Annotated in this window: 208 protein-coding genes, 4 tRNA genes, 3 rRNA genes, 3 pseudogenes and 3 riboswitches (2 of these 221 only partly in view); of the genes and pseudogenes, 75 read left to right on the top strand and 143 right to left on the bottom strand. The window is 46.8% G+C overall.

The features are described 5' to 3' along the window. From corA to U2H13_RS04195, 3 genes are all read left to right on the top strand, one after another. Positions 1-776: the 3' portion of a magnesium/cobalt transporter CorA gene (gene corA / locus U2H13_RS04205; RefSeq protein WP_007408518.1), read on the top strand. Its footprint begins 184 nt before the window's first position; only the last 776 of its 960 coding nucleotides appear in the window; its start codon lies beyond the left edge, outside the window; its stop codon occupies positions 774-776. Positions 777-839: 63 nt separating this feature from the next. Then, positions 840-1,487 carry a hypothetical protein gene (locus tag U2H13_RS04200; RefSeq protein WP_022552762.1) on the top strand — a complete coding sequence of 216 codons (648 nt, stop codon included), beginning with the start codon at positions 840-842 and terminating at the stop codon, positions 1,485-1,487. A 46-nt stretch (positions 1,488-1,533) separates the two neighbouring features. Continuing rightward, positions 1,534-2,394 carry an NAD(P)-dependent oxidoreductase gene (locus U2H13_RS04195; protein ID WP_065180771.1) on the top strand — a complete coding sequence of 287 codons (861 nt, stop codon included), beginning with the start codon at positions 1,534-1,536 and terminating at the stop codon, positions 2,392-2,394. 37 nt (positions 2,395-2,431) lie between these two features. Here the strand turns inward: U2H13_RS04195 and pdaA are convergent, their stop codons facing one another. Both pdaA and U2H13_RS04185 read right to left on the bottom strand, forming a co-directional pair. After that, positions 2,432-3,223 (bottom strand): delta-lactam-biosynthetic de-N-acetylase, encoded by a 792-nt coding sequence (gene pdaA / locus U2H13_RS04190; RefSeq protein WP_003155556.1) that lies wholly within the window; start codon positions 3,221-3,223, stop codon positions 2,432-2,434. Between the two features lie 100 nt (positions 3,224-3,323). Then, entirely contained in the window at positions 3,324-3,509 is a 186-nt protein-coding gene (locus tag U2H13_RS04185) for an SE1561 family protein (RefSeq protein ID WP_003155558.1), read from the bottom strand. Between the two features lie 146 nt (positions 3,510-3,655). Between U2H13_RS04185 and yfkAB the strand changes: the two genes are divergently transcribed. Both yfkAB and U2H13_RS04175 read left to right on the top strand, forming a co-directional pair. Continuing rightward, positions 3,656-4,777: a radical SAM/CxCxxxxC motif protein YfkAB gene (gene yfkAB, locus U2H13_RS04180; RefSeq protein ID WP_014417201.1), complete on the top strand. Its 1,122-nt coding sequence runs from the start codon at positions 3,656-3,658 to the stop codon at positions 4,775-4,777. A gap of 6 nt (positions 4,778-4,783) precedes the next feature. Then, complete coding sequence (locus tag U2H13_RS04175; protein ID WP_014417200.1) at positions 4,784-5,617, top strand: mechanosensitive ion channel family protein; 834 nt, start codon at positions 4,784-4,786, stop codon at positions 5,615-5,617. 28 nt (positions 5,618-5,645) lie between these two features. Here the strand turns inward: U2H13_RS04175 and U2H13_RS04170 are convergent, their stop codons facing one another. Together U2H13_RS04170 and cax are read right to left on the bottom strand one after the other, a co-directional pair. Continuing rightward, positions 5,646-6,440 (bottom strand): YfkD famly protein, encoded by a 795-nt coding sequence (locus U2H13_RS04170; RefSeq protein WP_088056277.1) that lies wholly within the window; start codon positions 6,438-6,440, stop codon positions 5,646-5,648. A gap of 70 nt (positions 6,441-6,510) precedes the next feature. Then, on the bottom strand, positions 6,511-7,566 hold the full coding sequence (gene cax / locus U2H13_RS04165) for a calcium/proton exchanger (protein WP_007408511.1): 1,056 nt from the start codon (positions 7,564-7,566) through the stop codon (positions 6,511-6,513). Positions 7,567-7,724: 158 nt separating this feature from the next. Here cax and U2H13_RS04160 point away from each other — a divergent pair, with 158 nt between their 5' ends. Continuing rightward, a complete protein-coding gene (locus tag U2H13_RS04160; protein WP_121984638.1) occupies positions 7,725-8,903 on the top strand; it encodes an MFS transporter in 1,179 nt (392 codons plus the stop codon). Between the two features lie 185 nt (positions 8,904-9,088). Here U2H13_RS04160 and U2H13_RS04155 read toward each other — a convergent pair whose 3' ends face one another. From U2H13_RS04155 to U2H13_RS04145, 3 genes are read right to left on the bottom strand one after another with little or no spacing between them, the layout of a single operon-like run. Continuing rightward, complete coding sequence (locus U2H13_RS04155; RefSeq protein ID WP_007408509.1) at positions 9,089-9,928, bottom strand: YihY family inner membrane protein; 840 nt, start codon at positions 9,926-9,928, stop codon at positions 9,089-9,091. A gap of 11 nt (positions 9,929-9,939) precedes the next feature. Further along, positions 9,940-10,266 carry a hypothetical protein gene (locus tag U2H13_RS04150; protein ID WP_103527060.1) on the bottom strand — a complete coding sequence of 109 codons (327 nt, stop codon included), beginning with the start codon at positions 10,264-10,266 and terminating at the stop codon, positions 9,940-9,942. Positions 10,267-10,279: 13 nt separating this feature from the next. Beyond that, entirely contained in the window at positions 10,280-10,753 is a 474-nt protein-coding gene (locus tag U2H13_RS04145; protein WP_012117078.1) for a low molecular weight protein-tyrosine-phosphatase, read from the bottom strand. Between the two features lie 155 nt (positions 10,754-10,908). On the opposite strand from U2H13_RS04145, the gene U2H13_RS04140 reads away from it, so the two are divergent. The 5 genes from U2H13_RS04140 to U2H13_RS04120 all read left to right on the top strand — a co-directional run bounded on the left by U2H13_RS04140 (position 10,909) and on the right by U2H13_RS04120 (position 15,552). After that, positions 10,909-11,124, top strand: coding sequence for a DUF1128 domain-containing protein (locus U2H13_RS04140; protein ID WP_003155571.1), 216 nt, complete (start codon positions 10,909-10,911; stop codon positions 11,122-11,124). A 330-nt stretch (positions 11,125-11,454) separates the two neighbouring features. After that, on the top strand, positions 11,455-12,648 hold the full coding sequence (locus U2H13_RS04135) for an MFS transporter (RefSeq protein ID WP_007408506.1): 1,194 nt from the start codon (positions 11,455-11,457) through the stop codon (positions 12,646-12,648). 26 nt (positions 12,649-12,674) lie between these two features. Then, positions 12,675-13,436 (top strand): type I 3-dehydroquinate dehydratase, encoded by a 762-nt coding sequence (aroD, locus tag U2H13_RS04130; RefSeq protein WP_053285223.1) that lies wholly within the window; start codon positions 12,675-12,677, stop codon positions 13,434-13,436. Between the two features lie 65 nt (positions 13,437-13,501). Beyond that, entirely contained in the window at positions 13,502-14,386 is an 885-nt protein-coding gene (locus U2H13_RS04125; RefSeq protein ID WP_088056278.1) for a shikimate dehydrogenase, read from the top strand. 134 nt (positions 14,387-14,520) lie between these two features. Continuing rightward, on the top strand, positions 14,521-15,552 hold the full coding sequence (locus U2H13_RS04120; RefSeq protein ID WP_017419112.1) for a LacI family DNA-binding transcriptional regulator: 1,032 nt from the start codon (positions 14,521-14,523) through the stop codon (positions 15,550-15,552). Between the two features lie 20 nt (positions 15,553-15,572). Here the strand turns inward: U2H13_RS04120 and U2H13_RS04115 are convergent, their stop codons facing one another. Beyond that, positions 15,573-16,088: a type 1 glutamine amidotransferase domain-containing protein gene (locus U2H13_RS04115; protein WP_003155578.1), complete on the bottom strand. Its 516-nt coding sequence runs from the start codon at positions 16,086-16,088 to the stop codon at positions 15,573-15,575. A gap of 220 nt (positions 16,089-16,308) precedes the next feature. On the opposite strand from U2H13_RS04115, the gene U2H13_RS04110 reads away from it, so the two are divergent. From U2H13_RS04110 to U2H13_RS04100, 3 genes are all read left to right on the top strand, one after another. Then, positions 16,309-20,601, top strand: a complete 4,293-nt coding sequence (locus tag U2H13_RS04110) for a multifunctional 2',3'-cyclic-nucleotide 2'-phosphodiesterase/3'-nucleotidase/5'-nucleotidase (RefSeq protein ID WP_121984636.1) — start codon at positions 16,309-16,311, stop codon at positions 20,599-20,601. A gap of 209 nt (positions 20,602-20,810) precedes the next feature. After that, positions 20,811-21,950, top strand: coding sequence for a YibE/F family protein (locus U2H13_RS04105; protein WP_376700687.1), 1,140 nt, complete (start codon positions 20,811-20,813; stop codon positions 21,948-21,950). Further along, positions 21,947-22,708 (top strand): YibE/F family protein, encoded by a 762-nt coding sequence (locus tag U2H13_RS04100; protein ID WP_376700686.1) that lies wholly within the window; start codon positions 21,947-21,949, stop codon positions 22,706-22,708. The genes U2H13_RS04105 and U2H13_RS04100 overlap by 4 nt, the downstream gene beginning before the upstream one ends. A gap of 35 nt (positions 22,709-22,743) precedes the next feature. Here the strand turns inward: U2H13_RS04100 and U2H13_RS04095 are convergent, their stop codons facing one another. The 4 genes from U2H13_RS04095 to treP all read right to left on the bottom strand — a co-directional run bounded on the left by U2H13_RS04095 (position 22,744) and on the right by treP (position 27,457). Continuing rightward, on the bottom strand, positions 22,744-23,409 hold the full coding sequence (locus U2H13_RS04095; RefSeq protein WP_376700685.1) for an NAD(P)H-dependent oxidoreductase: 666 nt from the start codon (positions 23,407-23,409) through the stop codon (positions 22,744-22,746). A 133-nt stretch (positions 23,410-23,542) separates the two neighbouring features. Next, positions 23,543-24,259 (bottom strand): trehalose operon repressor, encoded by a 717-nt coding sequence (gene treR / locus U2H13_RS04090; RefSeq protein ID WP_121984632.1) that lies wholly within the window; start codon positions 24,257-24,259, stop codon positions 23,543-23,545. A 21-nt stretch (positions 24,260-24,280) separates the two neighbouring features. Then, positions 24,281-25,966: an alpha,alpha-phosphotrehalase gene (gene treC, locus U2H13_RS04085; RefSeq protein WP_060674533.1), complete on the bottom strand. Its 1,686-nt coding sequence runs from the start codon at positions 25,964-25,966 to the stop codon at positions 24,281-24,283. 75 nt (positions 25,967-26,041) lie between these two features. After that, a complete protein-coding gene (gene treP, locus U2H13_RS04080; protein WP_025284416.1) occupies positions 26,042-27,457 on the bottom strand; it encodes a PTS system trehalose-specific EIIBC component in 1,416 nt (471 codons plus the stop codon). 270 nt (positions 27,458-27,727) lie between these two features. On the opposite strand from treP, the gene U2H13_RS04075 reads away from it, so the two are divergent. Genes U2H13_RS04075 through U2H13_RS04065 form a run of 3 tightly spaced genes read left to right on the top strand, consistent with a single transcriptional unit; the run spans position 27,728 to position 28,692 of the window. After that, positions 27,728-27,988: a spore germination protein gene (locus U2H13_RS04075; RefSeq protein WP_007408496.1), complete on the top strand. Its 261-nt coding sequence runs from the start codon at positions 27,728-27,730 to the stop codon at positions 27,986-27,988. Positions 27,989-28,002: 14 nt separating this feature from the next. Beyond that, positions 28,003-28,245, top strand: a complete 243-nt coding sequence (locus tag U2H13_RS04070; protein ID WP_003155595.1) for a spore germination protein — start codon at positions 28,003-28,005, stop codon at positions 28,243-28,245. A gap of 15 nt (positions 28,246-28,260) precedes the next feature. Continuing rightward, a complete protein-coding gene (locus tag U2H13_RS04065) occupies positions 28,261-28,692 on the top strand; it encodes an Hsp20/alpha crystallin family protein (protein ID WP_017419105.1) in 432 nt (143 codons plus the stop codon). A 9-nt stretch (positions 28,693-28,701) separates the two neighbouring features. On the opposite strand, the gene U2H13_RS04060 is transcribed toward U2H13_RS04065, so the two are convergent. Then, the gene (locus U2H13_RS04060) at positions 28,702-29,079 is read right to left on the bottom strand and encodes a DUF1992 domain-containing protein (RefSeq protein WP_003155597.1); all 378 of its coding nucleotides are present in this window, start codon (positions 29,077-29,079) and stop codon (positions 28,702-28,704) included. A 245-nt stretch (positions 29,080-29,324) separates the two neighbouring features. Between U2H13_RS04060 and U2H13_RS04055 the strand changes: the two genes are divergently transcribed. Beyond that, on the top strand, positions 29,325-31,262 hold the full coding sequence (locus tag U2H13_RS04055; protein WP_017419102.1) for an LTA synthase family protein: 1,938 nt from the start codon (positions 29,325-29,327) through the stop codon (positions 31,260-31,262). 58 nt (positions 31,263-31,320) lie between these two features. Here the strand turns inward: U2H13_RS04055 and U2H13_RS04050 are convergent. The 3 genes from U2H13_RS04050 to nagE form a co-directional block, all read right to left on the bottom strand. Beyond that, positions 31,321-32,471 (bottom strand): IS3 family transposase gene (locus U2H13_RS04050; RefSeq protein ID WP_099721935.1). Its coding sequence is split into 2 segments (ribosomal slippage): positions 31,321-32,198 and positions 32,198-32,471, totalling 1,152 coding nucleotides; the frame shifts between segments, so codons are not numbered across the junction. 121 nt (positions 32,472-32,592) lie between these two features. Next, the gene (locus U2H13_RS04045; protein ID WP_017419101.1) at positions 32,593-33,036 is read right to left on the bottom strand and encodes a YfmQ family protein; all 444 of its coding nucleotides are present in this window, start codon (positions 33,034-33,036) and stop codon (positions 32,593-32,595) included. A 125-nt stretch (positions 33,037-33,161) separates the two neighbouring features. Further along, complete coding sequence (nagE, locus tag U2H13_RS04040; protein ID WP_017419100.1) at positions 33,162-34,544, bottom strand: N-acetylglucosamine-specific PTS transporter subunit IIBC; 1,383 nt, start codon at positions 34,542-34,544, stop codon at positions 33,162-33,164. Positions 34,545-34,708: 164 nt separating this feature from the next. Here nagE and map point away from each other — a divergent pair, with 164 nt between their 5' ends. From map to U2H13_RS04020, 4 genes are all read left to right on the top strand, one after another. Then, the gene (map, locus tag U2H13_RS04035) at positions 34,709-35,458 is read left to right on the top strand and encodes a type I methionyl aminopeptidase (RefSeq protein ID WP_029974066.1); all 750 of its coding nucleotides are present in this window, start codon (positions 34,709-34,711) and stop codon (positions 35,456-35,458) included. A gap of 56 nt (positions 35,459-35,514) precedes the next feature. Next, positions 35,515-35,826, top strand: coding sequence for a DUF3243 domain-containing protein (locus U2H13_RS04030; RefSeq protein ID WP_003155607.1), 312 nt, complete (start codon positions 35,515-35,517; stop codon positions 35,824-35,826). 82 nt (positions 35,827-35,908) lie between these two features. Next, positions 35,909-36,064, top strand: coding sequence for a hypothetical protein (locus U2H13_RS04025; RefSeq protein ID WP_003155608.1), 156 nt, complete (start codon positions 35,909-35,911; stop codon positions 36,062-36,064). A 171-nt stretch (positions 36,065-36,235) separates the two neighbouring features. Further along, positions 36,236-36,370 carry a YflJ family protein gene (locus U2H13_RS04020; protein WP_003155609.1) on the top strand — a complete coding sequence of 45 codons (135 nt, stop codon included), beginning with the start codon at positions 36,236-36,238 and terminating at the stop codon, positions 36,368-36,370. A gap of 40 nt (positions 36,371-36,410) precedes the next feature. On the opposite strand, the gene U2H13_RS04015 is transcribed toward U2H13_RS04020, so the two are convergent. Then, positions 36,411-37,070 (bottom strand): MOSC domain-containing protein, encoded by a 660-nt coding sequence (locus U2H13_RS04015; RefSeq protein ID WP_376700684.1) that lies wholly within the window; start codon positions 37,068-37,070, stop codon positions 36,411-36,413. A 67-nt stretch (positions 37,071-37,137) separates the two neighbouring features. Between U2H13_RS04015 and U2H13_RS04010 the strand changes: the two genes are divergently transcribed. Continuing rightward, the gene (locus U2H13_RS04010) at positions 37,138-37,410 is read left to right on the top strand and encodes an acylphosphatase (RefSeq protein ID WP_003155611.1); all 273 of its coding nucleotides are present in this window, start codon (positions 37,138-37,140) and stop codon (positions 37,408-37,410) included. Here U2H13_RS04010 and nosA read toward each other — a convergent pair. From nosA to U2H13_RS03975, 7 genes are all read right to left on the bottom strand, one after another. Next, positions 37,404-38,495 carry a nitric oxide synthase gene (gene nosA, locus U2H13_RS04005; RefSeq protein ID WP_015417020.1) on the bottom strand — a complete coding sequence of 364 codons (1,092 nt, stop codon included), beginning with the start codon at positions 38,493-38,495 and terminating at the stop codon, positions 37,404-37,406. The genes U2H13_RS04010 and nosA overlap by 7 nt on opposite strands. Positions 38,496-38,618: 123 nt before the next feature. Then, positions 38,619-39,413, bottom strand: coding sequence for an MBL fold metallo-hydrolase (locus U2H13_RS04000; protein ID WP_031378875.1), 795 nt, complete (start codon positions 39,411-39,413; stop codon positions 38,619-38,621). A 51-nt stretch (positions 39,414-39,464) separates the two neighbouring features. Continuing rightward, complete coding sequence (locus U2H13_RS03995) at positions 39,465-40,763, bottom strand: citrate:proton symporter (protein ID WP_121984630.1); 1,299 nt, start codon at positions 40,761-40,763, stop codon at positions 39,465-39,467. A 192-nt stretch (positions 40,764-40,955) separates the two neighbouring features. Continuing rightward, a complete protein-coding gene (locus tag U2H13_RS03990; protein ID WP_032868872.1) occupies positions 40,956-41,918 on the bottom strand; it encodes a tripartite tricarboxylate transporter substrate binding protein in 963 nt (320 codons plus the stop codon). Positions 41,919-41,930: 12 nt separating this feature from the next. Then, the gene (locus U2H13_RS03985) at positions 41,931-42,611 is read right to left on the bottom strand and encodes a response regulator (protein ID WP_046559422.1); all 681 of its coding nucleotides are present in this window, start codon (positions 42,609-42,611) and stop codon (positions 41,931-41,933) included. Next, positions 42,608-44,212, bottom strand: coding sequence for a sensor histidine kinase (locus U2H13_RS03980; RefSeq protein ID WP_109566781.1), 1,605 nt, complete (start codon positions 44,210-44,212; stop codon positions 42,608-42,610). Before U2H13_RS03980 ends, U2H13_RS03985 begins: the two co-directional genes overlap by 4 nt. Positions 44,213-44,395: 183 nt before the next feature. Then, the gene (locus U2H13_RS03975) at positions 44,396-46,474 is read right to left on the bottom strand and encodes an exosporium glycoprotein BclB-related protein (protein WP_376700683.1); all 2,079 of its coding nucleotides are present in this window, start codon (positions 46,472-46,474) and stop codon (positions 44,396-44,398) included. A 414-nt stretch (positions 46,475-46,888) separates the two neighbouring features. On the opposite strand from U2H13_RS03975, the gene U2H13_RS03970 reads away from it, so the two are divergent. Beyond that, positions 46,889-47,230, top strand: a complete 342-nt coding sequence (locus U2H13_RS03970) for a hypothetical protein (RefSeq protein ID WP_376700682.1) — start codon at positions 46,889-46,891, stop codon at positions 47,228-47,230. 51 nt (positions 47,231-47,281) lie between these two features. Here U2H13_RS03970 and U2H13_RS03965 read toward each other — a convergent pair whose 3' ends face one another. The 5 genes from U2H13_RS03965 to U2H13_RS03945 all read right to left on the bottom strand — a co-directional run bounded on the left by U2H13_RS03965 (position 47,282) and on the right by U2H13_RS03945 (position 58,399). Further along, positions 47,282-54,115, bottom strand: a complete 6,834-nt coding sequence (locus tag U2H13_RS03965; protein ID WP_376700681.1) for an NTTRR-F1 domain — start codon at positions 54,113-54,115, stop codon at positions 47,282-47,284. A 114-nt stretch (positions 54,116-54,229) separates the two neighbouring features. Beyond that, complete coding sequence (locus U2H13_RS03960; RefSeq protein ID WP_376700680.1) at positions 54,230-54,955, bottom strand: hypothetical protein; 726 nt, start codon at positions 54,953-54,955, stop codon at positions 54,230-54,232. Positions 54,956-55,061: 106 nt separating this feature from the next. Beyond that, positions 55,062-56,498, bottom strand: a complete 1,437-nt coding sequence (locus tag U2H13_RS03955; RefSeq protein ID WP_121984626.1) for an anion permease — start codon at positions 56,496-56,498, stop codon at positions 55,062-55,064. Between the two features lie 124 nt (positions 56,499-56,622). Continuing rightward, the gene (locus tag U2H13_RS03950; RefSeq protein ID WP_376700679.1) at positions 56,623-57,888 is read right to left on the bottom strand and encodes a polysaccharide lyase family 1 protein; all 1,266 of its coding nucleotides are present in this window, start codon (positions 57,886-57,888) and stop codon (positions 56,623-56,625) included. Between the two features lie 163 nt (positions 57,889-58,051). Continuing rightward, entirely contained in the window at positions 58,052-58,399 is a 348-nt protein-coding gene (locus tag U2H13_RS03945) for a general stress protein (protein ID WP_003155650.1), read from the bottom strand. 191 nt (positions 58,400-58,590) lie between these two features. Here U2H13_RS03945 and U2H13_RS03940 point away from each other — a divergent pair, with 191 nt between their 5' ends. Further along, positions 58,591-58,941, top strand: a complete 351-nt coding sequence (locus U2H13_RS03940; protein WP_050569580.1) for a DUF3212 family protein — start codon at positions 58,591-58,593, stop codon at positions 58,939-58,941. Between the two features lie 127 nt (positions 58,942-59,068). Beyond that, positions 59,069-60,088, top strand: coding sequence for an NADP-dependent oxidoreductase (locus U2H13_RS03935; protein ID WP_121984625.1), 1,020 nt, complete (start codon positions 59,069-59,071; stop codon positions 60,086-60,088). 50 nt (positions 60,089-60,138) lie between these two features. On the opposite strand, the gene U2H13_RS03930 is transcribed toward U2H13_RS03935, so the two are convergent. Further along, a complete protein-coding gene (locus U2H13_RS03930) occupies positions 60,139-60,585 on the bottom strand; it encodes a GNAT family N-acetyltransferase (RefSeq protein WP_121984624.1) in 447 nt (148 codons plus the stop codon). Between the two features lie 73 nt (positions 60,586-60,658). After that, complete coding sequence (locus U2H13_RS03925; protein WP_021495144.1) at positions 60,659-61,789, bottom strand: DEAD/DEAH box helicase; 1,131 nt, start codon at positions 61,787-61,789, stop codon at positions 60,659-60,661. 171 nt (positions 61,790-61,960) lie between these two features. On the opposite strand from U2H13_RS03925, the gene U2H13_RS03920 reads away from it, so the two are divergent. Further along, entirely contained in the window at positions 61,961-63,517 is a 1,557-nt protein-coding gene (locus U2H13_RS03920) for an ABC-F family ATP-binding cassette domain-containing protein (protein ID WP_012117051.1), read from the top strand. Between the two features lie 43 nt (positions 63,518-63,560). Here U2H13_RS03920 and U2H13_RS03915 read toward each other — a convergent pair whose 3' ends face one another. The 3 genes from U2H13_RS03915 to U2H13_RS03905 all read right to left on the bottom strand — a co-directional run bounded on the left by U2H13_RS03915 (position 63,561) and on the right by U2H13_RS03905 (position 67,312). Then, on the bottom strand, positions 63,561-64,745 hold the full coding sequence (locus U2H13_RS03915; RefSeq protein ID WP_007408959.1) for an MFS transporter: 1,185 nt from the start codon (positions 64,743-64,745) through the stop codon (positions 63,561-63,563). Between the two features lie 63 nt (positions 64,746-64,808). Next, the gene (locus tag U2H13_RS03910; protein WP_012117050.1) at positions 64,809-65,231 is read right to left on the bottom strand and encodes a MerR family transcriptional regulator; all 423 of its coding nucleotides are present in this window, start codon (positions 65,229-65,231) and stop codon (positions 64,809-64,811) included. 191 nt (positions 65,232-65,422) lie between these two features. Then, entirely contained in the window at positions 65,423-67,312 is a 1,890-nt protein-coding gene (locus tag U2H13_RS03905; protein ID WP_376700678.1) for an ABC-F family ATP-binding cassette domain-containing protein, read from the bottom strand. A gap of 158 nt (positions 67,313-67,470) precedes the next feature. Here U2H13_RS03905 and U2H13_RS03900 point away from each other — a divergent pair, with 158 nt between their 5' ends. Further along, the gene (locus U2H13_RS03900) at positions 67,471-68,538 is read left to right on the top strand and encodes a glycosyltransferase family 2 protein (protein ID WP_007609987.1); all 1,068 of its coding nucleotides are present in this window, start codon (positions 67,471-67,473) and stop codon (positions 68,536-68,538) included. Positions 68,539-68,585: 47 nt separating this feature from the next. Here the strand turns inward: U2H13_RS03900 and U2H13_RS03895 are convergent, their stop codons facing one another. The 3 genes from U2H13_RS03895 to U2H13_RS03885 form a co-directional block, all read right to left on the bottom strand. Then, positions 68,586-69,485, bottom strand: a complete 900-nt coding sequence (locus U2H13_RS03895) for an SDR family oxidoreductase (protein WP_029973716.1) — start codon at positions 69,483-69,485, stop codon at positions 68,586-68,588. Positions 69,486-69,613: 128 nt separating this feature from the next. After that, positions 69,614-70,018, bottom strand: coding sequence for a methyl-accepting chemotaxis protein (locus U2H13_RS03890; RefSeq protein ID WP_369719111.1), 405 nt, complete (start codon positions 70,016-70,018; stop codon positions 69,614-69,616). A gap of 465 nt (positions 70,019-70,483) precedes the next feature. After that, positions 70,484-71,941: an aldehyde dehydrogenase family protein gene (locus tag U2H13_RS03885; RefSeq protein ID WP_007408954.1), complete on the bottom strand. Its 1,458-nt coding sequence runs from the start codon at positions 71,939-71,941 to the stop codon at positions 70,484-70,486. Between the two features lie 244 nt (positions 71,942-72,185). On the opposite strand from U2H13_RS03885, the gene U2H13_RS03880 reads away from it, so the two are divergent. Together U2H13_RS03880 and U2H13_RS03875 are read left to right on the top strand one after the other, a co-directional pair. Continuing rightward, the gene (locus tag U2H13_RS03880; RefSeq protein ID WP_014417155.1) at positions 72,186-73,571 is read left to right on the top strand and encodes an amino acid permease; all 1,386 of its coding nucleotides are present in this window, start codon (positions 72,186-72,188) and stop codon (positions 73,569-73,571) included. 117 nt (positions 73,572-73,688) lie between these two features. Then, positions 73,689-74,918 carry an MFS transporter gene (locus tag U2H13_RS03875; protein ID WP_007408952.1) on the top strand — a complete coding sequence of 410 codons (1,230 nt, stop codon included), beginning with the start codon at positions 73,689-73,691 and terminating at the stop codon, positions 74,916-74,918. Positions 74,919-74,947: 29 nt separating this feature from the next. On the opposite strand, the gene U2H13_RS03870 is transcribed toward U2H13_RS03875, so the two are convergent. From U2H13_RS03870 to U2H13_RS03840, 7 genes are all read right to left on the bottom strand, one after another. Continuing rightward, entirely contained in the window at positions 74,948-75,886 is a 939-nt protein-coding gene (locus tag U2H13_RS03870) for a putative nucleotide-diphospho-sugar transferase (protein ID WP_014417153.1), read from the bottom strand. A 15-nt stretch (positions 75,887-75,901) separates the two neighbouring features. Next, positions 75,902-77,062, bottom strand: a complete 1,161-nt coding sequence (locus tag U2H13_RS03865) for a glycosyltransferase family 2 protein (RefSeq protein ID WP_182072418.1) — start codon at positions 77,060-77,062, stop codon at positions 75,902-75,904. A gap of 28 nt (positions 77,063-77,090) precedes the next feature. After that, entirely contained in the window at positions 77,091-78,002 is a 912-nt protein-coding gene (locus U2H13_RS03860; RefSeq protein WP_095061166.1) for a putative nucleotide-diphospho-sugar transferase, read from the bottom strand. A 24-nt stretch (positions 78,003-78,026) separates the two neighbouring features. Next, positions 78,027-78,995: a GDP-mannose 4,6-dehydratase gene (locus U2H13_RS03855; RefSeq protein ID WP_025649925.1), complete on the bottom strand. Its 969-nt coding sequence runs from the start codon at positions 78,993-78,995 to the stop codon at positions 78,027-78,029. A 6-nt stretch (positions 78,996-79,001) separates the two neighbouring features. Continuing rightward, positions 79,002-79,766: a glucose-1-phosphate cytidylyltransferase gene (rfbF, locus tag U2H13_RS03850; protein ID WP_014417150.1), complete on the bottom strand. Its 765-nt coding sequence runs from the start codon at positions 79,764-79,766 to the stop codon at positions 79,002-79,004. Between the two features lie 215 nt (positions 79,767-79,981). Further along, complete coding sequence (locus tag U2H13_RS03845) at positions 79,982-81,910, bottom strand: LTA synthase family protein (RefSeq protein WP_014417149.1); 1,929 nt, start codon at positions 81,908-81,910, stop codon at positions 79,982-79,984. A gap of 427 nt (positions 81,911-82,337) precedes the next feature. After that, positions 82,338-85,520 carry a bifunctional cytochrome P450/NADPH--P450 reductase gene (locus U2H13_RS03840; protein ID WP_121984623.1) on the bottom strand — a complete coding sequence of 1,061 codons (3,183 nt, stop codon included), beginning with the start codon at positions 85,518-85,520 and terminating at the stop codon, positions 82,338-82,340. A 164-nt stretch (positions 85,521-85,684) separates the two neighbouring features. On the opposite strand from U2H13_RS03840, the gene U2H13_RS03835 reads away from it, so the two are divergent. After that, a complete protein-coding gene (locus U2H13_RS03835; protein WP_121984622.1) occupies positions 85,685-86,755 on the top strand; it encodes a DUF3900 domain-containing protein in 1,071 nt (356 codons plus the stop codon). A gap of 36 nt (positions 86,756-86,791) precedes the next feature. On the opposite strand, the gene U2H13_RS03830 is transcribed toward U2H13_RS03835, so the two are convergent. After that, entirely contained in the window at positions 86,792-87,913 is a 1,122-nt protein-coding gene (locus U2H13_RS03830; RefSeq protein ID WP_014720834.1) for an FAD-dependent oxidoreductase, read from the bottom strand. A 146-nt stretch (positions 87,914-88,059) separates the two neighbouring features. On the opposite strand from U2H13_RS03830, the gene U2H13_RS03825 reads away from it, so the two are divergent. Beyond that, positions 88,060-88,572: a MarR family winged helix-turn-helix transcriptional regulator gene (locus tag U2H13_RS03825; RefSeq protein ID WP_103527086.1), complete on the top strand. Its 513-nt coding sequence runs from the start codon at positions 88,060-88,062 to the stop codon at positions 88,570-88,572. Positions 88,573-88,610: 38 nt separating this feature from the next. Here the strand turns inward: U2H13_RS03825 and U2H13_RS03820 are convergent, their stop codons facing one another. The 8 genes from U2H13_RS03820 to U2H13_RS03785 form a co-directional block, all read right to left on the bottom strand. Further along, positions 88,611-89,255, bottom strand: coding sequence for a Bax inhibitor-1/YccA family protein (locus tag U2H13_RS03820; RefSeq protein ID WP_012117028.1), 645 nt, complete (start codon positions 89,253-89,255; stop codon positions 88,611-88,613). Positions 89,256-89,345: 90 nt separating this feature from the next. Continuing rightward, the gene (locus U2H13_RS03815; protein ID WP_007408940.1) at positions 89,346-89,648 is read right to left on the bottom strand and encodes a hypothetical protein; all 303 of its coding nucleotides are present in this window, start codon (positions 89,646-89,648) and stop codon (positions 89,346-89,348) included. A 29-nt stretch (positions 89,649-89,677) separates the two neighbouring features. Next, positions 89,678-89,851: a YezD family protein gene (locus U2H13_RS03810; RefSeq protein ID WP_003155693.1), complete on the bottom strand. Its 174-nt coding sequence runs from the start codon at positions 89,849-89,851 to the stop codon at positions 89,678-89,680. Positions 89,852-89,969: 118 nt separating this feature from the next. Then, positions 89,970-91,040 carry a sulfate/molybdate ABC transporter ATP-binding protein gene (locus U2H13_RS03805; protein WP_072177515.1) on the bottom strand — a complete coding sequence of 357 codons (1,071 nt, stop codon included), beginning with the start codon at positions 91,038-91,040 and terminating at the stop codon, positions 89,970-89,972. 13 nt (positions 91,041-91,053) lie between these two features. Further along, entirely contained in the window at positions 91,054-91,917 is an 864-nt protein-coding gene (gene cysW, locus U2H13_RS03800; RefSeq protein WP_103527088.1) for a sulfate ABC transporter permease subunit CysW, read from the bottom strand. Between the two features lie 10 nt (positions 91,918-91,927). Further along, positions 91,928-92,764: a sulfate ABC transporter permease subunit CysT gene (cysT, locus tag U2H13_RS03795; protein ID WP_021495154.1), complete on the bottom strand. Its 837-nt coding sequence runs from the start codon at positions 92,762-92,764 to the stop codon at positions 91,928-91,930. Between the two features lie 15 nt (positions 92,765-92,779). Further along, complete coding sequence (locus U2H13_RS03790; protein WP_373366017.1) at positions 92,780-93,850, bottom strand: sulfate ABC transporter substrate-binding protein; 1,071 nt, start codon at positions 93,848-93,850, stop codon at positions 92,780-92,782. 239 nt (positions 93,851-94,089) lie between these two features. Continuing rightward, entirely contained in the window at positions 94,090-94,956 is an 867-nt protein-coding gene (locus U2H13_RS03785) for an STAS domain-containing protein (protein WP_063174331.1), read from the bottom strand. Between the two features lie 161 nt (positions 94,957-95,117). On the opposite strand from U2H13_RS03785, the gene U2H13_RS03780 reads away from it, so the two are divergent. Then, the gene (locus U2H13_RS03780) at positions 95,118-95,480 is read left to right on the top strand and encodes a VOC family protein (RefSeq protein ID WP_007408938.1); all 363 of its coding nucleotides are present in this window, start codon (positions 95,118-95,120) and stop codon (positions 95,478-95,480) included. 84 nt (positions 95,481-95,564) lie between these two features. Next, entirely contained in the window at positions 95,565-95,891 is a 327-nt protein-coding gene (locus tag U2H13_RS03775; RefSeq protein WP_121984620.1) for an antibiotic biosynthesis monooxygenase, read from the top strand. A gap of 32 nt (positions 95,892-95,923) precedes the next feature. Here the strand turns inward: U2H13_RS03775 and U2H13_RS03770 are convergent, their stop codons facing one another. From U2H13_RS03770 to U2H13_RS03730, 9 genes are all read right to left on the bottom strand, one after another. Continuing rightward, the gene (locus U2H13_RS03770; RefSeq protein ID WP_017419063.1) at positions 95,924-96,613 is read right to left on the bottom strand and encodes a DUF421 domain-containing protein; all 690 of its coding nucleotides are present in this window, start codon (positions 96,611-96,613) and stop codon (positions 95,924-95,926) included. Between the two features lie 113 nt (positions 96,614-96,726). Then, positions 96,727-97,005: a YesK family protein gene (locus U2H13_RS03765; RefSeq protein WP_095273248.1), complete on the bottom strand. Its 279-nt coding sequence runs from the start codon at positions 97,003-97,005 to the stop codon at positions 96,727-96,729. A gap of 30 nt (positions 97,006-97,035) precedes the next feature. Further along, positions 97,036-97,569: a GNAT family N-acetyltransferase gene (locus tag U2H13_RS03760; protein ID WP_376700677.1), complete on the bottom strand. Its 534-nt coding sequence runs from the start codon at positions 97,567-97,569 to the stop codon at positions 97,036-97,038. 88 nt (positions 97,570-97,657) lie between these two features. Then, on the bottom strand, positions 97,658-98,227 hold the full coding sequence (gene cotJC / locus U2H13_RS03755; RefSeq protein WP_003155700.1) for a spore coat protein CotJC: 570 nt from the start codon (positions 98,225-98,227) through the stop codon (positions 97,658-97,660). Between the two features lie 14 nt (positions 98,228-98,241). Beyond that, positions 98,242-98,505, bottom strand: coding sequence for a spore coat protein CotJB (cotJB, locus tag U2H13_RS03750; RefSeq protein WP_007408934.1), 264 nt, complete (start codon positions 98,503-98,505; stop codon positions 98,242-98,244). Continuing rightward, positions 98,489-98,737: a spore coat-associated protein CotJA gene (gene cotJA, locus U2H13_RS03745; RefSeq protein ID WP_003155704.1), complete on the bottom strand. Its 249-nt coding sequence runs from the start codon at positions 98,735-98,737 to the stop codon at positions 98,489-98,491. The genes cotJB and cotJA overlap by 17 nt, the downstream gene beginning before the upstream one ends. A 133-nt stretch (positions 98,738-98,870) precedes the next feature. After that, on the bottom strand, positions 98,871-99,740 hold the full coding sequence (ant(6), locus tag U2H13_RS03740) for an aminoglycoside 6-adenylyltransferase (protein ID WP_103527090.1): 870 nt from the start codon (positions 99,738-99,740) through the stop codon (positions 98,871-98,873). Positions 99,741-99,937: 197 nt separating this feature from the next. Next, the gene (locus U2H13_RS03735) at positions 99,938-100,231 is read right to left on the bottom strand and encodes a hypothetical protein (protein WP_021495161.1); all 294 of its coding nucleotides are present in this window, start codon (positions 100,229-100,231) and stop codon (positions 99,938-99,940) included. Positions 100,232-100,410: 179 nt separating this feature from the next. Beyond that, positions 100,411-101,130: a YebC/PmpR family DNA-binding transcriptional regulator gene (locus U2H13_RS03730; protein ID WP_003155709.1), complete on the bottom strand. Its 720-nt coding sequence runs from the start codon at positions 101,128-101,130 to the stop codon at positions 100,411-100,413. Between the two features lie 298 nt (positions 101,131-101,428). Here U2H13_RS03730 and U2H13_RS03725 point away from each other — a divergent pair, with 298 nt between their 5' ends. From U2H13_RS03725 to U2H13_RS03685, 9 genes and pseudogenes are all read left to right on the top strand, one after another. After that, entirely contained in the window at positions 101,429-103,309 is a 1,881-nt protein-coding gene (locus U2H13_RS03725; protein ID WP_376700676.1) for a ribonuclease YeeF family protein, read from the top strand. A gap of 5 nt (positions 103,310-103,314) precedes the next feature. Beyond that, a complete protein-coding gene (locus tag U2H13_RS03720) occupies positions 103,315-103,614 on the top strand; it encodes a contact-dependent growth inhibition system immunity protein (protein ID WP_017419055.1) in 300 nt (99 codons plus the stop codon). A 91-nt stretch (positions 103,615-103,705) separates the two neighbouring features. Beyond that, positions 103,706-105,712 carry a T7SS effector LXG polymorphic toxin gene (locus U2H13_RS03715; protein WP_376700675.1) on the top strand — a complete coding sequence of 669 codons (2,007 nt, stop codon included), beginning with the start codon at positions 103,706-103,708 and terminating at the stop codon, positions 105,710-105,712. A gap of 1 nt (position 105,713) precedes the next feature. Further along, on the top strand, positions 105,714-106,190 hold the full coding sequence (locus U2H13_RS03710) for an antitoxin YezG family protein (RefSeq protein WP_032872498.1): 477 nt from the start codon (positions 105,714-105,716) through the stop codon (positions 106,188-106,190). An 84-nt stretch (positions 106,191-106,274) separates the two neighbouring features. Beyond that, positions 106,275-106,762 (top strand): annotated as a pseudogene (locus U2H13_RS03705) (immunity protein YezG family protein). Positions 106,763-106,778: 16 nt separating this feature from the next. Next, positions 106,779-107,240, top strand: a complete 462-nt coding sequence (locus U2H13_RS03700) for an antitoxin YezG family protein (protein WP_014417130.1) — start codon at positions 106,779-106,781, stop codon at positions 107,238-107,240. Positions 107,241-107,273: 33 nt separating this feature from the next. Then, positions 107,274-107,744 carry an antitoxin YezG family protein gene (locus U2H13_RS03695; RefSeq protein ID WP_014417129.1) on the top strand — a complete coding sequence of 157 codons (471 nt, stop codon included), beginning with the start codon at positions 107,274-107,276 and terminating at the stop codon, positions 107,742-107,744. 44 nt (positions 107,745-107,788) lie between these two features. Further along, positions 107,789-108,259 (top strand): antitoxin YezG family protein, encoded by a 471-nt coding sequence (locus tag U2H13_RS03690; protein WP_088056297.1) that lies wholly within the window; start codon positions 107,789-107,791, stop codon positions 108,257-108,259. A 91-nt stretch (positions 108,260-108,350) separates the two neighbouring features. Beyond that, positions 108,351-108,610, top strand: a pseudogene (locus U2H13_RS03685) (TIGR01741 family protein); the annotation flags it as partial. A 67-nt stretch (positions 108,611-108,677) separates the two neighbouring features. Here U2H13_RS03685 and U2H13_RS03680 read toward each other — a convergent pair. The 7 genes and pseudogenes from U2H13_RS03680 to U2H13_RS03650 form a co-directional block, all read right to left on the bottom strand. After that, positions 108,678-109,553 carry an ABC transporter permease gene (locus U2H13_RS03680; protein ID WP_103527092.1) on the bottom strand — a complete coding sequence of 292 codons (876 nt, stop codon included), beginning with the start codon at positions 109,551-109,553 and terminating at the stop codon, positions 108,678-108,680. Next, positions 109,554-110,508: pseudogene (locus U2H13_RS03675) on the bottom strand (ATP-binding cassette domain-containing protein). 260 nt (positions 110,509-110,768) lie between these two features. Beyond that, entirely contained in the window at positions 110,769-113,264 is a 2,496-nt protein-coding gene (locus tag U2H13_RS03670) for an FtsX-like permease family protein (protein ID WP_121984693.1), read from the bottom strand. Beyond that, on the bottom strand, positions 113,261-114,016 hold the full coding sequence (locus U2H13_RS03665) for an ABC transporter ATP-binding protein (RefSeq protein WP_014417124.1): 756 nt from the start codon (positions 114,014-114,016) through the stop codon (positions 113,261-113,263). The genes U2H13_RS03670 and U2H13_RS03665 overlap by 4 nt, the downstream gene beginning before the upstream one ends. Before the next feature lie 387 nt (positions 114,017-114,403). After that, a complete protein-coding gene (gene rlmD / locus U2H13_RS03660) occupies positions 114,404-115,783 on the bottom strand; it encodes a 23S rRNA (uracil(1939)-C(5))-methyltransferase RlmD (RefSeq protein WP_053285245.1) in 1,380 nt (459 codons plus the stop codon). Positions 115,784-115,930: 147 nt separating this feature from the next. Continuing rightward, a complete protein-coding gene (locus U2H13_RS03655; RefSeq protein WP_020955460.1) occupies positions 115,931-116,842 on the bottom strand; it encodes a diacylglycerol kinase in 912 nt (303 codons plus the stop codon). Between the two features lie 152 nt (positions 116,843-116,994). Further along, a complete protein-coding gene (locus tag U2H13_RS03650; protein WP_014417121.1) occupies positions 116,995-120,138 on the bottom strand; it encodes an efflux RND transporter permease subunit in 3,144 nt (1,047 codons plus the stop codon). Positions 120,139-120,266: 128 nt separating this feature from the next. Here U2H13_RS03650 and U2H13_RS03645 point away from each other — a divergent pair, with 128 nt between their 5' ends. Further along, on the top strand, positions 120,267-121,115 hold the full coding sequence (locus tag U2H13_RS03645; RefSeq protein ID WP_007609880.1) for a TetR/AcrR family transcriptional regulator: 849 nt from the start codon (positions 120,267-120,269) through the stop codon (positions 121,113-121,115). A gap of 64 nt (positions 121,116-121,179) precedes the next feature. Here the strand turns inward: U2H13_RS03645 and gatB are convergent, their stop codons facing one another. Genes gatB through gatC form a run of 3 tightly spaced genes read right to left on the bottom strand, consistent with a single transcriptional unit; the run spans position 121,180 to position 124,386 of the window. Then, positions 121,180-122,610 carry an Asp-tRNA(Asn)/Glu-tRNA(Gln) amidotransferase subunit GatB gene (gene gatB / locus U2H13_RS03640; protein ID WP_003155730.1) on the bottom strand — a complete coding sequence of 477 codons (1,431 nt, stop codon included), beginning with the start codon at positions 122,608-122,610 and terminating at the stop codon, positions 121,180-121,182. Positions 122,611-122,623: 13 nt separating this feature from the next. After that, positions 122,624-124,081: an Asp-tRNA(Asn)/Glu-tRNA(Gln) amidotransferase subunit GatA gene (gene gatA / locus U2H13_RS03635; protein ID WP_014417119.1), complete on the bottom strand. Its 1,458-nt coding sequence runs from the start codon at positions 124,079-124,081 to the stop codon at positions 122,624-122,626. A gap of 14 nt (positions 124,082-124,095) precedes the next feature. Beyond that, positions 124,096-124,386 carry an Asp-tRNA(Asn)/Glu-tRNA(Gln) amidotransferase subunit GatC gene (gatC, locus tag U2H13_RS03630; RefSeq protein WP_003155732.1) on the bottom strand — a complete coding sequence of 97 codons (291 nt, stop codon included), beginning with the start codon at positions 124,384-124,386 and terminating at the stop codon, positions 124,096-124,098. A 421-nt stretch (positions 124,387-124,807) separates the two neighbouring features. Between gatC and putP the strand changes: the two genes are divergently transcribed. Both putP and U2H13_RS03620 read left to right on the top strand, forming a co-directional pair. Then, the gene (putP, locus tag U2H13_RS03625; protein WP_014417118.1) at positions 124,808-126,286 is read left to right on the top strand and encodes a sodium/proline symporter PutP; all 1,479 of its coding nucleotides are present in this window, start codon (positions 124,808-124,810) and stop codon (positions 126,284-126,286) included. A gap of 120 nt (positions 126,287-126,406) precedes the next feature. After that, positions 126,407-127,099, top strand: coding sequence for an MgtC/SapB family protein (locus U2H13_RS03620; RefSeq protein ID WP_003155735.1), 693 nt, complete (start codon positions 126,407-126,409; stop codon positions 127,097-127,099). A gap of 37 nt (positions 127,100-127,136) precedes the next feature. Here the strand turns inward: U2H13_RS03620 and U2H13_RS03615 are convergent, their stop codons facing one another. The 5 genes from U2H13_RS03615 to U2H13_RS03595 form a co-directional block, all read right to left on the bottom strand. Next, positions 127,137-128,132, bottom strand: coding sequence for a phosphotransferase enzyme family protein (locus U2H13_RS03615; protein ID WP_121984692.1), 996 nt, complete (start codon positions 128,130-128,132; stop codon positions 127,137-127,139). 236 nt (positions 128,133-128,368) lie between these two features. Then, positions 128,369-129,565, bottom strand: coding sequence for a CamS family sex pheromone protein (locus tag U2H13_RS03610; RefSeq protein WP_014417115.1), 1,197 nt, complete (start codon positions 129,563-129,565; stop codon positions 128,369-128,371). 15 nt (positions 129,566-129,580) lie between these two features. Continuing rightward, positions 129,581-131,587, bottom strand: coding sequence for an NAD-dependent DNA ligase LigA (gene ligA / locus U2H13_RS03605; RefSeq protein ID WP_121984691.1), 2,007 nt, complete (start codon positions 131,585-131,587; stop codon positions 129,581-129,583). A gap of 24 nt (positions 131,588-131,611) precedes the next feature. Continuing rightward, positions 131,612-133,831: a DNA helicase PcrA gene (pcrA, locus tag U2H13_RS03600; RefSeq protein WP_022552708.1), complete on the bottom strand. Its 2,220-nt coding sequence runs from the start codon at positions 133,829-133,831 to the stop codon at positions 131,612-131,614. Between the two features lie 57 nt (positions 133,832-133,888). Continuing rightward, entirely contained in the window at positions 133,889-134,578 is a 690-nt protein-coding gene (locus tag U2H13_RS03595) for a heptaprenylglyceryl phosphate synthase (RefSeq protein WP_003155740.1), read from the bottom strand. Between the two features lie 195 nt (positions 134,579-134,773). Here U2H13_RS03595 and U2H13_RS03590 point away from each other — a divergent pair, with 195 nt between their 5' ends. After that, on the top strand, positions 134,774-136,348 hold the full coding sequence (locus U2H13_RS03590) for an FMN-binding glutamate synthase family protein (protein ID WP_038461247.1): 1,575 nt from the start codon (positions 134,774-134,776) through the stop codon (positions 136,346-136,348). Between the two features lie 35 nt (positions 136,349-136,383). On the opposite strand, the gene U2H13_RS03585 is transcribed toward U2H13_RS03590, so the two are convergent. From U2H13_RS03585 to U2H13_RS03575, 3 genes are read right to left on the bottom strand one after another with little or no spacing between them, the layout of a single operon-like run. Continuing rightward, on the bottom strand, positions 136,384-136,695 hold the full coding sequence (locus tag U2H13_RS03585; protein ID WP_003155745.1) for a YerC/YecD family TrpR-related protein: 312 nt from the start codon (positions 136,693-136,695) through the stop codon (positions 136,384-136,386). 2 nt (positions 136,696-136,697) lie between these two features. After that, on the bottom strand, positions 136,698-137,693 hold the full coding sequence (locus U2H13_RS03580; protein WP_017419031.1) for a DUF3048 domain-containing protein: 996 nt from the start codon (positions 137,691-137,693) through the stop codon (positions 136,698-136,700). A gap of 24 nt (positions 137,694-137,717) precedes the next feature. Then, the gene (locus tag U2H13_RS03575) at positions 137,718-139,460 is read right to left on the bottom strand and encodes an adenine deaminase (protein ID WP_285002110.1); all 1,743 of its coding nucleotides are present in this window, start codon (positions 139,458-139,460) and stop codon (positions 137,718-137,720) included. Positions 139,461-139,581: 121 nt separating this feature from the next. Here U2H13_RS03575 and U2H13_RS03570 point away from each other — a divergent pair, with 121 nt between their 5' ends. Then, positions 139,582-139,812 (top strand): DUF2892 domain-containing protein, encoded by a 231-nt coding sequence (locus U2H13_RS03570; RefSeq protein ID WP_032872536.1) that lies wholly within the window; start codon positions 139,582-139,584, stop codon positions 139,810-139,812. A gap of 156 nt (positions 139,813-139,968) precedes the next feature. Here the strand turns inward: U2H13_RS03570 and purD are convergent, their stop codons facing one another. The 24 genes from purD to U2H13_RS03450 all read right to left on the bottom strand — a co-directional run bounded on the left by purD (position 139,969) and on the right by U2H13_RS03450 (position 165,085). Next, positions 139,969-141,237 (bottom strand): phosphoribosylamine--glycine ligase, encoded by a 1,269-nt coding sequence (gene purD, locus U2H13_RS03565; RefSeq protein ID WP_094296461.1) that lies wholly within the window; start codon positions 141,235-141,237, stop codon positions 139,969-139,971. 15 nt (positions 141,238-141,252) lie between these two features. Next, positions 141,253-142,791 carry a bifunctional phosphoribosylaminoimidazolecarboxamide formyltransferase/IMP cyclohydrolase gene (gene purH, locus U2H13_RS03560; RefSeq protein WP_094296460.1) on the bottom strand — a complete coding sequence of 513 codons (1,539 nt, stop codon included), beginning with the start codon at positions 142,789-142,791 and terminating at the stop codon, positions 141,253-141,255. After that, a complete protein-coding gene (purN, locus tag U2H13_RS03555) occupies positions 142,788-143,375 on the bottom strand; it encodes a phosphoribosylglycinamide formyltransferase (protein ID WP_021495180.1) in 588 nt (195 codons plus the stop codon). Before purN ends, purH begins: the two co-directional genes overlap by 4 nt. Further along, the gene (gene purM, locus U2H13_RS03550; protein ID WP_014417106.1) at positions 143,372-144,412 is read right to left on the bottom strand and encodes a phosphoribosylformylglycinamidine cyclo-ligase; all 1,041 of its coding nucleotides are present in this window, start codon (positions 144,410-144,412) and stop codon (positions 143,372-143,374) included. The genes purN and purM overlap by 4 nt, the downstream gene beginning before the upstream one ends. A gap of 91 nt (positions 144,413-144,503) precedes the next feature. Next, positions 144,504-145,934, bottom strand: coding sequence for an amidophosphoribosyltransferase (gene purF, locus U2H13_RS03545; RefSeq protein WP_014417105.1), 1,431 nt, complete (start codon positions 145,932-145,934; stop codon positions 144,504-144,506). Continuing rightward, positions 145,910-148,138: a phosphoribosylformylglycinamidine synthase subunit PurL gene (gene purL, locus U2H13_RS03540; protein ID WP_121984688.1), complete on the bottom strand. Its 2,229-nt coding sequence runs from the start codon at positions 148,136-148,138 to the stop codon at positions 145,910-145,912. The genes purF and purL overlap by 25 nt, the downstream gene beginning before the upstream one ends. After that, on the bottom strand, positions 148,122-148,805 hold the full coding sequence (gene purQ / locus U2H13_RS03535) for a phosphoribosylformylglycinamidine synthase subunit PurQ (protein ID WP_014417103.1): 684 nt from the start codon (positions 148,803-148,805) through the stop codon (positions 148,122-148,124). The genes purL and purQ overlap by 17 nt, the downstream gene beginning before the upstream one ends. Further along, positions 148,802-149,056, bottom strand: a complete 255-nt coding sequence (purS, locus tag U2H13_RS03530; RefSeq protein ID WP_014417102.1) for a phosphoribosylformylglycinamidine synthase subunit PurS — start codon at positions 149,054-149,056, stop codon at positions 148,802-148,804. The genes purQ and purS overlap by 4 nt, the downstream gene beginning before the upstream one ends. After that, positions 149,056-149,775, bottom strand: a complete 720-nt coding sequence (gene purC, locus U2H13_RS03525) for a phosphoribosylaminoimidazolesuccinocarboxamide synthase (protein WP_014417101.1) — start codon at positions 149,773-149,775, stop codon at positions 149,056-149,058. The genes purS and purC overlap by 1 nt, the downstream gene beginning before the upstream one ends. 75 nt (positions 149,776-149,850) lie before the next feature. Further along, the gene (gene purB, locus U2H13_RS03520; protein ID WP_121984687.1) at positions 149,851-151,143 is read right to left on the bottom strand and encodes an adenylosuccinate lyase; all 1,293 of its coding nucleotides are present in this window, start codon (positions 151,141-151,143) and stop codon (positions 149,851-149,853) included. After that, positions 151,143-152,324, bottom strand: coding sequence for a 5-(carboxyamino)imidazole ribonucleotide synthase (purK, locus tag U2H13_RS03515; RefSeq protein WP_121984686.1), 1,182 nt, complete (start codon positions 152,322-152,324; stop codon positions 151,143-151,145). Before purK ends, purB begins: the two co-directional genes overlap by 1 nt. Beyond that, positions 152,278-152,766 carry a 5-(carboxyamino)imidazole ribonucleotide mutase gene (purE, locus tag U2H13_RS03510; RefSeq protein WP_003155768.1) on the bottom strand — a complete coding sequence of 163 codons (489 nt, stop codon included), beginning with the start codon at positions 152,764-152,766 and terminating at the stop codon, positions 152,278-152,280. The genes purK and purE overlap by 47 nt, the downstream gene beginning before the upstream one ends. Positions 152,767-152,898: 132 nt before the next feature. Further along, positions 152,899-153,000: riboswitch (purine riboswitch) on the bottom strand. Between the two features lie 78 nt (positions 153,001-153,078). Continuing rightward, positions 153,079-153,276 (bottom strand): NETI motif-containing protein, encoded by a 198-nt coding sequence (locus tag U2H13_RS03505; RefSeq protein ID WP_007609843.1) that lies wholly within the window; start codon positions 153,274-153,276, stop codon positions 153,079-153,081. Then, a complete protein-coding gene (locus U2H13_RS03500) occupies positions 153,273-153,827 on the bottom strand; it encodes a DUF2179 domain-containing protein (protein ID WP_014469850.1) in 555 nt (184 codons plus the stop codon). The genes U2H13_RS03505 and U2H13_RS03500 overlap by 4 nt, the downstream gene beginning before the upstream one ends. 122 nt (positions 153,828-153,949) lie before the next feature. Then, a complete protein-coding gene (locus U2H13_RS03495) occupies positions 153,950-154,123 on the bottom strand; it encodes a Fur-regulated basic protein FbpA (protein ID WP_003155777.1) in 174 nt (57 codons plus the stop codon). A 138-nt stretch (positions 154,124-154,261) separates the two neighbouring features. After that, entirely contained in the window at positions 154,262-155,044 is a 783-nt protein-coding gene (locus U2H13_RS03490) for a hypothetical protein (RefSeq protein WP_014417096.1), read from the bottom strand. A 197-nt stretch (positions 155,045-155,241) separates the two neighbouring features. Continuing rightward, a complete protein-coding gene (locus U2H13_RS03485) occupies positions 155,242-156,564 on the bottom strand; it encodes an NCS2 family permease (RefSeq protein WP_007408891.1) in 1,323 nt (440 codons plus the stop codon). A 131-nt stretch (positions 156,565-156,695) separates the two neighbouring features. Beyond that, positions 156,696-156,797, bottom strand: a riboswitch (purine riboswitch). A gap of 123 nt (positions 156,798-156,920) precedes the next feature. Beyond that, positions 156,921-158,363 (bottom strand): DUF4179 domain-containing protein, encoded by a 1,443-nt coding sequence (locus tag U2H13_RS03480; RefSeq protein ID WP_121984685.1) that lies wholly within the window; start codon positions 158,361-158,363, stop codon positions 156,921-156,923. Continuing rightward, positions 158,345-158,878 carry a sigma-70 family RNA polymerase sigma factor gene (locus U2H13_RS03475; RefSeq protein ID WP_021495186.1) on the bottom strand — a complete coding sequence of 178 codons (534 nt, stop codon included), beginning with the start codon at positions 158,876-158,878 and terminating at the stop codon, positions 158,345-158,347. The genes U2H13_RS03480 and U2H13_RS03475 overlap by 19 nt, the downstream gene beginning before the upstream one ends. A gap of 317 nt (positions 158,879-159,195) precedes the next feature. Further along, positions 159,196-160,428 (bottom strand): MDR family MFS transporter, encoded by a 1,233-nt coding sequence (locus U2H13_RS03470; RefSeq protein WP_376700674.1) that lies wholly within the window; start codon positions 160,426-160,428, stop codon positions 159,196-159,198. A gap of 64 nt (positions 160,429-160,492) precedes the next feature. After that, positions 160,493-161,692: a pyridoxal phosphate-dependent aminotransferase gene (locus U2H13_RS03465; protein ID WP_376700673.1), complete on the bottom strand. Its 1,200-nt coding sequence runs from the start codon at positions 161,690-161,692 to the stop codon at positions 160,493-160,495. A 57-nt stretch (positions 161,693-161,749) separates the two neighbouring features. Next, entirely contained in the window at positions 161,750-162,640 is an 891-nt protein-coding gene (locus U2H13_RS03460; protein ID WP_014417091.1) for an isocitrate lyase/phosphoenolpyruvate mutase family protein, read from the bottom strand. Positions 162,641-162,648: 8 nt separating this feature from the next. Beyond that, positions 162,649-163,860 carry an ATP-grasp domain-containing protein gene (locus tag U2H13_RS03455; RefSeq protein WP_014417090.1) on the bottom strand — a complete coding sequence of 404 codons (1,212 nt, stop codon included), beginning with the start codon at positions 163,858-163,860 and terminating at the stop codon, positions 162,649-162,651. Beyond that, positions 163,823-165,085, bottom strand: coding sequence for an ATP-grasp domain-containing protein (locus U2H13_RS03450; RefSeq protein WP_014417089.1), 1,263 nt, complete (start codon positions 165,083-165,085; stop codon positions 163,823-163,825). Before U2H13_RS03450 ends, U2H13_RS03455 begins: the two co-directional genes overlap by 38 nt. A 561-nt stretch (positions 165,086-165,646) precedes the next feature. On the opposite strand from U2H13_RS03450, the gene U2H13_RS03445 reads away from it, so the two are divergent. From U2H13_RS03445 to U2H13_RS03415, 7 genes are all read left to right on the top strand, one after another. Beyond that, on the top strand, positions 165,647-166,117 hold the full coding sequence (locus tag U2H13_RS03445) for a hypothetical protein (RefSeq protein WP_376700672.1): 471 nt from the start codon (positions 165,647-165,649) through the stop codon (positions 166,115-166,117). A gap of 162 nt (positions 166,118-166,279) precedes the next feature. After that, entirely contained in the window at positions 166,280-166,840 is a 561-nt protein-coding gene (locus U2H13_RS03440; protein ID WP_376700671.1) for a hypothetical protein, read from the top strand. A 3-nt stretch (positions 166,841-166,843) separates the two neighbouring features. Further along, positions 166,844-167,188, top strand: coding sequence for a hypothetical protein (locus tag U2H13_RS03435; RefSeq protein WP_047946412.1), 345 nt, complete (start codon positions 166,844-166,846; stop codon positions 167,186-167,188). Positions 167,189-167,191: 3 nt separating this feature from the next. After that, positions 167,192-168,511, top strand: coding sequence for an FtsK/SpoIIIE domain-containing protein (locus U2H13_RS03430; protein ID WP_376700670.1), 1,320 nt, complete (start codon positions 167,192-167,194; stop codon positions 168,509-168,511). A gap of 174 nt (positions 168,512-168,685) precedes the next feature. Beyond that, positions 168,686-169,498, top strand: a complete 813-nt coding sequence (locus U2H13_RS03425; protein WP_342498846.1) for a Rep protein — start codon at positions 168,686-168,688, stop codon at positions 169,496-169,498. Next, the gene (locus U2H13_RS03420) at positions 169,495-169,701 is read left to right on the top strand and encodes a DUF3173 domain-containing protein (RefSeq protein ID WP_342498845.1); all 207 of its coding nucleotides are present in this window, start codon (positions 169,495-169,497) and stop codon (positions 169,699-169,701) included. The genes U2H13_RS03425 and U2H13_RS03420 overlap by 4 nt, the downstream gene beginning before the upstream one ends. Then, positions 169,694-170,878, top strand: coding sequence for a tyrosine-type recombinase/integrase (locus tag U2H13_RS03415; protein ID WP_376700669.1), 1,185 nt, complete (start codon positions 169,694-169,696; stop codon positions 170,876-170,878). The genes U2H13_RS03420 and U2H13_RS03415 overlap by 8 nt, the downstream gene beginning before the upstream one ends. A 13-nt stretch (positions 170,879-170,891) precedes the next feature. On the opposite strand, the gene U2H13_RS03410 is transcribed toward U2H13_RS03415, so the two are convergent. The 6 genes from U2H13_RS03410 to U2H13_RS03385 form a co-directional block, all read right to left on the bottom strand. Next, on the bottom strand, positions 170,892-172,292 hold the full coding sequence (locus U2H13_RS03410; RefSeq protein WP_289406259.1) for an SIR2 family protein: 1,401 nt from the start codon (positions 172,290-172,292) through the stop codon (positions 170,892-170,894). Positions 172,293-172,428: 136 nt separating this feature from the next. Next, complete coding sequence (gene guaA / locus U2H13_RS03405) at positions 172,429-173,970, bottom strand: glutamine-hydrolyzing GMP synthase (RefSeq protein WP_017419012.1); 1,542 nt, start codon at positions 173,968-173,970, stop codon at positions 172,429-172,431. Between the two features lie 162 nt (positions 173,971-174,132). Then, positions 174,133-176,340 carry a transglutaminase domain-containing protein gene (locus tag U2H13_RS03400; RefSeq protein WP_121984675.1) on the bottom strand — a complete coding sequence of 736 codons (2,208 nt, stop codon included), beginning with the start codon at positions 176,338-176,340 and terminating at the stop codon, positions 174,133-174,135. 18 nt (positions 176,341-176,358) lie between these two features. Next, positions 176,359-177,543, bottom strand: a complete 1,185-nt coding sequence (locus tag U2H13_RS03395) for a DUF58 domain-containing protein (protein WP_121984674.1) — start codon at positions 177,541-177,543, stop codon at positions 176,359-176,361. Continuing rightward, entirely contained in the window at positions 177,543-178,505 is a 963-nt protein-coding gene (locus U2H13_RS03390; RefSeq protein WP_121984673.1) for a MoxR family ATPase, read from the bottom strand. The genes U2H13_RS03395 and U2H13_RS03390 overlap by 1 nt, the downstream gene beginning before the upstream one ends. Positions 178,506-178,643: 138 nt before the next feature. After that, positions 178,644-179,516 (bottom strand): cation diffusion facilitator family transporter, encoded by an 873-nt coding sequence (locus U2H13_RS03385; protein ID WP_014417084.1) that lies wholly within the window; start codon positions 179,514-179,516, stop codon positions 178,644-178,646. Between the two features lie 385 nt (positions 179,517-179,901). On the opposite strand from U2H13_RS03385, the gene gabP reads away from it, so the two are divergent. From gabP to U2H13_RS03365, 4 genes are all read left to right on the top strand, one after another. Next, positions 179,902-181,287, top strand: a complete 1,386-nt coding sequence (gene gabP / locus U2H13_RS03380) for a GABA permease (protein ID WP_012116987.1) — start codon at positions 179,902-179,904, stop codon at positions 181,285-181,287. A gap of 108 nt (positions 181,288-181,395) precedes the next feature. Then, on the top strand, positions 181,396-182,934 hold the full coding sequence (gene cotA / locus U2H13_RS03375) for an outer spore coat copper-dependent laccase CotA (RefSeq protein WP_121984672.1): 1,539 nt from the start codon (positions 181,396-181,398) through the stop codon (positions 182,932-182,934). Between the two features lie 203 nt (positions 182,935-183,137). Then, positions 183,138-183,347: a cold-shock protein gene (locus U2H13_RS03370; RefSeq protein WP_007408879.1), complete on the top strand. Its 210-nt coding sequence runs from the start codon at positions 183,138-183,140 to the stop codon at positions 183,345-183,347. Between the two features lie 98 nt (positions 183,348-183,445). Next, a complete protein-coding gene (locus U2H13_RS03365) occupies positions 183,446-183,604 on the top strand; it encodes a hypothetical protein (protein WP_021495202.1) in 159 nt (52 codons plus the stop codon). Between the two features lie 30 nt (positions 183,605-183,634). Here U2H13_RS03365 and U2H13_RS03360 read toward each other — a convergent pair whose 3' ends face one another. After that, positions 183,635-184,681 (bottom strand): PD40 domain-containing protein, encoded by a 1,047-nt coding sequence (locus U2H13_RS03360; RefSeq protein WP_012116984.1) that lies wholly within the window; start codon positions 184,679-184,681, stop codon positions 183,635-183,637. Between the two features lie 65 nt (positions 184,682-184,746). Next, complete coding sequence (locus U2H13_RS03355) at positions 184,747-185,115, bottom strand: septal ring lytic transglycosylase RlpA family protein (RefSeq protein ID WP_014417081.1); 369 nt, start codon at positions 185,113-185,115, stop codon at positions 184,747-184,749. A 363-nt stretch (positions 185,116-185,478) separates the two neighbouring features. Here U2H13_RS03355 and U2H13_RS03350 point away from each other — a divergent pair, with 363 nt between their 5' ends. The 4 genes from U2H13_RS03350 to U2H13_RS03335 all read left to right on the top strand — a co-directional run bounded on the left by U2H13_RS03350 (position 185,479) and on the right by U2H13_RS03335 (position 190,268). After that, positions 185,479-186,519 carry a 2,3-butanediol dehydrogenase gene (locus tag U2H13_RS03350; protein ID WP_007408876.1) on the top strand — a complete coding sequence of 347 codons (1,041 nt, stop codon included), beginning with the start codon at positions 185,479-185,481 and terminating at the stop codon, positions 186,517-186,519. A 188-nt stretch (positions 186,520-186,707) separates the two neighbouring features. Next, positions 186,708-187,205 (top strand): RNA polymerase sigma factor, encoded by a 498-nt coding sequence (locus tag U2H13_RS03345; RefSeq protein WP_003155802.1) that lies wholly within the window; start codon positions 186,708-186,710, stop codon positions 187,203-187,205. Continuing rightward, positions 187,205-188,065, top strand: coding sequence for an anti-sigma-V factor RsiV (gene rsiV, locus U2H13_RS03340; RefSeq protein WP_014417080.1), 861 nt, complete (start codon positions 187,205-187,207; stop codon positions 188,063-188,065). Before U2H13_RS03345 ends, rsiV begins: the two co-directional genes overlap by 1 nt. Positions 188,066-188,336: 271 nt before the next feature. Beyond that, the gene (locus U2H13_RS03335; RefSeq protein ID WP_014417079.1) at positions 188,337-190,268 is read left to right on the top strand and encodes an acyltransferase family protein; all 1,932 of its coding nucleotides are present in this window, start codon (positions 188,337-188,339) and stop codon (positions 190,266-190,268) included. Positions 190,269-190,310: 42 nt separating this feature from the next. Here the strand turns inward: U2H13_RS03335 and U2H13_RS03330 are convergent, their stop codons facing one another. The 8 genes from U2H13_RS03330 to gutB form a co-directional block, all read right to left on the bottom strand. Next, on the bottom strand, positions 190,311-191,315 hold the full coding sequence (locus U2H13_RS03330) for an SPFH domain-containing protein (RefSeq protein ID WP_103527106.1): 1,005 nt from the start codon (positions 191,313-191,315) through the stop codon (positions 190,311-190,313). 26 nt (positions 191,316-191,341) lie between these two features. Further along, on the bottom strand, positions 191,342-192,103 hold the full coding sequence (locus U2H13_RS03325) for a YgcG family protein (RefSeq protein ID WP_014417077.1): 762 nt from the start codon (positions 192,101-192,103) through the stop codon (positions 191,342-191,344). Then, positions 192,103-193,128, bottom strand: coding sequence for a TFIIB-type zinc ribbon-containing protein (locus tag U2H13_RS03320; RefSeq protein ID WP_017419002.1), 1,026 nt, complete (start codon positions 193,126-193,128; stop codon positions 192,103-192,105). Before U2H13_RS03320 ends, U2H13_RS03325 begins: the two co-directional genes overlap by 1 nt. 50 nt (positions 193,129-193,178) lie before the next feature. After that, positions 193,179-193,865 (bottom strand): PspA/IM30 family protein, encoded by a 687-nt coding sequence (locus U2H13_RS03315; RefSeq protein WP_021495204.1) that lies wholly within the window; start codon positions 193,863-193,865, stop codon positions 193,179-193,181. Positions 193,866-193,979: 114 nt separating this feature from the next. Then, a complete protein-coding gene (locus tag U2H13_RS03310; RefSeq protein ID WP_109566750.1) occupies positions 193,980-194,297 on the bottom strand; it encodes a YjdJ family protein in 318 nt (105 codons plus the stop codon). Positions 194,298-194,529: 232 nt separating this feature from the next. Next, positions 194,530-195,492 (bottom strand): carbohydrate kinase, encoded by a 963-nt coding sequence (locus tag U2H13_RS03305; protein WP_021495206.1) that lies wholly within the window; start codon positions 195,490-195,492, stop codon positions 194,530-194,532. A 101-nt stretch (positions 195,493-195,593) separates the two neighbouring features. Then, positions 195,594-196,970 carry an MFS transporter gene (locus tag U2H13_RS03300; protein ID WP_020861281.1) on the bottom strand — a complete coding sequence of 459 codons (1,377 nt, stop codon included), beginning with the start codon at positions 196,968-196,970 and terminating at the stop codon, positions 195,594-195,596. Between the two features lie 73 nt (positions 196,971-197,043). After that, a complete protein-coding gene (gene gutB, locus U2H13_RS03295; protein ID WP_014417071.1) occupies positions 197,044-198,105 on the bottom strand; it encodes a sorbitol dehydrogenase in 1,062 nt (353 codons plus the stop codon). Positions 198,106-198,307: 202 nt separating this feature from the next. Here gutB and U2H13_RS03290 point away from each other — a divergent pair, with 202 nt between their 5' ends. Both U2H13_RS03290 and U2H13_RS03285 read left to right on the top strand, forming a co-directional pair. Then, on the top strand, positions 198,308-200,809 hold the full coding sequence (locus tag U2H13_RS03290) for a tetratricopeptide repeat protein (RefSeq protein ID WP_094296452.1): 2,502 nt from the start codon (positions 198,308-198,310) through the stop codon (positions 200,807-200,809). A gap of 1,000 nt (positions 200,810-201,809) precedes the next feature. Continuing rightward, positions 201,810-202,157, top strand: coding sequence for a DUF4064 domain-containing protein (locus tag U2H13_RS03285; RefSeq protein ID WP_014417068.1), 348 nt, complete (start codon positions 201,810-201,812; stop codon positions 202,155-202,157). 331 nt (positions 202,158-202,488) lie between these two features. Here U2H13_RS03285 and groL read toward each other — a convergent pair whose 3' ends face one another. Together groL and groES are read right to left on the bottom strand one after the other, a co-directional pair. Further along, complete coding sequence (groL, locus tag U2H13_RS03280) at positions 202,489-204,123, bottom strand: chaperonin GroEL (RefSeq protein WP_003155941.1); 1,635 nt, start codon at positions 204,121-204,123, stop codon at positions 202,489-202,491. A gap of 41 nt (positions 204,124-204,164) precedes the next feature. Then, on the bottom strand, positions 204,165-204,449 hold the full coding sequence (groES, locus tag U2H13_RS03275) for a co-chaperone GroES (protein ID WP_003155970.1): 285 nt from the start codon (positions 204,447-204,449) through the stop codon (positions 204,165-204,167). Positions 204,450-204,685: 236 nt separating this feature from the next. Here groES and U2H13_RS03270 point away from each other — a divergent pair, with 236 nt between their 5' ends. Next, complete coding sequence (locus U2H13_RS03270; protein WP_003155972.1) at positions 204,686-205,420, top strand: CPBP family intramembrane glutamic endopeptidase; 735 nt, start codon at positions 204,686-204,688, stop codon at positions 205,418-205,420. Then, positions 205,417-205,608 (top strand): YdiK family protein, encoded by a 192-nt coding sequence (locus U2H13_RS03265; protein WP_003155975.1) that lies wholly within the window; start codon positions 205,417-205,419, stop codon positions 205,606-205,608. Before U2H13_RS03270 ends, U2H13_RS03265 begins: the two co-directional genes overlap by 4 nt. A 38-nt stretch (positions 205,609-205,646) precedes the next feature. Here U2H13_RS03265 and tatC read toward each other — a convergent pair whose 3' ends face one another. Genes tatC through moaC form a run of 4 tightly spaced genes read right to left on the bottom strand, consistent with a single transcriptional unit; the run spans position 205,647 to position 207,757 of the window. Then, entirely contained in the window at positions 205,647-206,405 is a 759-nt protein-coding gene (gene tatC / locus U2H13_RS03260) for a twin-arginine translocase subunit TatC (protein WP_007609791.1), read from the bottom strand. Between the two features lie 6 nt (positions 206,406-206,411). Beyond that, the gene (locus U2H13_RS03255; protein WP_003155981.1) at positions 206,412-206,582 is read right to left on the bottom strand and encodes a twin-arginine translocase TatA/TatE family subunit; all 171 of its coding nucleotides are present in this window, start codon (positions 206,580-206,582) and stop codon (positions 206,412-206,414) included. 18 nt (positions 206,583-206,600) lie between these two features. Then, positions 206,601-207,248: a redox-sensing transcriptional repressor Rex gene (locus U2H13_RS03250; RefSeq protein ID WP_003155984.1), complete on the bottom strand. Its 648-nt coding sequence runs from the start codon at positions 207,246-207,248 to the stop codon at positions 206,601-206,603. Further along, complete coding sequence (moaC, locus tag U2H13_RS03245) at positions 207,245-207,757, bottom strand: cyclic pyranopterin monophosphate synthase MoaC (protein ID WP_003155986.1); 513 nt, start codon at positions 207,755-207,757, stop codon at positions 207,245-207,247. Before moaC ends, U2H13_RS03250 begins: the two co-directional genes overlap by 4 nt. A 139-nt stretch (positions 207,758-207,896) precedes the next feature. Here moaC and U2H13_RS03240 point away from each other — a divergent pair, with 139 nt between their 5' ends. Then, positions 207,897-209,825 (top strand): ABC-F family ATP-binding cassette domain-containing protein, encoded by a 1,929-nt coding sequence (locus tag U2H13_RS03240; protein ID WP_021495210.1) that lies wholly within the window; start codon positions 207,897-207,899, stop codon positions 209,823-209,825. Between the two features lie 222 nt (positions 209,826-210,047). Here U2H13_RS03240 and tsaD read toward each other — a convergent pair whose 3' ends face one another. The 14 genes from tsaD to U2H13_RS03170 form a co-directional block, all read right to left on the bottom strand. Beyond that, positions 210,048-211,088 (bottom strand): tRNA (adenosine(37)-N6)-threonylcarbamoyltransferase complex transferase subunit TsaD, encoded by a 1,041-nt coding sequence (gene tsaD / locus U2H13_RS03235; protein WP_007408855.1) that lies wholly within the window; start codon positions 211,086-211,088, stop codon positions 210,048-210,050. After that, the gene (gene rimI, locus U2H13_RS03230) at positions 211,081-211,536 is read right to left on the bottom strand and encodes a ribosomal protein S18-alanine N-acetyltransferase (protein WP_376700668.1); all 456 of its coding nucleotides are present in this window, start codon (positions 211,534-211,536) and stop codon (positions 211,081-211,083) included. The genes tsaD and rimI overlap by 8 nt, the downstream gene beginning before the upstream one ends. 10 nt (positions 211,537-211,546) lie before the next feature. After that, positions 211,547-212,236, bottom strand: coding sequence for a tRNA (adenosine(37)-N6)-threonylcarbamoyltransferase complex dimerization subunit type 1 TsaB (gene tsaB, locus U2H13_RS03225; RefSeq protein ID WP_007408854.1), 690 nt, complete (start codon positions 212,234-212,236; stop codon positions 211,547-211,549). Next, on the bottom strand, positions 212,217-212,693 hold the full coding sequence (gene tsaE / locus U2H13_RS03220; RefSeq protein WP_014417064.1) for a tRNA (adenosine(37)-N6)-threonylcarbamoyltransferase complex ATPase subunit type 1 TsaE: 477 nt from the start codon (positions 212,691-212,693) through the stop codon (positions 212,217-212,219). The genes tsaB and tsaE overlap by 20 nt, the downstream gene beginning before the upstream one ends. A gap of 15 nt (positions 212,694-212,708) precedes the next feature. Next, positions 212,709-213,686: a thiamine-phosphate kinase gene (thiL, locus tag U2H13_RS03215; protein WP_061861911.1), complete on the bottom strand. Its 978-nt coding sequence runs from the start codon at positions 213,684-213,686 to the stop codon at positions 212,709-212,711. A gap of 182 nt (positions 213,687-213,868) precedes the next feature. After that, positions 213,869-213,945, bottom strand: a tRNA-Asp gene (locus U2H13_RS03210). 10 nt (positions 213,946-213,955) lie between these two features. Further along, positions 213,956-214,032, bottom strand: a tRNA-Met gene (locus U2H13_RS03205). A gap of 19 nt (positions 214,033-214,051) precedes the next feature. After that, positions 214,052-214,167 (bottom strand): 5S ribosomal RNA (rrf, locus tag U2H13_RS03200). A 50-nt stretch (positions 214,168-214,217) separates the two neighbouring features. Then, a 23S ribosomal RNA gene (locus tag U2H13_RS03195) occupies positions 214,218-217,147 on the bottom strand. A gap of 175 nt (positions 217,148-217,322) precedes the next feature. Continuing rightward, a 16S ribosomal RNA gene (locus tag U2H13_RS03190) occupies positions 217,323-218,872 on the bottom strand. Together the 16S, 23S and 5S rRNA genes with 4 tRNA genes alongside form the textbook arrangement of a ribosomal RNA operon. Before the next feature lie 98 nt (positions 218,873-218,970). After that, positions 218,971-219,044: transfer RNA gene (locus U2H13_RS03185), tRNA-Gly, on the bottom strand. A gap of 8 nt (positions 219,045-219,052) precedes the next feature. After that, positions 219,053-219,129 (bottom strand) — tRNA-Arg (locus U2H13_RS03180). A 302-nt stretch (positions 219,130-219,431) separates the two neighbouring features. Continuing rightward, a complete protein-coding gene (locus tag U2H13_RS03175; RefSeq protein WP_021495013.1) occupies positions 219,432-220,850 on the bottom strand; it encodes a sugar porter family MFS transporter in 1,419 nt (472 codons plus the stop codon). A gap of 428 nt (positions 220,851-221,278) precedes the next feature. Continuing rightward, the gene (locus tag U2H13_RS03170; RefSeq protein ID WP_025650290.1) at positions 221,279-222,280 is read right to left on the bottom strand and encodes an acryloyl-CoA reductase; all 1,002 of its coding nucleotides are present in this window, start codon (positions 222,278-222,280) and stop codon (positions 221,279-221,281) included. A 127-nt stretch (positions 222,281-222,407) separates the two neighbouring features. Here U2H13_RS03170 and U2H13_RS03165 point away from each other — a divergent pair, with 127 nt between their 5' ends. The 6 genes from U2H13_RS03165 to U2H13_RS03140 all read left to right on the top strand — a co-directional run bounded on the left by U2H13_RS03165 (position 222,408) and on the right by U2H13_RS03140 (position 227,055). Further along, the gene (locus U2H13_RS03165) at positions 222,408-222,875 is read left to right on the top strand and encodes an SRPBCC domain-containing protein (RefSeq protein WP_017419162.1); all 468 of its coding nucleotides are present in this window, start codon (positions 222,408-222,410) and stop codon (positions 222,873-222,875) included. A 111-nt stretch (positions 222,876-222,986) separates the two neighbouring features. Continuing rightward, positions 222,987-223,841: a manganese catalase family protein gene (locus tag U2H13_RS03160; protein WP_215797288.1), complete on the top strand. Its 855-nt coding sequence runs from the start codon at positions 222,987-222,989 to the stop codon at positions 223,839-223,841. A gap of 237 nt (positions 223,842-224,078) precedes the next feature. Continuing rightward, on the top strand, positions 224,079-225,641 hold the full coding sequence (locus tag U2H13_RS03155) for an APC family permease (protein ID WP_017419163.1): 1,563 nt from the start codon (positions 224,079-224,081) through the stop codon (positions 225,639-225,641). A 116-nt stretch (positions 225,642-225,757) separates the two neighbouring features. After that, complete coding sequence (locus U2H13_RS03150) at positions 225,758-226,339, top strand: TetR family transcriptional regulator (protein WP_007409294.1); 582 nt, start codon at positions 225,758-225,760, stop codon at positions 226,337-226,339. Positions 226,340-226,411: 72 nt separating this feature from the next. Next, positions 226,412-226,741 carry a multidrug efflux SMR transporter gene (locus tag U2H13_RS03145; RefSeq protein WP_003156023.1) on the top strand — a complete coding sequence of 110 codons (330 nt, stop codon included), beginning with the start codon at positions 226,412-226,414 and terminating at the stop codon, positions 226,739-226,741. Then, positions 226,741-227,055 (top strand): multidrug efflux SMR transporter, encoded by a 315-nt coding sequence (locus U2H13_RS03140; RefSeq protein WP_003156024.1) that lies wholly within the window; start codon positions 226,741-226,743, stop codon positions 227,053-227,055. Before U2H13_RS03145 ends, U2H13_RS03140 begins: the two co-directional genes overlap by 1 nt. A gap of 59 nt (positions 227,056-227,114) precedes the next feature. On the opposite strand, the gene U2H13_RS03135 is transcribed toward U2H13_RS03140, so the two are convergent. The 3 genes from U2H13_RS03135 to U2H13_RS03125 form a co-directional block, all read right to left on the bottom strand. Continuing rightward, positions 227,115-228,329, bottom strand: a complete 1,215-nt coding sequence (locus U2H13_RS03135; RefSeq protein ID WP_021495016.1) for an MFS transporter — start codon at positions 228,327-228,329, stop codon at positions 227,115-227,117. Then, positions 228,319-229,005 (bottom strand): FadR/GntR family transcriptional regulator, encoded by a 687-nt coding sequence (locus tag U2H13_RS03130; protein WP_014417058.1) that lies wholly within the window; start codon positions 229,003-229,005, stop codon positions 228,319-228,321. Before U2H13_RS03130 ends, U2H13_RS03135 begins: the two co-directional genes overlap by 11 nt. 121 nt (positions 229,006-229,126) lie before the next feature. Next, positions 229,127-229,843 carry a GntR family transcriptional regulator gene (locus U2H13_RS03125; RefSeq protein WP_014417057.1) on the bottom strand — a complete coding sequence of 239 codons (717 nt, stop codon included), beginning with the start codon at positions 229,841-229,843 and terminating at the stop codon, positions 229,127-229,129. Positions 229,844-230,020: 177 nt separating this feature from the next. Beyond that, positions 230,021-230,120, top strand: a riboswitch (purine riboswitch). Positions 230,121-230,174: 54 nt separating this feature from the next. Between U2H13_RS03125 and U2H13_RS03120 the strand changes: the two genes are divergently transcribed. After that, on the top strand, positions 230,175-230,686 hold the beginning of the coding sequence (locus U2H13_RS03120) for an MFS transporter (RefSeq protein ID WP_103527111.1). Its footprint extends 649 nt past the window's final position; 512 of the gene's 1,161 nt are visible here — the first part of the coding sequence; its start codon is at positions 230,175-230,177; its stop codon lies off the right edge, out of view.

The following is a 230,686-nucleotide window of genomic DNA, read 5'->3' as shown; positions in this document are numbered from 1 at the left end:
ATATGCAGCGGCCGAAAATCGACCATTATGACGGCTACCGTTTTTATGTGCTCCACGCCTTGAACCCGGACACACTGGAAATGGAAGAGGTGGACATTTTTCAGTCCGACCGTTTTATCGTCAGCTTCCATTTGCACGAATCGCCCGGCGTCTCAAAGGTGAGAGAACGGTTTTTCGCTTCTCCGGGATTAGCCAAAAAAGGGCCCGGGCACATCACTTATATGATTATGGACCAGCTTGTCGATGAATATTTCCCCGTGCTGTACAAAATTGAAGACCGGCTGAATGAAATTGAAGACAGCAGAACCCATAAATCTTACGGCACTTTAATGAATGAAGTGTTTGAATTGCGGACTGATCTTTTGAACCTGAGACGGACGATCATTCCGATGCGCGATTTAATGTACCGGATTTTGAGCCTTGACCATGTAAAAGAAAGCCGTGAAACGAAGGCGTATTTCAGCGATATTTATGACCACCTGTTAAAACTGGCCGAGCTGATCGAGTCAAACCGTGATATGACGTCAGATTTGCGGGACAGCTATGTGACGCTGAATTCAAACCGGATGAACGCCATTATGATGACATTAACCATCGTCTCGACCATTTTTATCCCGCTGACGTTCATCGCAGGGGTTTACGGCATGAATTTCGATAACATGCCTGAGCTTCATTGGAAATACGGGTATTTTATCGTTTTGGGCGTAATGGCCGTCCTTGTGGCCGCCATGCTGTTTTGGTTCGCCCGCAAAGGCTGGTTTAATATTTTCAAGTAAGAACGGCTGCGGGCTGTTCTTTTTTTTAAGAAAACATGATAGTCTGGAAAAAAACGTAAAGAGGTGTGCGCCGTTACCATCCTTTCTCACAAAATCATTTCTTCTGTCCTCCTGGCTTTCAGTGTCATGTCCATTGCCCCGCTGTATAACGGCCGTACGGTGTCTGATTACATCTTTGAGTCGCTCGGCTTTTCCTCTTGGCCGGAAGATGGAGCCCATATCTCCGTCATTCCCGGGGTCGTGCTTTACTTTGCGGCGTTAATCTGGTGTGCCGCCGCGTTCAGGCGGACGCTTCCCGCGGCGGGGCTGTTTCTGATCTTTCTCAGTATGGGGGCCGCTTCCGGTATCAGTCCTGCCACCGAATATGCCGCTTTTTCCTTAAAACAGTTCGCGCCCGAAAAAGAGGCTGTCGAATATTTGAAGCACCGCAGCGAATGCAGTTATCTGGTTGAGCGAAAAAGAGCGGGCATGAGCTGCACGCTTTATATCAATCATTACGGAAAAGGGGAACAAGCCATTTCTGTCACGCCGGATTTATCAGAAAACATAAAGGACGTCACATTCAAATCAAAAACATTCACTGTAAAACCCCGTTCAAAAACAATAATCAAAACCCGATTTACCGGATTTTACAAGGGGAAAGCCGCCTCAGACTCCGGATGGTCTTCCGAACCTGAACTGAAAGTGGCAATCCTGTACACAGCGGATTAACCATTTTGCATGTATAATGGTGGAAAACTTTTCATTGGAGGGTGAAATGAAGATCGCCATCGTCGGACTCGGCAATATGGGCCGCCCCATCGCCGAAAATATCATGAAAGCCGGATACAGCCTGACTGTATATAACCGGACGAAAGAAAAAGCGGCTGACCTGCTGGAAAAAGGGGCCGAATATGCCGAAACGCCCCGCCAGGCAGCTGAACATGCAGATATCGTACTGTCCATGCTGTCAGACGATGAAGCCGTAACGGGCGTAACGTTCGGAGCTTGCGGCATTATTGCCGGGTTATCTGAAAACGGCATTCATATTTCAATGAGCACGATCAGTACGGCGCTGTCAGAACAGCTTTCCGCCGCACATTCGGGCAGAGGGCAGTCCTTTATTGCCGCTCCCGTCCTCGGCCGCCCCGATGCCGCCGAGAAGGCCGAGCTTCGCATCATCACAGCCGGACCGGCGGAAGCGAAGAAAAAGGCCGAACCGCTGCTTAACATCCTGAGTCAGCAAGTATTTGACACTGGTGAAGAAACAAAAACGGCCAACGCCGCGAAAATCAGCGTCAATTTCTTGCTCGTTTCTATGCTGGAGGCGTTATCTGAATCATTCTTAATGATGGAGAAGTACGGGTTAGAGCAAAAACAATTTTTAGAAATCGCCGGCGCGCTCTTTGGCTCTCCCGTCTATCAAAATTACGGAACCATGATGGCTGAGGAGAAATTTGAGCCGGCCGGCTTCAAAATGTCTTTAGGGCTGAAGGATACCAATCTGGCGCTCGCCGCCGCTGAACAGGTTTCCGCAAAACTCCCTCTTGCCGAGCTGGCCAAGAGCCATTTTGAAAGCGGGATCGAACAAGGCTTCGGGGATCTGGATTGGGCTGCACTGATTAAAAGCTTAAAATAACAAAATAACACCTCTCCATTACCAGGAGAGGTGTTTTCTACAGGCGCGGCAGCTTCATTTCTTTCTCAAACATCAGGTCATCAATGCTTTTAAACGTGTAGCCTTCTTTTTTCAAATCGGTAATGGCATCGTCCAGAGCTTCTGAATTGTCCTTTGAAACGGTGTGAAGAAGGTAGATCGCGCCGGGATGCGCCTGCTTTATCATGTGATCATAGGCGTATTGTTTCCCTTTTTGCTCGTTAACCTTCCAGTCGACAAATGCGACGGACCAGAAAACGGTTTGGTAGCCGAGGCGCTTCGTTTCTTTGAGGACATATTCGCTGAACACGCCGCGCGGCGGACGGAGATACAGATTGTCCCGCTTTCCGGTAATGTTGTACACAGCTTCCGTGACGGAATCGAGTTCGTCTTGAATCTGATCGCCCGTTTTTGTCGTCAGATCAGGATGATGAAAAGAATGATTGCCGATGATATGGCCTTCCTTTGACATCCGTTTAATCAAATCAGGCTGCTCTTTCACAAAATGACCCGTGACAAAAAAAGTGCCCGTGACGTGATGTTTTTTTAACACATCAAGCACTTTCGGGGTGTACCCATTTTCATATCCGTTATCAAACGTTAAATAGATGGTCTTTTCTTTCGTATTGCCCAAATAAAAAGCATCATATTTTTTGACCAGATTGTCCAGCTGTCTGCCGGCATCCGGCGGCTGATGATTGACGCTGCGTTTAAAGCCCCAGTTTATCCGTTCATTCGGAACGGCTTCTGCGCTGTTGATGCCTCCCGCAAGTAAAACAGCCATGCAGCAAATTGAACAAAACCATTTCATGACCAGCACTCCTTCTGCATTTTTCCTTATTTTGCAGTAGGCCCTGCCCTTTTATACAGCCGCATTATGGAAAAAGAAAAACCCCGGCATCCGCCGGGGTTTATTCCCAATCCTTTTTAAAGCGTTCGTATTTTGCTTCCAGATCATCAAGCATGCCGATGAGCCGGTCTATATCTTCAACGTCCGTTGATTCAGGGTCTAATGAATCAATGACATTCATAAACATATCGAGTCTGTTCTTTAGGTAATCGAGCTGCTGATCTTTGCTGTTTACTGCATTCCCCATACTTCCACTCCATTCATTTTTTATAATGGTAGCGTATTTTTTGCCGTTTTTCAATGGTTCCGCTACTTGCGATCTTGGCTGATCAGGTCTAAAATTAACAGTTGGCAGACGTTAGTATGCCCCATTTATAAAGGAGTTAGATAGTCATGACACAAAACACAACACTGCGTCCGATCACACCGGAGTACGATCCTTGGGAAGCGTACATGGATGTCGACCAGTATGGAGATATGAAACTGACGAACGTTGAATTCACAACGACGACTTTGTGCAATATGCGATGCGAGCACTGCGCCGTCGGGTACACGCTCCAGCCGAAAGACCCGAATGCGCTGCCGATCGACCTTTTATTAAAGCGGCTTGATGAAATTCCTCTGTTACGCTCTATCAGCATTACGGGCGGCGAACCGATGCTTTCGCTGAAATCGGTAAAGGAATACGTCGTCCCGCTTTTAAAATATGCGCATGAACGCGGCGTGCGCACACAGATCAATTCAAACCTGACGCTTGATATCGGGCGCTACGAACGGATTATTCCCTATTTGGACGTTCTTCACATTTCTCACAACTGGGGAACGGTCGAGGACTTTGCCGACATCGGATTTGCGATGATGGAGAAGAAACCGACATTTGAACAGCGGGCGCGCTATTTTGACAAAATGATTGAAAACAGCCGCACGCTGGTCGAAGCAGGTGTAATGGTTTCAGCGGAAACGATGCTCAACAAACGGACACTGCCGCATATCGAACATATTCACCGGCAAATTACCGAAGAAATGAAATGCCAGCGGCACGAAGTCCATCCGATGTATCCGAGTGATTTCGCCAGCGCGCTTGAATCACTCAGCCTGAAAGACATGAGACAGGCCATCCATCATCTGCTCGACATTCGAGATGAAGAGACATGGATGCTGTTCGGTACGCTCCCGTTTTACGCATGCAGCCCTGATGAAGAAGACCAGAAGCTCCTCCGCCGCCTCCGGGAAGCGAAAAACGTTACGGTGCGAAACGACCCTGACGGCCGCTCCCGCCTGAATGTCAACATTTTTGACGGAAATATCATTGTCACGGATTTCGGCGATACACCGCCGCTCGGCAATATTAAAACAGACAGCCTTCCTGAAGCATATGACAAGTGGAGACAGACAAAGCTGAGCAAAGAGCTGAACTGCCGCTGCACAAACGTCCGGTGCCTCGGCCCGAACGTCCTTGTCAAAAACAGTTATTATCAGGACACGGATTTTTCATTACGAAAAGCCAGAGGTTAACAGAAGATGGAAACGACAATTACGGACATTTTGAAAAGCAAAGTGGTTGAGATCATCATCGTCGCTCTCGTGCTTTACGCCGGTGTTTTTCTGATCAACCGCTTTGTCCAGGTGTTATTTAAACGCACAGATTTCTTAGAGGAACGGAAAGGGAAGACGATTGAGAGCCTCGTCCGGTCCATCACCCAGTATACGGCGACGATCGGTTTTATCTTTTACGTCATTTCTTTATTTGTTCATGATTTCGGCCGAATTTTAGCCGGGGCGGGCGTTGCCGGTATCGTCATCGGTTTCGGCGCCCAGTCGTTAATCAAGGACATTTTGGCCGGTATCTTTTTAATATATGAACGCCAGCTGCATAAAGGCGATTACGTGACGATTAACAATCTGTTCAACGGCACAGTGGAAGAAATCGGACTCCGTTCCCTCCAGATCCGTGAGTGGACCGGCAAGCTGCTTACCATATCTAACGGTGAGGTCAGACAGCTTCAAAACTATAACATTGATTATATGCGGATTACCGAGTCCGTCGTGATCAGTTACAAGGAAGATCCTGAACGGGTATATGCCATCTTAGAAAAAGCGTGTGACATGCTCAATGATGAGCTTCGCGATTCATTGAAACGGGATGAATTTCTCAATGCGACGGAACCGTTTCAAGTGCATGGAATTATGAGTCTGAACAAATTAACCAGAGGCATAGAATTTACCGTCAAAGGCATGGTTCAAGACACAGAATACTTCTCGGCGAGCCTTGCGGTGAGACGCGTTCTTGCCCGGGAGCTGTACAACAACAATGTGCAATTGCTTGAGGAAATGTATCACACACAAAAAAGCTGATTCCCGAACCGGAATCAGCTTTTTTTATTTATCTCGGCTGCGCTGTCGTTTGAAAACCGAATGTGACATGATCCTGCACCGGAATCCAAGCCCCGATTCCTTGCGAAGTCACATTTTTGACGACAAGTTTCCGCTTGCTGCCTTTCAGCACCAAATACACTTCACCGTATGTTACTTTTCCTTTTTCATTAACGGCCGGAGCGTAGGCGTGCAGGTAGCCGAGCCGCTGCGGAGAAATTTTGTAGGTTTGATCGCGTTTTGTGCCTGCGCCGATAACCGTTTCAAACGCGAGCGGCAGTTTTGTTTTCTTCATCGCTTTTTGCATCATCATGCTTTTTACGTCTTCTGCGTTCGGCACCTTCGCTGTGAGCCCGCCTTTGATTTTGTATTGCTGTTCTTGGGCGTATGAGATAACCGCGGTTTGCTGTCCGCCCCGGTTATCCGCTCTGTTTGTGTTGATTTTTTTATATTCCCAGTTGGCGACCGTTTCGTTCGATTGATAGCCGAGCGCCCATTTCCCGAGAAATATTGTCGCCCGGTATCCGATGGCAAGCGGTGAACCGGAAACCGAGGATTCATTCAGCATCTTTATCAGATGCGGATTTTCGATATTGATCTCTGATGTATCTAACAATTCCTTTGCCAGTTTGCTCGGCTGAAGCATCGGCTGGTCCTGTGAGGCATTCGGATACGTATTTTCCTTTGAAATGCTTACGACAGAGTTGGGAACTTTAAACGGTTTCTTTGCACCGGCAGATGGCGTTGCGAAAAAACTAAAGGATAACAGCAGAATCAGTGTGGCATGAAACAGCTTTCTCATCATATCACTCTTTCTATAGCATTTTCCTTTAGTCTTTTCCTCCGCAATCGTTGTTATCCGCATTTTTTACAGGTTAAAGCAGGAAAAAACCGATCGCCATGATGACATAAGCGGCAAGGAGCGTAGCCCCCTCAAACCAGTTCGAATCACCGTCATTTGAAATCATCGTCATCAAAAGGACGGATGATATCATCGCGACAAGCTCGGGCAATGTGAATACAAGCGGCATATTGACCGGAAAAAAGATGGAACAGATCACAAGAACCGGAGCCACAAACATGGCGATCTGCAAAGTCGAGCCTACCGCGATTTCAACGGCGACATCCATTTTGTCTTTGTACGCCATAATAATCGCCGACGCATGCTCTGCGGCATTTCCGACGATTGCGACGATAATCACTCCGATAAACAGCTCGCTCCAGCCGAACTGTTCAGCCACCGCATGAAACGTATGGACAAGGTTTTCAGATATGTAGGCGACGATAATGGTTGAAATAAATAAGACGGCTGTCGCTCTTTTCCCCGACCACTCAGGCTGCTCCTCTTCTTCCTTTGCCTCCGGCTGATTCGGCTGATAAACACCGCGGTGGGTGACGAGCTTGAAATAAAGAGCTGCCACGTACAAAAGGATCATGATGATGCTGATGCCGACACTCAAATCAAGCTTGTTTTTTTCCCCCATATCCATGGAAAACACTTCGGGAATGACAAAAGCTACGATAATGGCAAAAATCAGCAGGCCAGAATTATGACGGGCATCATGAATATTGAATTCCTGCCGCTTGTATTTCAAACCGCCGATAAAAAACGACAGTCCCGCGACGAGCAGAAGATTGCCGAGCACCGAACCGGTCAGTGAAGCAAGCACGATGCCCGTCAGCCCTTCTTTTAAGGCAAAAAGCGATATAATCAGCTCTACCGCATTGCCGAACGTGGCATTCAGCAGACCGCCGATCCGCGGTCCCGCGATAATGGCAAGAGATTCGGTCGCTCTCCCCATATAACTTGCAAGCGCAATAATCGTCAAGCAATAAATAATAAACAAAACCGCTGACGGCCAGTGCATCAGGCCGCCGATGACTGAAAGCGGCACTCCCGCCGCAGCCGTAAAGAAAAAAATCCGATTCATATCTGCCTGGCTCCTTTTTTCGAATGAGTCTTTTTATATCCTTCTCAAAAACTCCCTCAATTACACTTCCGCGGCAGCCCGAATTGGCATTTTCAGGTTGCCGGACGCGACAAATCCGTGTACGATCAAGAAAGAGACTGAAGAAGGAGAAATACGCGATGTCACGACTGTACTTCTTTATTTTGGTTCTGCTTGTTTCCATCTCCGGATTTTCCCAAGGCATGCTTCTGCCGGTGATCTCCGTCATTTTTGAAACGAACGGAGAATCCGCAGCCATAAACGGACTTCACGCAACCGGCCTTTATATCGGTGTGCTTCTGGCGTCGCCGTTTATGGAGGCCCCGCTGCGCAAGCTCGGATTCAAACCTCTGATGGTCATGGGCGGATTTCTTGTTATCATCAGCTTATTCAGTTTTATTTGGCTTCAATCCATATGGTTATGGTTTTTTCTGCGGCTGCTTATCGGAATCGGGGATCATATGCTGCATTTTTCAACCCAAACGTGGGTGACGTCAAAGTCAACGCCCCGAAACAGAGGAAGAAACATTTCGCTGTACGGACTGTCCTTCGGGCTTGGATTCGCTGTCGGCCCGTTCATGGTCCCTCTTGTGAAAACAAGTCCTTCCCTTCCGTTTATCGTATCCGGCTGTATCAGTCTTGCCGCCTGGCTGTTTGTGTTTGCCTTACGTAACGAGTACCCGGCGCAAGGTCCGGATGAAACATCCGGGGATAACAGCGCAAAACGGTTTTACCGCGCTCTTCTTTTCGGCTGGGTCGCTTTTCTCCCGGCTTTCGGGTACGGTTTTTTAGAAACGGCGCTGAACGGAAGCTTTCCCGTGTACGCCCTGCGTTTAGGCATATCCGTTGATGCCGTCGCGCTGATATTGCCCGCTTTTGCTATCGGAAGTATTGTATTCCAGTTCCCTCTCGGTTTATTAAGCGATCGATTCGGGAGAAAACGTGTCCTGCTCATCATCTTATTAACGGGTGCCCTTTGCTTTTTGACGGCCGGACTGTTTCCGTCACCTTCTGTCATCGGCTGCTGCTTTTTCACGGCGGGAATGGCGGTCGGCAGTATGTTTTCCCTCGGCATCAGCTATATGAGCGACCTGCTGCCGTCCCATCTGCTGCCGGCGGGCAATCTGCTCTGCGGCATTTCCTTCAGCCTCGGCAGCATGATCGGCCCGGTGGCGGGCGGCTGGTATATGCAGCGGTTTGAAAGCGCCAACTTGTTTTACTTTATTACGGTGATTCTGGTCTGTATTTGGCTTGCGCTCGTCTTCGGGAAAACAAAGCACAGTCCCGCATCCGAATCCCATTCTTTTCCGGCCTCATAAAAAAGCCGCCTGATCTGAGTCAGGCGGCTTCTTTCTAGTGGTATCCGTTCTGCCCGTTAGCGCTTCCGCTTGTTTTATTCTTCGGGCCGTTTTTTGAGTTTTGTTTATTATGGCTTCCGCCTTTTTTCGTATGCTTGGTCATAATCGATTCCCCTCCTTTTTCAGCTTGAACGTCATCCGTTCCTCTATAGCTTGCTCCCGCGGTACGGATTTTCATCAGGAAGCTTTTTACGTTTATGTAAAAGCGCGTTGATTTCTCCTCCTAAAATCAGCAGTGTTCCCGTAAGATAAAACCAGATCATAAGGACGATAATTCCCCCGATGCTCCCGTATGTGGCGCTGTAGTTGGCAAAGGTGCCGACGTAAAATGAGAACAGCATACTGACGATAATCCAGCCGGCTGCCGCGAATACGGCTCCCGGCAGCACAAAACGGAGGGAAAGCCTTTTATTCGGCGCGAAAATGTAAAGCGCGGTAAACACGATTAACAGGATAAGCGGACTGATACCCCAGCGGACAACCGACCACACCTGCAAAAACAGGCCGGAGGCGCCGATGAAATCTGCGGCCAGCATTCCGATTTCTCTGCCGAACACCGGCAGAAGCAATGCGATTAAAATCGTAACCACCATCGCGATGGTTAAAAAAATTGAGGTCAGGCGAATGATGATAAATGAGCGGTTTTCCTCGACTTCGTAGGCATGGTTAAATGCTCTGACAATCGCGTTCATACCATTCGAAGCCGACCAGATGACGGCGATAATCCCGAATGACAAAAGCCCGCCGCTGCGCTTGTTCAGCGTTTGCTCCGTAATGGATTTCACCATGGACATGGCGCTGTCGGGCGCGTATTGATCGACCGCCCCGAGCACGTCTTCTGCAGATATGGGAAGATAGGCGGTGAGCGTCAGCATGAAAATCATCAACGGAAACAATGACAGCAGGAAAAAATACGCCAGCTCCGCCGATTTACTTTGTCCTTCATGCAGAGAAAACCTTGCAAACAGCTCCTTTATAAAACTCATGACATCCCACCTCAATGATCGTTTTTCGAAAAATGCTCCTTCGTTTCTTTTAACAGGTCAATGACCTGCGGCGTCGTCTGCTTCAGCTTGGTGATCTGCCCGTTTAAAAAACCCAGATCTTCCGATACGGTATTGGCGAAGATTTTCACTTGATCCATTTTTGCGGAAGCCTGCTGCTTCAGGGCTTCAGGATGTTTCCGGTAAAATGCCGCACGCCGCCTGCACGCGTCCATGTTCCGGAAACATGCCTCTCTCGTCGGCTTATGTAATAAGGACAGTGCTCCTCCGGCGGCAGCGCCGATCAGAATCGCTTTTGCCATGATGCGTGTCTGCTTCATCGGTCAATCCCCCTTATAAATGATGGTCTTTCTTTATTGTCTCCAGCAAATGACGGCACCCGGATTCGACCAAAGCGTACACCTCGCTGAAATTCCCGGTATAATACGGATCGGGCACGTCCGCAAGGTCCGACTCCGGTACATAATCAAGCAGCCTTGCAATACGCGGCGCCGCTTTTTTATAACCTGCCATGCTGCGCAGATGTCCGATATTTTCTGCATCCATCGCAATGACGTAATCAAAATCGGTCAGGTCAGACTCACGCACCTGCCTCGCCGTGATGCCGCTTGCGCTGATCCCTTTCTTCTTCAGGATCTCCTTTGTCCCTTCATGCGGCGGATTTCCCGCATGCCAGGCGCCGATTCCCGCTGAATCAATGTTAATCTGCCCGTTCAGCCCGTTTTTCTTCACCATATCAGAAAATACCGCCTCTGCCATAGGCGACCGGCAAATATTTCCCAGACAGACAAACAGAACATGTATCATATCGATAACCTCCCTATTCTTTCCCCGCATTTTGAGGATCAAAAACCTTATCATCATCTTAGCAACTTTTCTGCGGCTGTGGAAATAAGCTTTTATTCTAAATGAATTCTGTTAGAATAAAGGGTACGAAAAAGGTCATGAAAGGATGCATGAATTTGCCGAGCCAACAAACAGAAACGTTAAACAAAATGATTGAAGACATTTCGCAAAAGCTCAACATGCTCAATGTCGGCGTCATCAGAGCGGAAGATTTCAGTGATGAAAAAATAGAAGATCTTACATACCTTCATCAAATGGTCATGAAAAAAGCATCATTCAGCCCGAGTGAAATGCAGGCCATTGCCGAGGAGCTCGCCTCTCTCAGAAAATAAACCCATGTCAGACCTGCCGAAAAACGGCAGGTCTTTTTTTGATTTAAAAAAGTAAAAAAAGTTCATCGGTTTGACACATATAAAAAGAAGGAGTATAGTAACTGTGAACTTGGTAGAACGATATACTAAATGAGCGGGCCGCTTATCTTTTTTTATTTAGTAGAACGATATACTCGTTGTGATCTCAGCGTTATTCAAGTTTGTTTTTCAACCGTTTTATCAAACAGTTTTCAAAGAAAGGCAGTGGTTCAATAAAGGGGAATGGTGCTGTTCTTTTATCAATTTAAAAAATAATTTAATTCTTTATTAACCGCATTAGGGGATGTCATCATGAAAAACATATACACCAAAATGGCAGCGGGTCTTTATATTAACTATTTCCTGCTGGGCATGATCAATATTATTATCGCATCCAATATGGAGGCATTATCAAAACAGCTTCATACATCCGCAGCCGGGGTCAGCTATTTGGTCTCCGCCATCGGAATCGGGAAGCTGATTTCGCTTCTGTTTGCCGGGAAGCTTTCGGATACATTCGGGAGACGGCCGTTTATCGTATCGGGCGCCTTTCTGTATCTGATTTTCCTAATCGGAATTCCGCTTTCGACAAACTATACAGCTGCGTTTATCTTCGCCATTTTCGCCGGGATCGCCAATTCCTTTTTGGATTCCGGGACATATCCGGCGCTTATTGAAGGATTTCCGAAAAACGCAAGCTCTGCAACCGTGTTAATCAAAGCGTTTGTATCCATCGGCGCGACGGTGCTTCCGTTTTTTATCGCGTTTATTGCGGACAGGCATTTGTTTTACGGCTGGACGTTTTTCGTACCGGGCATTATTTTCTTCCTGAACGGCTTTTTCCTGTTAAAAGTTCCGTTTCCGAATCATAAGCAAAAAGAAGACGGCGGCCGGACGGAAGCCTCTCCGTCTGATGACGCGTTCACATCACAGCCGTCGATATGGCGTGAAGGCCTTGCGATCATTCTGTTAGGCTTTTCATCTACGGCGCTGTTTATGCTCGTTCAAGTATGGCTTCCTAAGTTCGGGCAAACCGTTTTGGGCATGCCTGAGGTGCAGGCCGTCAAATTGTTGAGCTATTACAGCATCGGGGCGCTTGTATCCGTATTATTGCTGGCTGTGCTGTTAAACAGAGTGATTCAGCCGATTACGGTAATGGTGCTGTACCCTGTGATCGCGGCAATCGCGCTGCTTGCTCTGATTTTCATTCATCAGCCGGCCGTATCAGTCATCAGCTCCTTTGTCATCGGACTTTCAACTGCGGGCATTCTGCAATTGGCGATGACGGTTATGGCTGTTTTATTCCCTAAAAATAAAGGTACGATCACATCTTTTGTTAATATAGCATCAAGCTTATCTTTTATTGTCATTCCGCTTGTAACGGGAGCGATATCCAAAGCGGCCGGCCTGACGCCTGTTTTTCTGCTTGATATCGGAATTGCGGCCGTCAGCGCCCTTCTCGCATTGTTTATCGGAATCCGCTTTAAGCAAGTGATGAAAGCCTGACTATTTTTTAAGGGAGAGGATTTATCATGCAATCTATCACGATCAGAAACACGGTCATCGGCGAAGGGCTTCCGAAGATCATTGTGCCGCTGATGGCGGCCGGAGAGAAAGAACTGCTCGAAGAAACGGAAGCCGTCAACAGGCTTCGCCCGGATATCATTGAGTGGCGGGCGGATGTGTACGAGCATGTTGACAGCCTGGATGCCGTAAAAGGCATGCTTGAAAAGCTGCGGAAAGCCGCAGGCGCAACACCGCTGCTTTTCACATTCAGAACCCATAAAGAAGGCGGAAATAAAGTTATTGATGACCGCTTTTACATTGAATTGCTTAAAACCGCCATCGAAACAAAACATATTGACCTTGCAGACGTTGAGTTGTTTACGGGAGAAGCGGAAGTCAAATCAATTGTGAAAACCGCTGAAGATAACGGCGTATATGTCGTCATGTCCAATCATGATTTTCATCAGACACCGAAAAAAGAAGAAATCATTTCCCGGCTGCGGAACATGCAGGCGTACGGCGCGCACATTCCGAAAATCGCGGTGATGCCGCAAAGCACTGAAGATGTTTTCGTCTTATTGGATGCCACTCACACGATGAAAACACAATACGCAGACCGGCCGATCATCACGATGTCAATGGCGGGAACAGGCCTGATCAGCCGCCTGGCCGGCGAAGTCTTCGGCTCAGCGTGCACGTTCGGAGCGGGCAAAGAAGCATCGGCGCCCGGACAGATTCCCGTTGAAGAATTGCGCAGCGTACTCAGCATTTTAAATAAACATATGTAATCAGCGTTTTTCTGCCCTCAAAGCGGGATGAAAAACAAATGAATGGACTAACGGAGGAATACATCATGAAGAAAGATTTAGGACGGATTAACGGAAAAACTCAGCTTATCGGATTATTCGCGACACCGATCGGACACTCTTTATCTCCGGCGATGCACAACCTGGCGTTTAAAAAATTAGGATTGAACTACGCTTACCTCGCGTTTGAAGTCGGCAATGAACAGCTGGAAGATGTGGTAACGGGAATGCGCGCCTTAAACGTCAGAGGATTCAATGTCTCGATGCCGAACAAGATGAACATTCTCCCTTACCTCGATGAACTCGCGGATTCAGCGAAATTCACCGGCGCGGTGAATACAGTCGTTAATGAAAACGGCAGACTGATCGGACACTCGACTGACGGTATGGGATACGTCCGCAACTTAAAAGAACACGGCATCGATATCACAGGCAAAAAAATGACGCTGGTCGGTTCCGGCGGGGCCGCCACTCCGATAGCGATTCAATCCGCATTGGAAGGCCTCGGAGAAATCTCTATTTTCGCCCGCAATGACGCGTTTTTCGAAAAAGCGGAAGAAAACGTCCGCATCATCAATGAAGAAATGAAGGGATCTTCTTGCAAAGCGAAAGTCTTCCCGCTCGAAGATCAAGATGCGCTGCGTGCTGAAATCGCTTCAAGCGATATTTTCACAAACGGAACAGGTGTCGGCATGAAACCGCTTGAAGGCTTGAGCGTCATTGAAGATACATCCATGCTCCGTCCTGATTTGCTTGTGACAGACGTCGTTTACAACCCCGTTACGTCGAAATTGCTTGAACAAGCTCAAGCGGCCGGCTGCAGCACCATTAACGGCCTCGGCATGATGCTTTGGCAGGGCGCCATGGCGTTTGAATATTGGACAGGCCGTGAAATGCCGGTTCAGTATATTAAAGAGCAAATGTTTGAATAACCTATTGTAATAGAAGCGCCGAAGGACAATCCGTCTTCCGGCGCTTTGTCATTTTCTCCCCTCTCTCTTTCTTCTCATGCGCCAAAACGCTTATAATGGATGTAACGAATAAAAACCAAGTGAGGAATGCACGTATGAAACAGCAAAAAAAACGCCGGGTGACATTGCAGCAGGTCGCTGAGCATGCCGGCGTCTCAACATCCACCGCTTCATTAATCGTCCGCAACAATCCGCGAATTTCCGAAGCGACCCGTGAGAAAGTGCTGCAATCCATGCGGGAGCTGGGGTACGTATATGATCGGGTTGCCGCGAATTTACGATCACAGACGTCTACAACGGTAGGATTGATTATTACTGACATTTCCAATACGTTTTTCTCAGAGTTTCTGATCGGCGTTCAGAATACGCTTGAGGAAGTCGGATTAACGGTGCTGTTAGGCACGACATTTGATTCCGTCGCCAAGCAGGAACAGCTGATCTCGACCATGCTGGAACACAGGGTCGGCGGATTGATTTTGTGTCCGGTTTCAGGTACGGCTGAGGAAACCCTTTCCCGCCTTGAGCAGCTTGACATTCCGGTCGTGCTCGCCGTCAGGGAGATTGCCGATGCAGATTGTGATTTTGTCGGAGCCGATTATGAGGAAGGCACCTATAAGGCAGTGCGTCATTTCATTGAGAAAGGCCATCAGGAGATTGCTTTTCTGGGCGGCGTGAAGCACTCATCAACATGGACGAAGCGTATGAAAGGGTTTAAAAAAGCGCTCCGTGAAGCGGATCTGGAAGTGAAAAATGAATATGTCATTGACAGCGCGCCGACCCGCGAAGCAGGCTGCGAAGCCGTGACGGAGCTCCTCCGCCGGTCTGAGCGCCCGACCGCGATTTTCTGCTTCAGTGATTTGGTCGCGTTCGGCGTCATGCAAGGGATCAGAAAAGCCGGGCTCGTTCCGGGCGAAGATATTGACATTATCGGCTTTGATAACGTGCCGGAAGCTGAAATTTCTTATCCCCCCCTTACAACCGTTTCTTCCTTTCCGCGGCAGTCGGGAAAAGAAGCGGCTCAATTGCTGCATCATAAAATCACCAGTTCCCAGCACAAAAAACAACGCATTATTCTGGCGCCTGAGCTGGTCATCCGGGAATCTTCACAAAAAAAGCGGAACGCCTGATACGGCGCTCCGCTTTTATATTACGCAAGCAGTTTTAATGATTCGCGGTTAAATGCCGGAATGTCATCCGGTGTGCGGCTTGTGACCAGCTGGTTCTGGCAGACGACGACTTCTTCATCCACAACATTCGCGCCCGCGTTTTCCATGTCGATTCGGATTGAAGTAAACCCTGTCGCTTTGCGCCCGTCCAATGCTTTCGCGTTGATGAGAAGCTGAGGTCCGTGGCAGATGGCGAACACCGGTTTTTTATCATCCATGAACGCTTTGGCAAATTGGACGAAACGGTCATCCGCACGCAGCATGTCAGGAGAGAATCCGCCCGGGATCAGCAATGCGTCAAAGTCTTTCGGATTCACATCATCGATGGACGCGTCCACTTTCACTTCCGCTTCCCCTTGTTTGCCTTTGACTGTTTTTCCTTTTTCCTGTTCAATTACGGTTAATTCATGACCCGCATCTTTAAAAGCTTTCGCAGGTTCAGTATACTCGACATCCTCAAAATAATCCGTTAATACAACTGCAATTTTTTTACCCATAGTTACTACCTCCTGCTTGATGAAGTCTACATAAATCCATGTACCCCAGCCACACTAACATCAAACATAAGTAACGCGTTTGCCGCTCATCCGTTTTACATAGGTCATTATCCTCATTTTTCATCTTTTTACAAGAATCATCATGAAATCTATATGAACTTTCACAAAATATTCTTACAATGGTACTGCATGACAAAATTTGTTGAAAGGTGGAGAACAGGTGAGAATACAGAAAAGACGATGCAGCGTCAATATGACACTCCGTATTCTGCTGCCCCTAGTTATGATACTTAGTCTAATCCTCCCAACATCACCCATTAAAGCAGAAGAAAACAAATCCTCCAGTGTGAATCTCAGCATTTTAGCCACAACTGACGTTCACGCTAACATGATGGACTACGATTACTACAGCGACAAACCGACAACGGAATTCGGGCTGGCCAGAACGGCTCAGCTTATTGAGAAGCACAGGCGCGAAAATCCGAATACGCTGCTTGTCGATAACGGAGACCTGATTCAGGGGAATCCCCTCGGAGAATACGCCGTAAAATATGAGAAAAATGATATCATTTCAGGCGCAAAGACCCATCCGATCATTGAAGTGATGAACAGTCTGCATTATGACGCAGGAACACTCGGCAATCATGAATTTAATTACGGGCTTGAATTTCTGGACGGGACAATCAAAGGCGCTGATTATCCGATCGTTAACGCCAATGTGAAAACATTAAGCGGCGAAAACCGTTATACGCCTTATGTCATAAAAGACAAAACCGTCACGGATCAAAACGGCGGCAAGCATCAGATAAAAGTCGGCTACATCGGCTTTGTTCCTCCCCAAATTATGACGTGGGATAAGAAAAATCTCGAAGGCCGCGTTCAGGTCGAGGACATTGTGGAATCCGCAAAGAAAACCGTTCCGAAAATGAAAGCTGAAGGAGCCGATATCGTCATCGCACTCGCCCACAGCGGCATCGAAAAAAAAGCGCAGTCTTCCGGAGCGGAAAACGCCGTTTTTGACCTGGCAACGAAAGTCGGCGGAATTGACGCGATCGTATCCGGCCATCAGCACGGGCTTTTCCCTGATGCCGAATACAAAGGCGCTGATCAATTCGACGTCGATAAAGGCACGATTAACGGCATCCCCGTTGTTATGTCAAGCAGCTGGGGCAAATATGCGGGCGTCATCGACCTCCGGCTTGAAAAAACAGACAGCGCGTGGCATGTGGAAGATGCAAAAGGCAGCATCGAGCCGATTGCCGGCAATGTGACGTCGGAAAACGAAACCGTCGTCAATACCGTCAAAAAAGCGCACGAAGGCACTTTGAAATACATCAGAGAACCCGTCGGCCAGACAAAAGCCGATATCAACAGTTTCTTCGCCCAAGTCAAAGATGATCCGTCCATTCAAATCGTAACGGATGCGCAAAAATGGTACGCCGAAAATAAGATGAAGGATACGGAATACAAAGATCTGCCAATCCTCTCGGCGGGCGCTCCGTTTAAAGCCGGCGGGCGGAACGGCTCAAATTACTATACAAACATTTCCGCTGGCGACCTCGCCATCAAAAACATCGGCGATTTGTACCTGTATGACAACACGGTTCAGATCGTCAAGCTGAACGGAAGCGAAGTGAAAGACTGGCTCGAAATGTCCGCGGGGCAATTTAATCAGATCGATCAGGCAAAAGGCGGCAGCCAAGCGCTTTTAAATGACGCCTACCGCTCATACAATTTTGATGTCATTGACGGTGTCACCTATCAGGTCGATGTCACAAAACCGGCGAAATACAACGAAAACGGAACAGTCATTCATCCCGATGCAAGCCGGATCGTCAACCTTTCTTATCAAGGAAAGCCCGTCAGCGCCAAGCAGGAATTTCTGATCGTCACAAATAATTACCGCGCTTCAGGCGGCGGAGGATTCCCTCACTTAAGCAATGACAAAATCGTATACTCTTCTGCCGATGAGAACAGGCAGGTCTTAATGGATTACATCATCCAGCAGAAAACGATTAATCCGCAGGCTGATCATAACTGGTCCATTCTTCCGGTCAAAGGGACAAACCTGACATTTGAATCTTCCTTGGCCGCAAAGCCGTTTGCCGACCGCGCAGATGACGTCGCCTATATCGGTGAATCACAAAACGCGGGCTACGGACAGTACAAGCTCCAATTCAAAGATGATGGACCGGGCACAGATCCGCCGAAAGATGACGCATGGAAACTCACCGTTATGCATACAAATGACACGCACGCCCACCTTGATAACGCGGCGAGGCGGATGACGAAAATCAAAGAAATCAGAAGCGAAACCGACCGCAGTATTTTGCTGGATGCGGGAGACGTTTTCTCAGGCGATCTCTATTTCACAAAGTGGCAGGGGCTGGCTGATTTAAAATTGATGAACAGCATGGGCTACGACGCAATGACCTTCGGAAATCATGAGTTTGATAAAGGTCCGGGTGCTCTCGCCAGCTTCCTGAGCGGTAACGGGAGCGCGTCTGACCCATCCGGGAAATACAATTTTCAAGCGCCTGACTTTCCGCTCGTCAGCTCAAATGTCGATGTGTCCAAAGAGTCAAAACTCAGACCATTCATGAAAAAAGCAGACACATTTACGGCAGGGAAAAAGAAAAAAGCAGGCATCTATCCATATATTCTGCTTGATGTAAACGGAGAAAAAGTCGCCGTGTTCGGCTTGACGACAGAAGATACGTCCGTCACATCAAGCCCGGGAAAAAGCATTGTCTTTCATGATGCCTTCCAATCCGCACAAGATACAGTAAAAGAAATACAGAACAAGGAACATGTCAATAAAATTATCGCCCTGACCCATATCGGGCATCAGCGTGATCTCGATCTTGCCAAAAAGGTAAAAGGCATCGACTTAATCGTCGGCGGACATACGCATACGCTTGTAGATAAAATGGAAATTGTCAAAAACGAAGAGCCGACCATCGTCGCCCAAGCAAAAGAATACGGCGAATATTTAGGCCGTGTCGATGTCGCATTTGACAAAAACGGCGTCGTTCTGCCGGAACAATCCTCTCTTCAAGCGCTGCCGGTGAATGAGCAGACGAAAGAAGACCCGGATCTGAAAAAAGAGCTTGATCCGTTTAAAAAAGAGCTCGTCTCAGTTAAAAATGAAAAAGTCGGTTCAACGAAGGTCGCACTTGACGGCCGGCGCGAGCATGTCCGCTCCAAAGAAACCAATCTCGGAAACTTCATCGCGGACGGCATGCTGCAAAAAGCGAAGGAAGCGGCCGGCGCCCAAATCGCGATCACAAACGGGGGCGGCATCCGCGCGGGCATTGATAAAGGAGACATCACCCTCGGCGACGTGCTGAATGTGATGCCGTTCGGCAACACGCTTTACGTCGCGGATTTAACCGGAAAACAGATCAAACAAGCCCTGGAACAAGGGTTAAGCGGAATTGAAGCTCAAGGCGGCGCCTTCCCTCAAGTTGCCGGTTTAACATACACGTTTACACTGAATAAAAAGCCGGGACACCGCGTTCTTCAAGCTGCGGCCGTACAGGATGACGGCAGTGTAAAGCCGATTTCTGATAAGAAGACATACAGAGTCGCCACCAGTAACTTTGTCGGTGAAGGCGGAGACGGATATTCCGTCTTTAACGAAGCGTCCCATAAAGAAGACCTTGGCTTTGTCGACTATGAGGTCTTCGTTGAGCAGCTTGAAAAAGCGGGAAAAGCGGTGGAACCGAAAGTTGACGGCCGCGCGCAGGAAGTGTACCTGCCGACAAAACAAAAAAACGGTTCGTGGACGCTTGAAGATGACAGCGCATTTGCCGTCTATGCCAAAAACGCCAACACGCCGATCGTGTATTACGATAAAAATGACGGCGCCAAAAAGCCGATTGATCTCAGCGTGACCAAAAAACAAATCGGCCTGTTAAAGGACAGAACATCGGATTCTTCCCTTACGATCCTGCATGACAAGTTCAGCATGAAAATGCCGATGGCAAACGCTGCTTCAGCTGATACACGATTCGGTGTGACGCCGAAAGGAAAAGTTAGCGGGGCGCTTTCAAATGTATACGACTTTACAATGAAGCAGAAAAACAAAGACATCAAAACATTCAAAGCGCCGGTAAAGCTCACCCTGCGCATTGAGAATATGAAAAAGGCGAAACAGCCCGGCATTTATCATGTAGACCGGAAAAAGAACGTCTATACAAAAACAGACAACGGTTCGGTTTCACACGATCTCGTCACGGGCTATACAAATCATTTCAGTGAATACACCATATTAAACGCAAACACGAAGAGCGCGCCGCCGACAAGCGGAGATCACGGCTCCGGAAAGCAGCCAAGCGGACAAAAACCGTCATCCGGCCCTGCGCAGGACGGAGTATCGCCGGGCGGCCTGCTTCCTGATACGGCCACAACGATGTATTCCATCCTTCTTGCCGGGTTACTCATCAGCGCGCTCGGAACGGCACTGTATCTATATCAAAGAAGAAAAGCAAAAAAAGTGAACGAAGCATAAAAAGACCGCTTTTATCGGGCGGTTCATCCCAAAAGCTCTCCTGATCTGATATCAGGAGAGCTTTTTCTGCCGGTCCCCCTCTGAGTCGACAGCCGTACGGCCGAGTGATAAAATATGAACGTTATTCGCGAAAGACTGCATCCGCATCGTTCAACACTTCACGGCAGGGCCTCTCTTTCACACGGCGCCGCCTGTTTGGAGGACTTTTTTTGAAGATTACAGGAAACAAACGAAACCGCATGTCTTACAAGAAAAAGCTGTTTTACGTGATAACAGCGCTTTGTTTTATCAGCTCGCTCATTTTTGTCACTCACAACGCTTCTTTTTATGAGCGGCCGATTGCCAAAGTGACGAAAACAACATTGGAACACCAGTCTGACGTACAGGACATGCATAAAAACAAAGATAAGATTTTCACTCAGACGATCACAGCCAGACTTGAAAACGGAAGTCAGAAAGGACAGCTCATTCATTTGTCCAATCAGTATTCTTTATCCGGAGCGAATGATCAGAAATATTCGATTGGCGATGAAGTATTCGTTTCTATTGATAAAGGAAAACCATCAAAGAAAGATATATCGGGAAGCATTATAGATAAAAAACGGGATAAACAGCTTTTGCTGATCGCCTGGATTTTCATCTTCACCTTGCTTATCATCGGCAAAAAACAAGGCTTCTTTTCGATCGTCAGCCTGATGTTTAACGCCGTTTTACTGTCGTTTGCATTAGATTTGTACAGGAAGCATCCTAATATAGGGTTAATTTTCATCTGCGGTATCTGTATTCTCATCTTTACTGTCATCTCATTGCTGCTTGTCAGCGGTTTTCACGCGAAAACATACGCCGCCATAGCCGCGACGCTCGCAGGCACTTTCGTTTCCCTGCTGATTACGTATCTGGTGATGCTGGCAACCGGAGAGAAAGGTCTCAGATATGAGGAAATGCAGTATTTAACCCGCCCTTATCACACGGTGTTCATGGCCGGGGTATTTATCGGATCACTGGGAGCGGTCATGGATGTGGCCATTACCATGACGTCATCTGTCTTCGGATTATATGAAGAAAACAAGGGTATCTCATTACAAGCTCTCAGACGTTCCGGGATGGAGATCGGAAAAGACATCATGGGGGCGATGACCAACATTCTGTTTTTTGCTTATATAAGCGGCTCTATTCCGATGATGCTTTTGTATTTGAAAAATGATTCCCCGATAGGATTCACTCTTTCTATGAACATTTCCTTGGAAATAGCCAGAGCATTGGCCGGAGGGATCGGAATTGTATTAACCATCCCCGCCAGTCTGTATGCTTCTGTCTTTTTTATTAAACGAAAGAAGGCAAGCTCATGAATGTCATCGTAATTCTCGCGGCGATTTTATTTCTATTAATGGTCATCATCGGCGGAAAAAAAGGAGCGAGGTCTTTTATTGCGTTATTCTTAAATTTCGGTGTTCTCTTTCTCACCATTATTTTCATGACAGACCCGCATATCAATCCGATTGTTTTAACATTGCTCTCTTCCTCCGTGATTTGCAGCATTACTCTTTTTTATATTAATGGAGGAAACGTCAAAACCGTAACCGCCTTTATTTCTGCAATGCTGACCATTGCATTGCTGCTGTTTTTTATTATGTCCGTAACAAAACATACTTCGATTCAGGGATTCGGTGAAGAAGAATTGGGGGATATCGGCATATTCACACTGTTTGTCGGGGTGGATTTTGTGAAGGTTACCGCAGCTATGATCATCATGGGCACGATTGGGGCGATTACTGATGTCGCGATTTCCATTACTTCACCCATGCGGGAAATTTACAGTCATAATCCGTCCATGAGCAGAAAAGAACTGTACACATTCGGATTAAGCATCGGGAGAGATATTTTAGGAACGAATACGAATACGTTATTCTTTGCTTTTTTCGGCAGCTATTTGGCTTTAATTATCTGGTTTAAAGACTTATCATACTCAGCTGAAAAAATAGTGAACTCAAAAGTATTCAGTGCGGAAGCCGTCACCATTCTTTGCGCCGGAATCGGGATCGGCATCATCATTCCCGTTACGTCCTGGATCACCGCCTGTTTTTTAGCAAAACCAAATAAACATTAAAAGCTGCCGGGACACGCCCGGCAGCTTTTTTTATCTTATACCCACTTTACAACGTCTTTTGAGGCAGATCTTGTTTTCGGGCGCGGTTCTCTGACACGGTAGCCGAATGCGGCCATGACAGAGATGTCGAAACTTCCGTTTTCCAGAAGCCCTTCTTCTTCAAGAATCCGGTGGATCTCTTTGTAGTTGAAGCCTTCAACAGGGCAGGAATCGATGCCGATCTGCGCAGCGGCTGTCATCATATTGCCGAGGGCGATGTAAGTCTGTTTGGATGCCCAGTCAAACAGCGCGCGATCTGATTCAAGCAGATAGAAATCATTTTTCTGGAAGTCTTCCGTTTTGCTGATATAGCCTTCATACATATCTTCCGGCATTTTTTTGACATCCCGCAAGTGGTTTTTGACATAGTCGGCGTCAAAACGGATATCCTTTGCCGTCCGTGCAAGCAGAAGTACGAAATGGCTTGCGGTCGGCAGCTGCTTTTGCGCCCCCCATGTGAACTCGCGGAGTTTTTCACGAAGCTCCGGATTTTGAACGACGACAAATTTCCAAGGCTCCAAACCGAGTGAGCTTGGGGATAATCTTCCCGTTTCTAAAATGAATTCAAAATCGCTTTCTGAAATTTTTTTCTCAGGATCAAATTCCTTTGTGGCGTGTCTGAATTGATACGCTTCGATGATCTGCTGTTTTTTATCTGACATTCATGATCTCTCCTTTTCATCTCGTTATGTACTATTGTAGCCATTATTTTTGAAAGTACCAGTACGCACATTTTTGTTGGATAGTATTCATTTTGATACTGACAAAAAAACGGGCTGCCGCGGCAGTCCGTTTTTATTTTTCTCTTCTCGCAAAGTCGACGAAACGGAATTTATCGAGCCTGTGCCGGCTTTCCGTATATTGGAAGAGTCTGGTATCCTCCAAAAAGACGCGGTTTTTCACGACCGCCATATGGCTGAACCCGCCGAGATCTAAATACTTCCGGTCTTCCTCCCCCGCCGGCTCCACGACAATTTCCTTTTGCGCGTAGCTGATGGACAGGCCGAGCTCTCCTTCGAGATACTCATAGATCGAATCTTCGCAAATCGCCTTCGTCAATTGAGGCACATGTTTTTTCACAAAATAATCCTTGTCCAAAATAATATGTTCTCCGTCAATCCGTCTTGATCTGACGACTTCCCACACCTTTTCATCCGCTTCTGTACCAAGCTCTTTTGCGGCTTCTGAGGGAGGCAGGATCAGCCCGAGACGGTGAACCTCCGTTCTCGTCTCTTTTCCGAGCGTTTCCGAAAGCTCTTTGAAGCTGATCAGGCCTGAGACGGGAAAGCGCATTTTTTCTCTGTCTAATATGACGGAGCCTTTGCCTTTGATTTTCTGGATGTAGCCGTTTTGCGCCAGCATATTGAGCGCTTTACGGACGGTTTCTCGTGATGTGCCGTATTGATCGCACAAATCATTTTCAGACGGAAGAACGTCTTCAGCCTTCCGCTGGCCGCTTTCAATCTGCCGCACCATATCTTTATAGATTGTGATATATTTATTCACTTTCATTTGACCACCCAGATTAGTGTATCACGCTTTTGTCAGATGATAAACGATCGATTCATACGGACGGAGCGTCAATCGTTCCGGCCGCCCTTCCCTCGGTTCATCATTCGTCAGCAGCACCGTAAACCGCCAGCCGTCCGTGTCTTTAAGCGGAACCGTAAAGTCCGCTTCTTTCCCGTAGAAGTTGTTGATGCACAGCAGTTTTTCATCCTTGCCGTGTCTGACGTACGCTAGAACCGCCGGATCGTCTTCAGCAAGCAGCTCAAACGTTCCTTCAGTCACGATGTCATATTCCTTTCTGAGCTTGATGAGCTTCTGATAATGATAGAAAATTGAATCCGGGTCCCGCAAAGCCGCTTCCGCGTTAACGTCCCGATAATCATCCGCCGCCGGAATCCAAGGCGTTCCTGTCGTGAAACCGCCGTGCGGCCTGCTGTTCCACTGAATGGGGGTTCTTGCATTGTCTCTTGATTTCTCTTTTAAAATGGCGATAATGTCTTTTTCGGGCACACCTTCTTCCTTCATCTTTTTGTAAATATTCAATGATTCGACATCGCGGTATGAGCCGATGTCATCGAATTTCGGATTGCCCATGCCGATCTCTTCACCTTGATAAATGTAAGGCGTGCCCTGCATCATATGAATGGCCGCCGCCAGCATTTTGGCTGATTTCGTCCGGTATACGCCGTCGTCTCCGTATCTGGATACGGCCCGCGGCTGGTCATGGTTGCACCAGAATAATGCGTTCCAGCCTCCGCCTTTTTGCATCTCCGTCTGCCAAAACGCTAAAATCCGTTTCAGCTTCAGAAAATCAAACGGAGCGAGCGCCCATTTTTCACCATTCGGATAATCCACTTTTAAATGGTGAAAGTTAAAAGTCATATCGAGTTCTTTATTCTCAGGGTTTGTGTACCGGATGCAGTGGTCAGCCGTTGTCGAGGACATTTCCCCGACCGTCATGCTGTCATATTTCGAAAACACTTCCCGGTTCATCTCATGGAGAAATTCGTGCACGCGCGGCCCGTCCGTATAATAAGGGCGCCCGTCACGCCCATCCTCGGCATCAGGAAACGATTGGTCTTTAGAAATGAGGTTGATCACATCCAGCCGGAAGCCGTCGATCCCTTTCCGGAACCAAAAATGCATCATGTCGTAAACCTGTTTTCTCATCTCTTCATTTTCCCAGTTCAAATCGGCCTGCGACACATCAAATAAATGCAGATAGTGCTGGCCTGACGCCGGGTCGAGCTCCCAAGCGGAACCGCCGAATTTTGATTCCCAGTTGTTCGGCGCCCGTCCGTCTTCCTTTCCGTCTTTCCAAATGTAAAAATCCCGATACGGACTGTCGGGTGACGAGACCGCTTCTTTGAACCACCGATGCTCGACTGATGTATGGTTTACGACAAGATCCATGACGACCTTGATTCCTCTTTTGTGCGCTTCATCGAGAAGGCGTTCAAAATCCTTCATCGTTCCGTATTCTTCATAAACGGTGCAGTAATCGCGAATGTCATAACCGTTGTCATTCTGCGGCGAATCGTAAATCGGCGTAAGCCAAATGACATCAATCAAAAGCTTCTGCAAATAATCAAGCTTCTCGATAATACCGTTCAGATCACCGATCCCGTTTCCCGTCGTATCTTTAAAGCTCTTCGGATAAATTTGATATACCGCTGCCTTTTTCCACCATGGTGTGCTGTCTGTTTTCATTTTTCTTCACCGCCTGTAATGTTTTGAATTGAAAGGGAAAAGGGACAGCCTGATAGAAGGCGCCCCGCAGGTTTATTATTTTTGCCGTTTCAGCCGCGCATACCCGTATGTTCCCGCAAACGGGAGAATCAGCACGATCAGCATTCCGATCGCAAACGGACCCCAGTACCGGCTCATAATGGAGAAGATCCCCGGCACGCCGCCGACTCCGACCGAGCTTGCGAGAACGCCTTTGACGGAGATGAACATCCCCGCGATTCCCGAACTGATCATGGCGATCACAAACGGAAATTTGTAACGCAGATTCACGCCGAAAATCGCCGGCTCGGTAATGCCCAAATATGCGGAAATGCCGGCCGTCAGTGAAAGCCCCCGCTGTTTTTTATCTTTTGTGATCAGCATCATGGCCAAAGCCGCCGATCCTTGAGCGATATTTGACAATGCGAGCATCGGCCATAAAAATGTGCCGCCGAGCTTTGATCCGATTAATTGAAGATCGACCGCCAGAAACGTATGATGCATCCCCGTGATCACAAGCGCCGAATACAGCCCTCCGTACAGCAGGCCTCCGATGGCGGAGAATTGGCCGAAAACGGCAATCAATCCCGCCGTCAGCGCGTTACCGATCGCAAAGGTAATCGGACCGATGATGACAAAGGATAGAAAACCGATGACCAAAAGCGTCACCGGCGCGACGACTAACAGCTGAATGCCCTCCGGCGTCCGTTTCGTCAAAAAGAGCTCAAGCCTGGCAAGTAAATAAGACGCCAGCAGAATCGGAAGCACCTGACCTTGATACCCGACTTTCTGCACCTCAAGGCCGAACAGGTTCCACACCGGAATATCGCCGCTCTGCTCGGCAGCCCCGTAGCCCCATGCGTTTAACAGATCAGGATGCACCAGCATCAGCCCGAGCACGATGCCCAAAAGCGGGCTTCCTCCGAACCGCTTCACTGCCGACCAGCCGATTAAAGCCGGCAGAAAAGCGAAAGCCGTCCCCGCGATCAGATTAATCATATTGGCGAGATCCGCCCATTGCGGATATACTTGGACAATCGATTTGGCGCTGTAGAAAATGCCTTCCGCCGTTAAAATGTTGTTCAGACCCATTAACAGCCCGGCCGTGACGATCGCCGGCAAGATCGGAATAAAGATGTCCGCAAGCGTTTTCACAGCACGCTGTAAAGGATTCATTTTTTGCGCTGCCGCCTTCTTCACGTCATCCTTGGACGCTTCACCCATCCCCGTTTCCTTCACTAATTCCGCATATACTTTGTTGACCGTCCCCTGCCCGATCACGACTTGAAACTGCCCGTTTACTGCAAAAGATCCTTTGACAATGTCTATTGCATCAAGCATTTTTTGGTTTACTTTGGTTTCATCTATTAACGCAAACCGCAAACGCGTCACACAATGAGTCGCCGCCTCAATATTTTCGATTCCGCCGACAGCTTCAGCGATCTGCCGCGCAGCCCGGTTAAACTCACCCATGCCAACCCCTCCGTAACCGTTTTCATTTCGTCTTGCAAACTTGTATATACATGTTTATGACTCTATTGTAATGATGTATATACATGTCGTCAATCTATTTTTATAGCGCTTTCATCACAAATATACTGCGAAAGACCCTGAAACAAAAAAAGCCCCGCCGGAACCGGGCCTTGACTTCTTGTTTTATCGGGAACATGTCCGGGCGGAATTCACAACAGGAGCACAAAAAGCATACAGTACTGTACAACTAAGTTAAAGAGGTGTGAAGAGATGCCATCCACTGTTATCAACCTGTACTATTTGAAGATTAACAGTATTTCTGGCAACGGATCTATTACGATTGGGGAAGCGGCATACAACAGTCCCACCACAAATAACAAATCACAAGGACTGAACTCTTCATTCGGCGATACGTCACCTATAGAATCGATGATGGAGAACTTGTTAAATGATCCTGATGTCAACGACCAGACAGCCATCGGAACCGCAGATACCGCAAATATTACGCCGGTGCCGCCCATTATAGATTAAAGGGGTTTTTATGAATGCCTTACCAAATTAACGTCGTCAATATAAAAGTAAACGGAGCAACGCAAAACGGAAACGTCGATATCGGTCAGACCGTACAAAACAGCCACACCGCCAACAGCAAATTTGTCGGCGCGAACTTTTCTTTAGGGGATTTTTCGCCGGCCGCCGGATGTTTGAATTCGGGCCATCTTGACCCTGACGTGAGCGACCAAGATCAGATCGCCAACCCGTCAATGCCGATCGCAAATCAAATATAGGGAGGTTCTGCCGAAGTGGATATCGAAAAAATGAGAAAGTGGCTTGAGATTACGAACGAGCACAAGCCCAGCGACTTTTGGACCAATGTCCTGAAACGGAAATCTCCCGAAGATTTTTTCTCCTTACAAAAAAACACCCTGACTTATGATATTTATCAGGATGAACAGCACACATTTGTCATTGTGGAAATGCCCGGCGTTTACGAAGAAGAATTGACATTGAGGCTGCTGTCAAGAACACGGCTGCATATAAGAGGAAACATCACACCCCTTTTTCCAAAGAACATGGGCGTCTGCCAAAACCGGTATTACGGGGAAATCGATGAGACGATTGAGCTTCCTGAACCGGCTGAGCCCCGCCTGTTACAGGCGCAGTGCGTAAACGGCCTGCTCCACATTTCCTACCCGCGCCTTATGGAGCACATTCCTTTTCAGAAAAAAATCTAAAGAGCCGGCTTACGGGCGGCCCAGCCGTCTGTACACTTTCTCCTTATAATGAGAAGATGCGGGTTTTGAGAACATGGCTTTCTCCTCGGTCAGTTTGTCGAGTCTGACTTGTTTTTCCGTCCGTTTGTTCCGCAGGTGATCCCGCTCCTGTTCATTGCGGCACTTGGCGATCAAATAATCGAGCGTCATCAGCTCTTTCTTCAGCGCGCCCTCATCCTCGGCGATCCCGGCGTTTTTTAATATGCGGTAACCCATTCTGAGCGACTCCGGAAGATGTGCGGCATCGTCTTTCGGCAGGGGCTTTCCCATTCCATTGATGCCGGCGAACTCTCCATCCTTAATGGCGCGCTTGATTTTATCTTCAGCCACGATATGGGCAATATCCATCACTGTTCACCTCTTTTTTCAATAGAACCGGGTGTGATCATACGGAAATTCACATCCCAGTTTGTGCCATTTGTGTTTTTTAAAGCTGTCATTCAACAGATGAACCGCCGTTGCGACAGCGTTTTTCGCCCTTTTTCCGATGAGCCTTTTCCACCTTTTCTATTTGCTGGTTTCATGGTATATTGATTACGTTCGTTTTTTCTATCGTTCCGTTTAAACCGTGATCGGAAAAAAGGAGTGTAACAATGAAAACATTTATAAAAGAAAGAGGACTTGCCTTCTTCTTGATAGCGGTCGTGTTATTGTGGGTGAAAACATATGTCGCTTATATTTTAAACTTTAACCTCGGCATAGACAACACGATCCAGAAAATATTGCTTTTTGTGAATCCGCTGAGCTCCAGCTTGTTCTTTCTTGGATTTGGGCTTCTTTTCAAGAAAAAATTACAGCAGACAGCCATTATTGTGATTCATTTTTTATTGTCTTTTTTGCTTTTTGCAAACATCGTCTATTATAGATTCTTTAATGATTTCATTACCATCCCGGTCATGATGCAGGCAAAGACAAACGGCGGCCAGCTCGGAGACAGCGCGTTCTCGTTAATGAGATGGACAGACGCCTTCTACTTCCTGGATACCGTCATTTTGATTATTTTGGCCCTTAAGATGAAAAAACCGGCTGAAAAACCGGCGAAGAAATCATTCAGAATCGTTTTGGCTTCCGCCGTGCTTGTGTTCCTGATCAACCTCGCCGTCGCGGAATCAGACCGTCCTGAGCTTTTGACACGCTCATTTGACCGAAACTATCTGGTGAAATACCTGGGCACGTACAACTTTACGATTTACGATGCCGTGCAGAATGTGAAATCAAACAGCCAGCGCGCGCTTGCCGATTCAAGCGATGTAACGGATGTGGAAAACTATATGAAGGCCAACTATGACGTGCCGAACAACGTCTACTTCGGAAAAGCCGAAGGAAAAAACGTCATCTACGTCTCATTAGAGTCTCTGCAATCCTTTATCATTGACTATAAAATTAACGGCAAGGAAGTGACGCCGTTTTTAAACAAACTGGCGCACGATAATCAAACATTCTACTTTGATAACTTTTTCCACCAAACGGGACAAGGTAAAACATCTGATGCGGAATTTATGATGGAGAACTCTCTGTACCCGCTTTCGCAAGGTTCGGTTTTCGTCAATAAAGCGCAAAACACGCTGCAGTCCGTTCCTGCGATCCTAAAAGGCAAAAAGTACACGTCTGCCGCTTTCCACGGAAATACGCAGACTTTCTGGAACCGTAACGAAATGTACAAAGCGGAAGGCATCGATAAGTTTTTCGATTCCGCTTATTATGACATGAGCGAAGAAAACACGAAAAACTACGGCATGAAAGACAAACCGTATTTCAAAGAATCCATGCCGCTCTTAAAGAGCCTGCCGCAGCCGTTCTATACGAAGTTCATTACGCTGTCCAACCACTTCCCGTTCGGAATGGATAAAGAAGACACGGACTTCCCGGCGGGAGACTTTGGCGATTCAGTCGTCAATAATTACTTCCAGTCCGCGAACTATCTGGATGAATCAATCGAACAGTTCTTTAATGACTTGAAAAAAGACGGCCTGTACGATAAGTCGATTATCGTGATGTACGGAGACCACTACGGCATCTCCGAAAACCATAATAAAGCGATGGCGAAAGTGCTCGGCAAAGATGAGATCACTGAATACGACAATGCCCAGCTTCAGCGGGTGCCGCTCTTTATCCACGCTCCCGGCGTGAAAGGCGGCCGCAATCATAAATTTGCCGGTGAAGTCGATGTTGCGCCGACCGTTCTTCACCTGCTCGGCGTCGATACGAAAGATTATCTCATGTCAGGTTCAGATATCTTATCGAAAGAGCACAGAGAAGTCATTCCGTTCCGTAACGGAGACTTCATCTCACCGAACTATACGAAAGTGTCCGGCAAGTATTACGATACGAAAACCGGAAGACTTTTAGATGATTCAGAAGTCGACAAAAAAGAAGACTCTCTCGTCAAGACTGAGCTTGAAATGTCTGATAAGATCATCAACGGCGATCTGCTTCGTTTCTATCAGCCGAAAGGCTTTAAGAAAGTGGACCCTTCACAATTCGATTATACGAAGCGTGAAGATTCCTCAGCAGATGATCAAAAAGAATAAACAAAAGCCAGATCATATGGGACTGACCCCTGTTTTTGAGACAGGGATCAAAACACCTTCATACAGCCAATTGCCGATATTGTATCGGCGATTGGCTGTTTAGTTTCGTTTGAATACGAATATTGTTATAATAATGAATGTATTCTATGGCAGTGCGTTCTACGATGGTCGTCGTAGTTCGATCAATGCTGTTAAGATAGAACGTTTCAGACTTTAGTGAGGAATGAAACGATTCGATGGAGGCATTATCAGCGGGCGTCCCTTTGCGGGACATGCTCATGGTAATGCCTTTTGTTTTAACAGCTTTCTGATACTCATAAGATGTATAAACAGAACCTTGGTCACTATGTAACACGCAGTTCTCTGGCAGTGCGGGCAGCTGATCAAGTGTGTGTAAGACAAAGTCTGTGTCCTGTCTATCGCCAATTGTAAAAGCAATCACTTCTCCATTGTATAAATCCAATATACTGGAAAGATACAATTGTTTCTGCCCATAAGGCAAATATGTGATATCCGTTACTAGCTTTTCCAGAGGGCGTTCAGACTGAAAGTTTCGATCCAATATATTCTCGGCCACGGCATATGGCTGCCCATCTTTCTTGCGCTTTTTCACCTTAACCCGGCATTGCCACTGATTCTTCTGCATAATGCGCTGAACCGTTTTATGATTCACACGCATTCCCTTTTTTAATATGGCTGTGATTTTCCGATAGCCATATCGAAACTTGTGTTCTCGGCACAACGTGCCGATTTGTTTTTCTAAATGGTATTTAGGGTTATCTTTCATCAGATTCTTCTTCCAACGATAATAAGATGCTCGTGAGATACCTAAATGAATACAGATATCCTGTATGGTCATTGTGCCGCGCAATGCTTCTACAAGCTCGACTGGCGTTTCGCTATCAGCTTCCTTTCCAATTCGTTGCACTTTTTTAAAACTTCATTCTGTTGTCTCAGATAACGATTTTCTGCCTGCAGTTTCTCTAATTCGGAAGAATACTCCGGGCCTTTTCCGTAAGTGTATTGCTTTCCGACAGGCTGTTCGAATCGATGTGTATCCCCAGTCTTATGCCATCTAACCCATGTCTGAACCTGTGTCTTATTCTTAATATTCAATTCCTGCATGATCTCTTTCATAGGCACGCCTGCCAATCTCATTTCTACAGCCTTCTGTTTCACTTCAACCGGATAACTCACTCTTGTCCCCATAGAAAAAACACCTCCAAGTCTAATTTCGGCTAACAATCATCCGTTTTCAAACTTGAAGGTGTTTTTTGTTTGTCTCATCTTATGGGGTCAGTCCCATATCAATGATCTGGCTTTTTTATGTTCAGCTCCCGGCAGCGGCCATAGAGCGCTTTTGCAGGCTGTCGGAAAGAACTGAATAAGCGACGACTTTCTTTTTCTGCTGTTTGACGACATCTACATGATCTTCGTAGCTGTATACAAACACCGTCACATCTTTTTTTCCTTTTCTCGTCTTAATGACAAGCGGATCGGCTCCGTTTTGCGGATGAAGATAACGCTCTTCATCCCCTGGGTATATATAATGCCGTTCGATAAACACGGCATCGTTAAAATCATCAATCACCCGGCGTTTGTCTTCGCCTTCCAGACGTTTTCCGCCGAGGGAAACGGCAGCGGACGCGTCACTGAGCTTTGAATGGGTTTCAAACTTGCGGAGAATCCATTCCACCGCTCCGGTAGGAAGGCATGTCAGCAAAATCTTAATCAGGCTTATGACAACAATTGAAACAACTGCAATCCATGTCACCTTACATCATCTCCATACTTGTTCTACATGAATCTTAACATAGAAGAAAACATTGTTTTTTGTACATTATGTGAAACTTGATATATGTTCAAAAAAATCCGGATCACATAGGTGATCCGGATTTTTCAAGTCTGCTTCTGGTCGTCACGGCTGACGGCTTCTCTCAGCTCTTCCGCGACAAATTCGACGTTCGGCCCGATAATGACCTGCGCCGTTTTATTCCCCGTTTTGATAACCCCTTTTGCTCCCGCTTTTTTAAGCGCCGCCTCATTAATGAGAGACGTATCCTGCACGGTCAGCCTGAGGCGGGTCGCACAGTGATCAATCGTTTCGAGGTTTTGCCTGCCGCCGAGCCCCTTGAGCATGGCATGTTCTTCGACGGAACCGGCCGTATCTTCACTAAGCACTTCTTCCTCTTCCTCATCATCTTCCCGTCCCGGCGTTTTCAAGTTTAACGTTTTGATGAGCATATAGAATACGACAAAATAGATCACCGCATAACAAAGCCCGACAACGAGCAGCAAAAGCGGTTTTTCGGCAATGCCGTAGCTGAGGAGATAATCGATCGCCCCCGCCGAGAATGAAAAACCTGACCTGATTCCGAGAACATTCACGATAAATAAAGAGAACCCGGTTAATATAGCATGAACCCCGTACAAAAGCGGTGATAAAAACATAAATGCAAATTCAATCGGCTCTGTAATTCCGGTAATAAATGCCGTCAGCGCGAGACCGATCATCATTCCGGCCGTCGCTTTGCGCTTACTTGGCTTAGCCGCGGCAATCATTGCCAGACATGCAGCCGGAAGCCCGAACATCATAATCGGGAAGAATCCCGTCATATAAGTTCCCGCCGTCGGATCCTTCGCAAAGAAGCGGGCCAGATCTCCCGTTTTTCCGTGAAAATCGCCAAACTGGAACCAAAAAATATTATTCAGCACATGATGAAGACCGAATGGAATCAGAAGCCGGTTAAAAATCCCGTAAATCCCGGCGCCGATCCCGCCAAGCCCGATCATCCATTCCCCGAAGGACGTAATCACCGACTGAATCGGCGGCCACACAAATCCGAAGATCCCCGCCAAAATAATGGTAATCAGCGCCGTTACAATCGGAACGAGCCTGCGCCCGCTGAAAAACCCGAGATATTCGGGCAGCTTCGTATCCTTAAAGCGATTATACGTGTATCCCGCAATTAACCCCGCGATAATCCCTCCGAAAACGGCCATATTATTTGTCGAATTGATTGATTTTACAGCCGCGTCCAGCATGATATAAGAAATGGCTCCCGACAGAGCGGCGGCCCCGTTGCTGTCTTTGGAAATCCCGATCGCGATTCCGATCGCGAAAATCAGCGGCAGATGATCAAATACCGCGGTCCCCGCCGCGTAAATGAACGGAATATTTAATAAGTCCTCTCTGCCGATGGCCAAAATAATACCAACGGCGGGCAGAACGGCAATCGGAAGCATAAATGATTTTCCGAGTTTTTGCAAAAATTGAAGCATTTTACCCATCCCCCTTCTTTTTTCTTAAATATACCACATAAGTTATCTAGTGATCTATACCAATTTTCCTTCATTTATTCACATAAGGCTTGTTGGTTTTCTATTTATAAACCAGTTGTGGTAAGCTTGAATCAGATGATTAAAAATAGAAAGCGGGAATGACAATGATTGTAACGAACGATCAAGAATTAGAAGGCCTTAAAAAAATCGGCAGAATCGTCGCGCTGGCGCGTGAAGAAATGAAGAAAAAAGCCGAGCCCGGCATGAGCACGAAAGATCTTGACCTGATCGGAAAGGCTGTGCTTGACGAGCACGGAGCCGCTTCCGCTCCGGAGAAGGAATACGATTTCCCGGGCGTGACATGCATCAGCGTAAATGACGAAGTCGCTCACGGCATTCCGAGCGCCTCTAAAATCTTAAAAGCCGGAGATCTTGTAAATATCGATATTTCGGCGGAGTTCGGCGGTTTTTATTCCGATACGGGCATTTCATTTGTGCTCGGAGAAGGCGATGAACGTCTGCAAAAGCTTTGTAACTGCGCAGCATCCGCATTTCAGAAAGGATTGGATCAGGCAAAAGCCGGCAAACGCCAAAATCAGATCGGCAGAGCCGTCTACCATGAAGCCCGCTCCAACGGATTTACCGTCATTAAAACGCTGACGGGCCACGGAATCGGCAGAAACCTCCATGAAGCGCCGAACCACATCATGAATTACTACGATCCGTTTGATAACGCGCTGTTTAAAAACGGAACCGTGATCGCGCTTGAGCCGTTTATTTCCACGAAAGCGGAAACGATTGTTGAAACGGGAGACGGCTGGACGTATAAAACGCCGGATAAAAGCCTTGTCGCCCAAGTGGAACACACCATCGTGATCACAAAAGACAAACCGATTATTTTAACTGCATTGTAATGTTTCATCTCCCTCCCAAACAGGTATACAACAACTAACCCGAAGGAGGGAGACGCATGAAAAAAGATAAAGAAAAAATCAAAATCGAAAACGAAATACACGCCATGCACGGCGTAACGAAACAGCAGATTTTAGAGGATTTCGAGGAATTTAAGGCGTACCTTCATCAGAAAATTTCCGCCGGAAAAAAACTGGGTCTGGATGACAGCAAAATCATTAAAAGCGCCGCCATCCTCGGGGACTATCTCGCCAAACACGAGGAGCCCCGCAATGCGGAAGAAAAACTCTTACAAGAACTGTGGGACATTGCGGATGACAATGAAAAACAGCATTTGGCCCAGCTTCTCGTCAAACTTGCCGGACACTGATACAGTGCCCGGCTTTTTTATGCTCCGTTATAAGAGTTGTGCTACACTGGACATATGTCTGTGAAAGGAGCCATTTTTCAACATGTGGTTTATTATCTTCGGGTTTATTTTCTTTATTGAAAGCATCATTCTCACCGTTTACGGAGTGAAGAAAAAGAAGGGGATGCTGATTTATTTCGGCGTCGTTTTCGGAATCATGACACTCGGAACGGTGCTGTTAAAATTAACCGGCCATTAAGCATGAAAAGACCGCCCTTTACATATATATGTAAGAAAGCTTTACATCTCTGAATCGAAAGGCTCAGTTTTTGCGTTATCCCTTTTCAGCGTCTTTTTATAGATGTTACAATGCCAAAAGTTTGGCAAAAACTGAAGAAACTCTCCCCAGGGGAGAAAGGAGTTTTCTGACATGCATTATGGCAGTAAAGGCTGGTATGTAGAAGAGTTAAAGAAAAAAGGAATTACCCACTATGAAGGAAGAAAGCTTCAAAGCTTCAAAAAGTACTTCCTTGCCAATCTGCTGGAAACAAAGAAACAAGCATAACGTAAATCAGCCGTGCTGTCAGTGCAGCACGGCTTTTTTTCTATACATTAGTGAGCCTGTCCCTATTTTTAAGGAAGGACTCCCTCCAGCTTTCTGACAGCGCTTCTTCCCGCAGTATTTCTTCAATCGCTGACAGATTGCCTGAATCACGGTATTTCACTTCGTTCGCATACCAGACGGAAATGCTTTCTTTGCCTCTCGACAGACGCTTGAGGACGGGACGCGGATCGACATATCCTTCTTCAAGCACCCTGAAATAAAAGCCGGTAAATCCCGTCTGCTGTACACGGAGCACCATATCTTTGATGCCATATTTGAGCGCGAGTTTGACGCAGGGCTGGCGCGGCTGGCTTACTTGAACGACGGCTTCCCCCAGCTGAAAGACGTCGCCGATCCACACGTCTTGTTCGGCCAGTCCTTTGACCGTTACATTCTCTCCGAACGCGGCGGCGGGAAGTTTTCTCGCGAGCGTTGTTTCCCAATATGAATAATGCTCGGCGGGATACACGCACACCGCTTTATCGGGACCTCCGTGATGCTTCAGATCAGCCTGCCCGTCCCCGTCAAAATGGGTTTTATACAGCATGACGGGAGAATCTGCGGGCCGCTTGATGATGCCGGAATTGATTTGTCTGCCGGCAAATTCATGAATCGCGGGCTTTCCGAGATTGATAGATAAGACAGAATAGTCTTGCGTCACCTCGTTCACATCCTTTGCGAAATATCCTATCTTTCCTTTATCATAGTAAGAAAAAGGTGGTTTTTCCATGCTTCAGTATCATATGATTGCAGACGGCCGGGTTCAGGGCGTAGGTTTTCGCTACTTCGTCCAGATGGAAGCCGACAGACATAAGATAGCCGGCTGGGTAAAAAACCGTGATGACGGCCGGGTGGAAATCCTTGCCGAAGGCCCTGAAGAGTCGTTAAAACAATTTGCCGAAGCGGTCAGAAAAGGCAGCCCCTTCTCAAATGTCACAAACGTAACCATCGAAGAATCACACCGTCTGAAAGGGTACCGCACCTTTTCCATCAGTTACTGATAAGGCTTGTCCTGATAAAAATAATTCGGCTTCACAATCGTATCGTCATATGATTTATGGAAAATGTGGGTGGAAGCCGGCGAGATCGGCGGAATCAGCCAGGTCCAGTCGCCCGTCAGCTTTCTGCCCGCGTCTTGTTCCTGTTCTTCAAAGCGCTTAAATTGATTCGCCGCCGTATGGTGATCGACAATGCTGACACCGTGTTTTTTGTATGAATAGAGCACTGCCTTATTCAGTTCCACCAGCACCTGATCTTTCCACAGGTCGGTATTCAGGCTGGCGGAAATCCCCATGACCGAAGCGGCTTTTTTGAGCATATCATACCGCTTTTCGTCAGCAAGATTCCTTGCGCCGATTTCGGTTCCCATATACCATCCGTTAAAAGGCGCCGCGTTGTACGACAGTCCGCCGATTTCAAGCCTCATATCGGCGATAATCGGAACCCCGTACCATCTGAGATTTAAATCGGCAAACTCTTCAATATCCGGATGGGTGATCGGCACTTCTTTCACGAGCGTCTGAGGCAGGTCATACCAGACCGGCTGCCCGTCCCCTTTCATCCGGAAAAGCAGCGGCAGAATATCAAAATCGGTCCGCTTTCCGCGCCAGCCGAGTTTTTCGCAGACAGCCGTCAGCTCATATGATGCCGGATCACCGACTCTTCCTTTTTCAGTCTCATATCCCGCATAGCGGATGAGCTGGTGATTCCAGATTTCCACTTGTTTCTCCCCGTTCTTCTCAGGAGGGAAAATCGTAATCGTCGGTTTAATTTTTCCGCCGTTCGTGGCGATTTCAATATGTTCAAATAATGCGTCACGCACCTCTTCTTTCGTGTTCACATTGCGCCGGTCAATGACGTTCAGCGATTGCCAGAACAGACGCCCGATACAGCGGTTGCTGTTGCGCCACGCCATTTTCGCCCCGTGTTCAAGCTCTTCCGCCGTATGGACGTAACTTCCCGTCCGCTCTATCTCATCTTTTATCGCGTGCAGTCGCGCGTTGATTTGCGATTCCATTCCGAGTTCCCGATAGCAGACATCAATAAAATCCTTCGCCTCATCCCAAAGTATTTCCGTATGTTTCAAAAAACTCTCTCCTTCAATTTACATCTGTTTCCCATTGTATCGTTTTTAGGTGTGAACACAATGGTTTTTTTGTATCATACTGGAAACTGCAAAGAAAAAACACCTGTGATTTTCGCAGGTGTTTCACAAAACGGAATGCAGTTTTTCAGCCAGTGTAAGCAAATCCTCACGGTAGTTTTTTCCCGTCATCGGAATTCCGTGACCCGTCAAAAGCGCTTCCGGCTCCAGTTCCGCCAGTTTCTGAACGGATGCGGCCGCCGTCTGCGTATCCGCTGTAAAATAGGCGGGCGGCCCGTGAAGCTCTTGCTTTTGAATGACAACGTCCGCAAGCGATTCCTGTTCAACAGTGATCACGGCATCACCGGCAAGCAGCACGCGGTCTTTATCCCGGAATAATGAAATATGGCCGGGTGTGTGGCCGGGCGTATGCACCCATCTCCATTCCTCAAGAAACGGAACGGTACCGTCTGAAGGCAGTGCCTGAACGGACGGAATGCGGATCGTATGGCGCGGAAACAGCGGTGACAGCTTTGCGACAAGCCCTTTTTTCGCATCGGGCCTGGCAGGCGGATAATCCGCTTTCCCCGTGACGTACGGGAGCTCCTTTTCATGAATGTAAACCGGCACATCCCAAAGCTCAAGCAGTTCTTCAATCGCACCGACATGATCAAAATGACCGTGTGTCAAAATGACCGCCTTCAGCTCATACCCCTCTTTGAATCGGCGTTTCATTTCTTCTGTTATCATCTCCGCCGATTGAGGCATTCCCGCGTCAACCAGAATGATTTCCCGCGGAGCTGAGGGATTTTCGATAAAGTAAACATTCGCAATCTGCACGGTCAGTCCGTAAACGCCGTCCGCCGCTTTAAAACCGGCACCGCTTCTCACTGAAAAAAGCGGCATAAACGGATCACTCATCATGGCACCTCCTCTGATGCCTTTAGTGTGCGACGAACCGGGTGTTTTATGTTAAAAAATCGTGATTGCGCCGATGATGAGCGCAAAGGCCGTCATGACGATAACGGCAAGAACCGCCCATTTCATCGCAAATTTCTGGTGTTCATCAATGGTGACCCCGGCAAGCCCGACTAATAAATGCGTCGACGGCACGAGCGGGCTTAACATATGAATCGGCTGGCCGATAATCGAAGCGCGGGCGATTTCCACCTTATCTACACCGTACGCCACGGCGGTCTCGGATAAAATGGGCAGCACGCCGTAAAAATAGGCGTCATTAGGCATCAGAAACGTAAAGATACCGCTCGTTAAGGCAACAATCGCCGGAATAAATCCCCCCATCTGTTCCGGAATAAGCGATACGAGGGAAATGGCCATCTCATCGACCATCTTCGTCCCCGTTAAAATTCCGGTAAACACGCCTGCGGCAAAAATCATCGAACCGATCGCAAGCACATTGCTCGAATGGGCTGAAATACGCTCCCTTTGATCGTTAAGCTTCGGATAGTTGACAATCAGCGCGATACAAAACGCAATGATGAACAGCACGGTTAAATTCACTTTTCCTGACACTAAAAATCCCACTAAAGAAAGCGTTAACATTAAATTGAACCACCACAGTTTCGGCCGCTTCCATTCATCTTCCGCAGCCGCAGCCGTTTCATTTGTATGGGACGGCTGCTTTAATTCGATCACCCCGAGCCGTTTCCTTTCCATCCTTCCGAGTACATAAGCGACCACAATCATACACACCATTCCGCTCGCAATGACAGGCAGCATCGGCCCCGTCAGCTCTGCCGGGTCAACGCCGAGCGCACTCGCCGCACGCGGCGTCGCGCCGCCCCATGGTATCGTGTTCATGATACCCATGCCGACACCGGCGATTCCCGCTAAAATAATCGGACGGATTCCGAGCATGATATACAAAGGCAGCATTGCGCTTGTCGTAATCATATACGTCGTCGAGCCGTCTCCGTCCAGTGCGACAAGCATGGTCAAAACGGCTGTTCCGACTACAATTTTGAGCGGGTCGCCTTTAACCAGCTTTAAAATACGCGACACCATCGGATCAAATAAACCGGTATCAATCATAATGCCGAAATAAAGAATCGCAAACATAATCATCACTGCGATAGGCGCCACCTGTTCAATACCGGAGATCATCATCTCGCCGACCCGGTTAAAAGAAAACCCGGCAATCAGCGCAAACACGATCGGCGTTAATACGAGCGCCGTTAACACTGAAAGCCGTTTTGTCATAATCAGCACCATAAAAACAAGCATCATAAGAAAGCCTAAGATTGCTAACACAGTATGTCCCCCTTATTATGAATACGCTTACATTTTAAAGGCCCGATCCCCTTTATCCGCCTTTTTGCTATCTTATGAGAATTGGATATTGAAGTAAATATTTTGGATTTTAAAGATTTTTAATTTTTTATAACCTTTTCGTTCATTTTGTTCATTTATAAATCAAAAGCCTTCCGCAAATATGCGGAAGGCTTATTTTTCGCTGCTCATCATCTCTTTATAGAACTCGGTCTGCTCTTCTAAAAAGCGTTTTGCGCCGCTGCTGTTTTTATAAAAGCTCTCCCAATCCCGTTTTTTCAACATTTGCTTCCACTCCGCGGATGAAGTAATCTGTTTCAAAGCCTGATCCCAATAGGCGATCTCGCCTTCGGTCATGTCTTTCGGCCCCATGATGCCTCTCCAGTGCGCAAAGACAAACGGCACCCCCTGCTCTTTCCATGTCGGCACATCGCTGAAGCCGGAGAGCCTTTTGTCAGACGTAACGGCCGCCAATGTGATTTTCCCTTTCCGATAGGCGTCTCTCGCTTCTGAAATGGTCATTGAGGCGGCGTCTATCTCGTGACTGATAAGAGCTTCAATGACTTCATTGCTGCTTCCGTATTGAAAAAAGCGGATATCAAACGGAGAAATTCCGGCCATTTCCGCCGCTCTCGCAAAGGAGAGCTGGTCATCATTTCCGAGGCCGGGCGCAAATCCGATTTTTATGCCGCCCGGATTTGCTTTAATATCGCCGAGCAGCCGCTTTCCGCTTTTTATCTTTGAATCCTTCGGAAGAGCGACGGTCTGCCACTCTTTTGCGATAATGGCCAAAGGCGTAAAATCAGCTGCCTTCAGCCGGCTTTGTCCCAAAATTTCATTGCTTAACAGCAGGCTTGAATTCATACTGATGACATCCGTTTTTCGTTCGTTTACATATTTCCAGCCGCTGTCTCCGCCTCCGCCGGGTTTATAGATGATCTTTACGGGCCGGCCTAATATTTGCTTCCGCTCTATTACCGATTGCAAAGCTTTTGCCGTTACGTCCCAGCCCCCTTGAGGCGCTGCCGGGACGACAATTTCAACCGGCCCTTCAGCTGAGCGGAAGCCCTCCATCTGCCGTCCGTCAAAAGAAACCAGCGCCGCCAGCATGACAAGAAGCACTCCCAACCGCTTCATTTCTCCCATCCCTTATTCATGTGCTAAATAATATTTCCGTTCCGGCCTGCCGATAATGCCGTACTCTAATTCAGCGAGCGCTTCTTCCCGAGAAACGAGAAACTCGGCGTAGCGCCGCGCCGTTGTTCTGGAGGCGCCCATTTTTTCTCCCAGTTCTTCAGCCGTCATCCCTTTTTGGGCCGTTCTGAGCGCGTTTTTGATTTTTTGAAGCGTAATCGAATTAATGCCTGTCGGCAGATCATTGTGCTGTTTTTGTTCTTTCTGACCGCTTCCGAAAAACATGTCGATCACGGACTGGCTGAGCTCCGGCTGTGAGTGCAGCCATTCTCTTTTTTCACGGTACTGCAAAAGCACTTCTGTAAATTTATGTGCGGACACCGGTTTTATGACATAGTGGGAAACGCCTGATCTGAGCGCTTCCTGCAGCAGCCTTGTTTCGGCAGAAGCCGTAATAATGATGATATCAACGGAAGGAAAACGGCCGCGGATAAGCGGGAGCAGATCTGTCCCCAGCTCATCCGGCATATAAATATCCAAAAGCAGCAGATCAGGCTGCCGTTTCTCAAGCAGCGATATAGTGTCTTTGGCATTGATTGCTTTGCCGATGACATTGAATCCATCAAGATGTTCGATAAATTTTTCATGGATTTGCGCTATTCGAAAGTCGTCCTCTGCAATCGCGATGTTAATCACACCGATTCCCCCTTTGGCCTTTCTTTCGGTATAAACACCGTAAATACGGCACCGCCGCTCTTTTGCTGCGAAATCTCAATCGCTCCCTGCAATTCACTGACGGCTTCTTTCAGATTGGCTAAGCCGTATCCTCTCCTTGTCCCCTTTGAAGAGTAGCCCTTCTCAAATATGGTTTCTGTTTTTTCCTGAGGCACGCCGTCTCCTGAATCCGCCACTTCGATGACGATATCTCTGCCGATATCGGTCATAAAAAAGGCGACCTCTTTTTTCTCTTTTTCGGCGACAGCTTCGAAAGCGTTATCAATAAGATTTCCGATGATCGTAATGAGCTGGGATGAGCCCACATGCTCCGGCAGCGATTCTAAAAAGCTGTTTTCATCTATTGAAAGCTTCACTTTCTTCTCAGACGCCTTTCCCATTTTTCCTAATAGTATGGCCTGAACCCGCTGTGAATGAATGTTTTGAAAGAGGATTTCATGCTGTTCATTCTGGATGGCGTACTCTTCTTTTATCAGTTCAATGGCTTCATTATATTCTCCCAGCTCTAACAGACCGAGTATCGCGTAAAGCTTATTCGAGAATTCATGCGTTTGCGCCCGGAGATCCTCAGAGTATTTTTTCATTTCAGTCAGCTTGTTGATCAGTTTCTTGAGCTCCGTTTTTTCGCGGAAGCTGATCACCGCTCCGTATACTTGTCCGGTCTGCTTCATTTCTTTCACATTTAAGATAAATACTTTATCTCCGGCACGCACCTCCACGTTCGGCGGTATTTCTCCCCCTGCCAACACCGGCATGAGCTTTGCGCCCGGCATGATTTCTTTTATATGCCTTCCGATCATCGGTTCCGGAAGATTCAGCATATCAGCCGCAGATAAATTCATCATGGTTACCGCGCCTTCTTTGTTTACGGCGATAATCCCTTCTTTCATCGCAAGGAGCATCGCATTGCGTTCCCTGTACAGCGCTGCAATTTCATGCGGTTCAAGGCCGAGTGTATCTTTACGGATGCTTTTTGCGAGCGCCGCCGCTCCCCCGATGCCGATAAGAAACACCAAACATGCAAAATAGCCTAAATGCCGCAGATGCGCTTTCATATCTTTTTCTATCTCATCTTGTAGAAACTCGACTGTCACCGTTCCGACGACTTCGTTATGATTTTTTTCCTCCAAAATAACCGGGGCGCTTCCCCGGACGGCCTTCATTCCGTCGGAAACCGGAGACCCGCCGAACATGACGGTTTTGTTTTGCAGATTTTGATTTTCTTTCGGAATACTGCTTCGGGCCGAATGAAATGCAACATGCCCTTTTTGATCAGTGATGTAGACGGCGTGCGCGCCTGCCTGTTCTTTCATTTGTTCAATGACGTCTAACTTTGTAAAAGCCTCTTGATCCGCAAGCCGGAACGCCTCTTTTACGGGAGGCATATATGAAATGGTTTTTGCCGTTTGCACCGCCAGCTGTTCAGCCTGCTTCTGCCCTTCCTTTAATTGCTGAAAGGCAAATATAACCGTGAGCGTTCCGATGACAAGTATTAATAAAGCCGTAATTAATCCGGCGATTTTCATTTGCAGAGAGACATAAAACCGCTTCGCTTCCAACACAGCACCAGCCGTCCTTTCCTCCTAAAATCATACCATTTTTTAAATCTTTATTTCTCATTTTTGAGAATTTTCGTGATCTTTTTCTCTTGCGGCTTACCAAAAAGGTGATGATAGGTATATATTTACTTTTACACAATTGATATAACACATAAAAAAGACTGACCGAAGTCAGTCTGCAATCTATCAGGAAATTGTAACTCCCGCGCTTGCATATCCCGCCACTGTATTAATAAGCGAAAGGCCTGTCGCAGTGGCGGAGAATACCATTAACAGCCGGGTTTGAGGAGTTACCGCAATGTTCAGCCCTGTCGTGATTCCGTTGCTGATGCTGCCGATTGACAATACGCCGGTGAGGGGAGGAGCTAAAGTGACGGATGCTCCGGGGATCGGCGTGAACGTATTGTTCGGCACAGTAGAACTGTATAGTTGTGCGGTTATCGTAACAGTCGAGCCGACAAGCGACAGTGCTGCGGTTGTACTGAAATAGGCGGCAATTGATGTAATGGTTCCGCTTCTCGGAGCAGAAAAAGCAAAGTTCAGCAGAGTTCCTCCAGCCCCGGTAAGATCAATTACGCCTCCCCCTCCGACATTGACGCCCGTCACAGAATTGCCGAACCCGACAAGGCTCACCGTTCCGATTAATCCGCCGGCAATGGTCGTCACGGCAGTGGGAAGACCTGAAGCATAAGGAATGATCGCGCCTGCTCCGGTGATTCCAGTGGCTCCGGTGATCCCAGTTGCGCCTGTTACTCCGGTGGCGCCTGTTACTCCGGTTACTCCGGTTACTCCAGTTGCTCCCGTTACTCCGGTGGCTCCCGTTATCCCAGTATCCCCGGTTACTCCGGTAGCCCCTGTTACTCCGGTGGCGCCTGTTACTCCGGTTACTCCAGTTGCTCCCGTTACTCCGGTTACTCCCGTTACTCCGGTGGCTCCCGTTATTCCTGTCGCTCCTGTTACTCCGGTTACTCCAGTTGCTCCCGTTACTCCGGTTACTCCCGTTACTCCGGTTACTCCCGTTACTCCGGTGGCGCCTGTTACTCCGGTGGCGCCTGTTACTCCGGTTACTCCAGTTGCTCCCGTTACTCCGGTAGCCCCTGTTACTCCGGTGGCGCCTGTTACTCCGGTTACTCCAGTTGCTCCCGTTACTCCGGTGATCCCGGTTACTCCGGTGGCTCCCGTTATCCCAGTATCCCCGGTTACTCCGGTAGCACCTGTTACTCCGGTGGCGCCTGTTATTCCGGTTGCTCCAGTAGCACCTGTTACTCCGGTGGCGCCTGTTATTCCGGTTGCTCCAGTATCCCCGGTTGCTCCTGTTACTCCCGTTACCCCGGTTACTCCAGTTGATCCCGTTACTCCTGTGACTCCGGTGATCCCGGTGGCGCCTGTTTCTCCGGTTGCTCCCGTTATTCCTGTCGCTCCGGTTACTCCCGTTACCCCGGTGGCGCCTGTTACTCCAGTAGCTCCGGTGATCCCGGTTGCTCCCGTTACTCCGGTAGCACCTGTTACCCCGGTTGCTCCCGTTAATCCTGTAGCTCCTGTAGCTCCTGTTACTCCCGTTATCCCGGTTGCTCCGGTCAAGCCCGTTACTCCAGTAGCTCCGGTGATCCCAGTGGCTCCCGTTATCCCGGTGGCGCCTGTTACTCCGGTAGCACCTGTTACTCCGGTGGCGCCTGTTGCTCCGGTTACTCCCGTTACCCCGGTTGCTCCTGTTACTCCGGTGGCGCCTGTTACTCCGGTGGCGCCTGTTACTCCTGTTACTCCCGTTACCCCGGTTACTCCAGTGACTCCGGTGATCCCGGTTGCTCCGGTCAAGCCCGTTACTCCAGTAACTCCGGTTACCCCGGTTGCTCCTGTTACTCCCGTTACCCCGGTTACTCCAGTTGATCCCGTTACTCCTGTTACTCCGGTGGCGCCTGTTACTCCGGTGGCTCCCGTTACTCCAATCGCTCCGGTTACCCCAGTTACTCCGGTTACCCCAGTTACTCCGGTAGCTCCGGTGATCCCAGTTGCTCCAGTTATCCCAGTTGCTCCAGTAGCCCCGGTGGCTCCTGTTACTCCGGTAGCGCCTGTTACTCCGGTTACTCCAGTTGATCCCGTTACTCCAGTGACTCCGGTGATCCCGGTAGCGCCAGTATCCCCGGTTGCGCCTGTTACTCCGGTAGCTCCGGTGATCCCAGTGGCTCCAGTTATCCCAGTGACTCCAGTATCCCCGGTGGCTCCTGTTACTCCGGTCACTCCGGTCACTCCGGTTACCCCAGTCACTCCGGTAGCTCCGGTGATCCCAGTGGCTCCAGTTATCCCAGTGGCTCCAGTCAGCCCTGTTGCTCCGGTAGCGCCTGTTACTCCGGTTACTCCAGTTGATCCCGTTACTCCAGTGACTCCGGTGATCCCGGTAGCGCCTGTTACTCCGGTAGCGCCTGTTACCCCGGTGGCTCCCGTTACTCCCGTGGCGCCAGGATCTCCAGTGACTCCGGTGGCTCCCGTGGCACCGGTTACCCCAGTCGCGCCGGTATTCCCGGTCGAGCCCGTTGCTCCGGTAAGCCCCGTTGCTCCGGTAAACCCCGTTGCTCCGGTCAGCCCTGTTGCTCCAGTGAACCCCGTTGCTCCAGTGAACCCCGTTGCTCCGGTCAGCCCCGTTGCTCCGGTGCACCCCGTTGCTCCGGTGAATCCTCTTACATGAAAATGATTTGGATGACAGCATGGACACCATCTTTCATGACAGCAAGAGGTTTTGCAACAGAATTCTTCACAGCAATGGGCCCGTTTTTGATAACTGCGCCTTTGATTTCTTCTTTTATGTTGAAAATGACAGCAACAATCATTGCAATTCCGGCAGTCGTAATCCCAAGAGTCGTATCTGTTATACCAAGTATCTCCTTTTCTCATTACACCACCTCTATTTGCATAATATTTCCACGAAGAAAAAAGGTGTGGCAAAACCCCTTCTATTGGGCAAATTTTCAAATGGTCTTTAAGGCTGCATCATGCACAGCTTTTTTCACAGAAAAAAAGACCTAACTGTGCATAAGTCAGGTCTTTCATCTTTAAAATATCAGTCTGCTGTTATCATTAGGTTGTCGGGAAACTTATGCTGTTAAAATCGATATTGAGAGCAGTTGCTGCCGTTAAATTATTAGCAGTTGTTAAAATAATCCTTAGCTGGTACGTGTTTGTTCCTGCGGTCGGCGCAGTATCCACTGTTGTGTCCGCAATCGAAAAACTTTCCGTAGCTGCGGTAGTATTAGTTCGCGACAGAGTTCTTGTATGAATTTGTACTGTTCCCCTATATAATCTCACCTCAAAAACAAAGTTTGAATTGGCTGCAGATGTTTTCGCGACACTGAGGGCATAATCAAGCTTTACATTCTGCAAAGCATTAACTGGGATTGCCAGCGTAGCAACGGGAACTTCTGTATTTAACGGCGGGTAAACAGTAAGCGGCCCGTTGGTTCTTGTGAAGAGCAAGGCCGGTGTACTGCCTGTGGCGCCGGTTGCACCAGTCGGGCCGGTTACTCCGGTTGCACCGGTTACACCAGTCGGGCCGGTTATGCCTGTCAAGCCGGTTGTGCCGGTTGCTCCTGTTGCTCCTGTTGGACCCGTTAGGCCTGTTGTACCTGTCGCTCCTGTTACTCCAGTTGAGCCGGTTGCACCTGTTACTCCGGTTACTCCGGTTGCTCCGGTTGCACCTGTTGCTCCTGTTATTCCGGTTGAGCCTGTTGATCCGGTTGATCCTGTTGGGCCGGTTGAGCCTGTCGATCCCGTTGCTCCGGTTATTCCTGTTGACCCTGTTACACCGGTTGCGCCGGTTTCTCCCGTTGCACCAGTTTCTCCTGTTGGGCCAGTAACCCCTGTTGGTCCAGTCACACCGGTTGGGCCCGTCGCGCCTGTTATTCCAGTTAGCCCGGTTGCACCTGTTGCTCCTGTTATCCCCGTTGCTCCAGTCACTCCAGTTGCTCCGGTTATTCCTGTTGACCCAGTTACACCGGTTGCGCCGGTTTCTCCCGTTGCCCCAGTTTCTCCTGTTGGACCCATGATTCCGGTTGGACCCGTTTCTCCCGTTGAACCTGTTACTCCAGTTGGGCCGGTTGCTCCGGTCGAACCTGTTACACCTGTTGGGCCAGTTGAACCCGTTATGCCAGTCGATCCTGTTGCTCCTGTTACTCCGGTTGGACCGGTCTCTCCCGTTGCTCCTGTTACTCCGGTTGGACCCGTGATTCCGGTTGGGCCGGTTTCTCCTGTCGCTCCAGTTACTCCCGTTGCTCCAGTCACACCCGTTGGACCGGTTGGGCCTGTTACTCCCGTTGGGCCGGTTGCTCCGGTCGAACCTGTTACACCTGTTGGGCCTGTTACACCGGTCAAGCCGATTGCTCCGGTTGGACCCGTTTCTCCCGTTGAACCTGTTACACCTGTTGGGCCTGTTACACCGGTCAAGCCGATTGCTCCGGTTGGACCCGTTTCTCCCGTTGAACCTGTTACTCCAGTTGGGCCGGTTGCTCCAGTTATTCCCGTTGCGCCGGTCGCCCCGGATGCACCCGTCGCTCCGGTTGCTCCGGTTATACCCGTTACCCCAGTCGCTCCGGTTGCTCCGGTTGAGCCAGTTTCTCCAGTTGCACCGGTTGAGCCAGTTGGGCCTGTCGATCCCGTTGGACCGGTCTCTCCCGTTGGGCCGGTTTCTCCAGTCATTCCGGTTGAACCCGTGGTTCCGGTTGCTCCAGTAGCTCCGGTATCCCCGGTCGAGCCAGTTTCTCCGGTTGACCCAGTAACTCCAGTTGGACCGGTTGCTCCTGTCGGTCCTGTTGCACCCGTTTCTCCCGTTGAACCTGTTACTCCAGTTGGGCCGGTTGCTCCGGTCGAACCTGTTACACCAGTTGGGCCGGTTGAACCCGTTATGCCAGTCGATCCTGTTACTCCGGTTGGACCGGTCTCTCCCGTTGGGCCGATTTCTCCAGTTACCCCCGTTGCCCCTGATGGGCCGGTTTCTCCAGTTACACCGGTTGCGCCGGTTTCTCCCGTTGCCCCAGTTTCTCCTGTTGGACCCATGATTCCGGTTGGACCCGTTTCTCCCGTTGAACCTGTTACTCCGGTTGAGCCCGTGGTTCCAGTTTCTCCTGTTGGCCCTGTTGCGCCGGTTGGGCCCGTTACTCCGGTTGAGCCAGTCGCGCCGGTTATCCCAGTTGGACCAGTTTCTCCGGTTGCCCCAGTTTCTCCTGTTGGGCCTGTTACACCAGTCGAGCCGGTTGTTCCTGTTACTCCAGTCATTCCGGTTGCTCCTGTTGAGCCAGTCTCTCCAGTTTCTCCGGTTGAACCCGTTGCTCCGATTGGACCGGTCTCTCCAGTTACCCCCGTTGCCCCTGTTGGGCCGGTTACTCCAGTAGCTCCGGTTGCCCCGGTCGAGCCTGTTTCTCCGGTTGCTCCAGTTACTCCCGTTGCACCAGTTTCTCCCGTTACACCTGTTACTCCGGTTGAACCCGTTGCTCCGGTTGGGCCTGTTGCTCCTGTTGATCCGGTTACTCCCGTCGCCCCGGTTGGTCCCGTTTCTCCTGCTGGGCCGGTTACTCCAGTAGCTCCGGTTGCCCCGGTCGAGCCAGTTTCTCCGGTTGGTCCTGTCGGTCCTGTTGCTCCTGTTATCCCCGTTGCTCCAGTCTCCCCAGTTGCCCCGGTTGCTCCTGTCGCGCCTGTTACCCCCGTTGCACCGGTTGAGCCTGTTACTCCTGTTGATCCGGTTACTCCCGTCGCCCCGGTTGTTCCGGTTGAGCCAGTTGGGCCTGTTGAGCCAGTTACACCTGTTGCTCCTGTCGATCCGGTTATCCCCGTTGCCCCAGTCACTCCTGTTGAACCGGTTGAACCAGTTGGTCCTGTCGATCCGGTTATCCCCGTCGCCCCGGTTGCTCCTGTTACACCCGTTGGACCTGTTGAGCCGGTTGCTCCTGTCGCGCCAGTCGCTCCAGTTGCTCCGGTTTCTCCTGTTGAGCCAGTAACCCCTGTTGGTCCAGTCACACCGGTTGGGCCCGTCGCGCCTGTTATTCCAGTTAGCCCGGTTGCACCAGTTGCTCCGGTTGCCCCGGTCGAGCCTGTTTCTCCTGTTGGCCCTGTTACACCGGTTTCTCCGGTTGTGCCTGTTACTCCTGTTGCACCAGTCGATCCAGTTGGACCTGTTACACCAGTTGAGCCCGTGACCCCAGTTGGGCCGGTTTCTCCGGTTGAACCAGTCACTCCCGTTAAACCAGTTGACCCTGTTATTCCGGTCGAGCCTGTTAATCCGGTTACACCAGTTACCCCAGTCGATCCTGTTGCTCCGGTTTCTCCAGTTATTCCCGTTGCGCCGGTCGCCCCGGATGCACCCGTTGCTCCGGTTGAACCGGTTTCTCCCGTTGAGCCAGTCGGTCCGGTTATTCCTGTTGACCCAGTTACACCGGTTGGGCCGGTTGGGCCGGTTGGGCCTGTCGATCCCGTTGCTCCGGTTTCTCCTGTTACACCTGTTGGGCCGGTTGGACCCGTGATTCCGGTTGGGCCGGTTTCTCCGGTCGCCCCAGTTACTCCCGTTGCTCCAGTCACACCCGTTGGACCGATTGGGCCTGTTACTCCTGTTGGGCCCGTTGCGCCGGTTTCTCCTGTTGAGCCAGTAACCCCTGTTGGTCCAGTCACACCGGTTGGGCCCGTCGCGCCTGTTACCCCCGTTTCTCCGGTTGGGCCGGTTGATCCGGTTATACCAGTTGGGCCTGTTGAGCCAGTTACACCTGTTGCTCCAGTCACTCCCGTTGCACCAGTCACTCCCGTTGCACCTGTTACTCCGATTGAGCCGGTTATCCCCGTCGCCCCGGTTTCTCCTGTCGCTCCCGTGACCCCAATCGGGCCAGTCACACCAGTTGCTCCGGTTGAGCCTGTAGATCCAGTTGGACCGGTCTCTCCAGTTGCGCCGATTTCTCCAGTTACACCCATTGCCCCTGTTGGGCCGGTTGAGCCTGTCGATCCCGTTGCCCCTGTTATTCCGGTTGAGCCTGTAGATCCGGTTGGACCGGTTTCTCCCGTTACACCCGTTACCCCAGTTACTCCGGTCGCTCCTGTTACTCCCGTTACACCCGTTTCACCGGTTGGGCCGGTTGAGCCTGTCGCCCCAGTTACTCCTGTTGTCCCAGTTACCCCAGTCGCTCCTGTCGATCCCGTTGCACCGGTTGATCCGGTTTCTCCGGTTGAGCCGGTTACTCCCGTCGCCCCGGTTTCTCCGGTTGAACCAGTTGGGCCTGTTACACCAGTCGAGCCGGTTGGGCCGGATTCTCCAGTCGATCCGGTTACTCCCGTCGCTCCAGTTTCTCCTGTTGAACCAGTTACACCTGTTGCACCGGTTTCTCCGGTTGAGCCAGTAATCCCTGTTGCTCCTGTTGATCCGGTTGCACCTGTTGCTCCAGTTAAGCCCGTGACCCCAGTTGGGCCGGTTGATCCTGTTGACCCTGTTGGGCCTGTTGAGCCAGTTACACCTGTTGCTCCAGTCACTCCCGTTGCACCGGTTTCTCCGGTTGAGCCTGGCGATCCAGTTGGACCGATCTCTCCCGTGGGTCCAGTTGATCCTGCTGCACCAGTAACTCCAGTTGAACCTGTCGACCCTGTTGGCCCGGTTGGACCGGTTGATCCCGTTGCTCCTGTTACTCCCGTTGGACCGGTAGATCCGGTTATCCCCGTCGCCCCGGTGACTCCTGTTGCTCCAGTCACTCCGGTTGGTCCCGTTGCTCCAGTTGAACCAGTTGAACCTGTTCCCCCGGTTGGGCCAGTTTCTCCGGTTGAGCCGGTTACTCCTGTGGCACCAGTCGCTCCTGTTATCCCCGTTGACCCAGTCACTCCCGTTACACCGGTTGGGCCGGTTTCTCCGATTGAACCTGTTGCTCCGGTTATTCCTGTTGACCCTGTTACACCGGTCGCTCCGGTTTCTCCTGTTGACCCTGTTACACCGGTTGAGCCCGTTACACCAGTTGGACCCGTTACTCCGGTTAGGCCGGTTTCTCCAGTCGCCCCTGTTACTCCAGTTGAGCCCGTGGTTCCGGTTGCTCCTGTTGATCCTGTTGATCCCGTTGCTCCTGCTGGGCCGGTTTCTCCAGTAGCTCCAGTATCCCCGGTCGAGCCAGTTTCTCCGGTTGCTCCTGTCGGTCCTGTTGCTCCTGTTATTCCGGTTGAGCCTGTTGATCCGGTTGGACCGGCCTCTCCCGTTGGGCCGGTTTCTCCAGTTACCCCCGTTGCCCCTGTTGCGCCGGTTGGGCCAGTTTCTCCAGTTGCACCGGTTACACCAGTCGAACCGGTTGAGCCGGTTACTCCAGTCATTCCGGTTGAACCCGTGGTTCCGGTTGCTCCAGTAGCTCCGGTATCCCCGGTCGAGCCTGTTGCTCCTGTTGGCCCTGTTACACCAGTTTCTCCGGTTGTGCCTGTTACTCCTGTTGCTCCTGTCGATCCGGTTATCCCCGTTGCCCCAGTCACTCCTGTTGAACCGGTTGAACCAGTTGGTCCTGTCGATCCGGTTATCCCCGTCGCCCCGGTTTCTCCTGTTACACCGGTTGGGCCCGTCGCGCCTGTTATTCCAGTTAGCCCGGTTGCACCAGTTGCTCCGGTTGCCCCGGTCGAGCCTGTTTCTCCTGTTGGCCCTGTTACACCGGTTTCTCCGGTTGTGCCTGTTACTCCTGTTGCACCAGTCGATCCAGTTGGACCTGTTACACCAGTTACACCGATCGCTCCGGTTGCGCCAGTCGATCCAGTTGGACCTGTTACACCAATTGAGCCCGTGACCCCAGTTGGGCCGGTTTCTCCGGTTGAACCAGTCACTCCCGTTAAACCAGTTGACCCTGTTGGACCAGTTGCCCCTGTTATTCCGGTCGAGCCTGTTAATCCGGTTACACCAGTTACCCCAGTCGATCCTGTTGCTCCGGTTTCTCCAGTTATTCCCGTTGCGCCGGTCGCCCCGGATGCACCCGTTGCTCCGGTTGAACCGGTTTCTCCCGTTGAGCCAGTCGGTCCGGTTATTCCTGTTGACCCAGTCACTCCCGTTGCACCGGTTACTCCTGTTGCGCCAGTCGCTCCTGTTATCCCCGTTGGGCCGGTTTCTCCCTTTGAGCCTGTCGGGCCGGTTGACCCTGTTGGACCTGTTGCTCCTGTTACTCCAGTTGAGCCCGTTGAGCCAGTCGCGCCAGTTGCTCCGGTTGAACCTGTCACTCCCGTTGAACCAGTTGAGCCTGTTGATCCGGTTACACCAGTTACCCCAGTCGATCCAGTTGCACCGGTTGCTCCTGTTGAGCCAGTCGCGCCAGTTGGACCCGTTACTCCGGTCGCTCCTCTTGCCCCGGTTGAACCAGTTGCTCCCGTTGCACCAGTTACTCCGGTCGCTCCTCTTGCTCCGGTCACTCCTGTGGGGCCCGTCACTCCAGTGGGGCCCGTCACTCCAGTGGGACCTGTAATTCCTGTTACGCCAGGTTCACCCCCGGTTGGCGCCAATGAAACGTCATCTATTAAAACCGTTCCGGAAGAAACTTTACTTAATACAATGACGGCAGAGGCCGCGCCAGAAGGCACACTGCTTGTTTTATAGATTTCAGACCATGTGTGAAAGAGCACGTTCGGCAAATTTCCGGGTGTGATATTTTCTTGAATGGAACTGATTTGTTCACCTGCTGCGCTGACATAGATGATCTGGAGAGTGACTTGGGGACTTGGCTCATTTCCGAGCGTTGCGAGTGATACGAATAGAGTCACTGACTTGGCTGAAATGGGAACGATTTGACTGAGGTAAGCATATGGCTGAGCTCCAATAAATTGCGCAGAATATCTCCCTGAATGTGCAAACAAACTGTTAATCTGGGTATTTGCCGAGCTCCAGCCCGCTAATGTGCCGGTTTCAAAGCTCCCGTTTATAATCGGATTATTCATTCAATCTTTTTCCCTCTCCTTCCCGTTGTTGACCGTCTTACTTATTAAGACAGCATATTAATACGGGCTGTGTTTTGACAACCTAAATAAAAAAGGTGATTTCTTTTCATCACCTTAATCCGATCCTTGAATGGGGAATCCCGTCGCAATGAGGGAGCGGTTTGCCGCTGCGACTTGTGTTACGTAGTTCGAAGAAAGGACGGATAAATAGAGCTGATACGCGGCTGTTTCATCCGCCTTCATTTCGTCGATGTACGTAAAAGGAATTCCTATGATTTGTCCGCCTGAAGAAAAGAGGTTCCTCTCTTGTCTCTGTGTTTGTATCGTTACGCCATTTCTTTGCAGCTCGACAGCTAAGACCAATGAGAAATGAGACGCAAGCGGATCTAATTCCACATTTACTTGTATGACGGCATCCGTTTTCACCAATTGATCTGTCGGCGCAGCTATCACTGTGCTTAACACGTTTATCGGTGTTCCTTCTAACGGAAGCGTCATTAGGTCTGCTGTATTTTGAAAAGCTACCGCAGGAACCGCTCCCGGCGGCCCCTCAGGCCCCGGGGGACCGGGCGGACCCTCAGGCCCCGGGGGACCGGGCGGACCCGCCTCCCCTTGCGGACCGCGGGAGCCGGCGGGTCCTCTTTTGCCTTCCGGACCTCGCAGCCCGGGTACGCACAAGGCAGATCGATTTTCATCTGAAGACGGAAACCGTTTTTCCGTCCCTGTTTCCGGACTTTCAAGTTCACATGGTAATTGTTCATACCGGCGTTTCATATGTCTGCTCATATATTTGTAAGGTTTCTGTTTCAATATCATGTATTGATTACGGCCGCTGCTCATATTATCACCCCGGCAATATTCTATTCGCACTGAAGTCATCATGTGCAGGCCCTTCCCATTCCTTACAGAAATAAAAAAAGGCAGACCTGAGTCTGCCTTTTTTCTTCTACCATAACCCTAATACTTTCCACCATAATCCGCCGATCACAAGCCATGTCACAATATGGACGATTGACAGGATAAAGCCGATGGACCACCATTTGCTTTGCGATATATAACCCGCTCCGAAAAAGACCGGAGCCGCTCCTGATCCGTAATGCGTCGTCGAACCGAAAAGGTTGCTGAAAAACGCCAGGCTGAGCGCCGCCAACAGCGGCGGAGCGCCTGCCGCCACGATGACGGCGAGAAATGCCGCATACATGGCGCTGATATGCGCGGTTGCGCTCGCAAAGAAGTAATGCGTGTAATAATACACGACAATCAGAATCATAAATGCCACAATCCATGAAAAACCGGAAACAGATGATTTCATCATATTGCTGAACCAAGACACCATGCCGAGCTCATTCAGGAAATTCGCCAGCATCACAAGCGCCGCGAACCAAGTCAGCGTATCCCATGCACCTTGTTCTTTTTTGATGTCCTCCCATGTTAATACCTGTGACAAAAGCAAAACGGATAATCCGATCAGGGCCGTCGTCGTTGCGTCGATATTTAAGCTTCCTCCGAAAATCCACAGCGCAAGCACCAATAAAAAGACGATAACCATGGAGAGTTCGGATTTTTTAAACGGACCCATTTCTTTCAATTTTTCCGTTGCGATTTTAGCCGCGTCCGGTGTTTCTTTAATTTCCGGCGGATACAGCTTATAAATGACCAGCGGCGTAATGATTAAGCTCGCCAATCCCGGTACAATGGCCGCGATTGCCCAGCCTGTCCATGTGATGTCCACCCCTGCGACATCGTGGGCCAGCTTGGCGATCAGCGGGTTCGCCGCCATTGCCGTCAAAAACATCGCAGACGTAATTAAGTTTCCTTGAAAACCGGTTTTTAATAAGAAAGCGCCGATTTTCCGCTCTGTTCCGTCTGCCGGCGTTGATCCGAAAGTTTCGGATAATGATCTGATAATAGGAAAAATAATGCCGCCCGCCCGTGCCGTGTTGCTCGGAATGGCAGGTGATAAAATTAAATCACTGAAAAGCAGTGAATAAGAAAGGCCGAGTGTTTTCTTCCCGAACCGTTGTACGAATACGTAAGAAATCCTGGCGCCGAGCCCGGTTTTGATAAATCCCCGGGAAATAAAAAAGGCGATGACAATCAGCCAGATTGTCTTGTTTCCAAATCCGCTTAACGTATTTTCAATAGATAGCGTTCCCGTTAACGCGGTGACTGCCAATGCAAAAATTGCAATTGCGCCCATTGGCAAGGGCTTGGAGATAAAGCCGATAATTGTTGCGACAAAAATAGCGAACAAATGCCATGCTTTAGGTTCAAGTCCGGACGGCGCGGGAATAAACCAAATGATTAATCCCACAGCAACAGTAATAAGCAAAGGAATGATTTTTACTGCCTGCTGTTTTTTTGCGTCTTTTTCTGAAGCCATTACAGGTCTCCTCCTATTTTGTTGTCTTCCATCCCCTATCCCATTTTACTACTTAACTAAGTTAATAAACGTTTTTGTTAATTAAAAAACACAAAGGAATATTTTCCTTTGTGCTTCTTGTTTATTATTTTAATATACCCGACCCGGCTTTAGATATAACATCTGATTTTACATTTGATGATGAGCCGATGGAACCGTGCAATGATGGTGTCCAGCCGACGGACTGACTTAATCCGTTGGCGGCTGACGCGTTGATGGAGGCGCCGTTTAAAAGAGTGCCGTCTTCATGAAGCGCTTTTCCGCCGCTGAAGACGCTGATGACTTTATCAGCAGCCAGTCCCGGCACTTCAAAGACATTATTCTGGGCATATATTTTTGACGCGTGGCCCGCGCCCCACGCATAGCTGAACGGGTATGCGGCGCTTTTAGAGCCTGCGTAAAAATTATTATAAATATGAACCTGCCCGTACCGGACCCGCGGTGCGCGCTGGACGATGTTCTGGTAATAGTTATGGTGAAGGGTCACCTTCAGTTTTCCTTCATCCGACGTCTTGCTGTCGCTGTTTCCGATGACGGAGCCTTTGTCATGGTCATGATATTTATTATAGGACAATGTAATATAATTCGCCCCGTTGGCTATATCCGTCTGGCCGTCATGATGCTGATATTTTCTTCCGTAATAGTAGGGAAAACCGCTGTCGGGATTCGATCCGTCATTAAAGGTGCAATGATCGATCCAGATATGCGTCGCGCCGTTAATGGTGATATTGTCATATTCCGAGTTCCAGTTGCCGCTGCTGCCGTCCGTCGGGTCCCATTGCGGAAAATAGTCGTAAGCGTCTTGAAATTCAATGTTGCGGATGATGACATTGTCGACGCCGTTCTTTATATTAAAACTTCCGCCTGTCACTTTGGCATTTGAACCCGAGCCGATGATCGTCGTATTTGAAGGAATGTCAACCACGACCCGTGCCTTCTGGTTTTTTTGCGATCGCTGTCTGGCGTCTTCCTGGGTGCCTGACGGCGCTTTTTTTCCCCATTTGTCCGGGTCGTACGCCTTCAGATAGGCGTTGAGATCATATGCCGGATCTTTATAATCATTAAAGCCGAGCGTTTTATTGCGGTCGTCCGTATTCATATTGATTGTGCCTTGTATGTAAATAATCTTCGGTGTGCTGTTGGCGCTTCCCCCTAATGCAGAAACGAGCTGCTGTCTGTTTGATACGGTGTATACATTCGATGAAGAGGCTTTCGCGCCGCCGGTTGTCCCGCCGGAAGCGGCTCCCCAGCCGTCATTTGTTCCTAACGTCTGCCGTCCCAGATCAGCGGCATAGACGTCCGCAGGGATCATACATAAACAAATCGCCAGCATAAGTAACATTTTTTTCATGAATTGTGCTCCTCCTGATTCCGTATTCCAATTTATTACAATTGAATTGTATCAAATCAGTTGAGAAACAGCACCGAAAATGTACAGAATGTGCCTTTCGGTTTTATTGCGGAAACCGCAAAAAAATCCCAAGGGACCGAAACCCCCTTGGGATCTGTTCAGCTTACGCCCATGATTTCACTTTTTCGTTATCCGTGACAAACAGAAGAACTTTTCCTTCATCTAAGCGCTTTTCAAATTGTGATGCTTCCTCTTCTGAAAAGCCGATTTCGTGAATTTTGTTGCGGAGCTCGTCGCCTTTTTTATTAAACATATTGCCGACTGCGTGTTTAATGCCCGTTTCTTTCGCTCCGATGGTATTGACATCAGTATTATCTGCCAGGCGGTCCGTTCTGTCGTCATCATGAGAAAGCACATATACGTCTTCTTTTGCGACACCCAATTGCTGAAGCTCTTTTACGTCCTGCATCAGTTTTTGATCATTTGTATATTCTCTTACTACCGGTTTCATTGATAAGTCCTCCCTTTTGTTTTTGTATATTGGATGTTTACCCGCTCAACCAAAGGTCAAACAAAAGAAAGAGAGTTCCGTGAAAAAACGGGCAGATTGTCGGTGGATATTTTCTGGCGGGACATGTTACAGTAGGGAAAGCTACTTTTATCAGAAAAGTAAAAATCTTCATGAGCCGATTAAGCAGGGAGGTGGTTCCTATTCATTACTTTTCACCGGAACAGCGATTTAACGCTTGGGTTGTCAGTGATTTAGTGAAGCAGGTATTCCGCCGGCATACCCGCTGCCCGGATGGAATAAAAGAGCTTACGGCCTTTGCTGAAGATACTTTTCATATTAATATCGATTTCGTTTTCTCTATCATTATCAATATCGGTGATATCGAATCCGTTCTGCCGACAGAAATTGAAAATAGGCTGGGTTCTTATCTGACCGCGCTTCAGCCCGTGATTACCGCTGACATGCTTCATTCCTCAAAAACGAATGCCTATGAATATTTGGAACATGAGAAAAACACCGATGTGTACCGGTTATTCTATTAAATATGCATATAAGGAAAGAAGGGCCCTGGCCCTTCTTTTTTTATGACCGCTGATGGTTTGATTTTGTAATCGGGAAATGGTTCGTGTTACATTTGGAACAACCACTTATCTTGAAGGAGGATTCAGTATGCCGAATAATCAGCAGCAAATTCAATTGGCAAGACGCCCCAAAGGCGTTCCCGCCCATGACGATTTCCGCTTTGAAACGATTGCCGTGCCCGAACCGAAAGACGGCGAAGTGCTTGTAAAAACGAGTTATGTGTCCGTTGATCCGTACATGCGCGGACGGATGCAGGATACAAAATCATATGTAGAGCCGTTCGCTTTAGATGAAGCCATAACAGGCGGAGTGATTGCCGAGGTTCTGACAGACGGCGATCAGCTGAAAAAAGGAGATGTTGTGATCGGAAATCTCGCGTGGCAGGAATATTCAGCCGTCAATGAGTCCGCCCTCCGCAAGTTGGATACGGATATCGCACCCGCCCAGGCGTATCTCGGCATTTTAGGGATGACCGGACTGACCGCTTACTTCGGGCTGCTCGACATCGGCCGTCCGAAAAAAGGCGAAACCGTCGTCGTTTCAGGCGCGGCGGGCGCCGTCGGCTCAACAGTCGGACAGATTGCCAAAATCAAAGGCGCGCGGGTTGTCGGCATCGCCGGATCTGATGAAAAAATCGCGTATTTGAAAGAGGAGCTTCAATTTGATGAAGCCATTAATTACAAAACGGCGGATGATATTCAAAAAGCGCTGGAACAGGCATGTCCCGACGGCGTCGATGTCTATTTTGACAATGTCGGCGGACCGATTTCAGATGCGGTGATAAACCTGCTGAATGAATTCGCCCGCATTCCGGTATGCGGAGCGATCTCTTCATATAATACCGAAAGTGAAGAGGAAGACATGGGCCCCCGCGTACAGCCGAAGCTGATCAAAACAAAAGCGCTGATGCAGGGATTCATCGTCGGTGATTATGCTGACCGCTTTTCCGAAGGCGCGAAACAATTGGCCGAATGGCTCAAGGACGGGAAGCTTCATTATGAAGAAACGATTACGGAAGGATTCAGCCATATTCCAGACGCCTTTCTCGGCCTGTTTAAAGGAGAAAACAAAGGCAAACAGATCATCAAAGTCAGTGATCTAAGTTAACATGATGATGAAAAAAGGAGGGCTTTGTCCCCTCCTTTTGCTTTTTCGCATCAGCCGCGAAGAATCAAAGTCAGAAAGCCGTCTTCATCAGGCTCCGTATCTTCCAAAGTGAATCCCGCTGCTTGAAAGCAGGCTAAACTGATTTGATTGTCTATTTCGATGCTTGCCGCCCATTCCCGCACGCCGGTAAACCCAGGGTCAGTCAGCAGTTTTTGCAAAATCTGTTTTCCGTACCCTTGAAGCTGGTACAAAGGATTGACGATCAATCCGATATACGCCCGTTCCTCCACAAACTCTATAGAGACCATTCCTGCCGGAAGCTGCCCGTCATATGCCATAATCACAGTATCGTCTTCATCTTTATTCAATCGTGCATACCACGCGTCTAATGGCAGCAGCGCATCCATTCTCCGTCTGATGTTATCGTTCTTAAACCAGTGTTCAAGTATTTTCAGCTCACGTTCCTTCAATATTTGAAATCGGTCTATTGAACCCATCTTCCCACTCCCCCGCCCGAACCTTTTCTATTATTTTACAATAAAAAAAGAAGGGCTTCCCGCCCTCCGTTTCTTATTTCTCAGATAATTTTCCGCCTGAATAAACCGCCTCTTTCAGCTCAATTCCGAGTGATTTGGCCATTTTTTTCAATTTGGATTCTTCCATCGGCGTGACAAGGCTGAGTACGGTTCCTTCTTTACCGGCCCGCCCCGTCCGGCCGGATCTGTGGATATATCCGTCTTCATTCGGGATGTCCGCGTGAATGACGTACGGAAGATCATCGATATCGAGTCCGCGCGCCGCAATGTCAGTCGCCAGAAGCAGCGGAAATTCTCCCCGTTCAAACGCTGATAATATCTTTGCCCGCTCCATTTTTTTCGCTTCTCCGTGCAGGATGCCGAGATCCACATGGTGATAGGCGAGTTTTTCCGCATAGACGCTTAAATTTCCGATATCTCTGACGAACACGAGCGCCTGCATGCCGTTCAGCCGTGACAGCTTTTGCAATAGCTTTACTTTATCCCGCTGATCGCAGACGAGATATTGATGCGTGACCCGTGCTTTTTCCGCCGTATTCCGCTCCACTTTCAAAACGGCCGGTTCGTGTGCGATGGTATTCAGCACCTGTTCTGTTTCCGGCTGCAGCGTAGCGGAAAAGCTTAAAAGCTGTCGGTCTTTCAGCGTCGTTTTAATGATTTTTTTCATCGTTTCGCGGTGTTCCTGTGTCACGAGCTGATCCGCTTCATCAAGAACGATCGTCTTGACTTCATGCATTTTCAGCTTTTTCGCCTGAATCAATTCGAGCACCCTGCCCGGTGTGCCCGCAATGATATGCGGTTTATTTTTGAGCTTTTCCACCTGCTTTTTCACGTTTGCTCCGCCGATCAAAGACAAGGCGCGAAGGTCGGAGCCTTTTTTCCACTCCTGAATCACTTGGAAAATCTGCATCACCAGCTCGCGGGACGGCGCTAAAATGATCACTTGCGGATGTTTCTGTTCCGGGTTGATCCGCTCCAGAACCGGAAGCGTGTACGCCAATGTTTTTCCCGTTCCCGTCGGGGATTCGGCGATGACGTCTTTCCCTTCCATGATCACCTGAGCGGCTTTTTCCTGAATGACGGTCGGCTCCTGAAAACCTGAGGCCTCCCAGTTTTCGGCGATAAATGGTTGTGTATGCTGTAAAAATGGCCATGTTTGGGTCATGTCGTTCTCCTCAATTCTTAAAATCTACTCCATAGTATCTCAAATGCACGCGCCAAACGCAATTTTCTTTTTCCTTCCAAGCCTTTTAACAAACGGTCTCCTCCTTTATAATCATAAATGAGAAAGACACATGATGAATAAAGCGTGTCTGATAACGATAGAGGTGTAATGATGAGTATTTTATCCGTAAAAGATTTAAGCCACGGCTTTGGTGACCGTGCGCTTTTTAACAATGTATCGTTCCGTCTTTTAAAAGGGGAACACGTCGGCTTAATCGGAGCAAACGGCGAAGGTAAATCAACGTTTATGAATATTATTACCGGAAAGCTTGAGCCTGATGAGGGTAAGGTTGAATGGGCGAAAAACGTGCGCGTCGGCTACCTCGATCAGCATACCGTGCTTGAAAAAGGAAAAACGATCCGCGACGTGCTGAAAGATGCGTTCCATTACTTATTTGCAATGGAAGAGGAAATGAATGAGATTTACAACAAAATGGGCGAAGCGGACCCTGATGAGCTTGAGCAGCTGCTTGAAGATGTCGGTGTCATTCAAGACGCCCTGACAAACAATGATTTCTACGTGATTGACAGCAAAGTTGAAGAAATCGCCCGCGGCCTCGGCCTGCAGGATGTCGGCCTTGACCGCGACGTCACTGATTTAAGCGGCGGACAGCGGACGAAAGTGCTGCTCGCCAAACTGCTTTTGGAAAAGCCGGAAATCCTTCTGTTGGACGAACCGACCAACTACCTTGATGAACAGCATATTGAATGGCTGAAACGCTATTTGCAGGAATATGAAAATGCGTTCATCTTAATTTCTCACGACATTCCGTTTTTAAACAGCGTGATCAATTTGATTTATCATGTGGAAAACCAGGAGCTGACGCGTTATGTCGGTGATTATCATCAATTCATGGAAGTATACGAAGTGAAAAAACAGCAGCTCGAAGCCGCCTATAAAAAACAGCAGCAGGAAGTGGCTGAGCTGAAAGATTTCGTCGCCCGCAACAAAGCGCGCGTCAGCACGAGAAATATGGCGATGTCCCGCCAGAAAAAGCTTGATAAGATGGATATGATCGAACTGGCGGCTGAAAAACCGAAACCGGAATTCCATTTCAAGCCTGCGAGAACGTCAGGCAAGCTCATTTTTGAAACGAAGGACTTAGTCATCGGCTACGATACTCCGCTGTCACGCCCGCTCAATCTCAGAATGGAGCGCGGACAGAAAGTCGCCCTGTACGGCGCAAACGGCATCGGGAAAACGACGCTGTTAAAAAGCCTGCTCGGTGAAATCCAGCCGCTGGAAGGCACGGTGGAACGGGGCGAGCATCAATACACGGGCTATTTCGAGCAGGAAGTGAAAGAAACCAATAACAATACGTGCATCGAAGAAGTGTGGAGCGAATTTCCTTCCTTTACCCAGTACGAAATCCGCGCCGCCCTCGCCAAATGCGGCCTGACGACCAAACACATTGAAAGCCGCGTCTCCGTTCTCAGCGGAGGAGAAAAAGCGAAGGTCAGACTGTGCAAGCTGATCAATTCAGAAACAAACCTGCTCGTGCTTGACGAACCGACAAACCACCTGGATGTCGATGCGAAAGAAGAGCTGAAACGCGCGCTGAAAGAATACAAAGGCTCCATTCTGCTGATTTCCCACGAACCCGAGTTCTACATGGATATCGCGACGGAAACATGGAATTGTGAATCTTGGACGACGAAAGTGCTGTAAACACAAAAAGGAACTCCCGCCTGTGCGGAAGTTCCTTTTTTTCTTAATGTCCGGCTTTTATTCCGGCGAGATGTTTGCGTCCCATGAGAAGGACAAGCATGCCGACAAAAACGACGATCCCGCCTACTGTATATGGTGTGCTTGCGGTGAAGTGTTCTGACAGCATTCCCGCAATCCACGGAGCGAGCGCACCGCCGATAAAACGGACTGAGCTGTAGGCTGAAGACGCGATTGAACGTTCAACCGGTGCAGAACCCATTACAGCGGTTGTCATGATCGTATTCACCATACCGAGAACAGCACCGGCGACAACGATACACGTAATGATCAACGTCTGATGGTCAGTCCAGATCCCCATGACGATGAGAATGACCGCAAAGGCGATAAAGAGAACGACGAGCGAACCCACTGTTCCCAGCGCTTTGTGCACGAGCGGCGCCGTAAAGACTGACGTAATTGCCAGCAATAACCCCCAGCCGAAGAAGACGTATCCAAGGCCGTGTTCATCTAAATCCAGCACGAACGGAGAATAAGCAAGCAAAATAAAAAATCCAAAGTTGTATAAGAATGCAGATACTGCCATTGTCAAAAGGCCTTTATATTTGAGCGCCTTCATCGCATCAAACACACCGACGCGTTTCGCCGGTTTCGGCAGCTTCGGCAGCATGAGTGAAATCGCGCAAAGCGCTATGAACATGAGGACAGACACTCCGAAGAACGGAGCGCGCCATGAAATGCTGCCAAGCTCTCCGCCGGCAAGCGGCCCGACGGAAATCCCCAAGCCGAGCGCAGCCTCATACAAAATAATGGCTTTGGCGCTGCCGCCGACAGATACCCCGACAATGACGGCAAGCGCGGTTGAAATAAAGAGAGCATTCCCAAGCCCCCAGCCGCCGCGATAGCCGACAAGCTGAGCGATTGAACTTGAGCTTCCGCCGAGAGCGGCAAACACGATGATAAAAATAAGTCCGAGAAGCAGCGTCCATTTTGCGCCGATCCGGCTTGAAATCGCGCCGGAGAAAAACATCATAAAACCGGTAACGAGCAAATAACTTGTAAATAGCAGAGATACTTCACTAGGTGAAGCATGTAATTGTGCGGCGATCGCCGGAAGAATCGGATCGACAAGACCGATTCCCATAAAGGAAATCACACAGGCAAACGCAACCGCCCAAACGGCTTTCGGCTGGCTGAATAAGCCTGTTTTCTGTTGTGATGATGTATCCATTTGACCAAACCTCCTGTTTCATCCATTAAAAGAAACGCTATATCCATAGCGTTTACAGCAAAATCATTCGATTGATTGAATGGCGCGGTCAGCTTTTTCTTTCATTCCGTTAAGGCGCGTTTTAAAATGCTGAAATGTGCTGATCTTCTCATCAATCATCTCAAGCTGGTGGTTCAAAGCCTGCTGAATCTCTTCCAGCTTTTCTTTCCGTTCCTTCGGATCCAGTGACAACAAGTACCCCTCTTTGTTTAATTCCAGCTGACGGCTCATCTCCATAAACTGCTGAAGCTCCTGAAGGGAAAAACCGAGCACTTCTTTTGTGCTGGTTACTTTTTCGAGCTCCTCCATATCATCTTCAGAGTAAAGCCGGACGCCGCCTTCTGTCCGTTTAGGAGCAGGAATCAAACCAATCTCCTCGTAAAAACGAATGGTTCGTTTTGTCAATCCGCTTCGCTTGGCAACTTGATCAATCTTCATCCATTCCAAGGTGAATCCCCCTCTTGTCGTATCTGTTTCTATTATACACCATTTGAACCTTAACGTAAACGTAAACTTTTTTACGCCTGATAAACTTTGCTTGGACAAAACGTTTGTCTTTAAAGCGCCGGGAGACATCTGTGCAAGATAAAAAAAGCCGGTATGACCCGCCATCTTCTCGGGGGCCGTACCGGCTTTTCTTAATTCTCAAGTTCTTCAATCATCAGTGACAATTCGGTCCAGCGCTCCATCGCCGCTTCAAGCTCTTCAGCCGTTTTTGCCTGTTCGGCCATCAGTTCTTGAATCTTTCCGAAATCACTTCCTGCTTCAGCGATTTCCGCTTCCAGACACTGATGCTTTTCTTCAAGGCCGGCGATTTTGTCTTCGATGCCGTCCCATTCGATCTGATCCTTATATGAAAGCTTTTTGCGCTTTTTCTTCGGCTCTTCTTCCGCCTTTTTCTCTTCGGCCGGCTGTTTTACCGCCGTCTTCTTCGCTTTTGCGTGTTCCATGTATTCACTGTACGAACCTTGGAAACGGGAAATGACACCTTGTCCTTCAAATACGATCAGGCGGTCAATGACGCGGTCAAGGAAATAGCGGTCATGGGATACGGTGATGACGACGCCTGGGAACTGTTCGATATAATCTTCGAGCACGCTTAATGTTTCCGTGTCCAGATCATTGGTCGGCTCATCTAAAAACAGCACATTCGGTTCCTGCATCAGTACATTCAGCAAGTACAGACGGCGCTTTTCCCCGCCCGACAGCTTTCTGATATACGTCTGCTGCATCGGACGCGGGAACAGAAAACGCTCAAGCATTTGTTCCGCGGTGATGACATCGCCTTCCGCCGTTTTGACGATTTCAGCCGTCTCTTTTATATATTCAATGACTTTCATATCACCGTTCATTTCGCTGTGATCCTGGGTGTAGTAGCCGATCCGGACCGTCTGCCCGATGGTGATATTGCCGCTGTCAGGCTGAATTCTGCCGGCGAGGCTGTTTAAAAGTGTCGTTTTCCCGATTCCGTTCGGCCCGATGATGCCGATTCGTTCCCCCGGGATGACAAGCTCATTAAACTGGCTGATCAGCGCTTGGCCGTTATAGGTAATGGAGACGTTATCGGCTTCGATCACCTGTTTTCCGAGACGGTGGGAGCCGATCGCGAAATCGAGTGATCCGGAGACTGCCGGCCCTTTTTGCTCTTTGAGCGCCTCCGCTCTGTCCACTCTCGCTTTTTGTTTCGTCGAGCGCGCTTTCGCCCCTCTTCTGAGCCACGCCAATTCGCGGCGCAGGAGGTTTTGACGTTTTGTTTCTTTCTGCTCCGCCAGCGCTTCCCGTTCGGCCCGTTTTTCCAGGAATACTTCATAGTTTCCTTTATACGTATAAAGGCTGCCTCTCTCAAGCTCGTAAATTCTGTTCGTCACCCTGTTCAGAAAATATCTGTCGTGCGTGACAAGCATAACGGCGCCCGGATATTGCGATAAGTAGCCTTCCAGCCATTCAATCGTTTCATTGTCCAAGTGGTTTGTCGGTTCATCCAAAATGAGCAGGTCAGCCGGCTGGATGACGTTTTTCGCAATCGCGACGCGCTTTCTCTGGCCGCCGGACAGCTCGCTGACATCCTTCATCAGATCGGTGACGCCAAGTTTGGTTAAAACCGTTTTGGCTAACGTATTCGCCTCCCACGCATCATTCGCGTCCATTCGGGCCTGCGCATCAAGCAGCTGTTTCTGGCGCTGGTCATTTTCCGGTTCTTCATTCAGCGCCTGAAGCGCTTTTTCGTATTCTCTCATCGTTCTCATGACGGCTGATCCGCCGGAATAAATATGCTCAAGTACGGTTTGTCCGGCCGGAAGCTCAGGGTCCTGATGCAAAAACTCAATATGCACGTTTCCTGAGGCCGTAATCTCGCCTTCCTCCGTTGATTCAAGGCCGGCAATGGTTTTCAGAAGCGTAGACTTCCCCGTTCCGTTCGGGCCGATTAAACCGATTCTTTCATTCTCTTCAATATGAAAGGAGATATGGTCGAATAATGTCTTATCTCCGTATGTTTTATAAAGGTTTTCCGCTTTTATGATGCTCATGGTCCCTATCAATCCTCACGTAAGTTCATGTGTTCATTTTAAATCAGGCGCTGGAATAAAACTAGTAAAAGGACAGACAAATTTCTTGGAAGAGATCATTTTGTCCGAAGAATGTTTCCGCCTCTCCTTTTATACACTGGAGGGGAAGAGGTGATGACATGATCAGCGTCAGTTTGTGCGTTATCGTGAAAAATGAAGAGGAAGTGCTTGCGGGCTGTCTTGATTCCGTCAAAGACATTGCGGATGAAATTGTGATTGCTGATACGGGCTCGACCGACCGGACGAAAGAAATCGCGGCCCGTTATACGGATAAGATTTATGATTTTGAATGGATCGATCACTTTGCGGCCGCCCGTAATTTTGTGTTTTCGAAAGCGGAAATGGATTATATTCTGTGGCTGGACGCCGACGATATACTGACGGAAAAGGACCGTGAAAAGCTGATTGAACTGAAGGCGTCGCTTTCAAAAGAGGTGGACGCGGTATCCATGTATTATCACGTCGGCTTTGATGCTCGGGGAGAGGTCAGCTTCAGATACCGCCGCAACCGACTCGTCAAGCGTGAAAAAGGGTTCCGCTGGATCGGAGCCGTGCATGAGTATCTTGAAGTATACGGAAACATCATAGAAACCGATATTGCCGTCACACACCGGAAATCCGAGAAAAAGCACTCGCCTCCCTCAGACCGCAACTTGAAGATTTATGAGAAAATGGCGGAAAACAGTGAAACGATGACACCGCGCGATTTGTTTTACTTCGCGAATGAATTAAAGGATCACGGCCAGTATCAGCGCGCCATCACGTATTATCACCATTTTCTTTCCACAAAACAGTGCTGGATCGAAGACGAGATCAGAACGTGCCAATATCTATCCGATTGCTACAGGGCGGTCGGCCATGAAGAGGCAGCCATGACGTCTCTCTTAAAATCATTTCTGATCGATTGTCCGCGGCCGGAGTTCTGCTGCAGGCTCGGCGACTATTTTGCGGAGAAACGGCAATACCGGCAGGGCGTGTTTTGGTATGAGCTCGCCCTATCCGCCAAAAGCAGTGATGCAGGCTTTACCCAGCTCGAGTACTCCACCTGGTATCCCCATCTGCAGCTCTGCGTCTGCCACTGGCAGCTCGGCGACAGAGAAAAAGCGAAGATTCATAACGACAAAGCCGCCTCCTATCATCCATCACATCCGAGTGTCCTGTATAATCAAAACGTGCTCGGCACATAACATCGAAAAAAAGAGCTGCCCTCGTATGAAGGGCAGCTCCTTATTGATTACGCTGTCGGAATTCCTCCGCTTACACTGTAAATCTGGGATGTCACATAGCTCGATTCTTCTGAGGCCAAAAAGACATAAATCCCTGCTAGCTCCGCCGGCTGTCCGGCGCGCTTTAATGGAACGGCCGGTGTTTCCTTGCCGAATTTCGGAATGTTTTCACCGGGCTGTCCTCCCGAAATCTGCAGCGGCGTCCAGATCGGCCCCGGCGCTACCGAGTTGACTCTGATTCCTTTATTCGCCAGCTGCTTTCCTAAGCCGACGGTAAAACCGATAATGGCATGTTTCGTCGCGGCATAATCCAACAGCATCGGGCTTGGATTATACCCTTCTACGGATGTTGTCGTGATAATAGACGCGCCTTCCGGCAGATAAGGGAGCGCCGCTTTGACGAGCCAATACAGTGAGAATACGTTGACTTCAAATGTTTGATAGATTTGTTCTGTGGCAAGATCGCTGATATCATCCACTGCCTGCTGTTTGCCGGCGACAAGAGCGAGCGTGTCAAGACCGCCAAGCTCTTGATACGCTTTTTCCGCCAATTCTCCGCAAAACGTTTCATCGCTTAAATCTCCCGGCAGCAGAACGGCTTTTCTTCCCTCTTTTTCAATTAACGCTTTCACTTCTTCGGCATCCGGCTGTTCCTCAGGCAGATAGTTAATCGCCACATCCGCCCCTTCCCGGGCATAAGCAATCGCGGCGGCCCGGCCGATACCTGAATCGCCGCCGGTGACGAGGGCTTTTCTTCCCTTCAGCTTGCCGGCTCCTTTATAGCTTGTTTCACCGCAGTCCGGCAGAGGCTTCATCTCTTTTTGCAAACCGGGCGGTTCTTGATATTGTTTTGGAAATTCATCATGATCATATTTCGTCAGCGGGTTGTGCAGATTTGCATCAGACATACAAGACTCTCCTTTATCATTGTGATGTATTCGTATGTGTACCCCTTTAGCATGACGGATCAAACGTGTAAGTGCAGTTTTCGATTGATAAAGGGAAAACAAAAAAGGAGCCCGTAAGCTCCCTTTTTTTATGACTCTCCGAGTACGTTTTCAGCCATTTTCGCTAAATGCTGGGCGCTTCCCGAAATTTCCTGCATCGTGGCAGAAATTTGTTCAACCGCCGCCGCTTGGCCGTCCGTGTTCTGGTTGATGGATTCAATTGAGTCCTCCAGCCCTTTCAGCAGGCTGTGGATTTTTTTCGTAATCTGGTCAATTTGGCCGACGTTGTCTTTTGAATGAGTGGCAAGCTTGCGGATCTCATCCGCCACCACGGAAAAGCCCTTGCCGGATTCTCCTGCTCTCGCGGCTTCAATGGCCGCATTCAAACCGAGCAGATTGCTTTGATCCGAGATGCCCTTGACAGTGACGGAAATGTCGGCGATTTCTCCCGCGCTTTCACTGACTTGTTTCGCCTGAGCGGAAATCCCGGTCATCTGTGCTGAGAAACCGTTGATGGATTCTGAGATATCCGCGATGGCCGAAGCGGTCTGTTCCACGACGGCGGACAGGCTTTCAGCGACATCGTGAAGCTTGGCTGATTTTTCAAGGCTCGTGCCGAGACCGACGCCGCCGATGACTTTTCCGTTTTCATCGTGAAGCGGAATCGCTCTGGCGATCAGCGGAAATCCGAACAGCTCTTTCGGCACCATGCTTGTCTTCTTCTGATTCATGCGGATCGCGTCTGTAATGATGTCCCCTTTTTGCAGCGGGTCTCCCGGCTTTACGTTAAGAGAAAACGTTTTAGCCGGAATATTCACGATTAATTTTTCTGTATCATAAATTCCGATGGTGATGTCATCTTGGATCAGGCTGTTTAAAAAAGGCGCAACTTTGACAAAAGCGTCAAGCAGGCTGTGCGTGTGCTGCTCCGTCTGTATACTCATTTCTTTCACTCCTTCTTAATATGGGAATTGCCGTTTTTCATGCTGAACCGAAATCCATTTCAGCGTGGTGAATTCTTCAAGGCTCCATTCGCCGTTCAGCCTGCCGAGACCTGATTGCTTCTCGCCGCCGAACGCGACGTTCGGTTCATCATTAATGGTCGTATCGTTGACGTGAATCATCCCGGTTTCGATCCGCTTAGCAAACTCAACGCCGCGCTCAACGTTTGCCGTATGCACGGCTCCGCTTAAACCGAACGGTGTCGCGTTTGCGATGCTTACCGCTTCATCCTCCGTTTCAAACGGCATGATGCAGACGGCCGGTCCGAACAGCTCCTCCTTCGCGATGCTCATCTCAGGTTTCACATCTTTTAAAATGACGGGCTCAGCGACCGTTCCGCTGAATCGGCCGGACAGCACCGGAACCGCTCCCTCTTCTATCGCTTTTTCGACAGACCGTCTCAGACCTTCCGCCTGTCTCTCATTGATTAAAGGACCGATAACCGTATCAGGGTCCATCGGATCGCCGACTTTCAGCGATGACACTTTCGCTTCGTAAAGCTCTGTAAATTTGTCATATACAGATGTGTGAACGAGCACGCGGTTCGCCGACATACAGATCTGGCCTTGATGCGTAAACCGGCTGAATACGGCCGCATTGACGGCGTATTCAAGATCAGCATCCTCAAGCACGATCAGCGCGCTGTTTCCGCCAAGCTCCAACAGCGGTTTTTTAAAGTGTTTGACCGCAAGCTGTCCGATATAGCTGCCCACTCCGGTTGAGCCTGTAAATGAGATAATCCGCGGCACGGGATGCTCAACAAAGCTGTCGCCGATCTCCCCGATATCCGTCACGATAACATTCAGCAGCCCGTCCGGTACGCCGGCCGCTTCAAAAATTTTCGCGATAAGCGTTCCGCCGCAGATCGGTGTTTCTTCATGAGGCTTCAGCACGACGCCGTTCCCCGCGCCGAGTGCCGGCGCAACAGATTTCATCGAAAGGAAAAACGGGAAATTAAACGGGCTGATCACCCCCACGACTCCGGCGGGTATTCTGTACAGCCTGTTTTCTTTTCCGTCAATTGTGGACGGGAGAATTTTTCCTTCCATCCGCACCGGAAATGTTGCGGCTTCTTTTATCATATTTTTGACAAGTCCGATTTCAAACTCAGCCTTCAGCCGTGTTCCGCCAAGCTCCTCCATGATTAAGTAAATAATCGCTTCTTCGTGCTCTTCGATGAAAGAAACGGCTTTTTCCAAAATGGCCCGCTTTTTAAAAGGGTTTACTTTGTCCCATTCTTGTTTCGCAAGAGCCGCGGCGCGATATGCCGCATCCACGTCATCAGACGTCGCTTTTTGGAATGAGGTGATGACTTTTTGAGTATAAGGATTTCTGTTTTCCAATACGTTCCGGCTGCTCCCATCCCTCCATCGGCCGCCGATAAACTGCTTATTTAGTTCTTCATATTGAAACATGTAAACATCTCCCTTTCACCGAAACTTGAAATTAGTTGATGAGTCATCTTTTGTATCGGTCTTAAGGTGAGAAAATTGAACTATTTCACAATAAAATTCCCGTTCCTTCCGTGCATCGACGCTTTTTAGCTTTGTCCTTTTAAAGTGGAAAATTCTTTAATTGACTGCGAGAAATTTCGACAATATAATACAAACGTCAGTGTATATAATGATAAGAATATTATGAATTTTCAGGAGGACCCATATGTCTTTACTATTTCGGAAAAAGCCGCTGGCCGACTTAAAGGCCCAGAGCAAACAGACCAGCCTGTCCCGCTCGTTAAGCGCTTTTGACTTGGTTTTGCTCGGAATCGGCTGTGTTGTCGGAACGGGGATTTTTGTGATTACCGGGACTGTGGCCGCGACAGGCGCAGGACCGGCTTTGATTCTGTCGTTTGTGCTCGCGGGTCTTGCCTGCGCGCTCGCCGCGTTTTGTTATGCGGAATTTTCTTCCTCCATTCCGATTTCAGGCAGCGTATATACGTATTCATATGTCACTCTCGGGGAGTGTCTCGCGTTTTTAATCGGATGGGACTTAATGCTTGAATATGTCATCGCGCTTGCCGCCGTCGCAACCGGCTGGTCATCCTATTTCCAATCGCTTCTTGCAGGCTTCGGGCTGCATCTTCCGGAGGCGCTGACCGCCGCACCCGGCAGCAAAACGGGTGCCGTGTTCAACCTGCCGGCCGTTATCATTATTTTGGTCATTACCGCGATTGTTTCAAGAGGCGTGAAAGAAAGCACCCGCTTTAACAATGTCATTGTATTGATGAAAATTGCGATCATTCTGCTATTTATCATTGTCGGTTTCGGCTACGTGAAACCGGAAAACTGGTCGCCGTTTATGCCGTTCGGAATGAAAGGCGTCATCACGAGCGCCGCGACCGTTTTCTTCGCGTATCTCGGATTTGATGCCGTGTCAAACGCGTCGGAAGAAGTGAAAAACCCGCAGAAATCAATGCCGGTCGGAATCATCGGCGCGCTCGCCATCTGCACCATCCTTTACATTACGGTATCGCTCGTCCTGACGGGAATGCTTTCGTACACCAAGCTGAATGTCGGAGATCCGGTATCTTTCGCGCTTCAATTTGTCGGCCAGAACAAGATAGCAGGCATTATTTCCGTCGGCGCGATTATCGGGATTACAACGGTCATGCTCGCTCTGCTTTACGCTCAGGTGCGCCTTACATTTGCGATGAGCAGAGACGGCCTTTTGCCACGCATGTTTTCCAAGGTTCACCCGCGTTTTAAAACACCGTTTCAAAACACATGGGTGACGGGGATCATTGCCGCCGGGATCGCGGGTTTTATTGATCTGGGAACCTTGGCGCATCTCGTCAACATGGGAACCTTGGCGGCCTTTACGGTCATTGCGATCGCCGTCATCGTTTTAAGAAAGAAACATCCGGAGATCAAATCTTCCTTCCGTGTTCCTTTCGTGCCTGTTGTGCCGATCATCAGCGCATGCTTATGCCTGTATCTCGCAAGCAGCCTGCCGGGCGTGACATGGATCGCCTTTGTCATCTGGATCGCCGCCGGGATCGTCGTTTATATGATGTATTCGAGAAAACACAGTTTGTTAAATAAATAAAAAGGGAGGCTCTTTTTTCTGTTTGAGAAAGAAGAGCCTTTTTTGCACTTGATAATTCATTCACCTTATGAATAATATGGTGTATGCTTCGTTTACATAAAAAGGAGGAGAATCACTTTGGCAATTGCCGCCCCGCTTAAAGAAAAACCTGTCCATCGTCCCGAAACAACCATGTATTCTATTTTGTTCATTATCGGGATCTGTCATCTGCTGAACGATTCACTGCAAGCGGTGATTCCGGCGATGTTTCCGATTTTGGAACGTTCCATGAATCTTACATTTACGCAGCTCGGAATTATCGCCTTTACGCTGAATATGGTGTCTTCCGTGATGCAGCCCGTCATCGGCTGGTATACGGATAAACGCCCGATGCCGTATGCCTTGCCGCTCGGACTCACCGCAAGCATGCTCGGCATTTTAGGTCTCGCGTTCGCCCCGTCTTTTCTGACGATTTTATGCTGTGTCTTTTTTATCGGCCTTGGCTCCGCCGTCTTTCATCCTGAAGGATCGCGTGTCGCCTACATGGCCGCCGGCGAAAAGCGCGGCTTGGCGCAATCGATTTACCAAGTCGGAGGGAATACCGGCCAGGCGATGGCGCCCTTGATTACCGCGCTGATTCTCGTTCCGCTCGGTCAATTCGGCTCTGTCTGGTTTACGCTAGTCGCCGCAATCGCTGTACTGTTTCTCATTTATATCGCCAAATGGTATAAAGGCCGCCTTATTCATTTGCGCGCCGTAAGTAAAAAATCACCGGCCTCCGCCGTGCAGACCGTGATTACAAAACCGATTATTCTCGCCCTTATCATGATTATCTTCTTAATTTTCGCGCGCTCCTGGTATGTGAGCGCGATCGGCAACTTTTATACGTTCTATGCGATGAATGCCTATCATGTCAGCATTCAGCAGGCACAGAGCTACATCTTCGTCTTTTTATTTTTCGGAGCTGTCGGAACGTTTCTCGGCGGGCCGCTTGCAGATCGTTTCGGAAAGCGGAACGTCATCATCGTTTCGATGATAGCATCGGCTCCATTGACGATTTTCCTTCCGTTTGCGGGGCCTGTCATCGCCTATGGCGTACTGGCGCTGATCGGTGTTGTTCTGATGTCCAGCTTCTCTGTGACTGTTGTCTACGCGCAGGAGCTTGTTCCAGGCAAAATCGGAACGATGTCAGGGCTTACGGTCGGGCTCGCCTTCGGAATGGGCGCGATCGGAGCCGTTGCGCTCGGAGCTCTTATTGATTCAGCGGGATTGACGCCGACCATGACAGCCGTCGCCTTTCTGCCCGTTTTAGGTCTGCTCGCCTTTGTCCTGCCGAGCGACAAAACATTAAAAGAATGGCATTCATAAAAACAATCCCTGCCGAAAAGGCAGGGATTTTATGTTTCAACCGTATAAAAATGGGTGTCAGGAACCGCATATTTCGGAATAAACCCGTCTCTGAAATCGGGAAATGCTTTTTGAATTTCATCAATCCATTTTTTCACGTTTTTGATGTACGGCACGTAAATCATATTGACTGTCGCCTCGTCATCAATGTGATAGTACCAGCACAGATTGAATTCGTTCTCCGTGACGAGCGTAAAGCCTGAAAAATGATAAAAAATCAGCGGGGTGTCATTGACATATACAGCCCCGTCGCGCAGGCTGACGTCATATTGCTCAATATTCCACAGCGCCGCATTCGCGCCGATCGACTCCGTGACATGAACGTGTTCAAACTGCGCGGGCCACTTTTCAACATACCTTTGGTCACCGTATGTCTTTTTTTCTTCATTCATCTCCACCGTACAATAGGAGATGCAATCCTGTCTCCACTGCCAGACCGCCCGATACGCTTCCCCGGTATTCCGCGCGCCGACAAACCCGGTGTTGTACTGCCCTGTCAGCTTGTAATAAGACGCAAACCGTTCTGAATTGCGGTGATCCGTCAGAAAAAGGGAAGCATCCGGCTTTTCCGCAAACAGCTCGCCCGCATCTGAGAAGAAAAAGAGATCGGTGTCCAAGTGGGCAAAATATTCAGCTTCATCATACTCTGTCATCACATGGAACAGAAATGCCGGCTTCAGCGTCCAGCAATATTCATGAAACGTCCGGCCGCCCTTTGCTTCAAGCAGCTCCGGGTCCTCCATTTCATGGAGCTGAACCGCCGTGACATGTTCCCACGGCACCTGCTGAAGCAATTCATACGCTTTCTGATCGACACACAGCACATACAGATGAAAATCCCGGCAATGCTCATGGAGAGAATGAATCATCGGCATCAGTTTAAAGATATGCGTTCTGGAAACAATGGTTGAAAAATGATATTTACTCACCATATCACATCCAATTTATTTAAGATCCACATGCAGTAAATCAGCAGCCAGCGCTTTGAACGCCCTTACAAAGTGCGTGACGCCCAGCTTTTTTTCCGCTTTTGCCAAAAGCTTTCCGACCTCCGGCAGATTGAAGCTGTTCGACGTGATCCGCGGGCTTTTCGTCTTCCAGTCCGGGTCGAGGTTGCGGTCTTTAACCGCGTGCAGCAGTTCGAGAAAAATGTGCAGCAGGCTTTCATATTTCTCATAATCAAGCAGCACTTCGATGTCTGCCATCATGCTGTTGGTTAACTCCGCGTCAAACGGGCCGTTAAACGCGAGGTGCACGTCAAGCGAATGAATGTCATTGTACTTGTCGCACATGTACGCGATGTTCGCCCTGATGTCATCAACGGAAGCGCAGTTGCTCGGATGCTCCTGATGGACGCTCATGATATCGCGCCGCAGCTGAAATCTCATTCCCGACTGATGAAGCCTGATGCCGAGATCATAATCTTCAAAGCCGTATCTGACAATGCCTTCATCAAACAGGCCGAGATCTGCCACGTGCTGTCTCTTAACTGACGAATTGTTCGTAATGAAAAAACGCCACGGCAGACGGTAGCCTTTCAAATCATCTCCGTATTTTTCCAAAATGCTTTTCAGCACACGGATAAAGTCGGTATCTAAATCAAAGCATTGGTCGAGAAAACTTCCGTCTCTGATGTCACTTTCATCAAGGAGCGGCTCTTTATCGCCCGGCAGCTCTTCATACAGTTCGGCGAGTTTTTCCTTATGCTCTTTTTCAAAACGGTCATAATAAAAGCTGTAAATCCGCTTCCAGAACATACCGCATACGACAAGATCGTCCCGGTTCTCATGAGCCTTGATATGCTTCGCCACCAAATCCTTTTCGGCAAGCATGTCGCTGTCATGGAAGATCAAAATATCGCCTCTGGCATTGCGGACCGCCTGATTCCGGCCGTAAGCGATCCCTCTGTTTTCTTTAATTCTCACAAAAATCAGCGGAAAATTCGCGCTGAATGATTCAAGCATGGATAAGGTTCCGTCTTCCGAACCGTTGTCAGCCACAATCACTTCGAACGGCTCTGTGCATTCCTGTTCATTCAGGGACAGCAGGCTGTTATAAAGCCTCTCCTTGGAATTATATGCGGGAACAATGACGCTTGCCTTCACTTTTCGTTCACTTCCTGTATATGATCATTTATTTGTTATCATCCTCAGATGCAAAGCCGCTGAACTCCGGGCAGACAGCGCTGACCGTCCCGATCACCCGCTTCAGAATGTCCTGGTAAAGCTGATGGACAAACGGCAGGTCGGTCCGGTCCGTCTCATGAATCTGCCGAATGTCGCCGGCTGTAACGATCCGGTATCCGCTGAAATGATAGAAAATCAGCGGACTTCCGTCTTCGAGCACAAGACGCCCGTCCTTCCATGAAAACGTGTGGCGGCCGTAATTCCAATGGCCGATATTCACGCCGGGCGTGGTGATGTCACACACGTTCGGGAACAGGCCGGACATGTAATCCAAGTAGCCTTGATCTCCGAATTTTCCTTCGCCCGGCGCATTTTTGCATTCCTCAAGGCAGCGTTCTTTCCACCATCTGAGACAATCTGTGCCGGCACTGTCGGTTTTGAAGCTGAGAAAACCGGAATTATACCGGCCTAAAAGACGCTGCAGCATGTCGATTTCCTGTTTTTCAAATGAGGGAATGACGATATCGCCCCGTGACAGAAGCACCGAACAATCCGGCTGATTGTCAAAAATCGCGCGCGGATCAGCGAAGAAAAACAAATCGGCATCAATGTACGTAACACGTTCTAATTGCGGATGTCCGTCCAGCACGAATTCGAGAAATACCGGCTTCACCGTCCAGCAGTATTCGCTCTGATCCCTCGTCCGCTTCAGTTCAAGGAGCTCCTCATTTTCCAGTGCGGACACCTGAATCAAGGTGACATTATCCGGCCGCATTGCCTGAAGCACGTCATAGGTGTCTTGATCCATACACAAAGTAAAAATGGGGGCGTCCGCCTGAACCGCTTTCAATGAGCCGAACAAAGCGATGGCCTGATACAGCCTTCCTTTTGATAAAACTGTGCAATATGCGCTTGTCACGTCTTTCTCTCACCTCTGTTTCTGTTACTTTTGAAAAAAGGCTTTATACCATTCGATCGTTTTTTCCAATCCTTCATCAATGGTATGCGCGGGCGTCCAATTCAGAAGCTTCCTCGCCTTTTCCGCCGATAAATATTGGTGCTTGATTTCATGGCTTCCCTGGTTGAGCACTTTCGGCTTGAGGTCACTGTCCATGGCCTTAAGAATTTTTTCTACAAGCTCCAGCACCGTCAGCTGAATCTCATTGCTGAAGTTGAACGCTTCTCCCGCAAGATTGAGCTCCTCCATCTTTTCCGCCAGCAAAAGGTATGCCTCGACCGCATCCTCGATGTAAAAATAATCACGGATAAATGTGCCGTCGCTGCGGATTTCCGGCGCTTCACCGTTCAGCACGAGCTGAATCGTCTGCGGAATAATCCGGTTGAAGTTCAAATCTCCGCCGCCGTACAAGTTGCCGCAGCGCGTAATACAGACCGGAAGTCCGTACGTATTAAAATATGTGTGGCTTAACAAATCGGCACAGCTTTTTGATACGTCATACGGATGTTTGCCTTGAAGAGGCATGTTTTCATCGTACGGCAGTGTCGGCTGGTCGCCGTACGCTTTATCACTGGACGCGACGATCACCCGCTTGATGAGCGGATGCCTGCGGCACGCTTCAAGGATGTTCCATGTGCCGAGAATATTGGCTTCAAATGTGGAAATCGGATTGCGGTTTGCGACGCCGACGATCGCCTGAGCGGCTAAATGAAAGACCGTGTCAATTTCATATTCGCCCAGCGCCCGCTCAATCACATCCAGATCCTCAAGCGCGCCTTCCACGATATTCATTTGCTTCACTTGTTCTCCCTGATACAGGTTCGACTTGGGCACAGTGTCACGGACAAGTCCCGTCACATTGGCCCCCTGATCGATCAGTTCCTTCACCAGGCAGCTTCCTAAAAGACCTGTACATCCCGTCACAAACACATTTTTATTTTTCCAGAAACTCAAACTTGATCACCATACCTTCCATACATGTTGTCCCCGGTCCCACATCTTGTTGATTTCCAGCAGGTTTTTATACGTATCGATCGCCGTCCAGAAACCGTAATGCCGGTATACCGCCAATTCGCCGTCCTTCGCCAGCTCCTTCAGCGGTTCTTCTTCAAACATGACGTCCCTGTCTTTCGGCAGATAATCAAATACCTTCGGGCTGAGCACGAAAAATCCGCCGTTGATGATGCCTTCACTTGAGGTTTTTTCAGAAAAGCTTTTCGCCATACCGTCTTCAACCGTCAGCGTTCCGAATTGCGAGGTCTTTTCTATACCGGTGACGGTTGCCGCAGCCCCTTTTGATTGATGATAGCTGATCAGATGAAACAGGTTGATGTTGGCCAGTCCGTCCCCGTACGTCATAAGAAAGGTTTCATCACCGATGATGTCCTTCGCCTGTAAAAGCCGCCCCGCTGTCTGCGTGTGTTCCCCCGTGTCTAAAAAAGTGATTTTCCACGGCTCGGATTTTCCCAATATCCGCACTTCTCCGGTAGAGCTGTCCAGCGTCATGCTGTGATTCTTCCAGTCATAATCTAAGAAATATTCCTTAATCATCTCTCCTTTGAAACCAAGAAGCAGGATAAATTCGTTCACGCCATAGTATTGATAGAGTTTCATAATATGCCATAGAATCGGTTTGCCGCCTATCATGGCGAGCGGTTTGGGACGTTCATTGGTGATTTCGCTCATTCTCGTTCCTTTTCCGCCGCAGAGAATGACTGCTTTCATCTCTACCCCTCTTCTCTGTGAATATTGGATTCGAAACCGCCCGTATAAGAGAAACCAACCCGATAATTTGTCCGATTCTCTATCACCGGTTTCAAAATCTACTGTAAGATATGAGAGATTGGCGCCCTTTGTGACCAAAAGCTCTCTCTTTTTTCAGATTGGTGAAGATACACACAAAAAAAGAGCCTTACGGAAATTCCGTAAGGCTCTTTCTATTATTTATTATCCTGATTCAGTTTTTCTTTGCCGTAATGATATTTAGACGGATCAACCGGCGTAAAGTCGCTCAATTTGTGGAATCTGAGCAGGTCTTTGTACATCACGCTGTCAGACAGCTTCAGCTGCTCTGTGACTCTGGCTTTCAGGTTTTTCGTTTCCTGATTGCCTTTCAGTTCTTTTCCTGTCTTCGTATCGTATACGACATTGGAGATGGAAGTATATTTCGGCGTGACGTAATCTCCGTTACGGAACGCCACCGTATCATCATGGTCTTTCGAGAAGAGATCGGTGCCGAAATTAATATATTTCCTAGAATCGATGCCTTCCAAGTGAAGGATCGTCGGCACAACGTCCATTTCACCGCCGTACGTATGGTTCACCCCGCCTTTTTTGCCGGGGATGCGAATCATAAGCGGCACACGCTGATTCTGCGCGTTTTGATAAGGCGTAATTTCTTTGCCGAGAATTTCTTTCATCGCGCGGTTATGGTTTTCAGAGATTCCGTAGTGGTCTCCGTAAAGCATAATCACCGAGTTGTCATATAAACCGGATGACTTCAGATCTTTAAAGAACTGTTCAAGCGCCTCGTCGAGATAACGCGCCGTCTGGAAATAGTCATCCACAGTCGCGTCGCCCGTTTTCGCTTTTTCGATCGTTGCGTCTTTTTCATCAAGCGTAAACGGATAATGGTTCGTCAGCGTGAGCAAATGCGCATAGAACGGCTGTTTCAGCGATTGAAGCTTCGGAATGGATTCTTTGAAGAATGGTTTATCCTTCAGCCCCAAATTGACAAGGTTGTCATCAGACATATCGTATGTGCTGGCGTCAAAGAATTTATCGTAGCCGATATGTTTGTATATCTGGTCACGGTTCCAGAATGATTTGTAGTCACCGTGTAAAACGGCGCTTGTATAGCCCTCACTTTGGTTAAGGATGGCAGGAAGCGATTGATACGTGTTTTCCCCTTTTGTCACGAAGGCTGACCCTTCAGGCAGTCCGAACAGGCTGTTATCCATCATCAGCTCGGCGTCAGATGTTTTACCTTGGCCTGTTTGGTGGAAAAAGTTATCAAAGTACGTCATGTCCTCTCCGCCGCGGGCGAGTTTATTCAGGAACGGCGTGACTTCTTTTCCGTCAAGTTTGTAGTTGATCAAAAACGTTTGGAAACTTTCCAAGTGAATCTTAATAATGTTTTTGCCTTTGGCCTTGCCGAAATACTCGGCGTTCGGCTTCGCATAATGCGAGGATGTGTAGTTTTCAACGCTCGTCAGGTCATCGCTGCTGGCATATGCCCGCTGTGATTCCGTCTGCGCCGTCTGCACGCCGTCATAAATCGTGTAATTATAAAGGCCTAAGTATTTTACAATGTAATTGCGGTCAAACGTTCTTGTCAGCAGCTCCGGGCGGTCCTCTTCGGCAATCGCCAGGTTCACGAAGAACAAAACAATACCCGTCACGATAATTAATGACGTATACCGTTTTTTCAGCTTGAATTCCTTCAGCTCACGTCTCCACACCAGAAGCGCGATTAAAATAATAATATCAACAAAGTATAAAATATCATGGCCGGACATAATGCTGAAGATGCCGTCTCCCATATTTCCGACATTACCGGATTGCTTTAAGTTCGGGAATGTCAAGAAATCATCGAAGAATCGATAGAATAGGATATTTGCATACAAAATAAACGTCATGATGAAATCAATAATCACCATGATAATCGCTGATTTGCGGCCTTTCGCAAACAATGCCAGTCCTAAAAAGAAAATGGCGCTTGAGAACGGATTGATCACAAGCAGAAACTGCTGCGTCGGACCCTTCACCCCAAGGTTGAATTCAGCATGATAGGCTAAATACGTTTTGGCCCAAAACAAAATAATAGCCAGTACAAAAAAACTAAGTCTGTAAGAAAATAATTTCTTCATGGCAACCTCTACTTTCCTAAACACTTTAAATCTGTATTCTTACTTTTTGCTTCAATTCCTGCTTTCCGAGCAAAACGAAAGCATCACACAGCCCCATAAACACACCATTTTAAAAAACGATATATTTATCATTCGTGTCATGCCCATTGAACATCTTATCCCGCCAGCCATTAGACGCAGGATATCCGTTCTTCGTTTCACATTTTTTTCTGGCATTAAAAGGTACCGTATCAGACCCGGTCTGAAAAATAGGAGATACCAAATATAAGAATAACACAAACTTCTAAAAACGAAAAATGAATATCAAAGACAGCCGCCCAACAGGCGGGCTGAAGTTATTGTATGCAAAGGGGTTGAAAAACTTGAAGATTTTTTTGGCTGATGTAAAAAAAGGACTGGAGTCATCCAGTCCTTCTCATCAAATCGCTCAAATCCCCGCCCAAACATCTTTTGCGTAAATACCTTTTGTCTGGAGGTCCAAAAGCCATTCTTGCGCTTGCCGTTCGTCTGTTTCGTGGACCGACTGATACGCTTTTTGCAGCGTTGCCTCTACATCGGGCGCCATTTTGCTGCCGTCGCCGCATACGTAGAGGTGCCCTCCCCGGCCGAGGATGGAAATTAAAGCGCCGGCGTCTTTCGCCATTAAGTGCTGCACATACGTTTTCGGTACGCCTTCTTTGCGGGAAAAAGCCGTATGAAGCGTCACGATTCCGTCTTTTTCATAAGCTTCAAGCTCGTCACGGTAAATAAAATCATGATCGTTTCTGCATCCGAAATACAGATGAGCCTCCCCCAGCTCTTTTCCTTCTTTTTTTAACGCCGCCCGGGCCTGCAGAAATCCGCGGAACGGGGCGACTCCTGTGCCGGGACCGACCATAATAATCGGTTTTTCCGGATCTTCCGGCAGCCGGAATCGTGTTTCCGGAGTGCGGACAAACATCACGATACCATCCTCAGGGCCGCGATCCGCTAAATAATTCGAAGCGACTCCGCGATACTCACCAAAACCGCTCCGGGCGGGGCCGCGAACGACGCCGACGGTAATTGAGGCCTGCCCGGGATGTTTCCGCGGCGAACTTGAAATCGAATAATACCGCGGCTTCAGCGGGCGCAAAAGCTCCAGAAATCGCTCAAACGGAAGTTCACACGCTTCATATTTTTCAAGGAGATCGAGCATCGAGATGCGCAATGTTAAGATTTGCTCCTGATAGACGCCCTCCTCAAGAAAATCTTCCAATTCCCGTTTGTGCGGCGGGCAGACCGTATAAGCGGCCATTTCCCGGATTTGAGCCCTTGATGCCGCTTCCTGCAATTCGACACAGCTGCTCAGAAGATCATGCAGCCTGACCGGCCGATCGAGCGGGAGATGAGCCGCGCTCTGTCCGCTGGCCGTCAGCAGCACTTGATCATTCCCGTTCAGATTGAACCGGCGGAGAACACGGCTGACCTGCTCTTTGCTGTTTACCGGCAGCACGCCGAGATGATCCCCTTCATGATAGGCAGCCTCTTTCGGCAGAGTGATTTCGATATGCCTTGTGCTCCGGCCGCTTTCCGGCGCCTGAAGTTCCCTGTTTTCCGCAACGGATGCGTAAACCGCTTCATACGTCTGTGCCAAAGGGGACCCGCCAAGCCCGCTGACAAATTGAAGGCCCAGCGAACTTCGCTCTTTTTCGGCATTTTCATTCAGCTTAAGACCGAATGCCTTCATGGCGTCCGTCCACATGCTTTTTTTCCATTCATCAAGCTTTCCTTCAAAATCGCCGCTGACGTCCCCTTCGCCTCGGGAGGAAAAGCGTTCCGCCCCTTTTTCGGCAAGCTTCTCATCAATAAGCCTCGGCACAGCCTGATATGTCGCCGCCCAGTTATGATCACCGCAGCCGAAGACGGCATATCGGACGCCTTCCAGCTCCCCGGGTTTGACTTCTTCAAGCCATTGAACGAATTGTCCCGCGTTGCTCGGAGGCTTTCCGTTATAAGAGGACGTAATGATCAAGAGAGCTCCTTCTTTCGGCAGTTTTCCGATCCGGTCATTTAAAGGCGCCGTTTCAGTCCGGACGCCATGCATCCCGGCAGTATCGGCAAGCTCCCGCGCCACGCCTTCTGCGGTTCCCGTATCTGAGCCGTACAAAATCAGAAGCGGTCGGTTATCAAGCCCGATAATAGATGCGCCTTTTGTTTCCCGTTTTTCTTTTTCGACGTCTTCCGTCGCTTTTTCAGCCGCCGGGAGGGCTGCCGCAACGGCTCCTTTGTTTCTCGGCCGCACCCTGATATGAAAGTCGCCGGGCTTGATCGTTAGTGTCTGTTTAATATCGAGCTCATAATCGGTGTGATCGATAAAGGTAAAATGCTGCAGAATCATCCCCAGAACAAGGGTTGCTTCATGCAGGGCGAACTGCATACCGATACACGCCCTCTGACCGTTTCCGAACGGCTTATACGCATGGTGAGGCACTTGATCAGGATGTTCAAACCGCTCCGGATAAAATTCCTCCGCATTGTCTCCCCACGCGTCTTTATCACGGTGAAGCTGGGGAATTAAGACGGAAATTCTGTCTTTCGGCGTGATCGGATATTTCCCGCCGATCACCGTATCCTCTTTCGCATAAAGGCTGAACGCAGGCGCGGTCGGCCATAAGCGCAATGACTCCTGCAAAATCATTCGGATATAAGTAAGATCCAGCACTTGTTTATATGAAGGAACGGGATCGGTCAAAACCCGATCGGCTTCTTCATAGGCTTTTTCCAAAACACGGGGATGTTTCAGCAGAAAGTAGATGGCAAAGGAAAGCAGGCCGCTGGTCGTTTCATGACCGGCAATTAAAAACGTAATGATTTGAAACCGGATATTTTCATCATCAAGTTTTTCGCCCGTTTCCGGGTCTTCCACATTCAGCATTCTGGCCAGCAGATCCTTTTCATCCCGGCCGCCTGACCGGCGCTCTGCGATAATACTGTCTACTAACGAAAACATCGCCTGAATGTCATGATGAAATTGGCGTTTCGTCCTGATCATAAGCTTATCCTGAACATCAAGGCGCTGCATTTGGTGCATCGCTTCATCAAGGGCGCGCACCATGCTGTTGATAAACGGATGAGGCGTTTCCCTGTAATAGCTGTTAAACCGATAGTTAAAGCCGCAAAGCCCGATCGTATCGAGCGTCAGGCGGGTCATATCAGCAGGCACATCAACGGCCTCATCCGGATTCAGCCTAGCCCATTTTTGAATCAGCTGCACCGCGATATCAGTCATCATCGAATGATAATCTTTCATCGCGCGCTGGCTGAAGGTCGGCATCAGAATATTATGCGCCTTTCGCCAGTTAGGCTCCTGCGTCCAGCTTGTAAACAGCCCGTCTCCGGAAAACGCCCGGACTTTCTCTAAAGCCCCTTCAATGCTTTTATCGAACCGCTCTTCATCACAAACCTCTTTCACCAGTTCATGGCCGGACACGACGATAATGGCGCCCGCCGGCGTATGCAGCTGAAAAATAGGCCCCTGCTCGTTTGCCAGTTTGATAAGCGACATTGTAGGCTTGTCTTTATCAAGCAAAGGAAGATTGCCGAGCGGGCCGAATGTCTTCGGCTGCGGAATCGGACCTGTTTCCTTCATGAATAACACCCTTTCTAACACGTTGATGCGTTCCTTCCAACTACATTGCCCTTTTCACCGGCCGATTATCCGCCGTCACGGATCAATCATCGGATTGACGATCGATAACGGTTTTTTCTATACTGGAGAGGCTTGTTAAATACAGAAATAAGGTGAGTTCACATATGGATTTTGAAATCAAGTTTTTATCGTTTTATGTCATTCAAGTGGAAGGAAAAGACGAACAGGCAAACAAACAGTTCAAACATTTCCAGACCCTTGACACGGAAGAATTTGAAGAAAGCGAGCTGAAGGATTTTCTTGACGGGGAATTGAAGAAAATCGTCAAACGGAAAGCCGAACGGCATCCGCAATCCGAGCAGGTCCCCACAAAAATCGGCCATTTTATCACGGAGCCGGGCCATGAGCTTGATTCAAATCCGAATTACAACCTTTTCAACCGCGCCAGACTTGCGGATACGAAGGAAGCATTTATCGAAGCAAGCGAGCAGTTCGTCCGCACTTATCTTGACACGAGCGCCGTGCGCGGCGGTGTTTTTATCGTGGCATCGGCCGTTCCGCGCAAGTATTTTGAAGACAAATTCGTCTTTATGATGAAATGCGATTTCGAGCCGAAGGTCGCCCGCATCTCAGACGCCTCGTCTCTCATTAAAAAGGTCGAAATGGCCATCACGACAAAAAACATGAAAAGCATTCAATATCCGTATATGCCGGAAGAAGGCATGACGGAAGAGCATGAGCTGAAAATCCACCAGGCCTCGCACGCCCGTTATTTCGAAGATTTTCTCAAATTTGTCGAATACGGCGAATCGATGCCGGAAATCATGAAAAACCAAGTCATGAACATGGTGCAGGAGCACGTGTATGAAACTTTTGAAGAAAACAGCGAAGAGCTTCAGCAGTTTGAGCACGACATTGAAATTTGGGAAGCGAGTGAAAAGCGGGAAATTCAGGAGTGCCTCGACACCCATCAAGTCATCGAGGCATCCGCGCAGATCATTGAACATACGCCGGAAGCCGAGCTGAAAATGAAAGTCGGAGAAACAGAGATTAAAGGATTACTGGCTGATTTCGGCGAATCCATCCATCTCGCAAAAGTGAACGGGCGCTATGTCGCGCTCATTGAGGCGGAGACGATCTCGTTTGAAAAAGGCAGTTCGCCGGTGGAGTTTCACAAGCCTGAGGGGCTGCATGAGGTGATTGAGCGGATACGGAATAAATCTGAACAAGACTGACAAAAGTCCAGACGCCATGTTCTGGACTTTCTTTATTTAATAAGGCTCTTTGAGCAATCGATAGCATTCACTGATGATGTCTTGGACGCCGGGCGTTCTCTTTATCTCGCGGCGGACGATTTCAGATGAGAGATTCTGCACCTGTAATGCCCGCTCCGCCCGTCTTTCGAAGTATGCTTGACATGCAGTTTCATGGTTTTCGTGTTTTTGCAGTTCTTCACTAAGCACAATCGCATCTTCAATCGCCATCGCCGCTCCCTGCGCCAATGTCGGCGCTCCTGCATGGACGGCATCCCCGCCCAGAACGACGCGGCCTCTGTGCCACGGTTCTTTAACCGCCATCTGCTCAATCTTATGAAACAAAACGGGATATTCCTTTGACATATTCTCTGTCACAAACTTTACTCCCGGAAATCCGTGCAGCAAGTCTTTCACCCGTTCAAAACGCGTGTCCTCGTCATCCCTGAAGTCAGCGTCATACGGCCGGATGATAAATACGTATCCTGTTTTTTCAGAGAGCGGCACGACCCCGACCTGCGTCTGCCCCTTTTTATACATCAGTGTTGAATCATGAAAAACCGGTTCGGGAAAAGAAATGTAAAATCTGTGTGCTCCCATGCCGAGATACTCTGTTTTCACTTCTCTTTGCAGCATTTGATTGCGGACAGCGGAGCGGATGCCGTCAAAGCCGGCGAGGATGTCAGCCGTCATCGCGGTTCCGTCTGCACAATGCACCGTTATGTCATCTGCTGTTTCTTCGTAAGACACGACTTTTTTACCGAGCAGAATCGTGACCCCCGCCGCTTCAGCATGCTTTTTGAGGATATCGTTTAACGTTTGCCGCAATATATTATTCCGCCCCGGCAATGAATCATCTAAAAACGCCTCACTCACTTTAAACTGCAGCGTTCCGTTTTCATCATGCTGCTTCAGCCATTCCGTTTGAAAGCCGTGTTGGCAGCATTCATCATACACACCGATTTCTCGCAGCACCCGCAGCGCATTTTGAGGCTGGAGAATGCCCGCTCCGCTTTTTCGCATGCCGGACGCCGCCTCGCAAAGGGTCACTTCAAAACCCGCTCTGCCGAGAGAAATCGCTGCGGACAGGCCGCCGATCCCTCCGCCCGCTATGATGATCTTTTTCACTTCATGGTTCATCCCGATACCGCCTTCTTTATTTATTATTCATTAACTATTAGCCACCTTACTATATAGGCTGAAAAACTGTCAATCTTTATAGGTTGCCTTTTGAATCCGGCAAGCTTATACTTTGAATCACTAAAATGGTACGGAGGCTTACAAAAATGGAGTTGAGACATTTGCCGGATTACTCGCAGATTGCCGGACGCGCTGAGATTTACGCCGATATGGATGCTGAATCATTGAAAACATTTTTGACGTTATTTGATATGTCTAAAAAAATGAATCAGGTCATGGAGCATTATTTCTCAAGTCACGGATTGTCCGAAGGGAAATTCAAAATTTTAATGTTTCTGTTTGACGCACCCGGCCACAGCCTGAGCCCGTCGGAACTGGCGAAAAAATCCAATGTCACCAAAGCGACCATCACCGGGTTGATCGACGGACTCGCACGGGACGGCTTTGTAAACCGCAGCCGGCATACCGGCGACAGACGAAAAATCAGCATCGAACTCACAAAAGAAGGAAAAGAAAAGCTGATGCTGTTTCTTCCCGGCCACTTCTCCAATATTTCAGGAGTCATGGAAAGCTTCACCGCTGAACAAAAAGCGGAATTGACAAAAATGCTTGAAGTATTATTTGATAAGCTTCTGCTGTTTTCCGGCGGCAGAACATAAAAAGGCGCCCCTCTCAGCAGGGCGCCTTTTTCGCGCGGTTAATCATCACTGTTTAAAATCCCGAAAAACCGAAGCAGGTTGATAAACAGGTTAATAAAGTCGATATAAAGCGTCAATGCCATCAAAGGAATCAGGTCAGCCGTGATGTCCCGGTGCTTGATCTGGTTCAGATCGTATAAGATATACATTGAAAACACAATCGTTCCGATGACGGAATACGCCATCATGGCGGCGGAATTCAGCGGGCTGAAAATATTAAAGATCCCCACTGCAAGAAGCGCGATAACAGCGACAAGCAAGAAGGACCATAAAAACGACAAGTCCTTTTTCGTCTTAGCGCCAATCGTGCCGAGCACCGCAAAAATCACAAACGAAGAACCGAATGCCTCCAATACGACATAGGCCCCCGCTGCGGACGCATAATGGCTGATAATCGGAAACAGCGTCATTCCGGAAATGAAAGCGAATGAAAACACAAACACATATCCGACGGCTTTTTTTCGGCGCAGCCAAAACGCGGCGATGATCATGACGACCTCTAAGATCGACAGCGGCAGCATCAATGCCGGCGGAATGAACTGGCCCGTATACAGGCCGATTGTCGCAACTAACAGTGTAAACACAAATACCGTTATAATGCGCTGCATAATAGATTGTTTGCTCTCATAAGCAGCAGTTTGCATGTCAAAAGTCCTCCCAAAAAATGATCGTGATAGGTCTATTATAAATAAAATGGGAGAAATTTGTATGATTTTAAGAAGATTTTAAGGATGTCAGGCCTGACGTTTTGCTGCGCACTCCTGCATATCCATGAAATCATGCAGTTTTTTCGTCAATCCGCCGTGCCCGAATCGGATATTCCCCTTCTGCCCCGGCGTTTTCGCGAAATCGAGGAATGCCAGCACATAAAGACGCCTGACGGGAATGGGAATGACGCCCGCATCATAAAACCAGCCGTCAATTGTATTGAGCACGCCTTTGTTAATGCCGTATTGCTTCGTGCACCAATGCAGAAAGCGCACTTCGGGCAGGTGCAGATACCGGCTCTCCCGGAAAGGAACAGTTGAATGCTTCATATGTACCGCCTCCTGTCATTGGCTGTTTTTTAAGATTGTTTTACTTCTTTGCTCTTCAGGGAAAATCGATATTTCTCCACCTTATCAATTTGTGTCACTTGGGAATTATGAACCGTAATCTGAACTGTCCCGAAATCGAGCGTTTCCAGCGCGCTGATAATCTTTTCGATCACATGCGGATCTACGTTTCCTTTGGACGTCATCATGCTCCCCCTTTATGTCTGGCCGTTCGTCTTTTGACAATGAGCGTTTTAATTCATACTATTCTGATAAGAAATATATAATTATACTATTATGTTTTCATTCAGAAATCAATAACATTTACACAATTTTTGGATATGTTTTCTTTGCGAAAACTTTCACTTCCTTCGCTTTGACATAAACCGTGTCACCGACGCCCGCCCCCAAGGCGTCATATTGCTGTTTTGAGAGCTCAATCTCCAAGTGCTGGCCTGTGTCGGTACGGACGGCTTCCAATCTGACGGACGGTCCGATGGCGCGAATATGAGCCGCCCTTGCTTCAAATGAATGCAGACCGGACGGTTTTTTTTCTACGGTAAAATGGTGTGGCCTCACATAAGCGATCCCCTTATCCTGATCAGCATGCCCGACAGGTATTGCCGCGTTTCCGGTGATCAGCTTTCCTTCCTCCACTCTTCCTTCAAATACGTTGACACTGCCGAGAAAGTCGTACACAAACGGATTTGCGGGGTGATCATACACCTCCTGCGGCGTTCCGATCTGTTCAATCGCACCTTCATTCATAATGACGATGCGGTCGGCCACATCAAGCGCTTCTTCCTGGTCGTGAGTGACGAAAATACTTGTCATGCCGAATTCATCATGAAGCCGTCTGAGCCATTGTCTTAACTCTTTTCTTACTTTGGCGTCAAGCGCGCCGAACGGTTCATCCAACAGCAGAATGTTCGGTTCTACGGCCAAGGCGCGTGCGAGGGCGGCTCTTTGTCTTTGTCCGCCTGACAGCTGCGAGGGATAGCGCTTTTCATAAGGTTCCAGTTTCACAAGCGCCAGGAGCTCTCTCACCTTTTCGGCAATTTCCTTTTTGGCGGGACGCTGCTTTCGCGGACGGACTTTTAATCCGTAGGCGACATTTTCAAAAATCGTCATCTTGCTGAATAACGCATAGTGCTGAAACACAAAACCGACATGTCTGCTTTTCACATGCGTATCCGTCACATCTTGTTTTCCGAACAGGACACGTCCCCCATCCGCCTGCTCAAGACCGGCAATGACTCTCAATAATGATGTTTTGCCTGAGCCTGACGGACCGAGAAGCGCAACCAGCTCGCCATTATTGACGTGAAGATTGATATCCCGCAATGCCTGATAGTTTCCGTAATGCTTAGAAATACTGTCGATCGTAATCTCCATAATGACTCCTTCCTCATCCGGTTTTGACAGAACGATAACCGGCTTTCCATTCAATGATGTTTTTCAAAAACAGTGTCGCAATCGCAAAAACCGACATGACGGAGGCCGCCGCAAAAGCGGCCGTAAACTGATATTCGTTGTACAAAATTTCGATATGAAGCGGGAGCGTGTTGGTAACACCTCTGATATGACCGGAAACGACTGATACGGCGCCGAATTCGCCGATTGTCCGGGCCGCGCTTAAAATCACCCCGTAGATCAGCCCCCATTTGATATTAGGAAGCGTGACATGCCAAAACGTTCTCCAGCCTCCCGCGCCTAGCGTGACGGAGGCTTCTTCTTCAGCATTTCCTAAGCTTTGCATAAGCGGTATTAATTCCCGGGCGATGAAAGGGAGCGTCACAAACAAGGATGCAAGCACGATTCCCGGGACGGCGAATACGATTTTTATCTGGTGATCAAGTAAAAATGGACCAAGCCAGCCGTGGAGCCCGAACAAAAGGACAAAGATTAAGCCCGCGATTACCGGAGACACGGCAAACGGCAGATCAATCAGTGTCATAAACAGACTTTTCCCCCTGAATTCATATTTGGTCACAGCCCACGCCGCGGCGACGCCGAACAGCGTATTCAGCGGAACCGTGATGAAAACGACGAGGAGCGTCAATTTCATCGCGGCAAGGGAATCCGGATGCGTGACAAAGAGGATATATGCTTCCGCTCCCTTTTTAAAAGCTTCAATAAATATGAATGCAAGCGGCATGATTAAAAATATGGACAAAAAGAGCAGGACCGCTGAGATCAGCACCCATTTCACAACGGGTGATTCCCGCATCTCCCGCTTTGGCCCGGCTGTTTTCGCTGTTTCCAGCTGCATGGCATATCCCCTACCTTCCTGCGTATTTTCTCGCGGTGAGCCATTGCAATCCATTGATGACGAATAAAATGAAAAATGTGATGACAAGCATGACTGCCGCAACAGCCGTTGCCCCGGCATAATCGTATTGCTCTAATTTCGTCATAATGATCAGCGGGGAAATCTCGGTTTTAAACGGCATATTGCCCGCGATAAAAACGACAGAACCATACTCCCCGAGGGCGCGGGCAAAAGATAATGCGAAACCCGATATAATAGAAGGAAAAAGCTCCGGCAGAATGACCTTTTGGAAGGTTTTCCATTTCGAAGCTCCAAGTGAAGCAGATGCTTCTTCCGTTTCCTTTTGGAGATTTTCTAAGACGGGCTGAACCATCCTGACGACAAAAGGCAGCCCGATAAACGTTAGTGCGATGATAATGCCGATCGGCGTAAAGGAAATACGGAAAGGAAACAGCTGTCCGATCCAGCCGTCCGGTGAATACATTGCCGTTAATGTAATGCCTGCGACGGCGGTCGGCAGCGCAAACGGCAGATCAACCAGGCCGTCAGCCAGCCTTTTCCCCGGAAAGTCATATCTCGTCAGCACCCAGGCGATGACAACGCCGAAAACCGCATTGATCAAAGCGGCGCAGCCCGCCGTCAAGAAGCTCAGCCGATAGGAAGCCGCGGCCCTCGGCTCAGAAATGATATGCCAGACGTCCCCGGGCCCCATTGACATCGTATGAAAAAACACCATGGACAGCGGCACGATAACCAAAACGGCCATATATAAAAATGTAAATCCCATCGTTAATCCGAAACCCGGAATCACGGACGATTTTGTTTTTTTGAAAAGTAACGTTCTCATACTCGTTTCCTCTTTCTATTTCTCATAGATGCTGTCAAAGGTTCCGCCGTCATTGAAATGGGTTTCCTGTGCTTTTTTCCAGCCGCCGAATTCCTTTTCGACCGTCACCGTTTTAATCTTCGGGAATTGTTTTTCATACGTTTTCAGAACCTCTTTATCGCGGGGCCGGTAAAAATTCTTCGCGGCGATCTCCTGCCCTTTTTTGCTGTAGAGATAGGATAAATATGCTTCAGCCGCTTTTTTTGTTCCTTTTTTATCCGCGGTTTTGTCGACGACAGAGACAGGAGGCTCAGCCAGGATACTGATTGAAGGATTGATAATCTCAAATTTCTCCTTGCCGAATTCCTTCAGTGTGAGATAGGCCTCATTTTCCCAGGCGATCAGCACATCCCCCATCCCTCTTTCTGTAAAACTGGTCGTGGCTCCGCGCGCCCCTGAATCAAGCACTTCCACATTGCCGTAGAGGTCTTTCATAAACTGTTTGATTTTCGTGTCGTCATGATGATACGTTTCATCCGCATATGCCCATGCCGCTAAATAGTTCCATCTGGCTCCGCCCGATGTTTTCGGATTGGGCGTAATGACCGAAACGTCCTTTTTCACCAAGTCAGCCCAATCATTGATGTGCTTCGGATTCCCTTTTCTGACTAAGAATACGATGGTTGACGTGTAAGGAGTTGATTGATCCGGCAGACGTGACTGCCAGTTTTGATCAATGAGTCGCGCTTTTTCTGCTATCGAATCAATGTCATAACCTAAAGCAAGCGTTACGACATCAGCGTCAAGTCCGTCTATTACGGATCTGGCCTGCTTCCCCGAACCTCCGTGCGACTGCTGAACGGTTACATCTAGACCCGTTTTCTTTTTCCAATAGGAAGAAAAGGCCTGATTATACTCTTTATACAGCTCCCGTGTCGGATCATACGATACATTCAGCAGCTGAACGGTCTTTCCGTCTGATGACGCGCTGCCTGACTCAGATTGACAGGCTGACAGCGCCCCTGCCAATAAGATCAATACTAAAAATGCCGCTGTTTTTTTCATGTGCCTGATTTCTCCTCTCTTTTTCCGCATAAAAAAAGGCATATTATCCCCTTTCAAAAAAGGGAAATAATATGCCTTCAGTTGACTGATGGGCAATTATACCGGTATCAGATTTGGGCAGAACGGCCAGCTTTCGTTTGTGTACGATCAGCTATTTGTGCCGGTTCGATGTGTATAAGAATAATTCAAACTATCCCTAGCTGTCAACTAAGTTTTAGAATATTTAAATTGTTTTCCGCTGACACAAAAAGCGCCCCGCCTCTGGCCGGAGCACCTTTTTTCTATGCTTTTGCTTCCTCGATCACACATGTGACACCCATGCTGGCGAGCGCCTGCTCCAGGGAGCCGTAAGTTTGATACTCTGAAAAATCAAGCCCCAATTGGATAGAAGTCTGTGCCACATCAGGCCGAATGCCGGAAAACACGGTTCTGATGCCGAGGAGAAATAACGTTTTCGACAGCATATACAATTGCTGCGCCACCATCGTATCGACAATGGGCACACCGGACAGATCAATCACAAGGTTTGTGATCCGTTTGGCGACACAGTTTTCCGGCACCGACTCCAAAATCACACGCGCCCGTCTCGTATCAATCGCGCCGATGAGCGGCAGAGTGCCGATCGTATCCGCGATCAAAATAACCGGACAGCTCAATTCGGAAATAAGCTCCTGCTGAGATGACAGCCTCGCGATCATTAATTTCTGAAACTGTTCAGTAAAATCCGTCATCAGCTGATCAAACGAGCCGTTGACAATGTAATTCCAGCGGCGGGCATCCTCATTTGTTACAATGTCCTGATGCTCATCCATAAAACGGGTGACCGCCTCCCAAAAGACAGTTCTTGAATTGCCGATCGCCTCAACGACCTCATGAACCTCCGCGTCTTGCTCCACTCTGCTTTTCGCTACCTGTGCGGCCCATTTTTCTTTGTTATGCTGAAAAACGGCCGGATCTTCCAAAAAAGCGCTTGCGATGACCGTGTTTGTAAAGGTATGCTGCTCGATCAGCAGCCGTTTCATTTCCTCGCTTAATTGATCCGCAGAATAAAAACGCCCTCTCAGCTTCCGTCTCAGCTTAAGCCATTTTTCCGTCAGCTCTGCCGAATGTGTAATAATATAATCATGAAGTAATTGGTCTTTGTTCACTGCCGTCTCCTCTTTCAAGAATATGTACTTTTGTCTAAATTATAAATCGGAATCGCCGATCGCACTAGAGAAATTAAAAAAAGCCGGCACATTAAAGCTTTTGATTGCTTTTTTCGGCAGGAGGATACACTATAAAAGAAATGAAACAGGAGGTCAGTATGATGATCAAAAAAATCGCGACAGTCGCCGTATACACTGATGATCAGCAAAAAGCGAAAACATTCTGGACGGAAAAAGCGGGGTTTGAAACCGTCGCCGAGCATCCGATGGGACCGGGCGCCTTCTGGCTTGAGGTAGCGCCCAAAGGGGCCGCCACTCATTTGGTTATTTATCCGAAATCGATGATGAAAGGGGCCGAGCATATGAAGGCTTCTATCGTATTTGAGTGTGAAGATGTCTTTGCCGCATACGAACAGATGAAAAAGAACGGCATCACCTTTTTAGATGAACCGAAACAAATGGAATGGGGCAGCTTCGTGCAATTTAAAGATGAGGATGGTCATGTCTTTCTCCTGAAATCGTAATCCGTCAGGCATCTCAATTGACTTTGATAATCATTTTCATTTAAAATGTTGGATAAAGCGTGAAAATGATTGGAGAGCTGCCAGATGTTTGTGCAAATCAGAAAAATGACCGTAAAAGAAGGACATTCCGACAAAGTAATCGAACGCTTCAGTTCAGAAGGCGTGATTGAAAAGCAGGAAGGTTTGATAGACGTAACGGTTCTGGAAAAAAAAGTCCGCCGCGGTGATGAAGAAGTCGTCGTGTTAATCCGCTGGGAGTCTGAAGACCATTGGAAACAATGGGAAAAAAGCGAAGACCACATCGCGGCCCACAAAGCAAACCAAGGCAAGCCGAAACCTGATTATATGCTTGGAACGGATGTCGGTATGTATCATGTCAGAGCCGTTAAAACAAGCGTACACGAAAAATAATAAAGAGCCTTTGCCCCAGGGCAATGCTCTTTTTATTTTTTCTCCTCATACGGCAGGACAAACAGCGGTTTATCGGGCTTCCATTCCGCATACAGCACGTCCTCCGTTTTTTTGATGTTCAGCTTTTTCAGCTCCTGATTCAGCTGCTTTTCTTCCAGCCCGGCTTCTTTCAGATTTTCATACAGCACTTCGCCGTCAATAATCAGCGTGACCGGCAAAGAGACCTGCTTCGGCTTTATTTGCATGTCGCCGTTTTTCGTCGTATCATATTGAAATTTCGGCAGGACGCTGACCATCCCGTTTGTTTCTAAAATCGCGTACTCCGCTTCCTGTATGGAAAAGCAATTCGCCTGTCTGAGAAGGCTTTGCAATTGATTAATGTCCAGCTTATTCTTTTTCAGCACATCATATTTCAGTTTTCCTTTATGTATGATAATACTCGGCTCGCCTTCCAACAGCTTTCTGGTGCTTTTTACTTTCTGCGTAATCAGTTCGATGAGATAAATTAAAACTCCCCATAACAGAGAAGCAAAAATGATTTCAATAATCCTGACGTTTTTATCATACACCGCATTTCCGACCAGTTCGCCGAGGATGAGCGCAGAAATAAAATCAAACGGCGTAATTTGCGAGAATTGAGTTTTTCCAAGCAATTTTAAAATCACAAATAAAATACCCAAACCGCATACTAACTCCCAAGCCACTGTAAGTAAATGTCCCATATTCGCACCTTCTTCTTAAAAGTCATTACCATTATGGACATTCGCCTGTTTTCTATACAGCGGCCGGCAACACACAAAAAAACGCAGCCGAGGCCGCGTTTTTTCACTTCTGCTTACTGTTTTTGATTCGATCTGACGACCCGTAAACACACCTCAGCGGCATAACCGGCGGCCGCTCCGGAACCCGCAAACATCGCGGCAAGCCCCAAGCCCATTCCTTCCCAGCCGCCGACACCGAAAATGCTGTAAACAACCGTACCGAAAGCAGTCAGGCCCAGCACCGCCAAAAGGCACTCAGGCCACATCTTTTTCGGCCATTTCTTACGGAGCACAGCCGATACGGCCAAGTTAAGACAAAATGCGGCCAGACAGATCAGATAAAAAAACCCCATGTCTTTTGCACCTCCGTCATGAGGAGCTTTTTATTTACTCATCTTTTTTTCAAACAAATGATAACCCGGCGCGAGTCCTTTTGATTCGTACCCCATTCCGCTGTAAAACGACTGAAGCGCCTTGTTTTCGGACACGCAATCGAGCCGGATTTTCGTTTTTCCCGGACAAGACACACCCGTCTCCGCCCAAGTCATGATTGTCCGGCCGAGCCTCTCGCCTGCAAACCGCCTGTTAATCGCCAGCCGGTGGAGATATACGGACTCCTCATGTCCTTCATCGCCCCAAAGACGTCTGTCCCACCCGCTTGCTTCGGGAAGCAGCATGACGACGCCGGCCAGCTCTTCATTCTGCCTGAATAGAAAAACATACCCTTTGGCGATCGCCTCCCGCATATTGTGGGTATCTTCCCCTTGCAGAAGGCCGCTCCACTGGTTCGACCCTTTATCGCGAAGCCATTCTGCCGCTTGCACGAGCAGATCCATGACCTCTTTTGCATCATCTTTCCGGGCGGAGGTGACCCGGAATGCCCCCGCCTTCTCCTCCGTGATCGTAAATGGTGTCATAAAAGCCTCCTGTAATCAGAATATTCGACACCTTTATTATAGACCAAACGCTGAAAGGAAAAAAACAGCCGTCATGTTTGAGGGCCGTTTAAAAAATTTTCTTCTTATCACGTTCTTCTTTTAAAATCTCAACCGCTTCCCTGAAACGCATAGAGTGGACGATTTCACGCTCACGCAGAAAACGGAGTGAATCATTCAGGTCAGGATCATCGGAAATATCAATAATCCATTGATACGTCGCTCTCGCCTTTTCTTCAGCCGCAATATCCTCATATAAATCAGCGATCGGATCTCCCTTCGCCTGTATGTAAGACGCTGTGAACGGAACTCCGGCCGCATTGTGATAAAACAGCGCGCTGTCATGGTTGACGTAATGATCACTGAGCCCTGCATCACGCAGCTGCTCCGGGGTCGCATCTTTTGTCAGCTTATAAATCATCGTCGCAATCATTTCTAAATGCGCAAACTCCTCCGTGCCGATATCCGTCAGCAGGCCGATCACCTTGTCAGGAATCGTGTAGCGCTGGTTTAAGTACCGGAGCGCTGCGGCCAATTCGCCGTCCGCCCCGCCGTATTGTTCAATGAGAAACTTAGCCAGCATCGGGTTGCATGTACTCACTTTAACCGGATACTGCAGCTTTTTTTCATATACCCACATTTACAGATCCCTCCTTATACTTGCCATGGCCAAGGACCGCGGCCCCAGTCCCATTGAGCGCCAACCTGACTCACGCCGAATTGCAGAAGCGGTCCGTACTCAGGTTCAAACCGCTTTCTCAGCTGTCTTGAGTACCGGGAATATTCATGAAACTGCTGAAGCGCGAGACGGTCATGGGGATGCGTATCCAGATAAAGCGTCAGCTCCACCAAGACAAAGTCCGCCGCCTGGATTTGTTCCAGCAGCCGATAGTATTCATCATCAATCTTTTTCGCCATATTCGATTCCCCCCCGATAAGGATTATCATAGAAATCGTAAAGATCCTTCCAAAGGGTCCCTTTTCTCAATGCCTCCATCGGAGAAAACTGCTCCAAGTGATACGGCTGAAACCGCATATAAAGATGCGGCGGCGTTCTGTAGTATTTTCTCCCGATCGGCGGGCAGGGATCAAACCGGCTGTGGAAGGGTTTATAGGATTTGACCGGTGTAAACGGCTGATTTTCTTTCATTACGATCCTCCTTTCCTAAACACATGACCTTAATAGGTATGAATCCGTATCGGCATTTATGCCCTGTAAGAAAATAAAAAAGCCCGTTAAAAACGGACTCAATGCAGCTCATCTGGAATTTGAAGTAAAAAAATCATAATGAAAAATCTGATTGAAAGCGCTGATAATGTTTCAATGTATATTCCGTAATTTGTTGATCATATTCAGGATATTCATATCTCAATAAATCAGCCACTGACTTTGAATATGCTCTAAAGAGACCTTGGCAGTCAAACAATGCCTTCCACACGCTTTCATAAGTATTGCCGACATAAGTATTCAGCAGGATTTCCCAATCTTTCGCATTCATGTAATGTTGAATATACTTATAATTCTTCCCTACACTTAATGAAAACTGATTCTCTATCCCGATATTCCACGCAATCATACGCAAAACATTAGGCCTTAAAATGTCATTCATATGATCCAGCGCAAACAGTATTTCTTTACGCATTAATCCTTTAATCACATAGGTTGAAACCATCCAAAATTCATTGCAGCAATCATCAAACTCTCTGGAGGTCGGTTTCTTTATATGATATTGTTCATCACTCGCAATAACCTTACTATTGATTCGGTCATCCTTGTCTAATACTATTTCCGCCAAACCATCACTCTGTGTAAAATAATCCTCTGTTTGACTCAGAGGGATCAAAGTTAAGTCGATTTTATGATGATCTTTAAATAGCATTAGATAGGAGAACCAGTCTCCGAGTTCCGGAGGGAAGAGTTCCATATCTTCAGGTTTTTGCATCATCATTCTTTCGCCAAACTGATCCAGCCAGCTGTCGTCAGATGTGAAGGAGTCCATATCGGTCACAAAATAAGAAATATCATAGTCTTGAAATTTGTCTCTCGGTACATTTTTATTGGTTCTTGATCCCTCTAAAGTGACAAGACGGATTCTCTCGTCCTTCATCGCAATATCAAGAATCAATTTCATCATTTCGTCTTCACTTCTCACATGTAAAACCTCCCGATAAAGAGATTTTTACAGATCATGCTTTTCAGTTTATAAACAACAGAAAGAAAAGGTTTGTGAGCTTGCTCATGATTTACAGAAAGCCTTATGTACTTGATGATTTTGCTCCAATCGTAACACATCTGCAAGAACATGAGAAGAGCACTCCTGCTGTTCCAAGAGTGCTTTTTCCCGAATGGTCAGATATATTGGCTGTCCCGATGATGATGATGGAACGGGTAGCCGCCGTAGCCTCCGCCATAGCCGCCAAAACCGTACCCCGGATATCCCCCGAAGCCTCCGTAGCCGCCAAAACCGCCGTAACCGCCGTAACCGCCAAAACCGTATCCCGGGTAGCCGTAGCCTCCGCCGAAACCGTATCCCGGATATCCTCCGAAGCCTCCGTGGCCGCCAAAACCGTACCCCGGGTAGCCTCCGAAGCCTCCATAGCCGCCGCCAAAGCCTCCGCCGTAAATCGGTCTTCTTTCATTCATGACTTATCGCTCCTTCACATAGGTTACAGTCCAGTTTATGACATCCGGAAGGAAACGTATGGGCATCCGCCCAGTTTTGGCGAAATAATCAATAATTGCTTACGGAGACATACGATACAGGCCGACCGCGTAAGCAAAATAAAAAGGCCGGAACTTATGCCGCCCCGGCCTGTTTGTCTTTATTCGCCTAAATCTACATTGTGATAAACCTGCTGTACGTCTTCGAGATCTTCCAGCACATCGATCAGCTTTTCAAATTGAGCTTTCGCATCTTCCGGAAGCTCAACTTCATTTTGCGCAAGCATCGTCAGCTCCGCAACCGTGAACTCTTCAACGCCGGCATTTTTGAATGCCTCCTGTACGGCATGGAATTGATCAGGCTCGGCATACACGATAACACTGTCATCCTCTTCTAAAATATCGCGCACGTCCACATCAGCTTCCATCAGCAATTCCAGCGCTTCATCCGCCGTCTTGCCTTCAACGCCGATAACGGCAGTCGCATCAAACATGTAAGCGACAGACCCGCTCACACCCATATTTCCGCCGTTTTTCCCGAATGCAGCGCGCACTTCAGGCGCCGTGCGGTTTACATTATTCGTTAACGCGTCAACGATGATCATTGAACCGTTCGGCCCGAAACCTTCGTAACGCAGCTCGTCAAAGTTCTCCTCCGCGCCGCCTTTCGCCTTTTCAATCGCACGCTCAATAATATTTTTCGGCACACTGTACGTCTTCGCGCGCTCAAGCACCACTTTTAACGCCTGGTTCGATTCCGGATCTGGCTCGCCTTGTTTTGCCGCCACATAAATCTCACGGCCGAACTTCGCGTAAATCCGGCTCGTATTTGCGTCCTTTGATGCTTTCTTTTCTTTAATGTTGTTCCACTTACGGCCCATTTTGTTCCACTCTCTTTCACGAATTGAATCTGTATGATAAATACTCTGCTTCTATTATACCTCAGCGGTTGGGTTGTTTCGAGTGTAAGACATTAGAAAAAACAGGCACGCTTAAAATCACCGGAGCGCAGTAAGCCGAATTTGAAGGTTATTGTACAAAACATAAAAAGCCTCCCTTCATACAGGAAGGAAGTCGCAAGCCAAAAGATTCATTTTATTCTTATTACCTATTTCCTACACTGTATATCCCGACTCACGTGGTAAAATTTTGATATCGAACAAAAGAAAGGATATGGTCATGAAAGTTTTCGAAGCAAACAGCCTCCTCGCCGCTGCCAAACAGCGCGCGGGTGAATACAAAAAACTGCGCGGCCAGATGGTTAATCTGAAAAAAGCGTTTCAAGGTATGGCTGACCTTGGTGACAATGATTTCTCAGGCCGGGGCGCAAATAACATCAAAGCTTTTTTCAAGGACCACGCCGGCGTTACAGACAGCTGGCTTGATCTGATCGATATGAAAATCGCATTCCTCACAAGCCTTCCCGGCAAGGTCGAAGACGCCGGACTTTCCAATTCGCATGTGGAGGAATCATTTCTGGAGCATGAGCTCACCCACGCCCTCAGTAAATCAAAGGCGATTATGGAAGAGCAGAAAAAGGACATGCGCTCCATCCTCGGAGAGATCGAAGACATCATCTCGCTTGATCTGTTTTCAACCGAAAGCACAGATCAGAAGCTTTCTTCAGCTGACAAAAAAAGAAGCGAAACGATACATAAACTCGGCAAACTTGATCACGATCTAACGAAAGAATACGCAGAAACCGAAGCAAACGAACAGTTCCTCCAAGCCGACTTTCAGCAGCTCCAAAACGCCACGGGCAAAGGAAAAAGCGCCACGCCGCTTCACTACAACGCCAAAGCGTATCGAGAAAGCGACATCCATAAGAAGAAAGGCGAGATTGCAAGACATTCGGATGCTTATTTGACGATGAAGAAGGAAGAAGCGAAAGAGCGGGAAATCAAGGATCTGAAGAAAAAGCTTGCTGATGGTGTCACCGATCCGGATGAGTATTTGGAAATCGCGAAGAAAATCGGCTATGAAAACCTTGAACCCGCTCAGGTGCAATATGTGATGCAGCTCGAACAAGCAAAACAGCTCGAAGAAGTCGGAGAAACGGCTTGGGATATCGTCAAAGGAATAGGCGTCGGCCTTTATGATGTCGGGAAAGACACAATAACCGGCGTCAAAGATCTGGCTGTCGGCGCATGGGATTTTTACCATCTCTCCGATGAACAAAAAGTCGCTAAAACCATATCCGGCGTATTGAACACGCCCTCTTACGCAAAAATCATATGGACAAACCTGGCGGATTCATGGAATGATAAAATGGTTAACGGGGATGCGTATTCAAGATCACATTACATCACCTACGCCATCGGGAGCATTGTCGGACTCAAAGGTTCCGGCTCAGCTGTAAAAGTATCAAGCAAGCTCGCCAAAACAGGCGCCGCCAAAGTGGATAACGTCTTGGAAGCCGGAGAAAAAGCGGCTGTAAAACATGTGAAGACCGGGATTGAAAAAGGAAAAGACTATATCAATTCCGTTTCGAAAAATAAGTACGAACCCGCGCTTGCCGGAATGGCACAGAATATTGAAAATACTCACAATGTGAAGAATACGCCTTTGTTGAAAAGTATTATTGAAGATAAAAAAGAGAGTGTGCTCAGTAAGTCTGAAACTTCTAACAGTACGGCCGTAGGTAATGTCAAACAAGGTGATAGTACCCCTCTCGCACCAGGCGGTGGCTTAGCTGCTCACGAAGCAAAAGGCGGACACCTTATAGAAAGACATGTTGGTAAGAGCGACCAAGAACTCATGGAAAGGCTTGAAAAAAGCAAAATGAGTAACAAGAAAATATCCGGATCATCATCTTTTAAGGATAGAGCAACTGCAGAAAAGGTTGCTAATATTACCTTATCAGATAATAAAGATAAAATAGAAAAATGGTTAAATAATGATGTAAAGAAACCTTTGGTACTCTCCTATAAAGGATCAGAAGTGTTAGGCCGAGGAATTACCAAAGGTTCAGCCGAAATTTCTGACTTAACTAATGCTAAAATTATATTGAAAAAGAAAAATGATGGTAGCTTTATATTAACAGGCTATCCCACGAGGTGAGATCAATGATTGAAACAAATATTTCTGAACCTGTATTTCAATTTTTGGGAGGGATTTTCCATCAAGATATAGACACTCCTGAGTCAGCTCTTGGAGAATACTTAGCAGAGATACCTAAAAAAGAACAAGAAAACGATGTAGTAGCACTCAAAACGTTTATAAATAGCGATTACTCAGATGAAGAAAAAAATGATTTTATAGAAGAATCTGCAGATGGTGTAGATATCAATAGTTACGGACTATCCCCAATACTATGGCTCAGACAAGTCATTCAAAAAATCGAAAAGAATATTGAGGCTTTATAGATTCAGGGAAACCCTATTCCTATGTTTGCACAGTCTCTGATAAGTTTCTTAATCTTTCCCTCTATAAACCCCCGAATGAAAGGATATGGTCATGAAAGTTTTCGAAGCAAACAGCCTCCTCGCCGCTGCCAAACAGCGCGCGGGTGAATACAAAAAACTGCGCGGCCAGATGGTTAATCTGAAAAAAGCGTTTCAAGGTATGGCTGACCTTGGTGACAATGATTTCTCAGGCCGGGGCGCAAATAACATTAAAGCTTTTTTCAAGGACCACGCCAGCGTCACAGACAGCTGGCTTGATCTGATCGATATGAAAATCGCATTTCTCACAAGCCTTCCCGGCAAGGTCGAAGACGCCGGACTTTCCAATTCGCATGTGGAGGAATCATTTCTGGAGCACGAGCTCACCCACGCCCTCAGTAAATCAAAGGCGATTATGGAAGAGCAGAAAAAGGACATGCGCTCCATCCTCGGAGAGATCGAAGACATCATCTCGCTTGATCTCTTTTCCACCGAAAGCGTGGATCACAAGCTCCAATCAGCCGACAAAAAGAGAAACGAAACGATACATAAGCTCGGCAAGCTTGATCACGATCTAACGAAAGAATACGCAGAAACCGAAGCAAACGAACAGTTCCTCCAAGCCGACTTTCAGCAGCTCCAAAACGCCACGGGCAAAGGAAAAAGCGCAACTCCGCTTCATTACAATGCCAAGGCGTACCGTGAAAGCGACATCCATAAGAAAAAAGGCGATATCGCAAGACATTCGGATGCTTATTTGACGATTAAAAAGGAAGAAGCGAAAGAGCGGGAGATTGAAAAACTGAAAGAAAGACTGAAAAACTATGATTATGCGAATGCTGATGAATTCTACTCAATGGCCAAAACGATCGGCTATAAAAACCTGACAAAAGAACAGCAGCGCTACTTCACTCAAATTGAAAACACGCGTGAACTTACAGACGGTTTCAAAGGCGTTGCCGTCGGCCTTTATGATTCCGGAAAAGACGCGGTCACAGGCTTATGGGATATGGTCACAGATCCGGGCGGAACGGTTGAAGCCATTACAGGAGCGGTGGCTCACCCGATCAAAACGTATGAAACCATTTCAGCGGCAATTGAAGAATCGTACCAAAAAGACATGGTGAATGGCGACATCTACTCCAGAGCAAGATGGGTGTCATATGCAGTGGGCACCGTTGTGACATCAGTCGTCGGCACAAAAGGCGTCGGCGCCGTCTCAAAAACAGGCACAGCCGCCAAAGTGACAACCAAAGTCAAAACAGCAGCAAGCAAATCCGCCACAGCTCAAAAAGTGATAACGGTCTCAAAACAAACCGTTGACCACATCAAACAAAAAGTAAACACAAGCATGGAAGTATCAAAAAAACGTGTCAAAACCAAGTTAAATCAAATCGGAGATCTCACCCTGGCTGATATTCTCCCGTATCATCCGCGTCACGACTTAGTGCCGGCGGGCGTTCCTTACAACGCAGTCAACGGGGTCACACTTAAAGAAGGACTTCAGAAATTCGCCAAGGTCATCCTGCCGAAACCGTACGGAACCTCCGCAAGCGGCAGGCGGACACCGGCACCGCATGTACCGCCGGTAACAGTCAAATACGGCGAGCATTTTGCGAAATGGACCAGAAAGAAAGTATTGAAGCCGAATGTCATTTACAAAACAAAAGAAGGCTACACGTACACCACTGACAACTATGGTAGAATTACAAGTGTCAAAGCAGACTTGCAGCTGGGAGAAGCAAAACGCAACCAATATGCACAATCAAAAGCAGGTAAACCAGACCGTCTGACAGATGACGACGGAGGCCACCTAATCGCCACTCAATTCAAAGGCTCAGGCCAATTCGACAACATCGTGCCGATGAATTCTCAGATTAATAGGAGCGGCGGGAAATGGTATAAAATGGAGCAGGATTGGGCAGCGGCTTTACAAGCAGACCCTCCTCAAAAAGTATCAGTTGAAATCAACGCATTGTATAAAGGAGATTCATTAAGACCCACTGCTTTTAGGGTGAAATATAAAATTGGTGATCAAGAACCTAAACTTATGAGAATTAAAAACCAGGTCGGAGGTTAATATGGAGACAAAAAAAATGGGTGATCTATATCAACAGATAGCAGAAGGCATTAACGAAATCATTCCTTCTGAATGGAAAAAAGTTATTCTTTATGCTGAAATTCTCGACGATTCATCTGAGGTTTTCTTTTATTTCAATACTCCACATAGTGAAGATTTTATCTATTCTCATAACATTCCTGAGCATTTCCATGTCAGTGAGGAGATTTATGAGGGGCTGTTATTTGACTTGCATGACTTATTCGAGGAATTACGAGATGAATTTAAAGAAAACAATCAAGATATATGGACTAATTTAACACTTAATCTGGCGATAAGCGGAGAATTCTCGATAGATTATAATTATGAAGACGTTATTCAATCTCCATATACCATCTCTCAAAGACAAACAATCTGGACTTATAAAAATGTAGGAATTTATCCTAAGAGTAAACCTTTAAAATCCTTTTTAGAACAGTATCTAAATTCTCAAAATTAAAATTCCCCCTCCTTTATTGGGGGGTTTTTTTGATACAAATGATCCTTACAAATTACCAATTATAATGCTGGAGGCTGATTCTTGTTGGAAAATGAATTAAATGCATTATATAGAAGCATAGCTGAAACCGTTAACGAAATGATACCAGAACCATGGGAGAAATTTTTGTTCTATGCTCAGGTTTCAGAGACAGGCGGAGGCACTTACTTTTTTTATAATTCTCAAAATGAACCTATTCATTTTAAGTACAGTCTTGAAATTCCTTTTGAATTTGATATTGACGAAAATGAATTCGATCAGAATGAGATGGAATTATTTAAACTAAGCGAAAAAATGAGAGATGTTTTCAAAGATCATGATCAAGAATTCTTTTACTCCTTCACTCTTAGCCTAGAACGATCAGGAAAATTAACTGTCAACTTTGATTATACAGATTGGTTTAAGACAGATTATAGTTTCAGTGATCAGCTTATCATCTGGAAATTTAAAAATTTAGGAGAAGAACCTAAGGATCCATCATTACAAAAATTAACAAAAAATATTCAGAAGAATATCCTGAAAATCCAATTTAATAAAGTTGGGATAATGATGTTAGAAAAAGCTTATCTAAAAATAACTGATGTCATAGGAAAAATAATTCCTTCTGAATGGAGCAAAGTTGTTCTTTATGCAGAAATACTAGACGGCTCCAGAGAAGTGTATTTTTTCTTTCAAACACCAGAAAACGATGAATATATATACTCTCACGACATTCCAGAACAATTTCAGGTCAGTAAAAAAATTTATACCGAACTACTACTAGACCTCCAAGAGTTGTTTAAGCAGTTACACACTGAATTTAAAGAAAATAATCCCGAAGCATGGACAAATTTGACACTGAATCTTGAAAGCTCTGGAACGTTTTCAATTGATTATGATTATGAAGATGTTATTGAATCTAGTTTGGACGAATACGAAAGACAAATGATTTGGGAGTACAATAACTTGGGTATTTACCCTGAAGATGAAGAGGACAAAGAATTTGTTAAGGATTATCTAAATATTAAATAATGGCTTCAACAATTCAAAGGTAGAGGATCATCAATGGAAACTCAAAAAATGGGTGAACTATATCAAAAGATTGCTGAACATCTAAATGAAATGATTCCATCTCAATGGGAACAGATCGCTTTATATGCTGAAATACTCGATAACTCGGCGGATATATACTTTTATTTTACAACACCAAATAACAGTGATTATTTATTTTCTCATTATATACCTGAACACTTTGATGTGAGTGAAGAGATTTACGATCAACTGCTAATTGAACTTCAAGAGCTATTTGAAAAACTAAAAGAAGAATTTAAACTAGGCAACCAAGATATTTGGACTAATCTCACTTTAAAATTAGAAAACACCGGAAAGTTTTCAATTGATTATAATGATGATGATGTTTTATCCTCTGAACTTGATGACCTTCAAAGACGAGATGTTTGGAAATATCAAAATCTGGGCATATTGCCAGCTGATGAGGAAGATAGAAAATTTATAGAAGAGTATCTAAACATATAATAAGCTTTCAAACGGCTAAAAAAATTAAAAAGGATTCTGATATTGTGGAAACTGAAAAGATGGGAGTACTGTATCAAAAAATAGCTGAGCAAATAAATGAAATCATTCCGTCTGAGTGGGAGAAGGTTGCTCTTTATGCCGAAATTTTAGATGATTCTTCAGAAGTTTACTTCTTCTTTACTACTCCACAAAATCAGGAATATATATATTCACACGATATTCCTGAACATTTTAATGTTGATGAAGATATATATGACGAACTTCTATATGAATTGCATGATTACTTTGAAGAGTTACGGGATCAATTTAAAACAAACAACGAGGACTTATGGACAAACCTCACTTTGCATCTCGAACGAAGCGGTAAATTCTCAATTGACTACGATTACACCGATGTCATCGCCTCAGACTTAAACGGAACACAACGGCAAGTGGTATGGGAATATCAAAACTTGGGGATTTTGCCTGAAGATGAGGACGACAAAGAATTTGTAATAAGCTACTTCGGTCTATAAATCAATAATGGCTCAGCAGTTCCCTGCTGGGCTATTTTTTATAACTAGGATTTCTCGACAATTGAAGGTGAAAAAGTTGGAAACTAAGCAAATGCAAGATTTGCACCACATTATTGGTGAAAAATTAAATGACATCATACATTGTGAATGGACAAAAATATATCTTTATGCAGAAGTATTAGATGACTCTACCATGGTTCTCTATCACTTCAAGACACCAAATGTCAACTGATTTATTCGCAAAATATACCAGTCCGATACAGTGTAAGTAAAGATATCTTCAAAACTTTTTCAAGAGAAATCCGAGAACTCTTTGAGGAATTAAGAATTGAGCACAAAAAGAATAATGATAAACAAAACAGGCAGCATCCAGTAAACGGATGCTGCCTGTTACATCGTTATGTATCGTCTGAAGAAGTCATTTATTTTGTTTTTTAAATATGAAAATAGATATGACGGTAAATATGATGGCTGTAATGACAATGACCCACAAGCTCGCAGCCGTACTGATAAAATGGCCGTTTAACTTGTAGACGATCCCGTAATGCTTTTCATATTCCTGTATTTGGGTTGTGGAAGCATGTTTAAATACTTTATCAACTGAGTCTGTCATAAACGCTTTTCTGAACAGAACAGCGGTGTGGCTGATAGGGAAATACATAATAATCTTCTGCACAAACACCGGTACGCCGCCGATCGGCACATATACTCCGCATAAAAAACCGATGGCTGTTCCGACAATCGTACTTAACGTCGAAAATGCATTTTGTGTGTGAATAAACAGCGTTAAAAATAAATTTATGGAACTTGACAGTGCAACTGAAAGAATAATGATCCCCAATACTTCAAGTATATCTGTACCGCTTAAAAGCTTGCTGCCTGTTGAAATGAGAAAAATTTCACAGCCTAAAAAGGCGATGAAAGAAAAGATCAAGCCGATGACAAATGAATGAATGACATAGCTCAATTGGATGGTCGCCCTTGATAAAGGAGCTGTTAAAAAGTCATACGTTCTCTTACTTTCTTTATCTTTCACCATAATTCCGAAAGCGCCTAAAGTCGTTGTCACAGCTGTAATGGACAGCAATCCCGCCACCATCCATTCGTTCACCATTGCTTTGGAATCATCTGTCGAACCGACCAAGGCCTTAATGGCGTCCAGCTGTGTCTGCTGTAAGAACACGGCATATAACAGAATGACGATAAATACTGACAGCAAAGAAAGAAGCAAAAGCGTTCGATCACGGAAGTATATTTTTATATTTCTGCTGATTAAACTGGATAAAGACTTCATTTATGCAATGCTCCCCTTTACTGGCAAACTGCTTCCTTGTTCCTCGATAATATGGATAAACACATCATCCATATTCCCTTTAATCACCTCGAAAGATTCAATTTTTCCTTCAAGACCTTTCAAAATGTCCAGCGCATGGAGAGTGGACTCTACACGAAGAGAATAAATAGAGTTTTTAACCGTAAAATCCAGTTGTTTATTTTCAAACCATGCCGTCGGATCAACGCCTTGCTTAAACATCATATGCAGACTGTCAAACGCATATTGATCTTTCAGCTGACTCGGTTGTACCCTCTGCGATCAGACGTCCTTCTTTGATGACCACAACGTTATCAGCCACAGCGGCCTCCTCCATGTAATGGGTCGTTAAAAAGATCGTCATGTTTGTTTCTTCCTGCAGCCTTTTAATCGCATTCCAAACAAATACTCTCGTTTGCGGATCAAGACCTGTAGTAGGCTCATCTAAAAATAATATAGTCGGTTTATGGATGATGGCACGGGCAATATCAGCTCTTCTTCTTTGTCCGCCTGACAAATCGCTGTATTTTTTCTCCTTAATATCATCCAATTTTAAATAGTCTGTTACAAACTGATAGTTCTCTTGCACTTGTGCCTTGCTTAAATGATAATATTGTCCGCGGTTCATGATATTTTCATAAACGGTCAATCGTTCATCCAAAATGCTCTCTTGGAAAACAACTCCGATCTTTTTGCGGATATGATTATTCTCTTTCCCCTCACCAAGCGTATAACCGTCTATTACCACTTTTCCGGATGTCTTTTTAATCAGCGTACAGAGAATATCGATAGTGGTCGATTTCCCTGCACCGTTCGTTCCCAGAAATGCAAACAGTTCGCCGCGTTTGACAGAAAAGGATACCCCTTTCACTGCTTCAAATGATCCATATTTTTTACGCAGATCCGTTACTGTTATAATGTCTTGTTCTTCTCCCATTCTGTTCACCTCGAAAAGTAAGATTCTATACCGTTGTTCACTAACTTTATATCGTCATTCCCGCCAGGATTTTCTCATTTTTATCCAACTTTATTATGATTCCTGAAAAACCATCTTGATTACGCACATAAAAAGGCTTCTTTTCAGCAGCCTTTTTATCGTTTGATATGAACATAATGCTAATTCCCAACCTTATGCTCGTTCTTAATCTAATAATTGTTTATATCAATAAAACCATGTCACATGTTTTTACACTTTTTTCACTTATTATCTTGAGTAAGTTCTAAAGTTATTTTCTTGTTTCCTAACTTTGCTGCCAACGGAAGGAATATAATCAGTCCCATTAATAACATAAACCCTGAGATTAAACCGATAATTGAAAAATTAATATATATCTTCCCGGGGTCTATCAAGGAGATAACGACAGCTAATAAAGCACCGGAAAGCACACCTAAAAGCAGGCCAATAAAAAGATAAAGCAAAATTTGCGTAAGTATAACGTTGATGATTCCCCTTTTGCTTAAAGAAATGGTCCGTAAGATAGCGAATTCTCTTCTTTTCGAATTGATATTATTAATTAGCGAACTAAATACACCGATAGTAATACTTATCAGCATAACTGATATAACAACAATGAAGATAGACCATCTTTGATAAAACATATCCTTTGATTTTTTTAAAGATTCTTTATAGCTATTGATTTGGATTTCTGGAAACTGTCCTTTCATTTTCTCAAGTTTACCAATCATCTGTTTCGCATGATCTGTCTGGACAAGCAATTTAGAAAATACAGTGGCATCCGTTCTGTATTTTATTTCTTTCCAATCCATATAGACATCAGAATCCTTTAATCTATTCGTAATTGCCCCTATTTTATACTTTCCAGTACTAATAATTTTTTGATCTGTATCCGAGTACTTCCCAAGTTCAACAGTATCTCCTATTTTTAAACTGTGCTTCCCAGCAAAATCCTCTGAAATGACAATGATATTCTTTTTATCATCTGGCAATCCAGTGAAAATTCCTAATTTCTGCATTCTTCCTAGATCACTTAACGAGTAATCAAATGTAATACTTCCATTGCCATTCATTAATTCTCCAGACGATTGAGTGCTAATTGAGCTTGTATATTTGATTCCATTTATTGCCTCTATTTCCTTTTCCAGTTCAATTGCGTTAATTGAAGATTTATCGCCCAGTCTGCTCGTTAGAACAACACTGGTAGGAAACTGCTCTTTTAATGCATTTTCCTCATTTTTTTGTATAGTGTTAAGCATTACAGATCCAAAAACCGTTATAATCATCATCGTACTGATTGTTAATATAACAAAAGTATTTTTTTTAACCTGTGGGATAACATTTTTAATCGCCACATACGAATTAACTCCTGAAATTTTCTTTATGATTGGTGCGAGGAACATTAATAACGGCCCTAAATAAACCGGAAATAACACGAATATACCTGTCAATAATAAGATAGAAGCCAGCAATAGACAAAATACTTGTCCTCCGTCCTCTTTAGGTATAAACTTCCCAAACAAAATTGTAATAACGCTAACAATAACAAAAGATTTGCCAATGAACTTATTATACTTATATGTTCTGAAATTAATTTCCTCATTTTCCTGTATTACTTTGAGCGGAAGTATTTTTGTTATTTTCATTGTCGACGATAGTAAAAACAGTTGAATAATTGTCATACAAATCAACATTATTAAAACCGCTAATTTAAAATTAAACGTAACACCAGAAGAAACATTAAATGAAAATATTTTTTCAAGCCAACCCCAGAGATACTGATTGCTAAACATGGCAAATCCAAGTCCCAGAATAGAACCGATCGAAGTTATGAAAAAGCTCTGCAGCAGAACAATTGAAAACACTTGTCTTCCCGTAGCACCTATAGATCGCATAATCGCAAACTGATTTTTATATTTGTAGAGAAACATTTCAAAATTAGAAACAATGAGTAAAGATGTCACAATCATAGTTAAAAAAGAGAGGACTACGATAAAGATACTTAATGATTCTATATTGCTTCTCAGGAAAGGATCTTCTTCTGCAATATCTATCCTTAAGTCTTTTTCCTTCTTCTTAATCTCATTTGCTAATGACAATTTGTCTGTTCCGTTTTTTGCTTTAATCAATATGTAAGTAGCTTCAATGTTTTTTCCGAATTTTTTTGCAATAATGTTTTGCAAAGTATCGTGAGAAATCAGGAGGATATTGGGAGCAATGCCTGTAGAGTTCAGATCTTCAATTGTTTCCACAAGTTTGAAGTCTTTCCCTTCTGATTGTAAGTGATCCCCGACCTTAACCCCTAGTGATTCAGCTAACCCCTTGTTTACAATAAGTTCATTTTTCTTTATATTTCTCGTGAAATGGTACCTGCTTTTTGATAAATTGTCATTATTGACTCCAACTGTGTAAAAACTAGCCTTTGAATCAGATGTTCCTAGCTTTATCTGTGATACTAAAACACTGGATATTTGCTCTATGTTTTTATTTCGATGCAGATTTTCAACAAAATGTTTATCAATGATCTTTTGACTTCCGTTCTCATAACCAACAGATAAATCCATTTCTCCGTACATCTTGGAAACTTCATCTTTTAATGTCTGTTTTGCATTAAATGCAAATAAGGTCATAGAAATGATTAAAGAAACAGATAAAATTACACCGATAATGGATGTCAGTGTAATAAATTTATTGGTGCTGAAAAACCGCAGGGACAGACCAACTATATTCTTTTTCATTGGTCTCTCTCCATTATTTTTTGAAATTTATTAAGGATACTCGACAGATCTCCTTGTCCAAGACTTTTATATTCATCAACTATATTTCCATCATGAAAAAATAAAACTCTGTCAGAATATAACGCGACATTCGGATCATGAGTAACTATGATCATACTCTTATTAAGACGTTTCTTCATATCTACAAGCACATTTAATATATCCTGTGTTGTATTAAAATCCAAATTTCCTGTAAGCTCATCTGCTAATACAATAGGAGGCGAAGTAATCAGTGCTCTGGCAATCGCAACTCTTTGCTGCTGACCTCCTGAAAGTTGAATAGGCCGATGTCTTTTCCATTTTGTAAGGCTTACAAGCTGTAGCATTTCCTTTACTTTTTTATCTGCATCCTTCTTATTTATTCCCTTTAATACAAGTGGTAAAGCTATATTCTCCTCAACTGTAAGATCCTTCAATAGATTAAAAGATTGAAAGATAAAACCAATGTTATCCCTTCTATAGATCGTAGCTTTAGGTTCTTTAAAAAAGTCATTTGTTTCTTTACCATCAAGAATAACTTTACCGCTTGAGGGTTCATCAAGAGCACCGAGTATATTTAAAAGAGTGCTTTTACCTGAACCGCTTGTCCCCATAATTGCAAGCAGTTCACCATTCTTCAATTCAAAAGAAACTTTGTCTAATGCAGTTACTTCATAACCACTCCCTTTGTAGACCTTGGATAAGTTTTTAACTTCCAATACTTTATTAGCCATTTCACACCTCAATTAATCCAATTTCTTCATTATACCAGTTGGATTGGGATTGATACATCCGATAATATAGCCCCTTTTGCTCCATTAAAGAATGAAAAGCTCACTATCTTTTTGATAGTCTCATTCGATCGCTATTCTACTCCGGATAACCCTCTGCAATATTTTTAAGTTTCCACTAATCCCCTTGCAACAAGTTATATTATACCAAAAATACAAATATATTTAAATTTTCCTATAAAATTTGCCGAATTTAAAATACATTGTTTTTACTAAGCTTTATCATCTGCATTAGGATTGTACAAAAAAAGATTGCAGAAGTTACTCTATGAGTAACACCACTGCAATCCGAAAAAAGTTTTAAAGAACGTATAAGAAGTTTAATTATTTTTATTTTCTTAGTATTAATTGCGCCACACACTCCACATGATTCGTATGCGGGAACATATCCACCGGCTGCACTTCTCGCGTCTGATACCCGCCATCCTCAAGCACCCGCAGGTCTCTTGCAAGCGTTCCTGGATTGCAGGATACGTACACCACCCGCTTCGGTTTCATGTCGATGATTGTCCGCAGGAGGGCTTCGTCACAGCCTTTTCTTGGCGGGTCGACGACGAGGGTGTCGGCCGTGATGCCTTCTTCATACCATTTTGGAATGACTGTTTCCGCTTCTCCGACTGCGAATTCCGCGTTTGTGATGCCGTTCAGCTCAGCGTTGCGTTTTGCATCCTCGATGGCTTCCGGCACGATTTCGACGCCGTATACTTTCTTCGCCTGCTTCGCTAAGAAGAGAGAAATGGTTCCGATGCCGCAGTAGGCGTCGATGACGGTTTCTTCCCCTTGCAGCTCCGCGTACTCAAGCGCTTTGTCGTAGAGCACTTTTGTCTGTTCCGGGTTGACCTGATAGAACGATCTGGCGGAGATGGCGAATTTGACGTCTCCGATGAGGTCGTAGATATATTCTTCGCCCCAGATGACGTTTGTTTCGTTCCCAAAGATGACGTTTGTTTTGTTTGGATTGATGTTTTGCACGATGGATTTGACGTGCGGGAATTGCGCTGTGATGTCTTCGATGATTTTCGCTTTGTGCGGAAAATCGCTTGTTCTTGTGATGAAGACGATCATCATTTCGCCCGTGACGACGCCGTATCTGACCATAATGTGGCGGAGCCAGCCTTTGTGGCGTTCTTCGTTATAGGCTTTGACACCGTATGCTGCGCAGATGTCTTTGACGGCTTGGACGGCTTCGTCATTTTTGGATTGCTGGATCAGGCAGGCGCTCATGTCGATGATGTCATGGCTTCTTTGCTGATAAAATCCGGCGACGAGTCCGCCTTCTCTTTCTCCTACCGGCACCTGCGCTTTGTTTCTGTAGTTCCACGGGTCTTCCATGCCGAGCGTCGGGTGCACGGTGACTTTTGAGAGGTCCAGCTTGCCGATCCGTTCTAAGACGTCTTTGACTTGTTTCTGTTTAAACAAAAGCTGGCCTTCATAGGTCATGTGCTGAAGCTGGCAGCCGCCGCATTGTTTGTAGATTGGGCACGGGGCATCCGTTCTGTGCGGGCTTTCTTCCTTCAGCTCGATCAAACGGCCGAAAGCGAAGCCTTTTTTGACGCGTGTCACTTTGATTTGCGCTTTTTCCTCAGGCAGGGCGTTCGGCACGAAGATCGGGAAGCCCTGAACCTTTGCGACGCCCGCTCCTTCGTGCGTCAAATCCTCAAATGTCACATCATAGTATTCATTTTTTTCTATCGGGGGTTTCATTTTCATCTATAATCACCTCTAGTTTTACCAATAGCCTTGTTTCAGCGTGCTGGCAAACCTTCAAATTCAATGTCAGCCTTCAAAGGTTTCCGATCACGCTGAAAAGATGACAAAATCCTAAAACGAATACTGTTTTAGGATTTTGTCCGCGTATTAATCATCCAGCTGTTCCGCTTTCTCCTTCGGCATGATAACGTGAATATGCCGGTACAGGTTCACGAATTCGCCCGGCAGCATGCCGCCGTACTCGCCGTCCAGGTTCAGCTGCATCTTTTCTGATACATTGACTTTCACACGGTTCGCTTTTGTGTAAATAATGTGCTGATCGTTAATATGATCGCCTCTGAGCGCCATGCTCGCGACTCTTATAAACTCCGCGAGATTGGCTTTTTTCAAAATAATCAAATCAAACATGCCGTCATTCAGGCTGGAATCAGGGGCCAGCTTCTCGAATCCGCCGACCGAGTTGGTCAGCGTCACTAAAAACAGCATAATTTCGCCTTGAAACAGCTTGCCGTCATATTCAATCTCGACTTCTGTCGGTCGAAGTGAAGGCAGCATTTCCATTCCCTTTAAATAATAAGCAAGCTGGCCGAGCATCGTTTTCAGTTTGCTCGGCACATCATACGTCAGCTCCGTCAGACGGCCTCCGCCGGCGATGTTGATAAAGTACTGACCGTTCACCTGTCCGATGTCGATCGGGCGGGCCACGCCGTTAATGACGGTATCAGCGGCATTCAGTATATTCTCTCTCGGAATGCCCAGCGCTCTGGCGAAGTCATTTGTCGTGCCGACCGGAATGATGCCGAGTGTCGGGCGTTTGTCTAACGGCGCGAGGCCGTTGACGACTTCATTAATCGTTCCGTCTCCGCCGGCAGCGATAATCAGGTCAAACTCCCGCAAAGCGGCTTCTTTTGCAGCGTGGGTGGCATCCCCCGCGCATGTGGTGGCATGGGTGGAGGTTTCATAACCGGCTTGTTCAAATTTTTGCAGGACCTGGGCAAGATTTTTCTTAAAAAGCTCCCGTCCTGAAGTCGGATTGTATATTATGCGTGCACGTTTCATTATCTCATCATCCTACTTAAGAGTATCCGATCCATTATTAACACTAACAACCTTTAATTATACTATGACTTGAGAAAATCGCAACAATATGTACAGGAATTCCCAGAAGAAAAAAGGCCCCGGCTCCGTTTAAGGAGCCAAGGCCCGCTGTCTTACTCTTCTTCCGTTCCAGGTTTTTTCTTACGGAATTTCGCCAATACTTCATATACGATCGGCACAATCAGAAGGGTAAGCAGAGTCGAACTGATTAAACCGCCGATAACGGTGACACCGAGTCCTTTAGAAATGACCTGGCTTCCGCCTTCGAAGCCCAATGCCAATGGAAGCAGGGCGCCGATTGTCGCGATCGCCGTCATCAGAATCGGACGTAATCTCGTAGAGCCGGCTTCCAGGAGCGCTTCTCTCGTCGATAAGCCTTCCGCTTCTTTATGGATGACGCGGTCAATTAAGACAATCGCGTTTGTGACGACGATTCCGATCAGCATCAGCATACCGATCATGGCATTCAGACTGATCGTCTCTCCGGATACATACAGGCCGGCTAATGCGCCGATGACTGTAAACGGAAGCGAGAACAGAATCGCAAACGGTGCTAATGCTCCGCCGAACGTGATCACAAGAACGAGGTATACGATGGCGATTGCGGCAAGCATCGCTAAGCCGAGTTTCGTAAAGGAATCAGCAATATCCGCTGATACACCGCCGGTATCAATCGATACATTGTCCGGCTTATCCAGTTTGTCAACTTTCTTTTGAACGGCTGATGACACCTTCGTGACGTTGTCAGAAGTGACGGTTGCCGTTACATCAGCGTACACTTTGCCGTCGCGTTTGGAAATGGTATCGGATGTCGTGCCGTTTTTCACTTTCGCCACATCGCCGATTTTTACTTCTTGGCCTGCAGGCGATGTGATGGTTTTATCCTCTAATTCTTTTACACTCTTATACTGGTCTTTTTCTGTTTTGATGTTGACGTCAAGCTCTTTGCCGTCCTTTTTCACCGTTGTCAAAGGAGACTGTGACGTTTGGGACATCAGGGCTTGGGAGATTTGCGAAGCCGTCAGGCCCTGCTTGCTGAGTTTCTCCTGGTCAGCGGTGAACGTGTACTCATCATATGTGCTGGAAAGGCCTGAGTTGATGTCTTTCAGATCTTTCTGCTTTTTCATGATGCCTTCGATGTCTTTGACCGTGCCTTTAATATCAGACTCTGAATCTCCGTACACATAGTACGTTAATTCGTTGTTGTTGCCTGACGAACTGAAATTTTGTGATTTCCATTCGCCGCGGCTGGATGTTTTTTTGATTTCTTTTAAGACATTGTCTTTTTCTTTGTCAAAATCTGGCGTGTCATCCTCGTATTTCACGTAGAACAATGCGCCGTTTGAGCTTCCGCCGAGCGGACTTTGCGAGCCTAATGAATACTGAACGGTATCGACATGTTTGCGTTTAAGCAGCATGTCTTCCGCTTTTTGCGCAGCTTTTTCAGCTTCGCTTTTCGTTTCGCCCGGTTCAGGCGTGTATGTGAGCTGCATCGTTTTGTCCGCTTGCGCAGGCAGGTAGCTCGCGCCGATCAGAGGTACGAGGAACAAACTGCCGACAAGCATCAGAACCGCGATGATAGATGTAATCCATTTATGTCTTAATGACCAATTCAGCACTTTTTTATAGAAATTGGCCAATCTGCCCGGCTTATGCTCTTTCGCTTTAACAGGCGCGCCTGTGAGCGATTTTTTGAATAAGCTGTGCGCAAGCATCGGCACCAGTGTGATCGAAATCAACAGCGATGCGGCAAGCGCGAAGACGATTGTTAATGCAAACGGCATAAACAGTTCGCCGATCTGTCCGCCGACCATGGCAAGCGGCAGGAATACGGCAATGGTTACGATCGTTGATGACATGATCGGTTTAAACATTTCTTTCGTCGCTTCACGCACCAATTGCTTCCCGCGTAAAGGTTCATCTTTCAGCCTCATGCGGCGGTAAATGTTTTCGATCACGACAATCGAGTCGTCGACTACCCGTCCGATGGCGACCGTCATCGCACCGAGCGTCATTATGTTCAATGTGACATCAAGCTGATTCAGCACAAGAAGCGCAATCAGCAGTGACAGCGGGATGGAAATGATAGAAATCATCGTTGATTTAATATCTCTTAAGAATAAGAGAATGATCACGACCGCAAAAATCGCGCCGAAAATCGCTTTGCTTAACATCGTATCCACCGACTCTGTAATCGGCTCTGCCATATCAAGAGTCGAGCTGTACTTGAACCCTTTGTGGTCTTTTTTGTATTGATTCAGTTCATCTTTAATCGCATCGGCCACTTCTACCGTGTTGGCGTCATTGGCTTTTACGATATTAATTCCGATGCTGTCCTTTCCGTTCGTGCGGGAAATGGATTCAGCTTTTTTCACATCTTTAATGTCGGCAATGTCAGAAAGCTTGACTGTCGGCACCCCTGCTGCCGCGCTTTGCTGTGCCTGCTGCATAGCCTGAGCGTCCGCCGCAGATGCCGCACCGGCTCCGCCCGCTTGACCTTGAGCGGCAGAAGAAGATGTGACCGGAATTCTCATATCTTTCAGATCTTTAATTGACGTAATATTTCCGTTAACGACAACTGATTTTTCTTTGTTGCCGAATGTGTACAATCCAAGCGGCGTATTGACGTCAGAGCCTTGGATCACTTTCTTGACGGTATCTTCATCAAGTCCGTACTCTTTCATTTTTTTGTCTTTGAAAGAGAATTCCACCTGCTCTTCCTGCTGTCCGGAAACTTGCACGGACGCAACGCCCTGAATGCCTTCAAGCTTAGGAACGAGAGTGTTTTCCACATTTTTGGTCAGGTCTTCAAGCGAGCTTTTGCCGCTTGTCACACTGAGCGTCAAAATCGGGAAAGAGTTGAGGCTGTAACGGGAAATGTCAGGTTTTTTCGCGTCGTCAGGAAGGCTGACACTGTCCAGCGCTTCAGCGACTTCGGTTTTCGCCTTGTCCATATCCTTGCTGTAATCATATTCAATCATAACCGATGAGACGTTTTCAGAGGATGTGGACGTTACGACGCTCACTCCTTCTAAATTCTGGACCGCCTGCTCGATCGGTTTTGTCACGTCATCCGCAACTTGACTCGGAGCAGCTCCGGGATAAGTCGTATTTACTGAAAGGTAAGGCATGTTGACGTCCGGTATGGATTCCTGCTTCATATTCATACCGGCATACAGCCCTGCTACAGTAACGATAATCGTCATCAGCCAAACTGCGAATTTGTTCTTCAGTACAAAGTTAATAATGTGGTTCATCATGTCCTCCGTTAATTTTTATTGACTGACTGGTCATTCTATATAATACTAAACGGTATAACTCAACATCGTCAACTAATAAGGCAGTAAATTTTTCTAAATTTTTCAGGATTAAGGGGAAGCACGTCATGAACGAAAAAAAAGAGAAAATCATAAAAACAGGCATCCATTTATTTGCCAAAAAAGGGTTTTCTTCAACAACCATTCAGGAAATCGCCGGTGAATGCGGAATTTCAAAAGGAGCCTTCTATCTCCATTTCAAATCAAAAGAAGACCTTTTGCTGTCAGCATGTGAGTATTACATCGGCATGTCCATGGAAGAAATAAAGAAAATCAAAACAGAACACCAGCATAAACCGCCTAAGGACGTATTTCGAAAACAAATCGCTTATCAATTCCAGGAATTTATGGAGCACAAGGACTTTATCATTCTCTTGCTGAGCGAAAAGGTCATTCCTGAAAATCAAAAGGTCAAGCAGTATTTTCATGAGGCCAATATTCAATTTAACATGCTGTATCGGGATGCGTTGCTCTCCGTTTACGGAGATGCCGTCACACCGTTTTTAGCGGACGCGTCCGTTATGGCGCAAGGAATTGTGAGCTCCTATATTCATTTCTTGATTTTTAATGAACATACGGCATTCCGGACGGAAAACGTGGCGGCCTTTCTGATTGCCAGAATCGATGATCTGATTACGGGACTGATAAAAGACAATCCCGATCCGCTGCTGCCTGAGGATATCTTCACTCAGCCCGCGGCGGACAGAGAAAGACTGCTTGCGGATATTCAAAAGATAAAAGCACAGCAGGGGCTGCCTGAGGACGTCCTCGTATCGCTTGAAGTCATTGAAGAGGAATGCGCAAAGGAAGAGCCGCGAAAACCGATTATTAAAGGAATGCTGTCCAACTTGGCAGGCAGCGGAAATGAACAGATTGAAACGCTGCGGGCTTCCATTGAAACCTATTTCAGCTTATAAAAAAAAGAGACCGGCGCTTACCGGTCTCCGTGTCAGCAGCGCCCTTAGAGGGCGGCTGCTTTTTTTATCGTTTTTTGATTTCTTCAAGTAAGATCTTGTTGACCATCGGCGGGTTGGCCTGTCCTTTTGAGGCTTTCATAATCTGCCCGACAAGGAAGCCGATCGCGCGGTCTTTTCCGTTTTTGAAGTCTTCAATTGACTGCGGGTTGCTGTCAAGCGCATCTGTTACCAGCTTCAGAAGCACGCTTTCGTCAGAAATCTGCACGAGGCCTTTTTCTTTGACGATTTTTTCTGCGTCGCCGCCTTTTTCAATTAATTCTTTAAAGACTTTCTTCGCGATTTTGGACGAGATGGTTCCTTTTTCAATCAGCTTAATCATGCCGGCAAGGCCTTCAGGAGTCAGTGCGACATCCTCAAGCTCTTTTTGTTCGGCGTTCAGGTAAGCTGAGACTTCACCCATCAGCCAGTTTGATGCCTGCTTGGCTTCTGCGCCTTTATTGACCGTTTCTTCGAAGAAATCAGCCATTTCTTTCGTCAGCGTCAGAACCATTGCGTCATAAGCAGGCAGGCCGAGCTCTTCGATATAACGCTTGCGGCGCTCGTCCGGAAGCTCAGGAATGGTTGCTCTTACGCGTTCTTTCCATTCGTCATCAATGTAGAGCTCGACAAGGTCAGGCTCAGGGAAATAACGATAGTCGTCCGAACCTTCTTTGACACGCATCAAAATGGTTTTTTTCGTCGCTTCATCGTAGCGGCGCGTCTCCTGCTGAATGACTCCGCCTGACAGAAGCACCTGCTCTTGGCGTTTTTCTTCATGCTCAAGTCCTTTTTGCACGAACGCGAAGGAGTTCAGGTTTTTCAGCTCCGTTTTTGTGCCGAATTTCTCCTGGCCGATCGGACGGAGGGAAATGTTGGCGTCACAGCGCAGTGAACCTTCTTCCATTTTACAGTCGGAAACACCTGTGTATTGAATAATTGATTTCAGCTTTTCGAGATATGCGTAAGCTTCCTCCGGTGTGCGGATATCCGGCTCAGATACAATCTCGACAAGCGGCGTGCCCTGGCGGTTGAAGTCAACGAGGGAATAGCCGTCGCCCGTATGCGTCAGCTTTCCCGCATCTTCTTCAAGGTGAAGACGGGTAATGCCGATTTTTTTCGTTTTTCCGCCGACTTCGATTTCGATCCAGCCGTTTTCGCCGATCGGCTTGTCAAATTGAGAAATTTGATATGCCTTCGGGTTGTCCGGATAAAAATAGTTTTTCCGGTCAAACTTCGTATCCGTTGCGATTTCACAGTTCAAAGCCATTGCGGCTTTCATCGCGAATTCAACCGCTTCTTTGTTCAAAACGGGCAGCACGCCGGGATAGCCGAGGTCGATGACGCTCGTTTGGGTATTCGCTTCCGCGCCGAATGGCGTCGGTGAGCTTGAGAAAATTTTAGATTTTGTTTTTAATTCCACATGGACTTCAAGTCCGATTACCGTTTCAAAGTTCACTTCATTTCACCCCTTACAGTTCAGGTTTCGCTTTATGATGATCTGTTGCCTGCTCAAAAGCATGAGCGACGCGGTATACAGTGCCTTCATCGAAGTGTTTTCCGATGATTTGCAATCCGAGCGGCAGCCCGTCCGCAAATCCGCACGGCACGCTGATTCCCGGCACACCCGCGAGGTTGACAGGGATCGTTAAAATATCGTTGGCGTACATTGTGAGCGGATCGCTGGTTTTTTCGCCGATTTTGAATGCCGGTGTCGGCGTTGTCGGTCCGACGATGACATCGTATTTCTCAAATACGTCTTCAAAATCTTTCTTAATAAGCGTGCGCACTTTTTGCGCTTTTTTGTAATATGCATCATAGTAGCCGGAGCTGAGCGCGAAGGTGCCGAGCATGATGCGGCGCTTCACTTCATTGCCGAAGCCTTCAGAGCGTGTCTGTTTATAAAGGTCGATCAGGTTGTCCGCATTGTCTGAGCGGTAGCCGTAGCGGATGCCGTCAAAGCGCGCAAGGTTTGCAGACGCTTCGGAAGAAGACAGCAGATAATACGTCGCAAGCGCGTATTTGCTGTGCGGCAGAGATACTTCTTCCCATGTCGCTCCGAGGTCTTCAAGCACTTTTAAAGCGGCTAAAACCGATTCTTTCGCTTCTTTGCCGACGCCTTCTCCGAGATATTCTTTCGGTACGGCGATTTTTAAGCCTTTAATATCGCCAGTTAATGAGGAAAGAAAATCCGGCACTTCGACATTGGCGCTCGTAGAGTCCATTTTGTCCGGGCCTGAAATCGCCTGAAGCAGGAATGCGTTATCTTCTACGGTTCTTGTGATCGGCCCGATCTGGTCCAGTGAAGACGCAAAAGCGACCAAACCGTAACGCGACACGCGTCCGTATGTAGGCTTTAATCCGACGACGCCGCAGAAAGAAGCCGGCTGGCGGATGGAGCCGCCCGTATCAGATCCGAGTGAAAACGGCACTTCGCCCGCGGCAACCGCAGCTGCGGAACCGCCGCTTGATCCGCCGGGAACCGTATTGAGATTCCAAGGGTTTTTCGTCGCTTTGTACGCGGAGTTTTCAGTAGAAGAACCCATTGCGAACTCGTCCATATTCAGCTTTCCGATCGTGACGGCTTCAGCGGCTTGAAGGCGCTCCACGACCGTCGCATCGTAAATCGGATCGAAGTTTTCGAGGATTTTGCTTGAGCATGTTGTGCGAAGCCCTTTGGTCACGATGTTGTCTTTGACGCCGATCGGCATTCCGAAGAGAAGACCGTGTTCAGACCGTCCGTCAACCGCTTCGTCAAGTTCTTTCGCGTAAGCGCGGGCTCTTTCTTCATCAAGCTGTAAAAACGCCTGCACCTTATCATCCACGGATGCGATCCGTTTGTAAGATTCATCAACAAGATCGGAAATCTTGATTTCTTTTTTATGTATCATTTGTTTCAGTTCTGTGATTTTGTGATCAAATAATGACATACTGTCTCCCTCCTTTAATCCAGAATAGATGGCACACGGACATAGCCGTCTTTATGATCGGGAGCATTTTTCATGACATCCTCGACCGGAAGGCCTTTACCCGCTTCATCTTCTCTCATTACGTTTTTCATTTTCAGCACGTGTGTTGTCGGTTCCACGTTATCCGTGTCCACTTCATTAAGCTCCTCTGCAAACGAGATGATGCTGTCAAGCTGTTCTGTGAACATTTCAGCTTCTTCATCCGTAATGGCGAGTCTCGCCAAATGAGCGACATGCTTTACTTCTTCTATAGAAATTCGTGACATAAGATCCACCTCCGCATAATTCTCCGTTTCGTCATATAATACTGATCATATCAAAAATGAGCCCTCTAAAGCAACAAAACGCCGCCTTCTGAGGCATGATGAAACCCTCTCTATTTTATCCTAAATCGGGGAGAAAGAGAAACGAATTATATGTCAGAAAATTTTTACTTTTATAATTTATTGGTAGCGTTTTCATCTCTAAGCTGTTCTATGTTGGCGGGGATTTTTTCCTTGAGCGGGCCAGGTTTCGAGAGTTGATTGATCGGGGATACTTTGTTAGGTTTAGTAACCATAGCCAGCACTAAATCATGCGATCCGCATGGAATGATGACTAAAGGCTGGATCGCCGGCGCATATTCCGGCACTACTAATCTGCAGAGGTGATGCAACATTTACATGAAAGAAGAGAGGGTCCAAAAACGTGAGTATTGAATTAATTATATCTCTTGGCATTTACTTTGCTGCCATGCTGTTAATCGGCTGGTACGCATTCAGGAAGACAACGAATATTAATGATTACATGCTGGGCGGAAGAGGACTAGGCCCGTTCGTAACGGCGCTGTCCGCAGGTGCGGCCGATATGAGCGCATGGATGCTGATGGGAGTTCCCGGCGCAATGTTCGCAACGGGGTTATCGACCTTATGGCTGGCGCTCGGTTTGACGATCGGCGCGTATTCAAATTATCTGCTGCTTGCTCCGAGGCTGCGCGCTTACACGGAAGTTGCGGATGATGCGATTACGATTCCCGATTTTTTCGATAAACGGTTCCGCCACTCGTCATCATTGCTGAAAATTGTTTCCGCCGTGATTATTATGATCTTTTTCACGCTGTACACATCGTCCGGGATGGTATCCGGAGGCAGGTTATTTGAATCGGCATTCGGCGCCGACTACAAATTCGGTTTGTTTTTAACGGCCGGTGTTGTTGTGCTTTACACGCTGTTTGGCGGTTTCCTCGCTGTCAGTCTGACTGACTTTGTACAGGGAGCGATCATGTTTGCGGCATTAGTGCTTGTGCCGATCGTTGCTTTTACCCAGCTCGGGAGCGTTTCAACGACGATTGATTCGATCAACGCCGTTAACCCGAAACTATTGGATATCTTTAAAGGCGCGAGCGTCATTAGCATTATTTCTTATTTGGCATGGGGACTCGGCTATTACGGCCAGCCTCATATCATCGTACGATTTATGGCGATTAAAGAAGTGAAAGATTTAAAACCCGCCCGCAGAATCGGGATGAGCTGGATGGTTATTTCAGTTGTCGGTTCATTGCTGACCGGGATTATCGGGGTTGCGTATTCTCATCACTTCGGGGTCTCCGTAAAAGATCCGGAAACGATTTTCATTATTTTTTCTAAAATCTTGTTCCATCCGCTGATTACGGGCTTCTTGCTGTCCGCAATTTTAGCGGCGATCATGAGTTCCATTTCCTCACAGCTTCTCGTAACGGCAAGCGCCATTACGGAAGATTTATACCGCGCCTTTTTCAGACGGGAAGCGAGCGATAAAGAATTGGTCATGACCGGACGCCTGTCGGTATTGATCGTGGCCGTTATCGCCATTTTGCTTTCCTTGAATCCGAACAGCACCATTCTTGATCTGGTCGGATATGCGTGGGCAGGCTTCGGTTCGGCTATCGGCCCGGCGCTCTTGCTCAGTCTGTACTGGAAACGGATGAATGAATGGGGAGCGCTTGCGGCGATGATTACCGGGGCCGCGGCCGTTTTAATCTGGATCACGACAGGGCTTGCCGCTTCAACCGGCGTATACGAAATCATTCCGGGGTTCTTCCTCAGTCTGATTGCCGGTATTGCCGTCAGCCTGCTGACCAAAAAACCGGCCGATGCTTCTTATCAGCTGTTCAGCCGGATGGAAGCTCTTTTGAAAAACAAGAAATAGACAAAAAGCCGTCAGATTTTATCCCTGACGGCTTTTTTCTTCCGCACTTGTCCTGCTATAAATACTGTGAGAAAATCATATCAATTTATTATAAGAAAAATTGCGGAGGTGCTGTGCAAATTGAGCTGGCCTATCGAACCAGACATTTTATTAAAGCTGGGCATTGCCACGCTGATCGGCATGATCATCGGTCTTGAACGCGAGCTGAAAAACAAACCGCTCGGCCTGAAAACCTGTATCGTCATCGCCGTCAGCTCCTGTATGCTGACGATCGTCAGCATTAATGCGGCATATCATTTCCCAAAATATTACCGTATCATGATGGATCCGCTCCGCCTTCCCGCCCAAATCATTTCCGGCGTCGGTTTTATCGGTGCGGGCGTGATCCTGCGCAAAAGCAATGACGTCATTTCCGGCCTGACGACATCGGCTATCATCTGGGGCGCAGCCGGGCTCGGTCTGGCTACAGGCGCCGGCTTTTATAAAGAGGCGTTCGCAAGCCTCTTGTTTATCCTGATCAGTGTCGAATTTCTTCCGTGGCTGATCAGAAAAATCGGTCCCAACCGCTTGAAGGAAAAGGATATCCGCGTGAGAATGTCTCTTTCCGATAAAGACAAAATGACCGAGATTTTAAAAGAAATGAAAAGCAAACAGCTCCGCATTCACTCCGTCCGGATTGATGATCTGGGTGAAAAAGAATTTCCGATTATGGAAGTGAAAGTCAGTGTTCACAAAAACCGCTACACCACTGACGTCTATTATGATATTAAAGAAATTCAGGGTGTCGTCGGAGTGAAGTGTGATACGCTATAAAAAAACGCCGGGCTGGATTCAGCCGGCGTTTTTCTATTTATACGAATGCAGAAAAGTTATACACCGTAATCGGGGTTTCGTTTTCGATATCGCGCCTGAAGGTTTTCAGCATCTCACGTTCCTCGTCCCCGAGTGCATTGAGGTCAAACGCCTGATGCAATAATCCGTAGATCAGCATATGGCGCAGCCGGAGAAAATCCGGGATGTGTTCAAGCCAGGCGGGGTCAAGGTCATTTTCTTCCCTGTAGCCTTTCATAAAGTGTGTCATGAATTCACCCGTAAACGCGGCCTTGTCTTCATACGGGATGACCGGATACCACAACATGTTGTACAGCAGAATACTGATATCATTCACAAACCAATTGTAGCCGGTATCATCAAAATCAAATGCAGTGATTTTACCGTTGTCCCAATTGAAATTGCCGTGGTGCAGATCGGCGTGCACAAGGCCGTAGTTTTCAGGATTCTTCGGCAAACGGCGCAGTTTTTCCATTAGAGCATCCGCCCGCTCAAATACGAGATGCTGATCTGCGGGCACGTATTTTCTCAGCTTCAGCTGCTCCTCTTCATCCCATTCCTGCCTTTTAAATGCCGGGTCGCTCAGACGGTAGCTTTTCGTCAGCCGGTGCATGTTCCCCGTGTACTTTCCAAGCTCATAAAACAGAGTTCCGTTCCAGTCTGATTGCTCCACTTTGCGTCCGGGCGCTTTTTCATAGACTCTTACTAAAAATGCTCCGCCTTTTCCATCCGGCACTTCTTCGACATCTTTGCCATTTAATGAAGGAATCGGTTTCGCTGCTGAAAGCCCGCCCTTTGCCAGATGATGAAGCCATTCCATTTCTCCGAGAATATATTCCGGTGTTCTTCTGATCGTATGCGTAATTTTTAAGATATAAGGTTCGTTATCTTTCACAATTTCATATACGTAGTTCTCTGCGTCCGCGATAAATTGAAACTTGGTAAAGCCGTATATTTCACCTGCTTCAGCGAGCACCTTCTCTTCCTCAAAAATCGCTTTAATATCTTTATGCATGCTGATTCACCCTTTTCATAACGTTTGTAGGCGGTGTGTGTACTCAGCAAATGTCATTCATCAACATTCCTGCCCTTCTTTTTTCACAGCAGATTCGTAACATCCGCTTAGAAATGAAATGTGTTTTCCTGTTAATTCCTAATTATACAAATATCTTAACATACCTCATTCCTCGCTCCAACGATATTCACAATAAAAAACCCTTGCTCATACAGAAATGAACAAGGGCATCTTGGTTAATCGTAAATATGGACGGTCGGTTCTTTGTCACCCGCATTGCGGACGATCAGCGCTTCCTGTCCGTCAGACGAGGTAATGTTAATTTCGACATCAACTGAGCTTTTTGAATAATAATCCATCAGCTCACCTGTTAAGTATTGGGTAAAGGCGATAACTTCGCTTTTCCCGTAAAATTGCATCGGGATTTCAATCTTCATTTTTCTCATTTCATCGTTTTCGTACATTGCCGTTCCGACGACTCCGGTGTAATTCGGGAAGTAGCTGTCGATGGCGTTTTTGAAGCGTTTAAACACTTCGGAATCATCAGGGTATTTCTTTGCCGTGTCTGTATCCGCCGGATAGAAGACGTACTTTTCTTTGACATCATCCCAGTTTGAAATGGTGGATGAGCCGGCCTTGACTTCTGTTTTCGCAATGTAATTCCCCGGTACGATTGATGTTTTCGGCGCTTGTTTATAAAGGGCGACGGTAATCGGCACATTTTTCAGGTTATCCATTTTCCGGAGGCGGTTAACGACTTCCTGGGCGATTTCTTCACCGTGGCTGCGGATCGTTTTGTCGCTGAGCTCCACTTCCTGCTGCGGATCACCTGTGTTTTCGCGGTAATAGTAAACAGAGTTGAGAGCGAGACCGATCATGACACCGCCAAGCTGGATGGAATTTTTATCTTTTCTTACTAAGTAATCCTGTTCAAGCATAGACGCTAAGTAAATCGGGCTGTTTTCATTTTTCTCTTTTGCCGATCCCGAGCTTGGCAGCACCGGGTTTAAGCCGAGATTCTGAAAATTGGCATCTGCCTTTTTCGCCTTTTTCAGATCACTGCCCTCTTTTTTGCGGTCAAGCCAGCTGAGTACCGTGTCCTCATCTAAATACTGGCCTTCCTGATACAAATAGTCATCCGTCGGGAACGTGTCTTGAGCGAGCCGCATCAGACCCGTCTCGAATTCATCGATGTCCAGCCTCGTGTTCAGCCGGTCCGCGGTCAGGCCGCGCGCTTTTCCGGCCTTAAACGGAAGCACCATTTTATAGTAGGAATCAGAGATATTATATTTCGGTATGATCGCTTTTTCAGAAGACTTTGCCGTTTTCTGCGTGATCTCTTCCTCTTTGTTCCCCCCGAAACTCGGCGAACAGGCCGACAGCATGAGTACTGCCGCCGTTGCCGTCGCCGCCAATGCCAACATCTTTTTCAATAGAAAACACTCCTCTTATTTCTTTAGCTCTCCCAATAGCTGTGCTTCATTCCATACTTCAATGTTTAATTCCTGCGCTTTTGTCAGCTTGCTTCCGGCCGCTTCTCCGGCAATCAGCAAGTCTGTTTTTTTGCTGACAGATCCCGTCAGCTTTCCGCCGAGCGCTTCAATCTGCGCCTTGGCTTCATTTCTGGACAGCTCTTCAAGCTTTCCGGTTAACACGATGGTTTTGCCGGCAAAATAAGAGTCGCTGTCCTCCGCTTTTACTTTTTTCGGGCCTTTGTAGAGTGTGTTCACACCGAGTTCCTCAAGTTCATTCAATAGCTCAACCATTTCTTCTTTACGGAAATAGGTGACAACGGCATCGGCCATCTTTTCGCCGATTTCATCTACCGCAAGCAGCTCTTCTTCCGTGGCTTGTTTCAGATTTTCCAGGCTTTCAAAATGCATGGCGAGTGTTTTGGCCGCTTTTGAGCCGATAAAACGGATGCCGAGACCGAACAGCAGGCGTTCCAGCGAATTCTCTTTCGACTTTTGGATGGAGCTGATCAGATTGTCAGTTGATTTTTCCCCCATCCGCTCAAGCCGGATGACCTGCTCTTTCGTCAGCTTATACAAATCAGCGACATTACGGACGAGATGTTCACGGAAAAGCTGTGTGATGACACGTTCTCCGAGTCCGTCAATATTCATCGCGTTGCGTGAGACAAAGTGAATCAGGCCTTCTCTGATCTGCGCCGGACATTCCGGATTGATGCAGCGCAGCGCGACTTCCCCTTCAATGCGGACAAGTTCGCTCTCGCACTCAGGGCAGCTGGTAGGCATATTGAATTCTTTTTCTTCCCCGGTCCGCTGTTCGATTAAGACATTGACGACCTCAGGGATGATGTCGCCCGCTTTTTTGACGACCACTTTATCGAGAATGCGGATATCCTTCTCTTTAATTAAATCTTCGTTATGAAGGGATGCTCTTGAGACCGTCGTTCCCGCGACTTTTACCGGTTCCAGAACGGCGGTCGGCGTAATGACGCCCGTTCTTCCGACATTCAGTTCGATATCGAGCAGTTTTGTCACGACCTCTTCCGCCGGGAATTTATAAGCAATCGCCCAGCGCGGGCTTTTTGCCGTATACCCGAGTTCTTCCTGTTGATCGAGCGAATCGACTTTGATGACGATCCCGTCAATTTCATACGGGAGATCGGCCCGCTTCGCCTGCAGCTCTTCGATCATTTCAATGACTTCATCTATCGTGGCGCATTTTTTCCGTTCCTGATTTGTTTTAAAACCGAGCTCATCCAGAAAATCCAGGCCCTGACTCTGTGTTTCCACACCCATTTCGTCAAGCTCCGCTATACTGTAGACGAAGATGTCAAGATTTCGTTTCGCTGCAATTTTCGGATCGAGCTGTCTGAGTGAGCCCGCAGCCGCGTTCCGGGGATTGGCGAACGGCTCCTCTTCATGTTTCAGCCTTTCTTCATTGAGGGCTTCAAATGACTGTTTCGGCATGTACGCCTCTCCGCGCACTTCTATGGAAAGATTCCGTTTCATTTTCAGCGGAATGTTGCGGATCGTTTTTAAGTTTTCCGTGATATCTTCGCCCGTCGTTCCGTCTCCTCTTGTCGCGCCTCTGACGAAATAGCCGTCTTCATAACGGAGAGAAACAGCAAGACCGTCTATTTTCAGCTCCACGTTATAAGCGACGCCGGCACCGACAGCCTGACGGACGCGGCGGTCAAAATCGCGGAGATCATCATCGTTAAATGCGTTGCCGAGACTGAGCATCGGCGTGCCGTGCTGCACCTTTTGAAACGATTCAAGCACCGCTCCCCCGACCCGCTGTGTGGGCGAATCAGGCATTCTGAGCTCCGGGTGCTCTTCCTCTATGGCAATCAGCTCCTGCATCAGTCTGTCGTACTCGGAATCCGGCACGCTCGGTTCATCTAAGGTGTAATATTCATAACTGTACTGATCGATGGTGCGGCGCAATTCTTCTGCCCGGTGTTTCGCTGTTTCTTTGTCCATCATGTTCTTCCTTTCCTCTTCAGGTTACTGCTTTTCAATCGGCGCAAAAGCGGCAAGCAGACGCTTCACGCCGACTGGGCTCGGGAATGCAATATCAAGCTCGGTGCTTTCGCCTTCTCCTTTTACGCTGACAACCGTTCCGGTTCCCCATTTTTTATGTCCCGCTTTATCGCCGACCGCCCAGCTGAGCGAGTCGCCGCCTGTTTTGTTCGCATAGGAAACGGGACGGGATACGGGCCCGCGTTTTGGCTGCACTTTTCTTCCCGGCTGCATGCGAGGTGTTTTCTTCTCATTTAGGTTCTCCAATAAATCGCCAGGTATTTCCCTGATAAAGCGGGATTCCGGATTCATATTGGTGCGGCCGAATAAGGTGCGCATTTTGGCATTCGTTAAATACAGTTCTTCTTCCGCCCTCGTAATGCCTACATATGCGAGCCTGCGTTCTTCTTCCATCTCGGCTTCTTCCATCAGGGAGCGGCTGTGCGGGAACACGCCTTCTTCCATGCCCATTAAGAACACGACAGGAAATTCAAGCCCCTTAGCGGCGTGCAGTGTCATTAAAGTGACGGCATCCTTTCCGCCTGATTCCTCTTCCTTCTGGTCGAGCTGGTCAATATCCGCAATCAGCGCCAAATCAGTCAGAAACGCGACGAGAGACTTGTCTTCGCTTTTTTGTTCGAAGTTTTTCGTCACGGAAAGAAACTCGTCGATATTTTCAAGGCGGCTTTGGGCTTCGATTGATTTTTCGGCCTTCAGCATTTCTCTGTATTCCGTTTTCTCGAGAATTTCTTCCGTGAGTTCTGTAATGGACAGGTAATCCTGCATGTTCGTCAGATTTTCAATCATCGCGCCAAAGCCGTCAAGCGCGTTTGCCGCTTTCGCGCTGACGCCGATGAAATCAACCTGTTTGACCGCCTGGAACATTGACATTCCGTTCATCGCCGCATATGAAGCGATTTTTTCTAGTGAAGTTGCGCCGACGCCCCGCTTCGGCACATTGACGATCCGCGTAAAACTGATGTCGTCGTCCGGGTTTGACACAAGGCGCAGGTATGCGAGAATGTCTTTAATTTCTTTCCTGTCGTAGAACTTGGTTCCGCCGACGATATTGTAGTTCAGTCCGGATTTTAAAAGGGTTTCCTCAATGACGCGCGACTGGGCGTTTGTCCGGTATAAAATCGCGATATCGGAAAGCTTCCGCCGGCCCGAACTGTTCAGCTCATAAATTTTGCCCGCGACGAATTGGCCTTCGCCGAATTCATTGTCGCCGCTGTAATAAGAAAGCTTGATGCCTTCGTCATTTTCCGTCCACAGGTTTTTCGGCTTGCGGTTTGAGTTGTTTTTGATCACTTCGTTAGCCGCCTGCAGAATCCGCTTTGTTGAGCGGTAGTTTTGCTCGAGCAGAATCACGTTTGCGCTCGGATAATCTTTTTCAAAGGAAAGGATATTCGCGATATCCGCCCCGCGCCATCTGTAAATGGACTGGTCGGAGTCACCGACGACGCAGATATTTTCAAGACGGGCCGCAAGCTGCTTCACAAGCAGGTATTGCGCCCTGTTCGTATCCTGATACTCGTCTACGTGAATGTACTGGAATTTGCGCTGATAAAACTCAAGCACTTCCGGCACACGCTCGAAAAGCTTAATCGTCGTCATGATTAAATCATCAAAATCGAGCGATTGGTTTTTCAGCAGTTTTTTCTGATAATCGGTATACACGTCACTCGTGACCTGATCGTAGTAGCCGCCGGCCGTTTTTGCGAATTCCTCAGGTTCGATCAGCTCGTTTTTTGCGCTGCTGATGGAGCCTAAAATACTTCTCGGATCAAACTTTTTCGGATCGATATTCCGCTCTTTCAGAATCCCTTTAATAACGGAAAGCTGATCAGCCGTATCAAGAATGGAGAAATTTCGGTTGATGCCGATTCTGTCAATATCCCTGCGCAGAATCCGCACGCACATGCTGTGGAAGGTGGATATCCAGATTTCATCCGCGCCGGGTCCGAGAATGCTCTCCACCCGCTCCTTCATTTCTCTGGCTGCTTTATTTGTAAATGTAATCGCCAGAATGTTCCACGGCGCCACGTGTTTTTCCGCCATTAAGTATGCGATTCTGTGCGTCAGCACACGTGTTTTTCCGCTTCCCGCGCCCGCCATCAGAAGCAGCGGACCGTCCGTCGTCTTGACCGCTTCCTGCTGAACGGGATTTAATCCGCTTAATAATTGATTGCTAATGTAATTCATATCCGTTCACCGCCTATCAAACATATGTTCTATCATAAATCAATTTCGTCCGCTTGGCTACTTTGTCTTTACAGCCGCCACTGTTTTAAGCGCCTGATCAAAATCTTCATATACGGCATTTCCGACAACGATGACATCGGCATGACGGCCGAACCGTTCCGCCGTTTCCGCGTCTTTAATGCCGCCTCCGTAAAACAGGACGGACTTGTCCAGCACAGCCTTCGTTTTCTCCACCGTTTCTATGTCCGCCAGCATCCCGCTGTATTCCAGATAAAAAATCGGGAGATGAAGCAAATGTTCCGCGACCCGCGCATAGGCGAGAATATCTTCTGTTTCTATATGTGTATCCGCCTCCGTCAAAGCGGCCGCCTTACAATCAGGATTGACGATGCAGTAGCCCTCCGTCACGATTTCCTCCATTGACATGAGCTCTCCGTATTCTTTCATCGCCTGATGATGCATGCCGACAATCCAGTCCGCCTTTTTGCTGTTGAGCACACTCGGAATGAAATAAAGATCAAACCCGGGCACAATGGAATCAATCGTCGACACCTCAAGTACGCACGGCACTAAAAACCGCCGCACCTTTGACATCAGTCTCAGCACATTGTCCTCGGTGATATTGTCGCTTCCTCCGATCACAATGGCGTCAGTCCCTGATTCACAAAGCCGTTCCAGCTGTTCATCCGGTAAATCTTTATTCGGATCGAGTTTAAAAACATGCTTCCACTCGTTAACATCGTACATGCGTTTTCGTTCCTCCATTCGTTTCTTGCCATTTAAACATTATAACAAATTCGTTTGGCCCGGAAAAACGGAAAAAGACGTCATTCACCTGATTCACAAAAAAAGATTGCGCTCCGCCGGACGGGAAACGGCTATGTTTGAAAACAGACAATATGTGGAATGTCAAAGAGAAAAAAGACAAGGAGTCTGATCTCAATGGAACAAGCCATTATCGTACTGATTTGTATATTGATCTTTATTATTTTAGTTCCCGCCGCATTGTTTCTCTGGATATACATAAGAGACGAAAAGCAGGAAGAACATTCAGTGCTGCGCAATTATCCCGTAGCGGGAAAACTGCGCTATATATTTGAAAAAATCGGACCAGAGCTGCGGCAGTATTTATTCAGCAATGATAACGAAGAACAGCCGTTTTCCCGGAGAGAATATGAACAGACGGTCATGTCGGGAAAGTATAAAAGCAGAATGATGGGCTTCGGCTCAGAACGAGATTTCGATCAGCCGGGCTATTATATCCGTAACGCCCTCTTCCCAAAACAAAGGGAGGAGCTGCGCGCAGATCAGACGCCGAAGATCGACACGATGATATACAAAATTGACAAAGACAACCTGCTGAAACGCAGCGAACACCGCGAAAAAGCAAAGGCGGACCCTTATTACCTGCATCCGGACGATGTGCAAGTGATCGGCCGCGATACATGCAAGAAGCCGTTTTATGTGAAAGGGCTAATCGGACAATCAGCGATGAGCTACGGCTCACTTGGCGACCGGGCAATTACCGCCCTGTCAAAAGGGCTGCACCAGGCCGGCGGCACATGGATGAATACAGGCGAAGGCGGCCTGTCTGAGTATCACCTGAAAGGCGGCGCGGATATTATCTGCCAAATCGGCCCCGGGCTGTTCGGCGTCCGCACTGAAGATGGAGAATTTTCGTGGGAAGAATTTAAGAAAAAAAGCCGCCTCGAGCAGATTAAAGCCTTTGAATTAAAGCTTGCGCAAGGGGCGAAAGCAAGAGGCGGGCATATTGACGGTTCAAAGGTGACCGAAGAAATTGCCGCCATCAGAAATGTGCAGCCCGGACAATCCATTGACAGCCCAAACCGCTTCAACGAGTTCTCAAATGTTCCGGACATGCTTGATTTCATTGAGAAATTAAGGACTGTCGGAGAAAAACCGGTCGGCATCAAAATTGTCCCGGGCAGCCGCAAAGACCTTGAAGACCTTATTTCCTGTATGAGTTCCTCAGGCAAACATCCCGACTTTATTACGATTGACGGCAGTGAAGGGGGAACGGGAGCTTCTTTCCATGAGCTGGCGGATTCCGTCGGCCTGCCGATTCTGACCGGCCTCCCCCTTGTTGACGGCCTTTTGAAGACATACGGGATAAGAGATAAGCTGAAAATTTTCGCATCCGGAAAGCTGCTCACTCCGGATAAGATTGCCGTTGCCCTCGCGTTAGGCGCGGATTTTGTCAATATTGCCCGGGGAATGATGTTTTCAGTCGGCTGTATCCGCGCTCAAGTATGCCACACCAATCATTGTCCTGTCGGAGTGGCGACAACCGATCCAAAACTTCAGCGCGCGCTCAGTATCGAGGATAAACAGCACCGCGTCTGCAACTACGTGCTCTCGTTGCGTGAAGGGCTGTTTCACCTAGCCGCGGCGGCGGGCATCAGCTCGCCGGTTCATTTCTCAGCTGAACACATCGTATACCGGGAGGAAGACGGAAGCCTGAGGGAACTTCCCGGCCTTTTGAATCAGCACGCATAAAAAAAACCGCCTGCCGTCATCGGCAGAGCGGTTTTTTACGTAGCTGAGGAGGATTCTCCTTTGTTTACGCGGTCAAGCGCCATTTCATAGGCGTCGTTTCCGTAATTTAAGCAGCGCTTCACCCGGGAAATCGTCGCTGTGGAAGCACCCGTTTCGCTTTCAATTTTGTGATACGTATTTCCTTCGCGGAGCATTCTTGCCACTTCCAAACGCTGCGCCAGCGATTGGATTTCATTAATCGTACAAAGATCGTCAAAGAAACGATAGCATTCCTCCAGATCTTTCAGCGATAAAATAGATAAAAATAACTGGTCCAGTTCTTTTCCGCGTAATTTATCGATTTGCATCGTCAAACACCTTCTCCTTTACTAATGGAAGCTGCATCGAGATCAGGCACGATATTAATCCATGTCTTTCCTGGCACAAACGGAAGAATCTCACCGCCTTTTACGGGCAGAATACGGCCGTCTTTATATTCCCAGTCTGACTCCATAACATCGCCGTGCTGAAGCAGGAGGCCCTTCCCCCCTGACTGAATATCGATGGCCCGCCTTCCATCTTTGTCTGTCATGCGATGGCCGGCTTCAACAATAAAAATGTTGTGCATGGCTAAAGGCTTTCCGGTCTCCCGGTCTGTCGCTTTCACACCATCAGAGCTTCTTGTATAAGCATCAGCTTTTTTATCATAATCGTATTCGACAAGATTTGTAATGTTTTGTGTTCCATAATCTATCCGAATATTGTAGGTTTCGTTTCCGGGTTTTGCATCTGATGTCTGAAATGGGAGCGGTTCTGTTTTTCCGTTCAGCTTGTATCCTTTTTGTTCCGCCGCCTTCCTGATATTGTCATACGACGTGTAGGAATTGTGGGGCGGCTTGCTGAAATCGGCTCTCCAAAACAGGCTTCCGTCAAAATCCAAACCGTTTATATAATCGTAAGCTCCGGACTCCAGCTGCTTTTTTGCGCCGGGACTCCAGCCATGATGGACAAATATGCTGTTAAACCCGCTGCTGAGCGTGACAAAATATTCCCTCGCGCTCCGCACAGGCCCGACCGTTTCCGGCATCTCACTTTGAAAAATCGCGAGAAACCGCGTAATCCGGCCCTCCGCAAGCGCCTCGATGACAACATCCGCCTTTGACAGCCCGGATTGGGGCCTCGCCTTCGGATGATTGTTCACTGCGACTGCAATCGGACGGCGTTCTGCAAGCTTCTGCTCAGTTTTCAGCCCCGTTAAAGGAGCTTCCGCTTCTTTCGGCTGCACCTGATCGGCATTGTTCTGCCGGCAGGCGGCAAGCAGCAAAAACGCAAAACAAAGCATACAAACGGTTTTCCATCTTTTCATATGTCGGCTCCCTGCTTTTATATTTTAACGCATTATCGATGGAAAGAGTACAGTTTTTTTCATCACGTCGAATATTCCTCTCGGCGTAATGCGGATATAAGGCAGGTGTGTGCTCTGCAAAAAGAGCAGCGTATAGATCGGATCGCAGAATCGGTAGCCCCGCTCCTCCAGCAGCGTCCTCAGTTTTTGCTCTTTCTCAAGCACTTCTTCATAATTCTCCGCGGATGCAGAACCGTTTAAGGCGAGGGGAATCTCATGCAGAATCTTCCCGTTTTCGGCAAGCACGATTCCGCCGCCGATTTCTTTTATCCGTGAGAAAGCGAGCAGGATATCTTCCTTATTTTTTCCGGCAGCGATAATATCTCCTGTTGTCGTGTAGGAACTGACAAAGCCCTGCACCCGATCGGCAAAACCTTTCAGCATTGTATTAACCCGCCATTTTCCATGCTTATCGAGAAGCGTGAGATAGCATTCATCATGATCAAAAGAAAGCTGGTCAACAGAATTATCAATCGCAATCATATACGGCTCCATAATGACCGCGTTGCGCATGGACACACCCATCGGCATTGAAAACTGTAAATCATCCATCGTCATATCATATGAAAGCTCAAGAGGGACAAGACCGCCCTTTTTCCAATTCGTTTCTGTAAACGCATTCATATTTCGGCCGTCTTCCCTCACCAGGATACCTTTGGAGATCACCGTGACCGGGTCAGGATTCATCGGGTCATCGAGAATGTTCAATGAAGCAAGCCGGCCCGGACCGATCACACCGAGAAAGTCGTCCATCTGATAATACTTCGCGATATTAAAGGAGGCCATATTGTAGGCATCAATCGCCGGAACCCCTTCCTCCAAAGCGATTTTGATTAATTCATTCGTCATGCCGCCTTTATAAAAATGCGGCGTCGCTCCATCCGTCGTGTAAAAGAAATGATCATAATGCCGGAAGCCTTTTTGATGGAGATCCTGCAAAATCGTTCTCAAATCAGGGCGGATGGATGAATGTCTGAGCGAAACATAGTAGCCCAATTCAAGCCGTCTCATTACCTCGCCACCATTCATCGCCTCGTGGTCGGAATCAGCTCCGAACAGTTTCATCTTCGTCAGTGTTTTTTCAGAGGCTCCGGGAAAATGCCCTTCTATCCGCTTGCGCAGTTTCTTTGTCGCCTGCATGCAATGAAGCATCAGGTCATCGCCGTCCATGAGGCGCGGCCATCCGGTCAATTCTCCGCCTTGAATGACATCCGGGTGCTCAATCCATTGCTTTCGGACATCAAAAGAAAGAAGCTGATCCTCATTCAGCACTTCAGTCTGCAGATCATATCTGGACCACCAGAAATATTGCACCGGCTGTTTTTTCAGTTCCTCCAATATAGTAAGCGCTTTCTTTTTACCGCTGTGCAAAAGAAAAAACAAGTTATCATTAACAAACGTCGTTGTTCCGAATTGAGACACATATTCAGCGAGCGTTTGGGGATTATATATTTGAAAAGGATGTGTATGCGGTTCAATGTAACCTGGCACAATGTATTTTCCTTCACAATTTATGGTATGAATGTGCTCAGCTGCATCAGGAAGCTCATCACCAACATATACAATTCGGTCTCCGTAAATCCAGACGTTCTTTTTCAGCCATTGTTTTAAAAAAGGATTTAATACGAGAGCATCCCGTAAAAGTAGCGTTGGAAGCAGCTTTGAGTCTACAACATCCGCCTGTGATCTGATGTCTTTATTTTTCCAGTTAAAGGTACGTTCGGACATTCACATACTCTCCTTCGCTTATATTAGACCCATCGTATCACATCCGCACAATTATCGCACGGCTAAAACGTTACAAATTATTGAAGATGAATGAAAAACTTTTTCTAAGGGAGCTGAAATGATGAAACCGAATATCAGTTTATTAAATGCCGTTATGCGTATCACTTGCGGCCTCACCATTTTGTCTGCTGCTTCAGCGAAATACACGAGAAAACCTTGGTGCAAGATGCATCTCTTCTGTATGATAATGGGCGCGATGAAAGCGGCGTCCGGCATCCTCCGCTTCTGCCCGGTGACATATATGTTCCAAACCGGAATGAATCAGGATGACAGCCATCAGCAAGAAAAATAACAAGCCGTTTCGGCTTGTTATTTAATTTCTCCTGTCCCGCGAGTCTGAGAAGAATCCGTCTATACGCCTTCATCGATGACTGGCAAGCCGATAACCTAGGCCGTCCTCAGCTTACGTAAAAAACCCCGCAGCTCGGGTGCTGCGGGGTTCTGCTTTCTATCGTTGAGAAGCTTTCAGCGCACGGGCGCCGATATCGCTTCTGTAAAACAGTCCGGGTTTTGTCAGCCCTGAAACGGCGCTGTACACTTTATCTCTCGCCGCTTCAAATGTCTCAGCAAATGCGGTGACATTGGCGACCCGGCCGCCGTTTGTGACAAATTGACCGCCTTCTTTTTTCGTTCCGGCATGAAAAACGGCGATCCCGTCTTCAGCGGATGCCAAACTGCCGATCGGCGTGCCTTTCGCATAGCCTTCCGGATAGCCCTCGGAAGCCAGTACGACGCTGACGGCGGCGGTATCCTTCCACCTTAGGTCAACATCCTTCTCATGCAGAAGATCTAAGAGCACCTGAATGAGGTCAGATTCCATTCTCGGCACGACAACCTGTGTTTCCGGATCTCCGAAGCGCGCGTTGAATTCAATGACTTTTGATCCGTTTTCCGTCAAAATCAGCCCCGCGTACAGCACGCCCGTGAAGGAGCGTCCCTCTTTCACCATTGCTTTTGCCGCCGGCTTCACAATCGTTTCGACTGCGCTTCTGACGATATCATCGGAAATGTGCGGCACCGGTGAGTAGGCGCCCATTCCGCCCGTATTCGGCCCTTTGTCTCCATCGAAGGCGCGTTTATGATCTTGAGCGATTACCATCGGATAGACGGTCTCCCCTTTTACAAACGCCATTAAAGAAAATTCTTCGCCGGCGAGGAACTCTTCAATGACCACAGATGCGCTCGCCTCGCCGAATTTCTCATCTTCAAGAAAATCGTGCAGGCATTCAATCGCTTCTTCTTCCGTCATCGCGACCGTGACACCTTTTCCGGCGGCAAGCCCGTCCGCTTTAATGACAATCGGCGCGCCTTTTTGCTGCACATATGCTTTCGCCTCTTCAAATGAAGTAAACGTCTCATATTCCGCCGTCGGAATGCCGTATTTTTTCATTAAATCCTTGGCAAACTGTTTGCTTCCTTCAATGATTGCCGCTTTTTCAGACGGTCCGAAAACAAGCAGTCCGGCCTTTTCAAACTCGTCCGCTATTCCTTCAATCAGAGGAACTTCAGGGCCGATAATCGTCAGCCCGACATGATGTTCTTTCGCAAACGCAATGAGTGCGGCATGATCGCTTTCTTCAATGTTGGCCAGCGTCGCGCAGTCTGCCATACCGTCATTTCCGGGCGCGGCGTACACCGTGTCAACAAGCGGGCTTTGCGCCGCTTTCCAAGCCAATGTATGCTCTCTGCCGCCTTTTCCGATAATCAATACATTCACGCTTCGTTCCCCCTCTTAATGTTTGAAATGTCTGATGCCGGTGAATACCATGGCGATCCCGTATTCATCCGCTTTTTTAATCGAATCTTCATCGCGGACCGATCCGCCGGGCTGAATAATCGCCGTGACACCGGCTTTTGCGGCTTCTTCGACTGTATCCGGCATCGGGAAAAACGCGTCTGATCCGAGCGCGCTGCCTTTTGCTTTTTCTCCGGCCTGCTCAATGGCGATTTTAGCTGAACCGACTCGATTCATCTGTCCTGCGCCCACACCGACCGTCATATGGTCTTTTGCAAGAACGATCGCGTTGGATTTCACGTGTTTGACGACTTTCCAGGCGAGCTTCAGATCTTCCCATTCCTGCTCGTTCGGCTCTCTTTTTGTCGGGATGCTGATGTCGGCGTCATCAAATCCATGGACGTCTAAATCTTGAATCAAAAGGCCGCCCTGTACGGATGTCAGCTGTTTTTCTTTCTTCCCTGATGCGGTCACGTCAAGCGTGAGAAGACGAAGGTTTTTCTTCGCCGTCAGCACGTTCAGCGCTTCTTCACTGAAAGAAGGGGCGATAATGATTTCTAAAAAGATGCCGTGAAGGGCTTCAGCCGTTGCCTGATCAACTTCACGGTTCAGCGCGATGATGCCGCCGAAAATGGAGATTTTATCAGCTTCATACGCTTTATTGAATGCTTCCTCAATTGAAGCTCCCGTACCGACTCCGCACGGATTCATATGTTTAACGGCAACAGCTGCGGGTTCTGTAAACTCCCGGACGATTTGAACGGCCGCATCCGCGTCCTTAATATTGTTGTAAGAAAGCTCTTTGCCGTGAAGCTGTTTTGCCGCCGCGATGGAACCGGAGACAGGAAGTGCGCTTTGGTAGAAAACAGCCTCTTGGTGAGGGTTTTCACCGTAGCGAAGCGATTGTTTTTTCTCAAATGTAACGGTGAATTGCTCAGGGTCTTTCTCACCGGCCTCGCGTGTTAAGTAATCAGCGATTAATGCGTCGTATGCCGCGGTATGGCGGAATACTTTGGCCGCAAGCTCGCGTTTTCTTTTAAGCGAAACACCGCCGTGTTCTTTCATCTCATTGAGCACGGAGCTGTAATCGGCCGGATCTGTGATGACCGTCACATCCTGATGGTTTTTCGATGCGGCGCGCAGCATGCCGGGGCCGCCGATATCAATGTTTTCTATCGCTTCATCGTATGTTACATCTTCTTTTGAAATCGTTTCTTTAAACGGATAAAGGTTGACAACCACAAGGTCAATCGGTGCAATGCCGTGCTCATTGATCTGCGCCATATGCTCTTCATTGTCTCTTACGGCAAGCAGGCCGCCGTGAATATTAGGATGGAGCGTTTTTAACCGTCCGTCCATAATTTCAGGAAATCCGGTCACTTCTGAAATGCCGATGACATCCACACCGTTTTCCTGAAGTAGTTTTTTTGTTCCTCCGGTCGAAATGACTTCGACGCCGAGCTCTGTCAGTTCCTTTACGAAAGGTACGAGATTTGTTTTATCAGAAACACTGATTAGTGCGCGTTTGATTGTCATGCCTTTTCACCTCTGTTATTTAGTCCCAGCAGCTGTTTCACAACGCTCGGATACCATTTGTGCTCAAGCTCGTGTATTGTATGCTCTATGTCTTCAAGCGTATCGTTTTCCTGTATTTCGAATGCTTTTTGCGCGATAATCGGTCCTGTGTCCATGCCTTCGTCGACGTAATGAACGGTAATGCCCGCCACTTTCACACCGGCCCGATACGCCTGTCCGACAGCGTCAATCCCGGGGAATGCCGGAAGAAGCGAGGGATGTATATTAATAATGCGGCCCCCGTATGCTTCAAGCAGCGTATCTCCAATCAGTCTCATATAACCGGCGAGAACGATTAATTCCGCCCCGTGCAGGCACAGCTGTTCAATAACGGCCCGTTCAAAGGCCGCTTTGTTTTCAAAAGATGACGGTTCAAAGGCGAATGACGGAATGTGTAAAGCCTCCGCCCTTTCCACCGCCTTTGCCTGAGGCTTATCCGTCACGAGAAGCGAGAGCTCCGCATCCCACTTCTCTTCTCTCATGCGTTTGGCAATGGCCTCGAAGTTCGATCCGTTTCCTGAAGCAAATACCGCAAACTTTTTCATGAAAGAGCCGCACCGCCGAAAGAAATGCCTTCGCCCCGCTTGACCCGGCCGATCAAATAAGCCTTCTCGCCCTGAGCTTCAAGCGTGTCGATGACGTCTGTCAGGTTTTCTTCTTTAACGGCAAGGACAAAACCGATGCCCATATTAAAAACATTGAACATTTCTTCTTCTTTCAGCTTGCCGTGCTCCTGCAGAAACGGAAAAATCGGCGGGATCGGCCATGATCCGTGATCAATTTCCGCACTCAATCCGTCCGGCAGCATCCGCGGGATGTTCTCGATGAATCCTCCGCCTGTCACATGCGCCATGCCGTCCACCTTACCGCTTTTCACCGCCTTGAGCACCGGCTTCACATATATTCTCGTCGGTTCCAGCAATTCTTCTCCGAGAGGACGCGCAAACGGTTCATAGACAGTATCCAAATCAAGTCCGCCGTCATCAAGAAGCACTTTTCTCACAAGGGAAAATCCGTTGCTGTGAAGGCCGCTTGAAGTAAGTCCGATTAAGAGATGCCCCTCTTCGATATGTTCACCGGTGACGATTTCGTCTTTTTCCGCGACGCCGACTGAAAAGCCCGCAATATCGTATTCATCAACCGTATACAGTCCCGGCATTTCCGCCGTCTCACCGCCGATAAGCGCTGATCCTGACTGCTCGCATCCGTCCGCCACGCCCTGAACGATCTGCTCAATTTTTACCGGATCAGCCTTGCCGACCGCCAAATAATCAAGGAAAAACAGCGGCTCCGCTCCTTGGGCAAGCACATCATTTACACACATCGCGACCGCATCGACGCCGATCGTGTCATGCTTATCCATTGAAAATGCGAGTTTCAGCTTGGTGCCGACACCGTCTGTTCCGGAAATTAAAACAGGCTTTTGATACGGAAGCTCTGACAGATCAAACATTCCGCCAAAACCGCCTAGGCTTCCCATAACGCCGAGCCTTTTCGTGCGCTCCACGTGTTTTTTCATTCGTTTGACGGCTTCGTATCCGGCTTCGATGTCAACTCCGGCATTTTTATAAGCATCAGACATCCCTATCACTCCTTGTCAATTCGTTTCTCCTTAAAAGGCAGAAAGAGAAAGGCAGCCTGAATTCCCGCTGCCTTTATGTCATTTTCAGATTTTATTTTGTCAGCACCGCTTCTTTTACGTGAGGAAGCACTGTATCCTGATAAATTTCCGTCGGATATTTGCCCGTAAAACAAGCGAGGCATTGTCCGCAGTTGGTGTCTTCAAATTTTCGGCCGACTCCTTTTAACAATCCGTCTACACTTAAGAAAGAAAGCGTGTCAGCACCGATGATCTGGCGGATTTCTTCCACCGAATGAGAAGAAGCGATCAGCTCCTCATGGGTTGATGTGTCGATGCCGTAGAAGCACGGATGAGCGATCGGCGGTGAACTGATCTTGACGTGCACCTCTGTCGCTCCCGCTTCTCTGAGCATTGTGACAATCCGGCGGCTTGTCGTCCCGCGCACGATGGAATCATCAACCATGACGACCCGTTTTCCTTCAACAACACCGCGGACGGCGGACAGCTTCATTCTGACGCCTTGCTCGCGCAGAGCCTGGGACGGCTGAATAAACGTTCTGCCGACATAACGGTTTTTAATGAGACCGAGTTCGTACGGAATGCCCGTTGCCTCGGCATAGCCGATGGCTGCAGAAATACTGGAATCAGGCACGCCTGTGACGACATCCGCTTCAATCGCGGACTCCTGGGCAAGCATTTTTCCGAGGTTTTTCCGGGCGCTGTGCACGTTAATGCCGTCGATATTGCTGTCAGGTCTTGAGAAATAAATGTACTCCATGCTGCAGATGGAACGGTTGATATTCATGGAGAAACGCTCTGATTTCATGCCTTCATCATTGATGATCAGCATTTCGCCCGGCTCTACCTCGCGAAGGTATGTCGCGCCGACCACATCGAATGCGCACGTTTCTGATGCCACGACGTAAGCGTCACCCATCATGCCGATTGACAGCGGTCTGAGTCCGTTCGGGTCAAGCGCTACGATCATTTCTGTTTCAGTCATGATTAAAAAGGCATAAGCGCCTTTCAGCATAGACAGCGAATTTTTGATCTGATCCTTCAGCGAAAAGTGTCCGCTGCGTTTAATCAGATGAGCCAGCACTTCCGTATCGGAGGAAGTCTGAAAGATGCTCCCTTGGTTTTCAAGCTGCTGCTTCAACTGTGTGGCGTTGACCAAGTTGCCGTTATGGGCAAGCGCGAGGCTGCCGTTGTTTTGCGAACGGAACAGGAGCGGCTGGACATTTTCATATCCGCCTCCGCCTGCCGTCGCATAACGGACGTGCCCGATCGCGCCTTTTCCCTTCACTTTGCTCAGTTCGCCGTTTTGAAAAACCTCGGTAATAAGCCCCTGTCCTTTATGCGCAGTCAGTTTTTCACCGTCAGTCGCCACGATGCCGGCGCCTTCCTGTCCTCTGTGCTGGAGGCTGTGCAGGCCGTAATACGTGATCTGCGGGGCTTCTTCATGTCCCCAGATGCCAAACACACCGCATTCTTCATTCAGGCCTTTGATTTCAGCAAGCATGGAATAGCTCCTTTCCACGCGCGCTCAAGTTCTTTCGTTTGCGCGTGAACCAATTGTTGTCCGTCCTGGTTTTGAATCGCCAGAAGTCCGTCAGCCGTTACCTCGCCGATATGAACCGCATCGGCCATAGCCGCTTCAAACGCCGCTTGGTGTTCTTTTTTCACCGAAACGACGAAGCGTGATTGAGATTCAGAGAATAATAATGCCGCTTCCCCTTCTACAGTCACGTGCGCGCCAAGGTTTTCCGTCGTCATGACGCTTTCTGCAACCGCTACGCCTAAGCCGCCTTCAGACACATCATGCGCTGATTGTACGAAGCCTTTTTTAATCGCGTCAAGCAATGCTTTTTGGCGTGACAGCTCTACATCAAGATCGATTTGCGGCGCTTTGCCGTAAATGCGGCCTTCTGTCATTTTTTGCAGTTCGCTTCCGGCAAACTCAGGTTTTGTTTCGCCGATCACGTATACAAGATCCCCCGCTTGTTTGAAATGCTGTGTCGTAATATGAGCGGTATCTTCAATTAAGCCGACCATGCCGATCACAGGCGTCGGGTAGATCGCCGTTCCGTTCGATTCATTATAAAGTGATACGTTACCGCCGATGACGGGAGTGCTGAGAACATTACACGCCTCGCTGATGCCGTCGGCCGCTTTTTCGATCTGCCAGAAAATTTCAGGTTTTTCCGGGTTTCCGAAATTCAGATTATCCGTGACCGCAAGCGGTTCGGCGCCGGAGCATACGATGTTGCGCGCCGCTTCGGCAACGGCGATTTTCCCGCCTTCTTCTGGATCAAGATATAAATAACGCGCGTTGCAATCCGTCGTCATCGCCAGCGCTTTTTTCGTGCCGCGGATTCTGAGCACTCCCGCGTCAGAGCCCGGAGCGACCACCGTATTTGTGCGCACCATGTAGTCATACTGATCGTACACCCACTCTTTGCTGGCGATTGTCGGCTGCTGCAGCAGGGCAAAAAGCGTCTCTGTCGCATCTTTTACTTCAGGCGCGGGAACTTCCGTTTCCTGAAACTCGCGGTAGTACGCGGGTTCTGCTGACGGCTTGTGGTATACAGGCGCTTCTTCCGCCAGCGCGTCGACCGGAAGCTCGCAAACAACCTCTCCGTTATGGCGGAGGCGGAGCATTTTATCATCCGTAACATGACCTACGGAAACCGCTTCAAGATCATATTTATCAAAAATATCGACAATTTCCTGTTCACGTCCGCGTTCAATGACGAGAAGCATGCGTTCCTGAGACTCGGAAAGCATCATTTCGTAAGCGGTCATACCTGTTTCCCGCTGCGGAATGAGATCAAGGTTCATTTCAATGCCGGAGCCGGCTTTGCTTGCCATTTCAGCACTCGAACTTGTCAGACCGGCCGCCCCCATATCCTGAATGCCGACTAAGGCGTCGCATTGGATGACTTCAAGGCATGCTTCCAGGAGAAGTTTTTCCATGAAAGGATCGCCGACCTGCACCGCGGAACGTTTTTCTTCAGATGAATCTGACATTTCTTCTGATGCGAAAGTAGCGCCGTGTATGCCGTCGCGGCCCGTTTTAGCGCCGACGTACATGACCGTATTGCCGACACCTTTCGCCTGGCCCTTTTTAATATCTTTATGATCAATTAAGCCGACGCACATTGCATTGACAAGCGGATTGCCCTCATAGCTTGCGTCAAACTGCACTTCTCCGCCGACCGTCGGAATGCCGATACAGTTTCCGTATCCCGCGATTCCCGCCACTACTTCTTCAAACAAGTACTTCACACGAGGTGAAGCGAGCTCACCAAATCGAAGAGAGTTTAATACAGCTATCGGACGGGCGCCCATTGAGAAAACATCACGGATGATGCCGCCCACTCCCGTCGCAGCACCTTGGTATGGCTCAATCGCTGACGGATGGTTATGAGATTCAATTTTGAACACGACCGCCTGATTGTCACCGATGTCAACGATTCCCGCGCCTTCTCCGGGACCCTGCAGCACGCGTTCGCCGTTAGTCGGGAATTTGCGTAAAACCGGTTTTGAGTTTTTATAGCTGCAGTGCTCTGACCACATGACGGAAAAAATCCCGATTTCCGTGTAGTTCGGCAATCTTCCGATAATAGATTCAATGAGTGCGAACTCGTCATCACTGACACCCATTTGCTGATAGAGTTTCTCTTCTTTTATTTGTTCTTTACTTGGTTCAAGCAGTAGCGACATGAGTTTCCCTCCAATTTTTCACGATAGACCGGAACAATGTAAGACCGTCTGCGCTGCCGAGCAGTTCATCGACTGCGCGCTCAGGGTGAGGCATCATGCCTAATACGTTGCCTTTCTCATTCACGACGCCGGCAATGCCGCTGACGCTTCCGTTAATATCGCCGCCGTATGTGAAGGCGATTTGATCGTTTTCTTTTAATCTTTCAAGCGTTTCGTCATCACAGTAGAAATTGCCTTCGCCGTGGGCAACCGGAATCGTAATCGATTGTCCTTTTTCATAGGAAGATGTGAATAACGTGCCGCTGTTCTGCACGATTAGTTCAACCGGGCGGCAGATGAACTTTAAATCTTTATTGCGTCTCATCGCGCCGGGCAGAAGTCCGAGCTCCTGCAGAATCTGGAATCCGTTGCAGACGCCGAGAACCGGTTTTCCTTCGGCAGCCGCTTTTTTCACGGCCGGCATGATGTTTGCGAATCTGGCGATGGCGCCGCATCTCAAGTAGTCGCCGTATGAAAACCCGCCGGGGATGAGCACGCCGTCAAATCCGTCAAGGCTTGTTTCCTCGTGCCAGACATACTCGACTTCTTCGCCGAGTTCGTCCTTTACGGCGTGGAACATATCAATATCACAGTTGGAGCCGGGTAACACAATCACCGCAAATTTCACTGTGCGACAACCTCCTCAACTTCATATCGGTAGTCTTCAATGACTGTATTGGCAAGGAGCTTTTCACACATTTCTTTCACGAGCGCGTCAAGATCGCGGTCAGATTTTTCAATCGTCAGCTCCATGTATTTTCCGATGCGCACATCCTGCACTTCATTGTAGGCCATGCTGTGCAATGCATGCTGCACCGCGCTTCCTTGAGGATCGAGCACACTTTCTTTTAAGCTGACATAAACTTTCACTTTATACATTATGAAATGCCTCCCAGTCTTTTGAAAATCTCTTCATATGCGTCGGTTAAGCTTCCCAGGTTCCGTCTGAACAAATCTTTATCGAGCTTTTCGTTTGTGTCTTTGTCCCACAGACGGCACGTGTCAGGAGAAATTTCGTCCGCTAAAAGCACCCGTCCCTCTGCGTCTAAGCCGAATTCCAGCTTAAAATCTATTAATCTGACGCCGCAGTCTTCAAAAATATGCTGAAGTTCTTGATTCACCTGGTTTGTAATCGATTTGATCGTTTTGACCTGCTCAGGAGCCGCAGCTTTTAAGAGCCAGATATGATCTTCTGTGATGAGCGGATCACCGAGTGCATCATCTTTATAGTAAAATTCGATAATCGGCTGCGGAAGCTCAGTTCCTTCCGGGATGCCGAGACGTTTCGACATGCTTCCGGCGGCAATGTTTCTGACCACGACTTCAAGCGGAATGATGCTCACTTTTTTGATAAGCTGCTCTGATTCTGAAACACGCTCCACAAAGTGGTTGTCAATTCCTTTGGCGTGCAGATGTTTGAAAATCAGGCTTGAAATTTCATTGTTCAGACGGCCCTTTCCGCTGATCTCCGCTTTTTTCTCACCGTTAAAGGCTGTTGCGGAATCCTTGTAGACCACGCGGAGAATCTGTTCGTCTTCAGTTTGATAAATCCGTTTCGCTTTTCCTTCATAAAGAAGATTATTGTTCACAATATTCACGGAAGGCCTCCTAACCCGAATGTTGGGAATATTCAATCTATGGCGGCTGAAGAAGCCGCCTCCGGCTGGCTTCTTCTATAAACCTAAACGATCAAAGATCAAGTCGACGTTTTTCAGATGATAATTGTAGTCAAAGCAATCGGCAATCTGTTCCGGTGTGAGACGGGACGTGATTTTTTCCTCCGCTTCGACAAGCTGGCGGAACGGCACTTGTTTTTCCCACGCTTCCATCGCTTTCGGCTGAACCGTGTCATATGCTTCTTCACGAGGCAGACCCGTGTCGATTAAAGCGAGCAGCACGCGCTGAGAGTAGATTAAACCGAGTGTGCGGTCCATGTTGCGTTTCATATTTTCCGGGAATACCGTTAAGTTTTTGACGATATTGCTGAATCGGTTCAGCATGTAATTCAGCGCGATTGTCGCGTCAGGAAGAATGATGCGCTCAGCTGATGAATGAGAAATATCACGCTCATGCCATAACGAAACATTTTCGTATGCCGTCAGCATGTACCCGCGGATCACGCGCGCCATGCCCGTCATATTTTCCGACCCGATCGGATTCCGTTTATGAGGCATAGCCGATGAACCTTTTTGTCCTTTCGCAAAAAACTCTTCCACTTCACGTGTTTCACTCTTTTGCAGACCGCGGATTTCCACTGCGAATTTTTCAATGCTCGTCGCGATCAAAGCCAGTGCCGCCATGTAATCCGCATGACGGTCGCGCTGTAATGTCTGAGTGGAAATCGGCGCCGCTTTCAGGCCGAGTTTTTCACAGACATACTGCTCTACGAACGGATCAATATTTGCATATGTGCCGACCGCGCCGGAAAGCTTCCCGACTTCGATCCCTTCTTTTGCCTGCTTGAAACGTTCAAGGTTGCGTTTCATTTCTTCATGCCAAAGCGCGAGTTTCAGGCCGAATGTCGTCGGTTCCGCGTGTACGCCGTGCGTGCGGCCCATCATGACCGTGTATTTATGTTCTTTCGCTTTTTCTTTTATAATGTCAACAAATCTCTCAATGTCCTTGAGCAAGATCTCATTCGCCTGTTTTAATAGATAGGAAAGAGCGGTATCCACGACATCTGTTGACGTCAGGCCGTAGTGAACCCATTTTCTTTCTTCGCCTAATGATTCTGAAACCGCGCGGGTGAATGCAACGACGTCATGGCGCGTATCCTGCTCGATTTCCAAAATGCGGTTGATGTCGAAAGACGCGTTTTCGCGCATGACCTTGACGTCTTCTTTCGGAATGACGCCAAGCTCAGCCCAGGCTTCACAGGCTAAAATCTCGACTTCCAGCCATGCCTGGTATCTGTTTTCGTCCGTCCAGATCGCGGACATTTCAGGTCTTGAATAACGTTCGATCATTATGCTCGTCCTCCGTCTCTATTCATCCATATGTTCGTGATGTCCTGAATCCATGTTTCATCAGGCTTCCGCAAAAATGTCATATGCCCCATTTTGCGGCCTTTTTTAATCTCATGTTTTCCGTACAGGTACAGTTTGGCTTCCTTTAAAAGCTCCGTATGCTCCTCCGCAAGCTTCACTTCATCACCGAGCAGATTCACCATCATTCCCGGTTTGAGAAGATCGGTTCTGCCGAGAGGAAGTCCGCAGACCGCTCTGATGTGCTGTTCGAATTGGCTCGTTTCACAAAGGTCGAGCGTATAATGCCCTGAATTGTGAGGACGCGGCGCCAGTTCATTAATCATAAGGTCTCCGTCTTCCGTGACGAACATTTCCACCGCAAGCGGCCCGACAAGTTCCAATTTCTCCGCGAGCTGAACGGCAAGCGCCTCTGCCCGCTTCTGAACCGTTTCCTCCGCTCTCGCGGGCACGATGCTTTGGAACAGAATATTATTTTTGTGGATATTTTCAGCAGCCGGAAAGGTTGAAATCTCACCGTGCACCGATCTCGTCACGATAACGGAAAGCTCCATCCGGAACGATACCCAGCTTTCAAGTATGCACGTGCCGTTTTCTAACAGCGCAGCCGCTTCATCTGTCTGTCCTTCTTCCTTAATGACAAATTGGCCTTTGCCGTCATATCCGCCGCGGCATGTTTTCAGCACCGCCGGGAGCCCCAGTGACTGAACGGCTTCCTCAAGCTCCCGTCTGCTGTTTACGATCCGATAAGGAGCGACTTGACAGCCTGCTGACTGGATCGCCTTTTTTTCCGTTTCCCTGTTTTGGGTGATGAGCAGCAGCTCGCTTCCCTGGGGAAGATATGCATGTTCTTTGAGCCAGTTGAGCGCCTCGTAATCGATATTTTCAAATTCGTACGTAATGATGTCACTGACTCCGACCAATTTTTGAATCGCTTCACGGTCATTGTACTGGGCGGTAATCTCAATATCGGCGATCTGTCCGCATGGCGAGTCTTTCACGGGATCGACGACAGCGACTTTATAGCCCATCTGTTTTGCGGCGACAGCCATCATTTTTCCGAGCTGTCCGCCTCCGATAATGCCGATGACGGCGCCGGGATAAATCGTTTTTTTATCAGACAAGCTGATCACTGCTTTCCAGCACCGTTTGTTTTGTCGCATTTCTTCTCGCCTCTAGTTTATCCGCAATATCACCGTCAAATGCCGACAAAATTTGCGCGGCTAACAGACCCGCGTTCACTGCGCCCGCTTTTCCGATCGCCGTCGTCGCGACCGGCACGCCGCCGGGCATCTGTACGATAGACAGAAGAGAATCAAGCCCGTTAAGCGATTTTGTCTGAACCGGTACGCCGATCACCGGCAGCGTCGTTTTGGCCGCCGTCATTCCCGGCAGATGCGCCGCTCCTCCGGCTCCGGCAATAATGACTTTTAAGCCCCTGTCTCTGGCGCTTTCTGCATATTCAAACATCAAATCAGGCGTCCGGTGCGCGGATACCACCTGTTTTTCATAAGGAATGTGAAGTTCGTCAAGTATGTCGCATGCATGTTTCATTGTCTCCCAATCGGAGGTGCTTCCCATGATGATTCCTGCTAGCGGCTGCATTCTGTTCCCACCTTCTCATGCTTTGTTTTTCAGAAAAAAAAGCCCGGCTTATATTGCAACTATGAGGAAGCAATACAAACCGGGCATGGCGCGCGTATCGTCAGTCGTTCGCTTCTGCGATATCCATGTCAGCTGTTTATCACTTTCCTGCATAGTCCGGCCGTTTACGGCAGCCGGGTAGAAACTTATGGGCCATATTCCCAAGATTATATGAGGTCGTGTTTTGATTTCATGTTTATCTTAACAACGGACTTGGATAATGTCAACGACATTATCGAACGATATAAAAATTCTTTCTTTTAATGTTCGTGTTTAGATCAATTTCCCTTCAAATACGATTTTTTTCCCGCAAGGAACGACTTGAATTGATCCATTTTCTTTCTTTTCTGTAAAGATCGGCTCTTCCATCCGCCGGACGGGCATATAACCCTCTTCCTTCATTAAAGTGAGAATGGTGTCAATCGTTTCATCTTCCGTTACTTCAAACCGTTTCTTTTTTGGCTTTGTCATTCCTTAATTCTCCTCTTCTTCACTGCTTTCACCCAGAATCCGCCGTGGATCGTTTTCGGCTCAAAGGCGATAATAAACGCTTTTTCATCAAGCGTTTTAATCGTATCATAAAGCTGAAGCTCATATTTGCGCGGCGTCAGAATCTGCATGGCGGTCCGGTCTCCTTCAAGTCCGCCCGCAACCCAGCTTGTAACCCCGTATCCTTTTTCCCGGAGCTGTTTCGGCAGGTCCAGATCGAGCTCCTTCGTAATGACGTTGACTGTAATATAGCCGAGCGCCAGTTTCTCTTCAATTTTCATTCCCACTATGACGCCGAGGCCGTAGCCGAGCGCATAGGCAATGACGTTTTGAATTTGATTCAGATTGCCGAGCACGAGACTCAGGCCGGTCACATACACAAGGATTTCAATCGTACTGATGCCTGCGGCGAAATAGCGCTGTCCCTTCAATGTCAGAATCATCCTGATCGTAAAGAAAGAGACATATATAATGTTAATGATGAGAATAATGAGAACCATACCTATACTGTTGGATAAAATCGTCTGCATCACTGATTCCCCTCCTCTGATACTTTGAAAAGCATCAATCCTTCAATTAAGGATAGTTTACCCTCTTTTCATCATTTTCAAAAGAAAAAAAAGCCCGCCCCGCAAGGCAGACTGTTAAGCTCTTATCAGTGAAGCTCGGCTTTTTTCAATCGTTTGACGGCTTCATATTCCTTCTCAAGTTCACTCAGCGTGTACCCGGACAGTTCCTGAACATGGTCTTGATAAAACCCTGAGCGGATCAGCTTTGTCCTCAGGTGCTGCTTTTTCCGATTAATGGCTTCTCGCAACAACGGGGCCATCTTCATCATCCCTTTCCGAATCATAAAGAGTAGTGCCGCTTTCGAATTGCTGTTGCTCTCATCATATCTCGGCCGGGTCCTCAAAACAATACGCTTTATTAGAAAAATTTGTAAACATTGTGAAAGACAAATTTCGACTTATAAAGGGATCAGCGAAGCAGTAAAGTACTCGGAAATGAGCGGCCATGTCACAGCCGTAAAAACGAGCATGATGATGACCGCCGCGGAAATACAGTACATCACGTCAGCCGCAGGCTTTTCAGCCGATTTGTATAGAATCTGCACAAACTGCACCATCGCCGAGGCGGCCAGAAACAAGGTCAGCGCCGTAAACACCACGGTGACGACCGGCAGATTCAATATCGCGAAAATCATCCACACGATAGAGCAGGCGACAGCCGGAACCAAAAGCGATCCGACCCCCGCGGCCGCATCCCGCATCGTAATTTTCTGTTTCATCATATAACGTGATACAAGCCAGACCGCGCCGGCCGCAGCGGCAAAAAAGACGAGCGTATACACGAGAACGACAGTAAAGCCGTCAAAAAACGTATGATGCCGCTCCCCGTATCCGAGAGGCCTTTGCTGGCTTGCCCTCAGCTGAAACCAATTTCCGATTGAGAAAAAGATACTGAATACAAGCATTGAAATAAGAGCATATTTAAAGCGGGAAAAGCCGTCTTCCCCAACGACCTTCACCGGTGATGTCAAAATGCGCAGCGCGAAACGGCAATAACGTTTGACCGCGGCCCATGCAGAAGCGAGTTTTTCCGTAAAAGCCGGAGCCGGGCGCCGTTCCTTTACTTTTTTCTTTTGCTTTTGATAACGTCCCGCATTTCTGGACATTCTCGACAGCGGTTCTTCATCAGTCCCCTGATGCTGTTTTTCTTCTTCCAACGTTTCTTTTCTTTCTTCCGTCATGTCAGCAACTCCTATCAAAAAAATACGGCGGAATTTGTTAAACAAGAAAATAAAACACTTATATAAGGTACCGAAGCGTCCTTAAACAGTCAAGCGGTTTTCTTCACCCGGACACCCACATGACGTTTTATAGTATGTATTGGTTTTACGGAATAGGACAAAAACAAAAAACCGGCTGAACTCAGCCGGTTTTTCCGTTATTTCAAGAAGATGAAATACAGGATAAAGATGACGAACAGCCCGTACATAATCGGGTGAACGCTTTTTCCTTTTCCTTTGCAGATCATTGTAATCGGGTAGAATATAAAACCGATCGCAATCCCCGTCGCAATGCTGTACGTCAGCGGCATCATAATCATCGTTAAGAATGCCGGCACAGCCACCTCGAATTTATCCCAGGCGATCTTACCGAGCGGCGCCACCATCAGCGCGCCGACAATAATTAAAGCCGGAGCCGTCACATTCGTGGTGACAACTGACAGAAGCGGCGAGAAAAACATCGCCAGCAAAAAGAGAATGCCCGTCACAACAGCCGCGAAGCCGGAGCGCGCCCCCGCCGCAACGCCTGAGCTGGATTCAACATAAGAAGTCGTTGTAGACGTACCGAGTACGGCTCCGATAACGATTGATGTCGAATCCGCCAGAAGCGCTCTTCCCGCACGCGGAAGTTTGTTTTCCTTCATCAGCCCGGCCTGTGTCGCTACAGCCACCAGCGTTCCGGCCGTATCGAAAAACCCGACGAACAAGAAAGTTAAAATGACAATCAGCATTTGTACGGAGAAGATATCCGGAAGATGCATCCACGCCTGTCCGAAAGTCGGCGCAAGACTCGGCACGCTGCCGACAATGTGCGTCGGAACCGGAATCAGCCCGCAGACCATGCCGGCAACCGCCGTCAGAAGCATTCCGATAAATACGCCGCCGTTTACGCGAAGCACCATCAGAATGACAGTCACAATAACACCGAAAACCGTCAGAAGCACAGGGCCGCTGTGAATATTGCCGATAGACACCAGAGTCGATGAGTTCGCTTCAATAATGCCCGAACCCTGCAAACCGACAAATGTGATAAACAAACCGATACCCGCGCCGACCGCCAATTTCAGCTCAGGCGGAATCGCATTAATGATTTTTTCCCGCAGTCCCGTCAGCGAAAGCGCCACGAAGATAATTCCGGAAATCAAGACGCCGGAAAGCGCAGCCTGCCATGAAATCCCCATGCCGAGGACGACAGAGAAAGCAAAAAACGCATTTAATCCCATACCCGGCGCAATCGCGATCGGATACTTTGCAATGAGCCCCATTAAAATACAGCCGGCCGCAGACGCCAAGGCTGTAGCGGTGAACACCGCGCCCTGATCAATTTTTAATGCTTCCGGAAATCCCTTCACACCGTTTAAAGACAATGTCAGCGGATTGACGAACAGAATGTACGCCATTGACAAAAAGGTCGTTAAACCGCCGATGATTTCATTGCGATAGCTTGTCCCCAGCTCATCAAACTGAAAAAATTGCTTCAAGCCAATTGCCTCCTTCATTCTCTCCCATTTATTCTGCCCGTTATCCGCCAAATAAAAAACGCCCCAAATACATTTGGGACGCTTGACTACATACGTTCAGTCTGAATAAATAAGAATGGATTATTTATATCAAACGATTGAGATTGATCCGTAGTCAAGCCATTTACGGTAGCTTGGTAGAAACTTGCGGGCCATATCCCCGCCATTATACGATATCTGCATATTTGATTTCTGAGTCTATTGTATCAATTCAATTTTGAAAACTCAATAAAAAAAACGAACAATCCCGGTAAAAAAATTTGGTTTATTCGTTAATTGACCAAAAATGGAAGACGGCAAAAGCCGCCTTCCAGACATCATTTTCCGTCCGCAGGCCGAATCGGCACCGCGAATGTGATCCCCTTATCATCCGCCAGCAAGTTCATAACCGTTTGATTGACGTACAAAGCGTATGAATCGAATGAGAAATCGCGCAACGAATAGTCTTTATCGGTTGAATCATCTAATTCAAAAACGGATTCCATTTCACCCGTTTTAAGGTTCGTGACTTTCGCCTTATTCCCTTTCAGATAATAGCCTTTTTCATACTCATTAAGCGATGGCCAGGTTTTCATTTTTTTCGTATTGCCGAGACCGATTGACTCACCGACATTGATCAGCTGATCTTCATCCGCCTTGCTGTAATTGATTCCGGTGAATTGATAATCGACGATTACCGTTCTGCCTTGCTGTTTGATCTTTTTGATGGTAATGCCGACATGATGATGTTTCGTTTTATAACTGACGGGCAGTTTTGTTTTCAGAGGCACGATTTCTCCCGGCTCTGATTCTGTTTTTATATCGCCCGTTATGAAAAGTGTTTTCGCTTTCGGGTCTATCGGTTTGCTGAATTGAGTTTGGCCGCGTATTCTTTTCCCGCCGCCGGGAAGATTCTTTCTGCCGCCAAGTTCAATATTCGACGCCGTCATTTCATAATGGTTTCCGGCATCATCCGTTGCCTCGTAAATCGAGATGGCATCATTTTTGGCTGCATCATAGAAGTCGATAGAATACAGGAGAGCCGATCCCGTCGTTCCGTTTTCCGCACGGATATCGAAAAAGCGGTATAATCCGTGATTTACATTCACAGCTTTCGTTCCTTCCAGAGAAACGGACTTTTGTTTTTTAATAGGGAGTGTAAAGCGCCAGTTTCCCGGGATGTCCTTGATTTTTGTAATGACAAGCGGAAGCTTATCACCGTCTTTCAGCTTTGAGCCGTCCGTGAACAGGCGAAGCTGTCCCGCGTACTGCCCGTCTTTCATTTTTTTCATATCACTGTTGTCATAATCCTCTGCTAACATATTCCATGGATCTTTATAATCAACTTGAAAAGAGATGCTCTCCTCATCTGATTTCAAATTGTCAACGGTAAAATTGTAAACGAGCTGTCCGCTGTCGTAATACACACTTTTCACTGTCACCGTGATTCCGCGTGATTCCGCTTTCTCATTCAGTTTTGTCACCAAATTGCTTTTAAACAGCGCAGAACCTGCCTTATCCTGAAACAGACTGTAAATTTGTCCGGCAACAGGAATGTTTCCCATAGCCGTATTAACGGAGGGCATGAATAAGCCTGAGGACAGATACAGAATAAACAAAGCAGCAGCAACCGCGAGTCCGTTTATCAGTTTTCTTCCCCATCTCCGTCTGACGGCGCCTTCTTTTCCGGCACGGACAGCGGCGCTGTGTATCACATTTTTCAATTCAGCTTTCGGCACGTCAATGTCCTGATACAATTGCTTCATTTGATGCTTTTCCATATATGTTTATCCTCCTTTTCCAGCTCCTGCTTCAATGCTTTTCTCGCCCTGTGCAGATGCGTTTTTACAGTGCCTTCCGCCATACCGGTCTGTTCAGCGATCATAGCAATCGAGAAATCTTGAAAATAATAAAGCTGAATGGTCAGCTGTATATGTTCGTCAAGCGTTTCCAGGGCATTCCGAAGATCTATGTATTCTTCAATGTTCTTATTCTCCGCGCGCGTATCATGCTGCGGCTCAAACGGGATGACGTCTCCGTGCTTTTTCCTCATCGCAAAAATCGTATGAAGCAAAATCCGGATCAGCCACGTTTTAAAATATTTCGGCTCCTTCAGCTGCGCGATATGAAGAAAAGCCTTGTAAGCCGTTTCCTGAACAGCGTCCAGCGTATCTTCCTTGTGATGCAAATAGAGATAAGCTGTTTTATATAAAGTATCCTGGTGTGCTGTGATCAGTTTTTCAAAGGCTGCGGCATCACCTTTTTTCGCCTTTTTGATCAATCGTTCTTCCTTCACCTTATCCACCTCCTATGCTGTTAGATATGAATCAGGGCAAAACGGTTTCAAAAAGATGAAAAAAAACGCCTCAAAGTCTAATTTCGGATAACAACGATCCGTTTTCAAACTTGAAGGTGTTTTTTATTTGTCTCATCTTATGGGGTCAGTCCCTTAGATTAATACCTTCTTTGTTCGCCGTTCAGTCTGTATTCCTCTCCCCAAAAATATAAACACTCTTGTTTCCCATTCTGATGGGTCGCTGCTGAAAAGAAAAAAGCCTTTAAACCTTTGAGGTTCAAAGACTTTGCCATTAATTCTTCATTGTGTTAAAACATTTAACTCCTATGAGATTCTGTTACATCAACTTTTGAATGTCCGCTCTTATCAAGATGTTTTTTTGCCAAAAATAAAACCGGAATTCCCGAGGCTGTCGTTATAAAAATGATCAAAAACATATAGAAGGACCCGTTTACACCAAAAAAGGAAAGAAGAATCCCTCCCAGCCAAGGACCGATTACATTTCCTAAACGGTTAAAGCCTGCTGCTCCAAAGTATGTCCCTTTGAAGCCTGGTTTTGCAATTTCATCCACCAGCATATCAACCATCGAAAAAATCAAAACTTCCCCTATTGTGAAAAACACGACGATAGAGCCCCATATGAATGGGTTGGACGATAGCGAAAAAAATAATAAACTGAAACTAATTAAAGCATTTCCCAGAATGATTGAATGAATCGGCGGGAACTTTTTCATGATATTCACAATAGGGTATTGAACGATTAAGACGACAATTGCATTCAAAGCTAAAAGCCATGAAAATATGGTCACCCCGTCCTCTATTTTGACGGCAAAATATTGGGGCAATGTTGTAGAAAAGTGCGCATATCCGGATATTGATAATATCACTCCAAGTAATGTGATAAGAAAAACCTTGTCTTTCCTTGTCACATTAAAAGCCGTAGCAATAGTCGTTTTATTTTCTTTTCGATTGTTCTCGTCTAATTTAAATTTTCGGAATGAAAATACGAGAGATAGACCATAAAGAAAATATGTAAAACCTGCGAACAGAAATGGGAGAGCCGTCTTGGCAGCTCCCAATCTAAGGCCTAAAAGAGGACCGAAAACTACGCCGATATTAATCGCAGTATACCGCAAATTAAACATCTTCAAACGATTTTCTTCTTTGCTTATATCGGATAGTAATGCTCTTGACGCCGGTTCAAAGATAGATTGACACAGCCCGTTAAGCGCATTGATGACAAAAAATGCGAGTACACTATCTGCAAACATAAAACTTACAAAAACAAGCGCCCAACAAAATACAGACGTTATCATCACAATTTTCCTGCCAAAAAGATCAGACAAATACCCTCCGTAAAAGCTCATTACAATCCCAGCCAGCGAACTTACTGAAACAATGATGCCGGTCAAAGCAGGAGAAACACCTTTTACTTGTGTTAGGTAAATAGAAAGGAAGGGAATGCTCATCGAGACTGACATTCTGCTAAACAAGGTGCCTAAAATGATATTCCAGCCCACAGGGTGAATTCTTAATCGTATGCCTTTCAAAAAACCACCTGCCTAAACATTAGATGCAGATATAAAGAGGCTCGTTTAAGCTTTCAGCGCTCTGTTATACCTTAACTGCCAGCTGAGTTGTAAAATTATTAATTCTTTTCAAAGCCTCTGTGATAAGATCCTTTGGGATGGCAAAATTCAAACGAATGTTTTTCGGCTCTCCGAATGCTGTGCCGGGAACAGCTGACACGTGCTGTTTTTCCAACAGAAGATGACAAAATGTCTCCGCATCAATTATTTGTTGATCTTCAAACATTGTTCCGAAAAATTGTGAAACATTCGGAAACGCATAAAAGGCTCCATTTGGTTTGGCGCATTGAATGCCTTCAATTTGATTTAAACCATCGACTAATATATCGCGTCTTTTTTTGTATTCTTCGACCATCGACTTGTCAAAACCGTTTAAAGCAGAAATACCGGCATATTGAGAAATAGTTGACGGGCTGCCTGTAGCATGGCTTTGAAAGCTGGCAATGGCTTCGGCTATATCCGATGGGGCTGCGATATAGCCGAGCCTCCATCCAGTCATTGCAAAGACTTTGGAAAATCCATTCGTTATGATGGTCCGATTCAGCAATTCGGGAAAAATGAGCGGCAGACTGATATGCTTGCCCTCATACACAAACTGATCATAAATCTCATCGGAAATGATAAAAATTCCAGAATAATCTTTCAACACATTTCCTAAAGCTTTCAGTTCATTTTCTGAATAAACGGACCCTGTCGGATTATTGGGAGATGTGATAACAACAGCTTTTGTCTTAGGGGTAATTACTTCTGCAAGCTTCTCGGGTGTGATTTTAAAATTTGTAGTTTCATCACAGCTTACAATAACAGGAACCGCCCCCGACAGTTTGATTTGTTCCGGATAAGATACCCAGTAAGGTGAAGGGAGGATAACTTCGTCGTCTTGATCACAAATTGCTTGAAAAACATTATATAGCGGCTGTTTTCCCCCGGCAGATGCAATTATTTGGTTTGGTTTATATTCTAAACCTCGTTCGTTAAGCAGATATCGCACAATGGATTCTCTTAATTCAATCAGCCCTGCTGCCGGCGTATACCCGGTTTTCCCCTTCACTATTGCCTGAATTCCTGCATATGAGGCTGTTAATGGCGGATGAAGATCCGGTTCTCCGACACTCATATTTATAATGTCTTTTCCTTCTTTTACCATTATCTTCGTTTTGGCATTTAATGACATAGTGGCCGAAGGTTTTATATTCATGACTCTATCGGATAATCTTTTATTCAATTCAAACGCCTCCAATGTCTTTATGGGCCATTCTTAAAATAGCACGATACAAAAACCTCAGTTAGCCGGCTGTCTATGGATCAAACGCTCCAGTTGCTTCATCCCCGGAACGTCTTGAATGTCAAATATCTCATTAACGCTCACGATGTCATTTTCAATCTGCAAAGACGATTTATTATTTATAATGCTTTCGAATGTATCATTTATAGCCTTAACAGAAGCGCGCAACGCCTGATTCGCATAGATGGAAACCTTCACTCCCAATTTCTCAAGCTGTTCCATTGAGAGCGTCGGATATTTAGTCGGAACCACAACCAACGGCGCATCCACGTCCCAATTGTTAACAAACTCAATAATTTCATCAGGCGATTGTTCTTTTGAATGAATTAAAATTGCATCTGCTCCAGCATGAACATAAGCTTTTGCTCTTGTATAGGCTTCTTCTTGACCCAATTTAGCAATTAAAGCTTCGACACGGGCAATCAATACAAAATCGTCATTTTGCTGAGCCATCTTTGCGGCTCTAATTTTTGCGCAAAATTCTTCAGTACTGACAAGGATCTGTTGTCTGTCGTCAAATGAGTTTAATTTTGGATATACTTTATCTTCAATACAAACTCCGGCAATACCAGCAGCTTCGTATTTTTTGATCATGCGGGTGACATTGTGAATGTTCCCGTAGCCGGAATCACAGTCAGCGATGACCGGCAAATTGCATGATTCATTCATAATGACGGCGGCTTCAAGAAATTCAGTCATCGTTAATATACTGGCATCAGGTACAGTTTGCACAGCCGAGATTCCCAAACCGCTTGCCCATACGGCATTAAATCCGTTTTTCTCTGCTAATTTGGCGCTTAAACCGTCATGAGCTCCCGCAACTTTCACCAAACCTTTACTGTTTAAAGCATCTCTAAAAATTGATGATTTTCTGTTTTTCACCATCATTCTCCCCTTCACCTAATGATTATTTTTATTTTGTCAATCGCATCATGTAATGCGTGATTGACTTCTCGCTCATTTTTCCCCTTTACAATCATCCATCCTGCTCTATCGTAGCTGTTTTTGATCGGTCTGATTCTATCACCGACACTGCAATTTACATGAAAATCTACTACATTCCCCATCATTTTGAGATCGCTGATCCCTTTGATTGCGCGTACAACCCCTTGGTTCGTTTCTAAAAAACGAACGGCGCATACTTCGCTTTGAGCATGTTTCCTTTCCGGTTGATATGGGATGCCCGCCAGTTCCGCAAAAATAGGTGTATGCATATCACATTTCATGGCGATTTCTGTAATGGTCACTATGTTGTCTCCGCCATAGCGGGTGTGTACCTCGCCAACCACAAATCCTTTATTTGTGTGATACCCTTCAATATGCAAGGGGCCAAATACGATCCCCATGGCATGAACAACTTCCTTGACCAGATTCTTATACAAATCCTGATGTTTTTCTTTATGTTTATACGGCGATATATGCCCAGATTCTACAAAAGTCCCGGGGTATAGCAACTTTTCGGTCACACCAAATATGTCGACCTTGCCTTGGCAGACAACGGCTTCTATTGAAATTTCCTGCCCTTCTATAAATTCTTCGGCTAATACTGACTTCTCCTCGTCATGTTTTGAACACTCTTTAAAACACGCCTCAATGTCCTCTTTTTTCTCAACTTTTATGACGCCTATACTGCCTTGCTGAGATCTCGGCTTTAAAATGATAGGATGTTGAGATGTATTCCAAAAATCGTATACGTCTTCCACGCTCCTGCACAATCCAAAATCGGGAGAGTTTAGTCCTGCCTTTTTTAAAAGCCGGCGCGTTGTATATTTATCAAGGCATGCTTGCACCACAGACGGAGGATTTCCTTTTAAATGAAATGCCTGCTGAAGTTTGGATACATTGAATAAGCCGGCTTCTTTGAAAGTAAATATGGCATCTAAAGGCTCTTTGTCATGGATTTCTTTAGCGACTGAGAATAGATTCTCATGATTGGTATAATCTAATGCGATTTTTTGGTCAGCTTCCTTTATTAAATGCTCATATTTTTTTAATGAAGCTTCTGTATCTCCTAATAAGACGTCAAAACCAAGTTGTTTTGCCCTCGTAACGGCCTTCTCAATATGCGTTTCAGGAATCCCGATCAGGAACAGTCTTTTCCTCTCCATTGATGAAACACCTCACTTCAGATAAAGCATTTTCAGCATATTCGATCGCTTTTTCTGTATCTTCGGCTTCTGTGATGACATAAGCAATCCGGGAATCATGAAACTTTTCAGGCGGCAGGCCAACATGATCGCCCGGCTGCTTTTCTAAAACAAATTCAACGACCCCGGGCATTTCTTTGATCGATTCGACACCTTCCCACTTTTCTATCACACCAGCACGGTCTGCAATTAAAAACCTGACGCAGGCAGCTCTTCTTTTCGAAGCTTCAAAGCTTATTGTTTCTCCTAATACAGCCAATAGGTTTGCGCGCGTTATATTTATACCTTTGGCTAGAGGAACCAAATGGGTAGTAATAAAATCGCCGCCCAGACGACCGTTGATCTCGATAATCTTGCACCCTTTCTCTGTGATCATGACCTCGGCATGAAAACCACAATTGTTCAGCTCCAAAGCTTTTATCCCTTCACTGGTGATGTGGAATAATTCACGTTCCACAGCCTCCGGCAGCCTGGCGGGAAATGCATGCTGGTATTCTTCGAAATACTGATCCGTCCATTTTTCAGTAACACCTGCAAAGTGAATGACTCCGTCGGAAATCACTCCCTCAATGCTGACTTCTTGTCCGTTCATAAACTCTTCAACAATATACTCGTTTTGATAAAAAGAAAACATTTTATCGTTTTCCGGCACCGCGGCGTTTAACAGCTGCTGATATGCGCGATTTAAATCTTCAGGCTTTGATATTCGGAATACGCCTTTACTGGCAGAAGCACCCACAGGTTTAACGATCAATGGGTATTCCATATCAATGCTTGCATGATATAATTCGGTCCAATTTGTAAATTTGCAATATTTTGGATGAGGAACTTGTGCGCGGTTCAAACATTGACGCATCTTCCATTTGTTTCGAGCCCGTTCTGCCGCTTCCACCGGACTGCCCTTTAAGTTAAGTTCTCGGGCAGTTACCGCCACCGGAACCACATCTCTATCCCAGAATGTAATGACTCCATCAAAAGGATTTTCTTTGGCAGTTTCCTTCAGAACAGCTATAGTCTCATCAATCTGATAAGTATTTGCGGAAATGTAATGGTCAACGAATGGCCGCGACCATTCAGGCAGTTCAGGGCCGACAACAGAAACCGTCAAGCCCAAATTTTTAGCAGTCTCCAAAGTAGAAATTTTTTTAATATAAGTAGCATTAAAAAATAAAATATGTTTTTCCATCCTTCCGAGCCTCTTTCAACATTTTTTTCTGCAAATTAGAAACCTTCTGCGTTTCTAAAGAACTGAATGCAGAAGATAAAAAACCCCTTGGAAAACTCAAACCATCATATGTTTTATTTGTATATATTCATAATAACATACATTATTTGTTATTAAATGAATATTTTATGAATTCAGTTTTATTAGAAAAAATGAAATTATAGGGAGAATATTAGGAATACAACTGATTAAAAAACTCGAATATATAAAAAACTGCTGCACATCTTCTCCGGTGTTAATGATAAAAGGCCCATTATTCCTAGAACCATGTAAATTAAAAAAGCCTCAAATCTTTATAAATAAAAGATTTGAGGCTTTTCTCATTATTCCCACTCAATGATTTAACAAATTCATTTAAAGCTAATTGTAAGTCTTACAAGCTTTTGAGTTATTTGACAACATTTTATAAAACAATAATTTATACCGATTGTTTGCAATCTGTTTGCAAAACAAAAATTTTTATGATAAATTGTCTACATGAGTACGACATTATTGCGAGGTGTATAGATGAGTAGGGAGTATTTGAATATTCGTTTATCTTATGAAGCAAAGTATTGGATTGAAAAATTACAAGAATATAAGCAACAGAAATTAGACAAATACATTAATGATGGTCTTATTGCAGATATAGAAAATGAAGTGATTGAAAACCACTCAGAAATACTTGATGGAGTCTCGCTTACAATTATTTTAAAGGTTTCTACATCTAGTATTGTGGAGGTTGCATTTAATAAGACTAAGCATTATACCCTGGAAAAATGGCGACAGATAATTGAAAAATTAGAAAAACCCAATAATGAAATTGATTATCAAAAAGAAATTGGAACACTGACTCCCCGTCTATATTTAGATACACACATTATTCAAGGACTAGAACAATATCGTATAGATTTCAAATCCCAGAAAAATATCAGGAGTCTTAAGATGAGCTTTATCATAAAATGTGTCGTTTATGCTTATTATCTAGAAGTTTTTAATAACCAAAATCCTTGAAGACTTATTTTGAAGTCTTCAATTTTCCGACCTAAATGTCTATGTGAGTACGACATTTTTAAAGGAGGTGGTATTTATAATAATTAAAAATTTTCTAAGAAACCTATGAACGTTTAATTATCTTTGTCTTTAAGCTTTAGAAAACTATAGGGAGTGTTTGTTATGAAAACAGAAGAAATGTTAGCCACAATTAAATATGTGGAAGCGAAATTTCATGGAATTACCGACATGAATAAATCAAGGATTAAATACTTTCAAAGAAAGAATTGGGACATTATGAAAGGTGTTGAATATGATAGCTCGTTTTATGCTTTTGTTAGGGAGCTTAAACAAGTAATGGGTAGTAATATAGCTGAAATTACAGCCAAAAAAATTCTTAACAATTGGTATCTATGGGCAGAGGATAATATCAAGTCACTCGAACAGATTCAACCATTTGAGTTTAGTGCAGATGCTATCGACTTTTTAATAAATAATAACTTTCGTGTAGATCATAAAACTTTTTCCGAGTTAGCAAAAGATCCGATTGCTATAACATCTGTGAAAGACAAAATGCCCAAAGACTCTATCTTATTTCTTAAGTTAAAAACAGTAGCAGATCATGCTTATCCTAGTCCTCGTGGCTTCACATATGAATATTTAGTGAAAGTAGTGGCTGGATTCTCAACAAGTTGGAATCAGAACGCAGTAACAGAAAATGAAAATCAGAAAAGAGGACATTAAAACATGGCAATCAGACCCGTAATTAATAATATGGACACGTTAGGAACGAAACTATTACTTGTAGATGTTAAGCCTGCATATGAACGTCTAAAAAAAGACAATGGGCAATATGAGAGAACAGATAGGATTACACATTATAACTATACAATCGTTTGCCTAGAACGAAAATTCGAAAAGATTTCTATTAAAGTTGAGGAAGCCCGCCCTCTTTTTGACACTGAAAAAACAGAAGTTCCAGACAATACATTAGTGCAATTTGAAAATCTTGAAATAACACCTTATGTTTCTAATAATTGGATACAACTTTCGGCGAAAGCAGAAAAATGCACTATCGTAAAGGAAGGATAAAAAGTGAGAGGAAACGATTTTGTTCAAGTAAGTTATTTCTCAAAAATTCCCTTTCGGTATAGATTATCAAGCCTACTATTCTCTATCTGTTTATTAGTGTTGATTACAATATTTCTTGATAGTCTATTAACTGGTGGTTTACAAACACTTCTTCTACTTCTCTTCTTCTTTGCTTTAATTCAGATAATCAAAAAGTGGATTGTATCTAAAAGAGAATTTAATCTTTCTCCTTTTAATAAACTAAAGCGATTTATATCAGCGAATAAATTATATGAAGAAGAAACTCGTGAAGTCGGTGCTAACCAAAATGGCAATCCAAGAAGAGAAAAAATAGTGGTTAACTCTGCTTATTTCTTGTACATGGTGACTGATGATGAATTAATTATTAGAGCGTGGAAGAAAGCTGACAAATTTTCTGATAAGGCTAATTCATATGACACGCTGCTTAGCGCATTATTTGGATTAGAATTATATAAAAAATACGACGATATTCAATATTGTGATTATGTATTTGAACTCGTGAATGATCAACGAATTGTTTTTGGAAATGAATCGTTAACTCTTCTAAATAGTGACGTTATACAACTAACATCAAAAATTAACTGGGAGCTTGGAAAGCCACCACATGCACTAATTGTTGGAGGTACTGGTTCAGGGAAAACTTACTTAGTAAATACACTGATTTTGGATTACCTTCGTAAAGGTGCAGAATTATTTGTTGCTGATCCAAAGTCTGCTGATCTTGCTTTGATTGGTAGGTTAGTTAATAAAGAACATACAGCTACTACCGAAAATGAGATTGCGAAGTTATTGCGTGAAGCAAGCGATGAAATGGAAAAACGTTATAGAAAATTGTTTACGGATGAAAATTCATTCGGTAAGACATGGAAAGACTTCTCAGGTATGAAACCTTTAGTTGTAGTGATAGATGAGTATGCCGCCCTATCATCTGTAAGTTCACCTAAAACATTGAAGGAAATTAATAGTTATTTAACTTCTCTCATATTGAAAGGACGTCAAAGTGGAATCGAGATCTGTATGATTATGCAAAGGCCAGATGCCAATATACTAGCTGGTAACCTTAGAGATCAGTTCGGGGTACGCATTGGATTAGGGAATATGACTGATGAAGGAAGAAAAATGTTATTTGGTTCAGTTGATATGAAGTATAAGAGTGTAAATGAGATCGGTGGTGGTTTCGTCATGATAGACGGGCAACATAATGCGCCTGTCTACTTTGAATCGCCACTTGTTCCTAAAGACTTTGATTTTATAGGGGAACTACGAAAAATTCGTGACAAGAACCCTGACTCAACCCCTTGAAGTGAATGAAATAGGGAGGTAGGCGCCTCGACGCCTAAACGGAGTGCCCGATTCTTTTCATTCACTTTGAGGGGTGTAGACGAGCGCTCTTTGCTCGGCTTATTTAACTTGATATATAGAACAACATCTAGAGAAAATAGGATTCTGAAAAGGTATGGCAGGAATTTGGAATGAGTGGTTCCTATCAAAAAAGCGATCAAAAGTTATAAGTACAAAATAATTGAAACACCTACTACTGTTGAAGTTTGGGAATATATTGATGCCCCTGTCTTTTATCACGTTAAGGATGATGTAGAAATTGTACATACTGATAAGGATTGGATAAAAGAAGACTTCACCTGCAAGGATACTCTTCAACAATACGACAGTTTGAAGCGTAAACAAAAACATTATGAACAGATGCGCTGGGAAATTGCTCGTATTGTTGATTGTAATTTTGATGACGCAACAAAATTTATGACATTAACATTCAAAGCGAATGAAAAAGATATATCTTTCACAAATTCAGAGTTCAACAAATTTATAAAAAGACTTAATTATCGTTTGTACAAAATTAAAAAACAGCAGCTGAAATATTTGGCTGTGTGGGAAAAACAAAAACGTGGTGCAATTCATTATCATGTTATCTTTTTTAACTTCCCTTTCATCAAAATAAGTGATTTGGAAAAGTTATGGGGTCATGGTTTTGTTAAATTAAACAAGATTGATGTAGATAGTCAAGAAAATCGTGGTCGGTATGTGAGTAAATATTTTTCTAAAGATTTAGAAAGAAAAGAGCATAAAAAAAAGGCATTTTTCAAATCCCAAAATTTAAAAACACCTTTAGTGCGACGAACTAATTCGTTGAAATTGACTGATTTGTCTGATGGGCAAATTCTATACAGTAAAGAGTATACACGAAACATTCCTGACTTTCACTCAACAATTAATTCGTATAAGGAATCAACTGTTCGCTATACCAAATTTAGAAAGGAGTGTACTAATTGATTACAATCACTAAACAAGAATTAATTAGCTTAGGTTTTGGACCTAGTCAATCAGCAGACATTATTCGTCAGGCTAAACGATTAATGTTGAACAAAGGTTTTTCATATTATTCAAGTAAACGTCTAGGAAGAGTACCTGTCGCCGCAGTTGAGGAAATTTTAGGATTCTCAATGGAAACAACAGGAGATAAATCTAATGCCTAAGATTTCAAATGTATATCAAGATAAGAATAATGGCAAATGGTATTTTGTTGCTAGCTTAGGCTATGATGAAAAAGGAAAACGGGTACAGCACTGGGAACGTGGTTTCTCTACACAAAGAGAAGCTAAACGAGCTTATGATGAATATATGAACAATTACTCTAGAACTTCTATTAAGAAGAATAGCACTATGGCTTTTAAAGAATTTTATGAAACGTACTTTAAACCTGATTATAAACTCTCTGTAAGCGATAGAACATTTGAAAATAGAGTATCTTCAATGGATTATCACTTCAGCTTTTTCTTTAATAAAAAATTAAAAGATATTAGTCCACCCATGATTAAGAAATGGCAAAACAATCTTTCTGAAAAGTATTCAAGTTCCTATATTAGAAATATCCATGGATTGTTACAAAAAAGCTTGGATTTAGCAAAAACTTTAGGCTTAATACAAAAAAATTCAGCAAAAACCGTAGGTAATGTTAAAAAAATTAAAAAGAAAGTTGATTTTTGGACAAAAGACGAATTTGAAAAATTCATCTCTACCTTTAATACAGATGATTATTATGAACATTTTGCATTCATGACAATTTGGCTTTTATTTATGACTGGTCTTCGCTTTGGAGAAGCTCAAGCATTAGAATGGGACTCGGACATTGATTTGAATGAAAAAACACTATCTGTCAGCAAGTCCATGTATTACAAAAACACAAAAAAGTTTTATATTACAGAGCCTAAAACAAAGGCTAGTAACCGTTTAATCGCGCTTGATGACGATACAATTGAGTTTTTAATAAAATGGAAGAAAAGACAGTTAGATGTTTTCCCCTCAAAGTATGTTTTGTCTTACAATGGATTACCAACTAATAAAAGTTCAACGTTCCATATAATTGAACAACACTCTAACTTGGCTAATGTGCATAAGATTAAGACACATGCTTTACGTCATTCTCATGCCTCTCTTCTCATTTCTTTAGGAGAAAATGCTCTAGTCATACGCGATAGGTTAGGACATGAAGATATACAGACTACTCTCGGAACATATGGCCATCTTTACCCTAATATGAATAGAGAAGTTGCTAAAAGGCTAAGTAACACTATACACGTTAAATTCAATGGAAGGCTCGATAGAAAAAGGGCATCAAATCAGTATCTTAAAAGAAATTCAAAAGAGAGCTAAAAAGGCTCTCTTTTTACAAATCCAACGAATATTCTTTTCCTTCTTTCACCAATTTTAACAAATCTACCATTTGTTTCGAATATCTATGCACAGGTAATTTTGTTCCTACATTGATGTGATAATTATTTGTTGTACCTTTTATGCTTATGCCTTCTTGTTCTTCGACTTTTTTTATAAGCTGATTTGCATTATACCAACCATCAAACCCTAATTTTCTTCCAACATCAGAAAGTGTTAAAGAGAATCTAGTGACTAACTGTTGTGGGTCACTAATCGTTGACAATCCAATTACATTCTTAACATTCAACTTACCACTCTCTACTTGTTCATCAATCCCAATAAATTCTTCTATTTTTTCAACAGAATTTATATCACTGATACTTATCATGTCGACTTCCAAGTTGCTAATCGTCTTGCTTTTAACAATATTATATATATTTTCCTCAAGTGCTCTTAATTCGCTTATTTCAACAATTGAAGCTTGATATAATTCCTGATACACTCTTAAAAAATCACTTACTAAAACGTAATTTATTCGAATAGTTTTGCCATCGCCCAAAGTTATGTATCTATCTGTAGGAGGTGACAAATTTTCATCTATTTCTAGGTTCCAATCTATAAACCATATATTTTCTACAACCACATCTGTATTCTCTGTTACAATCTCTGAAATATCAGCTAAAATAGCCCTTATGTTCTCATCAGTGACTGAATAGCCTAAAAAAAACAATGGATGTTCCATAAAATATGTTAATAATTTAGCACTTAAATATTTTTGCTTTCGTTCAAAGTTAGCATAATCATCTTGAGAAATTACTATCCCTGAAATTTCATTAATCGATCCATGAATTTTTAAAATATGTCCCAATGAAGTAGAGTTCTTTTGTTTTATTACCTGTTGTCCTACAACTACATTGAATTTAGGAAATAATCTCTCTAACAAATCATCATAATTTGTAGTTATAATTGCATGAGGATTTAATTTTCTAAAAGCTTCTAACTCTGATTGATATTTATGTTGATTTATATTAAATGTTTCACTTAATTCTTTTATATATTCTGAAATTTTATATTTCAAAAATATATCTTTGTCAAACTTACCATCATATAGTTCCTCTGGAAACACATCTTTATTTTTGTTTTCCCATGCATACTTTTGATATTCCTCTAAAAGAAGATTTGCAATTGCAGGATAATCATTTTCTGTTTGCTGTACAAAGTAACCAATCGGCATATTAATATTCGGGTTTAAATCAATTAATTTTTCTAATAAACTTTCCCAATCCGGAGTATCTATATACCTTCTAGAAATCCCAGAACCTACAAATAGTATCGGTCTTGTCCCACTGTCATTTATAATATTCTTCATTCTTGAAAGAGACTCTTCTAAGTACTTTGCATATGCAACACCCATTGCTTCACCGTCCAAACTCAATAATTATATATGTAAATTATACCATCATATATAATTATTGTTTGCAAAATGTTAGCAGTTTCTAAAAAAAAGAACCTAGAAGTCCTATCAATAAGGATTCTAGGCTTTCTTTTTATTATTCCCACTCAATCGTTGCAGGCGGCTTGCTCGTAATGTCATACACGACGCGGTTGATGTGTTTCACTTCATTGACGATCCGTGTCGAAATCACTTCAAGCACATCCCAAGGGATACGCGCCCAGTCAGATGTCATGCCGTCAATTGATGTTACGGCACGGATACCGATTGTGTAATCATACGTTCTCGCATCTCCCATGACGCCGACGCTGCGGATGTCAGGAAGAACCGTGAAGTACTGCCAGATGTCGCGCTCAAGGCCGTGGTTCGCCACTTCTTCACGCAGAATCGCGTCTGATTCACGAACGATCTCAAGTTTTTCTTCCGTTACTTCGCCGAGTACGCGGATGCCAAGTCCAGGGCCCGGGAACGGCTGACGCCATACGATATCATCCGGGATGCCGAGCTCTGTGCCGAGCGCGCGCACTTCATCTTTGAAAAGAGTGTTCAGCGGTTCGATCAGCTCAAACTGCATATCTTCAGGAAGTCCGCCGACATTGTGGTGCGATTTGATCGTTTGCGCAGTTGCCGTTCCGCTTTCAATAATGTCTGTGTAAAGCGTTCCTTGTGCAAGGTAGTCGATTCCTTTCAGCCTGTCCGCTTCATCATCAAACACGTAAATGAATTCGTTGCCGATGATTTTGCGTTTTTGCTCAGGATCAGAAACACCTTTCAGCTTGTTTAAGAATCTGTCTTTCGCATCAACTTTAATGACATTCATATTAAAGCCTTCGCTGAACGTTTTCATGACGCCTTCCGCTTCGCCTTTGCGGAGAAGGCCGTGATCTACGAAAATACAAGTCAGCTGGTCGCCGATCGCTTTATGAATCAAAACGGCTACGACAGAAGAATCGACTCCGCCGCTCAAAGCGCAAAGCACTTGTTTGTCTCCGACGGTTTCGCGGATTTTTTGCATTTCGATTTCGATAAAGTTTTCCATTGACCATTCGCCTTTACATTCACAAGGCCCGAAGACAAAGTTTTTCAGAAGGTCATTTCCGTATTCTGAATGACGGACTTCCGGATGGAACTGAACACCGTACCATTTTTTGTCTTTTTTGCTCATCGCCGAGTTCGGGCAGTGATGGCTTGTCGCGTCTACCGTAAACCCTTCCGGCACTTGTACGACTAAGTCGCCGTGGCTCATCCAGACAACTTGTTCTTCCGGAAGATCTTTGAACAAGTCAGGAGTTCCTTGAATCTGAATGCTCGCTTTTCCGTATTCGCGCTGGCTTGCCGCCTCGACTTTCCCTCCGAGGTAATGAGTCATCAGCTGCATGCCGTAGCAGATGCCCAATACAGGAATATCAAGTTCAAAGATTTTTTCATCACAGCGGAAAGACCCTTCATCATATACACTGTTTGGTCCGCCTGAAAGGATAATTCCTTTTGGATTCATTTCTTTGATTTCCTCAGCTGTCAACGTATGGGGATGCAGCTCGCTATATACGCCAAATTCACGGATCCGGCGGGTAATCAGCTGGTTATACTGACTGCCGAAATCAAGAACAAGAATCATTTCATTCACTAACTTCGTCATGGTTGTCACCTAATCTCCTCTAAGTTTTTGACACAGAAAAAACGGAGGACACACGTTCAGCCCTCTGTCGGCAAGACTTGTCCGGAAGCCCGGCTTTTTAACGCTCCCGGGCTCCCATTTAACATTCATTTATTCTAACAACAGGACGATATGCGGTCAAGACTATCTTCTTTTAATTATATTTTCCCACAACTGTCCCGATTCATTCCAAAGCTTTGCGGCATTATCGCTGCGGTATAACGCACGCTCATAGCGCAGCGTCAGCTCGGACATGTCGTTTGTATGGTGCGCCTCGTCAACCCTCGCGGCAAAATCACGGAGCGTTTCTCCGTCTCCCCTGCTGAACCCTTTTCGTTTCAGCTGTCGGAGCAGCGCGGCATATGCGTCGAAAAAGACGTCTTCATCCGTTCGCCGCTTCAATCTGGCTGCTGTAACGTGCGGAATCCAGCGCGCCCGGAGCAGCCAGGCGAGTGCCGCCGCGGCTGAAATCACAATGACGATGGCTGCATACGGCCATAGCTGTGCCGCGGTTTTGTTGCGGATCACAGGCTGCGGGGCCGCGCTGTGATCCCGCTTTTTCGGCTTTTCCTCTTTTTCCGGCTTTGATTCCTGACGCTGCTTGTCAGACGGTGCATCCGAGTTCCCCGCTGAGCCTCCGCTGTCTTTTGCCGCGGTATGATTTTGCTCTGACGTAAACTCCGTCGGATTGGTGAAGCCTTTCGTCGGCTCAAACGTCACCCAGCCCTGATCGGGAAAATACACTTCTACCCACGAATGGGCGTTGTTGTTTGTGACTTCATAAATGTGGCCGTTATGGTCGCCTGCCCCTTTATACTCGCCGGATGTATAACCCTTCACCCAACGGGCGGGAATACCCGCAGATCGGAGCAGCACGGCCATTGCCGATGAAAAGTTATCACAATATCCTCTTTTCGTTTCAAACAGAAATTGATCGACATAATCCTGATTGTGCTCCGGAACCGCGACATCCTGTGTATGATACGAAAATGCGGAAGATCCGAGATAATCCTCGATCGCCTTCGCTTTATCGAACATATTATGATGATCCCGCGTCAGTCTGTTCGCAAGCTGTCTCACTCTTTTCGGAAGGCTGTCGGGGACCTGTAAATACCGGTCATTGAATTGATTCTGCTCACGGTATCGTTTTACTTTCACTTTTCTGAGATCATTCAGCTTAAAGACGGGCGCCTGAAAAGTCACCGTGTACCGTCCCATATTGCGGATGTTGCCTACTTGTTCACTGACCGGCGTAATTTGCTCGGTGTTTCCGTTCATTTCAAGCTGAATCGAGTGCTTCGGTTTAATATTGGAGACGCCGATCGGATACATGACGTGATTATAGAGATAATTCTCATCAATGGACACCTGTGCCGTATATCGTCTCGTCTGCACACTCCGGTCAAACCATATATCTTCCACGTTGCCGCCGTTCAGTTTATAGGACATGCCCTGATCGGTCTCCACCCAGCCTTTCCCCGTGTATGTATCCTTCGTTTCCACCCGGAAGTACGCCCGTTCTTTTCCCTTCCATGTAAAAACCGGCGTATCATCCTCCTGAAAAGGGCCGCCCAATGTTTCATCATGATTGCCGTAGCCGATTTTGCTTTCGGCGGCGGGCACTTCTTTGTGGTTTGTTATTTTTTTAAGAAACGGCACGGGGTCCGGCCAGTTCGGGTCTGATTTCGGAGCCGCCAGACCGAATACGACGGAAGCGCAGATAAACAGCATCAGCGGCAGAAACCATTTGAGTATCAATCTTTTTTTAAACGCTATGTGTTCCGTAAGCCGGATGCGCTCCATATACAAAAGCCCCATCATCAAAAAGCCGATAAAGACGATCCGGATGACGGCGTATGCGGCATCATAGGGAGTAAACGTATCAAGCACGGTGATATACGCCACCGTCATGATAAAAAAGAATAATATTTTCCGCTGATAGATCACCCAGTAATGCAGCAAATACACGAGCAGCCATAAAAGCACAAAAAACAGCAACGTGCGGAATGACGGATTCATTTCATTCCATCTTCCGGTCCCGATGTGGCGGGCATTTTGCATCACGTCCCGCAAAAAAGAAACGAGCCATTCCGGCTGAAAAACCGAACCTTTATAAAACAGGATGTGAATACTGATCAACGTAAACAGAATGCAGGACGGCACGGTGACGTACCACCTCATCCGGAAGAATGACAGCAGAAATGCCAAACCGATAAAAACGATGAAAAAACCGGTATGTTTTGTATCCGTAAAATTGTGCAGCGGCCTGAGCCATTCCCATAACAATAAAAAAGCGAGAAAATAAAACAGCAGCAGACTCAGCCTGCTTCCCTGGTTCTCGTCATGCGGCATGGCGCGCCACCTCTCTTTCTAAACAACATGGGACACCCGTTTGTCCCTGATCATTTGCACCTTAATATTTTTTTGCGCGAAGATGAGAGCGAGTTTCCGTTCTTTCTCCGAAAGCGCGGCATTCGTTTCTTTCGCCAAAAACACCGTCATGTCAGCATGGCCGGGCTCAGCCTGTTTGAGAAGGTCTTCTGTAAGACTGCCCGTCACGATGGCAATGGAAGCTTTGCGGACGCGCGGATCCGCCAGCTCTTTTTCTAAACGCCCGCCTGCACCAGCTTCTTCCGATTCTGAAGCTGATGCCAGGTAACGCAGCATCTTTCTGAAATGCCGGTCTCCCTCCCCGACGGGAAATACGATCCGGTCTCTCCCCAATGAAATAAATCCTGCGGGAGAGCCCTTCATAAGCGCCGTGTAAAGCAGGGATGCCGAAGCTGACACCGCGGCTTCAAACGATGGGGACGGCCTGCAGTCCAAAAGGAGAATCATATTCATACTCTGCAGCGGGTCAAATTCCTTCGTCATCAGCTCATTTCGCCGCGCCGATGTTTTCCAGTCAAGTGCGGAAAACCGGTCGCCCGGCTGATAATTTCTGACGCTCGCAGCCATTGCGGAGCGGTGTACCTGAAACGGAGCGCCGGCACCCGCACCCTCTTCTCCTGATGCGGCCTGCGGCTTATAGTGAACAGACCCGTACGCCGGGAAAACCAGAACCGTATCCGTTACGGAAAACGACGCCGTCTTGTCCAAAAGCCCGAGAACATCTCCCGTCCGCACTCTTATCGTATGTAAATGATGCTCTCCGCGCGGCACCTGCGGCAGCTCATATTGTAACGTCAGCTTCCTTTGAAACCACGGAAACACGAGCTGTTTCGCACTGCGCCTCTCGCCAAGCGTTTCCGGCATCACATCTTCAATGACCATATATGTCAGCGGAAACGGCAGGCGCCTCGTCAGCCTGATGGTGACAGACAGCCTGTCGCCTGAGGTTAACTGGGCAGAGGACACGTCACGCGTCACCTGAAACGCCCGCAGCGGGTACACAGCGACCAGCCCGGCGTAAACGGTAAACGGCAAAAACGCATAAAATAAAAACCAGCTCACAAATCCGCCCTGAAACATGGCATAAGAAAAGACAGCCGCCGTCAGTACGGCCAACATAAGCAGCTTCCAGCCATATAGAAGCCAATGCATCTTCTTTCTCATTAGCGGACCGACATCCTTTGGACGGGCACTTTTTCCGTTTGCATGATGTCTTCTATAATCGCTTCCGGCGTCACATCGTTAAATTTCGCCTCGGCGGTCAGGATCATTCTGTGCGGCAGCGTATACGGAGCCAAATACTGGACGTCATCAGGAATGACGTAATCGCGGTCATGAAGCAGCGCGTACGCCTGCGCGGCTTTCATTAATGAGATTGAACCGCGCGGACTTACGCCCAGATGTACGGACGGATGCCGGCGGGTATGCTGAGTAATGCCGACGATATACGCTTTAATTCCCTCATCCACCCGCACCTTCTCCAGTTTTTGCTGAAGGCTGATAAACTGTTCTTTAGAAATGACGGGCTCGATTGTTTCAAGCAGATTGCGCCCTTCCTGCAAAGACAGAACTTGAAGCTCTTCCTCGGCAGTCGGGTAGCCCATGCGCAGCTTAAATAAAAACCGGTCAAGCTGGGCTTCGGGAAGCGGATACGTTCCTTCATATTCAACCGGGTTTTGTGTGGCCATGACGAAAAACGGCTCAGCCAGCCGCATTGTCTTTCCGTCAATCGTGACATTCCCTTCCTCCATTGCCTCAAGCAGGGAAGACTGCGTTTTCGGAGAGGTTCTGTTAATTTCATCAGCCAGCACGATATTCCCCATGATCGGTCCAGGGCGGTATTCAAATTCCATCGTTTTCGTATTATAAATAGAGACACCCGTCACATCTGACGGCAGAAGATCCGGCGTGAACTGAATCCTCTTAAAGTCAGCTCCGATCAGCTTGGCCAAAGCGCGGACCATCATCGTTTTTCCGACTCCCGGCACGTCTTCCAGCAGCACATGCCCTTTTGCGAGAATGGCGGCCAGACTGAGTATGGCGATATCCCGTTTTCCTATGATGATGTTTTCAATATGCTCAACGGCTTTCTCCAGCAGCGGATGCAGCTCTTCTTTATAAGCCATTCTTCTCCTCCTAGTCATCTCTCAAATTTCAATTATCGTAACCTAACTTTACCACAAAATATAAACAGTATAAAAAAACGTTTCCAGCAAATTGTTTCCAGTCTGAAAAAGGAAAAAGCTCCCTTTAGAAAGGAAGCTTTATTTCAGCTGGAGAGGCTCCATATGAACGTGTGAATGGTCAATGGCATGTTCCTCTTTCATCTTGCGTTCTACCTCATTTGCGATCTCATGACTCTCTTTAATGTTCAGATCAGACGGCACTTCAATGACGACATCAATATGAACGGAGCTGCCCAGATATCTCGCTTTAATATCTTTTAAACGGCTGACGCCCGCAATCTGTTCAATCGTCTTTTTATAATCAGAAATATGTTTGACATCAAAACCGTCAGTCAGCGAATGAGAGGATTCCTTAAAAATATCCCACGCGGTTTTGCAGATGATCAATCCGATGATAAACGCGGTAACCGTATCCACCCAAGCCAAATGGAACTGTGAAGCAAAAATTCCGATAAACGTGCCGATACTGACGAGCGCATCTGATTTATTATCAGCGGCCGCAGCTGAAAGGGCCTGGCTGTTTACCTTTTTGGCAAGCCCTTTCGTATAGCGGTAGACCATCAGCATCACGACGGCGCTCCCCGCGGCCGTCCAGGCGGCTATCATATCCGGTGTTTCCTCTTTAACGGAAAAAATAGATTGCGCGGCGCTGAACAGCACTTGCATTCCGACAAGCATCATAATAATGGAAGCGATGAGTGACGCGACGGTCTCCGCCCGAAAATGGCCGTAAGGATGATCTTCGTCAGGAGGTTTCTGAGAGATGCGCAAACCGATGAAAACAGCCGCAGATGCCACGATATCAGTCGTATTATTTAAACCGTCGGCCTGAAGCGCTTCTGAGTGAAACAAATAACCGATCACAAGCTTCACAGCCGACAATGCCGCATATGCGCCAATACTGACAATCGCTCCGGTTTCGCCTTTTTTCAATTCATGATATCTCTCCACTGAAAATCCTCCTTCCCGTTCAATTTTTCCTTCATTATCATACAAAGCGAAGACACAGTGGGTCTATAGAAACATGATTCACTTTCCACAGAAAAATAGTAAGCATAGAACATTTATGCGCTCAGGAAACTTATTTTTATTCACGAAACCCCTCTCATCCCAATCGTATCAAGGATTCTCGCCATCCCATGTTCATGGAATTATTTTCAAACCCCTTAAAACACAAAAATAACAGAAAATTATTTCTTTTCCTTCCCGCACCTCTGCTGTACGGACGAGAAAAAATGTCATATTTTCTTACATCATTTTCAACTGTCTGTGGCATTTATGATAGAATAATACTTGTCGGAATATTCAGCATAAACAAGCCAAAAGGAGGCAAAGAATGAATCAGCCTAACTCTTTATCAAAGGGATTAAAAACCCGGCATATGACTATGATTTCAATTGCCGGCGTGATCGGCGCCGGATTATTTGTCGGAAGCGGATCCGTCATTCATTCCACCGGACCCGGAGCGATTGTCTCCTACGCTTTAGCAGGATTATTAGTGATTTTTATTATGAGAATGCTGGGGGAAATGTCCTCCGTCAACCCGACAAGCGGTTCGTTTTCACAGTACGCGCATGATGCCATCGGTCCTTGGGCCGGTTTTACGATCGGATGGCTGTATTGGTTTTTCTGGGTCATCGTCATTGCTATTGAAGCCATTGCAGGCGCCGGAATCATACAGTACTGGTTCCCGGGCATTCCGTTATGGCTGACGAGTCTGCTTCTGACCGTGCTGTTAACACTGACGAATATTTATTCAGTTAAATCGTTCGGCGAATTTGAATACTGGCTTTCCTTAGTGAAGGTAGCGACGATCGTTGTCTTCTTAATCGCGGGATTTGCGTTCATTTTCGGAATCGTCCCCGGCAGCAAGCCGGTCGGGCTGGAAAATCTGGCGGGCAGCGGCGGATTTTTCCCTAAAGGTCCAAGTTCCGTTCTGCTCGGCATCGTCGTTGTCATTTTTTCTTTCATGGGATCTGAAATCGTCGCAATCGCAGCGGGAGAAACGTCAAATCCGGTCGAATCCGTCACAAAGGCGACCCGCTCAGTCGTTTGGCGGATCATTATTTTTTACGTCGGCTCCATTGCGGTTGTGGTCACACTGCTGCCGTGGGATTCAGCCAATATTTTGGAAAGCCCCTTCGTTGCCGTTTTGAGCCATATCGGGGTTCCCGCAGCCGCTCAAATCATGAATTTTATCGTCCTGACAGCCGTTCTGTCCTGCCTGAACTCCGGGCTTTATACGACGTCACGGATGCTGTATTCACTGGCAGAGCGAAATGAAGCGCCGCGGCGTTTTATGAAATTGAGTAAAAGAGGCGTACCGGTTCAAGCCATTATCGCCGGCACCTTTTTCTCCTATATTGCCGTTGTTATGAACTACTTTTCTCCCGACTCCGTATTCTTATTTCTGGTCAATTCATCAGGGGCGATCGCACTGCTCGTCTATCTCGTCATCGCCGTCTCACATCTGAGAATGAGAAAGAAAATCGAACGGACAAACCCTGAATCTCTTAAAATCAAAATGTGGTTCTATCCGTACTTAACCTACCTGACGATCATCGCCATTTGCGCCATCTTGTTATCTATGCTGTTTATCAGCTCAATGCGGTCTGAATTTCTGCTGACAGGATTTATTACTCTGCTGGTGCTTGCCTCATATGTATTCCGCAAAAAACAAAAACCGAAAGAGAGCGCTTCCGAAAGCCGGGTTGCGCAATAACCGCAAACACCCTCCTCAAAAAAGGGCGGGTGTTTTTTTAACCAACCTGTTCAAGGCAGCATTAACTGTAGTACAGGATTTCAATAAATGATAAGGACAGGATGAAAAATGGCACTAGAAAAATTTGCAGATGAACTGCCGATTATCGAAACACTCCAGCCGCAGAAGAAATCAGACGGCAGCACGTATTATGAAGTCACCATGAAGGAATGCTTTCACAAGCTGCACCGCGATCTCCCGCCGACCCGGCTGTGGGGGTATAACGGTTTATTTCCCGGCCCGACGATCGACGTGAACCAAGATGAGAACGTCTATATTAAATGGATGAATGACCTTCCGGATAAGCATTTTCTGCCTGTGGATCATACCATTCACCATTCAGAAAGCGGCCATCAGGAACCCGATGTCAAAACCGTCGTCCATTTACACGGAGGAGCAACCCCGCCGGACAGCGACGGCTACCCGGAAGCCTGGTTCACAAAGGATTTTAAGGAAACGGGTCCTTATTTTGAGAAAGAGGTATACCATTATCCAAACAAACAGCGCGGGGCTCTGTTATGGTATCACGATCACGCCATGGCGATTACGAGGCTCAATGTGTTCGCGGGGCTTGCCGGGATGTATATCATCCGCGAGCGAAAAGAAAAGCAGCTGAAGCTTCCCTCCGGAGAGTATGACGTACCGCTTATGATTTTGGACCGCACGTTAAATGACGACGGTTCCTTGTCTTATCCGAGCGGACCTGCTAACCCTTCCGAAACGCTGCCCGACCCTTCCATCGTCCCGTTTTTTTGCGGAAATACCATTCTCGTCAATGGTAAAGCGTGGCCGTATATGGAAGTTGAACCGCGGACATATCGTTTCCGCATCCTTAATGCCTCCAATACAAGAACATTTTCTCTCTCGCTCAATAACGGCGGGAAGTTTATCCAAATCGGTTCTGACGGCGGACTGCTTCCCCGCTCTGTCAAAACACAATCTATCAGCTTAGCCCCGGCAGAGCGGTATGATGTGCTCATCGATTTCTCCGCCTTTGACGGAGAACATATCATTTTAACGAACGGCACCGGCTGCGGGGGCGACGCCGATCCGGATACAGACGCCAATGTGATGCAATTCCGCGTCACAAAACCGCTGAAGGGAGAAGACACAAGCCGTAAGCCTAAAAATCTTTCAACAATGCCTAATGTGACATCAAAGAGAATACACAATATCAGGACGCTTAAACTCACAAATACGCAAGACAAATACGGCCGGCCCGTTTTGACGCTGAATAACAAGCGATGGCATGATCCTGTGACAGAAGCGCCGAAGCTCGGCACAACGGAAATCTGGTCGATTATCAATCCGATGGGGGGTACCCATCCGATACACCTGCACCTTGTCTCCTTCCAAATCCTTGACCGGCGCCCTTTTGACTTAGAGCGTTATAACAAATTCGGCGACATTGTGTATACAGGCCCCGCCGTCCCGCCTCCTCCAAGTGAGAAAGGCTGGAAAGATACCGTGCAGGCGCACTCGGGAGAGGTCATCAGAATCGCGGCGACTTTCGCTCCTTACAGCGGACGCTACGTATGGCACTGTCATATTTTAGAGCACGAAGATTACGACATGATGAGACCGATGGACGTCACGGATAAGCAGTAAACAAACATCCCCCTTTTCTGAGAGGGGCTTTTTTATTTATCCAAAAAGAAAAAATAAGAAGACACTTATTTGCATATACTGTAATAACAGGAAGACGGTGCACCCTCATTGGAAATCTGGATAGAAAAAGGAATTAGGAGATTAGGGAAAAGTATGAGACAATGAAGGAGTGCACGAAAATTCATAAGGGAAGAAGTGACTTTATGTCTTACTACAACAAACGTAATCAGGAACCGCTGCCTAAAGAAGATGTCAGTACGTGGGAATGCACAAAAGAGGACTGTATCGGCTGGAGCAGAAAGAATTTTGCCGGCAGTGATACCCCGACTTGCCCCCTTTGCGGCAGTAAAATGATCGACGGCGTCCGTTCGTTGGTAAATCTCCAAAACAATAATCAAACGGCATCAAGTTAGACCTCCCTTTTACGAGTCTCAACATAGAGAAGGCCTCCATGTCTCATGAGAGGCCTTTGCGTTATCATGTCCTTTTATGATGCAAAGGAGCAATGAACATGAAAAACGATCGGCAGCAGAAAGATCTGAAGGAATTGGCAAAACGGCGGAAAATGAACCTTGCCGCACAGTCATTCATCGAAACGCTTCATTTTGCCGTTCCGATTCTCCGTTTTTTCAAATGGCTCGCCTCAGCCGCAGCCAGCTTTGTTCATTAAAAAACACCCAGCGGGCGCTGAGTGTTTTTTTCATGATTGGATGACGGAAAAACTGTTGATAATGCCGTTGTCATTTTCCCAGACTTTTTCGCATTTTTTCGTATCCAAATGATAAGCATAAATGGTCCGGACCTTCGCATTCCGCCCCGTTTCATCCTTCAGACGCTTAGCGCCTTTTGCTTCCGCCATGAAATAAATGATGCTGCCGTCTTTAGAAAACTGAGGCTGGGCATCAATCAGCGGAGCGAAGTCCTTCCCGTTTGAGATAATCGTTTCATCTTTTTTCGTTTTGACATTCATCAGACGGATGGACGCTTTTTGTTCCGTCCCTTTTTGGGTATAAGATGTAAAGACAAGGTTCTTTCCGTCCGGTGACACCGCCACGTCGCTGATAAACTGTTCAAGGTTTGTCAGATCCTGAAGGTGTTCGCCCGCTCCTGCCGCAAACCGGATATTCGTCGGTTCAGGGTCAATCCCCTTCTCATTTGCTTCATCCGTTTTTTGATAATCCTCTTTTACGGAATAATGCAGAAGCGCAAAATCGTTTTGGCTGCGGTTATAAAAGAAGCTGCTTACACTGTCGTCTTTCTCATCGGCGGCGGGATACAGGTTTTCATAACGTTTCGTTTTCAAATCAAAAGATGCGAGACGGAAAATATCTTCATCCGCTTTTCCGAGACGGAAATAAATGTGCGTCAGATCCTTTGATAAAAACAAACTGTCAGCGCTTGCCGTTCCTTTATAAAGCACCGTCTTCTTTTTCGTCTTCAGATCAAGCTTATACAGACGCATCTCATTTTGGTCATTATTCCCGACAAAATAGAGCACCTGATGGGCATCATCCAGCGCAAACGCCGGATATGCCGAAAGCTTTTCCTCGTACAGCACGCGGCCGTCCTCGTAATATTTCGTCATCAGATCTTTGTCTGTAATGGAAACAAGCAGCTTGTCATGACCGCCGGAGACAACGGCTTTTCCGCCGCCGTCGCTTTTTCCTTTAATCAGTAAAACGGCCGCGATGACCGCCGCCGCCAAAACGGCGGCCAGCAACATCCAGATCCATCGTTTCTTCTTCATTATCAATCTCTCCGTCAATCAGAAAAAGCAAGAATCAGTGTCCTTGCTTTTTAAGATGGTCTATTTTAATAGCTGTAGTGTCCGGATACTCTTCCTTTGCTTAATGGATATCCGAGCGCTTTGAACGCTTTCGGGCTGACATCCAATACGGCATTCGGCATACGGCCTACATCATTTTTGTATACGGTGATAACCTTTTTCGGTTTTGCTTTGGCATAAGCTCTGATTTTCGTTCCGTTTCTCGGAACGTCAAATCCTAATTTTGTCGCGCAATCCCAGTGTCCCAGTTTTTTACCGGAAGATCCTTTTTTACCGACTCCATTATACCATGTAATATTTCCGTTCACTTTTTTAGCACTTGCATCAGAAGAGTAACTGATCGCTCCCAGCGTGCTTCCTGCTAAAATCAATAAGGCTAAGAATAACTTCTTCAAGCTTTCGTCCTCCTGATTCTTTATTCTAGGCAAAATTATACACCAAGAAGACGATTATAATATTTCAATCACTTTACATGTTCATTACAACGTGATGAGACATGCACATAACGACGGCACAATTTCCTGTTCTATATAATTCCATGGTAAATTATACTACAAAATTTAATTCATTAGCGTTATAATATTCATAGAGTATTTCTGCATTCAATATGGACTTTTTATAAGGCCTATTGATAGTTGCATAATATGATATATTTTGAGAAATCAGGCTTTAGGAAGCAGGCACTTTATTCCTTTTAACCGTGGTTCATATTGATCATGTACCTATACTCGTTTCAATCAGACTAGGAGTGATAATCAATGAAAGCGGCAAGATGGCACAATCAAAAAGACATTCGAATCGAAAACATTGATGAACCTAAAGCAGAACCGGGTAAAGTCAAAATTAAAGTCAAATGGTGCGGGATTTGCGGAAGCGACCTTCATGAATATTTGGGAGGCCCGATCTTTATTCCGGTCGGCAAACCTCATCCGTTAACAAACGAAATGGCGCCCGTCACGATGGGTCACGAATTCTCAGGAGAAGTCGTTGAAGTGGGCGAAGGCGTCAAAAATTACAGCGTCGGCGACCGTGTCGTCGTGGAACCGATTTTTGCCACACACGGACATCAGGGAGCCTATAACCTTGATGAACAAATGGGATTCTTAGGCTTAGCCGGAGGCGGCGGCGGATTTTCTGAATATGTATCCGTTGACGAAGAATTGCTGTTTAAGCTTCCTGAAGAGCTTTCTTACGAACAGGGTGCGCTTGTTGAGCCGTCAGCGGTAGCGCTTTATGCCGTCCGCCAAAGCAAATTAAAAGCGGGCGACAAGGCGGCAGTTTTTGGCTGCGGACCGATCGGGCTGCTTGTGATTGAAGCCCTGAAAGCGGCCGGCGCCACAGATATTTACGCGGTTGAACTTTCACCGGAACGTCAGGAAAAAGCGAAAGAACTCGGCGCTATCATCATTGATCCGTCAAAAACGGACGATGTCGTTGAAGAAATCGCTAAACGCACAAACGGCGGCGTTGATGTTTCTTATGAAGTAACAGGCGTTCCTGTCGTTCTCCGCCAGGCGATCCAGTCAACAAACATTGCCGGTGAAACGGTTATCGTCAGCATCTGGGAAAAAGGAGCGGAAATCCATCCGAACGATATCGTCATCAAAGAACGGACCGTAAAAGGCATTATCGGATACCGTGACATCTTCCCTTCCGTTCTTGCACTGATGAAAGAGGGATACTTCTCAGCAGATAAGCTCGTCACGAAAAAAATCGTGCTCGACGACCTGATTGAAGAAGGCTTCGGCGCTTTAATCAAAGAGAAAAACCAAGTGAAAATCTTAGTCAAACCGAACTAAACCGTTCAGCTGAATATCAGACACATCCGAAAAAGAGCCGTTCCGGCTCTTTTTTTCATCTCATCGTCTTTCCTTCCTTTTCCTTTTAAAAATGATCCCCTCTGCGCAAACTATTTTTTACCCTGTCCCGTCTATCCTTAGGCAGCAGCCTATGATACGTATTTTTAAAAAAGGAGCCCTTTGAAGCAATGAAGAACGAAACAGCCAAAGCGTCGCTTGTGACGTGCATAACTGAGCGCAAGGAAGACTTTTACCGGCTTGCGTACAGTTACGTAAAGAACAAGGATGACGCGTTAGATATTGTTCAGGAATCAATTCAAAAAGCGCTGACATCGGTCGAATCCGTCAAAAACCCCGATGTGATCAAAAGCTGGTTTTATAAAATTTTAGTGCGCACGGCCATTGATTTTCTCCGCAAACAGAAAAAACTGAAAGTGATGGACGATGAAACGATCGAGTTTTTAAGCCGCGGAAAGGAAGATCACTACAAGGACACAGACCTTCACGAAGCGCTCGATGACCTGCCGCATCAATATAAAACCATTATCATTCTGCGTTTCTTTGAAGACCTGAAATTAGAAGAAATCGCGGACATCACGGGGGAAAACATCAACACCGTCAAAACACGCCTTTACAGGGGGCTGAAGCTCATGCGCATTCAGCTGACGAAGGAGGATCTTTCTTAATGGAAAAGAGATTAGAACAATTAAGAGAAGAGTATAAAAGTGTGCCCATTCCTAAGGAACTGGACAGCATTGTCGAAAAAGCCCTTCGGCAAAAACCGAAGAAAAAACGAATCGTGATGTGGCCGACATCCGCGGCAGTCGCTGCGGCCGTCTTATTTACCGCCGTTGTCAATATCAATCCGGATGCCGCACAAGCCATGTCTAAAATCCCCGTCATCGGCAAAGTCGTCCAAGCCATCACATTCACGGAGATGAAGGAAGAAAAGAACCAATCAAGCATTGATGTGAAAACGCCCGCTCTGTCCGGACTTTCCGATCATAAACTCGAAGACAGCATCAACCGGCATTACATGAAAGAAAGCAAAAAGCTGTATCAGGAATTTATGAAGGCGACCTCAAAAAGCAAAAAAGGCCACCTCAGTATTTACAGCGATTATGAAACCGTTACTGACACAGCGGATCTGATCTCAATCCGACGTGATATCGAAAAAACGCAAGCTTCCTCTTATACACAAAGCCGTTACATCACGATTGATAAAAAGAATGAGGCCGTGCTTACGTTAAAGAGCTTATTTAAAGATGACCGTTATATTAAAGTCATCAGCCAAAATATTAAAGAACAAATGAAAAAACAGATGAAAGAAGATCCGAATAAAATATACTGGGTCGAAGATGATGATATGACGGAGCCTTTTAAAGCCATCCGCGCCGACCAGAATTTTTATATTACAGATAAGCACAAACTTGTTATTTCATTTGACGAATATGAAGCGGCACCCGGATATATGGGCGTTACAGAGTTTACAATACCGACCTCCGTCATCTCCAAGCTGCTTGTCGGAGACCGCTACATCAGATAAAGAAAGAAAAAAATCCATGATATCCGCAGATCATGGATTTTTTCTTACGTCCCGCAACAGCCAAGATGCATAAGGGACCCTTTTCATATAACAGACGCCGGACGGGGGCTGAAAAGTTTAAGAAAATCACAGCATTTCATTCATTTTTTCTGAAACAAAATCCCCTTCCGAATGCGTCTAATTAACGGAACAAATGGAAGACTGTACAGAAATCTGCCATAGCCATCCGCAAAACAGCGAGAATTTCCGCGCACATTATTGGAGGAATACCATGTCAGACAAGTCACTGCATCACCGCTATATTCCCGGACTGGATGGACTTCGCGCCTTTGCCGTCCTCGCAGTTATCGCATATCATCTGAATTTTAACTGGGCCGACGGCGGTTTCATCGGTGTTGATATCTTTTTTGTTTTATCGGGGTATTTAATTACATCTATTATATTGCCTGCCCAAGGCAATGCCATCACCCTTGATTTGCGTGATTTTTGGGTGCGCCGGATCAGGCGGCTTCTGCCGGCGGCTTATCTCATGATTATCACGACAGTCATTTGGGTCGTATTGTTTAACAGCGAGCTCCTGCATACCGTACGCGGAGATGCGGTCTCCTCACTTTTTTACATAAGCAATTGGTGGTTTATCTTTCATCAACTTTCTTATTTCGATAGCTTCGGCTCCCCTTCGCCATTAAAAAACCTTTGGTCGCTGGCGATTGAAGAACAGTTTTATATCATATGGCCCTTCCTGCTGCTTGCGGGAATGTACATATGTAAAACACGGGCCCGGCTTGCGGCCGCGGTCATGTTCCTCGCGTTATGTTCGGCAGTCGTAATGAGTATGATGTATGTGCCCGGCGGAGATCCGAGCCGCGTTTATTACGGAACGGATACCCGCTCATTTGAATTGCTGATCGGCTGCGCTTTAGCTTTAGTGTGGCCGATGAAACGATTATCTTCCAAACGGCTGCCGAGCAGCATGAAACACCTGCTTCACGGGACGGAGCTTGCCGCTTTTGCCGCGCTGCTGCTTTGCGTCTTTTACACGGATGAATATGAACCCTTCCTGTACAAGGGCGGCATGCTTTTGATCAGCATCACCGCAGCGGTTCTTGTCGCATGTTTATGCCATCCGAGCAGCTTTTTGGGACATGTTCTTTCATGGAAGCCGCTTCGCTGGATCGGAACGAGATCATACGGAATCTATCTTTGGCATTACCCGGTTATCGTGCTGAGCACACCCGTACAGGAAATCGGAAATCCGGTTTATTGGCACTGCGCCGTCAGAATCGGCGCCACTTTCATTCTTGCCGAGCTATCTTACCATTTCATTGAACAGCCGATCCGCACTGCGGGCTTCCGGCCATTTTTACGCCGCGTGTTTCTGAACCGCTTTCTGGAATGGAAGACGTCCTCTGTCATCAGCAGAATGTCGCTCGGCCTTATTCTTGCCGCCATTCTCGTATTTGCGGGCGGGCTGTCAGGGATAGCCGAAGAGAAAAAACAGCCGCAATGGACGTACGCGCAAAATGATCAGCAAGAAACCGCCGCCTCTTCGCACAAAACGGCCGATCACGATCAGCCTGCAAAAGAAGAAGACAGCAAGAAAAAACACGGCGGCGAAAAAACGGACACCGCGTCAGACAAAAACAAGAAAGAACCAACAGACAAATCAAATACAAAGAAAAACGAAGAGAAAAAGGAACGGTCATCTCAAAAAACGGCTGATTCAAAACAAACACAGCCTCAGCAAGACGTGCTGGCCATCGGTGACTCGGTGATGCTGGACATTGCGTCATACCTGCGGCAGTCCCTCCCTCATGTCACCATCGACGGAAAGGTAGGAAGACAAGTCTCTCAAGCACTCCGGCTCACTTCGGAATATGCGTCATTTAATCAGCCGAACAAAGCGGTCATCATCGAGTTAGGGACGAACGGCTATTTCACAAACAGCCAAATTGAATCACTGATCAGCTCCTTTTCAAAAGCCGATATCTATCTTGTCAACACACGTGTGCCGCGGCAGTGGGAAAGCAAAGTAAACGAATCATTGCGCCGGCAGGCCGAGTCACGGAAAAATGTGACGCTTGTCGATTGGCACGCAAAAGCATTGCAGCACCCTGAATACTTCACACCGGACGGCGTCCATCTCATACCTGAGGGTTCTAAAGCGCTGACATCTCTCATCGTTCAAACAATGAAATCATGACAAAAAAAAGAGGCCCCAAAAAGGCCTCTTTTTCGTATATCGTCAGGCAAGCTTCTGTCCGCAATTCGGGCAAAAATTCGCGCCTTCCGTTTTCGTTCCGCAGTTCGGACAGAATTTCGGCTTATCCGCTCCTTCCGAGCCGTTCGCCGGTGCCGTCCCCTGATTCTGCTGACTTTGATCTTGCTGCGGCTGGTTCTGCTGATTTTGGTTCATTTGGTTCATCATTTGATTTGCCACATTCATTCCCATCATCATGCCCGCCATGTCTGAGGCGGCGCCGCTTCCGTTCATTTTGCCGGATGACATTCCGTTCGTCATGGAAATCTGCTGATAGCGGTTCACATCGCCCACCATGCCGTAAGAAGCGTTTTTCGTAATCATATCCTGAACTTCCTGCGGATAGTTAAAGCTCATAATATTGAAGCCCGTAATCGACATGCCGTCTCCGATCAGCTGCATATCAAGATCTTCTTGAATCCCTTTTCCGATTTCAAAGGAATTCGACTGCAGATTGAACATGTCTTTTCCTTCTCTGGTGATCCATTTCATCAAAAGCTGATCGAGAATAGACGTAATCCGGATTTTAATGTCCTCCACTAAATAGCTGTCTTTGACACCCGCAATCTTATCAATCAATCCGATGTAGTCAATGACCTTGAAGTTAAATGTGCCGTTTGCGCGGATCGGCATACCGCCCGGCATACCTGCCGCCGGAATGTTGATGGCGTTTTTTGTGCCCCACTTCACGGTGAACTCCTTCGTATTCACAAACAGCACTTCAGCCCGCATGCCGCTGTTAAAACCAAACTTAAACCCTTTTAGTGTAGATAGAAACGGAATGATTTCTGATTCGATATCATAATCGCCGTCATCACGGAAAATCCCTTCAATCTTCCCGTTGTATAAAAAGATGGCATCCTGTCCCGGCCGGATGATCAGACGGCTGCCTTTTTTAATTTCACGGTTGTTCCATTTATAGAAAACCATGTCGTCTCTGAATTCTTCCCACTCCACCACATTTGCTAACTGATTTCTGAAAAAACCCATGTATGCTCAAATCCTTTACATATAATTTAAAAACTTCCCTTGCTTCCGCTGTAACTCGTGCCGCCCCTCGTGACTCCGCCGTCATTGTCATTATCTTTATCAGGCTTTTTTTCTCTTGTAACGTCGGTTCGGATATATGTGTCGTGCTGGCTCAGCACTTCAGACGTATCGTGATCCATATACGTGCTGCCGGTGACGGTGACCTTGCCGCCGGAATTGTACACCATCACGGTGACGGCGATTCCGGCCGCGGCTGCGGCAATAATGAGCTGAAACCACCATGTGAGCAGCAGATTGTCAGACTTGTCGTCCGGGCTTTTCCCCATATCTTTATAAGCCATCTTGATGTAGGTCTGAAACGCCTTTTCATAATGGCCTGCGGAAATATCTGACGAGATCGTATTCCTGATCGTATTCAGCCGGCTGTTATTCAAATACGTCTCCGCCTTTTTATATCCGGAGATAAATACTTCCCGATTTTTCATATCAATGGTCAATATCGCCGTACTTCCGCTAAAATGACTGTCATAAAAATCACCGGCGTACTGCTCGATGTCCTTACCGCCCGTTCCGTTTGCGGTAAGAATGATAAAATCGGTATGGCGCTTTGCCCCCAGCTTCCCGGCCAATTCCTCAAGTTTCTTCGTTTCATCCTTCGTTAATAAATGAGCATTGTCGTAAACATATTGCTTCTGTTCCGCGGCAGACGCCGATGTATGTAAAGAAAAAGACAGCATCAGAAAAAGGACGAAGCAGAAGAGACACGCTTTTTTTATCGATACTTTCATCAAAAACCGCCTCCTATCATAAGTGAGACGAGTCTTAATGCTACAAACGCACCGGCGGTTATGCCGCCGAACCACGCGGCCACTTTTCCGGCACTGATCGGCGGTTTGCCGACAACCTTGCCCGTCTGCCCGTTCATCGCAAAAATGTGTTCAGCCCGCTCATAGTCGTAGCTGACCATCCAGACCGGAAGCAGTACGTAAAAGCTGCTGATTTTATCGGTCTGAATCTGCTCATCCGTAATGTCAGCCGTCGTATATCCGGAGAAGGTGGATCTGATATAAGAATCAATATAATGGCTGATTTTATCCTTCGCCCGCGGAAAGAGATCGTCATCGGTATAATTGTACTTTTCCGCTATATATCCCGCTAAATAGGCCGTATTAAACTCCTTCAGCTCACTGTATGAGTAAGGTTCCAATTTGTCCATTAATTCATCATTCATTTTTTCTGAAGCGTCGACCGGAATTTTGAGATAATCAAGATTGATATCGCGGTACGCGTTGTAATACTCGGTCTCCGTCACCCGGTATTCTCCATCATCATAGTGATGCACTCTCGTACAAACGGCATTGACCTGAACCTTGCTGTTTAAATCAAACATCCAAAACGGCACGTACATGCCGGTTATGCTCTTCACCCGGTCGGCAGACATAAATCCTTTCGGTGTCAGACGGCCGTTTCGGCACCACTTTTTAAAAGCGCTCATGGCCTCTTCTTTACTGATCGTAAAAGGGATCACCATCGAAGGCGCGAGATTTCCCGATAATCGGTCGGCGAGAACGGCGGCTCCTCCGCAAAACCCGCACGTCGTGGCCGTCGTTTCCGCCTCAGTCATTAATACCGCGCCGCAATTCTCACAGCGGTACTCGTTCGCCTCATTTTCGGAAAATCTCGTCGTTATATACTCTTTTGGCAGGCTCTCAATCTGATCCTGCCGCCCGCAGCTGTGACATGTCAGCATGCCGGATGAACTGTCAAAGACCATATCATCGCCGCAGTTCGGGCATTTATAAGAAATGATCATTCTGTTTCTCTCACTTTCTCTTTATATCGGACAAAGCTGCAGCCCGCTGTCTATTGATCTTTACTGAAAAGCATTTTCTGCTTGAGCGCCGCCAATTCATCATCGACACTGCTTTGATTGCTGTCATATTTAGCCGTCAGCTCGTCAATATCGTCTTTCGGAGACGCGTTCAGCTCAGCCATCGCATTGGCGTGATCAAGCGCTTGGTTGACCTTGTCTTCCATTCTGCCGAAAGCTGTCAGCGATTGGCCCGCATTTGACACAGAGGACCCCAATTTGTTCATTCTCTCCTGCGTTTTTGCCACAGACCACTTCGCTTTGATGGCATTTCGGCGCGACTCAAGCTCTCCGATATCAGCGACAAGCTTGTCATGCATTTTGCGCATTTGAGACGCGTTGGATGAAGCGAGCTGATAAGCCGTTTGCAGCTCAGTCAGTCTTGATTCAACAGCCGCTTTCCTTTCCAAAAATGTCCGCGCATCAGCTTCATTGCCGGCCTGCAACGCTTTCATCGCATAACTTTCCATCTTTTCGGCATCAGCCTGGCATTCAGTTAGCGCTCTTTTCGCCCGCTGTTCCTCAGCCATGACAGAAGCCGTCTCCGCTTTCACTTTTCCTAAATCACTGTTCAGATTCCGCAAATATTGATCAACCATTTTTTCAGGGTTTTCAGCTTTATCCAGCAACGCATTGATATTACTTGACATGATGTCTTTAAATCTTCCTAAAATACTCATTTTTCATTTTCCTCCCAAAATTAAATAGTAACAAGTTCACAGTTATATATACTGTTTTTTTCAAAAAAAGTTTCATTTTCTCTTGAATTTATGTATTTTTATATGAAAATAGTCTCATTCAGCCCATTTGTGCCGGCGGAAATTCTTTATGACCAGATACAGTGAGAACAAAAAATAAACAAACAGCCCGATCATTAACCCGCTCACTAACGGATAATGCTTCGCCGCATACACAAAGAAATCCAGCTGCGAAATCTGTTCCGGACTTGTAATCGTATCCGTCCCATTCAAAAGCTTTGAGAATTTAGCCGTATCATTCCAATCAAACGAATCAGAAACAAGCTCACTCCCCTGATACCAATTGACAGCGGTGAGACAAAGAAAACAAAAAACAGAAAACGCGCATTGCACAATAAGAAAAACATGTTTCATGAAAAACATTCCTCCGCGGTTCAATATCATAGGCCGTCATACTATACATGACGGCAGCAGCAGAAACTTGGTTTTACTCAGAACTGATAAAAACGTGATTGTATGTACTTCACAGCGATTCAATTTACTGGATGCCTTTCTAAAGTATACCGTATATCGTATTGGGTTTCAGACCTAAATAAAGAGGATGCTTCCCGAAGTCCGATGACTTTCAAGAAACATCCTCCATACTTTACAGTGATACTTCAACCTCTTTAAAGCTCGGCAAAGCATCGATCGCACCGATTTTGGTGCACACGAGCGCCCCCACCTTATTGGCAAATGAGACAATATCACGCAGCTTCGCAAAATCATCGGCTGCCGTCTGAATCTCATCGGTGCGCGCCAGCTGATACAGCGCCGCGCCGACAAACGCATCTCCCGCTCCCGTTGAGTCTATTGATGTCACCGGAATGCTCGGAATGATGTCAAGATGCTTCCCATTTGAAAGAAGGGTCCCGCTTTTCCCGAGTGTCACCGCCACAATGCCGGCTCCGATCTCATGAAGAACCGCAACACCTTCTTTATGATTCTTCGCACCGCTGATGATCTCAAGCTCTTCGTCACTGACTTTCACAAAATCACTTACGGCAACGGCTTTTTTTGCGGTGTTTATAAACTCTGAAACTCTTCCTTTCCATAAATCCTCACGGTAGTTAGGATCGAAGGAAATAAACTGTCCATTGTCTTTCGCAATCGACATCAGCCGTAAATAGGCTGAGCAAAACGGATCAGATAACAATGCTGTCGCTGATCCGAAATGAAGGATTTTCGCATCGTTTACCTTTTCCAGATCAATATCCTCCAGCGTAAACAAAGCGTCCGCTCCTCTGTTAAACACAAAGTCGCGCTCCCCATTTTGTTTTAATGAAACAAACGCAAGCGTTGTAGGCGCTTTCTCATCCATGACGAGCATAGAGGTATCGACGTGTACGGCGTCCAATGTCTGCTTCAGAAAATACCCGAACGGATCTTTGCCTGTTTTTCCGCTGAAAGCCGCGTCTCCGCCCAGCTTAGCAATCGCTGCCGACACATTCGCCGGTGCCCCGCCGGCACTTTTTAAGAAATTACGCCCTTCCGTCAAATCAACATCCACATCGGTACAAAAGAAATCAATTAACAATTCTCCAATACAAATAACAGATCGGCTTCCCACATTATCACACTCATTTATCAATTCTCGATTATAGTTTCAGTATAGTGCTTTCTGTCATAAATACAACCGTTTACATAGAATATTTTAAATTTTACGTATACTCATCTTGCAGCTCTTTGCTCCAGATCAGACATCATCTGCTGATATTTTTTTTCAGTTAAAGGATAAAAAGAAATAAGAATAATAGACAGCAGAATGAACAATCCCGGGATGAGCGCATTCATATTTTTAATCGCATTCAATGACGAGGCCGTCTGATCGGTATTCGCGGCATATCCGGCGATTCCGAGATAAACGGCCGAAAATGATCCGGCTAGCGCAACTCCGAGCTTATTGATGAAACTCATGCTCGAAATCACCACGCCATCAGCCCGGACTCCGGTTTTCCATTCCGCATAATCGACACAATCGGCAACCATTCCCCAAGCAAGCGTATTTAAAGGCGTCGTAAAAAATCCCGAAACGAAAAGCCAAAAGAAAATAAGCGGCAGCGAAGAATACGATGTAAACTGAAGGCCCGCATAAGAAATCAGCGATAGCGCCGCCGTGATGATCATAACCTGCTTCCGGCCCCGCTTCTCAGAAAAGAAAGGAATAAACAGATTGCTGATCAGCGCTGCGCCGAAAAACAACACGGTTCCTAAAAACACAAATTCCTTATGGCTGACGTTATACGTAAAATAGTACACCATCGTGCTGAGCTTAATGTTAAACCCAATCGCAAACGCCAAAAATGCAGAAACCAAAATGAGCAAAGGCTTGTTTCGGAACAAAACAGACAACGTCTTTTTCATTCCTTGTTTTTTTCTTTTTTCAGGCTGAATCCGTTCCCGCACAGTAAAGAAACTGAACAGATTCAACGCGATGCTCACCGCCGCATAGATAAGCGCCGTCATCTGGAATCCAAACGCCTGATCTTTCCCGCCGATCAGATCTGCAAGCGGTGTCGCACAGGAAATCGATAACAGAATTCCGATATAAACCAAAATCATCCGGGTCGTCGTCAGAACCGTCCGTTCCTCCACGGAATTCGTCATCCGCCCCGTTAAGCTGTTGACCGGAATCGTCTGCATGCTGAAGGACATCCCAAGCAGAATATAAGTGATGTACGCATAAACCATGTTCCCCGTCTCGCCGAAATGAGGCGTCGTGAAGCATAAGAACGTAAATAGCGCAAAAGGAAACGCCACCCACAAAAGATACGGCCTTGCCTTTCCCCACCTTGTATTCGTCTTGTCTAAAATCACGCCCATAATCGGGTCAAAAATAGCATCCAGCACCCTTACGATAAGAAACAAAGCTGCGATGACCGCAGGCTTAATGCCGCCGACGTCTGTATAGTAGAATAATAAGTATGCGTTTACAAACTGAAAGATAATATTGTACGACATATCGCCGAATCCGTAGCCGATCCGTTCCATCCATGACAGGCCGCGATATTTCGTCTTTACTGCCGCTGCTTTTTCTGTTTCAATCATCATTTCCCACCCCAAGAATCCGTTTTCATTTTTGATAAGCAAGAGGGAGAATGCAAAGATCCTCCCCGTTCACTCAGCGATTTGGATACACCATCACTTTTAAGCATTCATTTTTGTATTGAAAGGCCCGTTCCATCGCCTCTTGCGTCTTCTCCAGCGGATATTGGTCCGTTATAAGGTGCTTCGTGTCCACTATGCCGGAAGCGAGAAATTCAATTCCCTTCGGATACGTATTCGCATAACGGAAGATTCCGTAAATATCAATCTCGTTATCCGCAATAAACGGCACATTGAGCGGAATCTCGTTCTGAGAAGGCAAACCGACAATCGCCAGTTTTCCGCCCCGGCGCACGGAAGCCAGTGCGGATTGCAATGCCGCCGGATTCCCCGCTGTTTCCCAAGCAGCATCAACGCCTATGCCATTCGTGATCGTTTTGATTTCTTCACCGGCATCCTGTTCCCGGACATTGATGACATGCGTCGCTCCCATTTTTTTCGCAGCTTCTAACCGCAGCGGCTCCAAGTCGGTCACAATAATTGTGCCTGCCCCGTATGCTTTCGCTGCCGCAACGGCCATCAGCCCCACAGGGCCCATTCCCATGATCGCAACCGTTGAACCGGGCTGAAGCTTCGTTCTCGAGGCCGCATGAATGCCGACAGAAAACGGTTCAATCAAAGCCGCATCTTCATAGGATAGTGAATCCGGAATCGAGAAAACAAAGTCCTGGCGCATTTTGATATATTGGACAAACGCGCCGTCAACCGGCGGTGTCGCCAAAAACTGTACATCCGGGCAAAGGTTATAACGCCCCTCCTTACACGCCTCACAGCGTCCGCACGTAACACCAGGTTCAACAGCGACGCGGTCACCGACTTTGAATTGATCAACAGACGAGCCGACAGCTGCGATTTCTCCCGCACATTCATGCCCAAGGATAAATGGTTTTTCCACTACATAATTGCCTATTCTGCCATTTGTATAGTAATGCAGATCAGATCCGCAAATTCCGACAGCCATCACCTTAATCAACACTTCATCATGATTGATCTCAGGCACGGGCAATGTTTCGATTTTGATTTCTCTCGTGTTGTGCATAACCGCCGCTTTCATGTTTTGAGGCACTGTGTGAGTCATTTGGCAAAATCCTTTCTCTGCTTTGAAATGTAAGTGCATACATTTTTGTTTTCTCTATTACTGCCCCTATTTTATCTGCTTTTCAAGACGTTCAACAGCCTTTCCTGCTGTATAAAAGGACAGCCGCACTGTATACTTTTTATTTTTTCATATACAAAAAACACTGAATTGATAAAATAGTACTAATAGGAGGTGCAGGCTAATGGCTGAACTTGAAAACCGGACACAATTTGCAGAACTGCTGGCACCTGCCGTCAAATCGCTGAAACATCATCCTGATTACAAAATCAAAAGGACAAAGAACGTAAAATCCGGACAGTCTTATATAGATCAAATCGCACTCCGAATAGGCGTTTCCTCTAACACGATCAAAAGCTGGATCGGACAGATGGGCGCAAACTACATTCCCGGACGAATTGACGACGGAAAGCTGTTCGGCATGATCTGGATCATTATAGAAAAGACTGACATGGATCCTGAATGGCTGACCGGCCTTCTGGAAACCACCACCATTCCCGTCATCAAACCCGCATTGCCCGTTTGGACGGCGTCTTGTCTAAAAAAAGCAAAAATACTCCGGAAAGACGGATCATTCGGAGCGCCGAGTGATGAAGATGTTGAAAAAGCAGTAAAGCGGCTGTTTCATGACAGACCAAGCCATGAAACGAATGCGCTTACAAGAAAGTCCGTTACGCATAACTTACCGTCACGCCGGACCGGGAACTTTATCGGACGCGGCTTTGATATGGAAGCAATCCGGCAATGGATGCTGTCTCCGTCACCGGTCTGTTTAATCACGGGCTGGGCCGGCATGGGAAAAACAACAATCGCTCTTGAAGCAGCCTACCTTTGTGCCGGCAGTTCACCAGATTGGCCGGCATTCAACAGCATCATCTGGATCAGTGCGGATTGGAAAGGATTGAGCTTCAGCGATTTTTTAAACACGATCGCCTATCAGCTCGGACGCACAGAACAAATCGACAAATCAATCAACGAAAAACGGTTCGTCGTCCGCAATGCATTAGCCGCTCATTCAAACGAAAAACCAGTATTGCTGATCGTTGACAGCATTGATACAGCGGAACGTGACATTCACGAATTTATCATCGGCCTTCCGCAAGGCGTAAAAGTCCTCCTTACGGCACGGGAAAACGTAAAACAGACATACCGGGACGGCCTTGGGGAACTGGCGGCCATCCAGCTGAGCGGCCTTGAACAAACGGATGCCCTTGAATTTTTCCATCAAGAAGTGCACCGCTGTCTGCAAACATGCAACCTCCCGCATAAACGGGAAAAGCTGGAGCAGCTATTGCAGCTATCGCCTGACCTTAAGAATGAATTCATCTCGGCAGCCGCCGGCAATCCGAAGGCCATGGCACTCAGCATTGCATACATGTCAGACGACGACATCCCCGCTCCCCAGCTCATTCAAGAGCTTAAACAGGCAGGCTATTCACTATTGGAATTGTTTGAGGTTCTCTTTGGCCGCACATGGGACAGATGTCATGAAGACACACGAAAACTATGGCAGACGCTTTGCTTTTTCGCTAAGCCCCCTGATGAAAAAAGCTTGGCTCAAGCGGCCGGATTAGACGTCCGGCGGTTTCATTACGCGATTGAGCAAATGCGGTCATATGCTTTAATACAGCCGGAACGAAGCGAAGGAAGTATTCAATACGCTGCCCATCAAACCGTTGTCGCTTACGGAGAACAGCACTTATCCGAAAATCACGAATTTGCAAAAGAAGCCCGCAGCCGCTGGGCGCATTATTATATTGATTATGCGGAAACCCATATAAAGCGGGAACAGCCCAATTCTGTCTATTGGAGCTACCTGCTGGGACGGAATTTAGAGCAAATGAAAAAGGAATGGCCGAACATCCTAAAAGTCATCGAATGGTCGAGCGAAACCGGACAACATGACATCCTGATCAAACTCATCATCCGCATCAGCCATTTTCTAAGCAGAATCAACCTGCCCCTGCGAATCGAATATGGATTAAAAGCCGCCGATGCCGCCCGTCAATCAGGCGAACACACGCGGGAAGCTTACTTTCGGATCGACACGGCAGGCTGGGCGCTGATGGAAGTCAACGATTCAGACGAGGCTCTCAGGCAAATAGAAGCCGGCCTGAAGATACTCGAACAATCAGGCGCGCCGGATCACGACGACTTAAAAGTATGGGGAACCGCCCTGCAATCGAGGCTGCTGTTAAAAACCGGAGAACCGGACAAAGCGGCAGCAATGCTGGACGGCATCAAAGATCAGCCCGTCTCGCCCATTATCCGGCACAGGGTTCTTCTGGTCCGCGGCGACCTGAGTTTCGCCCGCTCTCACTACGAAGAAGCCATCACATTATACGAAGCGGCAAACACAACCAGCGCCGCATACGGCGGCGAAAAAACGATAGAAGCCTATTTCAACCTAGGCATGGCTTACGTAAAGTGTGATCAGCTCAAAAAAGCGGAAAAAGCCTTTGAACAGATGCTTTATGATAAACATAATCCCAATCAAGTTGAGTTGATCTACTATTATTACGGGATGGCACAGCTGTTGTATCGTAAAGGTGAAAAAACGAAAGCGATGGAATCGAATCAGAAGGCAATTCGTCTGATTGATTCGTGGGAGCCTGGGATTGGGATTCGGGGTGAGGTTGAGCAGCTGAGAATGGTGCTTGAAGGAAATGGTGAAGTCACATTGTAGTTAGGAAAGTGTGAATTCCATCTAAGATAAACCCCTCACACCTTATTTATAAATAAATCAGGCCTTATCAGTTGAGTTAACTGATAAGGTCTTTTTTGCTAGAATGCATGAGCAATTCAGATGAAATCAAATATCCACCCTTGATATAACAAGGGTTTTTGCTGTTTATTTGCATTATTCCTCCTAACATCATGAAAAATTAGTTTTTAATTTTGAATCAATGTTTAGCAGTGATGGGATACCAAATCTGTCAAAATGATAAAACCAGTACTAGGGCTACACTAGAACTTAATAGGATGTCAAACTGTATGTGGCCTTTAATGTTTACAGCTAGCAGTAAGTTGAATGATTTCCAACTTTGATATTTCAAGTGATATTTTATAGTTTATTCTCTTCCGCTAAGAATTTTTTAGAAAAAGTGGTAATTTCCCCTTGAAATTTAATTGATTATAGTCGATTATATATAGGTATTATATTATATAAACTGGGGGTTTTAGGTGAAGAAGCAACTCTTTTTATTCATGTCTTTAGTACTATCATTAGTTTTTAGCGGCTTGTAGTAGCTCGACAAATGATGTCTCACAGGGATAGTGATTCAAAAAATAAAAAAGCTTGAAAGACTAAAGATGACTGTTCTAAAAAAGTCGTTGCAATATGCTGAAGCACTGGGCATGAGTTAATCTGGGCGATATAAAGATCATGAGAGACAAGATAAACGTCGTAATAAACATCAAAAATACAACTGACAAAAACCTGACCTTTTATTCTGACCAAGGAATGTCGTTATTGGCAATTAGCTGCAAACATGTTCTTAACTGATGGAGAAGTCCAAGGCGGAATAAAACAAAAAGGCGTATTTGAATTCTCTGCTCCAGATGAAAAAATGATGTTGATAAAGTCAAAGAAATGAAATTAAACCTTGGAGATGTTGTCACATAGACTTCATGAAAAATAAAGCTGTATCAATTACAGTACTAGTTAAGTAAGGGAGAGTTTAACAATGAAAAGAACAACTGAATTTGTTTTAGGATTATTGGGTGGAATTTTTGGTTTTATTGGGGCGATCATGGCATTGATTATTGGTGGACTTGATGCCTCTTTTAATTCAAGCGGTACAAGCGAAATCATTGGTTTAGGCTGGGGAGCTGTTGTCCTATCAATTTTGGGTATTGTCGCTTCAGTAGTAGTTAAGAAGAAACCTAAAGTCGGAGGAGTATTGCTCCTTATCTCAGGAATTGGCGGAGTAATTTGTATATCAATGTTCTATTTACTGCCTGCTGTTCTTCTTATTATTCCAGGGATCATGGGACTTGTCAGAAAAGATAAAACGACAACAACAGCAGCTTAAAGAAAGGCCCTTAGCAGGGCCTTTCTTTTTTAGCCAATAAAAAACAAAAGTTCTCGATATATTAAATTTATACATATTTTAAAAATTTCGCCATTGCCAAGTTTATATAAGCAAATTGCAGATTTACTTGCCGTAATGTAAAAGCATAACAATACTAAAAGTTTATCCTTCAAAATGAAAGAGGATGCTTCGCAAAAGTCCATTAGACTTTCGGAAACATCCTCAATTTCAGAATTTCATGAAGAAATGATATCAAAATGTTATTTTTTTGAGCATTTCAGATGATATCAACGGTCAAACCCTTGGTATATCAAAGGTTTTCTCCGTTTGATTACATCATTCCGCCCATACCGCCCATGCCGCCCATGTCAGGCATTCCTGCGCCGCCGGCGTTTTCTTCCGGTTTGTCAGCGACAACGGCTTCAGTTGTTAAGAGCATTGCTGCTACAGAAGCTGCGTTTTGCAGGGCTGAACGTGTAACTTTTGTCGGGTCAACGATACCTTTTTCGATCATGTTTACCCATTCGCCGGTTGCAGCGTTGAAGCCTACGCCGATTTTTTCGTTTTTCAGGCGCTCAACGATGACAGATCCTTCAAGACCTGCATTGTGCGCGATTTGACGGATCGGCTCTTCAAGCGCGCGAAGCACGATGTTGATACCTGTTTGCGCATCGCCTTCAGCTTCAACTGCAGCGACTTTGTTGTATACGTTGACAAGCGCTGTACCACCGCCGGATACGATGCCTTCTTCAACAGCTGCGCGAGTTGAGTTGAGGGCGTCTTCGATGCGAAGTTTACGCTCTTTCAGCTCAGTTTCAGTCGCAGCGCCGACTTTGATGACAGCTACGCCGCCGGCAAGTTTCGCAAGACGCTCTTGTAATTTTTCTCTGTCGAATTCAGAAGTTGTTTCTTCCACTTGAGCGCGGATTTGGTTGACGCGTGCAGCGATTTTTTCAGTGTCGCCGGCGCCTTCTACGATTGTTGTGTTTTCTTTCGTTACCACAACTTTAGAAGCGCGTCCCAATTGTCCGATTTCAGTAGATTTCAGGTCAAGGCCTAAGTCTTCTGTGATCACTTCTCCGCCTGTAAGAACAGAGATGTCTTCAAGCATTGCTTTACGGCGGTCACCGAAGCCAGGAGCTTTAACGGCAACAGCGTTGAATGTGCCGCGAAGTTTGTTGACAACGAGTGTAGCAAGAGCTTCCCCTTCAACATCTTCAGCGATCAGAAGCAATGGTTTGCCTTGCTGTACAACTTGCTCAAGCACAGGAAGGATTTCTTGAATGTTTGTGATTTTTTTGTCTGTGATTAAGATGTAAGGATTGTCAAGAACCGCTTCCATCTTATCAGAATCAGTCACCATGTAAGGAGACGCATATCCGCGGTCGAATTGCATACCTTCCACAACTTCAAGCTCAGTTGTGAAACCTTTAGACTCTTCGATTGTGATGACGCCGTCGTTTCCTACGCGCTCCATTGCTTCAGCGATAAGGCTTCCGACTTCCTCATCAGCAGCAGAGATCGCAGCAACCTGAGCGATAGACTCTTTGCCTTCGATCGGCTTAGAAATTTCTTTTAAGTTTTCGATTGCAACGGTTACAGCTTGTTCCATACCTTTACGCACGCCGACAGGGTTAGCCCCCGCAGTTACGTTTTTAAGGCCTTCGCGGATCATAGCCTGCGCAAGTACAGTCGCAGTCGTCGTACCGTCACCGGCAACGTCGTTTGTTTTGCTGGCTACTTCAGCTACAAGCTTCGCACCCATATTTTCAAACGCATCTTCAAGTTCAATTTCTTTTGCGATTGTCACACCGTCATTTGTAATTAACGGAGAACCGAATTTTTTCTCCAGAACCACGTTGCGTCCTTTTGGCCCTAAAGTTACTTTTACAGCGTCAGCAAGCGCATCGACACCGCGAAGCATAGCGCGGCGTGCTTCTTCACTAAACTTAATATCTTTTGCCATGTTAACGAAACCTCCTCGAATTTTTAAAAATATTTATTTGCTTAGCCGATAACAGCTAAAATGTCGCTTTCACGTAAGATTAAGTATTCAGTACCTTCGTATTTCACTTCAGTACCGGCGTATTTTGAGAAGATAATGCGGTCGCCCTCTTTTACTTCTAAAGCAACGCGCTCTCCGCTTTCCAACACGCGACCTGAACCGGCTGCCACGATTTTGCCTTCTTGCGGCTTTTCTTTTGCAGAATCCGGTAATACGATTCCGCTGGCAGTTTTTTCTTCAGATTCTACGAGTTCAATGACAACGCGATCACCTAATGGCTTTAACAATGTAATAACCTCCTCAATAGTATGAATATGTAATTTTAGCACTCAGCTCTAAAGAGTGCTAACACAGTTATTATAATAAAGAATCTCACTTCCAATTTCAAGTCATAAGAATAAAAAATTTTCACGCTTACATGATTCTCTCTCGCACTGATTTTCTCCTTTTTTCACGTCAAGTTCACTTGTGTTACAATAAGAACAAATAAGTTGATTTTATAGGATAAAGGAGTACATATCATTTGAGAAAACAGTATTGGTATATCATTTTGACATATGTTATCATGCAGCTTTCCGCATTGATCGGCATTCCTTTAATGTACAAATTCGGCTATGCGGGCGGGCACCCTACGAATGCGAATCTCACCATGGCTCAGGGGATTTATTCCGTCGTAAGCTTTTTTATCTGCCTGATTATCGTTCTCTTGATTTTGAGAACCGCGCCGAAGCAGACATTAAGAAACGGGAAGAAAGCATCCGCCGGCATGTCCGTTCTCTGGGCGGTCGCGGGAATATGGCTCGCTTTATTTTCTCAGGGAATCGCCGGGATGATTGAGCAGTATGTCTTTCATGTGGGCAGCGGTTCCGAAAACACGAAAGCCATTCTCAACATTATTAAAGCCATGCCGCTCATGATTATCGTTTCTTCTATCGTCGGGCCGATTCTTGAAGAAATCATTTTCCGGAAGATCATCTTCGGTGTATTATATGAAAAAACGAATTTCTTTATCGCCGGACTGATCAGTTCCGTCATTTTCGGCATTGTGCATCAAGACCTCACGCACCTGCTGCTGTATACAGCCATGGGCTTTACTTTTGCGTTCTTGTATGTGCAGACGAAACGGATTATTGTGCCGATATTCGCCCATGTCATGATGAATACCATTGTCGTGGTCATGCAGCTCGGCCCCGCCCAAAAATATATTGAACAGCATAGTGAGCAAATGCAATTAATTATTGGAGGATTGTTTGTATGAGGAACCCAATGACTTGGGGCTTGATTTATTTCGCAGTCGGCTGTATCTTTACGTATTTGGCCGCAAGCTCTCCGGGAAGCATGTGGTCTTTTTATTCCATACTGCTGATGGTTTTCGCCGCTTATAATATCAGCATCTCGTTTAAAATGTTCGCTTTCTCATTTAAAGTGAAAAAAAATCAAAAATAAAAGAAAAGCCATTTCTCATCATGGAGAAATGGCTTTTTTTATGCTGATACGTCCTGATCAGATTCACTGCCGGTTTGCCTTTTCCGGTACGCCGCTTTTGAGATCAGAATGCTGATCTCGTATAAAATGCAAAGCGGAATGGTAATCATCAAGTGAGACAGCAGTTCAGGCGGCGCAATCATCGCGGCGATCACAAGCAGCACAAAATACGCATACTTCCTGATCTTCGATAAAAACCTCGGCGTGATAACACCGAGTCTCGTTAAAAACATGATCAGCACCGGCATCTGAAACAGCAGTCCGAACGGAATCGTCAGCTGCAGCAGAAAATGAAAGTACTCGGTGATCCCGATCACCTGGTTGACATCCAGGTCATTCGAAACCCGCTTCATAAAATCAACGACCAGCGGAAATAGAATATAATAAGAAAACGACACACCGCCGACAAACAGCACGATCGAAATCGGAATATAGCTGAGTGTTACTTTGCGCTCCTTCTCATACAGACCCGGGCTGACAAACGCCCAAATCTGATAGAGAATAATCGGCGAAGTCAAAATGATGCCGATGATAAACGCGAACTGCAAAAAGATAAACAGCGGATCCGTCAGGTTAAAAGCATTAAGGGTGAGCTCTTTTACTTCATCGGCTTTTTGAAGATACACAATGATAGGTTTTGCCAGAAAAAAGCCGGCAATAAAGAAAACCGTAAAGGATAACGCCACAATCAGCAATCGTTTCCGAAGTTCGGCAATATGCTCCACAAGCGTCATTTGATTCACTCTCATACGCGTCATCCTATCTTACTGTTCTTCTTTCTTTTTTTCCTCTTCTTCACCGGCTAATCCCTTAGTAGCGTTCTTAAATTCACGAAGCGTGTCTCCCGCCGCTTTTCCTAATTCGGGAAGCTTCTTCGGACCGAAAATAATCACCGCCACCACACCGATAACCGCCAGGCTTCCAGGACCGATCATGTGCAGCTCCTCCTTTCGCTATTCAATTTCTTCCAAAACAGAATAATGCTTTAAGAAATAAACCAATGATTGAAGCTCTACAGCTAAATCTATATGATGAATTCGAATGTGATCCGGCACATTCAAACGGGCCGGCGTAAAGTTAAGGATTCCCTTGATTCCGAGCGACACGAGCCGGTCGGTGATTGACTGGGCGGCAACCGCCGGAACGGTAAGAATCGCCACGGGTTCATCCTTAATGTGAAGCTCTAAATCATTAAGATCAAAGACAGGCACACCGCCTACCTCAGTTCCTATTTTACTCTGATTCACATCAAAAGCCATAGATATTTTTGTGTTATTATTTTTTGTGAAATTATAGTGAAGAAACGCCGTCCCTAAATTCCCGACACCGATCAAAATGACGTTCGTCGTTTCATCCTGATCCAGTGTTTTTCTGAAAAATGACAGCAGGTAATCCACATTATAGCCGTATCCCTTTTTGCCGAGCGCCCCGAAATAGGAAAAATCCCGGCGGATCGTGGCCGAATCGACTTTTACCGCGTCGCTCAGTTCAGCTGATGAAACACGCTGCTTTCCTGACGCGTGTAAATTCTTTAAAAAGCGATAATAAAGCGGCAGCCGTTTTGCCGTCGCCTGTGGAATTTTTGATTGATCCTTGTTCATGATTGGTCCTCCACTTTATACTCAGATGCATCTCTTTTAAAATCACCGTTTTTGCCTCCTGTTTTTTCCATGAGGCAGGTCGGGCCGATGACCATTCCTTTATCCAGCGCCTTGCACATATCATAAACGGTCAAAGCGCAGACTGAAGCGGAAGTTAGCGCTTCCATTTCCACACCTGTACTCCCTTTCGTTTTTACGCTTGCCTGTATATGAAGAACGGCTTCTGAATCCTTTTCCTCCCAGCCGAATGAAATGTCGACGCTGCTTAAAGAAAGCGGGTGGCACATCGGGATAATCGCTGACGTCTGCTTTGCGGCCATAATTCCTGCCACCTGTGCGACAGCCAGCACGTCTCCTTTTCCGATCTCGCGGTTTTTGATTCTGCTGTACACGTCATGCTTCATGTGTACGCTGGATATCGCAGCGGCAGTACGGACTGTTGAAGATTTATCGCTTATATCCACCATGCGGGCACGGCCTTCTTCATTAAAATGAGAAAATCCATTCATATTTAAACTCTCCTTACTTCTGATCATACACTATTTTCTCCCTGATGTCTTATCCTATAATGTTCCAATTCTGATGTATTGTTTGCTGACAGCAGGTTGATAAGCTACACTTAACTTATTATAACAGAGGTGAAATAATATGATGATCTTACAAATTAATCAGCTATCCAAATCTTTTGGCGCTGATCCTATTTTAAACAATATAAAGCTTGAAGTCAGATCTCGGGATCGCATCGCCATAGTAGGCAGAAACGGAGCCGGCAAATCAACTCTCCTTAAAATTATCGCAGGTCACCTTTCATATGAAAAGGGTGAATTAATCAAACCGAAAGAATTAACGATGGGATATCTTGCCCAGCACACAGGCTTGGAATCCCAGCTTACCATAAAAGAAGAACTGCTGAGTGTTTTTGATTTCCTGAAAGCAATGGAAAAAGAGATGCGCTCTATTGAAGAAAAGATGGCCACGGCCGCCCCGGCGGAGCTTGAGACGCTGATGAAAACCTATGACAGGCTTCAGCAGGATTTCAAGGATAAAGGCGGCTATCAATATGAAGCGGACGTCCGCTCTATCCTTCACGGCCTCGGCTTCGGAAAATTTGACGATTCCGTGAAAGTGCAAAGCCTGAGCGGCGGTCAGAAAACAAGACTTGCGCTCGGAAAGCTGCTGCTGACCCAGCCTGATCTGCTTATTCTGGATGAACCGACGAACCATCTCGACATCGATACGCTTACATGGCTTGAGCATTATTTACAGGGATATTCAGGCGCCATTCTGATCGTTTCCCACGACAGATACTTTCTTGATAAAGTCGTCAGCCAAGTGTACGAGGTCTCACGGACAGAAAGCAAAAAATACCTCGGCAACTACAGCGCCTATTTAGAACAAAAAGCTGAGCAGTATGAGAAAGACCTGAAGCTGTATGAAAAACAGCAGGACGAAATCGCCAAGCTTCAAGATTTTGTCGACCGCAATCTGGCCAGAGCTTCTACAACGAAAAGAGCCCAAAGCAGACGAAAACAGCTTGAACGGATGGACGTCATGGCAAAGCCGCTCGGGGATGAAAAATCAGCCGCCTTCCGTTTTGACATTACAAAACAGAGCGGAAACGACGTCCTGCGCGTACAGGATGTTTCCATCAGCTATGACGGCCAGCCTCCGCTCTTGAAAAACCTGACCTTCGGCATGACAAGAGGCGAAAGCGCCGCCCTCGTCGGACCGAACGGAATCGGCAAATCAACCTTGCTGAAAACCATTATGAATACAATCAGTCCGGAATCCGGATCGATCACGTACGGTTCCAATGTCACAATCGGCTATTATGATCAGGAGCAGGCTGAACTGACCTCGTCCAAACGCGTGCTGGACGAGCTGTGGGATGAATATCCGGACATGCCGGAAAAAGAGATCAGGACATGCCTCGGCAACTTCCTGTTCAGCGGAGACGATGTCCTGAAACCGGTCCGTTCGTTAAGCGGCGGGGAGAAAGCAAGAGTCGCGCTTGCCAAGCTGATGCTTCAAAAAGCAAACTTTCTCATCCTTGATGAACCGACAAACCACCTTGACCTGGACAGTAAAGAGGTGCTGGAAAACGCCCTGATCGACTACCCGGGAACACTGTTATTTGTCTCGCATGACCGCTACTTTATTAACAGGATCGCCACAAGAGTGCTGGAGCTCTCACCTGATCATGCAGAAGAATATTTGGGAGACTATGACTATTACACCGAGAAAAAAGCCCAGCAGCTGGAACTGGAAGAAATGAAGCGGCAGGAAAAGGAGCAGGCTCAGCCTGCCGGCAAGGTCAAACAGGATACGAAAAGAACTTACGAGGAAGAAAAAGAATGGAAGAAGAAAGAACGGCAGCGCCTGAGACGCATTGAAGAAATCGAAGCAGCCGTCTCATCCGCCGAAGAGAAAATCAGCGCCAATGAGGAGCTGCTGTGCGATCCTGACGTGTATCAGGATCATGAAAAGGTACAGACCATTCACGCGGAGAATGAAGCTCTGAATCAAGAGCTCGAGAACTTATTAGCAGAATGGGAGGAACTCTCCTCAGAAGAATAGAAAAAGTCAAGCACCTCTTTAAGGGGTGCTTTTTTATCCACAGCTATCCTCCTTGTCAGCCATGTAAGTAAGCGTTTTATACACACTATCCACAAAATTTTCTGACTTTATCCACTTTACTAACAACTTACAGCCCCTTATCCAGCCTGGATTTCTGGATATACTCACAATCCTGTGGATATGTTAGAATTATCTGTTAATAAGTAAAAAAAGCCTCACGTTTTACAACGTGAGACGATCAAAGGATGTTAATTCCAAACCGGGCTGTCCGTTCATATCATATGAGCCCCGAATCCCCTTTTCAAAAGCAACGGTTCCGGCAGCCGCAATCATCGCTGCATTGTCCGTGCATAAAGAAAGCGGCGGGATGATAAGCTCGGGATCTCCCGAATGGCTGAATTCCTGCTGAAGTGCGGCTCTCAGCCCTTTGTTAGCGGCTACGCCCCCTGCCAGCAGCACTTGTTTAACCCCGTATTCTTTCGCGGCCTTAGAGGTTTTTGCCGTCAGTACATCAATGACACTCTGCTGAAAGCTTGCTGCAAGATCCTCCGGAGGAATCACCTCATTTTTTTGCGAGGCGTTATGAAGCGTGTTAATCACGGCTGATTTTAGGCCGCTGAAGCTGAAATTGTAAGACCCTTCTTCCAGCCACGCACGCGGAAGCGGAATGGAATCCGTTCCCACAGCAGCCAGCTTATCAATCTGCGGCCCTCCCGGATAAGGAAGCCCCATCGTTCTTGCCACTTTGTCGTAAGCTTCGCCTGCGGCATCATCCAGCGTTTCACCGATAACCTCAAATGAACCGTGCTCTTTCATATAAACCAATTCCGTATGTCCGCCTGACACAACCAAAGCAAGCGCCGGGAACTGAAGCTCTCCTATCAGCCTGTTTGCATAAATATGACCCGCAATGTGATGGACACCGACTAGCGGTATTTGATGGGCAAAGCTTAACGCCTTTGCCGCATTGACTCCGATTAACAGGGCTCCGACAAGTCCGGGTCCTTCCGTTACGGCAATCGCATCAAGATCATCAAAGCCCATCTCCGCTTTTGAAAGAGCTTCCTCAATCACAAGGGTGATCTGCTCCACATGATGTCTGGACGCTATTTCAGGCACGACCCCGCCGAAACGTTTATGGCTTTCAATTTGAGAAGCGACGACGTTTGAAATAATTTCATTCCCGTTTTTTACGACTGAGGCCGCTGTTTCATCACAGCTTGTTTCGATTCCTAATACATAAATATCTTGTTTTTCACTCATGTAATGTCACCCACATTAATAACGCATCTTCCCCGTTATCTGTATAGTATTGTTTTCTGATTCCACCGGCCTGAAGACCGAATTTTTTATATAAGGATTGGGCGAGATGATTTGAGACCCTGACTTCGAGAGAGAGCCTTCTTGCCTTTTTTTCTCTGCACAATTCTATCGCAGAGCGAAACAGCGCTTCTCCCAATGATTGGCCCCGATATTCCGGCTTAATGGCTATGTTCGTAATCTGCGCGTCATCTATAATAATCCAGATTCCGCAATACCCCGCCAGACAGCCGTCCTTTTCAATGACAAGGTAGTGGGCATACGGATTTTCCAAAAGCTCATGATAAAATGAATCCTTCGTCCACGGAGAAGTAAAGGATGCTGTTTCAATTTCATAAATTTGATCAATATCTTCCGGCCGCATGCTTCGAATCGCCGTTTTCGTTTTCATCCCTATCACCCTATTTTTGAGATTCCATCCATTTCGCTTCAGCCTCTGCCAGACGCAAATAATCCGGAACAAGGCTGTGGACATCCGCTTCTTCTTTTTCCAAGCCTAAAAACGCCAGCTCTGACGGCCGCGGATTATGCTGTGCAGCCGTTCCTATCACTGCTTGAGATGTCAGCTCATGCAGAATGGTTTCTTCATGAATCGCTGTATCGTGCCCTAAAAATAAAACCGGAGACGCTTTTTCTTTCAGCATGCCGAGCCAATCAGTCAAAAGGACATTCTGATCTGGAAGAACGGATTGTAATCGGCCGTCCTGATATTCATAAAGTCCCGTATATACCTGTCCGCGCCGGGCATCAAATAACGGGCAGATCAGTCCTTGAAAGTGCCGTCCGTTAGCCGCCAGCACCTCCAGACTCGAGACAGCGGAAACCGGAAGCTTCAGCGACCATGCCAATGTTTTTGCCAGCGTCACACCGATTCTGACACCTGTATACGATCCCGGTCCTTTCGCCACCGCTATTTTTGTAAGATCCTGCGGTGTTAGGCCGCAATCCTTCAGCAATGAATTGACAGCAGGCATGGCCCGCACGGAATGATTCTTTTTTAAATATGTAATATACTCCGCCATCACCGTTTTGTCACGAACGAGCGCGGCACCCAGCGTGTAATTTGACGTATCAATTGCCAGTATTGTCATGTTTATTTATCTCCTCACAAAGCGTTTCATACCGTGTTCCGCAAGCCGTAAAGGTAATGTCCCTTGCCTCATCACCGGCTCTCTTGATGACGATCTGCAGCCGTTCAGCAGGCAGCTGATCCTGAATTAAATGAGCCCATTCAATTAAACAGACGCCTTGTCCCTCAAAATATTCTTCAAGCCCTAAGTCTTCGCTTTCATCCTCCATACGATACACATCCATATGATATAGAGGAAGCGAACCGTCATGGTATTCTTTTATAATTGTAAAAGTCGGGCTGTTTACCACTCTCGTGATTCCCAGTCCTTCGGCAAAACCCTTTGTAAAAGTCGTTTTTCCCGCGCCTAAGTCACCTTCCAGTGTCAAAATGTCTCCCGGCTTTGCCAAAGAAGCGGCAAGCTTGGCTACGGCTTTCGTTTCTTCGGGGTTTTTCGTTCTCCATTGTAATGTCTTCAAAGTGAGTCACCCGTCTTATTTAAAATGATTGTATCCTTTTTTCTCAAGGACGATTTGTCTGTGATCATTGGCTGTCAAAAGAACACATGCTTCCTTCCGTTCAGACACCGCTCCTATCTTCGCAATCGGAATGCCTGATTGAGTGCAGTAATCAAGCAAAGAAATCCACTCTTGCTGAGAAACCGTTCCAACCAATTCAAAATCTTCACCGCCGAATAACACCCATTTCTTCCACTCAGAATCTGCCTCAGGCAAATCCGGATGCACCGGCAGAAGTTGTTCTTCAATTTCTATCGTAACTGAACTTGCCGCAGCTATTTCATGCAGCTCACTGGCCAATCCGTCACTGATATCATTCAAAGCCGCGCGCTGAAGCTGAGAGCAGAAGCGGCCGACCTGAACTCTCGGAATGGGCCGTTTATGTTTTCGGATAAAATAATCACTCGTATGAAAAGCAGAAGGGAGTGTTTCTCCCAATAAAAGAGACAGTCCTGCTGCGGACGAGCCGATATCCCCCGTAACAAACACAACATCCCCGGGTCTTGCCGAGCTTCGCAGACAAGCGCGATCCTTCTCAACTTCTCCGATGACAGTAACGGTAATTACGGCTTGACCGGAAGCGGAGACGGTATCTCCCCCGATCAAATCCATTTGATATAGTTTCGCCAGTTCCGCCATTCCTTCATACATTGCCTGGACGTCAGCTTTCTGCCAGCAAGAAGGAACCGCTAGAGACACCAAATAAAACTTCGGAATGCCTCCCATCGCCGCCACGTCACTAATGTTAACAGCAAGCGCCTTATAACCGATATCATGAGGAGAGGAATACTCTAATTTAAAATGGACATTCTCCACCATTGTATCAAGGCAGACAATTTGCTGCATATGGGGTGACGCTGTATAAACCGCACCATCATCACCGATCCCTACATCGACGGAAGGATGATAATGCGAATGCGGCGTAATACTGTGAATCAAATCAAACTCATCCATATATCTCCCGTCTCCCTTTCTGACGCTCTTGTGAAATACAGCTCTTTCTAGTGTATCGGATTATGTTTCAATATCCAAGACTTTAACGATATAAAAGAAAGCTTGGTTAGATACCAAGCTGCCAGCATTTAAAAGAAAACACAAAAAAAACGAAAACATGATCGTTTCGTTTACAATAAAAATGGCGGTCCGGACGGGACTCGAACCCGCGACCTCCTGCGTGACAGGCAGGCATTCTAACCAACTGAACTACCGGACCATTTAATTTTTGGTTGCGGGGGCAGGATTTGAACCTGCGACCTTCGGGTTATGAGCCCGACGAGCTACCGAACTGCTCCACCCCGCGATGATAAAATTTTAGAAAAGCTTGGCGGCGTCCTACTCTCACAGGGGGAAACCCCCGACTACCATCGGCGCTGAAGAGCTTAACTTCCGTGTTCGGCATGGGAACGGGTGTGACCTCTTCGCTATCGCCACCAAACCATTGAGAGTGTTCTCTCAAAACTAGATAACAGTAAGCATACATTCAAATTGGTTAAGTCCTCGATCGATTAGTATCTGTCAGCTCCATGTGTCGCCACACTTCCACCTCAGACCTATCAACCTGATCATCTTTCAGGGATCTTACTTCCTTGCGGAATGGGAAATCTCATCTTGAGGGGGGCTTCATGCTTAGATGCTTTCAGCACTTATCCCGTCCGCACATAGCTACCCAGCGATGCCCTTGGCAGAACAACTGGTACACCAGCGGTGCGTCCATCCCGGTCCTCTCGTACTAAGGACAGCTCCTCTCAAATTTCCTGCGCCCGCGACGGATAGGGACCGAACTGTCTCACGACGTTCTGAACCCAGCTCGCGTACCGCTTTAATGGGCGAACAGCCCAACCCTTGGGACCGACTACAGCCCCAGGATGCGATGAGCCGACATCGAGGTGCCAAACCTCCCCGTCGATGTGGACTCTTGGGGGAGATAAGCCTGTTATCCCCGGGGTAGCTTTTATCCGTTGAGCGATGGCCCTTCCATGCGGAACCACCGGATCACTAAGCCCGACTTTCGTCCCTGCTCGACTTGTAGGTCTCGCAGTCAAGCTCCCTTGTGCCTTTACACTCTGCGAATGATTTCCAACCATTCTGAGGGAACCTTTGGGCGCCTCCGTTACCTTTTAGGAGGCGACCGCCCCAGTCAAACTGCCCACCTGACACTGTCTCCCCGCCCGATAAGGGCGGCGGGTTAGAAGGTCAATACAGCCAGGGTAGTATCCCACCGATGCCTCCACCGAAGCTGGCGCTCCGGTTTCCAAGGCTCCTACCTATCCTGTACAAGCTGTACCAACATTCAATATCAGGCTGCAGTAAAGCTCCACGGGGTCTTTCCGTCCTGTCGCGGGTAACCTGCATCTTCACAGGTACTATAATTTCACCGAGTCTCTCGTTGAGACAGTGCCCAGATCGTTGCGCCTTTCGTGCGGGTCGGAACTTACCCGACAAGGAATTTCGCTACCTTAGGACCGTTATAGTTACGGCCGCCGTTTACTGGGGCTTCAATTCGCACCTTCGCTTACGCTAAGCGCTCCTCTTAACCTTCCAGCACCGGGCAGGCGTCAGCCCCTATACTTCGCCTTACGGCTTCGCAGAGACCTGTGTTTTTGCTAAACAGTCGCCTGGGCCTATTCACTGCGGCTCTCTCGGGCTTGCACCCTAACAGAGCACCCCTTCTCCCGAAGTTACGGGGTCATTTTGCCGAGTTCCTTAACGAGAGTTCTCTCGATCACCTTAGGATTCTCTCCTCGCCTACCTGTGTCGGTTTGCGGTACGGGCACCTCTCACCTCGCTAGAGGCTTTTCTTGGCAGTGTGGAATCAGGAACTTCGCTACTATAATTCGCTCGCCATCACAGCTCAGCCTTCACGGGAAACGGATTTGCCTATTTCCCAGCCTAACTGCTTGGACGCGGATATCCAATACCGCGCTTACCCTATCCTCCTGCGTCCCCCCATTGCTCAAATGGTGAGGAGGTGGTACAGGAATATCAACCTGTTATCCATCGCCTACGCCTTTCGGCCTCGGCTTAGGTCCCGACTAACCCTGAGCGGACGAGCCTTCCTCAGGAAACCTTAGGCATTCGGTGGAGGGGATTCTCACCCCTCTTTCGCTACTCATACCGGCATTCTCACTTCTAAGCGCTCCACAAGTCCTTCCGGTCTTGCTTCACAGCCCTTAGAACGCTCTCCTACCACTGTTCGAAGAACAGTCCGCAGCTTCGGTGATACGTTTAGCCCCGGTACATTTTCGGCGCAGAGTCACTCGACCAGTGAGCTATTACGCACTCTTTAAATGGTGGCTGCTTCTAAGCCAACATCCTGGTTGTCTAAGCAACTCCACATCCTTTTCCACTTAACGTATACTTTGGGACCTTAGCTGGCGGTCTGGGCTGTTTCCCTTTCGACTACGGATCTTATCACTCGCAGTCTGACTCCCAAGGATAAGTCATCGGCATTCGGAGTTTGACTGAATTCGGTAACCCGGTAGGGGCCCCTAGTCCAATCAGTGCTCTACCTCCGAGACTCTTACCTTGAGGCTAGCCCTAAAGCTATTTCGGAGAGAACCAGCTATCTCCAGGTTCGATTGGCATTTCACCCCTACCCACACCTCATCCCCGCACTTTTCAACGTGCGTGGGTTCGGGCCTCCATTCAGTGTTACCTGAACTTCACCCTGGACATGGGTAGATCACCTGGTTTCGGGTCTATGACCACGTACTCAATTCGCCCTATTCAGACTCGCTTTCGCTGCGGCTCCGCATCTTCTGCTTAACCTTGCACGGGATCGTAACTCGCCGGTTCATTCTACAAAAGGCACGCCATCACCCGTTAACGGGCTCTGACTACTTGTAGGCACACGGTTTCAGGATCTCTTTCACTCCCCTTCCGGGGTGCTTTTCACCTTTCCCTCACGGTACTGGTTCACTATCGGTCACTAGGGAGTATTTAGCCTTGGGAGATGGTCCTCCCGGATTCCGACGGAATTTCACGTGTTCCGCCGTACTCAGGATCCACTCAGGAGAGAACGAAGTTTTGACTACAGGGCTGTTACCTCCTATGGCGGGCCTTTCCAGACCTCTTCATCTACCTCGTTCCTTTGTAACTCCGTACAGAGTGTCCTACAACCCCAAGAGGCAAGCCTCTTGGTTTGGGCTGGTCCCGTTTCGCTCGCCGCTACTCAGGGAATCGCATTTGCTTTCTCTTCCTCCGGGTACTTAGATGTTTCAGTTCCCCGGGTCTGCCTTCTCATATCCTATGTATTCAGATATGGATACCACTCCATTACGAGTGGTGGGTTTCCCCATTCGGAAATCTCCGGATCAAAGCTTGCTTACAGCTCCCCGAAGCATATCGGTGTTCGTCCCGTCCTTCATCGGCTCCTAGTGCCAAGGCATCCACCGTGCGCCCTTTCTAACTTAACCGTTAAAAAGAATCACTACGTGATATCTTGCATTACTAATTGAATGTGAATTACTTCTGTTATCTAGTTTTCAAAGAACAACATCTCGAAGAATCGAATGATCCTTCAAAACTAAACAAGACAGGGAACGTTCTGTTTATAAGACCCAAGGTCTTATATTCCGTTAAAATCCTTAGAAAGGAGGTGATCCAGCCGCACCTTCCGATACGGCTACCTTGTTACGACTTCACCCCAATCATCTGTCCCACCTTCGGCGGCTGGCTCCTAAAAGGTTACCTCACCGACTTCGGGTGTTACAAACTCTCGTGGTGTGACGGGCGGTGTGTACAAGGCCCGGGAACGTATTCACCGCGGCATGCTGATCCGCGATTACTAGCGATTCCAGCTTCACGCAGTCGAGTTGCAGACTGCGATCCGAACTGAGAACAGATTTGTGGGATTGGCTTAACCTCGCGGTTTCGCTGCCCTTTGTTCTGCCCATTGTAGCACGTGTGTAGCCCAGGTCATAAGGGGCATGATGATTTGACGTCATCCCCACCTTCCTCCGGTTTGTCACCGGCAGTCACCTTAGAGTGCCCAACTGAATGCTGGCAACTAAGATCAAGGGTTGCGCTCGTTGCGGGACTTAACCCAACATCTCACGACACGAGCTGACGACAACCATGCACCACCTGTCACTCTGCCCCCGAAGGGGACGTCCTATCTCTAGGATTGTCAGAGGATGTCAAGACCTGGTAAGGTTCTTCGCGTTGCTTCGAATTAAACCACATGCTCCACCGCTTGTGCGGGCCCCCGTCAATTCCTTTGAGTTTCAGTCTTGCGACCGTACTCCCCAGGCGGAGTGCTTAATGCGTTAGCTGCAGCACTAAGGGGCGGAAACCCCCTAACACTTAGCACTCATCGTTTACGGCGTGGACTACCAGGGTATCTAATCCTGTTCGCTCCCCACGCTTTCGCTCCTCAGCGTCAGTTACAGACCAGAGAGTCGCCTTCGCCACTGGTGTTCCTCCACATCTCTACGCATTTCACCGCTACACGTGGAATTCCACTCTCCTCTTCTGCACTCAAGTTCCCCAGTTTCCAATGACCCTCCCCGGTTGAGCCGGGGGCTTTCACATCAGACTTAAGAAACCGCCTGCGAGCCCTTTACGCCCAATAATTCCGGACAACGCTTGCCACCTACGTATTACCGCGGCTGCTGGCACGTAGTTAGCCGTGGCTTTCTGGTTAGGTACCGTCAAGGTGCCGCCCTATTTGAACGGCACTTGTTCTTCCCTAACAACAGAGCTTTACGATCCGAAAACCTTCATCACTCACGCGGCGTTGCTCCGTCAGACTTTCGTCCATTGCGGAAGATTCCCTACTGCTGCCTCCCGTAGGAGTCTGGGCCGTGTCTCAGTCCCAGTGTGGCCGATCACCCTCTCAGGTCGGCTACGCATCGTCGCCTTGGTGAGCCGTTACCTCACCAACTAGCTAATGCGCCGCGGGTCCATCTGTAAGTGGTAGCCGAAGCCACCTTTTATGTCTGAACCATGCGGTTCAAACAACCATCCGGTATTAGCCCCGGTTTCCCGGAGTTATCCCAGTCTTACAGGCAGGTTACCCACGTGTTACTCACCCGTCCGCCGCTAACATCAGGGAGCAAGCTCCCATCTGTCCGCTCGACTTGCATGTATTAGGCACGCCGCCAGCGTTCGTCCTGAGCCAGGATCAAACTCTCCGATAAAGTAGTTTGACTGACTACGCACATCGCTGTGCGATTTATTTAAAACTTTGAATTAACAGGTACGTTTTGTCTTGTTTAGTTTTCAAAGATCATTATAATGGAGCGGGTGATGAGAATCGAACTCACGACATCAGCTTGGAAGGCTGAGGTTTTACCACTAAACTACACCCGCGTTTGTATTGGCGCGCCCGAGAGGAGTCGAACCCCTAACCTTTTGATCCGTAGTCAAACGCTCTATCCAATTGAGCTACGGGCGCTTATCAGGCGACTTAACTATCATACTACCAATCAGTTATGATGTCAAGTGTTTTTTCATTTCTTTCGAAGTCTTTTTCTCGACTTCATTTATTATACACGATTTTGAGAATTTGCAAAGCCTTTTTTTCAAAAGATCATTTTCTCATTTGTCGTTATCGCTTTGTTCATCAGCGACGTTTAATAATATACCATGCACTTTAAATGAGGTCAACACTTTTACGAAACTTTTTTCTCACTTATTATTCCCTTCTATATAATAAATAAAAAAGCAGGATTCCTAGGAACCCCGCGTCTATTCAGATTACCCGCTCACCTCAGCTTCTGCGCTATTACGATCTGTTTTTTCATAAGCACGGAAGTTTTGTTCAAGCTGTTCGAGCGACAGACCTTTCGTTTCCGGAAGGAACCTTTTCACAAAAATAACGGACACTACCCCAAACAGGACAAAAATGAAGAAGGTTGCAGACAATCCTATGTTTGCGAGCAGGACCGGAAAAGTTAAACCCACAAGGAAGTTCACGATCCAGAGGCAGAAGACAGTGACCCCCATACCAAGTCCCCGCAATCGAAGCGGGAATATCTCCGACAGCATCAGCCAGGTCACCGGAGAGACAGCCCCCTGCTGAAACGCAAGGAAAGTGACTGTTAATGAAAGAACCACATAAGGAAGAGCAGGCGATCCTTTCAGCACGACAGACAGAACTCCGATCAAAAGCAGCACCGCAGTCGTTCCGATCAGCCCCGTCATCAGCATCGGGCGGCGGCCGACTTTGCCGAGAAGCCATATTCCCACAAAAGTCGCGAGCACCGAAATCACACCGTTGGCAATATTGCCGATTAATGCGGCTTTTGTCTCGAAACCGGCATCTTTTAAAATTTGAGTTCCATAATACATAATTGAATTCACGCCGGTGAGCTGCTGCACTACCGCAATTCCGATCCCGATAAACACAATGCGGCGCACCCACGGAACGGCAAGATCCTTAAAGGTGGCCTGCTCCATCTCAGCTTCCTTATGAAAGGCAGAATCAATCTCAGCGAGCTCAGACTTAGCTTTCTCTTCATTCCTTATTCGCCGGAGAACGCGCAGAGCATCTTCTTTTCTTCCTTTAGAAACCAGCCAGCGCGGACTTTCAGGAACTTTCAGCATACCGAAAAACAAGAATACCGCCGGAAGGGCCGCGATAACGAGCATATAACGCCAGGCGTGAGAGGTATCACCAAGCACATTGCCGATGATAGCATTACACGTGAAGGCAAGCAGCTGGCCCGTTACAATCATCAATTCATTTTGGGTAACCATTCTCCCTCGGCTTTCCGCCGGCGACATTTCAGCCAAATATGCCGGAACGGTTACGGATGCTCCCCCGACGGCAAGCCCCAGCAGAAAACGGGAGATGATCATAACCGATACGTTAGGCGCCAGTGTACATCCAAGCGTCGCTGCAAAGAACAAAACGGCAAGGATAAGGATATTTTTACGTCTGCCGTTATAGTCCGACAATCTCCCTCCGAAAACTGCTCCGATCGCAGCCCCCAAGAGCAGGGAGCTCGCCACCATCCCTTCAGTCAAAGCCGTAAGATTAAGCTGGTCAGCTTCCGCCATAAACGGCAGCGCCCCATTAATTACACCTGTATCGTAGCCGAAAAGAAGTCCCCCGAATGTCGATACCAAAATGATGGTTCTTAAAAATGAATGCTGGCTGCTATTTTTATTCATCTTCAAATCCTCCTAGTTTTTACACAGAGATAATATCGGAATATTCAGTTATCAATATTTACACCTATAACGTCTGCATACAAGTTCTGACCGTCCAAAACAGTTATATAAGAAGAAAATGATCTGAAGGCGTTATCATTTATAGTGATTATTCGCTCTCCCCTCTCGTCAAATTGTTATTTTATAGTTACTTTGTAGTGAAGTTATAATGATATTATTGGTACTTATGTTATTATCATAATTTTAAAAGCGCTTTCAGTCAATAAATATTTCAGAAAATTTTATAACTTACCTTTATATTACCTATATGTAATCAATTTATATTTTTAATCAACTCATTTTCACGATATACTCAATAGTTAATCTCTTTTCAATAAATAATTGATTATATATTGAAAACCCCCAATCAGCAGTTGGGGGTTTTTGTTTTATTCTTCGTTTATCGTAACGATCGTTCTCCCTCTCGCTTCTCCTTTTAAAAGGGCAGGAAGCGTATCCGGCAGCTCTTCAAGTGTAATTTCCTTTTGAATAAAGGCCTCCAGATCTGCAGGCTTGAAGTCATCAGCTAAACGCTGCCATGTTTTCTTTCTTGTCTCCATCGGACAGAATACGGAATCGATTCCCAAGAGACTGACGCCGCGCAATATAAACGGGAAGACTGTAGCAGGGAGTTTCGTTCCCGCTGTCAGTCCGCTCACAGCAACTGATCCGCCGTACTGAATCTGGCTGAGAACTGAAGCAAGCGGCTCACCTCCGACCGGATCGACGGCCGCTGCCCATTTTTGTTTTTGCATCGGTTTTAACGTGCCGTTATACACTTCATCACGGTGAATGACCGTCTTCGCTCCGAGGCTCTTCAAATAGCCGCTTTCTTCCTCTTTTCCCGTACTGGCCTCGACCTCGTAACCTAAGGTTGAAAGAATGGAGACGGCAAAGCTTCCGACGCCGCCTGTCGCTCCCGTCACCAGCACCTTCCCTTTTTCAGGAGCGGCATGGTTTTCTTCAAGACGCTGGACGGACAATGCGGCAGTGAAGCCGGCGGTTCCGATCGTCATGGCTTCTTTAAGTGTCAGACCTTCAGGCAGCGGCACGATCCAATCTGCCGGAATGCGGGCCATCCCGCTATAACCGCCAAAGCGGGAAACACCTATGCCGTAGCTTGTCGCAATGACTTTGTCCCCCTCTTTGAAACGGGCGTCATCTGAGGAAACGACGATTCCCGCTAAATCAATTCCCGGCACGAAAGGATACGACGTTACGATCTTGCCGTCAGGAATGGCAGCCAAGCTGTCTTTATAATTCACCCCTGAGTAGCAAACCTTAATCAGCACTTCACCCTCGGGAAGGTCCTGAACCGCTAGCTCCCGTACGCTGACTGAAAACCGGTCTTCACGTTGATCGACTACTAACGCTTTAAATTGATCTGTCATCACTACGTCTCCTTAAAATGAATTGAATGGCTTTGGAAAAGCATAGAATAAGTTTGATTTGATTTCAAATGTCCTGCCCCGTGTAGTATGATCAAAAGTAAAAACAGCGAAAGAGTGGTTACGCATCATGTCTGATAAACAAAACAAAGATAACAAAAACAACAACAGCGGCAATCAGCCATTACCCGACATTATTCATACCGCCGTTTTCAAGGCGCCGATACAAGTTGTCTGGGATACGGTCTCCACTGCGGACGGCCTGTCTCTCTGGTTTATGCCGAATGATTTCACACCTCAAGAAGACAGTGAGTTTCAGCTGGAATCTCCGTTCGGTCCGTCTCCGTGCAAGCTGCTGGATATTGAAGCGCCGTACCGCCTGTCTTTTTCGTGGGATACGGAAGGCTGGATCGTTTCTTTTGTCTTAAAGGAAACGGAAAGCGGAGATACGGAATTCACTCTCATTCACGGCGGATGGAAAGAGCCGGAAGCCGTCATCAATAAAGTCAATCGGAAAAGCTCCGAGATTCACAGTACGATGGATCAAGGATGGAACGGGCTTGTCAACACGAAACTTCGCGGGGCGGTTGAGGCTTAACACAAAAGGACGGACACGCTTTCCGTCCTTTTTTTGATGCCGATACATAAAAACTGACTTTGCAAAGACACTAACAGAAGAACCGAAAACTTCTTTCAGGGGGCGCTGTTTATGTATTATTACAAAGAAGAGCTGATCAATATCATTAAACCGGACAAGCCGGACCCGGCCGCGGCCAAGGTGCTTCAGGAAATTTTAGGCGGGCACTACGGAGAAATGCGGACGATGATGCAATACTTTTTCCAAAGCTCTAATTTCAGAGGAAAAGAAAAACAGTTCCGTGACCTGCTTCGCGGTGTATTTTTAGAAGAGATCGCACACGTTGAACTCGTCCAAAGTACGATCAATGCACTGCTAGATGAAAGCGGCGCTGAGGGCGCCGGAAATCAGGCAGCAGATCAGGCGCCGCTTGACGAAGCGGTTAAACACGCCAATCCGCACCATTTTATCATCGGGGCGCAAAGTTCTCTTCCTGTAGACGCCGGCGGCAATCCATGGAACGGGTCTTGGGTATACAACCACGGGAATCTGATTTCCGATTTATTGGACAATGTCGTGCTGGAATCAACCGGCGTGCTGCAAAAGACACGCATTTATGAAATGAGTTCAAATCAGACGTTCAGAGAAACACTCGGTTTTCTGATCGTCCGTGACAACGCCCATCAAAATGCATTTACAAAAGCGTTGGAAACACTGGGTGTCGAATGGGGCAAATTATTTCCCGTGCCGAATTATGATATTGAAAAATACCCGGAATGCCGAAAATTCGTTGAGATGGGTTATCATAATACCCAATTTAATTTCAGACTGGATCCGACACGGATCGGAGAAATTCTGCAGGGAACGACGCCGAGCCGAAACAGCGGCGAATTAAGTGTGTCCGAGCCTCCTAAAGGTTTCCCCGTGCCGGAACTTCCCGAGCTTCCGAATGAGCACAGCCCCGGACTGAAAGATATGAACTTGTAACAAAAAACGCCTGTTTCGGGCGTTTTTTGTTTTTCTGAATATGAGGTTTGAATGTGTTTAAAACGGGGAATATAAGCCGGGAGATCTTGCCATACGGCCGTTATTATAATGTGAGCACATTGCTGTACATACTTCGTTTCGAAAGTTGTCCTAATTTTCCAGCCGGCCGGCTGGGTATGTTTGAATGATAATGGGAATTATGTAAAGAGAACAATGTCTTTTCTAAGGAGGCAGCGAATGTCTAAGCAAGGAAACTTCCAGAAAACTATGTCACTTTTTGATCTTATTTTAATCGGCATGGGAGCCATATTCGGTTCGGCATGGCTGTTTGCCGTCAGTAACGTCGCCTCTAAAGCGGGCCCATCAGGCATTTTTTCCTGGCTGATCGGCGGGGGAATCATCTTATTGATCGGCTTGGTTTATGCGGAACTGGGCGCCGCGCTGCCGAGGACCGGGGGAATTATCCGGTATCCCGTATATTCACACGGGCACCTGGTCGGATATTTAATTTCCTTTGTCACCATTGTGGCATACACGAGTCTTATTTCTATAGAAGTCACGGCAGTCCGCCAATACGTGGCGTATTGGTTTCCCGGTTTGACCGTAAAAGGCTCCGATTCTCCGACAATTGCCGGGTGGATATTGCAATTTGCGCTGCTCTGCCTGTTCTTCCTCCTCAATTACTGGAGTGTCAAAACCTTTGCGAAAGCAAACTTCATTATTTCGATTTTTAAATATGTCGTACCGATTACGGTAATTGTGGTACTGATTTTTCATTTTCACCCGGGCAATATGACCGTTCACGGATTCGCGCCTTTTGGTTTTACCGGAATTCAGGCCGCGATTTCCACAGGCGGCGTCATGTTTGCATACCTTGGGCTGCATCCGATTGTGGCTGTCGCGAGTGAAGTGCAGAATCCGAAGCGGAACATTCCGATCGCATTGATTGTCTGTATTATCGTGTCTACTATTATTTACACCGTGCTGCAGCTCACTTTTATCGGGGCGATCCCGGCGGATACCCTGAAGCACGGATGGCCGGCTATCGGGACTGAATTCTCCCTTCCGTTCAAAGATATCGCCGTTTTGCTCGGTTTGGGGTGGCTGGCGACATTGGTCATTTTAGATGCGATTTTATCACCGGGCGGTAACGGAAATATCTTTATGAATACGACTTCACGTCTCGTCTATGCCTGGGCCAGAAACGGAACATTATTCAGCATTTTTTCTAAAGTCAATAAAGAAACCGGGACACCGCGTGCCTCCCTTTGGCTTTCGTTCGGTCTGGCTGTTTTTTGGACGCTTCCGTTCCCTTCTTGGAACGCTCTTGTCAACGTATGCTCCGTCGCATTGATTCTGTCTTATGCGATTGCGCCGATTTCTTCTGCGGCGCTGAGAGTAAACGCGAAGAATATTAACAGACCGTTTTATTTAAAAGGGATGAGCATCATCGGACCGCTGTCGTTTATTTTTACCTCTTATATTGTATATTGGTCCGGATGGCGCACCGTATCCTGGCTTCTCGGTTCTCAAATTGTCATGTTTCTGATCTATCTCTGTTTCAGTAAATATGCTCCCAAAGATGATGTCAGCATACGGCAGCAGCTGAAATCAGCATGGTGGATCGTCGGCTTTTATGTCATGATGCTGATTTTCTCCTATCTCGGCTCGTTCGGCCACGGATTGGGCATTATCAGCAATCCGCTTGACCTGATTCTGATCGCCATCGGTTCGCTCGGTATTTATTACTGGGCAAAATATACGGGACTGCCGAAGGCTATGATCGACAGTGATAAATGACGAATGCCGGAAAGAAGTATGGTCTTCTTTCCGGTATTTTTATTTTAAGGGATGACAAAAAAGCGAACATACGATAAAATGAATGACAGTCATTCATAAAAGGAGGAACCCCTCTATTGGCAAAACAAAGCTCGGGAAAATACGAAAAAATCCTGCAAGCCGCGATTGAAGTCATTTCTGAAAAAGGATTAGACAAAGCATCCATTTCAGAAATCGTCAAAAAAGCCGGCACGGCCCAAGGTACGTTTTACTTATATTTTTCTTCTAAAAACGCACTGATATCCGCGATTGCAGAAAACCTGCTCGACACTACGCTGGACAGAATAAAAGGGAAAACGGACGGTTCTGAAGATTTTTGGACGTTGCTGGACATTTTGGTAGATGAGACATTTCACATCACCCGGCTTCATAAAGATATTATCGTTCTCTGTTATTCCGGTCTTGCCATCGATCATTCAATGGAGAAATGGGAAGCCATTTATCAGCCTTATTATTCCTGGCTGGAAGGCGTGATCAATACGGCCATTGAACAGGGTGAGGTCCACAGCGGCATTCATGTCAGATGGACGGCCAGAACGATTATCAACGTTGTCGAGAACGCGGCTGAACGGTTTTATATCGGCTGTGAACAGGATGTCGATCTCGAAGTATATAAAAAAGAAATATTCAGCTTTCTCAAAAGAAGCTTGCAGAAATGATTGGCGGAGACCGATCATTTTTGATCGCCGTAAAAATGACTGACATTCATTCATAACTGAGGTGACTGTATCATGTATTGGCTGCTTGTATTGATAGCCGGACTGTTAGAAGTCGTTTGGGCGTCCGCCCTGAAGCATGCGGATTCGCTCTTTGATTGGATCGGTATTTTCCTTCTGATTGCCGTCAGCTTTCTGATGCTGATCCGCTCTTATAAAAAAATTCCGATGGCTGCCGCATATACCGTTTTTGTCGGAATAGGCACCGTCGGCACATATGTAACGGGCGTCATTTTAGGCGAATCGTTTTCAATCGGGCAAATATTCTTTTTGGCTTTGCTGTTGTCCGGCATTTTAGGAATGAAGGTATTTACGAAAGAAACTGAAACAAGGGGTGAACATTAATGGCATGGCTGCTGTTATTTATTGCCGGAGCGGAGGAAGTTGTAGCGGCCGTTGCCATGAAACATATTGACGGTTTTAAAAAAAAGTGGCCGCTGATTGTCATGGTAACAGGCTTTATGCTTTCATTCTTTTGCCTTTCCGGAGCGATGCAGGTTCTTCCCACAGGTGTCGCGTATGCGGCTTGGACCGGCATGGGAAGCATCGGCGTTTCGGCCGTGGGCATACTTTGGTTTAAAGAAAAATTCAATCTGTCACAATTGGTGTCTCTGGGGCTTATCCTCATCGGTGTCATCGGCTTAAAACTGACAGCGTGACGGCCTGAGACAGCTTTTTAAATAAAAAACAAAGGACCCGAAGCGGGCCCTTTGTTTTTTTATGCTGTTTTGATCTGTTCCGCTTTTCCCGCTCCGACTCCGAAAATGAAAATCAGAACGGAGACTGCGATCAGCATGAATAACGGAACCGTCCAGCCGCGCGTGATGTCATGCAGCAAACCGAATACGAGCGGGCCGAACGCGGCAAGCAGGTATCCGAATGACTGGGCCATGCCGGAAAGCGCCGCGGCTTCATGAACATGCTGGGTCCGCAGGCTGAAGAACATCATCGCCAAGCTGAACGCACAGCCTCCCGCAATTCCGATCAAAATGACCCATAGCGGAGTGAGAGCCGGGCTTCCGAAAAGAACGCCGGCAATGCCGATAAGGAAAAATAAAGCCGTCAGTCCGGCGAGTGCGCGCTGATTTTTCATTTTAGCGGCAGCGATCGGCACGATAAAAGTAATCGGCAGGACTGAGAATTGCATTAATGAAAGCATCCATCCCGCCTTACTTGAGCTGAGTCCATTCTGCTGAAGAATTTCCGGCAGCCAAGCGATGACGGTGTAAAAAATAAGGGATTGCAGCCCCATGAACATCGTCACCTTCCAAGCCAGCGGAGACCGCAGCAGACTGCTTTTCTTCTCTCCGTTTGTCCCAGTCGTGCGGACGGGCAGTTCGCGTCCTCGCATTTGCGGAATCCACATGACGAACGCAATGAAAGAAAGGATAGCCCAGCAGCCGAGCGCGCCTTTCCAGCCTAACCCCGCTGAAGAGGCGATCGGCACGCTGATGCCGGATGCAATCGCGCCGCACAGATTCATAGAAACCGAGTAGACGCCGGTCATGATGCCTAAATTTCCGGGAAACTTATGTTTAATGAGACTCGGCAGCAGGACGTTGCATACGGCGATCGACAATCCCAACAGGATCGTTCCGAAAAAGAGAGTGCCGATTCCGGCGATGGAGCGCAGCAGAGTTCCGGCTGTCAGGACAATTAATGATGACAGTAAGACAATCTCGGTCCCGAAGCGCCGGGACAATAAAGGTACAAACGGTGACAGACATGCAAAGGCCAAAAGCGGCACTGTCGTAATGGTGCCGGCAGCCGCATTGGTCATGCCGAGGCTGTCCCGAATTGAGGAAACGAGCGGCCCGACCGATGTCAGAGGCGCTCTGAGGTTGGCCCCTATCAATATGACTCCGATGACCAGCAATATCAGTTTTTTACGCTGACTTGCTTGCAGAATTTGATGTTCGTCTTTAATTTTCATGTTCATCCTCCATGTGTATTGTATCTTTAAATACTCTGATGTATTGGTTGACGGCCTCCATGGCCTGATCCGGTTTCTGTCCGATAATCGCGGCGGCAAGCTGGGTGTGGATCCGGATAGCAGGGGTGATTTCCAACAGGTTATGGACTGACGCACAAAGCGCCTCCGTCATATGCTCGTATAGATCAGAAAGCATGTTGTTATGGGCCGCCTGTACAATGGTTTTGTGCAGCTTAATGTCGGCTTCGGCATACCGTTTTCGATCTTCATTTTGCAAGGCCGCTTCACATTCATCCAAGCATGCCTTCAGTGCTTTCAGGTCTTCGTCATTACGCCTTTCCGCCGCCAATCGTGCAGCTTCTCTTTCGAGTGCGTACCTGACTTCTAATGTTTCAAGCAAATTTGATTTTTTAATATGGCGGTAAAATGCCGCGCCGAGAACACTGGATGAGCTGACATACGTACCGCTTCCCTGCCTTGTCTGAAGCAGGCCGGCATGTACGAGCGCCCGAATGGCCTCACGCAATGTGTTTCGGCTCACATCAAATTGCTTCATTAAATCCAGCTCAGGGGGAATGCGCGTCCCGACCGGCCATTTATCCGATTGAATTAACGATTCAATTTGCGCCACCACTTGTTCTACGAGCGACAGTCTGCTTGTTTTGGATATCTCCATCAAAACACCTCTGAAATTTGTAGGATGATTCTATCATTGGGTAATATAACATAAAAGAAGCGAAGATGTAAATCAGCGGCAACAAAAAAAAGAGTGAGTTTTTCTCTCACTCTTCGGCGCTTTATGAACGTTTTATATTGACTGAGGTCACGACAAACTTGTCATGACGGTGGCGGGAAAATGAATATTCAAAGGGAGTGCCGTTGTCCAAAAAGCCTACATGCTCGACTTCAAGTATCGGGTCATCCGGCCGGCAGCCGAGATATTGCTGATCCATATCATCCGACTTGCACGCTCTGATTTTTCTGTGTGAGCCTGCGATTTTGAGCTGGAGTTCCCGCGTAATATGATCGTAGATGGAATGGTTGAGCACCTCGTCATTAATGCCGGGTATAAGGCTCGCCGGCATGTACGTTTTTTCAAGAACGTACGGTTCGCCTTCAACGATTCTGAGCCTCACTACATAATAGACGGGAGTCTTTTCATCGATGGCCAAATGTGCGGCGACATCTTGAGACGGAAACTGCACTTCAAACCGGATGACCTTGCTCTTGATATCTTTGCCTTTTAACAAATTGCTCAAGCCGAGAATTTCGTTGCTGACTACGTGAACGTGCTCATCCTGCATGGCTGATTGAATGATAAACGTGCCGTGCCCTCTTTTTCTGAAAAGCATCCCTTCAGCCGCAAGTGTATCAAGCGCCCGCTTCATCGTCATCCGGCTGCACCCGAACTCCGCAGCGAGCGTCTTTTCATCCGGGATCGGCTGATCTATGTCATATACACTGCTTTTAATCCTCTTTCTCATTTCGTTGGCGATTTTTTCGTACTTATTCATCGGTTTCCTCCGGCTGTATAATGTTTGATCTGTATAGACTCCTTACGGTTATCATAAATTTTTTTCCCTGCTTCATCAATGACGTTACAGCCGCCGATATTGAAATTGAAAGGATTTCCTCGAATTTTCTATGGAATCTCCCTCACTATTATGGTAGAATTTTTTGCAGAAACGGACACAGCCGAATATTGCATACATTGTATAACCTCAATGATATGGTTTGAGGGTGTCTACCAGGAACCGTAAAATCCTGATTACAAAAATTGTCCCGTACACTTTTTGTAATCAGGATTTTTTATTTTCTAAAAAATAAAAAAAGGAGTATCTGTACATGAATTTCAAAGTATTTCTGCTTGCAGCATCTACCATCGCAGTCGGTTTGGTTGAATTAATTGTGGGCGGTATTCTTCCGCAAATCGCTTCCGACTTAGATATATCCATCGTCAGCGCGGGGCAGCTGATCAGCGTGTTTGCGCTCGGTTATGCGGTATCCGGCCCGCTGCTTTTGGCAGTGACGGCAAAGGCTGAACGAAAGCGGCTTTATTTAATCGCACTGTTTATTTTCTTCCTAAGTAATCTGGTCGCTTATTTCAGTCCCAATTTCGCCGTTCTTATGGTGTCACGGGTGCTCGCTTCCATGAGCACAGGGCTGATTGTCGTCCTTTCTTTAACGATTGCTCCTAAAATCGTGGCGCCTGAATTCAGAGCGCGGGCGATCGGCATCATTTTCATGGGGTTCAGCTCCGCAATCGCTTTAGGCGTGCCTGTCGGCATTATCATCAGCAATGCCTTCGGATGGCGTGTTCTGTTCTTGGGAATCGGTGTATTATCTCTCATTTCCAT

Source organism: Bacillus sp. A1, assembly GCF_042296235.1.
Taxonomy (GTDB): domain Bacteria; phylum Bacillota; class Bacilli; order Bacillales; family Bacillaceae; genus Bacillus; species Bacillus velezensis.
Note: the sequence above shows the minus strand (reverse complement) of the source record. Positions and strands in the feature narration are given on the sequence as shown.

Excerpts from the sequence above, each read along its gene's own strand:
- U2H13_RS03350 (WP_007408876.1), top strand. The coding sequence starts at position 185,479 with ATGAAAGCGGCAAGATGGCACAATCAAAAAGACATTCGAATCGAAAAC.
- U2H13_RS04075 (WP_007408496.1), top strand. The coding sequence starts at position 27,728 with ATGCCATCCACTGTTATCAACCTGTACTATTTGAAGATTAACAGTATT.
- U2H13_RS03165 (WP_017419162.1), top strand. The coding sequence starts at position 222,408 with ATGTCTGATAAACAAAACAAAGATAACAAAAACAACAACAGCGGCAAT.
- purH (WP_094296460.1), bottom strand. The coding sequence starts at position 142,791 with ATGACAATCAAACGCGCACTAATCAGTGTTTCTGATAAAACAAATCTC.
- U2H13_RS03255 (WP_003155981.1), bottom strand. The coding sequence starts at position 206,582 with ATGATCGGTCCTGGAAGCCTGGCGGTTATCGGTGTGGTGGCGGTGATT.
- U2H13_RS03135 (WP_021495016.1), bottom strand. The coding sequence starts at position 228,329 with ATGAAAATTAAAGACGAACATCAAATTCTGCAAGCAAGTCAGCGTAAA.
- groL (WP_003155941.1), bottom strand. The coding sequence starts at position 204,123 with ATGGCAAAAGATATTAAGTTTAGTGAAGAAGCACGCCGCGCTATGCTT.
- U2H13_RS03730 (WP_003155709.1), bottom strand. The coding sequence starts at position 101,130 with ATGGGCCGTAAGTGGAACAACATTAAAGAAAAGAAAGCATCAAAGGAC.
- U2H13_RS04170 (WP_088056277.1), bottom strand. The coding sequence starts at position 6,440 with ATGATGAGAAAGCTGTTTCATGCCACACTGATTCTGCTGTTATCCTTT.
- rlmD (WP_053285245.1), bottom strand. The coding sequence starts at position 115,783 with ATGAAAATGAAACCCCCGATAGAAAAAAATGAATACTATGATGTGACA.
- pdaA (WP_003155556.1), bottom strand. The coding sequence starts at position 3,223 with ATGAAATGGTTTTGTTCAATTTGCTGCATGGCTGTTTTACTTGCGGGA.
- U2H13_RS03310 (WP_109566750.1), bottom strand. The coding sequence starts at position 194,297 with ATGAAACATGTTTTTCTTATTGTGCAATGCGCGTTTTCTGTTTTTTGT.
- U2H13_RS03435 (WP_047946412.1), top strand. The coding sequence starts at position 166,844 with ATGGCAATCAGACCCGTAATTAATAATATGGACACGTTAGGAACGAAA.
- U2H13_RS03880 (WP_014417155.1), top strand. The coding sequence starts at position 72,186 with ATGTCTTTACTATTTCGGAAAAAGCCGCTGGCCGACTTAAAGGCCCAG.
- U2H13_RS03810 (WP_003155693.1), bottom strand. The coding sequence starts at position 89,851 with ATGACGTCCAAAGGAAACGTAGATCCGCATGTGATCGAAAAGATTATC.
- U2H13_RS03490 (WP_014417096.1), bottom strand. The coding sequence starts at position 155,044 with ATGACGGAAGAAAGAAAAGAAACGTTGGAAGAAGAAAAACAGCATCAG.
- purS (WP_014417102.1), bottom strand. The coding sequence starts at position 149,056 with ATGTATAAAGTGAAAGTTTATGTCAGCTTAAAAGAAAGTGTGCTCGAT.
- pcrA (WP_022552708.1), bottom strand. The coding sequence starts at position 133,831 with ATGAATTACATTAGCAATCAATTATTAAGCGGATTAAATCCCGTTCAG.
- U2H13_RS03345 (WP_003155802.1), top strand. The coding sequence starts at position 186,708 with ATGAAGAACGAAACAGCCAAAGCGTCGCTTGTGACGTGCATAACTGAG.
- U2H13_RS03695 (WP_014417129.1), top strand. The coding sequence starts at position 107,274 with ATGGAAACTCAAAAAATGGGTGAACTATATCAAAAGATTGCTGAACAT.
- gatC (WP_003155732.1), bottom strand. The coding sequence starts at position 124,386 with ATGTCACGAATTTCTATAGAAGAAGTAAAGCATGTCGCTCATTTGGCG.
- U2H13_RS04025 (WP_003155608.1), top strand. The coding sequence starts at position 35,909 with ATGTGGTTTATTATCTTCGGGTTTATTTTCTTTATTGAAAGCATCATT.
- U2H13_RS03390 (WP_121984673.1), bottom strand. The coding sequence starts at position 178,505 with ATGGCTTATAAAGAAGAGCTGCATCCGCTGCTGGAGAAAGCCGTTGAG.
- U2H13_RS04100 (WP_376700686.1), top strand. The coding sequence starts at position 21,947 with ATGAATGTCATCGTAATTCTCGCGGCGATTTTATTTCTATTAATGGTC.
- U2H13_RS04195 (WP_065180771.1), top strand. The coding sequence starts at position 1,534 with ATGAAGATCGCCATCGTCGGACTCGGCAATATGGGCCGCCCCATCGCC.
- U2H13_RS03950 (WP_376700679.1), bottom strand. The coding sequence starts at position 57,888 with ATGAAAAAAATGTTACTTATGCTGGCGATTTGTTTATGTATGATCCCT.
- treR (WP_121984632.1), bottom strand. The coding sequence starts at position 24,259 with ATGAAAGTGAATAAATATATCACAATCTATAAAGATATGGTGCGGCAG.
- cysW (WP_103527088.1), bottom strand. The coding sequence starts at position 91,917 with ATGCAGCTGGAAACAGCGAAAACAGCCGGGCCAAAGCGGGAGATGCGG.
- U2H13_RS03140 (WP_003156024.1), top strand. The coding sequence starts at position 226,741 with ATGGCATGGCTGCTGTTATTTATTGCCGGAGCGGAGGAAGTTGTAGCG.
- U2H13_RS03655 (WP_020955460.1), bottom strand. The coding sequence starts at position 116,842 with ATGAAACGTGCACGCATAATATACAATCCGACTTCAGGACGGGAGCTT.
- ligA (WP_121984691.1), bottom strand. The coding sequence starts at position 131,587 with ATGGACAAAGAAACAGCGAAACACCGGGCAGAAGAATTGCGCCGCACC.
- U2H13_RS03960 (WP_376700680.1), bottom strand. The coding sequence starts at position 54,955 with ATGAGCAGCGGCCGTAATCAATACATGATATTGAAACAGAAACCTTAC.
- purF (WP_014417105.1), bottom strand. The coding sequence starts at position 145,934 with ATGCTTGCTGAAATCAAAGGCCTGAATGAAGAATGCGGTGTGTTTGGC.
- U2H13_RS03970 (WP_376700682.1), top strand. The coding sequence starts at position 46,889 with ATGAAAATGATTTGGATGACAGCATGGACACCATCTTTCATGACAGCA.
- U2H13_RS04160 (WP_121984638.1), top strand. The coding sequence starts at position 7,725 with ATGTCACGACTGTACTTCTTTATTTTGGTTCTGCTTGTTTCCATCTCC.
- U2H13_RS03145 (WP_003156023.1), top strand. The coding sequence starts at position 226,412 with ATGTATTGGCTGCTTGTATTGATAGCCGGACTGTTAGAAGTCGTTTGG.
- U2H13_RS03815 (WP_007408940.1), bottom strand. The coding sequence starts at position 89,648 with ATGAAGCATTCAACTGTTCCTTTCCGGGAGAGCCGGTATCTGCACCTG.
- U2H13_RS03325 (WP_014417077.1), bottom strand. The coding sequence starts at position 192,103 with ATGAAAGTATCGATAAAAAAAGCGTGTCTCTTCTGCTTCGTCCTTTTT.
- U2H13_RS04000 (WP_031378875.1), bottom strand. The coding sequence starts at position 39,413 with ATGAGTGATCCGTTTATGCCGCTTTTTTCAGTGAGAAGCGGTGCCGGT.
- purE (WP_003155768.1), bottom strand. The coding sequence starts at position 152,766 with ATGCAGCCGCTAGCAGGAATCATCATGGGAAGCACCTCCGATTGGGAG.
- cotJB (WP_007408934.1), bottom strand. The coding sequence starts at position 98,505 with ATGGCGAAAAAGATTGATGATGAATACTATCGGCTGCTGGAACAAATC.
- U2H13_RS03290 (WP_094296452.1), top strand. The coding sequence starts at position 198,308 with ATGGCTGAACTTGAAAACCGGACACAATTTGCAGAACTGCTGGCACCT.
- U2H13_RS03650 (WP_014417121.1), bottom strand. The coding sequence starts at position 120,138 with ATGAACCACATTATTAACTTTGTACTGAAGAACAAATTCGCAGTTTGG.
- U2H13_RS03920 (WP_012117051.1), top strand. The coding sequence starts at position 61,961 with ATGAGTATTTTATCCGTAAAAGATTTAAGCCACGGCTTTGGTGACCGT.
- U2H13_RS03125 (WP_014417057.1), bottom strand. The coding sequence starts at position 229,843 with ATGAATAAGTACGAAAAAATCGCCAACGAAATGAGAAAGAGGATTAAA.
- U2H13_RS03990 (WP_032868872.1), bottom strand. The coding sequence starts at position 41,918 with ATGAAGCGGTTGGGAGTGCTTCTTGTCATGCTGGCGGCGCTGGTTTCT.
- U2H13_RS03845 (WP_014417149.1), bottom strand. The coding sequence starts at position 81,910 with ATGAAGAAATTATTTTCTTACAGACTTAGTTTTTTTGTACTGGCTATT.
- U2H13_RS03935 (WP_121984625.1), top strand. The coding sequence starts at position 59,069 with ATGCCGAATAATCAGCAGCAAATTCAATTGGCAAGACGCCCCAAAGGC.
- U2H13_RS03700 (WP_014417130.1), top strand. The coding sequence starts at position 106,779 with ATGTTAGAAAAAGCTTATCTAAAAATAACTGATGTCATAGGAAAAATA.
- U2H13_RS03735 (WP_021495161.1), bottom strand. The coding sequence starts at position 100,231 with ATGAATGAAAGAAGACCGATTTACGGCGGAGGCTTTGGCGGCGGCTAT.
- U2H13_RS03170 (WP_025650290.1), bottom strand. The coding sequence starts at position 222,280 with ATGACAGATCAATTTAAAGCGTTAGTAGTCGATCAACGTGAAGACCGG.
- yfkAB (WP_014417201.1), top strand. The coding sequence starts at position 3,656 with ATGACACAAAACACAACACTGCGTCCGATCACACCGGAGTACGATCCT.
- U2H13_RS04175 (WP_014417200.1), top strand. The coding sequence starts at position 4,784 with ATGGAAACGACAATTACGGACATTTTGAAAAGCAAAGTGGTTGAGATC.
- U2H13_RS03130 (WP_014417058.1), bottom strand. The coding sequence starts at position 229,005 with ATGGAGATATCCAAAACAAGCAGACTGTCGCTCGTAGAACAAGTGGTG.
- tsaD (WP_007408855.1), bottom strand. The coding sequence starts at position 211,088 with ATGAGTGAAAAACAAGATATTTATGTATTAGGAATCGAAACAAGCTGT.
- purB (WP_121984687.1), bottom strand. The coding sequence starts at position 151,143 with ATGATCGAACGTTATTCAAGACCTGAAATGTCCGCGATCTGGACGGAC.
- U2H13_RS04060 (WP_003155597.1), bottom strand. The coding sequence starts at position 29,079 with ATGGATATTGCCCATATCGTGGCTGAAGATAAAATCAAGCGCGCCATT.
- U2H13_RS03240 (WP_021495210.1), top strand. The coding sequence starts at position 207,897 with ATGATGATCTTACAAATTAATCAGCTATCCAAATCTTTTGGCGCTGAT.
- U2H13_RS03900 (WP_007609987.1), top strand. The coding sequence starts at position 67,471 with ATGATCAGCGTCAGTTTGTGCGTTATCGTGAAAAATGAAGAGGAAGTG.
- U2H13_RS03770 (WP_017419063.1), bottom strand. The coding sequence starts at position 96,613 with ATGGGACATTTACTTACAGTGGCTTGGGAGTTAGTATGCGGTTTGGGT.
- U2H13_RS03575 (WP_285002110.1), bottom strand. The coding sequence starts at position 139,460 with ATGTCCGAACGTACCTTTAACTGGAAAAATAAAGACATCAGATCACAG.
- purL (WP_121984688.1), bottom strand. The coding sequence starts at position 148,138 with ATGTCGCTACTGCTTGAACCAAGTAAAGAACAAATAAAAGAAGAGAAA.
- U2H13_RS03925 (WP_021495144.1), bottom strand. The coding sequence starts at position 61,789 with ATGACCCAAACATGGCCATTTTTACAGCATACACAACCATTTATCGCC.
- U2H13_RS03840 (WP_121984623.1), bottom strand. The coding sequence starts at position 85,520 with ATGAAGGAAACAGGTCCGATTCCGCAGCCGAAGACATTCGGCCCGCTC.
- U2H13_RS03825 (WP_103527086.1), top strand. The coding sequence starts at position 88,060 with ATGGAGTTGAGACATTTGCCGGATTACTCGCAGATTGCCGGACGCGCT.
- U2H13_RS03805 (WP_072177515.1), bottom strand. The coding sequence starts at position 91,040 with ATGGAGATTACGATCGACAGTATTTCTAAGCATTACGGAAACTATCAG.
- U2H13_RS03615 (WP_121984692.1), bottom strand. The coding sequence starts at position 128,132 with ATGCATAAAGATATTAAAGCGATTTTTGAGGAAGAGAAGGTGCTCGCT.
- U2H13_RS03480 (WP_121984685.1), bottom strand. The coding sequence starts at position 158,363 with ATGGAAAAGCATCAAATGAAGCAATTGTATCAGGACATTGACGTGCCG.
- U2H13_RS03360 (WP_012116984.1), bottom strand. The coding sequence starts at position 184,681 with ATGAAGAAGAAACGATGGATCTGGATGTTGCTGGCCGCCGTTTTGGCG.
- cotJA (WP_003155704.1), bottom strand. The coding sequence starts at position 98,737 with ATGAAAGAAAATCAGCCGTTTACACCGGTCAAATCCTATAAACCCTTC.
- cax (WP_007408511.1), bottom strand. The coding sequence starts at position 7,566 with ATGAATCGGATTTTTTTCTTTACGGCTGCGGCGGGAGTGCCGCTTTCA.
- U2H13_RS03915 (WP_007408959.1), bottom strand. The coding sequence starts at position 64,745 with ATGGATACATCATCACAACAGAAAACAGGCTTATTCAGCCAGCCGAAA.
- thiL (WP_061861911.1), bottom strand. The coding sequence starts at position 213,686 with ATGGATGAGTTTGATTTGATTCACAGTATTACGCCGCATTCGCATTAT.
- U2H13_RS03890 (WP_369719111.1), bottom strand. The coding sequence starts at position 70,018 with ATGACCGGGATTTCCGCTCAGGCGAAACAAGTCAGTGAAAGCGCGGGA.
- U2H13_RS03495 (WP_003155777.1), bottom strand. The coding sequence starts at position 154,123 with ATGGCCCCGTTGTTGCGAGAAGCCATTAATCGGAAAAAGCAGCACCTG.
- U2H13_RS03285 (WP_014417068.1), top strand. The coding sequence starts at position 201,810 with ATGAAAAGAACAACTGAATTTGTTTTAGGATTATTGGGTGGAATTTTT.
- U2H13_RS03450 (WP_014417089.1), bottom strand. The coding sequence starts at position 165,085 with ATGGAAAAACATATTTTATTTTTTAATGCTACTTATATTAAAAAAATT.
- U2H13_RS03320 (WP_017419002.1), bottom strand. The coding sequence starts at position 193,128 with ATGATCATTTCTTATAAATGCCCGAACTGCGGCGATGATATGGTCTTT.
- U2H13_RS03760 (WP_376700677.1), bottom strand. The coding sequence starts at position 97,569 with ATGACACCATTTACGATCACGGAGGAGAAGGCGGGGGCATTCCGGGTC.
- purN (WP_021495180.1), bottom strand. The coding sequence starts at position 143,375 with ATGAAAAAGTTTGCGGTATTTGCTTCAGGAAACGGATCGAACTTCGAG.
- U2H13_RS03715 (WP_376700675.1), top strand. The coding sequence starts at position 103,706 with ATGAAAGTTTTCGAAGCAAACAGCCTCCTCGCCGCTGCCAAACAGCGC.
- cotA (WP_121984672.1), top strand. The coding sequence starts at position 181,396 with ATGGCACTAGAAAAATTTGCAGATGAACTGCCGATTATCGAAACACTC.
- U2H13_RS03300 (WP_020861281.1), bottom strand. The coding sequence starts at position 196,970 with ATGATTGAAACAGAAAAAGCAGCGGCAGTAAAGACGAAATATCGCGGC.
- U2H13_RS03945 (WP_003155650.1), bottom strand. The coding sequence starts at position 58,399 with ATGAAACCGGTAGTAAGAGAATATACAAATGATCAAAAACTGATGCAG.
- gutB (WP_014417071.1), bottom strand. The coding sequence starts at position 198,105 with ATGACTCACACAGTGCCTCAAAACATGAAAGCGGCGGTTATGCACAAC.
- U2H13_RS03885 (WP_007408954.1), bottom strand. The coding sequence starts at position 71,941 with ATGTTTCAATATGAAGAACTAAATAAGCAGTTTATCGGCGGCCGATGG.
- moaC (WP_003155986.1), bottom strand. The coding sequence starts at position 207,757 with ATGAATGGATTTTCTCATTTTAATGAAGAAGGCCGTGCCCGCATGGTG.
- U2H13_RS03400 (WP_121984675.1), bottom strand. The coding sequence starts at position 176,340 with ATGCCGCATGACGAGAACCAGGGAAGCAGGCTGAGTCTGCTGCTGTTT.
- cysT (WP_021495154.1), bottom strand. The coding sequence starts at position 92,764 with ATGAGAACGTTACTTTTCAAAAAAACAAAATCGTCCGTGATTCCGGGT.
- U2H13_RS03830 (WP_014720834.1), bottom strand. The coding sequence starts at position 87,913 with ATGAACCATGAAGTGAAAAAGATCATCATAGCGGGCGGAGGGATCGGC.
- U2H13_RS03315 (WP_021495204.1), bottom strand. The coding sequence starts at position 193,865 with ATGAGTATTTTAGGAAGATTTAAAGACATCATGTCAAGTAATATCAAT.
- U2H13_RS03710 (WP_032872498.1), top strand. The coding sequence starts at position 105,714 with ATGGAGACAAAAAAAATGGGTGATCTATATCAACAGATAGCAGAAGGC.
- U2H13_RS03780 (WP_007408938.1), top strand. The coding sequence starts at position 95,118 with ATGATCAAAAAAATCGCGACAGTCGCCGTATACACTGATGATCAGCAA.
- U2H13_RS03930 (WP_121984624.1), bottom strand. The coding sequence starts at position 60,585 with ATGGGTTCAATAGACCGATTTCAAATATTGAAGGAACGTGAGCTGAAA.
- rfbF (WP_014417150.1), bottom strand. The coding sequence starts at position 79,766 with ATGAAAGCAGTCATTCTCTGCGGCGGAAAAGGAACGAGAATGAGCGAA.
- U2H13_RS04125 (WP_088056278.1), top strand. The coding sequence starts at position 13,502 with ATGAAGAAAGATTTAGGACGGATTAACGGAAAAACTCAGCTTATCGGA.
- U2H13_RS04095 (WP_376700685.1), bottom strand. The coding sequence starts at position 23,409 with ATGTCAGATAAAAAACAGCAGATCATCGAAGCGTATCAATTCAGACAC.
- rsiV (WP_014417080.1), top strand. The coding sequence starts at position 187,205 with ATGGAAAAGAGATTAGAACAATTAAGAGAAGAGTATAAAAGTGTGCCC.
- U2H13_RS04155 (WP_007408509.1), bottom strand. The coding sequence starts at position 9,928 with ATGAGTTTTATAAAGGAGCTGTTTGCAAGGTTTTCTCTGCATGAAGGA.
- U2H13_RS03680 (WP_103527092.1), bottom strand. The coding sequence starts at position 109,553 with ATGAAGTCTTTATCCAGTTTAATCAGCAGAAATATAAAAATATACTTC.
- U2H13_RS03335 (WP_014417079.1), top strand. The coding sequence starts at position 188,337 with ATGTCAGACAAGTCACTGCATCACCGCTATATTCCCGGACTGGATGGA.
- U2H13_RS03905 (WP_376700678.1), bottom strand. The coding sequence starts at position 67,312 with ATGAGCATCATAAAAGCGGAAAACCTTTATAAAACATACGGAGATAAG.
- U2H13_RS04120 (WP_017419112.1), top strand. The coding sequence starts at position 14,521 with ATGAAACAGCAAAAAAAACGCCGGGTGACATTGCAGCAGGTCGCTGAG.
- gabP (WP_012116987.1), top strand. The coding sequence starts at position 179,902 with ATGAATCAGCCTAACTCTTTATCAAAGGGATTAAAAACCCGGCATATG.
- U2H13_RS03895 (WP_029973716.1), bottom strand. The coding sequence starts at position 69,485 with ATGTCTGATGCAAATCTGCACAACCCGCTGACGAAATATGATCATGAT.
- tatC (WP_007609791.1), bottom strand. The coding sequence starts at position 206,405 with ATGACGCGTATGAGAGTGAATCAAATGACGCTTGTGGAGCATATTGCC.
- U2H13_RS03160 (WP_215797288.1), top strand. The coding sequence starts at position 222,987 with ATGTATTATTACAAAGAAGAGCTGATCAATATCATTAAACCGGACAAG.
- U2H13_RS04135 (WP_007408506.1), top strand. The coding sequence starts at position 11,455 with ATGAAAAACATATACACCAAAATGGCAGCGGGTCTTTATATTAACTAT.
- treC (WP_060674533.1), bottom strand. The coding sequence starts at position 25,966 with ATGAAAACAGACAGCACACCATGGTGGAAAAAGGCAGCGGTATATCAA.
- rimI (WP_376700668.1), bottom strand. The coding sequence starts at position 211,536 with ATGAAAACGAAAACGGCGATTCGAAGCATGCGGCCGGAAGATATTGAT.
- U2H13_RS03250 (WP_003155984.1), bottom strand. The coding sequence starts at position 207,248 with ATGAACAAGGATCAATCAAAAATTCCACAGGCGACGGCAAAACGGCTG.
- U2H13_RS03505 (WP_007609843.1), bottom strand. The coding sequence starts at position 153,276 with ATGACAAAGCCAAAAAAGAAACGGTTTGAAGTAACGGAAGATGAAACG.
- U2H13_RS03585 (WP_003155745.1), bottom strand. The coding sequence starts at position 136,695 with ATGCAAATCGATAAATTACGCGGAAAAGAACTGGACCAGTTATTTTTA.
- U2H13_RS04010 (WP_003155611.1), top strand. The coding sequence starts at position 37,138 with ATGCTTCAGTATCATATGATTGCAGACGGCCGGGTTCAGGGCGTAGGT.
- U2H13_RS03765 (WP_095273248.1), bottom strand. The coding sequence starts at position 97,005 with ATGGGGTTTTTTTATCTGATCTGTCTGGCCGCATTTTGTCTTAACTTG.
- U2H13_RS03965 (WP_376700681.1), bottom strand. The coding sequence starts at position 54,115 with ATGAATAATCCGATTATAAACGGGAGCTTTGAAACCGGCACATTAGCG.
- U2H13_RS03155 (WP_017419163.1), top strand. The coding sequence starts at position 224,079 with ATGTCTAAGCAAGGAAACTTCCAGAAAACTATGTCACTTTTTGATCTT.
- U2H13_RS03790 (WP_373366017.1), bottom strand. The coding sequence starts at position 93,850 with ATGCCTTTTTTTATGCGGAAAAAGAGAGGAGAAATCAGGCACATGAAA.
- U2H13_RS03175 (WP_021495013.1), bottom strand. The coding sequence starts at position 220,850 with ATGAATAAAAATAGCAGCCAGCATTCATTTTTAAGAACCATCATTTTG.
- U2H13_RS04020 (WP_003155609.1), top strand. The coding sequence starts at position 36,236 with ATGCATTATGGCAGTAAAGGCTGGTATGTAGAAGAGTTAAAGAAAAAA.
- U2H13_RS03365 (WP_021495202.1), top strand. The coding sequence starts at position 183,446 with ATGAAAAACGATCGGCAGCAGAAAGATCTGAAGGAATTGGCAAAACGG.
- U2H13_RS03670 (WP_121984693.1), bottom strand. The coding sequence starts at position 113,264 with ATGAAAAAGAATATAGTTGGTCTGTCCCTGCGGTTTTTCAGCACCAAT.
- nagE (WP_017419100.1), bottom strand. The coding sequence starts at position 34,544 with ATGCTTCAATTTTTGCAAAAACTCGGAAAATCATTTATGCTTCCGATT.
- U2H13_RS03440 (WP_376700671.1), top strand. The coding sequence starts at position 166,280 with ATGAAAACAGAAGAAATGTTAGCCACAATTAAATATGTGGAAGCGAAA.
- guaA (WP_017419012.1), bottom strand. The coding sequence starts at position 173,970 with ATGACGAAGTTAGTGAATGAAATGATTCTTGTTCTTGATTTCGGCAGT.
- U2H13_RS04145 (WP_012117078.1), bottom strand. The coding sequence starts at position 10,753 with ATGATACATGTTCTGTTTGTCTGTCTGGGAAATATTTGCCGGTCGCCT.
- purK (WP_121984686.1), bottom strand. The coding sequence starts at position 152,324 with ATGCGACAAAACAAACGGTGCTGGAAAGCAGTGATCAGCTTGTCTGAT.
- map (WP_029974066.1), top strand. The coding sequence starts at position 34,709 with ATGATTGTAACGAACGATCAAGAATTAGAAGGCCTTAAAAAAATCGGC.
- U2H13_RS03720 (WP_017419055.1), top strand. The coding sequence starts at position 103,315 with ATGATTGAAACAAATATTTCTGAACCTGTATTTCAATTTTTGGGAGGG.
- U2H13_RS03265 (WP_003155975.1), top strand. The coding sequence starts at position 205,417 with ATGAGGAACCCAATGACTTGGGGCTTGATTTATTTCGCAGTCGGCTGT.
- U2H13_RS04185 (WP_003155558.1), bottom strand. The coding sequence starts at position 3,509 with ATGGGGAATGCAGTAAACAGCAAAGATCAGCAGCTCGATTACCTAAAG.
- cotJC (WP_003155700.1), bottom strand. The coding sequence starts at position 98,227 with ATGTGGGTATATGAAAAAAAGCTGCAGTATCCGGTTAAAGTGAGTACA.
- U2H13_RS03580 (WP_017419031.1), bottom strand. The coding sequence starts at position 137,693 with ATGAAAAGATGGAAAACCGTTTGTATGCTTTGTTTTGCGTTTTTGCTG.
- U2H13_RS03460 (WP_014417091.1), bottom strand. The coding sequence starts at position 162,640 with ATGATGGTGAAAAACAGAAAATCATCAATTTTTAGAGATGCTTTAAAC.
- U2H13_RS04055 (WP_017419102.1), top strand. The coding sequence starts at position 29,325 with ATGAAAACATTTATAAAAGAAAGAGGACTTGCCTTCTTCTTGATAGCG.
- U2H13_RS03645 (WP_007609880.1), top strand. The coding sequence starts at position 120,267 with ATGAACGAAAAAAAAGAGAAAATCATAAAAACAGGCATCCATTTATTT.
- U2H13_RS03395 (WP_121984674.1), bottom strand. The coding sequence starts at position 177,543 with ATGAGAAAGAAGATGCATTGGCTTCTATATGGCTGGAAGCTGCTTATG.
- U2H13_RS03590 (WP_038461247.1), top strand. The coding sequence starts at position 134,774 with ATGGAACAAGCCATTATCGTACTGATTTGTATATTGATCTTTATTATT.
- U2H13_RS04150 (WP_103527060.1), bottom strand. The coding sequence starts at position 10,266 with ATGAAGCAGACACGCATCATGGCAAAAGCGATTCTGATCGGCGCTGCC.
- U2H13_RS03820 (WP_012117028.1), bottom strand. The coding sequence starts at position 89,255 with ATGCAAACTGCTGCTTATGAGAGCAAACAATCTATTATGCAGCGCATT.
- U2H13_RS03570 (WP_032872536.1), top strand. The coding sequence starts at position 139,582 with ATGAAACCGAATATCAGTTTATTAAATGCCGTTATGCGTATCACTTGC.
- gatA (WP_014417119.1), bottom strand. The coding sequence starts at position 124,081 with ATGTCATTATTTGATCACAAAATCACAGAACTGAAACAAATGATACAT.
- U2H13_RS03370 (WP_007408879.1), top strand. The coding sequence starts at position 183,138 with ATGTCTTACTACAACAAACGTAATCAGGAACCGCTGCCTAAAGAAGAT.
- U2H13_RS04115 (WP_003155578.1), bottom strand. The coding sequence starts at position 16,088 with ATGGGTAAAAAAATTGCAGTTGTATTAACGGATTATTTTGAGGATGTC.
- U2H13_RS03955 (WP_121984626.1), bottom strand. The coding sequence starts at position 56,498 with ATGGCTTCAGAAAAAGACGCAAAAAAACAGCAGGCAGTAAAAATCATT.
- U2H13_RS03415 (WP_376700669.1), top strand. The coding sequence starts at position 169,694 with ATGCCTAAGATTTCAAATGTATATCAAGATAAGAATAATGGCAAATGG.
- purM (WP_014417106.1), bottom strand. The coding sequence starts at position 144,412 with ATGTCTGATGCTTATAAAAATGCCGGAGTTGACATCGAAGCCGGATAC.
- U2H13_RS03835 (WP_121984622.1), top strand. The coding sequence starts at position 85,685 with ATGGATTTTGAAATCAAGTTTTTATCGTTTTATGTCATTCAAGTGGAA.
- U2H13_RS03455 (WP_014417090.1), bottom strand. The coding sequence starts at position 163,860 with ATGGAGAGGAAAAGACTGTTCCTGATCGGGATTCCTGAAACGCATATT.
- U2H13_RS04030 (WP_003155607.1), top strand. The coding sequence starts at position 35,515 with ATGAAAAAAGATAAAGAAAAAATCAAAATCGAAAACGAAATACACGCC.
- U2H13_RS03410 (WP_289406259.1), bottom strand. The coding sequence starts at position 172,292 with ATGGGTGTTGCATATGCAAAGTACTTAGAAGAGTCTCTTTCAAGAATG.
- U2H13_RS04070 (WP_003155595.1), top strand. The coding sequence starts at position 28,003 with ATGCCTTACCAAATTAACGTCGTCAATATAAAAGTAAACGGAGCAACG.
- U2H13_RS03330 (WP_103527106.1), bottom strand. The coding sequence starts at position 191,315 with ATGGGTTTTTTCAGAAATCAGTTAGCAAATGTGGTGGAGTGGGAAGAA.
- U2H13_RS03595 (WP_003155740.1), bottom strand. The coding sequence starts at position 134,578 with ATGTACGATGTTAACGAGTGGAAGCATGTTTTTAAACTCGATCCGAAT.
- U2H13_RS03775 (WP_121984620.1), top strand. The coding sequence starts at position 95,565 with ATGTTTGTGCAAATCAGAAAAATGACCGTAAAAGAAGGACATTCCGAC.
- aroD (WP_053285223.1), top strand. The coding sequence starts at position 12,675 with ATGCAATCTATCACGATCAGAAACACGGTCATCGGCGAAGGGCTTCCG.
- tsaB (WP_007408854.1), bottom strand. The coding sequence starts at position 212,236 with ATGACAATACTGGCAATTGATACGTCAAATTACACGCTGGGTGCCGCG.
- U2H13_RS03665 (WP_014417124.1), bottom strand. The coding sequence starts at position 114,016 with ATGGCTAATAAAGTATTGGAAGTTAAAAACTTATCCAAGGTCTACAAA.
- U2H13_RS03725 (WP_376700676.1), top strand. The coding sequence starts at position 101,429 with ATGAAAGTTTTCGAAGCAAACAGCCTCCTCGCCGCTGCCAAACAGCGC.
- treP (WP_025284416.1), bottom strand. The coding sequence starts at position 27,457 with ATGGGTGAGTTTAACCGGGCTGCGCGGCAGATCGCTGAAGCTGTCGGC.